Raw genomic sequence first — 229,104 nt, 5'->3', positions numbered from 1 at the left:
GTGCGGCGGATCTGGGGCAGCAACGAGACGCCTGATTCGTCGAGGAACACGATCCAGGCACGTGTGTTCACCGCCCCCTTTTGATGCGCGGCCACTCGTGCGTGATCCAGCGGGGCGCCGCCCCTCTTTGTGGGCAGTTGCACCGTCGACCGGGTCGAGCCGCGCGTTCCGCACGAGCGCGGTGAGGCGAAGCGTTGTCCCGTAAATGATCTCTGAGTGGCTTCGGGCATGGTGGACTGCTGTGCGGCGGGTGGTTTATCCGGCGAGGGCGAGGTTGTGCATCCGTGCGATGCCGCGCATGGCGTGGTGGACGCCGTCGCCTTTGAGGCGGCAGTCGCGGAGGATCTTCCAGGTCTTCATGCGGGCGAAAGCGTGCTCGACACGGGCGCGGACCTGTTTGTGGGACTTGTTGTGGGCCTGCTTCCAGCCGGGCAACTCCTCGCCCATGCGGCGCCGGTGGGGCATCACGAGCCCGGTGCCCGGATAGCCGCCGTCGGCGATGGTCATCGTGGTGCCGACGGCGGCCTTCGCGCCGGATTCCTCCCATGCCTTGCAGTCGTTGCGGTTGCCGGGCAGGGGCTGGCCGACGACCACGACGAGGCGGGTGTCGGCGTCGATGACGACCTGGTGGTTGGTGGAGTACCGGTAGTTCTTCGACTGCTCGGCGATGGTGTGGTCACGGGTGGGCACGAGGGTGCCGTCCACGATGAGCACGGTGTCTTTCGCGAAACGCTTGCGGCGCTGGATGTTCTGCCAGCAGACAAAGGAGCCTGTTGTCGTTCCAGACGCTGTCTCGGGCCGTGCTCAGCTCCTGCAGGGCTACGGGCGGGGTGTGGGGATTGGCGGCCAGGGCCTGCCAGACGAAGGGGTACGGACATTGCGTGAGAGGCTGCAGCACAACGCTGTCTTTCTCGGCATGCGCCAGTGCGAGGTAGTCGGCGGGCGTGGGCACGAGGATGGCCTCTCAGGAGCGTCGAAGCTGTCATTTTGCCACCGCACCTTGCCCTACCTGCCTCGACCATCATTTACGGGACAAGTCTGAGTTACCCGGCTGCTTGGGCGGCTTGCGCCGAGATGCCGGCTGGCGGTCAGCTGCACTGCGGGAGCGCGTATCGGTTGGATGACCGATGTGCGGAAGGTGGGGGCGTGGCCATAGTTCTCGGGAGATCGTTCGCGGGTGGCCGCGGTGCACCCGATTTTCGAAAGGAACTTCTGTGGACAGGTATGCGGACCTGGTGTTTCTCGGCGGGCGGGTGGTCACGGTCGATGCGCAGTTCTCCGTCGCCTCGGCCCTGGCGGTGACCGGCGGGGTCATCAGCGCCGTCGGCGGGCGGGACGACGTCACGCCGTTCGTCGGACCCGACACCCGCCTCGTCGACCTGCGGGGAGCGACGCTGCTTCCCGGCATCAACGATTCCCACCTGCACGGATGTGCCTTCGGCATGGCGACGCCGCCGCTCTCCCTCGACCTCGGACATCCCGCCGTGTCCTCCCTCGCGGACGTGGCCGAGGCGGTATGTGAGGCCACCGCTCGGGTACCGGGCGGGCAGTGGATCACGGGGCACGGCTGGGACCCCGGATTCCTCGACGAGTGCGTCACCGATCCTTCGCGGCAGCCCTCCCGGCGCGACCTCGACGCCGTGAGCCCGGACCACCCCGTCGTCCTGTATTCCTTTTCCGGGCACGCCACCTGGGTCAACTCAAAGGCAATGGAACTCATCGGGATCGACCGGCACACCGTCGCGCCGCCCGGCGGGGCCATCGTCGTGGACGACGCCGGGGAGCCCACCGGGCTGCTCCACGAGGGGGCCCAGGCCCTCGTCCAGAACGCGCTGCCGTCGCTCAGCCGGAAGGAGCGGACCGACGCGATCCGATCGACCCTCGCCATGCTCGCCCGGCTCGGCGTGACCAGCTACACCGAGCCCGGGCTCGGCCCGGGTGGCGACGGCATCATGCGGGGCGCACTCGGCGCACAGACCCTCGACGTCTACCGCCGGCTGCTGTCCGACGGCGAACTGACCGCGCGCGTCGGCGTCTTGGTTCTGCCGACCGGAATGGCGAGCACCGCCGAGGAGTTCACCCGCACCCTCACCGCCCTCGACGACTCCGGTGAGTCCGGCGACGCCGACCCGCGCCGCCTCGCGATCCACGGAGTCAAGATCTTCGCCGACGGCATCGTCCCCAACAAGACGGCCTGGATGCACGAGCCGTACCTCGGCGGCGGCTGCGGTTCCCTGTGCGTCGGCGGCGAGACCGACGCCGAGCGGCTCGCCGAGATCGACGCCATGATCCGGCATGCCCACGCCGCCGGGCACCAGTTGGGCGTCCACGTCACCGGCGACCGGGCCTGCGACGCCGTCGCGGACTCCTTCGCCACGGCCGTGGCCGAGCGCCCACGCCCCGACGCCCGCCACTACATCATCCACGGCGACTTCCTCACCGCGCACAGCATGAAGGTACTGGCCGCGCACGGCTTCGGCGTCAACATGAACCCCACCATCAAGTGGACCGTCGCCGACATGGAGGAGGACTTCGTCGGCGTCGAACGGGCCGCGTACGCATGGCCCTACCGCGATGCCATCGACGCCGGCGTGCGGGTCGCGAGCGGGTCTGACGCCCCCGTCACGTACCCGGACTGGCGCCAGGGCGTCGCCACCATGGTGCTGCGCGAGTCCAAGGCCGCCGGCCGGGTCAGCGGCCCCGAGCAGCGCATCGGCCTGGCCGAGGCGATCCGTACGTACACGATTGACGCGGCCTGGCAGGACTTCGCCGACGACTGGAAGGGCTCCCTGGAGCCGGGCAAGGTCGCCGACCTCTGCGTGCTCGACGGGGACCTGCTCGCCGCCGACCCCCACGACATCCCGCAGATGCCCGTCGTCCTCACCGTCGTGGACGGGCAGGTCGTGCACGACACCCTCCGCGATTGACGTATTCCGGGCGCATGATCATCCTTGGGGGATGGCAGCGCAGCGGAGCACGGCGGACATCCTGGACGCGGCCGTCCAGGTCCGGGAGGCCGCCAGGAGCGCCACGAGCGGCGCGACCGGCGTCGGCACGGTCCTGACGGCGCTGTCGGAGGTGATGGAGTACGACCACGCCTCCCTGGCCCGGTGGGATCCGCTGCACCGTCGCCACACCACCCTGGCCGGAAGCTACCCCGACGACGCCACGGCCTACATCGAGACCCACCTCCACCACGACCCGGTCTTCCCCGTGCTCCGCAGCCCGGCCCGAGGTGGTCTCTGGCTCAGTGACGTCCCCCGGCAGCTCCTGGCCAAATCCCCGGGCTTCCAGGAAGTGCTGCGTCCCCTCCGCATCGAGGGCGGCGTGGCCCAGTGCCTGTTCGCCACCGACGGCCGGTACGTCGGCATGCTGAACGTGAGCACCCGCCGGCCGCGGCGCACGCCCGATGCGGCACGCGCCGTGGTCACCCTGCTCACCGAGGCCCTCGCCGCGTCCGTCGATCCCCGCTCGGGCCCGCCGTCCGAGGAGATCGCCACGGCCGACCCCGCCGTGGACGCGCGGCGGCCCGGCGGGCTCTCGCCGCGGGAGCTCCAGGTGCTGGCTGAACTGACCACCGGACGCACCAACCGGGAGATCGCCGAGCGGCTGTACATCACGCCGCGCACCGTAGGGACCCACATCGAGCACATCCTCGCCAAGCTCGACCTCCCCAACCGCGCGGCCGCCGCCGCCCGAGCCGCCGCCTGGGGAATCGAACTCGCCCGCTGATGCGAGCCCAACGACGCACAGCACTCGGACCGCGGGCGTGCCCTGGCGGGACACTCCGTCACACCTGCTGGGGCGACAACAGAGGAATGAGGCAGGGCCAGTGTGTTGCCACGCCTGCGGGCTGGACGCTCTGATGCTGCCGAACGCGCTCCCCGCCGTGCTCAACTCGCGCATTCACATGCTCAGTCACCAATTCCCGACCGTTGACCGCGCCGAGAGCCCGCTGCTCGACGCCGTCCGCATCGCCGACGCGCTGCTGGGCAGCGCGCACATCCTCAGCGTTGCCGCCGCCGAACCGGCGACGACATCTTTCGGTTCACCACCGCAGACGCATCGACAAGAGCCCCGCACTTTCGTCGCCCCGGCCCCACTTCGCGAGGAGTGACTCTCATCAGGAGGTTGGCGGGGCGGTTGGTAGATGTCATGACTCCCGGTACCTGCGCCGTTGGGAGCGGCTCCAGACGTCACCGGCGCGCCAGGGCCGCGGCCACCGTGGTCATGTCCGCGCGCGAGCGATTCACCACCTGTGCCTTCCGGCGCCGAGGGAAGGAACGTGCCGCGGCCAGGGAATCCGCTCTGCTCGGAATGTGGTGCTCAGGTAGAGGCGCCCGGTAGGGGTCCTGCGTCCGAATCGCCCGCTTCCGTGGCCCTGTGGTGTGTCTCGGACGGGTGAATTCGGGAACCTGGCCGCTCCCGGTTCCCGACAGGACCGTTGGGCTGGGCGGATAGCCGGATGATCACTCTTCGGGCGTCCCTTGCTCATTCGTGTACACGTGCTTGAGGAGAGGTCCCCTTGGCTACGGCTGATCTTCCCGGTCCTGATTCGCTGCTGCGCCGCACGCTGGGGGAGTGGCGGATCGGGTTGGTGGCGTGGCGGCTGCTGGTTCTGCAGACCGCGGATCCGGCGGTCGCCGCCGGCATGGCCAACTTCTCCACCTACCGCGCGCACCCGTGGCGGCGTATCGAGCACACCATGGACAGCGGGAAGCGGCTGTTCTTCTCCGACCGTGAAGGGCTACGCCGCGAGGTGGCCCGTCTGGAGCGCACGCACCGCCGTCTGGCCGGGACCGACGAGCAGGGCAGGCCGTTCACGGCGTTGGACCCGGCGGTGCGGGTGTGGGTACTGGTCACCTTGTACGAGTGCATGACGGCGATGCGGGAACTGTCCGGACGCCCGCTGGCGCCGCCTGAACTGGATCAGATGTACGGGGAATTCCGTGCGGTGTGTGCCGAGTTCGGCTTCTCCGATGCCCTGCTACCGGCCACGGCCGCGGACGTGCCCGCGTATGTGGACCGCACGATTCGCGAGCGCCTCGAATACAGCGAATCCGTGCGCTACCTGCTCTTCGACATGCTCCGTGAAGCACCCGCACCCCGCCGCTTGGGCCACCTGAAGCCGGTCTGGCCGCTTGTGCGCACGGTGGCCGCCCATGTGATCGGTGCGCTGACCATCGCGGACCTGCCGGAAGCCTTCCGCGAGCGCTTCAACCTGCCCCGCACCCGCCGCGCGGCCCTGCTGTCCTTCATCCTGCACCGTGGCATGCGCGTGCTGATGAATGCGCTGCCCGAGCACCGGCGCTACCGCACCCCACTGGCGGGCAACTCCTCGACCTCGCAGCCTTCCACGGCCTCCATCGACCGTTCTGCTCCGCCGGAGGCAGGAGGTGTCCGGCTTCCCGCACCACGCCGTCGTAAGGGTGCCGATTCCCGCCCGGCGCGTCTGCGGACCTTCTTCCGTCAGGTTCTCGACCAGACCGGCGACGGCCGCATCGGCTCGGCCGATCTGCAGGCCATGGCGCACAACGTGTGCTGGCCGCTCGAACTCACCCCTGAGCGCGAAGCCCGTGTCTATGCCGCCTTCGAGACCTGGTGGCAGCACCTGCGGGCCGGCATGGACGCTGACGATGACGGACAGGTGACCTGCGAGGAGTTCGTCACCGCCATGCTCACCGGGATCGACGCCGGGCCGGGCTATCTCGAGCAGGGGTTGCATGTCGCGGTGCGGGCGATCTTCCACGCTGCGGATACCGACGGCAGCGGACGCCTGTGCGCCGATGAGTACCGCACGATCTTCGGCGGCTCCCGGGTCCACCCCGCCGAACTCAACCACGGCTTCCGCCAGCTCGACCACGATGGAGACGGCAGCATCACCGAAGACGAATTCGTCCAGGCATTCACCGACTACTTCACCGCCCGCACCGACAACACGGCCGGCAGCCAACTCCTCGGACGCCCATAGCGGCCGAAGCGGGCGACGTCCCGGGGCAGCCACTGAGGGCCTTGGCAGCGCAGTGGCAATTCCCGCAGGGGCCTGAAGCGTGTGACGGCGGGAAGAGTGCGTTGTCGCGCTCGCGGTCTGTGACCCGGTACGAAGCCCTGCATACCGCGGGCGGCCCGGTCCGGACATCTCGGCAGAGCTCGAACGCATCTCCGGGCGCCGGTGGCCTCACCTGCGGGCCGTCCGGGCGCGCCGCGGTCGTGCCGTGCTCAGGCCGGGCCCCCGACCGTGCCGCCGCGCGAGCGGCAGGGCGGTCCGGGCTGAACGCAGCAGCGCGGGCAGGGGTGGCGCTCGACGTCGTTCGCGTCAGCCGCCGAAGGGTGGTGAGGGGCCGTCATGCCCTCGGCTCTTCGCACAATGCAAGTCTCAGAAGGGGGTTGGGCCCGCTTTTGCGTGAGAATGGGTTCTGAGAACCGATCGAAGGTCAACGGACTTGCGGCAGCCTGCTTTCGATCCTGCTCCAGCAAAGGGGTCGTTTGTGCGAGGCCCCGCCCATCAAGGGCTCACCCGATCCTTGATCACTCCTCGGCGCTCAACTCCTGCCGTGCGCCGGAGCCCAGGACTCTGATGGCGAAGTTCGCCAACTGTGCCCGCATTCTTTCCCGCGGCACGCGCTCTTCTCCGGCCAGGTGCTCGACAAGGTCGGCTCGCGTGGCGGCGAGCAGGGCGTGAGCGGTGAAGTCGCTGTCGGTCAGGCCGGGGATCTGCTCCAGTACGGATTGGAGCGTGCTGTACCACCGCTCGTAATGCTCAGCCTGGTACGGACTGCCACCCCCGCCTTCCTCCAAGGCCAGCGCGAGGCGCCGGTTGTCGAGTTTGAAACACAGGACGGCATCGAGCAGGGCGGCCACGCGATCCTGCGGTGGGGTCACGGGTCCCAGGGGCGGTGGGCCGGCCTCGACGGCCTCCCTGATCGGTTCGAGCCGCGCCTCGTACAACGCGCGGAGCAGCCCTGCGCGATCGCCGAAGGCCCGGAAGAGCGTGCCCTTGCCGACGCCGGCCGCCGCGGCGATGTCGGCCATGGTGACGTCCTCGGGATTTTCGCAGCGGGCGAAGAGGGCGTCAGCGGCCGCGAGCACGGCCTCCCGGTTACGGGCGGCGTCCTTGCGGGGCTTGCGCTCGGGCATGCTGCACCTCCATTTGCAAAACGGACTCGCGGTCCGTATCGTCAAAACGGACCCAGGGTCCGGAATTCTGTGAGCTGGAGGATACCAATGCCCGCACCGACTGCCCCGGCGGATCTGTACCGCCACAGTCTGCGACTGCTGCTCGACAAGAACATTCCCGCGTGGGTCGCCCTGTGGGCGGAGGACGGCCTCATGGAGTTCCCCTTCGCCCCCGACGGCTGGCCGCAGCGCCTGGAGGGCAAGGAGGCCATCGCCGCCTACATGCGCCGCTACCCCGACCACATCGATCTGCACGATTTCCCCGACCTGCGGATCCATCAGACCACCGATCCGCAGACCATCGTGGTCGAGATGCGCGGGGTTGGCCGCCTGGTGGAGACCGACGCTCCCTTCGACATGACCTACATCGCCGTCGTGGCCGTTCGAGACGGGCGCATCACCTCCTACCGCGACTACTGGCACCCCCTCGCCGTCCAGGAGCCCGGCACGGACTTCACCGGGAGCAGCCGATGACCACCGTAAGTACCACTTTGGTCATCGGCGCCACCGGCACCACCGGCAGCCGCACCGCCGCGCAGCTGATGGCCGCTGGCCACCGCGTCAAAGCCGCCAGCCGTCAGGCCGCACCGGTCGCCGGCGCCGAGCCGGTCCCCTTCGACTGGTACGACTCCGACACCCACGCTGCCGTCCTCGACGGAGTCGACCGCGTCTACCTCATACCGCCCCTGGGTGACTCCGACCCCGCGGCGATCATGCTGCCCTTCCTCCGTCAGGCCCGCGCCGTCGGCGTGCACCGCGCGGTACTGCTGAGCTCCTCGGCCATTCCCGAGGGCGGTCCGGTAGTGGGAACGGTGCACCAGGCCCTGCCCGATCTGTTCGAAGAGTGGGCGGTACTGCGGCCCTCGTGGTTCATGCAGAACTTCACCGGCACGCACGCGCACGCCCGCAGCATCCGCGACGACGGCATCATCTGGACCGCCACCGAAAGCGGCCGGGTCGGCTTCGTCGATGCCGAGGACATCGCGGCCGTCGCCGTCCGGTCCCTGACCGACGAGCAGGCCCCCAACACCGATCTCGTCCTCACCGGACCCGAGGCACTCAGCCACGACGACATCGCCACGATCATCACCGAGGTCACCGGTCGGCCCGTGGTCCACCGCCGGCTGTCCTATGAGCAGTTGCGCGATCGCCTGACGGCGGAGGTCCCGGCGGAGTTCGCCGTAATGCTGGCGGGCATGGACCGTGTCATAGCCGGTGGGGCGGAGGACCGCATCACCGACACTGTCCAGCGCCTCACCGGTCGGCCCCCGCGCACCTTCCGCGCTCTCCTTGAGGGGGAGATGCGAGGCAGCAGCTGATGTTCCAGGACGATCAGCAGTTCTGGTTCGACACCCTGCGTCATCTCGGCCTGGCCGTCCACGGTGGCTCGGACGTCCGTGAGCGCGAAGCCGAGGGCCACCGACGGATCGGCTGCGGCCTTCCGCTTCGGTGCCCCGGATCGAGGGTCGCGGGACCAGCGCGTCCATGGACCTCCGGTGTGCTACAGAAGCCCGAGCAGGTGCCTTTGACGCCCTGATCGGTTTCGAGTCGTGGTGGGAATCCCCGCCGGTGTTCGTTCCGACGTACACCGAAGCCGTCCCGGCATGCGCGGCCCTCCGCGACGCAAAGCGACAGCGGGGAACGACCCCGTCGACTTGAACGGTCACCAACGGCAGTGGCGCGCTGAGTCCTCTCGGTGAGCAGGTTCCGTCAATTTCCCCTTGCGTGCAACGACTGCCCCGACTCTGCTGACCTTTATGCGCAAGCAAAGCGCTGCGCGAGGCGCCTCGGTCCACGCGCAGCACACTTCCGGGTCTTCCCTGCCGGGTTATTGAGTATTCTCCTCAAATACCTGCATTGCAATACACAATGTGCGAAGCATGTTACGCGATGCGTGATTTCACTGTTCATCTTGTCCGGGCTGGCCGGCAGAAGCTCTTGTGTCTGTCGCTCGGCCCCCTCCGGGGTCCAGCCCCAGGGCGTGTCCCGGTTCGTCGACCAGACCTCGGGGCACACGCCGGCTTCGAAGTTGAGGTCGGCGCGGATGGTGTCTCGTACGGCCTGACGATGCTGGCCGGCCATGAAGGACGTGGACAGGAAGATCGACTCGAGACTGACGATCATGGTGAGCAGCCCGAACGAGGGCTCCCCCTCCAGCCCGGTGCCATGTCCTCCCCGCACCGAGGGACGCGGGCCGGATGGCGGGGCCGTTCGAGGGCGCGGTGCAGGTGGCGGGTTTACCGGCGGGCTGCGGTGTCGGAGGGCAACTCGTTGAAACGGCCGTGGTAGTCGCCGGCGAAGCGGCCCAGGTGGGAGACGCCCCACCGGTACGCGATGGTGCCGACGTTGTCGGTGGTGGTGAGGATGTCCTGACGGATCCGGTCCAGCCGCAGGTTGCGTACGTAGGACATGGGCGACAGGCCGAGCCGGTCGCGGAATGCGGAGCTGATGGTCCGCGGCGCGCAGTCGGCGGCTTCGGCGATGTCGCCGAGGGCGATGTGCTCGGTGAGGTTGGCCTCGATGAACGCGAGAGCTGCGCGCAAGGAGCGCGGGTGGCCAGGTTGCGGACCGTCTCGCAACTCGTCGGTGTGCGAGTGCGGCTGGGCCAGGAGCAGCGCGGTGACGATGCAGCGCAGTTGACTGCGCTGGAGTTCGGCACGCAGGAACAGGGCGTCTCCCGAGTCCAGTTGCTCCAGGAGGGAGCGGACCAGCAGCAGTACGGCCCGGCCCTTGGGCTCGGCCAGGTCGAGGGCGAAGTCGAAGCGGATGGGGGACACCGGCGGGCGCCCGGTCAGCGCGGTGAATTCCTGGTCGACCAGGGCGGCGTCGATCCGAAGGCCCAGAAAGCGTGAAGGGGTTGGGCGCGCGGGGCGCAGCTCCTGAGTGTCTCCGGGGTTGACGACCCCGGCCGTGGCGGTGTCGAGGGTGGTGTTCAGGCCGCCGCACGATGCGGCGATCGCGCCGGACACCGATGTTGACGAAGTAGGAGCTGCGTCCTCCCGCCGTGGAGACGCGCACGTCGAGCGGCGAGGCGAAGTAGCCGACGGCGAAGTCGCGCGCGGCCACCCCGCGCAGTTCGTGATCTCCCCTGCACAGGCCGTCCAGCGGCGACGTGGCGATGGAGCCGCCGAACAGGCGGGTGGCGGCGTTCAAGAGGTCGACGGGGTTGGGGGATTTGGTGATGACGAAGTTGCGCAGCGGAGCCGGCACACATTCACCTCCCTCGGCGCGGGCGGCCGCCACGGCGTGGGGTGCGGGCGACCGGGGCCTGCGGACAGTGTGTCACCGCTGCCGGCCCGCCAGGGGCTTGATCGGCGGTGCTGCGTCCGCAGGTGACGCGACCCCTCGCGGGTGTGCTCACATCGGTGGAGCCACGAACAGTCCGGGGTCGACGTCGTTGTGGGACTTGGCGGCGATGAACTCCTCCATCTCGTTGGCCGTGCCCCATTGATCCGCGTTGGTGGGATCGCGTAGGTCGTAGAGGTGGGGGTGCCAGGTGTCCTCGTCCAGGACCTCCAGCTCGGTGGTGTACTCGACGGTGTTTCCGGCTCGGTCGAGGAAGTAGCTGAAGACGTTGTCACCGGCGCGGTGCCGCCCCGGTCCCCACAGTCGCTCGATGCCCCGTCCCCGCATCCGGCCGGTCCCGCGCATGAACTCGTCGATGCCGCGCATCTCGAAGGAGGCGTGGTGGAAGGCCGCGTGCGGCCCGCGGACGATGCCGAAGCTGTGGTGGAAGGTGCTGCACCGCAGAAACCACATGATCTCCCCGCGGCTGCCGAGGCACATGGTGTCCGAGAGGCGGAACCCCAGGTGCTTGATGTACCAGGCGACCGTGGCCTCGGGGGTGGGAGAGTTCATCAGCACGTGTGACAGCCGCACGGGGATCGGCTCGCGGGCTTCGATCTTGCGGTGCTGTCGTGGTGTGACGTCGGCGGAGACCTCGACCACGCGGCCCTCGTTGTCGAAGAAGCGGACCGCGTAGCCACCCCCGGGGGTGTCCAGCTGCATCGGTTCATGGAGCAGCTTCACGCCCTGTGCGATCAGCCGCGCGGCCAGGGTGTTGACATCGGCTGCCGTGGCGGCACCGAAGGCGATGAGGTCGGTGCGCTTGTGCGCTCCCTGGCGCAGCCGCACCACGTACTGCTCCGGCGAGCCATCGGCTGCCAGGAACGAGACGCCGGTATCGCTTGCGGTCTCCGTCAGCCCCCACATCTCGGTATAGAACTGACGCTGCTCGGCGAAGTCGGGCATGGCGACATCGATGTGCCGCAGGTGGGTGGTCAGACTGCTGTTGCCCATGGTGCACTCCTTTACGCTGCGCTGGGTCAACTTGCGGGATTTGTACGCCAGTTGTGGACGGTGGACAGCACGGGACCCTCGCCCGTGTGGGCGCCGGGGAACATCCGGGCCGCCTTGGGGCCTCCGTGCTCAAGAACCAGGTAGAAGTGGGCCGAAGCGTGTGCAGGTCGTCCTTGCCGTTGGCCTGAAGCGACGGGCAGCACGGCATGTCCAGGACGCCTGGTCGAGCAGGGACCGCGGGTGGCTGACGCGCTGTGCCCCCGACAATGGTCATGCGGGCTCGGCCATCTGCCGGTGGCAGGCATCGACCAGCGGGTACGCCTCGTCGTAGCGCTGCGCCTGCTCCAGGTCGGCGATCGCCACCGAGTTCTCCACGAGTGTTCGGCACCGCTGTGCGCGTCGGCTGACGAAGGCATCGAGCCCCGCGCCGATCGACGTGTGACAGTCGAGCTCCTGGGCCAGCACCGCCCCGTCCTCGATGGCCAGGGCCGCGCCGCTGGCCATCTGCGGTGCGGGTGCGTGCGCGGCATCACCGATGACCACGCCGGTGCCCCGGTTCCAGGCACCGTCCAAGAAAGCCGTCAGCACCGGGCGACGTACCACTGACTTGGACCCGGCCGCCAGCAGGGAGCGGATCTCCTCCACGCGGCCAGGGAAGCCCTCCAGCAACTGCCTTGAACGCGGAACGAGTTCGACGTCAGGCAGGACGCTCCACTCCGCTCCGTTCTCCGTCAGGAACGCATACGCCAGGCTGTCCGAGATGGGCACGAGCCCCGCCGTATTGCTCTGCCCGGCGAACTGTTGAATCCCGGTGGCCCACGGCGGGCGGGGCACCAGAGCCCGCCAGACCATCTGCCCGTGGTACGCGACCGAGGTCTCCAGGCCCAGCAGACGCCGTACCGACGAGCGGATCCCGTCCGCACCCACCAACAGCGCGACCCGCCGGTGCGTCCCGTCCGACATCTGCACGCGGACCTGTTCCCCCTCCTGTTCCACCGCAACGACGGTCAGCCCGTGGTGCACCACCACGCCACAGCGATCGGCATGCTCGCGCAGCGTCCGGTACAGCGCCGGACGCCCCATGCCAACCACCGCGGGCCACTCGGCGCCGATCAGGCGCGGCAACCGGACCTCGTCCGCAACCCTGCCGTCCACATCCACATGCGTGATCACACTCATGCCGTAGCCCGCGGCCAGACACGGGTCGGCCAGCCCCAGTTCGTCCAGCGCACGCAGCGAAGGACCGGTCAGACACAACCCCCAGCCGGACGTCGCTCCGGCCGGACTGATCTCCGCGATCTCGACCTGCCACCCCCTGCGTGCCAAGGCCGATGCCGCGGTGAGACCGCCCATGCCCGCGCCCACGACCAAGGCCGTCCGCGCACCGCGACAGCTCTCCATGTATGCCTCCTGAGCGCTGAGTTCTTCGAAACCCTAAGAACCGCGGACGCTTCGCCCTATCCGGATCGGGAGGCAACCATCCGCTTTCAGCAAGTGATGGACGCCGTTGCTCCGGGGGGTGCTCCTGGAGGCTGCTCTCACCGCTGTGCCGAGGCGGAGCGAGCTGTGGGGGTGGGGGCGCGCTTGATGGTGCGGATGACGGGGGCGGTCTCCATGCCGTGGTTCCGCGCTGGACGCAATCTCTCTGAAGCCGGGGCGGACGTCGTCGTAGTGACCTCCCTGCAGATCCGTGGGGGTCGTCGAACGGCTCATCACCGCCGGCCAGCGGCAGCAGGGCGACCCCGAGATCCCGCCCTGCGGCGGTCTCGGCCGACGGCATTGATTGCCTGGCTTAGGGCTCGCGGCCACTGGCCCCAGGCCGCACCCGGCCCCCATGTGATGCTGAACGGCAGGCCCGTGTCGGCCCGGCCCGACGACCTGGCGGCGCTCGCCCGCGAGGTGGCCGCAGACCTCACGCCTGAGCAGCGGGCCACTCGGCCACGTCCGCCACGGCGCTCGCGCCGGTGCGGTGCCGGACTCGCCGGGCTTGATGCCTGTCTTTTGGCGGCGGCGTTGCCACTCGAACTGGACCTGGGACCAGAGCTTGGGGGCGATGACGGGTTCCCACGAGCCGAGCAAGGGGCGTCCCTCGTCATCGAAGAGGACGAGGGACCATCCGTCCCCGGCAGTAGCGGCTTGGACCCGATGTTTCCCCGCGTAGGAGACCATGCCTGCGTAGCGCGGATTGCGGAGCATCTTGGCGACCATCGTGGACGACCAGGTGCGGGCGGCAGGAGGCTGGATCCCTTCGGCGTTGAAGCTCCTGGCGATGCTGTAGGCCGATTCCCCCGACATGAAGTCCTGGAAGATCCGTACGACCAGGTCGGCCTCATGCGGGACGAGCTGCCCTTTGCGCTCGCCTTTACGGACCCAGCCGTGGGTGATGCGGCCTTGGGCGAGTCCGTTCTGGGCGGCGGAGAGGTGCTGGCGGGCGACGCGCGCCTGTGTGGATACTGATCACCATGCGCATTGACTTCGATCCCGCTGAGATGTCCCGCAACGAGTTCTACAAGCTCCTGACCGCGACGGTCGTGCCGCGGCCCATCGCCTGGATCTCGACGATCAGCCCTGATTGTGCTTCTACGAACCTGGCCCCCCACTCCTTCTTCACGATCGCGAGTGTCGCGCCGCCCGTGGTGCAGTTCAGCTCCGTCGGTCGCAAGGACACCCTGCGCAATGTCGAGGCGACCGGGCAGTTCGTGGTCAACCTGGCGCCCGAGGGGCTTTTCGGGCAGATCAATGACACGGGCACCGACTTTCCGCATGGGGTGAGCGAGTTCGAGGCGGCCGGGATAGCCACCGAGCCGAGTTTGCGTGTCAAGCCTCCGCGGGTGGCGGCCTCACCGGTGGCGCTGGAGTGCGAGGTGCACAGCACGCTGGGCATCGGGGATTCCACCGTCGTGTTCGGGCGCGTGGTGCATGCGGCAGTCTCGCAGGACGTACTGGTCGACGGCCATCCCGAGATCTCCCGGCTGAAGCCCCTGTCGCGGCTGGGGAAGGACGAATGGGGCACGGTTGGTGAGGTGCGGGAGATCTCCCGTATTCGCCACGCGGACTGGCGGGGGCCGGCGGGCAATCGATAGGAGGCGGAGCGGAATCTTCTGGGAGGGAGGTTTCGCGCTCGGCCGGTGCCCGTTTTCGTGCGCGGTCAGCGGCCGGGCCGGCCGCCTGCTGACCACGGAGCGTGATGTGGGGTGGCATATTGTCCCGCCCGTGGCTCGCCCGGCGGTTCGGCTGGTGCTTCGTCCGGTGATTTTGCCGGTGGATGAGAGGTGCCTCAGGGATGCGAGGGCCGGCGGCCGGCGGAGCCGCGGATCTGGAGGCCGTCGAGGAGTTCCTGGGTCGCGGCCGCTACGGCGTCCACGGCCTGGTCGAACACCTCGCGGTTGTGTGCGGCCGGGGCGCGGAACCCGGAGACCTTGCGGACGTACTGCAAGGCAGCGGCCCGGACGTCCTCGTCGGTGACCTCGGGGTGGTGGGCGGACGGAGCGTCTTGATATTGCGACACATGAGTCCAGTCTGCCTCGCGGTGCGGCAGCTATCCGTCGAGTCCGGTCACCCGCATGGTGATGTTGAGGCGCCCCGTGGTCAGGCCGGACGCGGGGTCGCCGGTGCCCGGCCTGACCTTGGGCACTCCGTGGTACGCGAAGCGGGACGGTCCGCCGAAGACGAAGAGATCACCGGAGGCCAGTTCGATGTCGGTGTAGGGCTTGGTGCGCGTCTCGGTGTTGCCGAACCGGAAGACGCAGGTGTCGCCGATGCTGAGGGAGACCACCGGCGCGCCGGAGCGCTCTTCCTTGTCCTGGTGCATACCGAGCTTCGCCTGGCCGTCGTAGAAGTTGAGCAGTGCGGTATCGGGCGTGTAATCGTCCCCCGCGGCGGCGTCCTGATATGCCTCGACCAGCGCACTGCGGCCCAACTCGACCATCCAGTAAGGGAATTCGGCTACTCGGGCGCCGTTCACATCATCGGCGGTGCGGGTGTACGCGTACGGCTGCCAGTGCCAGCCGATGCACACGGTCTGCACGGACATCACACCGCCGCGCGGCAGCTTGGTGTGCCGGATCGGGGCCGGACCGCGGGCCCAGCCGCGGCAGGCGGCGACGAGTTCGCGTTGCTGCGGCATGGTCAGCCAGCCGGGGACATGGACGGCGCCGGGGGCGATCTCCCGACGGCCTGCGGGAGTGTGATCGGCCGCGGTGGGAGTTCGGAGGGGCCCGGGGCTCGTGGAGCCCCCGGTGCCCCCGATGCCCTCGAAGCCGGGAAGTGGCGTGCTCATGTAATCCTGCCTTGCCTCATCGCTCGCTGATGACAGCGTGCCACGGGGACCAGCGCTCGGCGGACGGGCCGGTAGCTGATGGGTGACCCAGCCGCGGTCGATGGTCCAGGTGCTGCCGTCGGCGGCGGCACCGCGCATACCCTGCAGAGTCGACGAGCCGGCCAGGGCGGGTACGCGGGAGTCGCCGAGAGCGGCGAAGCCGTAGGTGCGTGCCGGGTCCCAGTCGGTGCTGTGACGCAGCCGGCGGCTCATCTGGGCCCAGCTGAGAGGCGCGGCGGCCACTACCCAGGCATCAGGGTCCCCGGCGGTGAGCCGACGCGCTGCCCGGATCCAGGACGCAGCGGATTCCGGCCAGTCGACCACGGCGAGCACCGGCAGCCGCCCGAGGGCGCGCCAGGTTTCGGCGAACGCGGCCGCTGCCGACCGCGACGCGGGGTCCCGGCTGTGCCCGACGGTCACCGTGGCGATACGGGCCCCGGGTGCGGTCAACAGGCCGATCAGGGCGGTGAGTTCGGCATCGGAGTGCGGGGTGGGGGCGGGGAGGTCGCCGTATGCGGCCGTCTGCGCCGGGGAAAGAAGGGGAGAGGTCATGATCGAAGGGGTCCAGGCGAAGCGGGGCTCAGATGAGCGTTGGCTGAAGGGCGCCCTCGTGTGTGAGCAGCGCGGTTTTGCGTTCGGCCCCCGCCGCGTAGCCGCGCATCGAGCCGTCCGCGCCGATCACACGATGGCAGGGGCGCACGATCGGCAGAGGATTCGCAGCGATCGCCGCGCCCAGGGCTGAGAGGGAGGTCAGGCGGTGCCGCCAGGTGCGGTGGACGATTCCTCGCCGACGAGCAGCAGCTCGCCCAGGGGGCTGTCGAGCGTCGTGTAGCTGGTGGTGGCGGTGGATGCCGTGGGGGAGGACATAGCGCTCTCCTCGTTCGCATGGGGTGCTTTCACTTCCCGAGTCTGCGGGCTCGGCCGCGCCGTGGCTGGCGGAAAACGGACGTCACGGTTGCGTGGAGGGCGGCAACGGCCGGCGGCTGTGGCTCACTGGTCACATCCACCGGCCACCGGCGTGTCGCACTGCCGTACACACGACGGCCGACACGCCGTCACGCCGACCGTATTCCCTGGGGAGCTACCTCAGGCCGATCTGGAACACGTTGTCGGAGCCCGCCTCGCCCTCGCCGTTGTTGCCGGCGTTGGTGGTGGTCAGCCACAGGGACTTCGTGCCGGGCGCGGACTTCCACGGCGGCGGGCTGGTCAGTGCTCCTGCAGATGAATCGCCAATCTGGCCCCAGGAATTGGCCTTATCCCCGCGATGCTCAAGGGTGGTAATGCTCGGCGACCTTCGTCGCCACGCCGTCCTCCACGGTGACCCGGACATTGAGGGAGTTCGTCCTGGCGGCCTCGTCCAACTGCGATTCGGTGCACGGGGAGGTGCCGTAACCGTCATTGTCCATCGTGACGTCGCCGTCCGGCCCGCCGCACATGGCAGCGGCCCCCAGGGCCTCGGTCTGCGGGCCGATGTCGAAGCGCTGCTCGGCGCCGGATTCCGGGGCCACGATCATCTTGCCGGGGGCCAGATACTTGAGGACGCCGTTCCAGGTGCCGCTCACGCCCTTGCCGTCGGGCGCAGACCCCGTACCGGCCGCGGAACCGGAGTCCGACCCGGCCTCGCTCGTGCCGCCTGTTCCGTGGTTTCCACCCGTCCCGTTGCCGCGACTTGTCTTGCCGCTACCTGCCCCGGAACCGCCATCGTTGCTCTTCCCGGTGTCAGACGGCTTCGGGCTCGGGGTCGACTTGTCCTTGGTGCCCGGGCCCTCCGCTACGTTGCCGAGGGCCGCGGCCTCCTTGGACAGATCGTTGGGATCGGGCCTCGACGAGACCTTGGTGCTCGCCTTCGTGTCGTCACTCCCGCTGCCACAGGCGGTCAAGGAGAGTGCGGCAACGGCGATCAGCGAAGCGGCAGCGATCCGGCGCCCACGGTGTAAAGCGGAGCCCACGGTGGCGGGGGACGTGGCGGTGTGGTGGACGTCTGCGTCGACCTCGGAGGCTTCGTTCCAGGACATGAGTCCCCTTTTCTGCCCCGTGTCTGCACTCTGCTCTTCCGCCGCAGCGTTGCTGCGGAATCGCGCCGGTGCTGCGTGGGCCTGGGCGTGGCTGTGCGCGTGGGTTCCGGCCATGGGCTTTTGGCATGGCGTGGGTGCCGCCGTCATGAGCGGGACAGGCTCCAGGGTGACGCCGGCCGCTGCCGATCTACTAACGCACGACTAACGCGGGCTCGGCATCCGTTCGTTCACCGGAAACCGTCCATTGGGTCGGCCCCCTGGCCAGCTGCTTCCAGGAGCAAGCCAGGAGCTCACGGGACAGGAGGCAGAAGGCAGGAAGACCGGGCGCGGACCGCCGACTTGGGCGTGCGCGGGAGCTACGCCGCCTCGACGACCTCCGAGCGCACCGCCAACGTCCAGATCTCCAGCAGCACCGCATACTCCGCCATGTCCTGAGCCGACCACGCCATACCGCGACGGGCGCGCACAAATCGCCGGATCGATTCGTTCGCCTCGGAAGCAGGAACGGGCGCACCCGTAGGGGCAGAAGGAGTTGGGGACATATGAGCAATGCTAGGGGCAGACACTGACAACGCAGACCCGCACGTGGCGTGGCTCCGCCCGCAGTGGGCGCCCCAGCAGTTGTCCCTACGCCACCTCAACTGTCTGACCAGCAGGGACAGTCGGCCCTTCGGTCGCCCCTCGCTGCCTGCATGTGTCCCTTCCCACACGCTCCGCGGTCGCCCGGGGTTACGGAGGAAGCCTCCATCCCCTCCCGCTCCAGGCCGGCATCGTCAACAAGCAAGCCCAGCAAGCCCAGCAAGCCCAATGGGCACAGCAGGCACAGCAGGCCGAACAAGCTCAGCAGGCCCAACAGCCCCCGCCCCACAGCAGTCCCTCAATCGAGAAAGAGGCAGAACGGATGACCCGCCGGGTCAAAGAGCACCCGAACATCGTCCTGCGGCTGGAATTCGGCACATGACGCACCCGCTGCGACGGCATACGCCTCGGCCTCCGCAAGGTCATCGACCCGGATGTCGAGATGCAGCATCTTCTGCTGCTCCTGGCGGTGTTCCGGCCATACGGGGGGCTGATAGCCAGGCTCGGACTGGAACGCGAGCCCCATGCCTCCGTCCGGGCGCCTGAGCAGCACCCAGTCCGGTTCGCCGGCTTCCACTTCCCAGTCGAGGAGCCGCTGGTAGAACGCGGCAAGCGCATGGGCATCCGAGCAATCCAGAACCACCGTCGCAAGCGTGAACAATGGCTTTTCCGTCACCCTCGCACCCTTCGAGTCACCGGCACCTGTCCGTCTCCGGGTCGGCCCCTGTTCGTGGCCTGCCCCGACCGAGGAGCGTCGCACCCCGGCCGGGCCGGCGCTACCCCGATCGGGTGAGGTCTGAAGTCCGTCGTCGAGGTCGGTTCCCCGGCCGCATCCTGGGCGTCGGCGTCGTCGCACGCGCAGGCCACCGCGGTCACATCGGTCCCGGCGAGGTGGCTCTCCCCGCACTCCTCGTTGAGCTCCGCCGGACCCGCCGTTGTCAGTGGTGCCCCCTACCGTGGCTCCCGTAACTATCCGAGCTGCTGGCGCTTCTCGGACCTGCCCCGCTCCCGTGACAGCGCACGGGAGCGGGGCTCACCAATCCGGTCGGCTACGGTGCCGCCACGCCGCGTGAGCCGCGACCTCTGTCCGGCACGCCGGCATGGGTTCCGGTCATCTCGGTGTCCTCCTCAGGCGCGACGGGCGGGTGTGGGTGACGATGGAAGTGCCGAGGTGCAACGGCGGTGGGGGAGTGACGCCCGGAGCACCTGCCGAGTCGTGTCGGGAGGCCCCGATGGATTACCCGGAATGCTATGAGCTGGTGTTTCAAGCACCTGCCGTCGAGGACGACGTGGTGATTGTGCGTCGTACCGAGCGCGCAGGAGCGGGCGGCTATCCGGTCTACGAGGACGAGTCGGGGATCGTACGCGCGGAGATCAGTGACCGGGGTGAAGTCCGCATGCTGGCCAGCGGGGGGCATCAGATGCTCAAGACGCCGCTGCTGGCACGACCCCTGACTCCATGAGCTTTCAGGAGTCCGTCCGGCGGAGGTCTACGGGCGGATGTCTACCGGCGGATGCCTGGCGTGGGCGAATGGTTACTCGACGAGAGTTCTTACGGTACGCATGTATGTGATTTCGCTCCGTGTCATTCCAAGGGGAGGGATCGACCATTCCAGTCAGGTGGGCGGGCCGAGCCATCAGGCGGATGGGGCGCTGCTCCGCTCCGGTGCCCGGCCGAGGAGGCAGGCGACCCTGTCCGCGACCACGCCCGGTTGCTCGGCCTGGATGAGATGCCCCGAGTCGACCCCTTCGAAGCGCCCGTCCGGCAGCGTCTCGATCCAGCGTCGCTGGTGTTCGGCGATGACGGCGTGCTGCTCTTCCCGGCCCTTCATGTCGCTTCGGCCGAACCCGGCGCGGTCGTAGGCCACCAGCCGGGCCCGGTCGGCTGTCTCCTATCGCCAGGCACCCTCTGGCTCAGCCCGGACGAACTCACCGAACTCCTCGGGAAACTGGTCGAGGCCCTGCAGCCTTCCCTCGGCAACGAGCCCACGCCAGATCGCTCGCCCTACCTCCTCAGCCCCATCCTCTTCCCCGCCGAGCCGCCGACGCCCTGACGGAGCACGATGCGCTTCGGGAGCCGGGAGCCGGGAGCCGGGAGCCGGGAGCCGGGAGCCGGGAGCGGGGGCTGCGCGCCGCCATGGTTGACCGAGCAGCGCCTGGTGGTGGATGGAGGCTCAGAGGCCCCGTAGGTGGTTTCGTTTGGGAGGCGTCCTTCGGGCCGTCTCGGGCACTGCGCGGCCCTCGCCGTCCCCGTTGTGAGCCGCGCCTTCATCGTCCCTGTCGGTCTCGCCGTCCTCAGCGCTTCCGGCGGGATCGGGCTCGGCGTCGGAGGCGGAGGGTGCCGCGGGGTACGTCGTCTGGCCTCCGAGTACGGCCATGGCGCGTTCGAGCGTCTCACCGGTGAGCTGCATCCGGATCCTGGCCAATCGTTCTAACTCGCTACGCGACACCACGTCAGAGTACCTGCCGTGAGTTCAAACCTAGCTACGACCCAATAATTTGTGACGATAGGGGAGTTGGCGGTCCCCACCCGGGTCCTCGACAAGTTCCCCACCACCACCCCCACCCCTGCCTCCCGTCCGGGGTGGTCTGCGTCCGTACGTAATGCGGTGGCAGTGGTTCGCCTCCTGCTGTTTGGATGCGCGGTATGAGTAATGTGGAGCCGGGCGAGCGCGATGAACTGCTGGAACGCCTTGAGGATTACTACGATGCCGTCCCCCGCTCCGGAGCCCGGACCGAGGACTTCGGGGCACTGACGTTGTTCGTCAGGGAGGGGCAGGGGTGGCCGTTCTATGCGCGCCCGACGCGGGGGTGGCGGGGAGAGGTGACTGCCGCCGAGGTGAACCGGGTGCGCGTCCGGCAGCGGGAATTGGGGATTCCGGAGAGTTTCGAGTGGGTCGCGGAGACCGCGCCCGCGCTGCGGGCCGCGGTCGAGCAGTCGGGGCTGGCCGTGCACGCACATCCCTTGATGGTGCTGAGCCCGGACGTCCCGACCCCCGAGGTGCCCAACGTGGCCGGCGGTGTGGCGCTGCGGAACGTCGGGCCGGACGACCCGGTGTTGCCCAGTGCGCTGGCCGTCCCTCACCTGGCCTTCGCCGACCCCGGGACCGGAGTCGGCGTGGCCGGGGTGGCAGAACTGGCCCAGGCGGTGCGAGCCGCCGCCGGGGACGGGTCGGTGGAACGTTCGGCCGCACGCATCCGGGCCGGTCTGACGTCGGTTGCCGCCGCGGTGGAGGACGGCAGGGCGCTGTGTGCCGGTCAGCATCAGCCGGTCGGGAAGGTCAGCGAGATCGTCGGAGTGGGAACGCTGCCGGCCGCACGCCGCCGTGGGCTGGGGCTCGCGGTCACCGCGGCGCTGGTGGCCGACGCACGATCACGGGGCGTCGAGACCCTTTTCCTGTCCGCAGGCGACGACGATGTCGCCCGGATCTATGCCCGGCTCGGCTTCCGCTCCGTGGCCACCGCAATGATCGCCGAGCCTGCCGCATAGCGGGTCGCCGCGAGGATCCGTCATCCGTGCCGCGCGACGGCCGTACGGATTACGGGGCGTCGGCGAGGGCGTGCGTGACGGCTGCTTCGGCATGCAGCCGGGTAGTCGGAAAGAGCGGAACCGGACTGTGCTCCGGCTGGATCAGCAGCTCGATCTCGGTGCAGCCCAGCACGATGCCCTCGGCCCCGGCGTCGACGAGATGGTTGATGACGGCCTGGAACGACTTCCGGGATTCCTCGCGAACGATGCCGAGGCACAGCTCCTCGTAGATCACGCGATGGACGGTGCCTCTCCCGGCGCCGTCCGGGACGAGTACGTCCAGCCCGTGGCTTTCGAGCCGGCCGCGGTAGAAGTCCTGCTCCATGGTGAAAGCGGTACCCAGCAGCCCGACGCGGCGCAGGCCGCCGGTACGTACGGCGTCCGCGGTGGTGTCGGCGAGGTGCAGCAGCGGGACGGTTACGGCGGCGGATACCTGGTCGGCGACCTTGTGCATGGTGTTGGTGCAGAGCAGCAGCAGGTCCGCGCCGGCCGACTCCAGAGCCCTGGCGGCCTCGGCAAGTATCTCTCCGGCCTGCTCCCAGCGGCCTTCGGTCTGCAGCCGTTCGATCTCCGCGAAGTCCACTGAGTAGAGCACGCACTTCGAGGAGTGCAGTCCGCCCAGCCGCTCGCGCGTCAACTGGTTCAGCAGCCGGTAGTACTCCGCCGTGGACTCCCAGCTCATGCCGCCGAGCAACCCGATTGTCTTCATCGGGCCACTTTCGCACAGGGCGTGAGCTGTTGCGGCCGCACCGCCTGGTCCGACGTCATGTCACCGGTCTGAAACGGTCCGCCGCGGCCTGAGGGGGTCGGATCGGCCCGGCCCGGCCCGGCCCGGCCCGGCCCGTCCGGTTCGGCTCGGTCCGTCCGGTTCGGCTCGGTCCGTTCGCGGAGTGGCGGGGAACAGCGGGAACTGTGGGGGAGTCGCCGTGAGTTCGCGTTCGTCGGTGTTGAGCGTCGATGGATCGATGGATCGATGCATTGGTATGGACATGCTCAACGTGGACGCCATAATCTGACGTTGGTCTAGACCGCGGCTTTGGTGGTCGGGCCCGCAGTCCCAGGTGCAGTTGAGAAGTCGCAGTTGAAGTTGCGCGCGTAGTTGCAGGTGCAGTCCGTCGCCTTGCCCGCACTTGTCCGTGAGCTCGTCGTTGGATGGCTCCGTGCTCCGAAGCCCGCCAATCGACGTAGTTCGTAAGGCAGTTCGTTCATGAGGTTTCCCCCCACACGTCGTGGCCCCTCTTGTCCGGAGTCCGGCCGCGCGAAGGAGTCGCCGTGATGAGAGCACGTATTGCCGCACTGCTGAGCGCCACCGCCCTGGCCGCGAGCCTGGCCGTCGTCGTTCCGGCGGCGCCTGCGGCAGCAACAGTGGGATGCTCCGGCTGTGCCGCGGTACCGGGCGGTGCTGACGCCCGGGACGAGGGGTTCGTCGTCAGCGAGGCGCAGTTCCACCAGATGTTCCCGAACCGGAATGCGTTCTACACCTACAGCGGCCTGACCGCGGCTCTCAGCGCATTTCCGGAGTTCGCGAACACCGGGAGCGACACCGTGAAGCGGCAGGAGGCCGCGGCATTCCTCGCGAATGTGAGTCATGAGACCGGTGGCCTCGTCTACGTGGTGGAGCAGAACACCGGGAACTACCCCCACTACTGCGACGCCGGCCAGCCGTACGGGTGCCCGGCAGGTCAGGCCGCCTATTACGGCCGCGGTCCCATACAGCTCAGCTGGAATTTCAACTACAAGGCGGCGGGCGATGCGCTCGGCATCGACCTGCTGCACCACCCCTATCTGGTGGAGCAGGACGCCGCCGTCGCCTGGAAGACCGCGCTGTGGTACTGGAACACACAGACCGGGCCGGGCACCATGACCCCGCACCAGGCCATGGTCAGCGGGGCCGGGTTCGGTGAGACCATCCGCAGCATCAACGGCTCTCTTGAGTGCAACGGCGGCAACCCCGGCCAGGTGCAGAGTCGGATCAACAGCTACCGGAGCTTTGTACAGAGCCTGGGGACCACGCCTGGCGACAACTTGAGCTGCTGACGAGGGCTGCGGCGAACGCCCTGCGCAGGGCCGCGGCAAGATTGCCCTCGTCGGCCGGCCGGGACGGAAACAGCTCGACGAACGGCCGGCCAAGGCGGGCCGCGATGCCCCGGGCGAAGGTGGTCTTGCCGGTTCCCGTCGGACCGGACAGGGCGATCGCTCGCGGTGGCCGGACGCCCTGCCGGGCGGCTCGCTCCGGCTCCGCCACCAGCAGCGCGCTCGCCGGCCCCCGGCCACGCCACGCCGAAGAGATCGCGATCCGCATCACCCAGCCCCGCTCACCCGCCACACACGCGAGCGCCGTGCCGATGGGCGCACCCTGGTGAACGGCCACCACAGCGGGTTGCCGCGAGGTCAGCGCACTGATGCACTCGGCGAGCGAGAAGACGGCCTCCTGTCCGAGCTCGGCCGTGGAGTCGATCAGGTGGACCACTGCGGCGAGAGCGTTCTCGCGGTAGTCGTGGATGAGCCAGTTCACCGGTACCGCCCCTCATTGGTCATGTTGGTGCTCTTCGTGCTCTTCGTGCTCTTCGTGCTCTTCGTGCGCGCCGTGCGCGCTGCAGGGGGTGCGGTGCGCGGTCGCGTGTGGCCGAGCCGAGCTGCCCGGCCGGTGGCGCGACACCGCAGCACGGCGAGGGCGGACCCGAGGCCTGGTCGTCCCTCCCGTGACCGGCGGGAATCCGCTGGCTGGCCAGGCCCGCCCGATGGCATGCTGGCGGGCGTGAACGGACCCGAGATCCATCTGAGCTTCGCCCCTGAGCTGCACCTTTTCGTCGCCTCGGTGCACACCACGACCGTCCCCGCGCCGGTGGTGACCGACGGCTCGTCGACGCTCGGCCATGTCGTCGAGTCGCTCGGTGTCCCGCTCACCGAGGTCGGGCGACTCGTCGTGGACGGGGTCGAGGTTGCCGTCTCGCATGTGCCGGGGGCGGGCGAGAACATCGAGGTCCACGCCGTCGAACGCCCGCAGCGGATCGCCGGCGCGCCCCTGAGGTTCCTGCTCGATGTGCACCTCGGCACCCTGGCGCGCAGGTTGCGGCTGCTCGGTGTCGACGCCGCGTACACGAACGAGGACCCCGGTGACGCGGCACTGGCCGCGCTCTCGGCCAAGGAGCGGCGGGTGCTGCTCTCCCGGGACCGGGGATTGCTGCGACGCCGGGAGATCTGGGCGGGTGCGTTTGTCTACAGTGACCGGCCCGATGACCAACTCCGCGACGTACTGGGCCGTTTCGCCCCCACGCTCGCCCCGTGGACGCGCTGCACCGCCTGCAACGGCCGACTGGCGGACGCGGACAAGAACTCGGTCCGCGAGCACCTTGAGCACGGCACTCAGCGCACGTATGACGTCTTTGCGCAATGCACTGCCTGTGGGCGCGTCTACTGGCGTGGAGCACACCATGCGCGGCTGGAAGCGATCGTGGAAAAGGCACTCCGGGACAGCACGGCCTGAGGCCATGGTCTGAGCGAGGCGAGGCGAGGCAGGGAGCGCGCCCTCGCTCTTCCCACGGGACGCAGGCAGGGCGAAACGAGCTTTTTCTGCAGGGGAGTTGGCGTCTTCCTCCCCCGTACTCCGTGGCCTACGGAGTGATACGCATAAGCGACTGCCCGAGTGACCGCATCCCGTAAGGGCTGCTGTGCGACCGCAGGACGCCAGGCCTCATCAGCCGCGGCGCCGCATCGCGACAGTGACGCTCGGTCCCGAAAGCCTCTCGTCCCACGCCATCGTGCCGGGGCGTCACCACAGGCTCACCACGGAGCTCATCGCGGGCGTTCCCCCGGGCATCAGGCCGTCGGCGTGTCGCGGAGAAGCCCGCTCGCCACGCGCCCGTCAGGGGCCAAAATCGCAACGCCGTGGAAGGCCGCAAAAGCGCCTCTAGCCCACTCGTTGCGCGACACGCCGACGACGCGCGCCATCCAACGGGTGAATCCACTGCCTTCGGCCACCCGAAGAGCCCACGGCGTCCCTCGAATGCGACATTCTCCGGTGGTGCGAGGCCGCGATCCGGCTGACGGTGATCACGTCGCCACTGCGATCCGATGAGCCGGCAAAGAGTCAGCCTTCGCAGTCGCGCCGAAAGGAAAATGTCCCCATGCGCACTGCTCGCACACTGTTCGCCTCAGCCGCCGTTACGGCGGTGCTCGCAATCTCCGCCCCCGCTGCGAACGCCATGATCACGGCGGACATTGCCTCGGACAGTACCTCTTCCGTCAGCAAGAACGACCACGACAGGAACGGCGACCGCGACCACGGCCGCGGCGGCGACCGTGACCACGGCCGTGGCGGCTACGGCGACCGTGACCACGGCCGCGGTGGCTACGGCGACCGCGACCACGGCCGTGGCGGCTGGGGCCGTGACAACTGCCGCGACAACGGCCGCGGTGGCTTCGGCGACCGTGACCACGGCCGTGGTGGCGATGGCCGCGACAACGGCCGCGACAACGGCCGTGGCGGCTTCGGCGGCCGTGACAACGGGCGTGGCGGGTTCGGCGACCGCGACCACGGCCGTGGCGGCTGGGGCCATGACAACTGCCGCGACGACCGGCGGCCGAGCGGTGGTGTGCACACCGGCGGCGGCGCCATGGCGGCCAAGACCGTGCTGGGCGACTGGGACCAGAGCAGCGGCTACGGCGACGACCACGACAAGGGCGGGCGCGGCGGTGACCGCGACCACGGGCGCGGCGGTGACCGCGACCACGGCCGTGGCGGCGACCGCGACCACGGCCGTGGCGGCGACCGCGACGGTGGCCGTGGCGGCTACGGCGACCGCGACGGTGGTGGCTACGGCGGCCGTGACAAGGGTGGCTACGGCGACCGCGACGGTGGTGGCTACGGCGGTGGCGGCGAGTACCGCAGGCCGCACGGTGGCATCCACACCGGCGGTGGCGGCCTGGCGACCGGTGGCGGTATGGCCGCCGGCTCCGTGCTGATGCTCGGTGGTCTCGGTGCTGGTGCGTACATGCTGCGTCGTCGCAACTCCTCGGGCGCTGCGGCGGCCTGATCCGGTTGCCCCATACGGGGGCCGCTGTGCTCGCGGCCACCGTTCCTCGTGAACGGTGGCCGCGGCGATTGCCTCACCGGTGGCCCTTACGCCGCGCCGCCGCTCCGTTCATGAAAGGCACCCGCACATGACCGCCCAGCAGTCGCCCCAGCCGAATTCGAACCCCTCCCGGACTTCCACCGCGTCCCGCCCCCTCGGCCGCGGCCTGCTGTGGTCCGCGGGAGCGTTTCTGCTGGGCTCCCTCCTCGTCTACAACTCCGTGGACACCTCGGCAGACCCCAAGCCGCAGTCCCAGCCGGCCGTGGCGTCCTCCGCCACCCCGAGTCCTTCCACCGCCGCCGCGGTTCCTGACCTGGCCCTGCCCCGTTCCGCCCCGAAGCGGGTGACGATCCCGCAGATCGCCGTGGACGCGCCCTTCACCCAGCTGACCATCGGCCCGACCGGACAGCTCAACGCCCCGCCCGCGATGAACAAGAACATCGTCGGCTGGTACAAGGACGGCGCTTCACCGGGAGAGCGCGGCTCGGCGATCATCGCCGGTCACGTGGACACCAAGATCGGACCGGCGGTGTTCCTGCAACTTGAATCGCTCAAGCCCGGCAACTCGATCAACATCACCCGTGAGGACGGCATCATCGCGACCTTCAGGGTCGACAGCGTCGAGACCTTCAGCAAGGCGAGGTTCCCCAGCGACCGGGTCTACGCAGATGCCCCCACCGCGCAGCTCCGGGTGATCACCTGCGGTGGTGCGTACGACAGGAAGGTCAAGGACTACGTCGACAACATCGTCGTGTTCGCCCACCTCGCCTCGTACCGACACGTCTGACCCTTCCGGTTCCGGAACGAGCCCAGGCCGGCCCACTGACCGGCCTGGGCTCTGTCCTGTCCGGGAGGGCGCCCCGGCCGCGCCTGTCAGCTCGTGCGACACGCGGCGCCCGGCCTGCTCCCGATACGGATCGGCCGGGGAATAATGAGCCGTCGTATCAACCATGGGTGAGCTGGCGGGCCCAGGATGTGCCGAGGGGCAATCATGAGAAAGCCGCTTTCGCCCCGCTGACGGGATGACATGAGCGCTGGACGCCAAAGACCGTCGAAACCGGGAAGGGGCCGGAAGCCGGCCCGCGGGGGTACTCCCGCCACCGACCGCATGCTCCGCATTCTGCTGCGCCGCCGCAAACAGCCGCTGAGCGCCGAGGACGTGACGGTCACCGACAGGCCCGCCGTGCGCAAGGCGGTATCGGCAGCGGCACTGGGCAACACCATGGAGTGGTTCGACTTCGGGGTCTACGCCTATCTGGCCGGCACCTTGGGCAAGGTGTTCTTCCCGTCGAGTTCCCCCGGGGCCCAGGTCGTGTCGACCTTTGCCACCTTTGCCGCGGCGTTTCTGGTCCGGCCGCTCGGTGGCTTGGTATTCGGCCCGCTCGGTGACCGTATCGGCCGTAAACGCGTGCTCGCCGCCACCATGATCATGATGGCGGTCAGTACCTTCGCCGTGGGATTTCTGCCCTCGTACAGCACCATCGGCTTCGCCGCGCCGATTCTGCTGCTGATCTGCCGTCTGGTCCAGGGGTTCTCCACCGGCGGGGAGTACGCGGGAGCCACCACCTATATCGCCGAATACGCACCGGACACCCGCCGGGGATTCCTCGGCAGCTGGCTCGACTTCGGCACCTTCGTCGGGTATGCGCTCGGCTCCGGACTGGTGACCGCGCTCACCGCCGTACTCGGCGACGACGGCTTGGTGGACTGGGGCTGGCGCCTGCCGTTCCTCGTCGCCGGGCCGCTGGGGCTCATCGGCCTGTACATGCGGCTGAGGCTGGAGGAGACACCGGCCTTCCGGCGTGAGGCCGAGCAGGCACACCACGATACGGAGGCGGCCGTTGCCGCGGGCGGCGAGGACCCGGTGGAGGAGGCCCGCCAGTCCGGCAAAGGACGGCTGAAGGAGATCTTCACCCGGCACTGGGAGGCCGTGCTGATCTGCATGGGCCTGGTGCTGCTCTACAACGTCACCAACTACATGGTGACCTCGTACCTGCCGACGTTCATGACCGAAACCCTCGGTCAGAAAGCCCTCACCGCCCAGTTGCTCGTCCTCGGCACCATGATCGTCGTAGTGCTCACCATCACCACCGTGGGCCGCACCTCCGACCGCTGGGGCCGCCGTCCCGTCTTCATGGCGGGCAGCGCCGCCATGATCGTCCTTGCCGTGCCCGCGGTGCTGCTCATCCGTGCCGGCGGCATCCTGCTGCCGGCCTTCGGATGCCTGATCCTGGGCCTCCTGCTGGTGTGCTTCGCCGGTACGTCCGCCTCGACGCTGCCCGCACTGTTCCCGACCCGGCTGCGCTACGGCGCGCTGTCGGTCTCCTTCAACATCTCGGTCTCGCTCTTCGGCGGCACCACACCGCTCATCGCCTCCGCGCTGGTCCAGGCGACCGGTGACGACATGGTGCCCGCCTACTACCTCATGGTCGCCGGCGTCATCGGCCTGATCGCCACCTTCTTCCTCCACGAAACGGCCGGCAAGCCGCTGCGTGGCTCCGGCCCGATGGTGGAGAGCGAGGAGCAGGCTCAGGAGCTGGTGGCCAGGAGCCGTACCGAAGCGGGGCGGCGGGCCAGGGACCTCTGGCTCCGTCTGCGGCACCCCTGGGCGCGGCACTGAACGGGACGACGGGCCGAAGGCTCAGCGGCGTGACGGCGTCCGCCGCTCACCCGGCGCCGGCGCCATCGCCCCGGCCACACCGGTGCCCGGGAGTCATCCCCGGACGCCGCCGTACCAGCGCCAGGCGGTGCGGCGGGGGTGTCCCGGCAGTTCGGCGCGCCCGGTGGCCCACAGCAGGGTGCGCCAGGGATCGGCGTCCTCCGGGACATCCGGAAACAGCCGGGCGAGCACCCGTGCGCAGACGTCGGCGGGCGGGTTCCAGGCGAGCTGGAGCCCTTCCGCCAGGTCGTGGGTGTGCACCAGCGTCTCCACGGCGCCCATCGCGGCGAAGCCCTCGGGGTCCGACACCCCGAACACATGGTGAGCCCGCACCCGCGGCGGCGTCGTACGCACCATGGCCACCAGCAGAGCGCCGCTCGCCTCCAGCACCTGCAGCAGCCCTGCAGGACCCGCCGCACGATCGGCGTGCACGGCGTTGGAAGGACCGCCCGGCCGCCGGCTCTCCCACACGAACGGCACCGGACCCTCCAACGGTGGCCTCCGGGGGCCCAGCTGGACGGCGTACGCGAACAGGTCGTCGCTGAGATGTTCGACGGTTTCCCAGCAGTCCCACTCCAGCGAGCCCGCCTTGCCGTCCCACGCGGCCGGCGGCGCCTCGCGCAGTACGGCCACCGCGAGCTGGACGGCGCGGTCGAGATCATCCGCAGCGACGGCGGAGGACGGCAGGATGGCGGCTTCGGTCGATCGGGTCATGCGGGGACCGTACCGCGGAGGCGCGGAAGCGCGGGCGGGCCGGGCCCGTTGGTGGCGGGCCGCGCGCATCTGACGGACTATCGTGGGCGCATGTCCGCCCCTGAACTGATCCGTATCGTCTCCCGCGACTCGCCGATGGCCCTGGCACAGGTGGAGCGCGTCCGCGCCGAACTCGCCGCCCTCCATCCCGGCATCGCCACCGAGGTCATCCCGGTCAAGACGACCGGCGACCGCTGGATGGGCGCCCTGTCCCAGGTCGAGGGCAAGGGGGCGTTCACGAAGGAGGTGGACGCCGCCCTCCTGGCCGGTGCGGCGGACCTCGCGGTGCACTGCGTCAAGGACATCCCGGGGGACCGTCCGCTGCCGGCCGGGACCACCTTCGCCGCCTTCCTCGAACGCGATGACGTCCGGGACGCACTGATCCACCCCGGCGGGCTCACCCTCGACGACCTTCCCGACGGCACCCGGATCGGTACCTCCTCGGTCCGCCGGATCGCCCAGCTCGCCGCCTCCCACCCGCACCTGCAGTGTGTGCCGATGCGCGGCAACGCCAACCGCCGCATGGAGAAGCTTGCGGCCGGTGAGGCGGACGCCCTGCTGCTGGCCGTCTCCGGCCTCGAGCGCATCGGCCGTACGGACGTGATCACCCAGACCCTGTCCGTGGACGAGATGTGCCCGCCCATCGGTGCGGGCGTGCTGGCGCTGCAGTGCCGCGAGGACGACGCCGACACCATCGATGCCGTCAGCGGCCTGGGCCACCCCCGGACCTTCCAGGAGACCACCGCCGAACGAATGCTGCTGCACGTGCTGCAGGGCCACTGCAACAGCCCGATCGCCGGCTACGCCACGACCGACCGGCGCGGCGAACTGTCGCTGCGTGCCTGTGTGTTCACCCCGGACGGCAAGACGGTCCTCAACGCGCACGAATGGGCCGGCCCGCTCACCCCGGAGACGCTTGGCACCTCCGTGGCCGTCGCCCTGCTGCGTCAGGGGGCCCGCGAGCTGATCGACGGCATCGCGCACTGACGTCCGGGCACCGGGGGAAGGCGACCGGCGGCCCGCGGCCGGAACTCGCCATCCGCTGCCGGAGGGGTGGACGGACGGCAACCGCCTGTCCACCCCAAGGGCGGCCGTCGGCTCAGCCCTTCAGCCGGGTGATCGCCGGCACGAGGTCTCCTTGCCGTGAGATACCGGCTGCCCAGAGGTCGGCGGTCTTGGGCACCGTGGTGAAGCTCCGTACGACGATGCCCGGAGCTGAGGCGGTGTCCCAGCGAGCGGCCCCTGCGTTCCACCGCAGGGCCACGGGTGCGGCGCCCTTGCCTCCGACGGCCCACAGGCCGCCGTTCGCCGCCTTGCCGACGGCGCGCAGCCGGCCGTCCGCCACGTCCGGCGTCTTTGCCGCCGTCCAGGCGGTGCCGTTCCAGTGCACGGCAAGGGGACGTTCGGTGCTGCCGGACGTGCTGCCGCCCACGGCCCAGATGTCATCCGCGGCGAACGCGGTGATTCCGCCGAGCCAGTTGTGGGTGTCCTGAGGGCCCGGCACGGTGACGCGCTTCCAACTGCTGCCGTTCCAGTGCAGCAGCAGCGCCGTCTGCCGTGAGGCGGCATCGGTGGCGTACGCGGCGCCGGCCGCCCAGATGTCGTCCGGAGCGACGGCCGTCACGCTGGTGAGCTCGCCCTTGCCGACCTCGGGCAGGGTCTGCCGGTGCCAGCTCTTGCCGTCCCACGACTGGATGGCCGGAACTCCGTCCTTGACCGACCGGTTCATTGCCCGGCCCACCGTCCAGGCTCTCCCGTCGGACGTCGTGGTCACGGCGTCAGGGACGACCCGGCCGCCCGGATCGCGGTCCAGCTGGTATGTGGTCCACTTGGCGCCGTCCCAGTGCACCGACGCGCTGCCCACCGTCCAGATGTCGGCGGCCGACCGGACGGCGAGGGCCTGCGGAAAGCTGTTCTCCGGCAGGGTGGACTCCTGGGTCCAGGACGTCCCGTCCCAGCGCAGCGCGACGGCTTCGAGCGTGGTGGCACTCTTCAGCCGATAGCCCACCGCCCAGGCCTGTTTGTCGCTCAGCGCCGCTATGGCGGTCAGATCGCCCTTCTTCACGGGCACGGGTGTGGCCTGCCAGCGGTCGGCGCGGGAGGCGGAGGAGACGGAGGCTGCGGATGCCGCGGATGCCGGGGGTTCACCGTTCAGGCCGGTCAGGACCAGCGCCCCGGTGACCACGGTGGCGGCACACGCTGCCGACAGCGCTACCCGGCCGGGACGCCGCTTGGGCAGGGGGGTACTTGAGGGCATACGGATTTCCTTGTCTGGTGGGGGAACGGGGCCGAGCGCGGGGCGGTTGGCCGGCAGGGGGCGTGCCCAGATGCTTGCCGGGGAGAGCCGATCCTCAGACCTTGGTGGTGATCACGAAGTTGAAGGTGCCGGTGTAGCGGCCGTCCGCCGGGCCGGTGAGGTTGATGGTGCAGGCACGGTTGAGCAGCCGGTCGGCGGCGTTGAGGGCGGCGAAGTCCCTGCCGTACGCCTGGGTGTCGTCCGGGAAGTACAGCTGGGTGACGAGGACGGGGCCGCCGGAAGCCTGCACCTGGGTGTGGATGTGCGGGGCCCGTTGGCCCCAACGACCCCAGTAGTCCCGGGGGATGATCGTCCGGAGCAGGTAGGCGCCTCGGCTGTCCGTGTACTGGTGCCCGCGGAGCGAGAATCCGGAGGTGTCGTAGTCACCGTTCTCATCGCACTGCCAGAACTCGATGAGCGTTTCGGGCAGCGGCTTGCAGGCGGTGTCGTACACGACTCCGCTGAGGTCGAGCCGTACCCCGCGGACACCCGGAGTGATCAGATCGCCCCGTGCGGGAGAGCTGGGCTTGAACAGCGGGCCTTCGACGGACTCCGGAGTTTCGTGGCCCGAGCAGGCCGGGGTGACGGCGAGCGGGACCGCCGCTCGGCGTGCCGTCGCCGGCCGGCGCGACTCCGCGGCATCGGCGGCAGGGCCGGTCGCGGCCGCCACTCCTACCCCGAGGGCCACGGAGGTCACGCCCGCGGAGGTGGACCTGATGAAGGACCTTCTGGAACTTGTCCGCTCGCCCCCTTTCCGCGTCGGGGGCACCGGGCCGCTGGCAGCCCCCTGGCTCATATCGTCGGCGTACCGCATCGCATCTCCTTGCCGGAAGGAACTCATGGACGGGGCACCCGAGGGGGACGGACGGTCTGGACGGCCGGGCGGCCGCCCTCGCGGGTGCGCTCTCCCGCTCAGCCTCCGATGTCGTGCCGGCCTCCGCATCGGTCGGATGACCGGTGAGTTGTGCGCGTGACGAAACCCAGCGGAGCCAGGGGGGCCGTCGACGGGATCCGGACCGGCACCGGACCGCCGGTCGCGATCGGCGTGGTCGCCGATGTGTTCAGGGACCGGGCTCGGTGCCCGCTGCCCGTCCCGCGGCCCGGACGGCGATCTGCGTACGAGATCTGACGCCCCATTTGTCCCGGACCCGGTCCAGATGGCTGGCCACGGTGCTCTTGGAGAGGCCCAGATGCGAGGCGATCTGCTGGTTGGTCAGCCCCTCGGCGACCAGTTCGGCGACCGCCGACTCACGTCCGGTCAGCGGGGGCTGCCCGGCCATGCCTACTCGGCCGGGCAGCCCTTCATGTTCGCCATCACGCTCTGCGGAACGGACATCCTCACCGTCGCGTCCTGTGGAACGGACGTGATCCCTGTCGTGTCCCGTGGCACGGAGCTGTGTGCCGCGCAGCGCATACGCGACCAACCGCGTACCCCGCAGCCGGCGGCCGGCCGCCATCGCCGCTCTGACCCCGGAGGGAGGAACCCCTTCCTTGACCCGCGCCACGGCCGCCTCCACCCGGTCCCACCAGTGCGCCTCCGGCTCCGTGTCGATCCGCCGTCGTATCGCGGCGGCCGCGGCGTACAGCCGCAGCGAGCGCTCCAGATCCCCCCGCTCGGCCGCGACGATGGCCAGCCCTTCCAGCGGGTAGAGCGTGTGGTAGCTCTCGCCGGGCGGCGTCTTGAGCAGCACTTCGGCGAACCTCCGCTCGGCGGCGTCCACGTCCCCCTGCGCCAGACGGATCGCGCCTGCGGTGTGCAGCGCGGCCGTCAACTGGCCCTGGGGCGCGCGTGCTTCGAGCTCGGGGAGGCACTTCTGCATCAACCGCTCGGCCCGTACGGTTCCGCCCGTGTGGAGCAGCGCCCACGCCAGATGATGCCGGCAGAGGGCGAGGTCCAGTGGGCGGCCGAGCGTGTGGACCACCTCGAGGCATTCGGCGAAAACGGCGACGGCCTCGGAGAACTCGCCCCGGCACAGCCGGGCGGCCGCCAGCGCGTCCAGGGCATTGGCCAGCCTGGCCGGATGCCGCCCGCCGCGCCCGGCGGCGACGGCCTCTTCAGCGAAGGCGAGGGCAGCGGCATGGTCGTCCTGCAGACAGGCCGACCGCGCGGCCAGCGCCAACGCCGCTCCGCGGTCCTCGTGATCCGGCGCCCGCGCCAAGACCTCCGACAGCAGTGTGCGCGCGGCCGTCAACTGCTCCTGCTGGTACTGCAAACGAGCCAGCGCGACCGCAAGGGGGAGGTACCGTCGGTCGGAACGGGAGGCGGCGTGGGCGACGGCCGCCGCGAGGTTCCCCTGCTCCTGGGCGAGGGGCCCCTCGGCGGTGTCGGGGAACGTCTCCGGCGCGACGGCCCCCGCGGCCTGCTCCACCAGCCAGTCGAGTGCCCGGTCCCACGTGCCCTGCAGCTCCCCGGCTTCCGCGAGCCGTTCCATGCCGTAGGCCCGGATGGCGCTCAGCTGCCGGAACCGTGCCGTGCCCCGTGGCCCATCCCCCCGTACCCTCACGACCAGGGACTTGGCCTCCAGCGCGCAGATCACGCGCAACAGCTGTCCCCGGTGCACGAGGCCGTGCGGGCCTCGGCGACCGGCCGCCGCCGTGTGGTGCACGTCGTCTCCCCGGCCCCCGCTCTCCCCGTCGGCGCAGACCGCGGCGGCCCCCTGCGCGTCGAAGCCGCCCCCGAGCACCGACAGCCGCCGGAAGACGACTGACTCCAGCGGATCCAGCAAACGATGACTCCAGTCGATCGCCGCCCCCAACTCGCGATGCCGGCCCGGCCCGGTCCTCCTGCCGTCGGTCAGCAGGGACAACTGATCGTCGAGGCCGTGCAGAATGCCCGGCAGGGAGAGTGACCCCGCCCTGCCCGCGGCCAGTTCGATGGCCAGCGGCAACCCGTCCAGCCGCCGGCAGATCTCGGCCACCGTACGGGCCTCACCGGGTCCGAGCCCGAACTCCGCGTCGCTCGTCCGGGCGCGTTCCAGGAACAGCCTGACCGCCTCCGACCGCAGCGGCTCGGCAAAGTCGTGGTCCCCGTCCGGCGGCGAGAGCGACAATTCGCCGACCCGGAAGACGACCTCGCCGGGGACGCGCAGTGTCTCCCGGCTGGTGGCGAGCATCCGCAGCCGGGGGCAGCGGGCCAGCAGCGTCTCGGCCAGCCGGGCGCAGGCGTCCGCCAGATGCTCACAATTGTCCAGCACGATCAGCACCGTGCGTGTGCCCAGGGCGTGGACCACCGCCTCGACGCCTGCCCGGCCGCCGCGCTCGCGGACCCCGAGGGCGGCGGCAAGCGCCTGCGGCAGCAGCGTGCCGTCCTCCAGCGAGTCGAGCGCCACCCAGTGGGCCCGGCCCGTGCGGGCTCCCCGGACACTGCCCGCCAGCTCCAGTGCCAGACGTGTCTTGCCCACTCCGCCCGGGCCCGTCAGCGTCAGCAGGCGCGCGGACCTCAGCAGCGTGCGTAACCGCGACAGTTCTCGCTCACGACCCACGAACGCATCGAGCGCGGGCGGCAGTCCGCGCCCCAACAGCTCCGCTGGGGGCGGGGCCAGACGCTCCGAGCGCTGCCGGAACGCGCGTTGCCGGCAGGCACGGGAGCAGTACCGCGCGGGCCGGCCGCCCGCACTCGTGCGACTGCCGGCGGTCGCGCCGCCGCCTGCCGCCACGCCGCTGCCCGCGGCCGTTCCTCCCGCAGCCTCTCCATCCCTCGCAGTCGTGCCGCCGCTCGCACCCCGGGAAGGCGTCGGGAGCGGCGCACCACAAGCTTCACATCCCCGCGACGTCGTCACGCCAGGCATCCTGCCCAACATTCGTCAGCCGCACCAGCGTTGCCCTGGCAAACCGTCCCCGGGGCACGGCGTCGCCGCCCCGGGCCGTGCCTGTTCCCACGGCACGGCAACGACCTGCTCGTCGTCCTCGTAAACAATCCTCCCGGGGTCCGTGGACTCGATCCGCTCACAGGGCACGTGATGTGCGGCCAGGAGCTCCAGATACCCGTCCACCCGCTCGATGGGGTGCGGAGCCGATGTGTGCCGGGAACGAGGATGGCCGAGCTGCGGCTGGCGGCGCTCGCCCGGGACGGAACAAGTGAAACGGGGCACACCGGCGGGCTGAGCGGGCTGCGGTCCTTGACGAGAGGCGCCCTCTCACCTGGTGTTGGGGGTGGGCGAACGGCGGTCTCGGGCTCTGGGATGATCTTTGCGTGGTCGCCGCGGTCATGACACGATGTCCAGCGCCCGCGCGGGGGAGCGGCGGACGAGTGGGGAAAACCTCCCTTTGTGCACCGACTATGCAATTGTGGTGCTCCCTACTTCCCAGAGCGGCGAGAAACCATCAAGCCGCAGTCACCGAATCACAAGGGAACGGGACACCGACATGAGCACCTCGACGCACACCTCCACGCACACCTCCGGCCCTACCCCCATCTACGAAGAGCTCGTCGAGGAGCACGGAGACATCCTCGCCGAAGCGCGCGAGGCGGCCGAGCGTTCCCAGCAGACGGCGTCCCAGGCACTGGACTGGAGTGACCTGCGCCGCCGCCCGTGAGAGGCGGCCTTGCTGACGGTCCGCGTCCGATGAGAGTGGCAAGGTAGGCCCGCCCCGCAGGGCGCGCCGGCTCAGTCCGTTCGGGGAAAAGCATCCACGAGCCGCGTCGGAGCTGCTTGCTTCCAGGAGTCCACGAGGATGTCCCGCAGCTCGCCGATGTCCTCCAACGCGTTCAGCCGTACCCTCACCCAGGCGGAGCCGGCTTCGTGCGGCGGCACCCAGAACTTCGCCGGCTCCGCGGCAATCAACTCTTTCCGCTCGTGCTTCGGGCATCGCACGGCGAACGAGGACTCATCGTCGGGAATCGTGACGAACATCTTTCCGGCGACCCGGAATGTGGGCATCTCCCAGGCCACCTTCTCCACCGTCTCGGGCAGGGAAAGGGCGATACGGCGGACATCGGCGGAATCCATCACGGCCACCAGCTTAGAGGAGTAGCCACCCGCTGAGACATGGAGAAGCCGGGAGCCGGTTCAAGGGCCGCAACGCTCCTCGGTCACGAGGGGGAGCGGGAACCTTTGTCCCGGATCAGGTTCTCCACGTGGTCGAAGCGCGTGTGCAGCGTATGCAGTTCCGAGCGGAGCGCTTCCGCGTCCTCGCGTGCATAATTCCCCACCGCCTTGCCCACGCGGATCACGTCCTGCTCCGCGCGCCCGACGAACCAGGTGGCGAGGGCTGCCGTGATGACCCCGAACGCAGTGATGGCGCTGAGCATCAAGAACGAAGCAATGATGCGGCCCCACAGCGTGACCGGATAGAAATCCCCGTAACCCACGGTGGTCGCCGTCTCGATCGACCACCACAAAGCCCTCGGGTATGACGTGATATTGGCGTGCGGCGCACCGGATTCGGCGACCACGACCAGAGCGGCACCGCCGAGAAGTACCGCGGTCATGACCAGCGTGACCCAGAACGCCGCCTGTGCATGAAGCCGGCGCCAGGATTCATTGCTGAAGAGGCGGTTCAGCACGGACAAGAGAAACGACGGCACCAACGGGTGTCACCTTCCACTGCGGGTCCGGTGGGAAACCAGCCGTCAGCCCTCGCTGACCTCACGCAGGCATTAACCCTGACCACAAGGCTGACAACAGGGCTGACATTAACAGGGGCGGCGGAAATGCCCGGAGATGTCCACGGTCACTTCGACGACCGATCCTGGCGCGGTCCGGCAGGAATATCGCCGCGGACCGCGTGCGCATAGAGCGCCAGGGTGTCGGCCGTGAAGTAGGAGCTGTAAGAGACGTCCGGGAAGTCGCCGCCGGTGTGGTAGCCGCCGATGACGCCGATCAGGGCGTAGCCGGTGAAGTCCCGTACCAGGAACGGCCCGCCGGAGGTGCCGCCGATGTAGCCCGCGCAGGCGATCTCCAGGAAGTCCCCGGGGGCGGCCGGGTCGGTGCTGGTGTAGCGATGTGTGGAGGAGGTGCAGTCCAGGGGCTTGGGATGGCTGGTGTCGCTGTTGCCGGGGTAGCCGATGAGCCGTACCTTCCGGTGGTCGTACCCGGGGTACGGGAGCAGGTCGAAGCCGCCCGTCACGTCCTCCACCTCCTGCCCGTCGCTCCTCGCCCCCAGCCGCACGACCGCGTAGTCCCAGCGGGCCCCCGCGTCGGTACCGAGGTCGTAATACCGCTGGTCGAGGTAGCTGCGGTCGACGGGGTAGATCCCGTGCGGGGTGAGCCCGTCGTGGTACTGCGGTACGAACGAAAGGTGCCGCTTCGGGTCGGGGGAGCGCAGACAGTGCCCGGCGCTGACCACGAGGTTGCGACGCGGGCTGCGTACGACCGTGCCGCCGCAGAACCGGCCGGTGTTGCTGCCGTCCGTCCAGAAGAAGGTCCCCACCTGGGGGAGGCCGTCGAACGGGTGGCTCGGGGGAGGGGGGTCCGTTGCCGGGCGCGGCGTCCTTGAACTCCTGGTGACGACGGCGGGCTTTGCGGCCCGCATCCGCTGCGCGGTCCAGTAGGTGCCGGCCGACGCGGCGGGGTGAGCGGGGCCGTCCGGCGCGCCCGCCGCGTGTGCGAGGGGCCCGGGCGCGAGGGCGAGCGACACTCCGAGGAGCAGGGTGGTGAGCAGGAGGGCGAGGCGGCCGTGTGCAGCAGTCGGTCTGCTCATGATCCGGGTCCTTCCCAGGGCATGGCGTACGGAAGGGGACAGGCGCGAGCGAGCGTGCCATCGTCCTACGGCCAAGGGGCGCAGCGCGAGAGGCCGGGCCGGAATTCCTCGACTCCCTCCGTGAGTATGAATTACGCACAGTGACAGGGGGCGGGTGTCGGGCGCACACCGCTCGCTCGCCGCCCGCGACGGCGCGGAGGTAACCTGAATCCACTGCTCCTGCAGCCCCCGTCCGGGGAGGTCGGATGACCGACGCTGTGAGCCTCCGCCCCAGCAAGGCGGACGCACTCCGCTACACCCCCATCGCCGAGCACGGTCTGATCGGGGACATGCGTACGGCCGCACTCGTCGGCACCAATGGCACCATCGACTGGTATTGCTGCACGCGCTTCGACGCCCCCAGTGTCTTCGCGGCGATCCTCGACGCGGACCGGGGCGGGGCCTTCGAGCTGGCCCCGGACGTTCCCGCCCGGACGAAGCAGTTCTACTTCCCCGATACCAACATCCTGATCACGCGGTTCTTCGCGGACCACGGCGTCGGCGAGGTCCAGGACTTCATGCCGATCGTCGACGACTCCCACGAAGCGGACCGCCACCGGCTGATCCGGCGGGTGCTCTGTGTGCGCGGGGCCGTGCCGTTCACCGCCCGGGTGGCGCCCCGCTTCGACTACGGACGCACGACGCACACCGTGAGCATGCGGCAGGGCCAGACCGTGTTCGACTCCCCGGATCTCTCGCTGGCGCTGACGTCCAGCGTTCCGGTCGAGATCGACGGCCCGGACGCCACGTCCTCGTTCCTGCTGGGCGAGGGGGAGTCCGCAGTCTTCGCACTCGACCGGATCGGCGGCGGGGTGGAGCCGCGGGCCTGCCCGCTGACGGAGGCGGAAGACCTGTTCGGTGCCACGGTGCGGTATTGGCGCACCTGGCTGTCGCACTCCCGCTACCGAGGGCGCTGGCGGGAGATGGTGCACCGCTCCGCGCTCACCCTCAAGCTCCTCACATATGCCCCGACCGGCGCCATCGTGGCCGCCCCCACCACCAGCCTGCCCGAACAGATCGGCGGCGAGCGCAATTGGGACTACCGCTATGCATGGGTGAGGGACGCCGCGTTCTGCATCTACGCACTGCTGAGACTGGGCTTCACCGACGAGGCCAAGGCCTTTGTGCACTTCCTGTCCGAGAACCTCGTCCTCAACGACGGTGCCGACGGCCCGCTGCAGATCATGTACGGCATCGACGGCCGCAGCGAGCTTCCCGAGGAAGAACTCCTGCACTGGGAAGGACACCTGGGCTCCTCGCCCGTCCGGATCGGCAACGAGGCCGTCCACCAGCTCCAACTGGACATCTACGGGGCCCTCATCGACTCGCTCTACCTCTACGACAAATGGGGGGAGCCGCTGCACAGCGGGCACTGGGCCACCGTCGGCACCCTGGTCAACTGGGTCTGTGAGCACTGGGACCAGCCGGACGAAGGCATTTGGGAGACGCGCAGCAAATCCCAGCGCTTTCTGTACTCACAGCTGATGTGCTGGGTGGCCATCGAGCGCGCGATACGCATCGCCACCCACCGGGGTCTGCCGGCGGATATGCCGCGCTGGGCGCATGCCCGCGACGCGATCTACCAGCGGATCATGGATTCTGGCTGGTCCAGCAGGCGCAACGCGTTCGTCCAGCACGAGGGCGACGAAGTGCTTGACGCTTCCGTCCTGATGATGCCGCTGGCCAAGTTCATCTCTCCCACCGACCCGAAGTGGCTCTCCACTCTGGATGCGCTGGGCGAGGAGCTGGTGTCCGACTCCCTGGTCTACCGCTATGACCCCCGCCGCAGCCCCGACGGGCTGCGCGGCCAGGAGGGCACCTTCTCGATCTGCTCGTTCTGGTACGTCGAGGCGCTGTCCCGCGCCGGCCGGGTGGACGAGGCCCGGCTCGCCTTCGAGAAGATGCTCACCTACGCCAATCACCTCGGGCTGTACGCCGAAGAGATCGGCCACACCGGCGAACAGATCGGCAACTTCCCGCAGGCCTTCACCCATCTCGGCCTCATCAGCGCGGCATTCAACCTTGACCGGGCGCTGGGCTGACGCACCGCAGAGCCCCGCGGGAGGCGTAGGCCTGGGACGTGGGTTCAGGACCTGGAGCGGCGGCTCACGTCCGGGCTGACGAGGGGGCTGTGCGGCAGCAACACGCCTGGAACAGCAGCGCTTTGATGAATGATCAGGTCCGATTCCCCGGATTCCCGACAGAAGTCTTGACGCACCTTTCCGCGACAGTTCCGTGGGCGGCTGGAACAACGCCGTGTGGAACATGGTGTTCTCAGGGGTCGAGGGAGCCCCCGCGCAGAGTTTTCCCGAACCCCCGTACACCACTCTCGACACCACCCCGGTCTCTCGCGAAAAGCCGTTCCTCTACCTCGACGGGGCCGGCTACCGCGTCTTCCTGCCCGAGAAGCGCACCAACGCCCGCGGCACCACCTGGGGAAACGGCACACCACGAGGCCAGTCCCTGCCGCTCGGACAGTTCTACGTGGCCAAGCCCGGTGTCGACGCGGCGACCCTCAACGCCGCGCTGGGTCAGGGCCTCAACCTGCTGCTCACGCCCGGGATTTATCACCTCGACCGGCCGGTCGAGGTCCAGCGTGCGAACACCGTGGTCCTGGGGCTCGGGTATGCGACCCTCGTTCCGGACAACGGCGTCACGGCCTTGAAGGTCGCCGACGTCGACGGTGTGCGGCTCGCCGGATTCCTGATCGACGCCGGCCCGGTCAACTCCGCCACGCTGCTGGAGATCGGCCCCGAGGGCGCCTCCGCAAGCCACACCGTCAATCCGACCACGATGCAGGACGTCTTCATCCGCATCGGCGCACTTCAACAAGTACGACGTGGAGTGGCGCGGCGAGCGGGGACGCACGGTCTTCTTCCAGAACGAGAAGGCGTACGACGCGCCCAACCAGGCCGCGGTGCAGAACGGCAGCACCAAGGGGTACGCCGCGTACAAGATCGCCGACGGGGTGACCACGCACGAAGGGTGGGGCCTGGGCAGCTACTGCTTGTCCTTTCCCTGAGTCCTGACCGTAATTCCTGATCCTCGGGTCGCTCGGGTCGCTCGGGTCGCTCAGACTCCGCAGTTCCCTCAGGCCACCATGATCACCAAGCGCCCCCTGGGACGGTGCAAGCCTCCGTTCGGCACCGGCCGGCGGCATCGTGCCCAGGGGGCCGTGACGGGCGGGCCGGCCGCCCGGCCTACCGTAGGGCGGCGCATCTGTTGAGCCTGGAGAGTCATGACCATCGAAGAATCCGCCTTCCGAGGGCGGATGCCTGCCCGGACCGGTGACCTGGCGGTCGAGCGGCACGGCATCGAGCCGGTGCCCGAAAACAACCGCTACGGAAAATCTGCCCGCCTTTTCACCGTGTGGTTCGCCCCCAACCTCACCATGACCGGAGTGTTCTCCGGCACCGTGGGCATCTCCCTGGGGCTGGACTTCTGGACGGCCCTCACGGCCATGGTGCTCGGCACGATCGTCGGTGCGGTGCCCGCCGCCTACCTCGGCACCTGGGGCAGCCAGACCGGGACCGGTCAGCTGCCGCTGTCGCGGCTGGCCTTCGGCCGTGGTGTGGCGCTGCCCGGCATCATGCAGTGGCTCTCCTCCGTCGCCTGGGATGCGCTGATCGGCCTCTTCGGTGGTGAAGCGCTGGCCCAACTGCTCGGTTGGCCGTTCTGGCTGGGCGCGCTGGTGGTCCTGCTGCTCCAGGGAGCCGTCGGCGTCTTTGGCTACGAGGCGCTCCACCAGCTCCAAACGGTGATGACCTTCGTGCTGGGCGCCGCGTTCCTGGTCCTGAGCGTCAAGCTGCTGTCCGGGGTGCCGCTTCCCGTATCGAGCTCCGCACACGGCGCCGATCGCCTGGGTGCCTTTGTCCTGACCAGCACCGTCGCGCTGAGCCTGGCCATCTCGTGGGCCCCGTACGCGTCGGACTTCAGCCGTTACCTGCCCCGTGCGACCTCCCGGCCCAGGATGTTCTGGTACTCCGTGCTCGGCATGGTGCTCTCGTTCGCCTGGGTGCAGGCGCTGGGGCTCTGGGGAGCCAAGCTGTTCACCGATCAGACCGCCGCCGGGGTGCACGGGCTGCTCGGCGGCGGGGTCCTCGGCGCCTTCGGCCTGCTGGCCATTGCGGCCGCGGCGGTGTGCAGCAACGCCATGAACGACTACAGCGGTTCCCTGGCGCTCCAGACGGCCGGTATACGGATACCCCGGCCGCTCGCCGCAGCGGCAGCGGCCGTACTCGGTTTTCTGCTGGTGCTGTGGATGCACGCCGCGGACACCGCGGTGCGCTTCCAGAACCTGCTGCTGTTCGTGGGCTATTGGATCCCTGGTTTCGTGGGCATTGTGCTCGTCGACGCGCGGCTGCGCGCCAAGGCCCGTCGCGGCGCGCCGATCGATGTGGAGGCCGAGTTCGCCCGTCCCCAGCCGTGGTGGCCCGCGTGCCTTGCTTTTGTCGTGGCGTTCGCCGCGGCCGTGCCCTTCATGGACACGACCCTGTTCGTCGGCCCGGTCGCGGCCGCACTGCATGGTGCCGATCTCGCGTACTACGTCGCCTTCATCGTGTCTGTGGTGGTCTATGCCCCTATGAGGATCTTTGTGAGTGCGCGTAAGGCGGGTTAAGGCGGGTACGGCACCCGCCGGGCAGTAGTCGGCCGTGGCTGCCCCCGGCGCTCTCCTTCGCGCCGTCATCGGCCCGCCGCTCTGCCCTTCGTGTACGACTGCTGGGTCGAGGGGTGTAGTCCCAGGCGGCGGTAGGTCATGCCGCAGGAGGGTTTGGGGCGCCGTTCGTGTCGGGCCCGCCGGTGGACGGCTTCATGCGGGGTGCCGCGGGCACACGTAGCTCTCGAAGAGCTTGCGGGGTGCGGCGGTCCGGTGCCCACCCGGTGTCCGGTGCCGGGGTGACGAACCCCACCACCTGCCCGGTCCGATGCGCAGGGACGAGTCCGGCGCACACACCAGGTCGTATCCAGACGTATCTGGATGTCACCGGACGCCCCTCTCGCCGAACGCGAAGGGAGAGCCGATGGCTACGACCTACGGCACGACGCCGGCTCGGGGCTCCGCGGGGCGGGCCTGGGGCAGAGCGCTCCTCGGTGGCGCGGTGATGGCGTGCGCACTGGGAGCGGGGAATGCGCTGGGGGAGGCGTTCGCCCGGGCGCTCGGCGTGGACGGTTTCGTGCGGCAGCTGCTGCCTGCCGCGCTGGTGAGTGCGCTGGCCGTCCCCACCGTCATGGGGTTGCGGGCCGCCCGGCCGGCGAGGCGCCGTCCGCTGGGGCTCGGGCCCCTTTCCTTGGCACCGCTCGGCTTCCTCCGCGGCCTGGCCGTCACCGTCTCGTGTGCCGCCGCCGTGCTCGGGGCCGGTACCGCGCTCGGGTGGGTCCGCTGGTCCGGCCTGGACCCGGCGGCCCTCGCCTCGTTCCTGGTGAGCAATGCCCTGGTGGCCGTGCTGCTGGAGGCGCTGCCCGAGGAGGCGACGTTGCGCGGCTATGCCTGGGCCGCGTTGCGCGACCGGCTCGGCGGCGTGGTCTCCGCCCTGGGGGTGACAGCGGTCTTCCTGCTGGTACCGGCGGCATCCACCGTGGTGCAGGCCGGGGTCTCCCGCTTGGTGGGCGTGGTGCCCGAGCCGGTGGGTCTCACCCCCGAGGGGCAGGATCCGATCGCCTACCTGGTGTTGCTCTCGGTCTTCGGGCTCACGCTGGTGGCTGCCCGGACGGCGCCGGGGCCCGCGCCGCTGTGGGCGGCGATCGGCACCCATGTGGCCTTCCTGAGCGTCAACCGTGTGGTGTTCGAGGGTGTACAGCGTGGCGCGGGCTGGTCCGCGAGGGTCGCTCCGGCCCATGCCGCGGTGCTGGAACTGGGGTATCTGGCGGCCACGACGACGGTCTTCGTCGGGGCAAGGCTGGTGGCGTCCCGGATGAGGGCGCGGACGCCTCGGCCCGGGCACCCGTCCGCGGCGACCACGCACAGTGTGGGCAACTGGGTCGGTGCCGGCCCGCTGCTCGTCCCGGCCGGACGGGAGCGGCCGCCCTCCGGCGCCGAATGACAACAGAGAGCGGCCCTTACCCGTCGGCCGGTGAAGCAAACAAGGGTAATGTCCGATTGTTTGCGGCAGATACGGGCACGCGACTGTCCGGAGGATGATGACGGTGGTTCCGCTTTCGCCGGTGCCGCTTCTCGCGCTGATCATTTCGGCGCCGGCGGTGTGCGGTAGGCCTCATGGCCATGGCGGTGCCCCTCCCGGCCGTCCAGTCGCCGGGGTGGCGTGAGGTGTTCCACACCGCTCCGCTTTTCCTTGTCCGCTCGGTACGGGTGCGGGGCCGGCTTTTCGCCGTCAGGGCGAACAAACCATTTCGTCCGACCTCGGAAAATTGTGGTTGGCAGCCGGGGAAGAGGGAACTCTTTCCGGCCTGAAGGCAAGACGACGCGATTGAGGTGAGCTTTATCATGAGCACCGCCGAGGCTCCTCGCACCATGACGGCGTCGCCGGTGCTGGAGCTTCAACTCGACTGCCGGTCCGAGGCCGTCGGACCCGCACGCCACCTCGCTGCCGGCTTCCTGGAGCAAATGGTGCCCGCCACGGAAAAGGAGACCAGGGAGGCGGTGATCCTGGTCGTCTCCGAACTGGTGACCAATGCGGTACGGCACGCGGGCGGTAAGACCTGCACGCTGCGGCTGCGGGCGGGCCCGGAATCGGTGGTGGTCGACGTGGTTGATGCCAGCCCGGTGCTCCCTCGCCCCCGTACCCCGGACGTCAGCGGTGAGGGCGGCGGTTTTGGATGGTCAATGGTCTGCCGCATCGCGAGCGCCGTAGAGATCAGGAAAGAGCCGGCCGGTAAAACCGTGACCGCGGTCATTCCCCTTCAGGGGCCCGCCGCATCGTGACCGGCCAGGCCGTGGCCGATGAGCCACGGCCTGCGCGCAAAGTGGTCCGCCGCCCGGATTTCCTGACGCGGGAATCGAATGCGCCGCGCAAGCGGAAACCATGCCGGACAAGCGGTAACACCCCGCGCAAGCCGGTAATCGTCTCGCTTTGCCCGTGCTCCCGCTCCGGCTGCCGGCAGAGGAAAGTGCCCTTGCCGCAGCGGGATTTGCACGCGCAGCGCGCACCCTCTCGTCCTCCACCGGCGAAGCGCCTTTCCCCTCAGCTCATGTAAGTTCCCGTCAGCTCTCGTCAGCTCATGCCGGAAAGGGCGGGGAGCGGCCACAGCGGCAGGCCCACCACACAAGAATTCCGGCCGGTGGAGTCGGAGGCGTCGGTGGCTTCGACGGCTTCGACGGTATCGGCAGTCTCGGCGCTCTCGGTGGTTACCCGGGATCAGTCAGGAAGTGGCATCCGGCCAGGGAACCTGAACCGTGGTCGGGGCCGTGTAGTCGATGCCCGGTACCGCGAAACCGTAAAGGCGCTGGACCTCGGCGTGGAACCAGTCGAGATCGGCGAGGCGCGCGATGGTCTCGGTGGTGGCCGACTCCCACCTTTCGGTGACGGCGGCCTGGACCGCGCTGTTGAGTTCCCAGCCGTCGAGACGGACCCTGCCGTCCTCATCGGTGTCGAGCGGCCGGACGCCGGTCAGTTGGTCCCACAGGTCGGCCAGCTGTGCAATCGGCGGCACCATGGCCTCGCCGAGCGCGCCGCGCAGCAGGCCGACGTAGAGGGCGATGCCGGGGATGGCGGTGGAGGACTGTGTGACCGCCGCGCCGTTGACGGAGGTCACCGCGCGGCCGCCGACCAGCTTGTCGAGACGTTCGTCGAGCGCCCTGGCGGTGGCTTCGAGGTGGGATTTGGCGGCGCCGATGGTGCCCTGCCGGTAGATCCCGTCCGTCAGGGGGGAGCCGATGTACGACAGGGCTGCCGTGGTGAACCCGTCGGCGAGCAGACCGCGGTCGGCGAGGTGGCCGACCCACCGTTCCCAGTCCGCGCCACCCATCACCGCAACGGTCTGCTCGATGTCGTCGGCCTCGGCCGGCGGGGTCTCCACCTCCTTGACCTCCGGAGTTCCGTCACCGTCGAAGACGAGGGTCTTGGTGCGGTACGGCTCCCCGATGGGCTTGAGGACCGAGGCGTAGGTGGCACCGGTCTCCGGATCGGTGCGCCGGGGCGCGGCAACCGAGTAGATCAGGTGGTCCAGTCGGCCGAATCGCTGTCGGAGGAGATCGGCGACCTGCTCCTTCATCTCGTCGGAGAACGCGTCGCCGTTGAGGAAGACCATCTCCTGGCCGTGCCGTCGGGCGAGTTCAGCGATGGCGGCGGTGCGGTACCAGCCGGCCGTGGCGGTGCGGCGCTCGGTGGGGGCCTTCTCGAAGCAGACGCCGATGCCGCGGATCCCCGTCCGGGCGAGGCCGGCGATCGTCGCGGCCAGCCCGTACCCGGCCGAGGAGCCGACGACGAGCGCCACCGGGGCGCCATCCGGGACATGGACGGGCGAGGGCGCGGCCTGCCACATCTCCTGTACCAGGCGCTCGCAGCCGGCCGGATGGGAGTCGAGGAAGAGGAATCCGCGGCTGCGCGGGGTGATGACACGTTCGTTCATGACGTACGCCCTTCAGTTCGTCCGGTCCCTCCAGTTCCTCGCGGAGGGGAAGCGGCCGCCACCGGAGCACGTACCGCGTCTGCCAGTCTGCGCCTCCACACCTCCCCGTGATCGTTTCGGCGGGCACAGTGTTGACAGGGTGGTTTTGGAGGGTTTCCCTCGGTACGTTCGTGACGGGTGCCCGTGCGTGGTCCCCGGGACGGACCAGGGGCCCTCCGCATTCAGCGGTGCGGACGCCAAGCACTCCGCCTGGACGTTCCCCCGCCCTCAAGGATCACCAGAGCTTGTCGACCTCGCCCGGGTACAACTCGATGCGGGAGTGCGGGAAGGCGGAGCGGTGCCGCCGGCTCCGGGGCGAGAAGAAGTCGGCCATGGTGACCTTGTCGAAGCCGGGGCGGTCACTGGGGAACGGGGCCAGGGGGGTACCGCCGATCAGCACCGCGCCGGGCAGATGGTGCCAGCCCGCACTTTCGTAGAAGGGCCGGAGCGGGCGGTCGCAGGTGAACAGACCGAGGTCCGGACCGCTCGTCGCCATTGCCTCATGGGCGGCCGTCACCAGACGGCGACCGTGGCCCTGACCGCGGGCGGAGCCACGGGTCACCACCGTGCTCAGCCCCGCGGCCCGGTAGCGCTCGCCGTCATGGACGAGGTGCTTGGTGAGGATGTCCAATGCGGCGAGCACCGTGGCGCCGTCGACGAGCAGCATCGACACCGGTTGCAGGGCCGGGTCGTGGGTGAACGTGCCGGGTGCCGAAGAGGAGTCCGGGGGCCAGGCCTCGTCTCGCAGCTCTGCCACCTGCGTACGCAGCGCGGGCGGGACACCGGGTTCCGGGAATGTCATGATCGGCACCCGCCCATTGTGACTGTCGGTGCGAGGGGGGCCAAGGAATTTCCCGGTGGCCGGCCCGCCCGCCACCTCGGCTCTTGCGGGCCTTCGACGAGCCAGGACCGGCATCATGCCTGCATGCGCACCCCGCCCCAGGGCAGACGATCTCCATGGGATGGCTGAGGCGTTGGGAACGTGTGGTGGAGGAATGCGAGAGCGCGCTGCTGGCCAAGATTTTCCGGACCGACCCGGTTCAGCTCTTCGACGCACTGCGGCAGGAGTGCGATGAGCATGCGGTCGTCTGCAGCCAGAGCCGCGTCCTCGTGCCCAATGACTACACCGTCGAGCTCGCACCACGGGTGCACGATGAACTGGCCGCGCGCGGTGGGCAGGTGGGGCGGTACCTGACCGATGTGCTGGACCGGCACGCCGTCGAGCGCGGATATGAATGGGCGGGTCCGCTGACCGTCCATGTCACCCTCGGCGAGGTGCCGAACGGCCGGTATCGCGTGTCGAGCGCGGCCCTCGCGCACGTTCCCGTCGGTGCCGCTGGCCCCCGTCGGTGACCAGGTGCCGGGCGTCGCATCGCCAGCGGGCCCGCCCCCCCCGTGTCGTGCGGGGCTCGGTACTCCGTTCGCTCCGGCGGGCCGTTCACTCCGTCGAGTCGGCGATCTCGGCAATCACCTGGGCGTGGCAGGGCTCCGGGACGCACCAGCAGCCGAGCCGGCGTCCGCGCAGTGCGGGCAGGAGCGCGAGCAGGTCGGGGCGCTCCAGGAGGTAGGCGCGGTACTTCGCCAACACCTCCGCACGGGACCCGTCCCGGCCCGGACGGAACGGACTGGCCAGCGGCGACGCCGGGAGATGCCAGCCGCCCCGGTGCATCGCACGCCCTACGTAGACCACGTCGGCGTACTCCGGGTCGTCCCGGTGGCCCTTGAGATTGACGACCGTCGTACGTGTCATGCCTTCATTCTCACCCGGCGTGCGCGGCCGTCAGCTCCTGGCCACCGAGTGTCCGTGCTGGCCGCCCGGCCGTCCCCCTCGTGACCGGCCGGGCGGCTGTCCCCCCGGTAACCGGGCGGCCGCCCCCCCCGTGATCGCGTACTTGCGCGGGACGGACCGCCCGGTTCGGGTTTCGCTGTCTGCGACTACCCGTGAACTGCCGGAGCCGGCAGAGGGTTTACAGGGGCCGGGCCCACAGGTCCCACTGGAGGCCCGAGCCGTCGCAGAAGGGGTCGGCCCACTTGCCGCTGCTGACCAGGTCGGTGCCCGCCGCCTGGCAGCCGCTGAGGGTCCAGAACTTCTTGCCGGTCCACACGGTTCCGGGCGGGCCGTCCATCGGCTTGGCCTGGAGGTGGACGGCGGCCGGTGCTGCCTCGGTTGCGGTGGCGGCGTGTGCCTGAGCGGCGCCGCCCAGTCCGACGACCGTGAGTGCGGCGGCAACGAGCGCCGTGGTGAAGATTCGCTTGTTACGCACGTGATGTCCTTTCCCCGTAGCGGCGGGCCCCTTGCAGGCCCGTCACCCTGCACACGGATGAGGCCGCTCCGCGGTATGACACAGGATGATGTGACCTGCGTCACATCGCGATATAGGCGGGGTCACGGCCGCCTCCTCGCAGCGAAGTGCCACTGCCGTGAATGCACTTGACGGGTCGTGAGTGATCGACCGTCAGGGCGCTCCCCCCTCTGTGTGCAGGGCCGCAACGCATGCCCCGATGTCTGTTTTGTCGCCCGGTCGAAGGTGTCGACACCTCGGCTGTGATGGCAGGGCGTCCGACTCCTCGCGCGGCGGGCCGGGCGGCAGAAGTGGAGGTGGTCGGGTGAACTATTCCGACCTGCCGGTTTACCTGTTCTTTTCGGGGTGTTGTCCGGAGGCGCTTGCCTTGGGGGTGTGGGCATGGATAGCGTAACCGGCACCTAAAGCTTTCTGAACAGCTTTAGTGAAAGCTAAACATCGTATTGATCCCGGGTGGGGGAGAAGCATGCAGATCAAGGTTGCGGTGGCTTACCACAGTGGATACGGCCACACCGCAAGGCAGGCGGCGGCCGTCGCGGCCGGTGCGGAGAAGGTTCCGGACACTCAGGTACGCCTGGTCTCCCTCGCCGAACTGAACGACGAAGTGTGGGAGGTGCTGCAGGAGTCCGACGCCCTGATCTTCGGCACGCCGACCTACATGGGCGGCAGCAGCGCCGTCTTCCGCGCATTCGTCGAGGCCACCAGCCAGGTCTGGGGCGACAACATGCGCTGGAAGAACAAGATCGCCGGTGGCTTCACCAACAGCGGCAACATGGCGGGAGACAAGCTCAACGCGCTGATCGACATCGCGCTGTTCGCCGCCCAGCACGGCATGATCTGGGTCGGTCTCGCCGAGTACGGCGGCTGGAACACCTCCTCCGGCAGCCCCGAGGACCTCAACCGGCTCGGCAGCTGGCTGGGCGCCATGTCGCAGTCCAACAACGACGAGGGGGCCGACGTCACCCCCTGTGCCAGCGATCTGCGGACCGCCGAGGCACTTGGCCGCCGGATCGCCGAGACCGCCCACGTGCACCGGGCCGGCCGGGCGGCCGTCGGGTTCGACGAGGTCTCCGCCTGACCGTCCATGATGCGTACGGAGGCCGCTGCGCCCGGGAGGGGGACCCGATGAACAGCCGCCGGACGACCGTGGCGCGGTGCGCGGATGCGTGGTCCGAGGGCGATCCGGGGCGCAGCGTTCAGCCGTCACGCCTGGATCGGAGCGGCCGGCGCATGTTCGCTTCCCGGTGGAACCGCGGTCGCGGATTCCGCGGCGGTCCCCGCTCTCCTCTCAGGTGTGGCCCCGGGCGCTTCCCGTCCGGGGCCGACCGGCTCCGGCGCCTTCCGGGAGGCCGCGACGGCGCCGCTGCACCCTTCCCGCACGCCTGAGCACCCGCTCGGCACCGCATCATTCCCACCCGACCGCACCCCCGCCGAGGACACCGCCGCCGGGCCCCGCACCGGCCTCGTACACGAAGCCGTTGGGCAAGTGCCGGGCCCGATGGCCGAGGGTTTTGCGACATCCGGACGGCGGTTTCACCGATGCCGTAACCGGGCGGGGTGGTTCAACGCGCGCCGCGGCCGGGCCAGGAACGAAAACCCGGCCAGGTGGACCCGTCCACCGGCGCGGAGTACCACAGCCGCCACAGCGCGGAGTACCACAGCCGCCACAGCGCGGAGTGCCACGGCCGCAACGGCGTGGAGTATGACGGCCGCCACGGCGCGGGGCACCTCGCCGCGCCCGGGTGGCACGGCCGGAGCCGGTTCGCCCCCACGCGCAGCCGCTCCCCGGCCGGCTGAAGCTCGTCCCCGTTCGGCAGTCCCATCACTCACACCGTGCCCGCGGCCGCCGCGAGCACGGCATGTCCTGGTCGCGTCCGTCCGTGCGGCCGTTGCCACCTGCCATCCCGAGGAGACCAGCCATGTTCAAGACCACCACCGACGCCGAGCTGGCGGGCAACCCGATCGACGAGGTGATCGGGTCCACCATCCGCTACGCGGCACTCACCTCCGCCGCCAAGCTCGGCATTTTCACCGCGCTGGAGGAGGACGGTCCCCAGACCCTCGACGAGCTGGCCAAGTCCATCGGCGCGAGTACGGACGGCACCCGCGCGGTGGCCGACGTCGCCGCCGTCCTGGGCTGGCTCACCCTGGAGGACGGGCGCTACCGCAACGGCCCGCTCGCCGAACGCTGGCTGGGCAAGAACGCCGAGTACGACTTCACCCCGGCGCTGTTGTGGGCCTACGAACTCACCAACGTCATGTGGGATCTGCCGCAGGCCGTACGGGACGGCAAGCCCGCCCGGTCGTTGTGGGAGCGCTGGGCCGGCAACCCCGAGGCCGGGCGGGACTTCTCCGCGTACATGCGGGTCAAGTCGCGCCTGACGGTGCGGTCCATCGTCGATGCCGTGCCGCTGCCCGAAGGGGCGCGGCGCCTGCTGGACCTGGGCGGCTCGCACGGTCTGCACTCCATGGCCATGTGCGAACGGCACCCCGGACTCACCGCGACCATCGTCGACCTGCCCGAGGCGCTTGCCGACACCGGAGCCGCGATCGAGGAGGCGGGGCTGGCCGACCGGATCAGCCTCCAGCGCGGCAGCTTCCTCAGCGGCGACCTCGGCACCGGCTATGACGTGGTCTTCCTCTTCGAGATCGTGCACAACCACACCGACGAGGAGAACCGGGACCTGATCGCGCGGGCCGCCAAGGCGCTGCGGCCCGGCGGCCGGATCGTGGTGCTGGAAGACGTCCGCGGCGAACAGCTCGACGAGCACAACGCGGCGTTCTCCCTGGCGATGTACGCCTGCTCCGGCGACCGCACCTACAGCCTGCCGGAGATCTCCGGGTGGCTCACCGGGGCGGGCCTGAAGACCGTCGAGCGGATCGCACTGCCCTCATCCGTCTCCCTGGTCGTCGGCACCAAGTAACGCCGGCAGCCGGGGAAGGGGGGAGCACCGTGCAGATCGATCTGGCACACCGGGCGACCAGCGCATGGCTGGACGCCGCGGACCTCGCTCGTGAGGTGTACGCCCAGGCATATGGCGCCGATGTGGCGCCCCGGCCCGACTCGTTCATCGTCGCCCGCCCGGCCTGCGGCGGGGCGGCGGAGCCCTGCCCGCCACTGGCCTGCGCGGGGCTCACCTTCGGCAGGGAGCAGGAGTTGTTCTCCGAGCGGTACCTCGACACCGGAGTCGAAGCCGCCGTACGGGCCCACCTCGGGGTCACGGTGGACCGCAGGCGGGTGGTGGAGGTGGGGGCACTGGCCACCCGCCGCGTCTCGGTCGGCCGCGAACTGATCAGAGCCACCCCGATCATCTCCTGGTGCCTGGGCATGGAGTACATCCTGTGCACCGTCACCCGGAGCCTGATCACGACGCTGGGCCGTACCGGCATCTGCTTCGTGCCGTTCGGGCCCGCCGACCCGGGCCGGCTGTCCCCGGAGGAGGCGGCGTGCTGGGGCTCGTACTACGACCACCAGCCGCAGGTCGGCGTCATCGCGCTGAACGCCCTGGACCGGCTGTTCTCCGACGCCACCGGGCGTTACTCGGTCACCGATCTCCAACTGAGCATCAGCGCCATGGAGGTGGCCGGTCATGCGGGCCATTAGGGAGAGCCTGGTCAGGTTCGGTGAGTCGGCACGCCCGATGATCGAGGTACTGGGGGAGGACGGCACCCCGGCCCGGACCCTCAGCTACCAGGAGGTCACCCGCCGGGCCGCGGACCTCGCCCACCGGATCGGGCGGGGGGACGGCCGGCCGCTGCGCATCGGTGTGGTCTGCGGCAACACCCCCGAATTCGTGGTCGCCGACCTGGCGCTGATCGCCGCACACGCCATCGAGGTGCCGGTCCCGCTCGCCTTCTCCGCCGAACAGGCCGCCGGCCTGCTGGCGGAGACCGAGCTGTGCCTGGCGGACGCGGCCGGGCAGGAGCGGCTGACGCAGTGGGGGAGGGACCGGGTCCTGGGCCCGCACTGCACGGTGCTGCCGCTGTCCACGGACGAGCCCGTGCCGTCCGCGCCGTTGGTGCTGCCACCGGCCGGCGCCGGCCGGACGGACTGGGAGTGCAAGGTCATCCACACCTCCGGCACCACCTCACGCCCCAAAGGCGTGCGGATCCGGGCGGCGGCGCTGAATGAACTGCTGCGATCGCTGCGGTCGGTGATGCCCCGCGGGGCGTTCACCCGCTACCTCTCCCTCGTCCCGTTCAGCCTGCTCATCGAGCAGGTCACCGGCCTCTACATGGTCCTGCTCGACGGCGGGACGCTCGTCCTGATGCCGCCGGGCAAGGCCCTGGTCGGCACCGCGGCGGCGGCCGCGGCGGACGCCCTGCCGTATGTGGCGGCGTCCCGCCCGACCGCGATGGTCGCCACACCCGCGCTCGTCGATGCCTTCGCCACCGCCGCCGACGAGGCCGCGGCGAGCGGACGGGCGGTGGCACCGGCCCTGTTCGGGACTCCCGGCGCGCCGCTCATCTGCTGCGGCGGTGCGCCCGTGCACCCCGATCTGCTGCACCGCCTGGAGGAGCACGGCCTCCCCGTCCACGAGGGGTACGGCCTCTCCGAGAACAGCTCCGTGGTCAGCTGGAACACCCCGTCCGCCCGCCGCCTGGGCACCGTGGGCCGCCCGCTGCCGCACGTCCGCGTCAAGATCGCCGATGATGGCGAACTCCTGGTCAGCAGCACCTCGCTGTTCGCCGGTTACACCCGCGACGACCCCTCCAGCCTCCTCCTCGACGCCGACGGCTGGCTCCGCACCGGCGACCTCGCCCACCTCGACGAGGAGGGGTTCCTCCGCATCACCGGACGCAAGAAGAACGTCATCATCACCGCGGCGGGCCGCAACGTGGCTCCCGAGTGGGTCGAGGCACAGTACGCCCAACTCCCGTTCGTCCGCGCCGTCGCGGTGGTCGGTGACGGACTCACCGCCCTGCACGGACTCTTCCTCGTCGACGGCTCCACCGGCCTCGCGGCGGCCGAGGCGGCCGTGCGGGAGTTCGGCGAGGCGCACCTCTCCGAAGTGGAGCGGGTCGCCGTACCGCATCTCGTGGTGGCCGACGACCACCTCTACCGCAGGTTCTTCACCGTCACCGGCAGGCCCATGAGGGCAGCCATCCGCACCGCTCTGACCGAGGGAACGCTGCACGACCACCAAGGAGCTGACGCATGACCACGATCGCTGACGTCCGGCCCTACGGCGCCGCCACCGGCCGACTCGTGCAACCGGCCGGGGACCGCTCGCTGGGTGCGCTGGACCCCGCCTGGGTCACCGGGCTGCTCGCCGACGCCGGCTTCCTGCTCTTCCGCGGTTTCCACACCGGCCTGGCGGAGTTCACCTCGTTCGTGAAGGCGCACTCCAGCCGGATCACCCTCGACCCGGCGCGCTCCTTCCACGGCGGTGAGGTGGCGCAGAAGGTGGACGCGGGCACCGGCGCCGTCGGCCTCCACCTGGAGAACGGCAACAGCCCCTTCGGCCCCGACCTGACGTGGTTCCTGTGCGAGAAGGCCGCCGCCAGGGGCTCGCAGACCACGGTCTGTGACGGCTACCGCGTCTGGGACGCGGCCGGCGACACGGCCCGCGCGGTCTTCGGCATCAAGGACATCATGTACAGCCGCCGGGTGGAGGAGCCCAAGTGGAAGGCGTTCGTCTGCCACCAGACCGAGGGCCGCAAGAAACTCGACGACATCACCTTCGCCGATATGAAGGAGCTGGTGGGCAGGAACGTGTCCACCACCCTTCAGCTCGGCGACGACGGTTCCCTCCACTACGCGTTCCGCACCGGCGCCGCCCGTGCCACGCTCTTCGGCAGCCGGCTCGCCTGGGCCAACAGCATCTTCGGCCCCTCGTATCACTACGAGGCCCCGCGCATCACCTTCGCCGACGGCACCGAGATACCCGATGAACTCCTCGCCGAATTCCGCCGGCTCACCACCGAACTGACCGAGGAGATCGACTGGCAGGACGGCGATCTGGCGCTGATCGACAACACCCGGGTGATGCACGGCCGACGCGAAATCCTCGACACCGACCGGACCGTCTACAACGCACAGAGCTACCTCGACCCCGCGCTGACGGCCGCGGCGCGGGACGAGAAGGCGCGGCGATGACCACCCCACTCACCGGGCTCGACGACGAGCGGGTGCGCGCCGTCCTGGACGAGATCGCCCGCTGTGCCGAGCACCACGATCCGGACGTGATGAAGCGCGCCTACGCCACGGCGGCCGACTGGCCGCAGCCGCCCACCGCCCGGCAGGCCGCCGAGCTGTGTGCCCAGGCCGCGCTGCCCGTGCACCGGGAGGTCGGCACCTTCCTGTACCAGCTCGTACGGAGCCTGCGGCCGGCCCTCGTGGTGGAGTTCGGCACCTCCTTCGGCGCTTCGACGCTCTATGCGGCGGCGGCGCTGCGCGACAATGGCGGCGGCCGCATCATCGGCTCGGAGCTGCACCCCGGCAAGGCCGACCGTGCACGCGGCCACCTGCAGCGGGCGGGGCTCGATGCCTACGCCGAGATCAGGACCGGCGACGCCCGCGAACGGCTCGCCGCGCTTCCCGGTCCGGTCGACCTGGTGCTGCTGGACGGATGGAAGGAGCTCTACCTGCCGGTCCTCAAGGTGCTGGAACCCGCCCTGCGGGCCGGCTCCCTGGTGGTCTCCGACAACCTGCCGATGCTGCCGCCCGAGTTCACCGACCACGTCCGCACCGCCGGCAACGGCTACCTCTCCCAGCAGCTCCCGCTGGGAGACGGCATCGAATTCTCCCTCCGCCTCCAGCACGCAGCATGACGCCACGGCCGGCCCGGCTCCGCGCCCCCGCCGGCCCGCGCGTCACCCCGTACGCACGGAAAGGCACCGAACACCCGTGAAACCCCGAACCCCCCGCCGTACCCTGCTCCGGGCCGGCCTCGCCGCACTGCCCCTGGCGTCGGTGACACCGGCCGCACATGCCGCCGAGCGGACCGGCCGCCTCACCGCCGCCGATGTCTCCGCCTGGACCGAGGCCTATCTGGAGGCCTGGCGGACCAAGAACGACACCGCCGCGGTCCGGCTGTTCACCCCCGACGCCGTGTACGAGGCGGTGCCCGGCGTCCCGGCCCAGACCTTCCGCGGGCGCGAGGCCATCGGCCGCTACTGGCGTGACATCACCGCAGGCCAGAGCGAGATGACCGGCCGTCACGGCACGCCCGTCGTCACCGGGAACCGGGCGGCCGTCGAACTCTGGGTCACACTGCGGGCCCCCGCCATCAACCCCGACGGCGACCACTGGGTCACCTTCCTGGAGACCAACATCCTGCTCTTCGCCCCCGACGGCCGCTGCCGGCGCAACACCGAGTACTGGAACCTCCAGACGGGCCGCCTGGCACCGCCCCAGGGGTGGGGCACTGCATGAGCACCGCCCGTTCGCTCCTCACCGGGGGCCGCGTCCTCACCATGGACCCGGCCCTCGGTGAACTGCCGTCCGCCGACATCCTGGTGGAGGACGGCCGGATCACCGCCGTGGAACCCCGTATCGACGCCTCGGGGGTGGACGAACGCATCGACGCCCACGGGTGCCTCGTGCTCCCCGGCTTCATCGACACCCACCGCCACATGTGGCAGGCGGCACTGCGCGGCAGCGGCGCCGACCAGACCCTCGACCAGTACTTCGCGACCGTCCTGCACACCCTGGCACCCCGGCTCACCGCCGACGATCTTCACCTGGGGAACCTGCTGAGCGCGCTGGGCGCCCTGGACGCGGGGGTGACCACCGTCCAGGACATCTCCAACATCGCCAAGCCGACCGAGGAGCACACCGACGCCCTGCTCGACGCGCTCACCGACGCGGGGCTGCGCAGCGTCTTCGCCTACGGACACGGCACGGCACAGGACGCCCGCCGGGTCCGTACCCGCAGGCTGCACGCCGAGGACGGCCTGGTGACCATGGCACTCAACGCCGAGGCCGGCAGCGACGAGACCATCCGGCGCGGCTGGGGCCTGGCCCGTGAACTGGACGTGCCGACCGCGCTGCACATCCGGGCCGGCAGCCCGGTCTCCCGGCTGCGCCGCCTCGGGGTGCTGCGGCCCGGGACGGTGTTCATCCACGGCACCGGGATGGACGCCGGCGAACTGCGGCTGATCCACGACAGCGGTGGGGCGCTGTCGGTCGCGCCCGCCATCGAAATGACCATGGGCCACGGCCTGCCCCCGTTCGCCGAGGCGGTGGCCGCCGGCCTGCGCCCCAGCCTCAGCGTGGACGTCGAAGTCGCCGCGCCCAGCGACATGTTCACGCAGCTGCGGGCCGCCTTCCAGATCGGGCGCTTCGCGGCCCTGCAGGGCCATGCGGGCCCTGACGCACCCCTGCTCACGGCCCGGGAGGTCCTGGAGTTCGCCACGCTCGGCGGCGCCGAAGCGCTCGGGATGGCGGACCGCATCGGCTCGCTGGCCCCCGGCAAGCAGGCCGATGTGATCGTGCTGCGGACCGACCGGCCCGGTGTGGCGCCGGTCCATGACGCCACCGCGGCCGTCGTGTCGTCGATGGACCGCGCCGATGTCGACACCGTGATGGTCGCCGGGCGGATCGCCAAGCGGCGGGGGCGGCTGGTGTACGCCGGGTTGCCGCGGCTGCTGGCACGGGCACAGGACCTGCGCGACCGGCTGGCCGACCGCTGACGCCACCGCGTCAGCGGCGGATCAGCACGCCTTCCTCGATGGCGGCGAGCGCGATCCGCAACTGCTCGCTGAGGGCCTTCGCGGTGCGTTCCGGAATGCGGTCGACGAGCCGGGCATGCACGGCGGTGGTGGCGCGCACCGCCGCTTCGGCGGTCTCCACCCCGCTCGGCGTGAGCTGCACCCAGCTGCTGCGCGCATCGTCCTCGGCCGCCGCGCGCGTGACATAGCCGGCGGCCACCAGGCGCTTGATGATATTGCTGGTCCCACCGGAGGACAGCAGGAGTGCGTGCGTGAGCTCGGTCGGCTTGAGGCGGTAGGGAGCGCCGATCCGCCGCAGGGTGGCGAGCACTCCGTACTCGGCCTGGGTCAGCCCCAGCTTCTCCAGTTCGGCACTTGCCGCGACGTCGAAGGCCGACACCAACAGGGCGGTCCGTTTGGCGAGTTCCAGCGGGAGACCGGCGATTTCGGGCAGCTCGTGTCCCCATGCCGAGATGATCTCGTCTACGTGGTCAGGCTCCACCGTGAACCGCCTTCCCTCTTCCTCATAGCTCAGTACAAAGATATCCCACCGTCCGGACAGGCACCCTCTGACCTGGGGAGACTGTGTGGTCGCCAGATGTGGGCATGGTGAAAAGCTTTCCAAGTACCTTTCAATATAGCTTTTCTCAATGCTTTTCCTCTATGCTTCTCCCGTGTTTCCTCGTGAGTCGAAGCGTGCTCTGGCCATGAGAGCGGTCCTGGCCCTGGCTCTGACCGGCGCCTCCGCCTGCGCCGGCCGTGCCGGCGACCCGGCGCCGCCAGGGAGCGCGATGGCGCAAACCCATCGCTCCACGAAGGAAGGAACCGCCGGCATGGCAGAGTTCAGCGCCGCACCGGACCGGCTGCCGTCGTGCTTCCGCGGCGTCCGGGGCGCCACCGCGTACCGTCTGCCCGGTTCCGCGGGCCGCGGCCGTCTGGTCACCGTGGGCAGCGGTCCGCACGGTGTCGTCTTCGCCCCCATCTCCTGGGGCGATGCCTGCGAATGGGCGGCCGAGGCCAAGCGGCTCGCGGCCGGCGGCTACCACGTCGTCACCTTCGACTGGGGCGGGGACCGCCGCCGGACCGTGGCCGACGCGACCCGCTTGCTGCGGTCGCGCGGCACCACGAGCGTGGCCTGGGTGGGAGGCTGCCTGGGCGGCACGCTCATGCTCGGCATGCTCACGGACCGCACCGCCCGCCCCGCCGGAGTCGCCGGCATCAGCCCGCTGGCCTCCCTGGGCGGCTACACCGCCGGGAGCGGTACCTCCTACGACGGCGAACTGCTGCTCCTGGGCACCGCCGACGATCCGCTCTCCGACGAGGGAAAGCTGCGCGAGGTCGCCCACGGTTTTCCGAAGGCCGAGGTCACCGTCCTGCCCGGTGCTCTCCACGCAGCCGAGATCTTCGCCGGTCCGCACGGCGTGGCGGCCCGCCGCAGCCTGGACGGCTTCCTCGGGCGGACCTTCGCCCCTGCGGGCGGCTGACCTGCGAGGTTCGAGCCCCGGTACCGCCCCGGCCGCCGAAGCGCCGGGGCGGCACCGGGATGTGGGGCCGGTCAGGAGTGAGTGGCGAAGTCCTGAGTCCACCAGGGGCCGTTGGCGCTGAGATTGACGCCCACGCCGGTGGATTTGTACGAGCAGTTGAGGAGGTTGTCGCGATGGCCCGGGCTCTCCATCCAGCCCTTCATCGCCGTCGCCGGATCCTTGGGACTCTTGAAGATGTTCTCGGCCCAACTGCTCCACGCGAAACCGGCTTTGGTCATCCGCGTTCCCGGGTCCACGCCTTCCGGGGTGTTGTGCTCGTAGTAGTTGCGGGCCGCCATGTCGTCCGAGTGGGCCTGCGCCGCGACCTGCAGATGGGAGTCGACGGTGAGCGGACCACAACCGTGCTGCGCCCGCTGGGCGTTGACGAGCTCGACGATCTTCTGCGCGAACGCCGCGGCGGTGCCCGTCGCGGCCCGGTTTCCGGCCGGGGCGGCGGCCCCCGTTCCCGACTCGGGACGGGCCGCGCGCGGCTCTGCGCTCTGGGCGGTGTCCGCGCTGCGGCCGGTGCGCGAGGCGTGCGGCCGGGGCGCGGAGTGCCGCTTGCCGTGTCGTTCCGCCTCGGACGGGGAGGCCGAGGGCCGGTGGCTCTTGGCCGGGCGCGAGGCGGTCGGCACCGGGGGAGTGGAGGTCGTGGCGGTCGGAGCCACCGGCGCGGACTGGTCTGCCGCGAGCGCCTGGTCGGTTCCGGAGCCGGACCGTATCAGCGCCACGCCGGAGGCGCCCACCACGATCACCGAGGCCACGGCCAGCAGCGTCGCGTTCCGCCGGGGGTGAGAGCCGCCGCGGTGCTGACCGCCGCTCCGTCCGTGCCGGCCCCCTGAGCGGCCGCCGGGGCCGGACGGGCCGGAACGCCGCGGTGCGGCGGAGCCGTTCGCCCGGCGGCCGCCGCCCGTCGGGGCCTCGTCGTGGAACTCCGTCTGCAGGTGGTCGTTGTTCATGGTTCCGTTTCCTGTGGGGGCTGGGGATCTGCCGGCCGGGCGGAGCCACGTGGCGCGTGGTCCGTGGGGGCCGACACATGGGAGATCCCGGGAACGGACCCGGATAACGAAAAGCTCGGAAGTTTTTTCGTGTCTTCCTCAACGGTCTCCACGGTGGCCTCCTCGGAGGTCGTGCCGCAGCCTCTCGGCCCTCACGCCGCGGGTCGGCCGGCATCCATGACGCGTGGCGGGCCTCGGCACGGGACTGAGCCCCGCGCGTGGCTCCGGGCGCGGCCGCTTCCCGGATCCGCGTAGGTTTTTCTGTTATTGCGACGGGCTCGCGGGGTCACCTGAGTGCGGGGGCTACGAGTACGCACGGATGAACAGGGTGAATGGGCGTGAAGCAGGAAAACGGGACGGCGGCTGTCGAGGCCGCCAAGGCCGGGGACGAGCATGCCCGGGAGGAGCTGATCGCCTCCTACCTGCCGCTGATCTACAACGTCGTGGGGCGTGCACTGGACGGCCATGCGGACGTCGATGACGTGGTGCAGGAGACCATGCTGCGGGTCCTGGAGTCGCTGTCGGACCTGCGGGAGCCGGCGTCCTTCCGCTCCTGGCTGGTGGCGATCGCCATGAACCAGGTGCGCCGCCGGTGGACCGCCGACCGCAAGGCACCCGTTGTCGGCTGGGACCAGGCGCCGGAACGGGCCGACCGCGCCGCCGATTTCGTGGACCTGACCATCCTGAAACTCGGACTGTCCGGCCAGCGCCGTGAAGTGGCCGCGGCCACCCGGTGGCTGGACGAGGGGGACCGGTCACTGCTGTCCCTGTGGTGGCTGGAGGCCGCCGGGGAGATCACCAGGCCGGAGCTGGTGGCCGCCGTCGGTATCGACTCCCGCCACGCGGCGGTCCGGGTGCAGCGGATGAAGGAGCAGCTGGAGGCCGGACGCGTGGTGGTCCGTGCGCTCTCGGCGAGTCCGCCGTGCCCCGATCTGGCCCAGGTGACCGCCACATGGGACAACGAACCCTGTGCCCTCTGGCGCAAACGCATATCCCGCCATGCCCGCCGGTGCGCGGCCTGCTCCGGACACTGGAACGATCTCGTGCCCGCCGAAGGACTGCTGGCCGGCCTCGCCCTGCTGCCGCTGCCCGCGCACCTCGCTCCGCCGGCCGCCCTGGCCCCCACCGCCGCTACGGCGACGGCGACCGCGGCGCCTGCGCACCATGTGTCCGGCGCGTCCGGAGTGCCTGGAGCATCCGAGGCGCCCGGGGCGTCCGGCGCACCCGGCGTCCCCGGAGCGTCCGGCGTACCCGGCGCACACCCTCTGCCGAAGCGGCTGCCCCGGCCTCGCAGGGTGAAGAAGGGCACCGTCGTGACGGGCACCGCCACGCTCGCCGTGGCCGTCACCGCCGCCTTGTGGTGGTCGCCCGGTACGCCGCCGGCCGAACGGAAGGACGCAGGGAGGGACGAGCCGAAGGCGGCCCGTACCGCGCCCTCACCCCCGCCGACGCCGGACCCCACACCTACACCCACTCCCACGCACACTCCGTCCCCGACGCGGACCGCCACCGCGTCGCCCACCCCGTCCGCCCGGCCTGCCCCCGCCGCGCCCAGCCTGGAAGAACAGGCCACCTCACTCATCAACCGGCGGCGGGACCGGGCCGGCTGCGGGCCGCTGCACATCGACCGGAGACTGCACACCGCGGCGCGGCGCCACTCCGCCGACATGGCGGCCCGTCAGTACTACGAGCACAACGCCCCGGACGGTACCGGCCCCGACGAGCGGATCAACGCCGCCGGATACCAGTGGAGCAGCTGGGGCGAGAACCTCGACCGGGGCCCGCGCACTGCCGCGGCGGCGGTGAACGACTGGATGGGCGACGCCATGCACCGTGACAACCTGCTCAACTGCACGTTCACGTCGGTCGGCATCGGCGTCGTCCAGGGAGCGGGCGGGCCCTGGTGGACCCAGGACCTCGCGGCACCGCGCTGACCCGCGCGCTCCGGGGCATCGGCTTCTCGTCCGGTATGCCTGGCCCGTTGGCGGTCAGGACAAGACCCGCCAGCTCAGTTTCCCGGAGAGCTGCTTGCGCAGCGCCGGGTCACGGACCGCGGCCGTACGGTCGGTGGCCCTGGCCGTGACCGTGTGGGTGCGGCCGTCGGCCGGGACGCCGAGGGCCCGCACCACCACCGTGTACCTGCCGCGTGCGGCCTTGCGCTCGCGGCCGTCGACGTACCACTTCACCTTCGCGGAGGCGGGTGCGCCGACATGGATACGCGTCGTGCGCGGTATGGCGCGGTCGGTGGCCACGGTGCTGCTCAGCACGCTCGCGTAGCGGTAGAAGCCCGCGATCATCGCCTCGCGGCCGGGGAGGTTGAACTCCCGGCCGAGCGTCCGCATGATCGAGTTCTCGGTGGGGCGGTTGAGCCCGTACGGGTAGTAGCCGCCGCCCTCGAAGGCGCCGACCGCTCCGCCGTCCGGCGATTCCTGGCCGATCCAGCGGTACCACTTCTGCCGCTGACCGGTCATCTCGTCGGCGGAGAAGGTGGTCAGGTTGGCCTCGGCCGGTTCGGGGCCGGAGTAGGTGCCGGACTGGCCATAGGCGTACTCGTCGGCGAGCTTGCCGAGCGAGTGGCCGGTCTCGTGCACCGCGATCTGATCGGACCGGTCGTTGTCGGAGGAGGCGGTGGCGATCCCGTCGTAACCGGCCTGAGAGGAGATGTCGTTGTAACCCGCACCACCGTATTTGGTGGAGTTGGCGAGCACCACGACGAGGTCCGCGGCGGGGGCCTTGGAAGCGTACGACTCGACCTTGCCGGTGTCGACGCACAGCAGCCGCTCGGTACCCTCGCAGAAGAAGGCGGAGTCGAGGGCGGTATCGCGGACCACGTCCTGCGTCGGGTCCCCGGAGACACCGGACTCGTTGGAGACGGCATCGACGGCCCAGACGTTGAACAATCCGGCGTACGAGGCGTAGGGCTCTACGGCCGAGATCTTGGCCCACTTGGCGCGGACGTCCGCGTGGAAGTCCTCCTGCTGGGCGGCGGTGTAGCCGTCCCCGACGAAGACCACATCGAGCTTGGCGCCGACCGGGCCGTTCTGCACGATCGAGGTGACGTCGCCGTCGCCGGCGATCGCGGCCCGGTCGGCGGGGGAGAGGGGTTCCGAGGCCGGGACGGTGGTGTGCCGGGGGTGACCGGCCGCTCCGGTGAAGTACTCGACCTGCTGGGTGCGGTGCCCCGGCGGGGGCGGGGTGGCGGCGCCCGGGGTCGTAGCGGCTGGGGCCGCGGCGGCCGTCGCCGCCAGCACCGCCGCGGCGAGGCCGGCGGTCACCGCGGTGCGTAGGGAAAGGTGTCTGCGGATGTCGGTGGAGGTGTGTGAGCGCATGTGGGGTTCCTCCCGAAGCCCGTCACAGGAGCGGCGGGCTGAGCTGAATTCAGGCGCGCTCAACGTAGAGGCTCCAGAGGCCACGGGCAATGAATGATGCCGAAGTGAACTATCTGAAACTTGAGTTGGGGGAGCGGCGCGCGTGGGACGTGGTCACCAGCCACTTCGACCGGCTGGCGGCCGAGGCCTTGCCGGGTGCGCCGGCCCTGTACTTCGACCGCGTGCGGGGCTTCAGCAATGCCCGTATCGCCATGAATGTGCACGGCTCCTGGGCCAATCACGCCCTCGCGCTGGGCCTGCCGAAGGAGACCGGACCCAAGGAACAAGTGGCGGAGTTCATTCGCCGCTGGGCCAGGTTCCCCGTCGCGCCCGAGTGGCGCAGCGATCCGCCGTGGGCCGCGCACACCATGGACGGCGAGGCGGCCGACATCTTCCAGGTGCTCCCGCTGATCCGCCTCAACGACGGCGACGGAGGCTTCTACCTCGACAAGGCCGCGGTCGTCTCCAAGGATCCCGGGGATCCCGGCCACAGCGGCAAACAGAACGTCGGCATCTACCGCATCGAGGTCAAGGGCAAGCGCAGGCTCGCACTGCAGCCGGTGCCGATGCATGACCTCGCCCGGCATCTGCGCAAGGCCGAGGAGGCCGGCGAGGACCTGCCGGTCGCCCTCGCCGTCGGCAACGATCCGGTCATCTCCCTCGTCGCCTCGACCCCGATGAAGTACGACGAGAACGAATACGAGCTGGCCGGAGCCCTGCGCGGCGCCCCGGCCCCGCTCGCGAAGGCCCCGCTGACCGGCCTCCCGGTGCCGTGGGGGTCGGAAGTGGTCATCGAAGGTGTCATCGAGGGCCGCCGACGCGAAATCGAGGGCCCCTTCGGGGAGTTCACCGGTCACTACTCCGGCGGTCGCAGGCTGCCCGTCCTCCGCATCGACAAGATTTCCTACCGTACCGACCCCGTTTTCGAGCACCTTTACCTCGGAATGCCGTGGACCGAGGTCGACTACCTGATAGCCGCCAACACCTGCGTGCCGCTGTACCAGCAGCTGAAGGCGGACTTCCCCGAGGTCCAGGCGGTGAACGCCATGTACACCCACGGACTGGTCGTCATCGTCTCGACGAAGAAGCGCTACGGAGGCTTCGCCAAGGCGGTCGGTACGCGGGTGCTGACCACTCCGCACGGCCTCGGCTACGCCACCACCGTCATCGTCGTCGACGAGGACGTCGACCCCTTCAATCTGCCCCAGGTGATGTGGGCCTTGTCCACCAAGATGAACCCGGCGGGCGACCTCGTCCAGGTCCCTCATATGCCCGTCCCCGAACTGGCCCCGCAGGCGCAGCCGCCCGGCATCGTCGACAAGCTCATCATCGACGCCACCACCCCCGTCGCCCCCGACGGCCGCGGCACCTACGGCAACCAGGTCCGCGACCTGCCCGAGACGGGCGTCTGGCTCGCCAAGCTGCAGCAGCTCGCCGCCCGCCGCTGAGGGCACCCGGGTGCACCTCACGTGGCGCCATCCCGCATCCCGCACATCTCCTCTCCCGCCCCTCCCACTTCACGAAAGGGACAGCACGCCATGACCGATGCCGCCACCTGCTGCCCACGCTGTGCGCACACCGTCATCGAGCACCTGTTCACCTCGCCCGTCCCCGGCGTCTGGGACGTTCTGCAGTGCGGGCGGTGCCTGTACTGCTGGCGCACCGGCGAACCTGACCGCCGTACCCGGCGCGATGCGTACCCCGACAGCTTCAAGCTGACCGCCGACGACATCGACAACGCCCCCGAAGTACCTGCCGTTCCGCCCCTGGCCGTACCGGCTGTTCACCGCCGGTCAGGGTGTTGAAGCCGTTGAAGTCATCGGGGCCGTTCAGACTCTTGAGACCGTTCAGACCGTTCAGGTAAGCCGTGACGTCTCCGGTCGCTCCTCATCGGGTGGTGTCACGCCCCGGGGGCCGGCGGCCCGGGTGCGATGGGTGAGGCGGTAGCCGGCCACGAGGATCGCCGCCCACACCGGAGCCACGTACAGCGCGATTCTGTTCTCGGCGCCGAAGCCGAGCAGGACGAGAACGAGACCGAGGAAGGCGAGGACGAAGTAGTTCGAGGCGGGTGCCAGCGGCATACGGAAGGCGACCTGCCGGAGCTGCCCGGCGCGGACCGCCGCCCGGTAGCGCAGATGGGCGCAGACGATGATTCCCCAGGTGAAGACGGCCGCGATGGTCGCGACGCTCGTCACGTACGCGAAGGCCTCCTCGGGGACGAAGTAGTTCGCTGCCACGCCCAGCAGCATCACGGCCATGGACGCGAGAATGCCCGCCGCGGGGACGCCCTGGCGGCTGACCCGTCCGAACACGGCCGGCGCGTGCCGGTCCCGGGCCAGGGTGAGCAGCATGCGGCCGGTGGAGAACACCCCGCTGTTGCAGGAGGACAGCGCCGCGGTCAGCACGACCATGTTCACCACACCCGCGGCCGCGGGTACCCCGACCTTGGCGAAGACGAGCACGAACGGGCTGACGTCCGGGTCGAGTTGGGTCCAGGGGACCAGCGCCATGACCGCCGTGAGGGCGCCCAGGTAGAACAGCGCGATCCGCCAGATCACCCGGCGCACGGCGGAGGGGAGGGTCTTTTCGGGGTCCTTGCTCTCCCCGGCGGTCACACCGAGCAGTTCGACGCCGACGAAGGCGAAGACGACGACCTGGAGGGCGAGCAGTGGTCCGGCCGTGCCGTGGGGGAAGAAGCCGCCGTGCGTCCAGATGTTGCTCAGTGACGCGGTCTTCCCCAGGGGGCCGAAGCCGAAGATCAGGATGGCGGCGGCCATGAGCAGCAGGACGACGATGGTGAGCACCTTGATGATGGCGAACCAGAACTCGAACTCGCCGAACAGCCGGACCGCCAGGAGATTGGCGAGGCCGAGGACTGCCAGGGCGATGAGGCCGGGCAGCCACTGCGGCACACCGGGCCACCAGTAGCGGACGTAGATCCCGGCCGCGGTCAGCTCCGCGGTACCGGTGACGACCCACATCAGCCAGTAGCTCCAGCCGGTGGCGAACCCGGCCCAGTTGCCGATGAACTCCTCCGCGTAGGTGGCGAACGAGCCGGACACGGGCCGGTACACCAGAAGCTCACCGAGGGCACGCATCACGAAGAAGACGACGATGCCCGCCAGCGCGTAGGTGAGCAGCAGACCCGGACCGGCCTCGTGGAGTGCTTCGGCGGAGCCGAGGAACAGTCCGACGCCGATCGTTCCTCCGATGGCGATCATCTGGATGTGACGGGGCTGCAGACCCCGGTGGAGGTGTTCGGCGCCGGGGTCGTCGTGGCCGGTGGGGCCTGGCGGGGACGGTGGAAGGCGGTAGGTCATGGCGGGGACTCTCTCGTCGGGGGCGGAGGCTGAGGCGGAGGCGGGAGTGAGGCAGGAGGTGAAGGTGGGGCAAGGGGTGGACCGTGTCGGTGGTCCAACGGGCGGGACGGTGGTCGGTGTCGGTGTCGGTGTCGGTACCGGTGCCGCCGGTGTCGGTGCCGGCTCAGCGGGTGTCGGACACCGTGCCGTCGGTATAGGTGCGCGGAACGCGGGCGCCGATACGGGTGACGATGTCGTGCGAGATGGTGTGAGCGGCGCGGGCCCAGTCCTGCGCGCCGGGTTCCCCGCGGTCGCCGGGCCCGAAGAGCACGACCTCGTCTCCGGGCGTGGCGGGCACGTCGCCGAGATCGACGACGAACTGGTCCATGCACACGGTGCCCGCCACCCTGTGCCGTCGGCCGGCGACGAGCACCGGACCGGCCTGGGACGCATGCCGGGGAACGCCGTCCGCATAACCGACGGGAACCAGACCGAGCGTGGTCTCGCGGGGCGTGCGATAGCGGTGTCCGTAGGAGACGCCGTGCCCGGCGGGTACCCGCTTGACGGAGGCGAGCCGTGCGGTGAGGGTCATCGCCGGGCGCAGCCCCAGCTCCGCCGGTCCGGCCAGGCCGGGCACCGGGCTCAGCCCGTAGACGGCGAGCCCGGGACGTACGAGGTCGAAGCGTGCCTCCGGGAGGGTCAGGGTGGCGGCCGAGTTGGACAGGTGCAGGACTTCGGGGGTGAGACCGGCCCGCCGGGCGAGCTCGGCAGCGCTGCGGAAGTTCGCCACCTGCCGGTCACAGCCGGGGTGTCCGGGCTCATCGGCCCGCGCAAGATGCGACCACACGCCGACGACATGGACGGCCCCGGCCGCTTCGGCGCGCGCCGCGGTGTCCACCAGCGCCGGCCAGTCGCCCGCCGTGGCGCCGCCGCGCCCGAGCCCGGTCTCCGCCTCGAGGTGCAGCCGCGCGGGCCGGCCCACGGCGTGCGCCGCCCGGACCGCCGCCCGCACCGCCCACTCGGCACCGGCTGACAGGTCGACCCCGGCGGCCACCGCGGAATTCCAGTCGTCCCCTGGCGTCAGCAGCCAGGCGAGCAGCCGGCCGGGGACACCGGCCGCGCGCAGTGCCAGCGCCTCCCGCATCCCGGCGACACCGATCCAGGTGGCGCCACCCGCGAGCGCCGCCCGGGCGGCCGCGACCATGCCGTGCCCGTAGCCGTCGGCCTTGACCACGGCCATCACCTCGGCGGAGCCCGCCGCATCGCACAGCCGGCTGACGTTGGCGCGGATCGCCGCGAGATCAATGCGGGCCTGGGCGTGCGGTGTTCCGGGCCGGTACGCCTCCCCGCCGTGGTGGTCGAACGCCGATCCGCCGGCCGGGGGCGCCACTGAGCGAGCCGGGGGTGCTGCTGAGGGAGCCGGGGGAGCGGCCGGGGCTGCTCCTCCGGCCGTCGCGCCGGGCCCAGCCGGGGGCCGTACGTCCGCGACGGCGGTTGCTGCCGCTCCGTGTCCGGCTACGGCGCTCTCGGCCTCGCGGGGAATGCCGAATGTCATGACCGTCCTTCCATGGAATCCGTTGGTGCCCGATGAGCTGCGGGTGGAGCCATGGTTTCGGCGGGGGAACGGGCCGTCATCGTTCGATCGGCACCGTCTCGGGGCGTTCGGCAGTGGGACGGGCACAACGGGAGGCGGGAACGGCGGCGGCCTGCCGCTCGGGCCGAGTGGGCCTCGGCCCGAGCGGGACTCCGGCCGACCGGGACTCAGGCCGAGTGGGCCTCCGCGCCGGCCTCCCCGCCGTATTGGCGGGCGGTGAGCTGGAGCAGCAGCGCGGTACGGACCTGGGGGTCGTCCAGTGGCAGCGCCACGACGTCCTGGAGGCGGCGCATCCGGTGCCGCAGGGTGTTGGGGTGGATGTGCAGGCGGGCCGCGGCGGCCCGCGGGTCGCCCATCTCCAGCAGCCAGGCGTGAAGCGTCGGCACACCATTCGTGCCGTGCGCCTCGTCGTGGTCCACCAGTTGCTGCAGCGGCCCGACGCCGGTGATCCGTGCCGCCGCGGCGGAGCGTGCGACATGGCGGAGGACGACCGTGGCCCACACCTCGTCGTGGACGGCCTGGGCGCTGGCGATCAGCCCCGTCCGGAGCAGGTCGAGTGTGTCGTCGGCCTGCTCGCGCGAGCGGGCGAGCCCGGGGACCGACGCCGCCAGTCCGCCGACCGCGACCAGCGGGGCGGGCTGCCCGGTGGCCCCGCACAGCGTCTCCAGCCAAGCCGGCCCCCCGTCGGTGGGCCAGGTGGCCATCTCCGCCGGAACGATCCCGTACACCACCCCGCCGATGATCGCCGCGGGGGACCGAAGACGAGACCCGCGGAACCGGGACATACGCTCCCACACCGTCAGTCGCTGCCGCTCCGCTTCTTCGTCGTCCTCGCAGCGCACCCCCACGGCGATCACCCGCCAGGGGCCCGCGGCGAGCCCCAGACGCCGCGCCGCGTCCGCCGCCCCCTCCTGGCCGTGCAGCACCGTGGCGACCATGTCGGTCAGGACAAGGCGCTCCACATCTGCGCCCGCCCGCCGGCGCAGCAGATGCAGGGCGGCCATCGCCGCGGTGTCGGCGAACGCCTCGGCCCGCGCGGCAGGCACCGGCCCCGGCACGATCGCCCAGATCGAGCCGAGCACGTCCCCGCCGGCGTGCACCGGTACCACCAGCCGGGGTTTGGTCCCTTCCACCACCGCGGGGACGTAGATGGGGCCGGTGTCCTGGGCGATCCTGCGGAAGACCCCGTGCCGGCGGAAGTGGGCGTTCACGTCGTCGGGGACATGCCGTCCCATGATCGTGGCGACCCGTGCCTCGTCGCCGCGCTCCTGCCGGGCGGAGTAGGCAAGGACACGTGAGCTGCGGTCCTCGATGGTGACCGGCGCGTCGATCACGGCGGCGATCGCGTCGGCCAGCCCGAAGAGATCACCCGCCTCGGTTCCGACCGCCCCCGTGCCGGAATCCGCGTAACCCTCGCTGTCGAGCACCGCGCGCAGCAGGGACACCACCTGTGCCCAGCCGGCCTGCTGCTCGACCTGTACCAAGGGCAGTCCCGCGGCGCTCGCGGCCGTGACCACCGTTTCGTCGACCGCCGCCGGGGCCTTGAGCAGCAGCGCACCGGCCGACCGGGCGGCGCACGACGACAGCAGCCGCAGGGCCTGCGAACGATCCGTGAGATTCACTCCGAGAACGAGGTCCCCTGGGCGCAGATCGAAACCGCCGTCCGGCTCGGCGATCACCACATCGCCCACCGGGACCGCGGTGCCTCCGGGGGCGCACACCCCCGACAGCACGGCCGGCCCGACGGAGCCGAGAAGCCGTTGCAGACTCATCACCGGTCATCACCCGCTCACCGTTCCGCCCCCCATCGTGCACCACGGAATCCGCACCTCCGCGCGCGGCCTCTTCCGGGCGGGCCGGTGGGCCGTACCCGGGCGGCAACCGACAATGATCTGCCGGTGGCGGGAATTGAACGCCGGCGGCGGCCGCTCCGTATCTGTTCATATCCGTGCCCCGTGGGGCACCGGTCCGCGATGTGAGGAGGGCATCATGACTGACCCTGGTATCCCGCAGCTCCAGGCCTTGCCGGAGGGCGACGCCGAAGTATCCCTGGTGATTCGTCTGCAGTGGGAGGACGTCGCCGCGCTCGGTCAGGACGCCGCCCGGCTGGCTGCCCGTTGGAAGCGCCCGGTGACCCTGGACGAGGCCGCGAGTCAGCGGCTGCGCATCCGCCCGCCGGCCACCCATGCCAAGACGGTGGCGCAGGAGCGGGCGCAGCCCGCCGTGGCGTCCACCACGGTGTCGCCCCTGCCGTCCCGCTCCCCTCAGGAGCAGGCCCGCCAAGCGATAGAGAAGATCAACGGCGCCGCCGCTCATGAAACGGCGTAGCGCGGCGCCGCACTGAGGAGGGCGGCGAAGAGCAGCGTCCTGGTCCCTGGGGCAGGGGGTCCGGCAGTCCTGAACTGCCGGACCGCCTGCCCTTCTCCGTGCCCGGCTGGGCCGACCGGGCGAAGATCATCGGTCCAACGGCGCAAAGCGGGCCCGCGGTGCGTGCCGCCCGGGCCCGTCGGTGCTTCTGTGACGAGCCGGGCGCGACCGGCGCCGAGCCCGCGGGACGGTGCCGAGCCGGCGGGGCGGGGCCGAGCACCGAGGAGGCAGGCCATCGTGAACTCCACCGCCGGTGCGGCACGGGAGCCGAGGCCGGTGCAGGCAGGGGACGTCCCGCCCGGCGGGCCGGGCCGGGGGCGTGACCCACCCGTCGACGACCCCGAGACGGCCCGCTCCCGAACGTCCCGAGCAGCAAAGGCACCAAGGCATGCACACCACGGTCACACTGCTGGCGGACGCTCCGGCCCAACTGCTTCCGGCCAGGCAGCTGATGGCGTTCACCCTGGCTTCCCACATCATCCTGGTGCCGCTCGGCGTGGCGCTGCCGCTGATCACCCTGGTGATGCACCACCGCGGCCTTCGCCGGAACGACCCCGTGGCCCTGCTCCTCGCCCGGCGCTGGTCGGCGGTCATGGCGGTGCAGTTCGCGGTCGGTGTCGTCACCGGCACCGTACTCTCCTTCGAGTTCGGGCTGCTGTGGCCCGGCCTGATGGGCACCTGGGGCGGCGTCTTCGGCATCGGATTCGGCGTCGAGGCCTGGGCGTTCTTCCTCGAAGCGGTGCTCATCGCCATCTACCTCTACGGCTGGCGGAGGCTCAAGCCCCGCACCCACTTCCTGCTCGGCCTGCCCCTCCCCGCTGCCGCCCTGCTCGGCGCGTTCGGCATCCTGGCGGCCAACTCGTGGATGAACACGCCCCAGGGCTTCACCCTCGATGCCGACGGCAAGCCGGCGGACGTCCACATCTGGTCGGCGATCTTCACGCCCATGTTCGGCCCCCAGTACTGGCACTTCGTCGTGGCGATGCTGGTCACCGCCGGCTACGTCGTCGCCGGCGTCTACGCCGTCGGCTGGCTGCGCGGCCGCCGCGACCGCTACCACCGCCTCGGCTTCACCGTTCCCTTCACCCTCGCCGCGGTGTTCACCCCCGTGCAGATGCTGCTCGGAGACTCCATCGCCCGGTCGGTCTTCCACAAGCAGCCGGTGAAGTTCGCCGCGACGGAGATCGTCTGGCGGACCGGCACCCATGTACCGGAGTACCTCTTCGGCCGGCTGCACCCCGACGGCACCGTCTCCGGTGGCATCAAGATCCCCCAACTCGACTCCGTGCTGGCGGGTTTCCGACCCGCTACCAAGGTGACCGGACTGACCTCCGTACCGGCGAGCGACCGGCCGACTCCGGCCCAGGCCACCCTCGCCCACGGGGCCTTCGATCTCATGGTCGTGATCGGCTCGCTGCTGCTCCTCCTCGCCCTCTGGTACGGCTGGTGCCGGCTGCGGCGCCGCCGGCTGCCCCGGTCACCGTGGTTCTTCCGCGGTGCGGCATGCGCGGGTGTGGCCTCCGTCGTCGCCGTCGAATGCGGCTGGGTCACCGCCGAAGTGGGGCGCCAGCCCTGGATCGTCTACCAGCACATGCGGATCGGCGAAGCGGTGACGGCGACCCGGTCCACCAGTCTGTGGATCATGCTCGGCCTGGTGATGGCGGTGTATGTGTTCATCTTCGGTTCGCTGCTCGCCGTGCTGCTCAAGATGCGTACCGGCTGGCGGCTCGCCGACGCGCGACCGGCGGCGGAGGAGCGGCACGAGGGACCGGAGGCCGACACCCCCTACGGGCCGCGCGCGCCCGTGCCCGCCGGTGACCCGCCGTCGTCCGGCACACCGGGGCAGGAACCGGCCGAGGGCGGCCGGCCGTGATGGCCGCCGTGATCGCCGTGGTGCTGCTGCTCGCCGTGGCCGCCTACGCCTGCGCCGGCGGCACCGACTACGGAGCCGGGTTCTGGGACCTGACCGCCGGCGGCACGGAGCGCGGCAAGCGGCCGCGGTGGCTCATCGACCATGCCATGGCCCCCGTATGGGAGGTCAACAACGTCTGGCTGGTCTTCGTCCTCGTCATCATGTGGACCGGGTTCCCCGTCCTCTTCCAGACCGTGTTCTCCGCGATGTGGCTCCCCCTGGCCCTGGCCGCCGTCGGCCTGGTCCTGCGCGGTGCCGGCTTCGCCCTGCGCAAGCCCGTCCGCCGCATCGCGGGGCGGCGCCTCTACGGTGCGGTCTTCGCCCTCTCCTCGCTGCTCACCCCGTTCTTCCTCGGCGCGGCCGTCGGCGGTATCGCCTCGGGACGGGCCGTACCGGGCACGGAGGCGTCGGCGCATGCCTGGGCCAACCCGACCTCCGTCCTCTTCGGCCTGATCGCCATCGTGGCGACGGCCTTCCTCGGCGCCGTGTTCCTGGCCGCCGACGCCGCCCGCTTCGGGGTGCCCGACCTCGTCGGCTACTTCCGGCGGCGGGCGCTGGGCTGTGTCGTCGCGCTCGCCGTGCTCGCGGTGGTCATGCTGACCGTCACCCGGACCGACGCCCCGCACGTCTGGCACGGACTCACCCACGGCGTCGGTCTCGGCCTCGTCAGCCTGGCCGGAGTCTGTTCCCTCGCCACCGGGTGGCTCCTGCTGCGCCGGTCCGGAGCCTGGTCCCGGCTCACCGCCGTCGGCGTCGTCGCCGCGGCGGTCCTAGCCTGGGGCGCCGCCCAACGTCCCTATCTCATCCCCACTTCACTGACCGTGGCCAAGGGCGCCGGCGCTCCGAGCAGCCTGCGGTGGGTAGGCCTGGTCACCCTCGTCGCCGTGCTGATCGTCTGCCCGGCCGTGGCGTTCCTGTACTGGCTGGACACCCACGGCGAGCTGGAACCGCTCTCCGGCGCCGACCTGCAACGGACCCGGCCGGGCCGCGATGCTCCGCCCGGACCGGGCCGCGATGCTCCGCCCGGACCGGGCCGCGACGGCCCGCCCGGACCGGGCCGCGCGCAGTCGCCCGGACCGGGCCCCGGCGAGCCGACCGAGCGCAACTGAGCCCACCGGCGCCGCCCACCCGGTCGACGCCGTCGCGCGGCACGCCGTCAGCAGCGCTCCGCGACATGGCCCTCGGCGCCGGCGGGGCGGACGTCGCGATCGCGCAGCGAGAGCGAGAGGGTCTTCCCCCAGGCGCGGCAGGCCGCGGTGAAATCCTTCGGCTCGTATTCGATGACGAAGACCCTGGCGGCATAGGCCTCGGCGAACTCGGTGCACTCGTGGTAGCGGGCGCACTCCTCGACGACGGCGAAGTCGAAGCCGATACGACGGCGTTGCGGCAGCAGGTCGGTGGTGTTCTTCTGGGCCACGGCCAGGTGCTGCTGGTGGGCGCGGCGCGCCAGGAGCTGGGCGAAGGCCGCGGCATGCACGGCGGTGAGTCTGCCGCCGGACCGCTCGTAGGAGTCGAGGTTGTCGGGTTCCACGGCGTCAAAACCGGCCTGGGCGCAGCCGTCGATCCAGGGACCGACGATGTCCATGAGCGCCCGTCGTTTCGCGCCGGTGGAGATGTCGAGCAGCGGCTCGTCCCAGTCCTTGTCGATGACGGGCTTTCCGTCCCCGTCCCGCAACAGCAGCTCGGGGTGGCGGTCCTTCCAGAGGCCGGTCGCGTCGGGCTGCGCCTGGAAGGCGTTGACGTAGCAGATGTTGTAGAGACCGGGGGCCGGTTCGGCCGTGCGGTCGCGGGAGACGGCCCGGACCCCGGCGGGCGGGGGATAGGCACCGCCGAGCTGGTAGTCGAAGGCGGCGTTCGCCGTCGGTGGCCGCACCGCGGCCGGGACCGTTGCCCCGCCGGACGGCGTCGGTGTCCCGGAGCCGGCGGGGTGGGGCGCGCGGGTGGCGGAGCACGCCGTGCTGAGCGCCATGACCAGGACGAAGGCGCCGACGGCGAGGGGGCGTGAAGAGGGCACAGCCGGAGCCTACGGACGGGTGGCGCGCGCAGCGCCGTCGGCGCCGTCCTCAGGAACAGTTCACACCGGCGCGACGTGGGAACAGCGTGCCTCCCGGCGCGTGGGGACGGGCCGGGAGGCACGAGGCCGACGGCTGCAGTCGTCCGTCCCGTGCCCGAAGGCGCGGGGCAACCCCCCGGTGCAACCGTGCGGCGCCGTCGTGCTCAGCTCAGCGCTTGACCACGAACGTCTTGCCCTTCTTCGCGTCGGCGGAGCAGGAGTTCTTCTCCGCCGTGGTCATCTTGCGTGTCTTGACGGTCACCGCATTGCTCTGCCCGTCCGTTCCGTTGGGCGCGGGCCCGGTGATCGTGTCCGGCACGAACCAGAAGTAGTGACCCCACTTCGGGCTGTCGTAGTGCGTCTGCCAGGTGCCGGAGACGGTCTGCATGACCTGGGCGCGGGAGATCCAGCCCACCTCGCCGGGCTTCACCGTCATGTTCAGGGAGCTGTTCTCGGTGTGCGAGCTCGACCAGGTGTGGCTGTAGGTCGCGGTGACACTCAGATCGATGAGGCCGGCGATGTTCCCGCCCGCGGTGACGGAGCCGCCGGCGGAGTCCGTGGAACCCACGGTGTCCGACCAGCCCATCGACTGAGTGGCATCCGAAGTGCTGCAGTTGTAGAGGGAGTTGGAGACCTGGCGGAAGTCCCCGAGGTACGCCTTGCCGAGAGTCGGCTCGTTGAAGCTGCACTTCCCTTCCCCGGAAGCGCAGTCGGCCTTGAGCTGTTCCCGGGTGGGCCCGTCGTCCGCGGCAGCCGGTATGGCCATCGCCGCGACCATGCCCAGTGACGCCGTGGACAGTGCCAGCAGCCGGCTTCCGTGGCGGATCGTTCTGCTCTTTTTCATCGTGCTGTTGCCTCTCGCCCAGCCTTGTGGATGCGACGAGTCCATGTGGGGGATGCGTCGCTGTTGCGTATGAGACTGGTGTGAAATCTGTTTCAACTACACCAAGAGTTGGCAAAGTTGTAGTTGATAGCGAAACAGACCCTTTACAGGGGACCGAAACGGAGGCAGCATCACCTCCCGCCGGGACCGCGGGATGGGTCACCTCCGCCTCATCTGACGCCGCGCGCCCCGTTGAGGACGGTGCGCACGGTCCGCGCCACGAAGTCCTTCTCGAGCGGGAGCTGTCGCAGCACGATGCGCACCCACGCGGCGCCGGCCAGCAGGTCCATCAGCAGCATGGGGTCGGTGTCCGCCGCGATGTCGCCGCGTGCAACGGCCCGGTCGAAAACAACCTGCTCGCGGGCGATCCGGTCAGCGAAGAAGTCCTTGACGTGCGAGGCGAGTTCGGGGCTGTGGGTGACGGCGCCCAGCGCGGCGACGGCAATGTCGGAGGCCGGCCGCGCGGTGAGGAGGGTCGTCATCGTGCTCAGAAGCGCCTCCAGGTCCCCTTCGAGGCTGCCGGTGTCGGGAGGCGTGAGCTCCAGTTGGCGTGCCCCGACGAGTGCGGCGCCGAGGAGGGCTCCCTTGGAGGGCCACCAGCGGTAGAGCGTGGTCTTGTTGACGCCGGACCGCTGGGCGACCCCCTCGATGGTCAGTCCCTCGTAGCCCTTTTCCGCCAGCAGATCCAGTGTGGCGTCGAAGATCTCCTGCGCTTTCCGTGGGCCGCCGCCGCGCCGTGTTCCGTTCCGCTCCTCGCTCATGACGGGGACGGTAGCAGCAAAAAACAACGCAACGTTGCGTTGCATTTGAGGTAGCGTGCCGGTCATGGAATCCAAGGAAGCCGGTCTGCCCCTCGTTTTTGTGCACGGCACGCGGCTGAGCGGCACGATGTGGCACCCCGTGATCCGCGCCATCGGCGAGCGTCATCCCACGGCTGCGCCCGACCTGCCCGGTCATGGGGCCCGGCACGGCGAGCCGTTCAGCCTCCCCGGCGCCGTGGCGGCGGTGACCGAAGCCATGGACGCACTCGGCGGCCGGGCCATGCTCGTCGGCCTGTCGCTGGGCGGCTATGTCGCGATCGCCACCGCCGCCGCCCACCCCGACCGTGTCCTCGGCACGGTCGCGATGGGCTGTACGGCGCTCCCGCGCGGAGCGTTCGGTGCCGTCTACCGCGGAGCGGCCCGGCTCGCGGCCCGGCACCCCCAACAGGCCGACCGGCTGAGCAGGTTCGCGTTCCGCCGCACCCTGCCCCCTCCTCAGGCGCACGCCATGGTCTCCGGCGGCCTGAGCTGCGAGATCGCGCCCAGCATCATCCAGGCCGTGTCCGAGATGGACCCGCCGGCGCTGCTCTCCGCGTATCCGGGCCCGGTCTGGCTGGTGAACGGCGAACGCGACCACTTCCGCCGCCATGAACGCCTCTTCCTCCGCGCCTGCCGCGACGGTCGCCTCATCATCCGGCCGGGGTGCGGACACGTCACCAGCCTCACCGATACGGCGGACCTCACCCGCCATATCCGCGATGCCGCCACCGTCGTCGCGGCCCGGAACCACAGCTCGTCGATACCGGAGGGAGCGCGGTGACCACCCGCATATGGAGCCTGGAGGAATCCCTGGAAATCCCCCTGCCGCCGCACGCCGTCTATGCGGCCCTGGCGGACATCCGGCGGATGAAGGAGTGGAGCCCCGAGGTCATCTGGGTGTGGCCCCGCGGGGAACGTTTCGTGGGGATCAACCGGAAGGCCTGCTGGATCTGGTTCGCCACCTGCCGGATCGTCATCGCCGACCCCGGCCGGGAGTTCGCCTTCGACAACACCACGTTCGGCCTGCCGGTGGCGCGCTGGGGCTACCGCCTGACCCCGACGGAGCACGGCACACAGGTCACCGAATACTGGATCGACCGCCGCCGCCACGGGTGGCGCCGCCTGGCGGCCGAGATGCTGGGCCTGCTCTTCACCGGCACCCCGGCGGCCCGGCGCGCCGCACACAACCGCGCCGGCATGCGGGAAACCCTCCGCCGACTGTCCGCCGCGTGCCGGACGGCCCCTTGAACCACGCACCGCTCGGCCACCGCGTGGCCACGCGTGGGGATCAAGGCGCCGTCCACGATGAGCACGGGGCCATGGGGAACAACCGTCGATGCGGTCGCAGCGCGAGCAGCGGTGCGAGGCGGTGGTTGATGCGGTCGGCCGCAGACTTCGGGATTCCGCACAACGGCCAGAAATTCGTTGGGCGGTCCCGTCACCGACCGCTACCGTGCGACACGGTACCGAGGGGGATGAGCTGGTGCGCCCAGTGCTGTTGGTGGATGTGGACGGACCGCTGAACCCGTACGCCGCGAAGCGGCACCGTCGGCCCGAGGGCTATCAGACGCACCGCCTGCTGACCCCTCGCTGGGAGGCCGCCGAGCGGCGCCGGCTGACTGCGTGGGGGCTGCCGAACAAGCCCGTGAAGCCGCTACGGGTGTGGCTCAACCCGGATCACGGTCCGGCGCTGGAGGCGCTTCCCTTCGACCTCGTGTGGGCGACGACGTGGGAGGAAGAAGCCAACGCCTTCGTCGCGCCAGTACTGGGATTGCCCGAGCTGCCCTTCGTCCCCTGGCCCTCACCGCGACCCGAGCCCGGGGACGGAGTGTTCTGGAAGACGCCTGCGATCGTCGCGTGGGCGAAGGGACGTGCGTTCGCCTGGATCGACGACGACATCACAGAGGCGGACCGCACCTGGGTGAAGGGCCACCACGACGGTCCCGCCCTGCTGCACCGGGTCGACCCACGACGTGGCCTGACCAGCGGCGACTTCGCCGCGCTGAGGGAATGGGCCACCGGCCTTGACTGACTCCGCAACTGGTCGACAACCAGCTGCGACGCCGTCCTGCACCATCGTTACGGGACAGCCCCGCAGGACTGCACGGCCTCAGGGCGCCTCGGCAGGCCCAGGCGCATGCTCCGTCTGTCGTCCTGCTGCGACAGCGGAACGTTGCCGTGAAGGCAGCGTGGCCACCACCAGCCGGCAGCGTGGGCTGCCGTCGGGGCGTCGGCCGAGCTCCGGGAGGGCATGCAGCTGGACATCGAAGCCGGCGCGTGTCAGTTCCGTTCGCACGTCGGCGAGCCGGAAGGTCCGGTAGTACATGACGAAGCGCGGCCGCCACAGGGCATTGCGGACCCGCATCGCCGTGTCGAAAGCCAGCAGTGCCCAGTAGCCGGGCGACCCCGGCCGTGCCGGCGCCCCGATCGGGAAGACGAACCGGCCGCCGGGGCGCAGCACGGAGTGCACCTGCGCGAACAGCCCCGGCCGTTCCCTGGGCAGAAAATGCCCGAACGCACCGAAGCTCACCACGAGGTCGAAGACCGGTCCGAACGGGAGCGCGCGTGCGTCCGCGCGCACCCATGCGGTGTGTGGTGCGCCCGCGGCCTGGCGTTCACGGGCGCGCCCCTGGGTGAGCATTCCCGCGCTGAGGTCGACTCCGGTGACCCGCTCCCGGCAGACCTGCCGCAGTACGTCCGTGCCCGCGCCGGTGCCACAGCACAGGTCGAGGCCGCTGTCGAAAGGCCCCAGTCTCCGCAACGCCCGCGACACGGGCTTCAGGATCGCTTCCGGGGTCCGGAACGGCGTGTGGTCGAATGTCGGCGCGAGCAGGTCATAGCCACGCTCGACGGAGGACAGCGCCTGCACGGCGAGTTCACGGAAGGTGGGACCCTGAGGTGCGAACATTGCCCTCAGCATAGAACCCGTCCGCACTTGGGGTCGCATCGGCTGCGGTGTGTGGTACCGTCCGAACAGAACGTATGTGTGCTTGCCGCCCTTCCGGCGCCCGTACGTCGCTTCTTCTCCCTCGCTTGCGCATCGCTGTTGCGCCCGTCCTTCTCGACCGGCGATCCAGCAGGCATCGGCTGCTCGATATGCACCGTCCGGCGATGCGGCAGCACCTTTCTTTCCGGTCGCGGGCTTTTCCGACCTCCGGCAGGGCGTGAACTCACCGCCCTTTCCTGCCGGATTCCCCTCCCCGCCGACCCGCAGACGAACTTCCTGAGAGGACCCACCCCCATGACCACTGGTACCCATCTCAGCAGGCGACCCGGCACGGCCACTCCTCCTGCTTCTCCTTCTCCCTCCGCTTCCCCTTCCCCTTCCCCTTCCCCTTCCCCTTCCCCTTCTTCTTCTCCTTCTTCTTCTCTGTCCGGTGCCCCTTTTGCTTCCCGTACCGTTGACCAGCCCGTGGCCGCGGCTGCGGGCTCCGAGAAACCCGAGGTGGCAGTAGGCGGGGTCCTGGATATCGCGAACGACCGGCAAGAAGCCGGTTTTCTCCGCGCGGAAGGCTGTCTTGCCGCGTCCGGCGATGTCCGGGTTCCCGCTGCGCTGATCCGTAAAGCGGGCCTGCGCAAAGGGGATTTCGTCGTAGGGAGCTGCACGCGGCCGCGGTTGCTCGCCCGGATCGATTCGGTCAATGGGCACAGGCCCCAGGCCGTGCGCGGGCGGCCGCATTTCCGTGACCTCACGCCACTGCACCCGCGCCACCGCATGCGCCTGGAAAGCGCGGCCGGCGCACTGGCACCGCGGATCGTCGATCTGATCGCACCGGTCGGCAAGGGTCAACGCGGTCTGATCGTGGCGCCCCCGAAGACGGGCAAGACGGTGCTGCTGCAACAACTCGCTGCCGCCGTCGCCGAGAATCACCCCGCATCCCGGCTGATGGTCGTGCTGATCGACGAACGACCCGAGGAAGTCACGGATATGCGGCGCTCGGTACGCGGAGAGGTGCTTGCCTCCACCTTCGACCGGCCGGCGAAGGAGCACATCGCACTCGCCGAACTGGCCGTGGAACGCGCCAAACGACTCGTCGAGCACGGGCAGGACGTCGTCATCCTCTTCGATTCCCTCACCCGCCTGTGCCGGGCGCACAACAACGCCGCCGCCTCGGGTGGCCGCACCCTGAGCGGAGGCGTCGACGCCACCGCGCTGCACGGCCCCAAGAGGCTCTTCGGTGCGGCACGGCTCGCGGAGGAAGGCGGTTCGCTGACCATCCTCGCCACGGCCCTGGTGGAGACCGGTTCCCGGGCCGACGAGTACTTCTTCGAGGAATTGAAGAGCACCGGGAACATGGAACTCCGCCTGGACCGTGGGCTCGCGGACAAGCGGTTCTATCCCGCGGTCAATGTCAGTGCCTCGGGCACCCGGCGCGAGGAACTGCTGCTACCGGAAGCCGAGTTGACGGCCGTCCGCCGGCTGCGCCGCGCCCTCCGGGCCGGAGACGGCCAGGCGAACACGGAGTCCCTGCTCGCAAAGGTCCGGAGTACGCCCGACAATGCGACGTTTCTGCGGCAGGTACGGCACACCGCTCCGGGCGGGTGAACCGGCGACCCCCGGGCTGTTTCCTCGATCATGTGGAACACGGTCCACCGCAGGTTCGCGGCGGAGATGCCGAAGCCGGGGTGGCTGCCGACGTCATCGAGCGGACCGCGCCGCCCCCAACGGCCGCGCCCCGGTGGCCGGCGACGGGCCGTCGGCGAGGCACGGCGTGCCGCCGTCTCAGGAAGCGGGCGCCGCCGGCAGGACATGGGCGCCGGTCCGGTCGGTGCTCAGGCACAGTGAGCAGATCACCGCGGCGTGCTGGTGGCAGGCGGCGAGGTCCGGGCGCTCGAACTCCTGTCGGCAGACATGGCATGCGTACCGGGCCGGACTGGGGTTGCCGTCCGGGTCCAGCAGCGGGGCGTCGATTCCGTCGGTGGTGCGCCGCAGATAGAAGCGGCCCTTGGTCAGGCCGGCCGTCAGGGGGGTGAGCACGAAGGCGATCACTGCGGCCGCGACCGGTGAGTACGGCTGGAGAGTGTCACCCAGAGCGTGGAAGTACAGGGCGATCGACAGGCCGGATGCGGCGGTGAAGGACACCACGCCGACCGGGTTGACCGCATAGAGCATGCCGCGGCGGAACTCGGGGGCCTGCGGGGAGAGTTTCAGCAGGTACTTGTTGACGATGATGTCGGTGGCGACGGTGACGATCCAGGCGATGGCGCAATTCGAATAGAACCCCAGGACGCTGTTCAGGAAGCTGAACATGTCCGCTTCCATCAGGACCAGGGCGAAGGCCAGATTGGCGAGCACGAACACCATCCGGCCCGGATAGCGCTTGGTGACCCGGGTGAACGAGTTCGTCCAGGCCAGCGAACCGGAGTAGGCATTGGTCACGTTGATCTTGATCTGACTGATCACGACGAGGACCACGGCCAGCGGGACGACCAGCCACGACGGCATCATGGCCGCGAACGCGCCGGTGAACTGCCGGATGGGCTCGGCGGCCGAGGCCGCGCCCACCTCGGCGAGGACGTACACGGCCAGGAAGACACCGATGGCCTGCTTGAGCGCGCCGAGTACGACCCACCCGGGGCCGGCCATCACCACGGCGGTCCACCAACTGCGCCGGTTCCCCTCGGTCTTGGGCGGCATGAAGCGCAGATAGTCGATCTGTTCACCGATCTGCGCGATCAGCGACAGACACACGCCCGCGCCCAGCAGCACCGACGCGGCGTTGATCCCGCCGTCTCCGTGAGCGCCCCGGTACGAGAGGAACGTGTGCACCGTGCCGGGGTCCGTGGCGATCAGGTACAGCAGCGGCCCCACCATCAGCAGCAGCCAGACCGGGGTCGTCCACACCTGGAGCTTGCTGAGCGCCTTCATCCCGTAGATGACCAACGGGATGACCATGCAGGTGGACAGCACATAGCCCAGCCACAGGGGCAGCCCGAAGCCCAGTTTCAGGCCCTGCGCCATGATCGAGCCTTCGAGGGCGAAGAAGATGAAGGTGAAGCTGGCGAAGATGACGCTGGTCAGGACCGAGCCGTAATAGCCGAAGCCCGAGCCCCGGGTGATCAGGTCCAGGTCGATGTTGTAGCGCGCCGCGTAGTAGGCCAGGGGGAAGCCGGTGAGGAAGATGACCACCGCGGCGACCAGGATCGCGGCCAGGGCGTTTCCGGTGCCGTGGGTGAGGCCGATGCCTGCACCGATCGAGAAGTCGGCCATGTAGGCGATGCCGCCCAGCGCCGTGGTGGCCACCACCATCGGCGTCCAACGGCGGTAGCTGCGCGGGGCGAACCGGAGGGTGTAGTCCTCCAGGGTTTCGCCGGCCGCTTTGCCGGCCGGTGCCTCGGTGGGGGCGGGCCGAGGGCTGCTGTCGGGGACGGTCAGTTGTGGCTCGACGCTCATGCCGGACCTCCTGGGGCAGTGGGAACACGACGGGCGGCCACGCGCACGGCAGGGGACCGTGCGGCGGCGCGCCCGCGGCGGTGAAGCGGGCGTGCGGTGCTGGGAGATTAGGGAGCGCGTGTTTCCCGCAGCGTCCTCGTAGGTGAAGCGGGTGTTTCCGGGCAGAGGGAAGAACGGCGGCGCCATGAGCACGATGTGCTCGCTGCGCGTCCGGGAGAGCGGGTAGACATGAGGCTGCCGACGGCGGAGCGGAGTCCGGGACGGCACCCCGCGTCACCGCCACCGCCCGGCGAGCCCTCTTCGCCCCGTCCCCTCCCTCACCCCGTAGGAGCCACCATGACAGCGGACCGACACGGGCACCCGATGAGCGAGACCGGCACCGAGGCCCTTGCGCACTACGAACAGGCCCTGGACGACCTGCTGTTCTTCCGGCCCCGGGTCGTAAAGACAGCACAGGCGGTACTCGCTGCCTCGCCGCGGTCGGTGATGGGGCAGACGCTGGCCGCCTATCTGGGGGTGCTGGGCACCGAGGAGAAGGACGCGGCCGCGGCACGGGAACGCTTCGTCCGCTTCCGCTCCGGCCTGGACACCGACCGGCTGACGCCCCGGGAACGTATGCATATCGCCGCCGCTACGGCATGGCTGGACGGCGACCTGCACGGCGGCGGCCGCATCCTCGGCGACCTCTCCGTCGCCTTCCCGCGCGATGCGCTGGCACTGTTCGCCGGCCACCAGCACGACTTCCTCACCGGGGACGCCCAGCGCCTGCGCGACCGCGTCGGCGGAGCACTGGACGTCTGGGACGAGGACGACCCCCACCACGGGCCGCTGCTCGGCATGTATGCGTTCGGGCTGGAGGAGTCGGGCCACTACGAACGGGCGGAGGAGGTCGGTCTGGCGGCCCTTGCGCAGCATCCGGGCGATGTGTGGGGCATCCACGGCGTGGTGCACACCTACGAGATGCGGGGACGCTTCGCGGACGGGATCCGCTTTCTCGACGCCCGTACGGACGACTGGGCCCGGGGCAGTCTGCTCACCGTCCACAACTGGTGGCACTACGCCCTCTACACGCTGGAGCTCGGTGCCACCGACCGCGTCCTGGAGATCTACGACTCCGCGCTCCACCATGGCGCCTCGGCCGGTGCGGCGATGGAACTGCTCGACGCCGCGGCGCTGTTGTGGCGGCTCTACCTGGCACAGGAGGAACAGAGCGCGCGGTGGGCCCGGCTCGCCGATGCCTGGGAGAGCCGCCAGGACGGCCCGCACTATGCCTTCAACGACGCACACGCGGTCATGGCCTATGTGGGGGCGGGCCGCTTCTCCCAGGCACAGCGCCTCGTCCGGGACCGGGAAGACTGGCTGGCGGCGGAGGGGGGCGTCTCCAACCGTGCGATGACGGCCGATGCCGGACTGCCCGTCTGCCGCGCCCTGATCGCCTACGGCCGGCAGGACTACGGCCGGGCCGTCGATCTACTGCTGCCCGTCCGCCACCGCCTGCACACCTTCGGCGGCAGCCACGCGCAGCGGGACGCGATCCAGCGCACCCTCGTCGAGGCGTCCCTCCGCTCGGGGCGGGCCGACCTGGCACGGACCCTGCTCAGCGAGCGGATCCAGCTGCGCCCGGTCTGCCCGTACAACTGGTCGGCCAAGGCCCGACTCGAGGAACAGCTCGGCGACCCCGCACGGGCCGCGGCCGCCCGCGCCCGCGCGGCCACGCAGGCAGCCGCCGCGTAACGGGCAGAACGGGCAACCCGGCCGGGCGTCAGTGCTGCCCCGCGGGCAGGCCGGCGTCCTCCACGGCCGGCGGGGCGTCGGGCGTCAGGAACTCGGGGTCGGGTTCGAGGAACCGGATGGCGACGGCGGTGGCGAGGTGCAGGACGGCGAAGATCCAGACGATGCCCTCCACACCGACCGGGCCCAGGGCGAGGGCGACGATGGCGGGGCCGGCGAAGGTGCTCGCTCCGGCGCCCAGGTTGAGTGCGGACATGGCCTGTCCCTTGTGACGTGGCGCCAGGGCGGGAACCAGCGCCGAGATCGGTACATAGCCTGCCAGGGCGATGCCGTAGAGGGCGGCGGCCACCGCTGCGGCGGCGAAGTGCGGTCCTGCCACGACCGGTACGTAATACAGCGTCAGGCAGGTGAGGGCGCAGGCCACGGCGCTGAACCAGGTCATGGTGCGCTGCCAGCCTAGGCGGTCGCCGACGGCCCCGAAGAACAGGTTGGCGAAGATGTTCGCGGCGAACATCACGCTGAGCAGGCGCAACCAGGCCGAGGTGCTGAAGCCGACCGTCTCGGTGAAGAAGAACGGCAGGCAGACCAGGAAGCCGAACTGGGAGCCGGTGCTGACGACGCGCACCGCGGCGCCGATGGCCACACGGGGGCGGCGCCGCATGATCGAGATGCTGCCCGCCAGGGTCGTGAGCGGACGCCCGCGGCCGGGAGCGAGCCCGATCCGGCCGGTGGGCTCGCGCACCAGCAGCAGGGTGAGCAGACCGCCGAGCACCACCAGGCCGAGCGCGAGCCACAGCGTCCGGTACGAGCCGACCATCGGGATCGTGGCGCTGGCGACGAGTGAGCCCAGGGTCGGCAGGCCGCCGGTGAACGCGAACCAGTACCAGCCGACCGCCGTTCCCAGCCGCTGCTCATGGGCTCTCCAGGGGGCTGGGCGTGATCGGTGAGCAAAGGGGGAGGGCGCACCGCCGACCGCGTCGGAAGGTGGTGGGCCGGGGCAAGTTTTCTCGCATTTTGTGCGAAGTCAAGACTCATCTGATAAAAAAAGAGGCGGTACTGTGCTGACATCCAGGGGCGCGCCGGTCCGGAGCCGGATCGTGCACGGCCCCCGCCCCACCCCCGCACCCCAGGGAGCCGTGACCCCGCCATGACCACCACATCCGGGATTCCCACCACCATGCGTGCCGCCGTACTGCACGGACCAGGGAAGCTGAGCGTCGAAAGCCGTCCCGTTCCCGCCCCCGGCCCGGGAGAGGTCCTGGTCCGCGTCGAGGCGGTCGGGACCTGCGGCTCGGACGTGCACTACTACCGGGAGGGTCGGATCGGCGACTTCGTCGTACGCGAACCGCTCGTGCTGGGGCACGAGGCGGCCGGCACGGTCGTCGCCTGCGGTCCCGGCGCCGGCGAACGCCGGATGGGGCGGCGGGTGTCCATCGAGCCCGGCACGCCCTGCGGCAGCTGCGGTGAATGCCGTCCGGGCCGCTACAACCTCTGCCCGGACATGCGCTTCCTCGCCACGCCGCCCGTGGACGGCGCCTTCTGCGAATACCTCGCCGTTCGCGAGGGCTTCGCCCACGAGGTCCCCGACAGTCTCACCATCGAGGAAGCCGCCCTGCTGGAACCGCTGTCCGTGGCGGTCTGGGCCTGCCGCAAGGCCCGCGTGGCCCCCGGCGACCGGGTGCTGATCACCGGCGCCGGGCCCATCGGCCTGGTCGCCGCCCAGACGGCACGGGCCTTCGGCGCGCGGGAGGTCCTGGTCACCGACGTCCTCCCGCACCGCCTGGAACTCGCGCGGGCCGTCGGCGCCACGGCCCTCGATGTCTCCCGTACACCGCTGTCCGAGGCGGAGTACACCCCCACCGTCCTGCTGGAGTGCTCCGGCGTGCCCGCCGTGAGCGGCGAGGCGATCCGTACCGTGGGCCGGGCCGGCCGGGTGGTGCTCATCGGGATGGGCGGATCCGAGGCACCGCTGCCGGTGAGCCGGGTGCAGAACTACGAACTGGAACTGACCGGCACCTTCCGCTACGCCCACACCTGGCCCACCGCGATGTCCCTGGTGGAGTCGGGAAGGGTCCAGCTCGACTCCCTGGTCTCGCACGGTTACGGTCTTGCCGAGGCCGAGAGCGCACTGACCGTCGCCACCCACGACGCGACCGCCGTCAAGGCCGTCATCTACCCGCAGCGGTAGCCGCGCTGCCGCTGTCCGACCGGAAAGGGGCGGCCCCGATGGCTTCCACACGGTCGTCGCTGGCCGAGGTCGACCGGCGACGGCAGGACGTACTGGCCCATGTCGTCGAGCACGGAGACGTGCGCATCGACGAACTGGCGAGACACTTCGGGGTCAGTCTCGCGACCATGCACCGCGATCTGGACCAACTCGCCGAACGCCGGCTGCTGCGCAAGGAACGCGGCCGGGCCGCGCCCTTTCCGACCCTCACCATGGAGACCGCCACCCGCTTCCGCACCGGCGTGAACCTGCCGGTGAAGGAGGCGCTGTGTGCCGCCGTCGCCGACGAGATCCGCCCCGGCAGCACCCTCGTGCTGGACGACTCGACCACGGTCTTCCCGCTCGCGGCCCGGATCGCGCGGACCGAAGCGGTCTCCGTGGTCACCAACTCCCTGGGTGTGGCCCGGCTGTTCGACGAGACACCGGGCGCCGATGTCACCCTCCTCGGCGGCCGCTACCGCGGCGAGTTCGGCTCCTGCGTCGGCCCCGAGGTGCTGCGCGCCCTCGGCCGTCTCCGCGCCGACCTCGCGGTGATGTCGGCGGTGTCCGTACTCGGCGGCCGGCTCTTCCACCCGATGGGCGACTACGCCGAGATCAAGGAAGCCATGCTGGACTGCGCCGAGCGGTCGCTGCTGCTGGTGGACCACACCAAGTTCGGCAAGTCCGCCACCCATGCCTACAGCGACATCGCCCGCTACGACCGGGTGGTCACCGACCGCGGTGCGCCGGCCGGGGAGCTCGCCGAACTGCGCCGCAGGGGAGTGGCGGTCGACGTGGTCGACGTGGCCGACGCCTGACGGCGCGCCGCAGCGGGGCGGTGCCGGCTCCACCTGCCGGGGCTGCCCGCCCCTCAACCCCGAGAAGGCCGCGGTGATTCCGGGCCGGGAGCGAGCAGGCCCGCCAGCACCCGGCGGATCACCCGCTCGAACAGGTCTTGAGCATCCTGCGCCGGGTCAGCCGCCGGGCGGGCCGCCGGGCCGGCCGCTGGGCGGGCTTCCGGGTGGCCGGTGAGGGCCTGCGCGAGGAGCGGATGAGCACCCTTCCCGGCCGCGGTGGCGAGATAGGCGGCCTGTGCCGACTGCCGCGCAGAGGGCGACCGGAAGCTCTGCAGGGCGGCGCGGGACACCATCGCGACCAGCGCGTTCAGAACGGCGACGGCCTCCAGCTTGGCCGGGCCCGTCATCCGCACCGGCGCCAGGGCCCCGAGGGCGAATTCGAGGTAGTCCAGCCCGCAGGGACCCACCCGCATCGCCTCCGGCGTCACCTCGAGCAGCCAGGGGTGCCGGAGTTGGACCTCCCGGGTGCGGGTGGCCAGCGCCACCAGATCCGTCACTGGGTCCCCGGTCAGGGCCACGGTGAGGTCGATCTCGCCAGTTGCGGCATCCACCATCAGATCCACCAGATCGTCACGGCCGGCGACATAGCGGTAGAGGGACGCGGGGCCGGTGCCCAGTTCCTTGGCCACCTGCCGTACGGACACGGAGGCCAGCCCGCCGGCATCGGCCAGACGGACCGCGGCCCGGGTGATCTGCCCACGGCTGCGCTCGGGTGCCGGCCCCCGCGCTCCTCGCTCGGGACGTTCCCACACCACCACTGGCTCCTCGGCCACCAAGACCCTCACCCACCCCTCTCCCTCGCCCGGCCCAGCTATGCTAATAACTGCGAACATCGATCGCAGTATTGAGGGGGATCATGAACGTATGGACGCCGACCCGCTGGGCCCGTAACGACGAAGTGGAGCTGGCCTACGACGAGTTGACGGGGTCTCAAGGCAAGGCACCACTGCTGCTGGTGACCGGCCTGGGCGTCTCGCGTCTCTGGTGGCCCGACGGCCTGGCCCAGGCCCTGGCCGCGCAGGGTTTCGCGGTGGCCCGCTATGACCAGCGCGACGCGGGAGAATCGACCCATCTGCCGCCCACCGCGACCGGCAACCCCATCACGGCGCTCTTCCGCAAGCGCGGCGCGTCGTATACCGCCCAGGACATGACCGACGACGCCATCGCCGTGATGGACGCGCTGGGCTGGGAGTCGGCCCATCTCTTCGGTCAGTCGCTCGGCGGCGCGGTCGCCCAGCGCATCGCGCTGCGCCACCCCGGGCGGGTACGGACGCTGACGTCGGTGTCGGCCGTGCCAGGCGACGCCGCGGGCCTGGGCGCCCTGCGCTACATCCGGCTGCGGACGCTCGGCAAGCTCGCCCGGATGACGTACCCGGATACCCCCGAAGGCGATATCGAGGCCGGTATCGCCCTCGCCCGACTCCTGCACTCGCCCGCGCATCCGCTCGACGAGCAGGCCGTCAGGGACGCGGTCACCAGCCTGGCGGATTCCGGGGTCCGCGACGGGCACAGCCAGAGCCGGCAGATCGGCGCGCCGTGGCACGGCCCCGCGATCAACCGGATCACGGCGCCGACCCTGGTCCTGCACGGCGCGGACGATCCCCTGGTCAAACCCGCAGCCGGGCGCGCCGTTGCGGCGCGTATCCCGGGTGCGCGGTTCGTCTCGTTGCCCGGGGTCGGCCACGACCTGCCGGAACCGGTCTGGAACGACGTCGCGATGCGGGTGCGACGCCTCGCCGACCGGTAGGGACGCGGCTGGGCAGCCTTCAGGGCAGCGGCGCTTCGGACAGCCCGGCCCGAACCACCGCTTCGATTTCGCGACAACGTGGCCCGTCCGTCGGCCACATGCCGGCCGGCGGACAACTCCGCCGCCACCCCGCCCGTCCTACCGCACGTATCTGTACGCACTCTTCTTCGGAGGTTCATTCATGCGACGGTTGGGGACAGTGGCCGCGGCGCTCGTGCTGGCGGGCGCCGGCGTGGCGGGCACGGCAGGAGCGGCCGGTGCCGCGACCGGCCCGGCGGACAAGGCCCCCGCGGCCTGCTCAACCGCCTGGGGCAGCGGCAACAAGTCGGCGACGACCGCGAACACCAAGCCCTTGAGGGACGTCAAGACCAGCCACACCGCGTGCTACGACCGGATGGTCTTCGATATCGGCGGAGCAGACGGCAAGCTCGGCTACCACGTCGGTTACGTCGATGCGTTCCACCAGGACGGTTCGGGCGAGCGGATACCCGTCAAGGGCGGCGCCATCCTGCAGATATTCGTGTCCGCGCCCAGCCACGACCCGGTGACCGGTAAGCAGACCTATGCGGGGACGGCCGGCAAGCCGCTCCCGGGAGTGAACATCACCGGATACAAGACGTTCACGGACACCAAGTTCGGGGCGAGCTTCGAAGGGCAGACCCAGGTCGGCCTGGGCCTGCGCGCCAAGCTCCCGTTCCGGGTGGTCCAGTCCGGTCACGAGCTGATCGTGGACGTCGCCCACAAGTGGTGAACCACCTCGTCATGGGCACCCGTCCCCGCTTCTCCGGAAGGGGGCCCAGGGCCCGTTTGACGCCCGGGTAAACAGTCCGGCGGCACACAGAGAAATACCCCGGTCCGCATTGGCGGCCGGGGTATTTCTCTGTGTATATTGAGGGCTTCTGTGTCTTCATACTGCGCCTTCACCAGGTAATGAAGTAAGCCCAACTTCATTACCGAACTTTACCCGAGCGGAGCTGAATTGTCAAACGAGGAAATGCGGCACGAACAGGAATTCATTGATCTGCTCTATGAACGCCTCGCCGAACTGCGGACCGGAGCCGAGAGGGCGGTGAACGCGGCCCTGCCGCTGGACGGGAACCATGCCCAGGCACGGCTGGAGCGCGATGTGCTGGTGGCCGAGCACGCGGGCCTGCTGGCCGCCTTCGACGCCGGCGAGAACGGCCTGTGCTTCGGCCGGCTGGTCTTCCGGGACGGACGCGATCACCACATCGGCCGTATCGGCATCCGGCGCGACGACGCGGACCGGACCCCGCTGGTCCTCGACTGGCGGGCCGAGGTCGCCCGCCCGTTCTACCTCGCCACCGGGCACACCCCGATGGGGCTGCGTCGCAGGCGTCACCTCACGACGGAGGGCCGGTACGTCACCGCCCTCCATGACGAGATCCTCGACCTCGACGACACCGAACGCACCGGATACGAGGGCGCCGACGCGGACGCCGTCCTGCTGTCCGCGCTGGACGCGGCGCGCACCGGCCGGATGCACGACATCGTGCAGACGATCCAGGCGGAACAGGACGCGATCATCCGTGCCCCGCACCGCGGTGTCCTCGTGGTGGAGGGCGGGCCCGGCACCGGCAAGACCGTCGTCGCGCTGCACCGCGCCGCGTACCTGCTCTATGCGCACCGCGAACTGCTGGCCCGCCGCGCCGTGCTGATCGTCGGACCCAACCCCGCGTTCCTCAGCTACATCGAGGAGGTGTTGCCCTCGCTCGGCGAGACGGGCGTCCTGCTCGCCACACCCGGTGAGCTCTTCCCGGGCGTGACCGCGACCGGAACCGACACCGCCGAAGCCGCCCGGGTCAAGGGCCGTGCGGAGATGGCGGACGCGCTGGCGGGGTACGTACGGGACCGGCAGACCCTGCCCGACCCCGAGATCGTGATCGACCACGAGGACGGCGAACTGCGGCTGGACGTGGAGATGGCGTACGAGGCACGCCGCCTCGCGCGTGAGACCAGGCTGCCGCACAACCTCGCCCGCCCCCACTTCGCCTTCCGCATCATCGACGCCCTCACCGCACAACTCGCCGACCGGCTGGGCGCCGACCCCTTCGGCGGGCCGAACTTCCTCGGCCCCGACGACCTCGCCCAGCTCGGCAAGGCGATCGCCACCAGCGCCGAAGTGCACCGCGCCATCGAGGAGTTGTGGCCCGACCTCACGCCGCAGCGGCTGGTCGCCGACTTCCTCGCCGACCCCGCCCACCTTCCGGAGGCCGACGCGGAAGTGATCCGCCGTGTGGCCGGCGACTGGACCCCCGCGGACATCCCCCTGCTGGACGAGGCGGCCGAACTCCTCGGCGAGGACGACTCGGCGGCCCGCGCCGCGGCAGAGGCGGAACGCCAGGAACAGATCGCCTATGCCCAGGGGGTGCTCGAACTCTCCTACGGCTCCCGTACCCAGGAGTTCGAGGACAAGGTGGACGAGGACTCCGAGGTGCTGGCCGCGCACGATCTGCTGGACGCGGAACGGCTCGCCGACCGGCAGGAGGAGGCCGACCACCGCACCGCCGCCGAACGCGCGGCGGCCGACCGGACCTGGGCGTTCGGCCACATCATCGTGGACGAGGCACAAGAGCTCTCGGCGATGATGTGGCGGCTGCTGATGCGCCGCTGTCCCACCCGGTCGATGACCCTGGTCGGCGACCCGGCACAGACCGCCGAGCCGGGCGGCTGCGGCTCGTGGGCGAGCATCCTCGCGCCGTACACCGGCGACCGCTGGCAGCACGTCAGGCTCGGGGTCAATTACCGTACGCCGAGCGAGATCATGGACATCGCGGCGGAGGTGCCCCGGTCCACGGATCCCGCCTTCGAACCGCCGCGTTCGATCCGTTCCACCGGTGTTCCCCCCTGGGCGCAGCGTACCGACGACTGCGCGCGCACCGTCGCCGAGGCCGTCGCACGGGAAGCCCAGGAGCAAGGCCGCCTCGCCGTGATCGCCCCACGGTCCCGCCACGACGCCCTGGCCGCCGCCCTCCCGGCCGCCTCCGCCGGTTCCTCCCTTGACCTGACCCGCCCGGTGGTCCTCATCGACCCGCGGCAGGCCAAGGGCCTGGAATTCGACACGGTGATAGTCGTGGAACCGGCGGAGTTCGGGGCCAGTGACCTCTACGTCGCCCTCACCCGGGCCACCCAGCGGCTCGGCGTGATCCACGCGGCACCGCTGCCGCCGGGACTGGAGACGCTGCCGCCGCGGGCCGCGGCTCTCACCGGTCGGTGACGCCTGTCGGACCGGTGTCGGCGGCCTGTCGGTGACTGTCGGTCCGATGTCGGCGGGGTCCGGCACCTTTTGAGAGGTCCCGCCGGGTGTCCGCCCGGCTGACGGTTGGGGAGAAGGGGATCTCTTGTGCATGACGTAGTGATCGTGGGTGCCGGCCCGGTCGGTCTGTTCCTTGCCCGCGAGCTCGGCCTCGCGGGCTGCTCCGTCCTGGTGCTGGAGCGGGGGCCCGAGTCCCGCTCCCCGTTCAAGGGGAAGCTGCTCGGAACGCGGGGCCTGTCCGCCGCTTCGGTCGAGGCGTTCCACCGCCGCGGGATGCTGCACCAGCTGCGGACGGCATCGGGCGTCCACGACGATCCCGGCGCGGACGCCGAAGCGGCGCGCGAGCCGGCGTCCCTTCGCGGCGTGGGCCATTTCGCCGGCATCAGCCTCGATCCGGGCCGGGTCGACGCCGCCGCCCTGCCGTACCGGCTTCCCGGACAGGCGATGGACGGCATGCTGACCTACCTCGAAGCGGTCGAGATGGTGCTGGCCGAGCAGGCAACCCGGCTCGGCGTGGAGATCAGGCACGGCGTCACGGTCTCCGCCCTCAGCCGGCACGAGGAGAGCGCGGTCGCGTACGCCGACGAGCACGCGTACCCGGCGCGCTGGGTCGTCGGCTGCGACGGCGGACGCAGCACGGTGCGCGGGCTCGCGGACTTCGCCTTCGTGGGCACCGAGCCGCAGTTCACCGGCTACACCATGCAGGCCACCGCCGCCGATGCCGAAAAGCTGGGCCCCGGGATCAACCTGACGCCGACGGGCATGTACCTCCGGCTCCTGGAGGGGCACATCGCCATGGTGGACTTCGACGGCGGCGCGTTCGACCGCTCGCAGCAGCTGACCCGCGACCATCTCCAGGCCGTTCTGCGCCGGGTATCCGGCACCGACGTGACGCTGAGCGAGGTGCATCTCGCCTCCAGCTTCACCGACCGGGCGATGCAGACGACGACCTACCGGCGCGGACGCGTCCTGCTCGCGGGCGACGCCGCCCACATCCACTCGCCCCTCGGCGGACAGGGACTCAACACCGGCATCGGCGACGCCATGAACCTGGGGTGGAAGCTCGCGGCAACCGTGCACGGACACGCCCCGGACGGGCTGCTCGACACCTACACCCGCGAGCGCCATCCGATCGGCGCCAAGGTGCTCGACTGGTCGCGCGCCCAAGTGGCCATCATGCGGCCGGACCCGCACTGCCAGGCGATCCAGGGAGTGATCCGCGACCTGCTCGGGACCCGGGACGGAGCGACCTACGTGGCCGGGAGGCTGTCGGGAGCGTCGATCCGATACGACCTCGGCAGCGAGCAGCCATGGGCCGGCCGCAGCGCCCCCGACTTCTGTCTCGAAAACGGCACACGCCTGAGCGACCTGATGCGGGACGGGCGGGGCGTCGTGCTCGATTTCAGCGCCGACCGATGCCTGCGCGATCCGGCGCAGGGCTGGGAGAGCCGGATGCGGTACGCAGCCGGTCCGGCGGAGAACGACCTGGGACTGGGTGCCGTGCTTGTCCGTCCCGACGGCGTCGTCGCCTGGGCCGGTGAGCGCACCCCTGATCGCGAGGCGTTCGAGCAGGCCGCCGTCCAGTGGTTCGGCGGCCCGGAAAGCTGAAGCGGCCACCCCGTTCTCCTGGACCCGAAGATCCAGGCCGTGCGGGACCTCGCCGACAAGTACGGTGCCCAACTGCTGTCCGCTGACAGGTTGTTCGCCGAACTCGCCGCGACGACCGGACCGGAATACTGGGCCGAGGACGGCGTGCACCCGACGCCGGCCGGCCACGCCGCACTCGCGGAGGCCTGGCTGCGCCTGGTCGTGTGACCGGTGATCAGGACCGGGCGGTCCCGGCGGAGATCCGGTACACCACGGACCGGCGCAGCGGCCCGTCCGGTACGTCGGGATCGTTGAAGTCGTCCGCGGGGTCGTGGGTCATGCCGATACGGCGCATCACGGCCTGGGACCGGAGGTTGGTGACGGCCGTCACCGCAAGGATCTCCGGCAGAGCGAGGGTGGTGAAGCCGAAGGCCAGAGCGGCTCGGGCGGCCTCGGTGGCGTAGCCGTGTCCCCAGGCCGGCCGAGTCAGACGCCAGCCGGCCTCCACTCCCGTGAAGGGCAGGTGTTCCTCCACCGGGTCGAGTCCGGTCAGGCCGATGAACTCGCCGGTGGCGCGCAGCTCAACGGCCCACCAGCCCCAGCCGCGCTCGTCGAGGTCGGCCTGGAAGCCTGCGGCGGACGCCTCGCTCTGCTCACGCGTCAGCACGTCCGGGAAGTAGCGGCGGACCTCGGGATCGGCGTTCATCGCCGCCCAGGGCGCCAGGTCGGAGGGGCGCCAGGCGCGCAGCAGCAGGCGCTCGGTTCGCAGTTCGGACATCGCGCCAACCTAGCCCGCCCGGGTGGGGGAGGCGAGCGAATAACGACGACCGCATGAGGCGAGCGGAAAGCGCGACGCCGTCGCGGCGCGGACGGCCCGACCTGCCCGCGCCGCAACGTCCCTGTCGTAAGTCGTAAGTCGTAAAAGGCTCGTCCGGCTACCCGCCACCGCACCGTCAAGGCCGGCTACTTGACTGAACCCGCCATGATTCCCTGCACGAAGTGGCGCTGGAAAGCGAAGAACACGATCAGCGGCACGATCAGGGACAGGAACGCCCCGGGGGCCAGGACGCCGATGTTGCTGCCGAACTGCCGCATCTGCGACTGCAGGGCCACCGTCAGTGGCTGGGACGCGTTGTCGGCGAAGAGCAGGGCGACCAGCATGTCGTTCCAGACCCACAGGAACTGGAAGATCGCCAGGCTGGCGATGGCGGGGCGGCCCAGCGGCAGGACCAGCTGGGAGAAGATTCGCCACTCCCCGCCGCCGTCCATACGGGCGGCCTCCAGCATCTCCTTGGGGATCTCCGCGAAGTAGTTGCGCAGCAGGAAGATGGCGAACGGCAGCCCGTAGGCGGTGTGGAAGAGGACCACACCCGGGATGGAGCCGAACAGACCGAGCGCGCCGAACAGTTTGGCCACCGGCAGCAGTCCGATCTGGACCGGCACCACCAGCATGGCGACCACCACCAGGAAGATCCAGTCCCGGCCGGGGAAGTCCAGCCAGGCGAAGGCGTATCCGGCCAGCGCGGCGATCACGACGACGGCGAGGGTGGTGGGCACCGAGATCAGCACCGTGTTCCAGAACGCCTGGACGATGCCCGAGTCCTTCAGCAGCGCCGCGTAGTTGTCCAGCGACAGCTGACCGGGTGCGGTGAGCGCGGTCCACCAGCCGCTGCTCGCATTCTTCTCCTCCGTACGCAGGGAGGAGAGGAAGAGTCCCGCGGCAGGGGTCAGCCAGACCAGGCCGATGAGGAGCAGGAACAGCTGGATCGCGCCGCGGCTGAGCCGCTGCACCGGCCGTGCCGTCGTCCGCCTGCGGGACGCTGCGGCTGTGGGGACGGTGGTCATGACTGGCTCCTGCGGAAACGTCGGATGTTGAGGAACATGGCCGGGACCACCAGGAGCAGCAACAGGACACCGAGGGCGCTGCCCAGGCCCTGGTTGTTGCCGCCGCCGAAGGAGACCAGCCACATCTGCAGGGCCAGGACATTGGCGTCCTGCTGTACGGGACCGGGGGCGATGATGTAGACGAGGTCGAAGACCTTCATCACATTGATCACCATCGTCACGAACACCACGCCCAGCACGGGGCCGAGCAGCGGCACGGTGATCCTGCGGAAGACCTGCCATTCGTTCGCGCCGTCCATCCGGGCCGCCTCCAGGACGTCCCGCGGCATCGAGGAGAGTCCCGCGCCGATCAGGACGAGCGCGAAGCCGGTCCAGATCCACATATAGGCGCCGATGATGGCGGGCGTGATGAGGGCCGGCCCGAGCCAGGAAATGCCCTCGTACGGCGGGGCGAAGTCCTTCGCGGGGAGCTGGACGGCGTACGAGCCCGGAGGCAGACGGGGCAGCCGGTAGGAGCCGTCCGCCGCGGTGGTGGCCGTCGCCACGACCTTGCCGTGGGAGTCGACGGCCTCGACGGCGAGCCTCGGCAGACCGCGTTCGCGGGGGTCCACCGTGCCGGGGGTGCCGCCACCGCCGGGGGTGAAGTCGAGGTAGACCACACCCCGCAGTTCACCCTTGCCGGCCGGGGACTTGGCGGCCCCGGCGGCCGGCCGCGCCTGCGCGGGCAGGTCCTTGGGCGCGACGCCGACCAGACCGAGGTTGACGGTGTTCCCCGGGCCGGTGCGGTGTGCCGTGCGGTAGGAACCGTCGTGGCCCTTGGCCAGCCGCTTGTCGCCGAGGCGCGCCTTGGCGGTGGGGAACGAGACGGACTCCCCCTGGACCGTGTCGTGGATGCCGACCGTGATCGCGTTGAGCACACCGCGCTGCGGATCCTGCTCGTAGGCGAGGCGGAAGATGATGCCCGCGGCGAGGAAGGAGATCGCCATGGGCATGAACATCAGCAGTTTGAACGCCGTCTTCCAGCGGATCTTCTCGGTCAGCACGGCGAGGACCAGACCGAGCCCGGTCAGCAGCGCGGGGGCGAAGACGACCCAGATCGCGCTGTTGCGGATGGCGCGGAGCGTGGCGGGGTCCTGGAACATCGCGGTGTAGTTGCCGACGCCGACGAAGGTGTTGCCGGAGGCGTCGTACAGGCTGCGGACGACCGAGAACACGATGGGGTACGCGACGAGGGCGCCCAGCAGCAACAGCGCGGGAAACAGGAACAGCACGGCGATCCGGCGGCGGCGCCGGACGGCGCGCCGCACGGGATCGGTGGCGCTGCCGGGGGTGCCGCCCGGAGGGAGGGGCGCGGCGGCGCGCGAGGTGGCGGGCGCCGCCGCGGGTGTGGTGACAGGCATGGATCGGGCCCTGGTCCTTACTTTCCGTACGCCTTGGCCGCGGCGGCCTCGAGCTTGTGGGCCGTGCCTTCGGGGTCCGAGGGGTCGCGCAGGAAGTCCTGGAGCAGCTTCCATTCACCGGCGCCCTGGGTGCCGCCGAAGGCAGCGGGAGCCTGGTCGGACATGTCGAAGCGCACGGAGTTCCCGGCGCCGGTGAGGGACGCGGCGGCCTTGCGGGTGACCTCGTCGTGGTAAGCGTCCGCGGGCACCTTCTTGTTGGGCGAGAGGTAGCCGCCCGCCTTGGCCCAGACGCTGGAGGCCTCGGGAGTGGCCAGGTACTTCACCAGCTCCATCGCGGCCTTCTTGTGCTTCCCCGCCTTGAGCACCACCGCGGCGTCGCCGCCGCTGACCACCGGGGCCTTGCCGCCGTCGACCGCGGGGAAGGGGAAGAACTTCGCGTCCTTGCCGACCTCCTTGTGGAGCTCATCGGTGATCAGCGCGCTGACGAAGTCACCTTCGTAGACCATGGCCGCCTTCGGCTCCGGGCCGAAGACCTGCTGGACGGACTCGGGGAAATCGGTGCGTAGTGCGCCCGAACCGCCGCCCGCCACCAGGTTCTTGTCGCGCAGCAGCTTGCCGAGCGCGGTGAGCGCCTTGACCACGCTGGGGTCCGTCCACGGGATCTTGTGGGCGGCGAGCTGGTCGTACTTCTCCTGACCGGCCTGGGAGAGGTAGATGTTCTCGAACCAGTCGGTCAGCGGCCAGCCCGCCTCGCCCGCGACGGAGAAGGCCGGCACGCCCGAGTCGGACAGCGTACGGCCCGACTTCAGCAACTCCTGGTACGTCTTCGCGGGGGTGACCCCGGCCTGGTCGAATGCCTCGGGGCTGTACCAGACCGTCGACTTGTGCGAGGCCTTGAAGTACAGGCCGTAGTACTTCTTGTCGACCGTGCCGTAGTCCTTCCAGACCTTCGCGAAGTTCTTGTCGGCCTCCGCGCCGACCTCCGCCGACAGGGGAGTCAGCCAGCCCTTCTTGGCGAACTGCTGGAGCACGCCGACCTGGGGGACCATCACCACATCGGGGGCGTTGCCGCCTTCGACCTGGCTGCCGATGACCGTCGAGACGTTGTCACCGGTGGAGGCGAAGGTGACCTTCGCACCGGTCTTCTCGGAGAACGCGTCCAGGACCTTCTTGAAGTTCCGCTGTTCCACGCCGGTCCAGACGCCCGCCACGGTCACGGTCTGGCCGGTGAGTTCCTGCTTCTTGCCCCCGGCGGACACATTGCCGCCGCATGCGGTGGCGCCGAGCGCCAGACCGAGCACGGCGGCGCCGGACACGGCGGCTCGGGTGGGTCGTACTGCGGGTCGTCTCATCGTGGGTTCCCTTCGGAGGACTGACGGGGAGCGTGGGGGAGGGGTGGTACGGGGAGGAGGGACGGGGCGCGGGCGCTAACGGGGTGCGGGCGCGTGCATCCACCAGGCGGCGGTGGAGCCCGGGAGCGTGCCCGCCGGGCAGTCACCGCTCGCCAGCAGCGGGACACCGGGTACGGGAGCGGGCACCGGATCGGTGCCGAAGTTGACGGCGCAGACCAGACCGTCGCCACGGACGAACGCCAGCACCTGCGGCGGGGACTCCAGCCAGCGCAGGGTGCCATCGCCGAGCTGCGGAAGACTGCGGCGCAGCTGCAGCCCTTCGCGGTACAGGTGCCAGAACGACCGGGTGTCGGCGAGCGCCCGGTCCGTGGCGTGGTCGGCGAACCACGCCGGCTGCGGCAGCCAGGGCCGCGCCGCGTCGGTGCCGGAGGTGAAGCCGAACGGGGAGGCGTGTCCGGACCAGGGCAGCGGCACCCGGCAGCCGTCGCGGATGTGCTCCCGGCTGCCCGTGCGGTGGAAGATCGGGTCGGTGAGGACCTCGTCGGGCAGGTCGACGACCTCCGGCAGGCCCAGCTCCTCCCCCTGGTAGAGGTACGCGGCGCCGGGCAGGGCCAGCATCAGCAGGGCGCCGGCGCGGGCGCGCGCAGGGCCCAGCCCGCCCGCGGACTCCGCCGGCCCGGCGCTCCCGGGGGCGGCCGCGTACCGGGTGACGGTCCGGACCTGGTCGTGGTTGTTGAGCACCCAGGTGACGGTGGATCCGGTGTCCGCGATATCGGTCAGCGCCTCGGAGATGACCCGGCGGAAGGTGCCGACGTCCCAGCGCGCGGTCAGCAGGTGGAAGAAGAACGCCTGGTGCAGCTCGTCGGGCCGGACGTATGCCGCCTGCTCGCTCGGGGTCCGTACGGAGACCTCGCCGACCAGCAGCCGGTCATGGCCGTCCCGGGCCGTGTACTCCTCGCACACCGCGCGCCAGTCGCGCCACACCTGGTGCACCTCGGGCTGGTTCCAGGCCAGCGGGTTGACCGAGTCGCGGGTCCGCTCGTCGGCCGCGGGGTCGGGGGAGTCGGGGAGCTCGGGGTGCTTGAACAGCCCGGCGGCCACATCGATGCGGAAGCCGTCGACACCGCGGTCCAGCCAGAAGCGCAGCACCTGGTCGAAGTCGGCGGCCACGGCGGGGTTGCGCCAGTTCAGATCGGGCTGCTCGGGCGTGAACATGTGGAGGTACCACTGGCCCGCGCTTCCGTCCGCCTCCGTGACCCGGGACCAGGCGGGACCGCCGAACATGGCCCGCCAGTTGTTGGGCGGCAGCTCGCCGGCCTCCCCGCGTCCGTCGGCGAAGTGGAACAGCGACCGTGCCGGGCTGCCCGGGGCGTCCGCCAGGGCCGCCCGGAACCACGGGTGCTCGCTGGAGCAGTGGTTGGGGACGATGTCCAGGAGCACCTTCAGGCCCAGCCGGTGGGCGTCGGCCACCAGGCGGTCGAATTCGGCGAGGTCGCCGTATACGGGGTCCACCTCGCGGTAGTCCGCGACGTCATAGCCGTGGTCGTGCTGGGGGGAGGGGTAGAAGGGGCTGAGCCAGATGCCGTCCACCCCGAGCTTCTTGAGGTACGCCAGCCCCGTGCGGACGCCGGCCAGATCGCCGATGCCGTCGCCGGTGCTGTCGAGGAAGCTGCGGACGTAGACCTGGTAGATCACCGCATCCCGCCACCAGCGGTGTGCCGGGTCCTGGGACGGGGTTCCGGCGGCTGCCGCGGAGGGCGCGGGGGAGGCCGGGCCGGGGAGGGAGGGAGAGGGGGCGGAGTCGGCCGGGGAGCCGTTCCCTGCCGTGGCTATGAGCATCTGCCGTGATCCCGTTCTTGCCTGGGCATGCCGTGCGGCTGCGATCGCTGTTATGCATGCATGTTAAGTAGGGATGTCTTTTGAGTGTCAACGAAATGGTCGAAACTCGCTGCGAGATGCCCGGATTTATGGGAGATTGCGCAACTCGCCTGTACTTAACAAGTAAGTAGAGGTGGGAGGGAGTGTGGGAAGCCTCGCCGGGTCAGCCGCGGTCGACGATGGCCCGAAGCTCCCGCGTCAGCCGCGCGACGGTGGCGTCCGTGCTCCGGCGGTGTACCAGCGCATCGTGCATCACCGCCTGCACCGCCAGGCTCACCTGGTCGTAGTGCGGGCTCTTCAGACGCGGCTTGGCCGCCAGGACGCCCCGCTTGAGCGTCGGAAGGTACGGGAAGCGACGTACCAGCTCGGGATCCGCGTACAGATCGGCCCACACCGGCGGTAGCGCGCCCTTGGTGAGCACCCGGCGCTGAACCGGTTCGGACGTCAGATAGGAGATCAGCTCGGTGGCCGTCCTCTGATGCCGCGACCGCGCATTGACCGCAAGATTGGAGCCACCCAGGGCGCTGGAACCCGGCCCGTCGGGACCCGGCAGCGGTACCGCGCCGAACTTCCCCGCCACCTTCGACGACCGGGCGTTGGCCAGCGCGTACGCATACGGCCAGTTCCGCAGGAACAGCAGCCGGCCGTCCTGGAACGCCTTGCGGGACTCCTCTTCCTTGTACGTCAGCGCCCGCTGCGGGATCCAGCCCTCGCGCACCCCGTCGAGGAGGAAGGACAGGCCCCGGCGGGCCGCGGGGGAGTCCACCGTCACCCGCGAGCCCTCACCCGCGAGCACCGAACCGCCCGCCGACTGAACGGCCTCGCCGACGTTGGCGGTCAGCCCCTCGTACGGCAGGAACTGGCCCGCGTAGCCGTCCATCCCGTACTTGGGCGCGACCGTTTTCGCCAGATGCTCCAACTCGGCCCAGGTGCGCGGCGGCCGCGCACCCTCCCGGTCGAGCACGTCCCTGCGGTAGTAGAGCAGCCCCGCGTTGGTCACATAGGGGACCGCATAGAGCCGCCCCCCGAAGGTCGCGGTGTCCACCACGGGACGAAGGAAGTGCTTCAGCGGAAACCGGTCGGCGTTCACCGGCTTGATCCAGCCCGCGGCCGCGAACTCCGAGGTCCATGCCACGTCGATGTTCAGCACGTCGAAGCGGTCACTGCGCGAGCGCAGCTCGGTGACCAGCTGCGCCCGCACCTCGTCGGCCGCGTCCGGCAGCTCGACCAGGGTCACCTTCTCGCGCGGGTGCCGGTCGTTCCAGCCGTCGAGGACACCCCGCAAATAGCCCGTGAGGTCGCCGCCCGTCACCAGGGTGATCGGGCCCCGCCCGTCCGAGCCGCCGGCCGGCTCCCCGGCCCGCGCGCCGGTAGGGCCCGCGAACAGCAGCGAGCAGACCAGCAGAGCCCTTCCCGCGGCACGCTTCCACCGCATGGGCTCCTCCTCGCACCAGGCGCCGACGGGACACTGGACCGACAGCCCGCCCCATGTATACCTGTTAGCCATGCGGGATACTAGATGGTGCAGGAAGATACGACGGCGACCCGGATCACAGCCGGACGAGTGCAGATGACCGTCAACTAAGGCGGAGAGGGAGAGCGAGAGCGTGCGGCTGCCACTCCTGGCGCTGTTGGTCAGCGGCCCCGCTCACGGCTACGAACTCAAACAGGCCCTTGAGAACCTTCTGGGCGCGGCATACCCTCAGCCAAATGTCGGCCAGATCTACGTCACCCTGAGCAGGCTGGAGAAGGCGGGCCTGATCGAAGGGGAGGACGTCGAGCAGTCGGACCGCCCGAACAAGCGCATCTACCGGATCACCGCGGCGGGACGCGAAACGGTGGACGCGTGGTTCGAGGAATCCACCGCCGAACCACGGGTACGGGACGAATTCTTCATGAAGCTCGCCCTGGCCCCCCACACCGGGACCGCAGACCAGATCGCCCTGATCAACAAACAGCGCCGCCACTACCTCAACACCATGCGCGACCTCTCGAAACTCGCGGCGGCCGAGGACCGGGACAACCGGGTCGCGCAGCTGCTGATCGAGGGCGCGATGCTGCACCTGCAGGCGGATCTCGACTGGCTGGAGCGTTGTCAAGAGGAGTTGGAATGAACCGGGACGAGCCGTCCGGCCCGATAGTCCGGGCAGCCGGCCTGGTCAAGACCCACCGCCCGGAAGGGGCGGCACCCGTCCCTGCGGTGCGGGGCGTCGATCTGTGCATCGAGCGCGGCGAGTTCGTTGCCGTCACCGGGCCCTCGGGAGCCGGCAAATCCACCCTGCTCCACCTCCTCGGCGGCCTCGACCGGCCCGACAGCGGTGCGCTCTGGCTCGACGGCCGCCAGGTCGACGCCTACAGCGAGGCGCGCTGGGCGGAGCTGCGCCGCCACCACATAGGCATCGTCTTCCAGTTCTTCAATCTGGTCTCGAACCTCAGCGTCGCCGACAACGTCGAACTCCCCGCACTGCTGGCCGGCAGATCCCCCCGGCAGGCCCGTGCCGACCGGGCCGAACTGCTCGACGAACTGGGCCTGACCGGCAAGGAGAACTGCACACCCGGTGAACTGTCCGGCGGCGAACAGCAGCGCGTCGCACTGGCCCGCGCCCTGGTCAACACCCCCGGTCTGCTGCTCGCCGACGAACCGGCCGGCAGCCTGGACAGCAAGGGGACGCGGGAGGTGCTGCGGCTGCTCGCCCGCTTCCACCGGCGCGGGCAGACGATCCTGCTGGTCACCCACGACGCCAGGATGGCCAGCGCCGCGGACCGGGTGATCAGCTTCTACGACGGCCAGGTGGCCGACGACGCGCACCTCGGCGGCAGCCGGAACCGTCCCGCGGCCGGTGTGGCCGACGTCCTCAAGCTCCAGGGCTGAGACGTGCGAGCAGCGGCACGCTGGACACAGGCGCATCTGCGGGCACACCGACCGGCCGCGGTGCTCATCGTGCTGGCCACCGCCGGGATCACCATCTCGCTGCTGCTGGCCACCGCACTGTTCGCCTACGCCACCGATCCCTGGCAACGGGCCTTCACCCAGTCCTCCGGCGCCCACGTATGGATCCACACCCAGGCCGGCACCGCCGCGGGGTCGCTCGCCGGACTGGACGAGGTACGAGCCACCTCCGGTCCCTTCCCCACGGTCCGCACCACCGCGAGTCTCCAGCCCGGCGGAGCCAAGGCCACCCTGGAGCTGCGCGGCGTGGCGAAGCGCCCCGCCACCGCCGCCCCCCAGATCGTCGCGGGCCGCTGGCTCGACGCGGGTACCGATGCGGGTGCCACCAAGGGAATCGTGCTGGACAGCTCGGTGGCCCGTGCGATGTGGGCCAAACCGGGGGACTCGCTGGTGCTGAGCGGGATCGCGGCCCGGCTGCGCGTGGTGGGTGTCGCGGACACCGCCGAGGCCGCCTTCCGCCCGGGGGAATCGCCGGGCGTGGCCTGGGTCCTCCCCGGCACCCTCGCCGCCTCCGACGCGGGCCGCGACCAGCGTGGCCGCACCATAGGCCTCCAGCTCACCGACCCCGCGGACACCGACTACGTCGTCCAGCGCGCGGTCACCCGGCTCGGCGCCGATCAGATCACCGACGTCTCCACCTGGCGGCAGGCCAAGGCCGAGGCCGAGGGGGACAACCAGCTCCTCGGACGGCTGCTGGGCCTCTTCGGGCTCGGCGCGCTGCTCGCCGCCGCCCTGGCGGTGGGCGGCGCCATCAGCACCCGGATCCGCGGACACCTGCGGGACATCTCGATCCTCAAGGCCATCGGGTTCACACCCGGCCAGGTGGTCCGGATGTTCCTCGCCCTCCACCTCGGCTTCGCACTGCTGGGTGTCGCCCTGGGGACACTGCTCACCCAGGCGCTCGGCACTCTGGCCCCCGGCCCGATCGGCGAAGCGATGGCCCTTTGGCGGCAGCTCCCCGGGCACACCTGGCTGACCCTGGTGATCTCCGGCGGGGCGGTGGTCTTCATCGGCTCGGCGACCTGTCTGGCCGCGTGGCGTGCGGGGCGGGTGCCGCCGGTGCCCGTGGCCCGTGCCGCCACGGCCGGTGGCGGCCGCACCTCCGGCCTCACCCGGCGGGCGCTCGGCCTGCGGATCCCACCGGCCCTGGTCCTCGGCTGGCGGGGCGCCTTCCACCGTCCGCTGCGCTCCTCGGCAGCCGTGGCACGGCTGGCGGTCCCGCTGCTGCTCATCACCATCGCGCTGGGCACCTGGACGACGCTGGACCGCTTCACCTCACACCCCGAGAACGTCGGCCTGCCCGCGGCGCTCACCGCGCGCTCCGACACCCTCGGCGCACACGAACTGAGCCAACTCCTGGCCTCCCAGCCACGCATGACCGCCTACCCCGGAGCCGAGGTCCAGGCCCTTGTACCGGGACAAACCGGGACCATCACCCTGCGCGGGCTCGGCACGGACGCCAAGCCCTACCCCTTCGCCGTCGTGGAAGGCCGCGCCGCCCGCGGCCCCGACGAAGCGATCGCCGGACAGGGCCTGCTGGACCTGCTGGACGCACACGTCGGCGACTGGGTCCGGATGACCGTCGCCGGCCGCCCGCACGTCCTCCATATCGTCGGCCGCAACATCGAAACCGCCGACGGCGGCCGGGTCGTTTCCACCACCCTGGACACCCTGCGCGACGATGACACCGCCGGTACCACGTCCCCGGCGGCACAGCCGCCCCACCCGGACTTCTACAACCTGGTCCTGCGGCACGGCGCCGACCCCGGCGTGGTGCGCGACGCCCTGACCAAGGCGTCGGCCGGGCGTCTCGAAGTGCGGGAGATCCCCAACCCCGCCGACCAGCTGTCGGCGGTCCGGGTCGTCAGCATCGGTCTGATCGCGGTCCTGATCCTGATCGGGCTGGCGGAGCTCGCGACCACGGTCGGTGCCGGTGTACGCGACCGCAGCCGCGATCTGCTCGCCCTCAAGGCCGTCGGCCTCACGCCCCGTCAGATCACCGCCGTCATCGTCTCGGGCACCGCCTTCGTCACCCTCGCCGCCGCGCTGGCCGGCACGGCCTCCGGACTCCTCGCCTCCCACTGGCTCATCGACCTCCAGGGCCGCACCAGCGGCTGGGGAACCGGCATCGCCCAGCAGCCCGGCCCGGCCACCCTGCTGTCGGTCATTGCCGTCGCGGTGACGATCGCCGCCACCGCGTCGGTCCTGCCCGCCGCCCGCGCCGCACGGCGCCGGCTCGCGGACTCGGCGAGCGATCTGCTCCAGTGAAGGGTGTTGCCCCGCCATGCGAGACACGAGGCTGTCGGAGTCGCCGGAACCGTCGGAGCCGACCGAGCACTACCTCTTCAACGACAGCCAGACGATCGTGCTGGAGCGCGGCTACCAGTGGGAGTCCACCCTGGGGTCCACCCCCGACCGGAATCCGATCGAGCGGGAGCGCATCACCGCCCATGGCGCTGTCCGCGGGCTGGCCGAACTGTGCGACGGACTCGTCAGGCCCATGACGTTCGGGGTGACCAGAAACTGGGTGGACGGGTACGGCTTGCCGGCCGAAGGCAGTCCGCCGCGAGGGAACTGGATCCTGACGACCCCGCAGTCGCCGCCTGACGTCCACTCAACTTACCGGGACCCCCAGATCATGGAGGCAGCAACACTGGACGAGCGGGCGATGCTCACCATGGTCGACCGCGTACTCGACGACCCGTGTGAAGCCCCCGAAGGCAAGCACCTGGCCTGGGACGAGATGCACATCGACCACACCTGGGCCCGGCTGCCTGAACCCGACCGGCACCTCGCGAACAAGGAACTGCGCATCGACGACCACGACAACAAGCTGCGTCGCGTCCTGGTCCCTCGCGAGCATGCGCACGGCCGCACCTGGGTGACCGTGCCCCGGCGCAGCGTCCGGTACCCGTTCCTGCTGAGGGTGAACAAGTCCTGTGGCACGGTGTACCCCGACGGGCCCGGGTACGACGACTTCATCACGATGACGATCGACGTCAACTGGTCATTCTGGTGGCACCCCGGGGAGGGCCGAGCCATGCTCGATCAAGCAGTGGACCGCCTTCTCCGGAAAGGGTGGCGCCCCGCACACCCGCAATCCGTACCTACGGGGCACCACACCCCATCGAGGACCAGCCTTTGACTCCGTACTCCCTGGCGTTCTACCTGGACGTGGTCACCACCGGCACCGTGCTCGGTGTGGGCCCCACGGCCCCTCCCGACCGCGTCACCGAGGTCCTGGGGCCGGGCTTCGCCGAGAACACCTTCGGCAAGCACAGCATGTTCCGTGACTACGGCCTCGCCGAGTTCCACTGGAACCGCGCATCCGCCGGGCACCCTTGGTCGGGCCACCACTTCACCCTGCAAGTGCACCGGCTCGCGTGCCGGGACCGCACCCTCGTCAACGACACCCTTCGCGCCCGGTACGGACGGTTCGCTCCCAGGCTTCGTTTCGCCAAGCTGCAACGCCTGCTGGAGCGGCGCGGTGTCCCCCTGGTGGAGGTCCCGGAAATCAAGGCGAACGCCCCGTACTTCCGTACGTTCTGGCAGCCCGATTCCCGTGTGGCCGTCTCCGTCATCGCCACCTACGGCGAGTACAGCACCCCGGACCGTATGCAGGTCGGTGACGTGTGCGGCGTCCACGCCCCGATGGCTGCCGAGGAAGTGGAGTGGCGGAGGGCGCGAGCCGGGTAGCGCCCCACGCCACCACCGGCCCCTGCAGCGGGGCTTGCGGGCGGTGCTCAGCCGGCCGTGCCGAAGTCCTGCGTCCAGTAATCGCCGGGCTGAGCGAGGCCGACGCCGATCTCCTTGAAGGAGCAGTCCAGGATGTTCCGCTTGTGGCCGGGGCTGGACATCCAGCCCGCCATGACCTTCTCGGGCGTGGAGTACCCGTAGGCCACGTTCTCGCCGTAGGAGCTCCAGTGGTAGCCGGCGCGCGTGATCCGGTCGTCCGGGGAGGAGCCATCGGAGCCCGTGTGCGACATATTCTTGTGGCCCGCCATGTCCTTGCTGTGGTCTTGGGCGGCCTTTGTCAGTTTCGCGTTCACGGTCAGCGGGGAGCATCCGGCCTTGCTGCGCTCCTTGTTGACGAGTTCCACCACACGGGCTGCATCGCCGGATGCCGGGGCGGCGGTTTTCGAAGCGCCGGCGGTTTTCGCGGCGCCGGAAGAAGCGGCAGGCTTCTGCGAGGCGCCGGCAGCCCGCTCGGAGCCCCATTTCGCTTTCCCCTGCCGGTGATCGTAGGACGCATTCTGCCAATGACCGTGGTGCCGGCTGGCCTCTTTCCCCTGCCCCAGGCAAGCCATTGCTGCGGAGGGCACGCCCACGGCGCTTATGGCCAAGGCGGCGACGGTTATCTGCCGGTATCGCCGCGTCCTGCGATGTTTCGTCATGCGTGACCTCAATCGGTAATTGCGGAGCGTCCCTGGCGCGGCTGGCTCTGTGCAATTTCCGCGCCTGAGCTGCGGAGACGCCTTGCGGCTCGTCATTCTTGGCACCGCCGCGCAGGCAAGGCAACAAACTCTGAGTACTACTTCGCTTCGTAGTGTTGCGTGGCCCTTGTCATGGGCGCGGGAGCATGCTGGTCCGGCTGCCGGATCCCCGAAAATGCTGTTGAACCGTCAGAAGCCTTTGTGTGTCACCGTGCGGGCAAAAGCGCGCAGCGGACCGAAGGCCACTTATCCCGGTGCGGGGTATTCATCGGCCAAGACGGACAAATCTCTTATGTCTCCGAGGTATGGCCTACTATCCAGCTTAGTTAGTGCCGGAATGCCGTATGACGCATGTCACGAGACCGTGTCATACGTGGTGGGAACCACGCCGGGCGCGCCCGCGTCCACGGGGGAATTCCGGGGCGAGAGGGACGGCGGGCACTTCCCGATGCCGTCCCGTCCGGGGGGAGCCGGCTGACCGGCTGGAGCGCTACAGCCGGTCAGCGGCGGAGTGATGGCCTCACACCTCACAAGCCTTTGACTGCCACGTTCCTCAGGGCAGTTGCGCGATTGCGGTGATCACCGGTACCGGCAGGTAAGCGGGCCACTCGGGGCGGGCCGCCTGGTAGGCGATGTACCCGAGAGAGCGGCTGATCCGTACTTCCTCCGTCGTCTCCGCCTGGTACACCACCCGACAGCGGCCCGATGCGTTCTTGGCGCGCTTCCACAGCGCCGACGCGGGCTTCCTTTCCGCCTCGGTCCGCGGGGTGAAGATCCGGTCGCCGAAGTCCGACCACGCGAACGGGCTGCTGCCCACCCAGTCCTTGTCGATCACCCTTTTCAACTCCGCTGCCCGCTCCGCGTCGGTGGAGCCCCAGGAGGGCGGAACGTTGGTGATCAGTCCGACCGGAACATGGCGGGCGCGCAGTGCCCGCAGATACCTGGCGGCTCCCGGCATGTACCGCACGCTCTTGTCCTCTGCCGTGTGTACCAGCGTCTCACCGAGGTCGAAATACACCACGGCACAACCGCCGGCCCGCCCTCCGTGCCCGGCGGTGCGCGGTACGCCCTGGGCGGCGCCCGCGGCCGGCACGCTTAACGCTGCCACGCCGCCCAGGGCGAGCAGCGTGCGCCAGGTGGCTCTGCGAGCGGATGTCTTCTTCATGGGGATGCCTTCCCGTAGGGGGACATCCGATCGTACGCGCCATGTGCACGTCAGTAATGAGATCGGCGCAGTCGGACCGTGGATCCCGGCTGACGACATGCGGTCCTGCATGGTGACGGCTTCGCTGCGCAGGTGCGTCATAGGCGCTTCGGTGGGCACATGCCTCATGCGGCCGGGGCCGCACCCTCCGCCCCGCCGGTGTGGCGGCGCCTTCCGCTCAGCCCGCTGCTGTGCTGCCTGCTCGCCGCGCACGCACTGATCCTGATCGTCGGCGGGCACTACACCTACGCCGAGGTCCCTCTGGGGCACTGGCTCCAGGACGTGCTGGACCTGTCCCGCAATCCTTACGACCGGATCGGACACCTGGTGCAGGGCTTCGTGCCCGCCATCCTGGTCCGCGAACTTCTGGTCCGCACCTCCCCGCTGCGCGGCAGCGCCTGGCCGGCCCCGCTGACGGTGTGCGCATGCCTGGCCTTCAGCGCGTTCTTCGAACTGATCGAGTGGTGGAGCGCGCTGATCGGCGGCGCCGGTGCCGACGCGTTCCTCGCCACCCAGGGGGACCGGTGGGACACCCAGTGGGACACCCAGTGGGACATGGCCTGCGCCCTCCTCGGGGCGATCGCCTCGCTGCTGCTCCTCAGCCGCGTCCACGACCGTCAGCTCGCCCGCTACGGCACCGGGGAGGAGGGCCGGACCACGCGACCGCAGACCGCCTGATCGCCTTCCGGCCGTCCGCTGTCATACAAGGGGGCGCGGCCCCGCCCCGCCCCCACGCTTCGTCGGAGTTCGTGCGGAGTTCCCGGTGTGAACTGCCCCTCGAAACACCGGAGTTGTCTCACACCCGGGCGGAGAAGGGGCAGGCCCAGTCCGCCGGCTTGCGTCGGCCCGAGTAGCGACGGGCCTCGGAAAGCTGCTCGTACTCCACGAGGTTGGGGTTGATGTTGCCCTGCAGCTCGATGTCCTGTTTGCGGATCTTCTCCTGCAGCCGGTCCCACAGGCCCGCGGCCTTTATCCGGTCGAACTGGGCGTGGGAGTTGAAGGCCAGCATGGGGAAGGGCGGCCGGCGTCCGATGCGGCTGTGCGTTTCGTGCAGTCCGATCACGAAGAAGGGGTGCCCGGCGACGCTGTACGCGAAGGCCCCGGACGACGGATCGTGGTCGTAGCCCTCGGCCCAGGGGTACGTGAGGCTGTCATAGTCGTGGACCGCCTGCAGCTGCTGCCACAGCAGCGCCTCGAACTCGACTTCCGACACGTTCAGAGGGCCCGAGAAGGTGGCCACGAAGCTGGTGAAGGGCTTGGCGGCCCAGTCCACCGCCTCCACATACGCCTGGAGATCAGCGGCCATCTGCCGGGCCGTCTCGTCATCCCCGAACCACGTGTAGTGGCGATGGACGATGCCGCCCTGTCGCCACGCCGAGCGACCGGCCAGGCAAGGGAAGGCGTCGCCGAGAAGGAACCGTCCGACGTCGGCGGAGGCGTCGACTTCGGTGGCGGCGGTGGCGTCAACCGTCATGTTCGTGACCTTCGGTAAGGGGGGCAACACCCCTGGTGGGGGCCCTGCGGTGGTGGGACCCTGGCAGTCAAGATCGGGCAGGGCCGGTTCGTCAAGACTCGGCCGTATCGCCCCCCTGCGACTGCCTTCACCGACGGCGTCAGCACCGTGTATGCGGTGGTATGACCCGTATCGGGCCGCGACGATGTCTCGGCCGCCGGGCAGTTCGCTCTCACTGCAAGGCTTCTTGTCGATCTTCATCGTCTCAGAAGCCCGGACACCTGATCGCCAGGGTGGGCCGTGGCGGCGCCGCGCCCTGCGCCGCCGGCCCCCTCGCCGGAACCCTCTCCGGGATCTTCCCCGCCGGGCCGCCCCTCGGCGCCCGGTCTCCCGACGGGCGCCACAGGAACGGGATCCCGGTCAGGCCCGGGCGGGAGCGGCCTCCTCAGGGGCGTCGGCGGCCTGGGCCGCGCGGCCCTCGGCACCGGCCTCGGCAGCGGCTCCGGGGAGGGAGTAGAAGACGCTCCTTCCCTGCTTGCTGCGGTGTGCCAGCCCCTTGGCGACGAGTGAGGTCTCCAGGGTGTTGCGCACGGCGGTCTCCGGTGCCGTGTGGTCCGGATGCTCCTGTGCCAGCAGCTTGGTCAGCTCCGTCACCGTGCGCGGCTGTCCGTCGAGCAGGGCGAGAACGCGGTCGGCGCGGGTGGCGTTCCGCTGCCGGGCCTTCCCCCGGGCCGGTGCGGACTTGCGTGCCTTCTTCGTGCTCCCCGCCGCCTTGGCCGGGGCCTTCTTCGCCGGCTTGGCCTTCGGCGCGGCAGGCTTGCCGCGCCGCGCCGCGGGCACGGTCACCGGTTTTGTCACCGCGGTGACGGCCTCCGAGGACTGCGGGGCAACGGCTTCTTCCCGGGACGCCGTGCCGAGATGCTGCTGGAGGTCTTCCAGCTTCGCCCGGAGTTTCTGCAGTTCGTCGATCTCCTTCGCGATGCTCTTCAGCTTGGCAGCCACCTGCACAGCGAAATCCGCGTCTGACATGAAACAGCCTGCTCTCTCTTGCCTGATCGGTCTGCGGTTGGCTGGATGTTACTCATCCCGCTCCGCAATTAACCCGGTACGGTTCCGTTTTATCGCCACACACAGGGCATCGATGGTCGGCTCCACGGCCGAACAAGCTCACCGACATGGGGTGTTCGGATGCTGCCCAACCCTTTGCCACCAGTCAAGAAAGGGGACTTGAATGAGCCATACGGGCCTGGAACGCGGTCCCACCTGGTCTGGACAGAGAGCGTGAACTCCGTCCGGCTGTCACTCCTTTGAGTCTTTCCTCCGGTGGACGGTTGCGCTTTCCTCGTCCGCGTGGACGGCTTCTGCCGTATCGGCGCCGGGTGACCACCGATGCTGACCCGGGTCCGAGGCGGCGGCCGGGCACTCGCCGCCGAGGATGCGCCGGGCCCGGCCCATGAAAGGTGAGCCGCCGGGGTGCGCCACTGCTTCCGCTCGTGACCCTGCCTCCGCTCACCCTGCGCACCCCTCGGATGGCCCGGCACCACGTGCGCCGCACCGGGACCGGTTGTAGGACGGGAGACGACGAGTGTGGTGGCGGGTGTGACGGTGGGAGGAGTGGCGCGGGATGAACATCGTCGTTGATCTCAACCGATGCCAGGGCTATGCGCAGTGCGCCTTCCTCGCTCCCCGCATGTTCACGGTGCATGGCGAGGAGGCCCTGTTGTACACCCCGGCCGTCCCGGACGACCAGCGGGAACATGTTCTCCGGGCCGCGGCGGCGTGTCCGGTGCAGGCGATCGTCGTGGGCGAGGAGGCGGGCCCCGGTGCAGGGTGAACCACGCGAGGGCCGCATCGTCGTCGTCGGCGCCTCGCTCGCGGGTCTGCGGGCCGCCGAGACGCTGCGCGACGAAGGGTTCGCCGGCTCGCTGACTCTGATCGGCGACGAACCGCACCCCCCGTACGACAGGCCACCGTTGTCCAAGCAGGTGCTGCTCGGAAGGGTGCCGGCCGACACCACCGGGCTGCCCCGGGGCCGTGACGTGGACGCGCACTGGAAGCTCGGCGTACGTGCCACGGGCCTCGATCCGGTCGGGAAAAAGGTACTCCTCGCCGACGGCGAAGAGGTGCCCTTCGACCGGCTGCTGATCGCCACCGGGACCCGGGCCCGCCCCTGGCCCGACCCGGCCGAGGCCGCCATGGACGGGGTGTTCACCCTGCGCACCGGCGAGGACGCGGGCCGCCTTGTGGAGCACCTTGACGCCTCACCGGAGCGCGTCCTGGTCATCGGCGCCGGGTTCACCGGTTCGGAGATCGCCTCCGCCTGCCGGGAGCGCGGTCTTGCCGTGACGGTCGCGGAGCGGGGCCCGGCGCCGCTGGTCGGTGCGCTCGGCGGAACACTGGGTGCGCTTGCCGCGAAGCTGCAGCGTGCCCACGGTGTCGATCTGCGCTGCGGGGTGACGGTCACCGCACTGGAGGGCAACAGCCGGCTCACCGGCGCACGGTTCTCCGACGGCACGAGGATCGACGCCGATGTCGCCGTCGTGGCCCTCGGCGCGGTCCGCAACACCGAGTGGCTGGCCGAGTCGGGACTCGCCGCGGGCCCACGGGGCGTGACCTGCGATGCGGGCTGCCGCGCCTTCGACATGTACGGGATCGTCACCGATGACGTCTTCGCCGCCGGTGACGTGGCCCGCTTCCCGCACCCGCTCTTCGAGTACCAGCTGCTCTCGCTGGAGCACTGGGGCAACGCGGTGGCCCAGGCGGAGGTCGCGGCCCACAACATGGTCAATCCCGGGCCACGCAGACGCCCTCATCTGACGGTCCCGGCGTTCTGGTCCAGCCAGTTCGGACTCAATATCAAGTCGGTCGGCGTACCCACCTTCTCCGACCAGGTGGTCATCGCCCAGGGGTCGCTCAAGGAAGCCCGGCTGGTTGCCGTCTACGGCTACCGAGGACGCGTCACCGCGGCGGTGAGCGTGAACCAGGCCAAGTCGCTGGAGTACTACCAGCGGCTGATCGAGACGGCAGCGCCGTTCCCGCCCGCGCCGGGAGCCGCCGACCGGCTCGACACCCGGGCACCGGTCCCCTCGGACGTGCCGGACCCGAAGATGCTGTCGCACGGTCCGACCGTCGCGCTCACCGGCCATCTGCCGGACCGGCGCCTGATCCTGGTGCAACCGGCCCGCTGAGACCGCCACTCCCTAGCGATGAGGAGCGCCGCGCATGGCTGCGGACACCCTGTTCCACCGGATCACCGACTACGTCCACCGCGCCGACCCCTACCCGTTGTACGCGGAGCTCCGCGAGGCGGGGGTGGTACGGCAGGACGACGGCAGCTACCTCGTCGGGACCTACCACGAGATCGAAGCCCTGCTGCACGACCCGCGGATCAGTTCGGACCGTCGCAAGCGCACCGTCCCGGACGAGGCCGCGACCGCCGAAGAAGGGCTCCCACCGGCCTTCATCGGACTCGACGATCCCGAACACCACCGGCTGCGGAGCCTTGCGATGCGCTCCTTCGGCCCGCCGCACACGCCGGACCGGATCGCCGGTATGCACGACGGCATCACCCGGATCGTCAAGGACCTCATCAGCGACTTCGCGGGAAAGGAGCGGATCGACGTCGTCGACGACTTCGCCTACCCGCTGCCCGTCACCGTGATCTGCCGTCTCCTGGGTGTGCCCCTCGAGGACGAGCCCCGGTTCCGCCAGTGGTCGGACGCCATCGTCGCCGGCATCGATCCCACCCCGGGGGAGGACCCCGAGGAGCGGCCGCGGGCCGCCGCCGAGGCCCGGAAGGCGATGGGCCTCTACCTCGGCGAACTCGCCGACAAGCGCCGTTCCCATCCTTCCGACGACATGCTCTCCGCGTTCGCCGCCGACAGCCCCGACGGGCAGCTGACGCCGCTCGAAATCATGACCACGTCCGTGCTGCTGCTGATCGCCGGTCACGAGACCACCGTCAACCTGATCACCAACGGCATCCTGACCCTGCTGCGCCACCCCGACCAGCTGGCACGCCTCCGCGGCGAACCCGCGCTGATGCCCCGAGCGGTGGAGGAGCTGCTGCGCTACGAACCCCCCGTCCAGATGCTCCCGCAGCGCACACCGCTGGCCGATATCGAGGTCGCGGGCGTCACCATCCCCAAGGGCGCGCCCCTCATCCTGATGCTGGCGTCCGGCAACCGCGACCCCCGGCGGTTCCACGACCCCGACCGCTTCGACCCGACCCGCGATGACAACCAGCATCTCGGTTTCGGCAGCGGTATCCACAGCTGCTTCGGCGCGCCGCTCGCCCGTCTGGAAGCCCAGATCGCCCTGAACGAGCTGATCCAGCACCTCGACGACCCCCGTCTGGTCGAGGACCCACCTCCCTACCGCCGCAGTCCCGTCCTGCGCGGCCCCCGGCACCTGCTCGTCGATTACCGCCGGGCCGCTGCCCGAGGGGGTCGGTAGCGCGGATGCCACGAGGCGATGTCCGACCACTCGGTACGGGCAAGGGCTTCGCACCACGGTGTGGCAGCCGGCAGCCTTCGATGTCACAGGACAACCGTTCCCGCACCCGCGGACCGCGGCGCCCGCGAGGTGACGAGGCGTAGGTTTCGCCCGTCCGGGTCGACCGTGGGGGACGTGCCCCGGGCCGCCACCGCTCCCACCGGTCACGCGCCGGGGCGTCTAGGGTGCGCTCAGGCCCCGGGCGGCAGCAGGACCACCGGGCCCGTCCGGAATGGAGCGCAACGTGGCCTTCTCTTCCCTGGTCCGGAAAGGGACCCGGACCGTCCCCCTTCTGCTGGCGATCGCGGGCATCGGTGTCGCCGTCGTCGTGGGCATGGCGGATGCCGGGCCTACGACACCGGCCGAGCCCGCCGCCCCGCGCAACCCTTTCCTTGCCGAAGTCGCCGCGCAGATCGACCTGCCGGCGCGGGCCTGGACGGCGTCGGGCACCCACACGGCCAGGGGATATACGACGGAGGCAGCCGAGACCATCGGCGTCGAGGGCATGAAGGCCGACTGCGACAACATCAACCTGAACAAGAAGCTGGCCGCTGACTTCCGCAGCGATGTGTTCGGCCCCGGCGTGAAGGGGTTCTTCTACAAGTGCCGAAGGGTCAGCCCGGACACCAACAAGTACTGGTTCACCATCAGTTCGGCGGACCACGCCCAGATCGACAAGCTCTGCGATCCGCACACCAGGTACCCGGTCGTCCACGACGAGCAGCATGACACCTACTGGATCGACGAGCCGTTCACCTGCACCCGCAGGGCCGACCCCTCGTAGGGCGGCCCGACCGCCGATTGCGCGTTATCCGCAGGAAGATCTTTCTCTCCGGGGCGTCACCCTCGCCGCCTCCGGAAGGCGTCGTGCTCACCGTGATCTTGTGCATCACGGATCTTTCTCTTGATCGTCGAATCCGGTGTTCATGAGAAACTCCCTAACGGTTCATTGCCGCGCCCAAAACCCAGTGATAGCATCCCGAAGATTCCGCGTTCCTGACTAGTCTGCGGAGTCACGGGGGCGAGGGGGAGGGCATAGATCAATGTGGCGCATGTGGCTGATGTGACGAGCGGACACGGGCGGTTGAGGCCGCCTCGGTGACCCGCGCTTGCCACATTGATGCGCGAATGTGTGAGTGCGGATTCTTGGGGACTTCGAAGGGGTCGGAGCCACTTTATTGATTCTGTAGGTGCGGCCTGTGCGCGCATCAGGGGGTAACGAGAACACACCGGTCATGGCCATATCCTCGGTTGTGCATTGATGGGCAAGACAATAAAGTTGCGTCCTTACGTGCTTCAAGGGCGATGGTCGCCTGGCATACATGAATTGTTGAATGAATCATGATGAACCGGCACGGGGCGGGGAATGGTTACGCGCTGGGTGTCGAAATGCTCGGGTTTCGAGAATTGGCCACGGGGGAGGACAGAAAGGCGTGCATTCTGACGAAGGTGTGGTCGACCATGGCCGACACCGCTTACTGAAATGTCCGATCAGTTTTCCTGAACATGTGCTCCATGCGCCACGCGAAGCATACGAATTACTCCGAGAAGATCAGGGAGAGGTCGCGTACGACCCGAGCACGCAGTCCTGGCACGTCATGTCGCCACTTCTCGCACGCAAGGCGTTAACGGACAAGAGGTTCCTCGCCAGAGGTATGAAGCACAAGACCCATCTGGTCCCCGAGGCCGGGCGTGCGGACGTTCACTATGTCGAGAGTTTTCTCTCGCAATGGCTGGTGTTCTCCGATCCCCCGGTCCAGCAACACGTCCGGACGGCGTTAGCGGCGGCTATGGACAGTTCGTTCATGGCCGAGGTAACTCGCCAGGCCGTAAAGCAAGCAGATGCGACCGTCGGGTCCGCAGCGGTAGATCCCATCACCGATATGGCGTTGCCCGTTGCCCGTGCGGCAACCCGCACGCTGCTCGGTGCCACGTCCTCTCAGTTGGAAATCATTGAGGGTGTCTCGGACGCCGTGATGGCCTATCTTGCGGTGCCTGGCGCGGATTCCGGCAAAGCCGCATGCGCGGCGGCTCAGATTCGACTGCTGGAAGCCCTCGTCGACGATCAGCTTCTGCACGGGGGCGATCGGATCGCTGCCGCCCTGCGCGCGCTGCATCAGCAGAAGGTACTGGATCTGGCAGGGGTTTCCGCGACATACACCCAGTTGTTCACCGGCGCACTCGAGCCACTGAAGACAGCTCTTGTGTCCTGTCTCGCTCATATTGGTGACCAGAGCTGGTCACCGGCGGATGTCGAAAAGCTCGAACCGGTGGACTGGGCGGACTTCATCGAGACCCGGCTGCGCGACGATCCCCCCTTTCATTTCGCGCCGAGGCGTACCACCACGACCGTTGAATTGGGTGGCCGCACCATATCGGAGGGCGCGCGGGTCGTGGTGAATCTGCTCAAGGCGAACGAAGACTGCCGGCCGAACCGTCACCTTTCCTTCGGGCACGGCCGGCATTACTGCCTCGGCGCCCGACTGGCGCGGGCGGTGCTGCAGTCCTGTCTTCCTGTTCTGGCGCGAAAGGTCGTATCGGACGACGTCGACGTGTTGGGGGTGAGCAAGGTAAAAGCCATGGGGATGACGGTCTACAAGGTGAACGCAATCTGACGTGTTCCCGTGGGCCGTGCGGCCGGCCATGCGGGAGCTGACCATGATGGGAGAGTTAATGATCAACCTGGGCTTAGTGGACGTTCTGCGCAGCAGCCGCGTGCCACGTCTTGCCGGCGGCACCCTCGTCGGACGGATCCCGAACGCGCTGGCGCTCGCGGCGATCCCCATGCAGCTTCGCTACGCGGATCAGAGCTGGCTCACGGTCGGCGCCGCTGCCGCCGTATATTCGCTCCTGTCCGCTGCCGGGTCACCCATCTGGGGACGTATGGTCGACCGCGGTCGCGCGCGATTCGCCATCTGGCTGACATCGATTGTCAGCGGATTCGGATTCCTGGGTTTCGCCGCGTCGGGGCACTCGATGGTGGTCGCCTTCGTTGCGCTGGGCGTCGCCGGCGTCTTCAATCCGCCGTTCGAACCGTATCTCAGGTCTGCCTGGCCTCGCATAGTCCGAGGCCCGCTGTTGATGAAGGCGTATGCTTTTGACTCCGCGTCACAGGAACTTCTCTTTATTGTGGCGCCGCTGGTGGCCACCGCAAGTGCGATCGTTCTGAACCCTACTCTCGCGTCCTACCTCTGCATGGCTTTCCTGTTGCTGGGTGCCTGGATGATCGAGGTGATGCCGACGGCCGACGCGGAGGACCGGGTCGAGCACATGGGATTCAGGAGGATCATCGGCCCGCTGTTCTTCGGTGCTTTCCGGCTTCTGATGTGCTGTGCCGCGATGATCGGGGTCACGATCGGCGCCATGGCGATTCTGGGCGGCCGGCTGACCGAGTCGCACACGTCCGTGGGAGGCGTGGGGATCCTGTTGTCCTTGCACGGCTGTGGGGCATTCATCGGTGCCCTCACCCTGAGCGGTGGCGACACCGAGAAGATCGGGAATCTCACCAAGAGGCTGACCGCCGTCCTTGTCGCGTTCTCGGCATCCTGGGCGCTGGCCGCACCGTTCTTCCCGGTACTCGTACAGGAATCCTCCTTCTTCTTCGCCGGTTTCTTCATGGGGCCGGCCCTGACCTGGACATTCGCTTTGGTGAACGCGTCAATTCCCAAGGGAGAGATCTCCGAGGCGTTTTCCTGGCTCGGCGGCATCATCGTCGTGGGCTCGTCTGGCGGCTCCTTTTTGGCGGGCACGCTGGGCTCGTGGTCCGGGCAGTCGGCAGTGGTGGTGATGATGGTCGCCGCGTCGGTACTGGCGGTGGGTGCCGCAGCCACCCTCAATCTGCGCCCGGCTCGTACATCTGCCGGACGGCAAGCGAGTCCGTCGGATAGCGTGACCCTTTCATCAGGCTGAGCCGGAAGGACATCCATGCACGCGCGGAAAGGTGGTGCCGACCAGGTGCCGCAGATGGACCAGGGGATACCGTTCGTCTTCGATGTCGACGGCACCACCTGTTTCAACGGGACGCAGATGCCGCCCGAGATCGTTGCGGCGATCACGCGGTGCCGAGCCGGACACCCCATCCTGTTCGCCTCGGCCCGTCCGATTCGCGACCTCATTCCGGTGCTCCCCACCGAGCTGGCCGATGTCCCGCTGATCGGCGGCAATGGCGCGTTCACCCGGTCCGACGGGCATATCGAGGTGACGAAGTTCAGCGACAGCGTCCGGCGTTCGATCAATGACATCATCGACCGGTACGAGCTCGAGTACCTTATCGACAGTTCCTGGGACTACAGTTTCCACGTAACCCAGGAGCGAGAGATCCTCGAGCGTGTCGATCAGGCCGGCCTGGCGAAACGTGTGGCCCGGGAAGAATTGCCCGAATACGCCAAGGTCGTGCTGTTCGGCGCCGGAGACGTCGCGCTGACGGAACTGGCGAAGCTCGGTGTGACCATCAATATCCACCAGTCCGAGGATCTGGTGGACCTGTCTCCCAAGGCGGTCGACAAGGCGACGGCCCTCCTCGCGCTGAACATTCCCGCCGGGGAATATGTCGCCTTCGGTAATGACCAGAACGATCTGCGTATGTTCGAGAACGCCGCATATGCGGTATGCGTCGGCACCTCGGAGGTCGGAAAGCTCGCGGACCGGGTTATCACGCGAGCCGAAGTCGGCACGACCATCGACGCACTGTCGAGCAACGCCGCGGCAGAGGTCGTCAGCTGACGGTTCTTGAGAACTCTTGAAGGCCCCGTAGCCGCGTGCCCGGCACGCGGCTACCGCCGATGAGCTGGAGGTGGCGCGCCCCGGAGAGCGGTAAGTGCCCTTCGGTGGCAACGGGCGTCATGGCGTGGGCAGTCCGGGGCCCGAGCAGTGCACATCGGCCGGCGGCACGGTTCCGTCGACCAGATAGGCCGCGGCGGTACCGTCCACACAGCGGTTGCCCCGGCTGGCGAACACCCCGTGCGAGTAGTCGTTGTGCAGGGATACCAGGCGTGAGCCGGGCAGTCGCCGCTGCATCTCCCGGGCGCCGCGCACGGGGGTGACGGGGTCGTGGGTGGAGGCGATCAGCAGGACCGGCGGGGCATCGGGGCTGCCGAGCTGCGTACGGTGCGCGGGCCGGTGGTGCCAGTACGCGCACACCGAGGCTTCCAGCCCGGTGAGTACCGGCTGCGGGTCGAGCCGCAGCAGCTGCCGGATGCCGGCCGTGACCCGGGCCGGTGTGGGAGCCGGCCCGTCCGCGCACTTGACCGTGCGGTTGGCGGCTTCGTAGGTCCGCGAGGCGGCGCCGTCGAAGGGCTCCGCCGGGCGCAGCGGGCCGGTGCTCCCGTTGCGCAGAGAGGTCCGCAGTCCGTCGGCGAGGCCCGGCCAGCGCTCGGTACGGCCCAGCGCCCGGTACACGGTGCGGTCGAACTCCGCTGCCCCGAAGCCGTCCACGGGGCGCTTCGAGAGCCGGTCACGCACCCGCTGGTACGCGGTGCGTACGGACGCAGCCTCGGTGCCGAGCCCGAAGCGCTTGTCGTGCCGGGCGGTCCAGGCGAAGAACACCGCCCGCTGGCGCACCAGGGCGCGGCTCTGCACCAGGTCGAAGCCGAACCAGCTCCGTGGCCCGACGACGCTGTCCAGCACCATCCGGCCGACCCGCTGCGGGAAGAGGGCGGCGTAGGCCGCGCCGAGATAGCTGCCGTACGAGACGCCGAGGAAGCCGATCCGGGGTTCGCCGAGCGTTGCCCGTAGGGCGTCCATGTCCCGGGCGGTCTCGGTGGTCGACAGGTACGGCAGGGCTTCCTTCACGCCGTGGGCGCAGTCGTCTGCGGTCCGCCGCAGGGTGTGGAGGTGGGCCTGCTCGGCCGCCCGGCCCGCCGGGACGGGGTCCGGCGCGGGGCTGTCGAAGAGGCCGCCCATCGGCCCGCAGTCCGCGGGCGCGCTCGCGCCGGTGCCGCGCGGGTCAAAGCCGATCACGTCGTACGCACGCCGCACCCGCTCCGGCAGTTTGGCGCGCTTGGTGACGGCGTAGGACAGGCCCGGACCGCCGGGACCACCCGGATTGACCAGCAGCACGCCGCGCCGCTCGGAGGCCGGTCCCGTGGCACGGACGCGGGAGACCGCGATGCGGAGCTGCTTGCCGTCCGGGCGGCTCCGGTCCAGCGGCACGCTCAGCCGGCCGCATTCGACGCGGGCGGGCGCGGGCGGAGCCGGCACGGAGTCCGGACAGGCGCCGAAGTGGAGTGCGGGTGCTGGGGGAGTGGCGTGTACGGGGGCCGCGGGGAGCAGGGCGGCGGTGGCCGTCAGGGCGCAGAGCAGGCCGGTGCGGCGTACGGCTGGAATCACGGATCTCGCCTTCGGGGGACGCGGCGGAGGGTGCCGCTGAACGTGGTGGCAATGAAAATGATTATCGTTTACAGTGTGAGCCGGTCAAGCCCGGCGACCCCTGTCACGGCGCCGACGCCCCGTCAAAAGCCGCCGCCACCATGCGCGGACAACGCCTGCGAAGAAGGGAAAACGTGGCTCATCTGCTGATGGTCGAGAGCTGGGTCGGAGCGATGAGCCGGCTGCTCCCACGCGCGATCCGCGAGGGCGGACACGAGTTCACCTTCCTCACCCGCGACCTGCACCACTACCTGCGCACCGCACCCGAGGGCACCGCCCACCCCCTGCTGGGCGCCCGCCATGTGCTGACCGCCGACACCAATGACCGCGCCACACTGCTGCCGTACGTGGCGCGGCTGCACTCCGCGCTCGGCTTCGACGGGGTGCTCACCTCCTGCGACTACTACCTCCCGACGGTCGCGCGGATCGCCGCCCGTCTCCGTCTTCCCGGCCCGTCGCCCGAGGCGGTCGACAGCGCCTGCCGCAAGGACGCCACCCGGCAGCTGCTTGCCGCCGCAGGGGTGCCAGGACCGCGCTTCGCGGTCTGCGCGGACCGCTCCGAAGCCGCCGCCGCGGCCGCGGAGATCGGGTATCCGCTGGTGCTGAAGCCGGTGGACCTGTGCGCGGGGATGTTCGTACGACGCGTCGACGACGAAGCGGAGCTGACCCGTGCCTACCGTGCGCTCGACGGCTTTCCCGTCAACGCCCGCGGTCAGCACCGGGCGCCCCTGGTCCTCCTCGAAGAACTGCTCCACGGCCCTGAAGTCAGCGTCGAGACCGTGACGTTCGACGGCAGCACCCAGGTGATCGGGGTGACCGACAAGAGCATCGACGGGGCGCCGGCCTTCATCGAGACCGGCCATATGTTCCCCGCGGAACTGCCGGCCGGCGATGCGGCGGCCGCGCGGGAGCTGGCCGTCCGGGCGATCGACGCACTCGGACTCGACGGCGTCGTGGCGCACACCGAGATCAAGCTGACACCGGACGGACCGCGCCTGGTCGAGGTCAACCCCCGGCCGGCGGGCAACCGCATCACCGAACTGATCCGCCATGTCACCGGCATCGACGCCGCAGCGGCCTGTGTGGACGTGGCCCGGGGACAGCGGCCCGATCTGCGTACCCGGGAGACCGGACTGCGCAGCGCCGCCATCGGCTTCCTGGTGCCGCGGACCGCGGGCGTACTGGAGGGAATCGACGGCGGTGACCGCGTGGCAACGGCGCCGGGAGTGCTCGAACTCCAGCTCGCCGAGCCCGGAACGGCGGTCAAGGAAGCCGGCAGCAACAACGCGTACCTGGGACACGTCATGGCCGGCGACGCCGACGGCCCGGCCGCGCGCCGGCGCGTCGAAGCGCTGCTGGCAGAGCTGCGGGTGCGGGTGGTGAACCGATGAACCAGGTGGATACCCGCACCCTCGCACCCCGGACCCCGGCCGCTTCGTACGACGGCCTCGCCCCCCACGCCCCGGCCGCGTCGTACGACGATCTCGTGGCCCGTGTCCTCGGTGGCGAGTTCGGGCCGGACCCGCGTACCCAGCGGATCGCCGTCGCCTTCAGCACCCGCCAGGCCGTCCGCCACGAGGGCCGCGGCGGTGGCTACCGCAACGAAGTGCTGAGCCTGCGCCTCGAATCGGCGGTCGGCTCCTGCGCGGTGGAGCCCGGCGAGATGCCGGACGCCGCCATCGACGACTGCGTCGGCGCGGACCTCGCCCGCCTCCTGGAGCACGAGCTGCGCCCGGTGCGGGTGGCCGCCCTCGACGCGTATCTGATGCGGGTACGTCCGCACACGCCCGCGAACGGAGCCCGGCCCTGGTCGCTGCCCGCCGGGTCGTCGCTGCGGAAGTCGCGGGCCAGGGCGCGGGCCGTCACCGGACTGGTCGACGCCGCGCCCGGCGCCCGGGTGCTCGTCGTCGGGGTGGTCAACTCGCTGCTGGAGGCGCTGCGGGACCGCGGTCTGTCGTACGTGCCGTGCGACCTCAAGGGCGGCACGACGGAGTGGGGCGAGCCCGTACGCACCGATGCGCTCGCCGAGTTGGCGGGCTGCGACGCGGTCCTCGCCTCCGGGATGACGCTCGGCAACGGCAGCTTCGAGCCGCTGCGGGAACATGCCCGGCGCCACGGCAAGCCCCTGGTGATGTTCGCCCAGACCGGCAGCGCGGTACTGCCGCGGTTCCTCGGCTCAGGGGTGAGTGCGGTGTGCGCGGAGCCCTACCCGTTCTTCTGGCTCGACGGCGGACCGGGCACCGTCCACCGCTACCGCACCGCCGCCCCCGGAGCCGCCCGATGACCACCGCCGTCGTCCACCCCACCGGAAACCGGGAACTCCTCGGTCTGCTCGGCCGTACCCCGCTCGCGCGCGTCACCACCGATCTGCCCTGCCCGCACCCCGGATTCTGGGCCAAGCTCGAAGGGCTCGGCGCGGGCGGCATGAAGGCGCGTGCCGCCGTCTCCATGCTGCTCGGCGCCGAGGAGCGCGGCGAACTGCGCCCTGGCGCCCCCGTGGTCGAGTCCACCTCCGGCACCCTCGGCATCGGCCTGGCCTTCGCGGGACAGGCGCTCGGCCACCCGGTCGTGCTGGTCGGCGACGCCGAACTGGAGCCCTCGATGCGCCGCCTGCTGCGGACCTACGGCGTCCGGCTCGAACTGGCCGACCGGCCCGCGGCCGAGGGCGGCTGGCAGGAGGCCCGGCTGGCCCGGCTGCGGCAGCTCCTCACCGAACTGCCCGGCGCGTACTGGCCCGACCAGTACAACAACCCCGACAACGTGGCCGGCTACGGCTCCCTCGCCGCCGAGATGGCGGCACAGCTCGACCACCTCGACGTCCTGGTGTGCAGCGTCGGCACCGGAGGCCACAGCGCCGGAATCGTCGCTCCTCTGCGCCGGCACTGGCCGCGGCTACGCCTGATCGGGGTGGACGCCACCGGATCGACGATCTTCGGCCAGCCCGCCAGGGCCCGGCTGATGCGGGGACTGGGCAGCAGCATCCACCCGCGCAATGTCGCCTATGACGCGTTCGACGAGGTGCACTGGGTCGGCCCGGCCGAGTCCGCCGACGCCTGCCGCCGGCTCGCCGCCGGCAATTTCGTCAGCGGCGGCTGGAGCACCGGCGCGGTCGCACTCGTCGCCGCGTGGGCCGCCCGCGTCCATCCCGGAGCCGAGGTCGCCACGGTCTTCCCCGACGGGCCGCAGCGTTACCTGAGCAGCGTCTACGACGACGACTTCGCCACCGCCCACGGCCTGGACCTGACCTGTGCCGCCACCCGGCCGGTCGAGATCCCGCACCCGCAGGCGGCGGAGGCGACCGGATGGGCCCGCTGCCGGACGGTCGCCGACCCGCTCGCCCCCTCCGCCGCGGACGGCGACCGCCGCCCTCCCTCACCGGCCCTCCCGTCCCCCGCCCCGCTCGACCCGCTCCCCGCGGGGCCCGGCCCGCACCCCGCCCCTGCGCCCGCCGCCGGACCGTCCCGCTCCGCCCGCCGCACCACCCGGAAAGAATCCCCGTGAAGGCCAGTCAGCGCACCGTACGACTCGAACTCACCACACCACTACGGATATCCCGCTCCACCATGGCGGCCCGCGACGCCGTGTGGCTCACCATCGAACACCACGGCCACCACGGCTACGGCGAGGCCGTGACCAGCACCTACTACGGACTGGACGCCGCCACCCTCGCCCGGCTGCTGAACGGGGCCGCACGAGAACTCGCCCGCTGGGCCGACCCCGAGAGCGCACTCGCCGCCCTGCGCGCCGGCGAACTGCCCGTACCCGGCACGCCCGCGGCGGTGACGGCGGCCGTGGAGTCCGCACTGCTCGACCTCGTCGGCAAGCGCGCCGGCGTCCCCGTGTACCGGCTGCTCGGGAGCACGGGGGCGCCGCGGGCCGCCACCGCCCGCACGATCGGCATCACCTCGCCGGGGGCGGCCGCGGAGCAGGCGGGCCGGCTGGCCCGGCAGGGCTTCTCCGTCCTCAAGATCAAGGCCGGTCTCCCGGATCCCGAGGACGACCTCGACCGGGTACGGGCCGTACGCCGTGCCGCGCCGGACGCGCGGCTGTTGCTCGACCCCAACGGCGGCTGGACCCCGGCCCTGGCCCAAGCCCTGCTGCCCCGCTACGCGGACCTCGGCGTCGAAGCGGTGGAGCAGCCGCTCGCCCCCGGCGACCCGGAGACGCTGGCCCGGCTGGCCGAACGCTCGCCGCTGCCGGTCATCGCCGACGAGGACGCGGTCGGTGTCGAGGACGCCCGGCGGCTGGCCGGCCGGGTGCACGGCCTCAACGTCAAGCTCGCCAAATGCGGTGGTGTCACCGCGGCGCTGCGCATCGCCGACCTGATCGCCGGCAGCGGCACCGCGCTGATGCTCGGCTGCCTCACCGCCAGCACCCTCGGCCTCGCCCCCGCCGTCCACCTCGCCGACCGCGCCCGCTGGACCGACCTCGACGGCCACCTGCTGCTCGCCCACGACCCCTGGACCGGCATCGGCGGCACCGACGGCACGGTGGGCGCCGGCGGGCAGCCGGGCCTCGGCGTACGGCCGGCGCGCGGCGGGCCACCGCCGCCCGGGACGCCGGCGGAGCCGGCCCGCGGTGTGGAGGCACCGCGGTGAAGATCTGGCACGAGATGCGCCGCTTTCCGCTCGCGATCCGACTTCTGCTGCTCAACCAGCTCGGCGTCAATACCGGCTTCTACCTGCTCATCCCGTACCTCGCCGTGCATCTGGGGGAGGACCTGGGGATGTCCGCCGCGGTCGTCGGCATCGTCCTCGGCGTCCGCAACCTGAGTCAGCAGGGGCTGTTCCTCATCGGCGGCTCGGCCTCCGACCGGCTGGGGGCGCGGGGGGTCATCATCGCCGGCTGCGCGCTGCGAACCGTCGGCTTCGGGCTCTTCGCGCTCGGCGACGGCCTGGCCGTACTCCTCGCCGCGTCCGTCCTCAGCGGACTCGCCGGGGCACTGTTCAACCCCGCGGTCCGCGCCTACCTCGCCCAGGAGGCGGGCGACCGCAAGGCCGAGGCCTTCGCCCTCTTCAACGTCTTCGCGACCACCGGGGCGCTGGTGGGGCCGCTGCTCGGCAGCGCTCTGCTGCTCGTCGACTTCCGGGCCTCCGCGCTCACCGCCGCAGCCCTCTTCGCGCTGCTCACCGTCGCCCAGGCCGTCGTACTGCCCGCCCGCACGGTCGCCACGGCCACGAACAGCGTCCTCGGCGACTGGCGCGAAGTACTCGGCAACCGCGCCTTTGTGGCCTTCGCCCTGGCCATGGTCGGCATGTTCACCCTGCAGAACCAGCTGTACCTGCTGCTGCCCGACGGCGCGCGGCGGGCCACCGGCTGGGACGGTGCGGCAGGCCTCGTCTTCCTCGTCGGCACCGTCGCCAACCTCTCGCTGCAGCTGCGGATCACGCGCGCCCTCAAGCGGCGCGGCGACCGGGCACGGTGGATCTGCGCGGGGCTCGCACTGATGGGACTCGCCTTCGTACCGCCGATGGCCGTCGCCGGTCCGGTAGCGCCGCCCGGCGGCCCCGGGGCCGCCGCCCTGCACGCACTGCCCGTACTGGCCGGGGCGCTGCTGCTCTACCTGGGCGTCATGATCGCTCAGCCATTCGTGATGGAGCTGATCCCCGCCTTCGGCCGCGCCGAGCTCACCGGCACGTACTTCGGGCTGTTCTACGTGGTCTCCGGCATCGCCGCCGCGGTGGGCAACACCGTCATCGGCTGGGCCATGGACACCGGGGAGCACACCCGTACGCCCTGGCTGCCCTGGGCGTGCGCGCTCGCCTTCGGCCTGGTCTCCGCTGCCGGTGTCGCCTGGCTGCACCGGATGCGGGCCCTGCCGGGGCGTGTCACCGAGGAGTTGGCGACGGACACGACGACCACGAGGGTCACGAAGGCCGCGACGGAGGGAAAGGCGTGAGACCGCACAGGGAGACCCCGGACGCAGCAGTACCTGTGCCATCCCGGACGCGTCACGAAACGGGCCACGAAAACCTCCTGACGGACAATCCGGAACTCTACGAGGCACGCTTCCCCGACACCGACCGCCTGGCCGGCCGCTGGGCCGAGGACTGCCTGCGACGGCACGGCGCGGGAAACCGCGTCCTGGACATCGGCTGCGGCACCGGACGCGACGCCGCACATCTGCATGCGGCGGGACGCACGGTCGTCGCGGCCGACCTCTCCGAGGCGATGCTCGCGCACGCCCGCACCCACCACCCCGGACCGGACTACCGCCGAGCCGACCTCCGCGACTTCGGCCTCCCGGAACTCGGCCTCCACGAGGAGCCCTTCGACGCCGTCGTCTGTCTGGACAGCGCCCTGCTCTACTGCCACACCAACGCCGAACTCGACGGCTTCCTCGCTTCCTGCCGGCGCAGCCTCGCACCCGGCGGCCTGCTGCTGGCCGAGATGCGCAACGGCGCCTACTTCCTCGGCCGCACCGGCCTGCTCGACGCCCCAGCCGTCCACGGCTTCACCTGGCAGGGCACCACCTACACCTCCACCACCACCCTGTCCGTCGACCGCACTGCCCAACTCCTGCGCCGCACCCGCATCTGGACCGCCGACGACGGCTCCCCGCCGTACGAGCAGCGCTCCGCATGGCGGCTTCTCTTCCCCCAGGAACTGCGTCACCTCCTCGCCGCGCACGGCTTTGAAGCCGTCGATCTGTACGACGGGCCGGGGCCGCGGACACAGCCCGTCTGGCAGGAGGGCGACGCTCCGGGCGGATCCGCCGACCGGGACCGGCTGCACCTCGTCGCCCGGTTGACCCGGGATGACTGACACCCGCCGCTCTCTCCCGCGACGCCGCCCTCTCCCACGCCTCCGCCCCGCACACAGCAAGGAAACCGCCATGGACGACGGTCCCCTCAACACCCCCCGCTTTCCCGGCCTGCGCCGCCGCGGCTTCCTCGCCGTGGCCGGACTCGGTGCCGCCGGAGTCGCTGCGCCGGCGCTCGCCGGATGCCACGGCCCCTCCGGTGACGGCGCCGACGGCGGTGGCACACCCCGCCGGGGCGGAAAGCTGCGCGCCGCGTTCGCCGGAGGCGGTGCGAGCGAGACCCTGGACCCGCACCTGGCCAACCTCTTCGCCGACGCCGCGCGCGCCAAGGCCCTCTTTGACAAGCTCGCCGACTTCGGAGCCGACCTCTCCGCCGAGCCACGGCTCGCCGCGTCCTGGGAACCGAACGCCCGACTGGACCGCTGGACGGTGAAGCTGCGCACGGCGTCCTTCCACAACGGCAAGCCGGTCACCGCCCGGGACGTCCTCTACAGCTACCGCCGCATCACCGACCCCCGCCAGGCGTTCCGCGCCAAGGCCTCGCTCGAACCCCTCGACCTCACCGCCAGCCGGGCTCCCGACGCGCGGACCGTCGAGTTCGCGCTGAAGCGGCCGATGGCCGAATTCCCCCATCTGCTGGCCGCGTTCGGCGCCTACATCGTCCCCGAGGGCGCGCAGGACTTCGACCGCGCGCCGGTCGGCAGCGGCCCCTTCCGCTTCGTCTCCTTCACGCCGGGACGCTCCGCCCTCTTCCGGCGCAACGACGACTACTGGGAGGGGGCGCCCCATCTGGACCAACTGGAGTTCCTGGTCGCCAATGAGGAGTCCGCGCGCCTCAACTCCCTGCTGGGCGGCCAGATCGAGTACGCCCACGAGCTGACGCCGACGACGGCCCGCGCACACGAGGGCAAGGGCCAGATCGAGATCGTACGGCTGCGCAACAGCGCGATGCAGGCCTTCGCGATGAAGACCGACCGGGCACCGTTCGACGACAAGCGGGTGCGCGAGGCGTTCTTCCTCCTCGCCGACCGCAGGGAACTCGTCGACGGCGCGCTCTCCGGCGCCGGTGTGATCGGCAACGACCTGTTCGGCAAGGGGTACGAGTACTACGCGGACGGCCTGCCGCAGCGCGCACAGGACCTGGACCGGGCCCGCCATCTGCTGAAACGGGCGGGCGCCGACGGACTGCGGGTCACCCTGGACACCTCCGCCGCCGCGGCCGGCTTCACCGAGGCCGCCGCCATCTTCCGCGACCAGGCCGCCCGGGCCGGAGTACGGGTGAAGGTGGCGATGGGCAGCAAGGACAGCTACTGGCAGGACACCCTCGATTCCGGAACCCTGTGCTGCTACCGCTCCGGAGCGATGCCCATCGAGTCACACTTCTCCCAGCGGCTGCTGTCCGGTTCCCCCACCAACGCCACCCAGTGGCGGCACAAGGACTTCGACGCGCTCTACCAGCAGGCCCAGTCCACCAAGAACCCGCAGGACCGGGCCGCCGTGTACGCGCGCATGCAGCGCCGGCTGCACGCCGAGGGCGGCTTCCTGGTCTGGGGCTTCGCCGACTGGATCCTGGGCACCGCCCGCACGGTCCGCGGAGTGGCGCACACCTCCCCCGCGAACACGCTCGACTGGGCCCGCTTCGACAAGGTGTGGCTCGCATGACCGGCCTGCGGTCGTGGTGGGCACGCCGGCTGCTGCTCGGCGCCGGGCAGACCGCCGCGGTCGTCCTGCTGGTCTTCGCCCTCACCGAGGCGCTGCCCGGCGACGCCGCGGTGGCGCTCGCCGGTGACCAGCCCGACCCAGGGCGGATCGCCGCCATCCGGGAGACCCTGCACCTGGACCGGCCCGCCGCCGAGCGCCTGGGGGAGTGGGCGGCCGGACTGCTGCACGGGGACCTCGGCAGCTCGCTGACCTCCGGCCGGCCGGTCAGCTCCGCCATCGGTGACGGCTTCGGGCCGACCCTTCTGCTCGCCGCGCTCACCCTGCTCCTGCTGGTGCCGGCCGCCGGCGGCCTCGGTGTGCTGGCCGCCCGCTACGAGGGACGGCTGGGGGACCGGCTCATCAGTTCGGTGACCCTGGCCGTGTACGCCGTACCGGAGTTCGTCCTCGGGGTGCTGCTGGTCGCGGTCTTCGCGCTGCACCTGGGCCTGCTGCCACCGACCGCCGTGGGGTACGGCGGTGATCTGCTCAGCCATCCCGCGGCGCTGGTGCTGCCGGTACTCGTCCTGCTGGCCCGCCCGGTGTGCTCGCTGACGCGCCTGGTCCGGGCCGGCATGATCGACGCACTGGCGTCGCCGTACGTCACCCATGCCCGCCGCTACGGCATCCCCGGCGCGCGCATCCGCTACGCGCACGCCCTGCCCCACGCCCTGGGGCCCGCCGCCCAACAGCTCGCCCGCACGGTCGACTGGCTGCTGTGCGGTGTCATCGTCGTGGAGGCCCTTTTCGTGATTCCCGGGCTCGGAACCGTCCTGATGAACGCCGTCGCGGAACGCGATGTCCCCGTCCTCCAGGGCCTGGCGGTCGTCTTCGGATGCACCGCCGTCGTCCTCAACCTGGGTGCCGACCTGGTCACTTACCGCTTCGTGCCGCGAACCGGGGAGGCGGCATGAGGACACGGACGACCGGCGGCCGGGGACGCTTCACCTTCGCCCTGCTGATCGTCGCCGTCCCGCTGCTGCTCGCCCTGCTCGGGCCGTTGTTCGCGGGGGAGCCCGGGCCACGGGCCGCGTCCTTCACCGCGGGCGGCGGCCACTGGGCCGGCACCGACTTCGTCGGACGGGACGTCTGGCGGCAGGTGCTGCTCGGTGGCCGCCCCGTGGTCCTGACCGCGCTCGCGGCGACCGCGCTGGCCTACGCGGTGGCGCTGCCCCTGGGCCTCTTCGGCGCGCTGACCCACCGCCGCTGGCTGGAAGAGCTCGTGATGCGCCCCCTGGACATCCTGCTCGCCGTGCCGTCGCTCCTGGTCATCTTGCTGGTGGCGGCGGTCCTGACGCCCGGTGCCGGCGGGCTCGCCCTTCTGGTGGCGCTGGTCAGCATCCCGGATGCCGCCCGGACCGTCCGGGCGGCCGCCGCCGAGGCGGCCGCTTCGCCCGCGGTCGAGGCGCTGCGCATGCAGGGTGAGACCTGGTGGCGGACCGCCGTGGGCTACGCCGGCCGCTCGGCCCTGCGCACCCTTGCCGCCGATGCCGGGGTACGGCTGACCGGCGTGCTCTATCTGGTGGCCACGGCCGCCTTCCTCGGCGTCGGTGCCGAACCGGACGCCGCCGACTGGGCGGTGATGGTCGACCGCAACCGGACGGGCATGTTCGTCCAGCCCTGGGCCGTCGCGCTGCCCGCCGTGCTGATCATGGCCCTGACCATGGGCACCAACCTGCTCTTCGACGCCGCCCTCGACCGAAGCGGACCACGACAGCGGCGGGGCCGTGCACCGCGGCCGGACCGTGCCCCGCGGCCCGGACGGGGCTCCCGGCGGCACCGTGCACCGCGACCCGGCTCAAGCCCTGACCCCCTGCCCACCGATGCCACGGCCCCCGACACCCCGCCCACCGATGCCACGGCCGCCGGGCCGGGGCGCAGCGAGAAGAGCCACCCATGAACGCCACCGACATCGCCCGGGTCCAGGACCTCCGTGTCGAGACCGGCGGCCGGGCCCTTGTCGACGGGGTGAGCCTCCGGGTGCCGCCCGGCCAGGTCACCGCGCTGATCGGTGCCTCCGGCAGCGGCAAGACCACCACCGGGCTCGCCCTGCTCCGCGAGTTTCCGCCCGGCGCCACGGTGACCGGCGAGGTGCGCGTCCCCGACGGCCTCATCGGTTACGTACCGCAGCATCCCGCCGCCGTCCTCAACCCCGCCCGGCCGGTGGCCGCCCTCCTCCGGGACATCGCCCGCAGCCGGGTACGCCACCTGCCCCGCCGCGCCCGCCGCCCCGCCGCCCGTCAGCACCTGCTGCGCGCCCTCGACCAGGCCCGGATACCCGACGGCGAAGCCCTGCTGCACCGCTTCCCCCACCAGCTCTCCGGTGGCCAGCAGCAACGTATCGTTCTCGCCCAGGCCCTCCTGAGCGGTGCCACCACCCTCGTCGCCGACGAACCGACCACCGGCCAGGACGCACTGACGAAGCGGCAGATCGCCGGCCACCTGGTCGCCCTGGCCCGGCAGGGCCTCGCGATCCTGCTCCTGAGCCACGACCTCGACGTCGTCCGTGCCCTGGCCGATGAGATCCACGTCCTGCGGGCCGGCCGCATCGTGGAGTCCGGCTCACCGGACGGACTCTGGCGCTCCCCACAGCACCCCTGGACCCGCGAACTCCTCACCGAAGCAGGTTCCGCCGGGCCGTCGGATACCGCGCCCGCCCACCACAGCGCCACCACCCCGGACGCCGGTGCGCGGCACGGTAATTCCCTGACCGCCCCCGCCGCCCCCAAGCCCGTGCTCCAGGTGCGGGCCCTCACCGCCCGCCACGGCAGGTCCCCGGTCCTGCACGCCGTCGGTCTCCGGCTCCCGCCGGGCTGCTCAGCCCTCGTGGGCCGCTCGGGCAGCGGCAAGACCACGCTCGCCCGATGCCTGGCCGGCCTCCACCGGACCTACGACGGCGAGATGCTGCTCGACGGGGCCGTACTTCCCCGCAGCCTCCGCGACCGTACCCGCGAACAACTGGCGGCAGTGCAGTACGTCTTCCAGGACGCACGGGCCGCCTTCGACGCATACCGCCCGGTCCTCGACCAGGTGAGCCGCACGGCCGTACGCCTGCGCCGGGTCCCCGTCCCCGAGGCGCTGGCCGAGGCCGAGCACACCCTGAGCGCCCTCGGGCTCGCCGGTGACCTGGTACGCCGCAAGCCATCGGAGCTGTCCGGCGGCGAACTCCAGCGCGCCGCCCTGGCCCGCGCCCTGCTGGCCCGCCCCAGGGTCCTGATCTGCGACGAAATCACCTCCGGCCTGGACACCGTCGCGCGCCGGAACCTCCGCGCCCTCCTGGACCGGCTCCTGGGGGCCCACCCGGACCTGTCCCTGCTCCTGATCACCCATGACCGCGACACCGCGGCCCTGGCCACCCGCACCGCCGTGCTCGACCGGGGCCGCCTCGTCGAACAGGGCCCGACCGGTCAGCTCCTCGCAGACCCGCAACACCCCCTCACCGCCGCGCTGCTGCAGGCTCCACCAGCCGCAAAGGCAGCGACTTGAGCCCGTTGATGAAGTTCGACACCAGCCGCCGGGGCCGCTTGGCGAGCGCCAGGGAGGGCACCAGGCGGGCCGTCTCCTCGTACAGCACCCGCAGTTGCAACCGGGCGAGGTGTGCGCCCAGGCAGATGTGCGGGCCGTCACCGAACGAGACATGGGGGTTGGGGGAGCGGGACAGGTCCAGGAGGTGCGGGGTGGCGAAGGCCCGCTCGTCGAAGTTCGCCGAACCGTGGAAGACGACCACTTTGTCGCCGGCGCGTATCCGCTGCCCGGCCAGCTCGGTGTCGCACACGGCGGTCCGGCGGAAGCTGAGCACCGGCGGATGCCAGCGCAGCAGCTCCTCCACCCCCGTCGCCGTCCCCACCGCGCCGGTGCGCAGGCGGCGGTACGCCTCCGGGTGCCGGGCCAGCGCCAGCAGGCCGCCGGGGGCCGCGCTGCGTACGGTGTCGTTGCCCGCGATGGTCAGCAGGAAGAAGAACATCTCCAGCTCGGGCGTGGCCAGTTCGCCGTCCGCTGCCAGCACGGTCATCACGTCGTCGCCCGGATGCCGCCGTTTGTGGGCGGCCAGCTCACGCGCGAAGCCGAACATGTCCTGCAGCATCGCCGGGGACCGCGGGTCGGCGGGGCGACCGTCCGGGCCCGGGGCGGCCGGGCCGGACTCATCCGGGTCCTGGTAGCCGATGACGCGCCGGGTCCAGGCCAGGAGCAGTCCGCGTTCAGCGGGCGGCACCCCGAGCAGATCGGCGAGGTTGAGCAGCGCGAAGTCGTCGGTGACATCGGTGACGAGGTCGCGCACCCCGTTCCCCGCACGCGCGGCATCGACCGCCGAGGTCAGCAGGTCACGGGCCCGCTCGCGGACGGCCGAGCCGAACCGCTCGATGCGGCGAGGGGTGAAGGCACGGCTGACCAGGCGCCGCAGCCGCCCGTGGCCGGGGGGATCCTGATTGAGCATCATGCGGCGGATGAACGGCAGATCGGCGGGGTCCGGGTCGCGGATCTGGGTGGCTCCCAGATGGGAGGAGAACCTGGCCGCGTCCTTCAGCACCCGTACGACGTCCTCATGGCGCGTGACCGCCCAGAAGCCGGGGCCGGCCGGCCAGCCGAGCACTTCGTGCTCCTCCTGCCAGGCCACCGGATGCCGCTCCCGCAGGAGCCGGTACGCCGCGTGCGGCAGACCGTCGGCGTAGCCGCGCGGGTCGAAGACGTCAGGGACGCCCGGCGCATCCCGCACGTCCGGCACGCCCCGGGCGCCCGGCTGAGCCGCACCACCAGCGGGCACGGTCATCCGCCTTCGGGCCCGTCACCGTTGCCGTCGGCGTTTCCGTCGCCGTTGCTGTCCCCGTCCCCGTCCCCGTCCCCGTCGCCGTTTCCGTCGCCGTCACCGTCGGCGCGCAGGAAGTCCTCCACGGCCCGGATCAGCTCCAGCGGGGTTTCGTCCATGGCGTAGTGCCCTGCCGAGGGCAGTTCGACCAGCCGGCTGTTGGCGTACCAGCGCATCCATGTCGCACGTGCCAGGTCGGCGGTCAGCGCGGGATCCAGCGCCCCGGTCACCGCGAGCGCCGGTACGGCCGAGCCCTCGACCTCGGCAGAGAACGTCTCCCCTGACCAGGAATCCAGCCAGGACCGGAACGCCTTCGGATCACTGCGCTCCAGGGACCGCCGCACCATCCGGTCCAGCCAAGCGGCGGGGCGCCGCCCGCCGGTGGTGAGATCGATGATGGCCCGCCGGTTCTCCGGCGCGTGCGCCGCCGAGGAGAACAGCTCCCACTGCTGCGGTGGCAGCGGCAGCCCGGAGGCCGGGACCGGCGAGATCCCCACCAGCCTGCGCACCCGGTGCGGAGCCGCGGCCAGTACCCGTTGGACGACGCTTGCCCCCATCGAATGCCCGACCACCGAGAACCGCTCCCAGCCCAGCCGGTCGGCGAGCGCGAGTACATCGGCCGCGCCCTCGCCCGACGTGTAGGCGCCGGCCGCGCCCCTCGCCTCGCCATAGCCACGGAGGTCGACCAGCGCGTACTGGAAGGCGCCCTGATCGAGATCCGGCAGGACCGGGTCGAAGGCGGACCTGTCGGCGAACCAGCCGTGCACGGCGATGACCTTGTGCGATCCCCGTCCGTGCAGGGCATGAGGCAGTACGAAGGAAGCCACGCGCACTCCAGAGGTGTGACGAACCCACCGGCGGCCACGGGCCGCCGTCCCCACACTGGCCGTACTCTCCGCGCCGTGCAAGAGCGCCACGGACCCGGTACGGCAGGCCGGAGGGCGTGCAGGGCGCAGATGCGGTGCGCCGCGCCAGGTGGAAGCCGTTCCGGCCCGGCCGGGGGAGGCCGCCGCGGAAGTCAGCTGCCGGTCAGTTTCTCCTGAAGCCAGTCGAAGACGACCTCGCAGTGCTGCTGCGGGGCCATCGGGGAGCAGTGCAACTGCGCGCCGGTGGCCGCGGTGAGCTTTACGTAGTCCTTGGGAGCCCTGAGTTTGTCGAACATCTGGCGCGGCTGTCCCGGGTAGAACTGCTCGAATTCGTAGTCGAGCACCAGCGTGGGCATCGTGATCCGGCCGACGACGTCCGTGATGTCCAGCGACTTGATGAGGGTGGCAGGGGTGTAGAAGTCGGTGAACATCTTGCCCTTGCGGGCCGCGAGCATCGCCGGCACGGAGAACGGCTCGAAGCGCTTCTTCATCGTGGCGGCCGCGGACGGCGGCAGGTCCGGGACGACCTCGTTGTTCCAGATGGCGTTGGTCTTCTTCTTGTCCGGGGTGAGAACTTCCCGGATCTCCGGAGGAAAGCCCAGCCAGGGCGTGAGCACACCGGGCATCGCCACCAGCGCGGCGATCCGGTGCTCGAAGGCCGCGGCCCGGGGGGCCAGATTGCCGGCCATGCTCAGCCCGGTCAGGGCGATCTTGCCGCTGTCCACGTCCGAGCGGGCGGACAGCCAGTCGACGAGCGGGGTGACGACCCTCTCCCAGCGTGGCGTGAAGACCACCTGGTCGACGAAGAGCAACTGGCCCTGTCCGGGACCGTCGTACACCAGGGCGTTCCAGTCGCGCTGAAGGGCGGCCTGGACGCCATAGGTCCACATGTCGACGTTCTGCCCGTCGCTGCCGTTGGTGAGGATCACGGTGGGGCGCCGCTTGCCGGAGCCGTCCGGCCGGAAGAACCACACGGGCAGCGGGGTCTTCTTGTACGGGACGCGGGCCGTCACCGGCGCCGGGTCGCACCGCCGGCAGAACGCGTCCCAGGCGTCGCGCCCCGCCTGGTACAGCTGCTCCTCGCTGCCGGGGGTGTGGGAACCGAGGACGAAGAAGAGCCCCTGGCCGTAGTACTGCGCGGCCCGCAGGTCCCGGAACCGTGTGGTCTGCGCCCCGGGCTCGCTGTCCTGAGGCGGTTCCCTCAGCTGATCGCCGAGCTTCCTGAAGGTCTCGGTGTACGTCTGCGCGGAGAGGCCGGCCTTGTTGATGGTGTTCACGGCGGTCAGTACCTCGCCCACCTCACCGGCCCCGTAGCCGGCCGCGCCGAGCGCAAGGAGCCCGTTGAAGTTGAAGCCGGGGTCCTTGAAGAGCGTCATCACACCGGGCGTGGGATCGCTCGCCGAGGCGTAGGCCCGTGCTGTGCGTCGGGTCTCGGGCGCCGTCGCGGGCGAGGTGTCCGAGGTGCTGCACCCGGAGGCCAGTACGGCCCCGGCCCCACCGACGAGCCCGGCGAGCGCGGTGCGGCGGGTGGGGCCGGATGTGTGATCAGCCGATACGTACGTCATGCCGACCGAACGTACGAGCCGCGCGGACCGGTCTCCCTCTGCGACACCCGCCCTTCCCCCGAACGGCACTTCCCTCGACGACGCGTACGCCGACCTCACCCGCATGCGCCATCTGCTGCACGGCGAGGGTGTCGAGACCACTGCGGCGATCACACCACTGGACGGGACACCCCTCACCCACTTCGGACGCCCCGTCAGCCCGGGCGTCCCCCGATACCCCCTCCGGCGTAAAGTCTTCGTCAACTCCCGTGGTGCCGTATCACGTTCACGCGGTGTCCGACTATCGGGTTTCGCTACGCGGGAGAGCGGTGCACGCCTGGGATTCGAAAGCTCTGCTCCATGATGGCCATCGATTGTCGTGGTAGTAGCCGCAATACCCTTGACTGGCGGGGTAGTTGGCGTTACCGGTCCGTAAACATCTTGTGATCGACAAATGTGTCGATGGCAAGAAGGATGTGCTCGATCCGCACCGATCCCCACTTCAGCTGCACATGGCTGATTCGGTGCGCACGAGGAGAGACATCACCATGGGCCGATATTTGCTGCGCCGATTGGCGAACTACCTGGTCCTGGTCGTCGTCGCCGCGTCCCTGACGTACTTTATGGCCGGGCTCAGCCTCAACCCGCGCGCCAAGTTCGAGGGGCGCAACCCGCCGCTGCCCGAGTCGTCCATCACCAAGACACTCGACGACTACAACATGAACCCGGACACCCCGATCCTGTCCCGGTTCGGACACTGGGCGGAGGGCGTCGTCCACGGCGACCTCGGCAAGACCATCGAAGGTGACGACGTCAACGACGACTTCGGCCGCCGGGTGGGCGTCTCCACCCGGCTCCTGCTGATCGCCACCCTCATCGGTTCCCTCGGCGGTGTCGCGCTCGGCGCGTTCGGCGCCATCCGCCAGTACCGCCTCTTCGACCGGTTCACCACCCTCGCCTCGTTCTTCGTGCTGGCCATGCCGGTGTTCGTGATCGGCGTCGCGCTCAAGATCGGCGCCACCGCGCTCAACGACGGCACGCAGACCATCAAGGTCCTCGGCGAGTACGACCCGCAGTACGCGGGGCAGTGGAACCTCGACGCCCTCGTCAACCGGGCCCAGCACATGCTGCTCCCGGCGCTGACCCTGATCATCCTTCAGGTGGCGCTCTACAGCCGCTACCAGCGCTCCACCATGCTCGACGTCCTCGGCAGCGACTTCCTGCGCACCGCCAGGGCCAAGGGGCTGCGCCGGCGCAAGGCCCTGGTCAAGCACGGCCTGCGGACCGCGATCCTGCCCGTCGTGCCCTTGCTGGTCTACAACATCGTGCTGCTCTTCACCGGAGCGACCTTCACCGAGAAGACCTTCGGCTGGCACGGCATGGGCGAACTCCTCGTCGACTCGATCAACAAACAGGACGTCAACTCCGTCGCCACCGTCGGGCTGTTCACGGCCGTCCTGGTGCTGATCGCCGGCGTGCTGTCCGATCTGCTGTACGCGGCGCTCGATCCGCGCGTACGGGTCCGCTGATCCCCCAGCTACCGCTGGGAGGTGCCCCCACCCCCAGCCGCCGCTGGGAGGCGCATCCGTCGCCGACCGGCCCCCCACCCCCACCGCCCCTCAGGAGAGCGCGCGATGAGCGTCCAGCTGCCCCCCGCGACCGAACCGGCTCCCGGCCCCGTCCCGCCCGGTGAAGCCGAAGGCCGTCCTACCAAGGCCCGTACCTCACGACTGCGGCTGACGGTGCGCCGCTTCGCCCGGAACCGACTGGCACTGCTCGGCCTGGCGCTGCTGGTGCTGCTGTTCGCCGGCGCCTACGGCGGCCCGTTCCTCACCAAGTGGGACTACCAGCAGCACGACTTCATGAACTTCCTCTCCAGCCCCTCCGGGGACCACTGGTGGGGCACCACCCAAGGCGGCGTCGACCTCTTCTCGCTGACCATGCGCGGTCTGCAGAAGTCGCTGATCATCGGCCTCCTGGTCGGTCTCATCTCCACCTTCCTCTCCGCCACCGTCGGCGCCTTCGCCGCGTACTTCGGCGGCTGGACCGACCGGGTGCTGATGTGGATCGTCGACCTGCTGCTGGTGATGCCCTCGTTCCTGATCATCGCCGTGCTGTCGCCCGCGTTCCGCGGCGCCACCTGGCTGGTCTTCGTCTTCCTGCTCGGCGCCTTCAGCTGGATGGTCACCGGGCGGGTCGTACGCTCCATGACCTTCACGCTCAAGGACCGCGAATTCGTCAAGGCCGCCAAGTACATGGGCGTCCCCGCGCCCGTCATCATCTTCCGGCACATCCTGCCCAGCATGGCCTCGATGCTGATCATCGACGTCGTCATCCAGGTCGGCGCCGCGGTCATCGGCGAGAGCAGCCTGTCGTACTTCGGGTTCGGCGTGCAGGCGCCCGATGTCTCCCTCGGCACGGTCATCGCCGACAACACCACCAACGCCTCCACCTACCCGTGGCTGTTCTTCTTCCCGGCCGGCTGCCTGGTGCTGATCGGCGTCTCCATCTCCTTCATCGGCGACGGACTGCGTGACGCGCTCGACCCCAACGCGTCCGGCGCGAAGGCGCGTTCGCCCCGCAAGAAGAAGCAGCCGCGACCGTCCGTGGCCAAGGTGGTCCCGGCGCAGGCGACGGCGGCCGGCACCCGGCCCGACGAGCCCGAGCAGTCCGCCGGCAGCCGGGGCGCCGCCTCGTGAAGCGCGCCGTACACCCCCAGCACCATCACCAGCACCCCGCGCACCGCGCGCCCCAGGAAGGACCCCGACGGTGACCGAGACCAGGCCGTCCCAGCCCACCGAGGCCCTTGACGCGGCGCAGCCCGTCCTCGCCGTCAGCGATCTGACGGTCTCCTTCCCGAGCGAGGCGGGCGAGGTGCAGGCCGTACGCGGCGTCTCCTACGCGGTGCGCCCCGGGGAAGTACTCGGCATCGTCGGCGAGTCCGGCTCCGGCAAGTCCGTCTCCTCCATGGCCGTACTCGGGCTGCTCCCCGAGAGCGCCGAGGTCGCCGGCTCCGTCAAGCTCGCCGGCCGTGAACTGCTCGGCCTCGGCGACGCCGCCCTCTCGAAGATCCGCGGCAAGGACATCGGGATGGTCTTCCAGGACCCGCTGTCCGCGCTGACCCCCGTCTACTCCGTCGGCGACCAGATCATCGAGGCTCTTCAGGTCCACCAGTCCCTGGACAGGAAGGTCGCCCGCAAACGCGCGATCGACCTCCTCGACGTGGTCGGCATCCCCGACTCCAAGCGCCGGGTGGACGCCTTCCCCCACGAGTTCTCCGGCGGGATGCGCCAGCGCGCGATGATCGCCATGGCCATTGCCAACGACCCCAAGGTCATCATTGCCGACGAGCCCACCACCGCCCTCGATGTGACCATTCAGGCGCAGGTCCTGGAAGTGCTCAAGACCGCCCAGGAAGTCACCGGCGCCGCCATCGTCATGATCACCCACGACCTCGGCGTCATCGCCGGCTTCGCCGACCGGGTGCAGGTCATGTACGCGGGCAAGCCGGTCGAAGCCGGTCCGGTGGACGCGGTCTACTACGGGCCGCGGATGCCGTACACCATCGGCCTGCTCGGCTCCATCCCTCGGCTGGACGAGGCCCGCGCGGAGGGCACCGCACGCCGCGCGCTCACCCCCATCGAGGGCAACCCGCCCAAGATGGTCGACCTGGCGCCCGGCTGCCCCTTCGCCCCGCGCTGCCCCATCGCGATCGACCGCTGCCACACGGTGGAACCGGAGCTGACCCTCGCCGAGGGCTCCGACCACCCCACCGCCTGCCACCGCGCCCACGAGATCGGCGCGGGTCTCGACCGCGACGCCGTCTACCCGGTGCCGGTCCTCCCGGAAGCCGGCACGATCGAGCGGCTGCCGCGCGAGGAGCGTCCCACCGTTCTCGCCCTCGACGGACTCGTCAAGCACTTCCCGCTCACCAAGGGCGCGATCGTCAAGCGCACGGTCGGCACCGTACGGGCCGTCGACGGCATCAGCCTGGACATCCGCGAGGGCGAAACGCTGGGCCTGGTCGGCGAGTCCGGCTGCGGCAAGACCACCACCCTGCTGGAGATCCTTGACCTGCCCAGCGGCCAGGCGGGCACCGTCACCGTCTTCGGCAAGGACATCCGCGGCCTCAGCCGGGCGGACCGCAAGGGACTCCGCCGTGATATGCAGATCGTCTTCCAGGACCCGATGGCGGCGCTCGACGCCCGGATGCCGATCGGCGACATCCTCGCCGAGCCGCTGAAGACCCACGGCTGGGACAAGGACCGCATCGCCGCCCGTATCCCCGAACTCCTCGACATGGTCGGCCTGGAGGCCGAGCACGCCGACCGCTACCCGCAGGAGTTCTCCGGCGGTCAGCGCCAGCGCATCTCCATCGCCCGCGCGCTCGCCCTGGAACCCAAGCTGGTCATCCTCGACGAGCCGGTGTCCGCCCTCGATGTGTCCATCCAGGCGGGTGTCCTCAACCTCCTCGACGAGCTCAAGACCCGCCTCGGGCTCAGCTACCTCTTCGTCGCCCACGACCTGTCCGTCGTCCGGCACATCGCCGACCGCATCGCGGTGATGTACCTCGGCCGGATCGTGGAGCTCGGCGCGGCCGACGACGTCTTCGCCGCGCCCTCCCATCCCTACACCCAGGCCCTGCTGTCCGCGGTGCCGCTGCCCGACCCGCGCAAGGAGCGGGAACGCAGCCGCATCCTGCTCAAAGGCGATCTGCCCAGCCCCGCGGACGTGCCGGCCGGCTGCCGGTTCGCGGGCCGCTGCCCGAAGTACGCCGGGCTCGACGAGAGCGAGCAGGCGCGCTGCCGGGACGAGGACCCGGCCACCGCCGTCCTCGGCACGGACCACACGGCGGCCTGCCATTACGCGGCGCCGCTCGATGTCGTCGAGCCCGCGGCAGAGTGATACGCCGCCCACCCGACGGTTGCGCACCGCATCGCTCCGCACCCGCACATCCATAGCCGGCACGTTTTCGACAGCTCAGGAAGAGGCATCCGTGAAGGTCTCCCGATATCCCCTCGCGCTCGTCGCGACCCTCGCCGTGTCGTCGCTGGCACTGACCGCCTGCGGCGGCTCGGACGACGACGCGGAGCAGAAGGCTCCGGAGGGAACGACCGCCGTCAACATCAAGGCCACCGACCCCGCGAAGCTCAAGCAGGGCGGCACGATGAACTGGGCCATCCAGACGTTCGCCACCCAGTGGAACGTGGTCGAGATCGACGGACTGCAGGCCGGCCCCACCGAGGTGATGAAGGCCCTCATGCCGAGCCTTTGGCACTCGGGCGCGCACGCCGAGCAGACGCCGAACAAGGCGTTCCTGCTGGACGCGGACTCCAAGACGGTCAAGGGCAAGCAGGTGGTCACCTGGCATCTGAACCCCAAGGCCAAGTGGTCCGACGGCACGCCGATCACCTGGAAGGACATCGCCGCCAACACCCGTGCCCTGGACGGTCACGACAAGGCGTTCAAGGTGACCTCCACCGTCGGCTTCGACCAGGTGGCGGACGTCAAGAAGGGCAAGGACGACTACGAGGCCGTCATGACCTTCGACAAGCCGTTCGCGGACTGGAAGGGCATGTTCAACGCGGCGGCCAACCAGCCGCTGTATCCGGCGAAGTACGTCTCCGACCCGGAGAGCTTCAACACCGCCTACGTCAACAAGATCCCGGTCACCGGCAACGCCTTCAAGGTGGGCACCATCGACAAGTCCGCCAAGACGGTCACGGTGGTGGCCGATCCGAAGTGGTGGGGCGACAAGCCCAAGCTGGACAAGATCGTGTTCCACGCGATGGACCAGGGGTCGATGCCCGGCGCCTTCGCCAACGGCGAGGTCGACTACTTCGACGTCGGCGGCGACTCCTCCGCCTACAAGCAGGTCTCCAAGGTGTCGGCCGGCGAAATCCGCGAGGCGGGCGGCCCCAACTACCGTCAGCTCACCTTCAACGGCAAGAGCGCCAAGCTGAAGGACCCGAAGGTCCGCCAGGCTCTCTTCAAGGCCACCGACCGCGCCACGATCGCCAAGTCGGACCTCAAGGGCCTGGGCTGGAAGCCCTCCACCTTGGACAACCACCTCCTGATCGCCAACCAGAAGGGGTATCAGGACAACGCGGGCGAGCTCGGAAAGTACGACCCGCAGGCGGCCGGAAAGCTGCTCGACGAGGCCGGCTGGAAGCTCAGCGGCAAGACCCGCAAGAAGGACGGCCAGGAGCTGTCCCTGCGGTTCGTCATCCCGTCCGGCACCCCCGCGGCCACCAACGAGGGGTCGATGCTGTCCCAGATGTACCGGCAGGTCGGCGTGAAGCTGCAGGTCCAGACGGTGCCGAGCAACGACTTCTTCGACAAGTACATCACCCCGGGCGACTTCGACGTCACGCCCTACACCCTGCTCGGCACACCGTTCGCCGCGAGCGGTTCCACCAACGTCTACACCGCCAACGGCGGCAACAACTACTCCAAGGTCGGCAGCAAGAAGCTCGACGACCTCCTCAACTCCGCCAGCACCAACGCCGCCGACCCGGCCGGCGCGCTCAAGGCGACCAACCAGGCCGACGCCGAGGCCTGGCAGGTCGCCGGAGTCCTCCCGCTCTACCAGCGCCCCGACATCGCGGCGGTCAACAAGAAGCTCGCCAACATGGGCGCCCTCGGCATGACGGACCCGGTCTACGAGCACATCGGCTTTACCAAGTAGTCCGCTGAGCACCAGGCAGCCACACGCCGGTGGCCGTACCCGAACGCTTCGGGTACGGCCACCGGCGTTCGTGCCTCGCGGAGTTGACCGTCATGACCGCCAGGGCCGTCTGCCGGCCAGGCCCTTCACAACCAGCGCACAGGAAGACTCCGCGGACCACGGAGCAACGCGCCCAACCGCCAGGTGAGATCGGCCGGATGGGCGTCCAACGCCAGTTTCGGGCAGCGCTCCAGGAGCGTGCGCACCGCGATCCGCGCCTCCAGCCGGGCGAGCGGGGCTCCGAGACAGAAGTGGATGCCATGGCCGAAGGCCACATGGCCCCTGGCGTCGCGGGTGATGTCGAAGCGGCCGGGGTCGTCGAACCGCAGGGGGTCGCGTCCCGAGTCGGAGATCACGGGGAGTACCACCTCGCCGCCGCCGGGGATCACCGTGCCCGCGATCTCGGTCGGCTCGACGGTGAAACGGAACGTGGAGGTCTCCAGCGGGCCGTCATAGCGCAGCATCTCCTCGACCGCACCGTCGATGAGGGACGGATCGGCGCGCAGCAAGGCGAGCTGATCCGGGTGGGTGAGCAGGGCCAGGACCCCGTTGGAGATCAGATTGGCGGTGGTCTCGTAGCCGGCGATCAGCAACAACTGGGCCATGCCGAGGAGTTCGTCCCGGCTGAGCCGGTCGCCGTCCTCGTCGCTCACCGCGATCAGATCGGTCAGCAGATCGTCGCCGGGCCGGGCGCGCTTCGCCGCCACCAGGTCGTCGAGGTAGCCGGCCATGGCCGTCCGGGCTTCCCTGGTCCGCGGCGTCGCGGCACCGGACAGCAAGAGGTCGGTCCAGGTGCGGAAGGCCTCCCGCTCCAGGAACGGCACGCCCAGGAGCTCGCAGATGACGGTGACCGGGAGCGGGAAGGACAGCGCCTCGACGAGGTCGCCGCGGCCTTCGGGCAGGGCGAGCATCGCCGCCAGGAGCTCGTCGGTCATCTCCTGGACCCGTGGCGCGAGCGAGGCCACCCGGCGCGCGGTGAACGCACGGGCGACCAGTCCGCGGATGCGGGTGTGCTGCGGCGCGTTGGAGCGGAGCATCGACACCCCGATGGACACCGGCTGCAGCGACTGCGCGGACGGGGCGTGCCGCCAATCCTTCGACAGACGGGGGTCGCTGAGGGCCGCGCGCACCTCTTCGTAGCCGACCACCAGCCAGACGACCGTGCCCTCCGGGAGCCGTACGCGATGCACCGGCCCCCGTTCGCGCAGCCGCGCGTACACCTCGTACGGATGGCGGACGAAGTCTTCCCCTAACGCCGCCAGATCAAGGGTCTCCACCGGTTCCGCTGCCATCTGGCCTCCTGTTCCCGTGACCTGTGCCGCGGTGCATCTGGGTACGGGGGGAACTTTCCGTGACGGCAGCTCGGCAAACCGCCGGGCATCGCCGGTGCGGCCGTCGCGCCCGGCGGTGGCGCGGCCGGCAGCCGTGCGCCCCGCGACGGTCGGGCTGCCGGACGGACAGTCTGCCCTGGCCACAGCCTGCGCTGCGCCTGCGCTGCGCCTGCGCTGCGCCCGCGCTCCGTGCGCGCTCCATGCGCGCTCCGTGTGTGCCTCGGCGGCCCGGTGCGCAGGGGGCGGTGGCGGACGGACGGGGTGCATGATGGAGGTAATCGAATACACGCACGTGAAGAGGCGTCATTCGTGAGCGAAGGATTTCTGGAGACCGGTTACGGGAGCGATGAGGCCGCCCCTGAGGGCACCCGGCCCGACCGCGAGGGGCAGGCCGAGGCGTTTGACGCGATCGGCGACCGCTATGACGAGGCCTTCCCGTACAAGAAGGGGCAGCTCGCCGCCGCCGAGTGGCTGATCGCGACGCTGCCCGCCGGGTCCCGTGTGCTGGACCTGGGCTGTGGAACCGGCCTCCCGACCGCCCGGCAGCTGGTGGAGGCGGGCTTCGAGGTGGTCGGCGTCGACCTGTCCCGTGGGATGGTGGACCTCGCCCGGGAATATGTGCCCCGTGCAACGTTCCACCGTCTGGACATCGCCGACGTGGTGCCCGGCGGTCCCCACGACCTGGGACGTTTCCATGCCGTCGCGGCCTTCTTCTCCCTGCTGATGCTGCCGCGCACCGAGATCCCCCGAGCCCTGCGCACCATCCACGACCTGCTGGTTCCCGGTGGTCTGTTCACCCTCTCCATGGTGGAGGCCGATGTGGACTACTTCACGATCCCGTTCCTCGGCAACACCATCCGGGTGTCCGGCTACCTGCGGGACGACCTCCGCGCGGTCATCGAGGAGGCGGACTTCGAGATCGTCGACGAGTCCTCGTACACCTACGCCCCCGCGATCTCGGACGTGCCGCCCGAGGAGCAGCTGTTCCTCAACTGCTCACGACGCGGCTGAGGTCACCGCCCCGCGGTCCCTGACGCCCACCGGACGGACGAGACGAATAATGGAGCCCCGCACCCCCGACCACGGCCCCGGTCGGGTCCCCGCCGGGACCGAGGGCCGTGGTGCGTCCCAGGACCTGGCAGTGAACACCACGCCCGGCGAACCGGGCCCCGCTCCGCCGGTCCGGCCGCCTCCCGCAAGCGGACGCCCCGGCAGCGTGCCCCCGAAGAGCCAGGCCGCACCCGGCCGCGGCACCACCCGTCCGGATCCGGCCGCCGCCGAGCACCCCGTTGAGGGCGTCCGGGACGCGACCGAGCACGCCCCCGGGACGGCGACCGACCGGCTTCGCTACCTCGAAGCCGCCACGCGGCGGATCGCCCGGGGCCTCGGCCAGGACGAAACCCTCCGGGAACTGTGCCGGGCAGCGATCCCCACCTTCGCCGACGCGGTGCTCGTCCACCTGCGTGATCCCCTTCCGGCCGGGGAGCGGCAGCCGGGCGGCCCGCTCGCCCTGCGGCTGCACAGCATCGCTCAAGGGCCGGAGGGCCTGGTCACCGCCGCGCCTCCGGGCTCCGGCGACTTCGGCCGGCTCACGGTCACCGGCCGTTTCGCCGAGCTCCTGCTGGCCGGGCGTCCCGCGTTCGGCGACGCCCCGGAGATCGCCCCCGCGCTGACCGAGCTGCTGGAGCCGGTGGCGAGCGGGCCGGCGACACCGCCGCCGGGCCGACGGCTGATCGTCGCCCCCCTGTACGGCCGCCGGCACCTCATCGGAACCGTCGCCCTGCTGCGCGGCGCCGAACGGCTCGCCTTCACGGGCGACGACCTCCTCGTCGCCTCCCAGCTCGCCGCCCACACCGCCTCCGGCGTCGACAAAGCGGTGCTCCACGGGCACGAGGCCTCGCTCGCCGATGCGCTCCAGCTCACGATGCTGCCCTCCTCGCTCCCCGAGACCACGGGTGTCCGGCTGGCGAGCCGGTACCTGCCGGCCGCCGAGACCTCCCAGGTGGGCGGCGACTGGTACGACGCGATCCCGCTGCCCGGCAACCGCGTCGCGCTGGTCGTCGGCGACGTCATGGGCCACTCGATGACCTCCGCCGCGATCATGGGGCAGCTGCGCACCACCGTGCAGACCCTCGCCGGGCTCGACCTGCCGCCGGAAGAAGTCCTGCACCACCTCGACGAGCAGGCCCAGCGCCTCGGCAGCGAGCACATGGCGACCTGCCTCTACACCATCTACGACCCCATATCGCAGCGGCTGCTGGTGGCCGACGCCGGCCATCTGCCCCCGGTACTGCTGCATCCCGACGGGTCGGCCGAAGTGCTGCGGATCCCGCCCGGCGCGCCGATCGGCGTGGGCGGTGTCCCCTTCGAATCCGTGGAGATGCCCGCACCCACGGGAGCGACCCTGCTCCTGTACACCGACGGCCTCGTGGAGTCCCGCGGCAGGGACGTCTGGACAGGAGTGGAGGCGCTGTGCGCCCGTCTGCAAGCCACCGCCGCCGTGGTCGCCTCCCCGCCACTGGAAATGCTCTGCGACACGGTGCTCACCATTCTGGACCACGGTGCCCGGGACGACGACGTCGCGCTGCTCGCCGCCCGGTTCGACGGTTTCCCGCCGCGCAATGTCGCCTACTGGTTCCTCAACCCCGAGCCGCAAACGGCCGGCCGGGCCCGGCAGCTGACCCGCAGAGTGCTGCACCGCTGGGGCCTGGACTCGCTGCTCGATACGACCGAACTCCTGGTCAGCGAGGTGGTGACGAACGCGGTGCGCTACGCCTCCCGGCCCATCGCCCTGCGGCTGCTGCGGACCGATGTGTTCCGCTGCGAAGTGGGCGACGATTCACCGCAGGTGCCCCGGATGCGGCGTGCCCAGGCGGGCGACGAGGGCGGACGCGGCCTGTTCCTGGTCGACCGGCTCGCGCAGCGCTGGGGGGCGACCCGGCTGAGCACGGGCAAGGTCGTCTGGTTCGAGCAGCCGATCCCAGAGGAGTACCGACCGAGGGGTCCCAAAGAAAAACGGTGACACGGCGTAACTCCGACCCGTGTTTCGGTGATGCCGCGCAGGGCACACGCTCTGCAGTCCCCGGCCGGCCCCCCGTCCGGCCGGGGACTCCCTCCGCCGCAGCTCCGCGGTGACGATGTGTCGGATGATCGGCCAGGTGTTCCACCGGCGCATTCCGGCCGCTGCGTCGCGCGCCCGGCCGGTGGGAGGAATCTGCCGCCTAAACCTCCGCCCCGCCTGTCGCGTTTTCCCTCACGGCTCGTTGTCGCTCACATGATTCCCTGTAACAGCCCCCTCTCGGCCACCAAAACGATGAACAGACCGAAGAGCGTCAGCTGGGCCGGACGCATCGCCTTGATCGAGCCCGCCCCCAAGCCGGCCCGTTACGCCCGCTATCTGGCGCCCCATTGGAAGGGCATGGCGCGTCTGGACAGTGACAACGGGATCGGTGCCCTCCCGGCGACCTTTCTCCTCCTGCTCGCCGGGGCGCTGCTGTTCGGAGCCGGCGGGGCCGGCGCCGCCCTGGTGCTACAAGCGGCCTGCGGCCGGCCCCCGCTGCTGCAGCTCTGGCTGGCCTTCGACACCGCCACCGCTCTCGTCCTGGCGGCCTCCTACTGGCTGGTGAGCCGCTACGGCCTGCGGTTTTACGACACCGAACCCGCCGACAACGAAATCTGGCGCCTGGTGACCGTGGCCAACACCGCCTGGCGCGCCCTTCCCCGCTCCCACCGCCGCATCCATCAGCCCCGCCTGCGCGCCGCCAACACCGCGGCCCGCCTGCTGCTCACCGACCTCTCCGATACCCGCACCCGTCAGGTCCTGGCCGCCCACACCGAGCTCCTGCGCCATCTGTCGATCACCGTTCTGCCGGACACCCAGCCGCACGGCCAGGCGGACGAAGCCCTCAGCGCCGTCCTCGCTCACCACGATGCGGACGCCTGCCAGATCCTGGACGCCACCGCCCCCGCCCCGCCCGCCTCGCTTCCGTCCCTGGCCGCCGCCTCGGCATAGCGGCCCGCGCCGCACCGGTCCGTCGCCCCTCGACCCCGGGGCCCCTCCGGCTGCCGTGGCAGCCGGGCCGCGTCCTTCACTGCCGGCCTCGGCCCTCCCCGGGAAGGGCTTGACGACTGCGCCGCAGGAAGTCGCGCTCCGCTGCATTCTCGGTAAGGGCGATCGCCTTCTCGTACGCCAGGGCCGCCTCGGCATAGCGGCCGAGGCGACGGAGCAGGTCGGCACGGACGGCGTGGAACAGGTAATAGCGGTCGAGCCGCAGGCCGCCGACGACGGCGAGCGCCTGCTCGGGCCCCTCGACCTCGGCCACCGCCACCGCTCGGTGAAGAGCCACGACGGGGCTCGGGTCGAAGGAGAGCAACTGGTCGTACAGCTGAAGCACTTGCCGCCAGTCGGTGGCCGCCACGGTCGGTGCGTCGCTGTGCACGGCCTGAATCGCCGCCTGGATCTGGTAGGGGCCCGGCTGATTGCGCCGCAGGCACCGCCGGACGAGGGCGTGGCCCTCGGCGATCAGACCACGGTCCCAGCGACCGCGGTCCTGGTCGGCCAGCAGGACGAGGGCGCCGTCCGGGCCCGTACGGGCGGCGCGGCGCGATGCCGTCAGCAGCATGAGGGCGAGCAGCCCTGTGGCCTCGGGCTCGTCCGGCATGAGCTCGGTGAGCAGCCGGCCGAGGCGGATCGCCTCCCGGCACAGGTCGTCGCGGACCAGTGCCTCACCCGAGCCGGCCGTGTAGCCCTCGTTGAAGATGAGGTAGAGAACGGCCAGTACGGCCCGCAGGCGGTCGGGGAGATCGGCGTCGGCAGGCACTCGGTAGGGGATACGGGCGTCGCGGATCTTGCCTTTGGCCCGGACGATCCGCTGCGCCATGGCCGGCTCGGTGACCAGGAAGGCGCGGGCGATCTCAGCGGTGGTCAGCCCGCCGAGGAGCCGGAGGGTCAGGGCGACCCGGGCGGCGGGGGCGAGCGCGGGATGGCAGCAGGTGAAGATCAGGCGTAGCCGGTCGTCGCGCACGGGGCCCTCCTCGGCCGGTGCGTCCCCGGCGTGCAGCAGAGCGGCTTGGGCCTGCCGGTCGTCGCGGGACGCTTCCCGGCGGAGGCGGTCGATCGCCCGGTTGCGGGCGGTGGTGATGATCCATCCCGCCGGGCTCGGGGGCAGCCCGGCGGACGGCCAGCGCTCCGCCGCCGTGGTGAACGCGTCCTGGACCGCTTCCTCGGCGACGTCGAGATCACCGAAGACGCGGACCAGGACGGCGACCGCACGGCCGTACTCCTCGCGGAACACGCGGGAGAGGTCCGCCGCGGTCGCCCCCGGCCTGCCGGATGTCACCCGCAGGACCCGTCCTGCAGCGGCCTGACCTCGATGGGGAGGGTGGTAGCGCGGGCGAGCTTGCGGCCCCATGCGAGTGCGGCATCGAGATCGGGTGCCTGGATGACGGTAAAGCCACCGATGTGCTCCTTGCCCTCGAGGTACGGCCCGTCGGTCGTGAGCATCTCGTCGTCCTTCTGCCGCACCACGGTGGCCGTGCTCGGCGCGTGCAGACCTCCGGAGAACACCCAGGCACCGGCCGCCCTGAGCTCGGTCTTCAGGGCCTCGACGTCCCGCATGATCGGCTCCAGGAACTCCGGCGGCGGCGGGGTCCCGTCCCCGTCGGGCTGGTAGATGCTGAGCAGGTAGTGCGTCATGGTGTGCCTCCTGTGCCGAGTCTTCCGGCCCTGTGCCGGCGTCTCACCTTCTATACGAACGGCCTCGTCGCGGATCGACACCGGAGCACGACCGGTCGGCAGATTCTTCTGGGCCCGCTCCGGCGACGGGGGAGCGGAGGTGTCCTCAGGCACCCGCTGCGGAAGTGCCCTCTGCAGGGCCGCCCTCTCTTCCAGCGTGGGCCATCGGCTCCCCGGTGCGCGCCCTCCGCCCCGGAACCGCTTTCCCTGCCGCGTGCCTTTGGGGGAATGCAGCCCCGCTCACGTTCGAAGGTCCGCTCGCGGTGATACCACGTTGGGGTATGCGCGGAGGGCGGCTGCCCGTCTCTCGCGCGGCAGACGTCCCTCTTCCGGCCCTGGGCACGGGAGGGGAGGGAGGTGGTGGCGGCCAAGTGCGGAACCGATCCGGCGGGGATCGCGGGCGGGATCCCGCTGCCCACGGGGTCACGGCGCAGCGGCGCAGGAACACCGCGCGGCGCCTGGCCCGCGGGGCGCGCGTCATAGGCATCCGCGGGTCGGCCGGGGGCACGCCGGAACGCGGTGCCGGTGCGGAGACCGAGGTCTCGCCGTCGCTGCGGGTGGCGGCGGCCTACGGGTGGCGCCTGATCATCGTGGGTGCCGCCGTCTACGCGATCTTTGCGGCGCTGGGGCGGTTCCAACTGGTGACGCTGGCGGTGTTCCTGGCCCTGGTGCTGACGGCTCTTCTGGAACCGCTGGTCAGTCTGCTGAACCGCTGGATGCCGCGGTCCGTGGCGGTCGCGGGCGGCCTGCTGCTCGGCATCGTGCTCCTCTTCGGCATCCTGAGTCTGATCGGAGCGAATGTCGCGGGGGAGTGGGAGGGACTGCGCCGGGAGTTCGTCGGCGGTGTGGCGAGGATCGAGCGGTGGCTCGAAGGCCCGCCGTTCCGCCTGCGTGCGGGGACGCTCTCGGATCTGCAGACGCGGGTGACACGGTTTGTGTCGAGCCATCGCGCGAGTCTGATCAGCACCGCGCTCAGCGGCGTGGGCCAGCTGGTGGAAGTCCTGACGGTGGGCGTGCTGGCGCTCTTCTGTGCGGTGTTCTTTCTGCATTCGGGCGACCGGATGTGGGGGTGGTTCGGTGGCCAGCTGCCAGGGCGCGGGCGGCATCCCGTACGTCTGGCGGGGCGTGCCGCGTGGGTGACCTTCACCGGGTACACCCGCGGGATCGTGGTGGTGGCCGCGATCAACGCGGTGCTGGTGGGGGTGACGCTCTTCGTGCTGGGGGTCCCCCTCGCCGTCCCGCTGGCCGTGCTGGAGTTCTTCGCCGCCTTCATCCCGCTGGTGGGCTCACCCATCGCCCTGGCCGTGGCCGCCGTCGTGGCGCTGGCCGCCAAGGGGCCGCTGGTGGCGGTGGTCGTGGTGCTGCTGATCGTGGCCATCGGACAGATCGAAGGCCATGTGCTGCATCCCCTCGTGATGAGCCGGGCCGTCCGTCTGCATCCGGTGGTGGTGGCGCTCTCGGTCATCTGCGGCAGCGTCACGGCGGGCGTGCCCGGAGCGGTCGTCGCCGTACCACTGGTCTCCGTGGCCTGGTCCGTGTACGGCGTGCTGCGCGCACACCCACGCCCGCCGTCCACCCCGCCGGGACGCTGAGCAGGTCCTCCCGGACGACGGCAGACGAGTTGGTGGAAACGGCCGGCGGCATCGCCGCGGCGGGCGGCAGCAACCGGTACGCATACGCACCGTCCCGGCTTTGCAGTCCCTGAGCCGTGTGTGAAGATCGCACGTCGCGGAAGGTGAGGGAAACCTGTGAGGTCAAAGGACGCGCGTAGTGGGTAATTCGGTCTGGCCGGGTCCGGGGGAGGAGTCCGTTGAACCGCACGGGGGGTTGCTGCTGCGGCCGCGCGGACTGGTGGATCTGCGAGGCCCGGGAGACGTGCCGGCCCGGTTGTCGTATCCCCCGGGGGCGGTGGTGGTGGTCTCCGGGCTGCCGGGGAGCGGTAAGAGCACCTTGCTGCGGCGTTGGTCCGAGGCCGCGTCCGTGGTCGACCCGCGCACCGTGCATCTCGCGTGTGAGGCGGTGATGCCGGCCCGGTTGCCGTACGCGGTGTACCGCCCGTGGGCGCGGTGGAAGTACTTCCGGTGGCTGCGTACGGCGGTACGCGACGGCGAGGCGTTGCTCGTCCACGATTGCGGTGGCCGGCCGTGGATGCGCCGGTGGCTGGCGAGAAGCGCTGGACGGCAGGGACGCGAACTGCACCTGGTGCTGCTGGACGTAGGGGTGGCCGAGGCGCTGTCGGGGCAGCGGGCCCGCGGCCGGTGGGCCCCGCGCCGCGCCTTCGTCCGGCATCGCCGAGGCCTCGACCGGTTGCTCGGGGCGTTGTCCGGACTCGACGCGGCCCGGATGCCTGCCCCACGAGCTGCCACCGATGAAGCCGGTGACGCGCCATCCCCACACCCCGTCAGGCTCCCGAAGCGGTCCGCACCGTCCGCGAACCCGGCCGCCGACCCGGTGCCGGAGGCGAAATCGGTGGTCCTGCTGGACCGCGGTTCACGAGAGCAGGTGGCGGCCGTCGAGTTCGTCCCCGCACCGGCCCGTCCGCCCGTGACGGAGGGCGGGGTACGGCCGTAGCCCGCCCTTCACTCCGCTCCGGCCCGGTGAGCCCCGGGGCGACGCCTTACCTGCGGCAGCCGACGACGTGAGCCGGTCGGGGCCTCGCCGCCCAAGACGTGCCGTGCGGGACTCGCCAGGCAGGGCACAGCGCCCCGGACACTCCTGCAGGACGCGGTCGCGACCGTCGTCCGAACAGTATGGGCGTAGGCCTCACTCGGGGCTGGTTTGCGGGCGGCACGAGGTGCAAGGCACCCTTGCGTCATGTCATACGTGAGGCTCGAAGCCTGGATCGGTGGAGAGTGGCTGCAAGTGGACGCCGTGAGCGTCACCGTAATGGACTCTGCGCTGACCCTGTCCTTCGAACCCCAACGAAGCGAGACGGCCTACCGGAGTCTCATCTGGGAACCCCTGGAGAACTTTCTCAGGGAGTACCGTGAAGAGCCGGTCGTGGTGGTGCCGCTGGGGCGCAACCTGCCGGTGATGTTCGGCCCCGGCGCCGCGGGCCCCTTCCGCCTGGCGGAGACGTCGGGCAAGTGACCCCCGACGATCGTCTCTCCCGGCTTCACTGAAAGACCAGGGCGCCGCGGCCCCGTCGAATGGCGGGGGTCGCAGCGCCCGCAGGCAGCGGATGCCCCGACTGCGTGTCACGACCTGACGGATTTTTAGACACCGTGCAGGATTATGCATTCGGGAAACAGGCCCGGCGGCGCACTCCGGCTGCATTTCGTTATCGGTGCCGGAGTGCCGGAATTCCGGGCGTGATGGGGTGCTGGCGCAACTGAATCAACTTCACGCCCCTGTATCGCCCCTCTCCCGGATCGCGAGCGGAGCTGCCTTCTCGGCTACCTGGCAAGCAGAGTGAAGAACTGGCGGGGCCGGACTTCGCGCTCGTCGGCGTCGACGATGACGCCCGATTCGAGGGCACCGGCGAACGCCGCCTGCAGGGCCTCCTCGCTTTCGAACCGGCCGGTGGTCACGATCGCCTCTCCGTCGGTCGTGGCCCAGCATTCGACCGACAGGCAACCCGGCCTGGGCCGCAGGAACTCAGCAGCCTTGTGCACACGGTCGGTGAACTCCTCGACGTACTCAGGCCGCGGGTAGTGGAAAGCAACGAATCCGACCGGCATGCTGCCGCCCCCTCATGTATACGATGGCGTATAGAGCGATACTGGACCCGGACATACGGTTGCGTATAGATGGCGGAAGCCGAGGAGAGGCGCCTCGTGGTCACGGCGCGCACACCAAGCGGCAAGTGAGGAGGGGCCGGCGTCACCGCATCACACACTCGTGGATGACCGGGTTAAGTGAGCCCGGTCTGCGCCTTGCTGAACAGCACACCCTCGGAATAGAAGAACACCGCGCTGCTGCTTCCGTCGGCGCCGTAGCACGTCCAGGTGAGGGGATAGCCCTCGGCCGGCTTTTCGCTTTCCCGCTGGCAGGTGCTGGCGTAGGCGAACAAGATCTTCTCGCTGCTGCCGGCCTTGATCTTCTGGTATTCGGCGAGGGTCAGCGGGTCGGTGGAAGCGGTGCTGCCCTGGTAGGCGCCGGCGATCACGAGAAGGCCGAGTATGCAGCCGCCGGCTATCGCGCTCTTCTTCACGGGTGGGGTTGTCCTTTTGCGGGTGGGCCGGGGAAAGCGGCGGGCCTGGGCTGGAGGTGTCCCTCAGGGGCGAGGGACAGCGGGTACGACGTCGCCGGTGAAGGCGAGGGAGTGAGCGCAGCCGTCGGCGGGGGCGGCGGACACGGACTGCTCGGGCACGGCGGCACCTTTCAGTGGGCGGGGGCGACGGACGAACCGGCAGGGGGATTCTATGTGGCGTGTTCACGCGGACGCATGGGGATGCTCGTGCCTGAGCACTCGCCGAAGCGGAGTCCAGGCCCCGGTCGAGGAAGCCGAGGCCGCCCGCCGGCTCGTGGGACCCGCGCGGTTGTCGAATGCGCCTGAGTACCCTGCGCGATACGACGCGATACGACGCGATACGAAGAGCCGGGAGAGTGCATGCGAGCGGTGGGCGCGGCTTTGCGCGCCCACCGCCCTGACGTCCCGTCAATATGCCTCCGTACAGACGACGTTGCCGTTGCGCCGCTGCAGGCAGCCCCAGGCCTTGATCCCCTTGTCGTTGACCATGGCGGTGTACGCGGAGGAGTGGCCCGCTGCCACCGTCTTCGCGTAGCAGGAGGTGTGCCGGCACGCGCCGCCCTTGTTCCGCGCCTCGATCCGGTCACCGCCCCGCGCATGGGTGACACGGACCCATGCCGCCCGGCAGGCCGAGCTGTAGCGCAGCTCCACCAAGGGGCCGATTTCGGTGCTGCGGCGGACGGTGCGCGCCTGGTGGTCGCAGCCGGTGCTCGCGGGGCTCTTCCCGGCGCAGCCGCTGCCCGAGCAGTGGGCCGTGACCGGGGCGGGAGCCGCGTTCCCGGGCACGGTTCCGGACAGGGTCAACAGGAGGGCGGCTGCGGCGGTGACGGCGAGACGTATGACGCTGCGCACGGTGGTCTCCTCTCTCCCGGTCACTTGTAGGTGATGTCCCAGTGGCTGCTCTCCCGGGCGTAGATGTTGCCCGTGGAAGACTTGTACATGGGCGCTCCGTCTCCGCGCTTGCCGGCGTACCGGAACGTGCGCTTGATGTAGTTCGTGACGCAACCGGTCGGGGAGATGTCCACCTTGTAGCCGTTCCAGTGGCTGTACCGGCCGGATGCATGGCCGGTCTCGGTGCCGCCGGTGATGGTGACGGCGCACCGGGCGGCCCGTTTGAAAGTGATGATCCCGTTGACGGTGCCGGAGTTGATCCTGGTGAAGGACGTGCATCGCCGGTTGTTGCGGTCCGAGCAGTGACCGCTGGAGGTCCAGCTGATACCGGCCGCCCGCAGCCTGCTCGCGGCTTGCGTATGTGTCAGCTTCGAACCGCTGGCGGCCGCGGTGTCCGCGGTGACGACGGGCGCGGCGAGGGCAGCCGCGGCCAGCGCGGCGACGAGGCCGCTGCGAACGGACAGAGGGGTGGACATAGCCGGGTTCCCTTCGTGACGACTATCCGAGGCGAATTCACAGGGAATTCGAGGCGAGGGGCCGAGGAGGCGACGGGCTTGGCCCCGGGTGGGGGCGGTGCTCCCTGGGTGCGGCGGCCGTCTGTCGGCGGAACGGCTGCTATGGGCAGCACCGGGCCTCCTGTCTCGCCGCACCGATCATGTCCGTCGGAACGGTGACGGAACACAGTTCACCGACCGGCTGGGGACCTCACGGGACGCGGTGGGCGCTGAGCTGCTGGGACACCAACACTCATGAGGTGGTCGTGGGACGGCGGTGCCGGTGACCGTTGCCGGACGCGCGGTGTCCCTTGCTCTCACGGCGGCGCTCCGCACCGGGGGCGCGAGGGCCCGCCGCAGCCCCGAGGTGCACACCGCAGCCCCGAGGTGTACACCGCCAGTAACCCTTGCGGCGTCTGGGTGCGTGTACAGGGCGTCGCATTTGCGCTGGTGAGCGCGGGAGAGTGTGCGCCTGGCGTGGTGTGGTTGTGTATATGTCTGTGTTTTGTCACACCAAACTGGATTTCTTCCCTCAAGGTGTGACCAGCCGTCACTGTGTGGGAGCCCGGTCAAACCGGCCGGGTATCCGGTTTCCGGCACCTCGTTGTGGGTGCCGTATCCAGGGGGTTTTCGTGCTCCGTAAGACTTCGCGTATCGCCGCCACGGTCCTCGGCTCCGTGGCTCTGGCGGCCACCGCCGTCCTCCCGGCCGCTGCCGCCGGCCACGGCCACGGCCATGCTCCGGCTCCGCACCACCGCTCGGCGGTGGTGCTCGGTGCCATCCAGTACGACAGCCCCGGGCGGGACGACTACTCCAACAGGAGCCTGAACGCCGAGTACGTGACGGTGAAGAACAACGGCCGTGCGGCGGTCAACCTGCGTGGCTGGACCCTTTCGGACCGCGCGGGCCACACCTACCGCTTCGGCAACGTCCGTCTGGGTGGCCACTCACAGGTCCGTGTCCACACGGGTATCGGCCGTGACAACCGCTGGGACCTCTTCCAGGACCGTCGCGACTACGTCTGGGACAACCACAGGGGCACCGCGGTCCTGAGCAACGACCACCGCCGGGTCGTTGACTGCGAGAGCTGGGGTCAGCACGGCCACGGTGGGCGCCACGGTCACTGGGGCCACTGGGGTCACGCCCACTGATCAGCCGGAACCGGCCGGTGAGAGGTGATGTCGCCGCTCTCCGGCCACCCGGTGCGCCGCAGGTGCCTGCACCTGCGGCGCACTGCTATGTCCGGGCCTGCCCGCCTGCCCGGTACGTCGTGAGCCCGATGCGGAATCCACGGCTCCCTCCGATCCGTCCTGTTGATCATGGTTGGTAGCCTGCCGGGATGACTGTGATCTTTGACGAAGCCGTCCGCGCCCGGCTGCAAGCCCCCAACATCTGGTACGTCGGCACCGTGTTCGCCGACGGAGCACCGCAGGTCAGCCCGATGTGGGTGGATCTGGAGGGCGAGGGTGAGCTGATGTTCAACACCTCGGTGGGCCGGGTGAAGGAGGAGAACCTGCGCCGCGACCCCCGCGTCTATCTCTCGCACGCGGACGCCGACAATCCCTTCGACCGAGTGCAGATCAGCGGCGAGGTGGCCCGCTTCATCGACGGCCAGGAGGCGCACGACCACATGGACCGGCTGGCCCGGAAGTACCTGGGCAGTGAACGGTTCGAGTGGATCATGCCGGGGGAGCAGCGGGTTGCGGTGATCGTGCGCCCGGTCAAGGTGCGTCACATCGTCGGGGTGGAGCGGTTCCGGCCCGGCGGCCCCGTCCCCGCGCCGTGACCGGCCCACTCAAGCGCGGCCCGCTCCCCGCGCAGGAGGGCCTACCGGTCCTTGCCTCCGACTGACGCGCTCGGCCTCGCCAACTCAGTTACTGAGCACACGAGGCTGCAGGGCACCGAGTTGCGGAAGGCGCGCGCGTGAAGCCGACGATGGCGTGTCAGCCCCGGCCTCCACGCTCGAAGGCCGGGGCTCGGTGCTGTTCGGGCGCGGACAGAGCGGTACGCCGCACCGCAGGATCACGTTCGCGTACGGGGCCGCCTCCTCGGCTTCGGCCTCCTGTCAGCCTCAGGCCGTGATCTTCGGGTCGTCCGCAGGCGCGTCGTGGCGCCGGTCAGCCGGAGCAGGACGAGCAGGAGCAGCAGGACCCGACCCGTACGTTGTCGATCACCGGACCGTAGGCGCCACTGGCAGTGGTGCTGGCGAACGACAAGGTCGTGGAGGCACCGGTGGCCACGAACGTCACCTGACGTCCCACGTAACCCATCCGGGCAAATGTCTTGCCCGTGGTGTCGAACGAGAAGTCCTGGAAGTTCTGTCCGTCAATGAGAACCGCACCTGTCTTCACGCCCTGATTGCCCGCCGGGTTGCCGGCCAGCGCGTAGGAGACCGTGTACGTCTTGCCCGCCGTCGTCGCGAAGGTCTGCGACACCTTGCCCGGGCCCGAGCCGTTGAGGTCGACGGACTGAGCGCCGTCAGCCGCCTGCCAAAAGCCGCTGCCGATCAGGTCCACCGAACCACTGTCGACCGTCCAGGGGCCGAGGGACTGCCCCGCCTGCAGCACACTGACGGAGTTCGCGGGCGCGGCCGGGTATTCGAAGCTGCCGTCATCGAGCGCGACCGGGGCCGCCAGCGCGGTACCGGGCAGGAGAGCCAGCAGGCCGGCAGCGGCAACGGTGGCGACGGATACGCGTAAGGACACCATGTGTTCCTCCGGGTGAAGAAGGCGTTCGGGCGTACTGGTGGAGCACACGAAGTCTTTAGCGCGGGCCTCGCCAGGGACAGATCGCGAAGACGGCGCCCGGGGGTAACTGCCCTGGTGAGTTCACCGTCGCGCGCCGCGCTTGCGCACGGCGCGCCGACAAGAATCAGCCAGGGCCGGCTGCGGGCACATCACCGGCTGCGAGTGGCGGCTGACCGATCAGAGGCCGCTCCGCTCCACTCCAGCCGAGCGACTCCGCCCAGAACCGGCCGACCGCCGACGTATCAAGAGCCGTGATGTTCACCTGAACAGGTCACAGTGCCATGCCGGCGACCCCGTGAGCCCGCTCCGTAACGCCATGCGCGCAGGTACCGTCGCCGAAGAGGCGCCAACTCATCTGCCCAACGCCATGAGCAGCTCGCTGACTTGGGCGCTCAGCCCTGCCAGGTGACATGCTCACCCGCCGATTGAGCCCTGTCGTGCCGCCGCGTTCGCCCGGGCAACGGCGGCCGTCGCGAGGCCGCGGATGAGGGGGTGCGGGCGGGCACCGTCGCCGGCGAGTTCCGGCTGGAAGAGGGTGGCGAGGAAGAACGGATGTTTCGGCAGCTCGGCGATCCGCACCTCGCCGTCGGTGTCGGTGCCGGTGAACTGCAGCCCGTGGGTGCGCAGCAGCTCCAGGTGGTGGGGGCTGGCGCCGAAGTTGCAGTGGTAGCGCTCGATGGATCGTTCGGCGCCGATGAGCGCTTCGGCGCGGGAGCCGGTGGTCAGCTCGATCGTGCCCTCGTGACCGACCAGAGAGCACGCAAGCGGTACCACGACGGCGTCGGCCGCCGATGTGCCGGGAGCGTTCTCCGCGTGACCGGCCGTTGCCAGCCCGGCCACGTTGCGGGCGTATTCGAGCAGGACGTGCTGGAAGCCGCCGCAGGTGCCGAGCAGGGGGATGCGGTCCTCGCGAGCGGTGCGGATGGCCGCGAGCGCGCCGGCCTCGCTGCGGTATGGGCTGCCGGGCAGCACCCAGATCGCATCGAACCCGGACAGGGTCCTGTGGTCCGTAACGTCCTGGGTGGGGACCCAGTAGGCGTCCAGGTCCAGGCCGTCTCGTTCGCGCAGCGCGTCGAGCAGGCCCGGGATGCGGGTGTGGGAACGGACGTGGGGCGAGCGGTCGCCGACCAGGGCGACGCGGGCGGTGTGTATCACGTAGCCATCCTGAGCCGCCCGCCTGCATCACGTCCAACGATGATCACTGCATCCGGAATCAGCAATACTGATGCTCATGGATCCACAGCAGCTGCGTACTTTCGTCGCCGTGGTCGACCACCGTTCCTTCTCCGTCGCCGCCCAGGCCCTCGGCTACACGCAGTCCGCGGTCTCGCAGCACATCGCGAGCCTGGAGACCGATCTGGAGGCGCCGCTGCTCACCCGCCGCCCGGTGGCGCCGACCGAGGCGGGCGAGCGGCTGCTGGATCACGCCCGGCCGCTGCTGCTGCGCCTGGAGGCGGCGCGGGCCGACGTCGTGCGCCTGCGGCAGGTGCGCCCGGGGCGGCTCGCGGTGGCCTGCACGCCGGGCGCGCTGACGCCCGCCACCGCGCTCGCTCTGGTACGCGCACGCACCGAGGCCCCGCAGCTCGCGACCTCGGTGCGGGTGTGTGGTCGTCGCGAGGCGGTCCAGGCGGTGCTGACCGGCGCAGCCGACCTGGCGCTGGTCGACGGGGCCGTGGCACCCAGCGACCCGCTGCCGCTGCCCGACGCCGGACCCCTGACCGCCTTCGCCCTCAGCGAGGAACCTCTCGCGGTACTCCTGCCCGCCGCCCACCCGCTCGTCGGCCGTCCGGCGCTGCGGCTGGCCGACCTCGCCGCCGCCCGCTGGATCGACGCACCCGACGCCGCCATACCCCTGGCCCAGCTACGGGCCGCCGCCCAGTCCGACGGCTTCGGCCACCAACTCACCTACACCGGAACCGACATCCGCGGACTGTCCGTCCTGGTGGCCGCTGGAGCCGGCCTCACCGTTGCCGCCCTGCCCGCAGCCGGAGAGCTCCCCGGCATCGTGGCCGTACCGATCACCGAGCCCCGTCTCGTGCACCGCACCGAGCTCCTTCACCCCCGCACACCCACCACCCCGGCCGCCGAACTCGTCGACACCTTGCGGCGCGCGCAGTGACCGCAGTGGAGCCGGCACGCACCCTGTCCGACCTGCCCCTCCGTGAAGTCGCCCCGCGTGCCCCTCGCGGTATCAGAATTCCAGCTCGACGTAGTCGATGTCGGTGAACTTCACCAGGAGGCCGTCGGCGCGGCGGCCGTGGTCCTTGAAGTAGATCTCCTGCAGGCCTTCGGCCGCGATGTTCCGCAACTGCTGCTCGGTGGCGCCCGATGCCTGGGCTTCGAAGAGGCGGGCCGCGTAGGCGGGCGGGAGGTGCTGGGTGATGAGGCGGATCCGGCCGTCGTCGGTGGTGCCGGGTGCGGCGGCGAATCCGAACCGGGCCCGCGTTTCGATGACGATGCCGCCGGTACGGGCCGCGTCCTGCTTCGCCTTCTCGCGCACCCGTGGCTGCCACCGTTTGCGTACCTCGCGCTCCATGCGGGCGGCGAGGTCCTTGCGGGGCCGTTTGATCTGCGCCTTGAGGTAGCGCTCGACCGTGCGCTGGGAGACGCGCAGCAGCCGCGCGACGGCCATGGTGGAGCCTTTCTCCTGCTTGACCAGGAACCGTACTTGGGCGCCGGCCGATTTCGGGATCGGGCGGGTGGCGGTGTTCGCCTCGGCCTTGTCGAGACTGTCGCGGAGGATGCCCATCGGATGCCCCTACTCTCCGGTGTCGGGGGCGTCGTCGCCCTTGATGTGGCGGGCCGGGTTGATCCGGTCCTCTTCGATCGTCTGGGCGAGCCAGAGGAAGTCGCGGGTGCCTTCGTGTTTGACCATGCCGGGGCTGACGCCGAGGCGGAACCCTCCGGGCAAGGGCTTGCCGTCGGGGGTGCGGGGCATGAAGTCCAGCGGGCTGGGGCCGTGGGAGAGGTAGACGGCGCAGTCGGACAGGATGGCCACGGGAAAGAGACCGGCCCTCGCCCATGCCATGAGTTTGCGGTGCTGGTTGGTGCGTACCTTGCCGATCAGCTCTGCCCTGGCGTGCGGGCTCCAGGTGGCGCGGGAGAGGGCCGGCCAGGGCTCGCCGAATCTGTAGGCGATGCCCTGCGGGCGTTCCCGCAGCTTGCCGATGCCGCCCTTGACCGTCGACTTGATGGCCGACAGGACGGCCGCCTGCCCCGGATCGACGCTCTTGTGACGGTCCATCGCGGCTAGGAAGTCCTCGTCGGGCATGCCGGTGGTGACGCCGAGGTCGGCCATGGTGGCGATGTAGGCGTCGCGCAGGTGGGTGTACCAGGCGTCGAAGTAGGCGGCGTGCTCGTGGCGGACGTACGCCTCTGCCGGTGCCACGTCGTAGCCGAGTTCCACCGCGTAGGCGACGGTCGATGTCGCGTACCAGGCAGGTCCGGCCGGCCGGGTCCCCCTGGGCGTGAAGGGGCTGGGCAGCCGGGGGTCGGTCTCGATGTGCGAGAGGTCGACGAGCCAGGAGCCGGGCAGCTTGGGCTCGAACGCCGGGTTCTTCACGTGGGTTGCCGGGCCGGTGCCGATGACGAGCCGGTTGGCGGCGGCGGCGAAGGCCATGTTGACGTCGATGCCGACCGCATGGGTGTAGCCCTGGGTGCACTCCTCGTCGGTGAGGGGGCGGAACCAGTCGTACGCCTCCTCGTCGATGACCTGGTCCGGGGTGCGTACGTGGTGGCGGGGGTAGCGGGTGGCGACGAGGGGGTGCTCGGCGGGGGCCTCGGGCGGCGCGGGGTCGACCGGCTCGGTCAGCGCGCCCGGGTTCGGCCCGGACACCCAGGAGCCGGTCGCCGGGTCCTTGACCGCGCGGGTCGGCGGGCGCAGCGCGCTCATCAGTTCCAGGCCGCAGACGGCCGTGGAACCGCGCGGAGTGAGGACCCGAGTGGCGTACGTGCCCAGGACGGCGGCGACTTCGGCCGGTGGCAGCCGGTCGGTCTCCCCCCAGGAGCGGGTGTCGAGGGCGCCCCACGGCAGGATCGCGAACTGCACGCACTGCCGCTTGCCGTGCTCGGCGGGCCGGTAGATCCGGGCCCAGGGGCCGAACCCACGCTTGGTCAGCTTCCACTTGGCCTTGGCCAGTTGCCGCAGGACCTTGTGGTCCTCCGGGAGTCGCAGCCCGCGCCGGTCCTCCAGGACGGCAGGGAGCCCGAGTCGTTCGGCGGCCGTGTCGGTGAGGACGATCAGGGGGTCGGCGTCCTTGCCGTGGCGGTGGAGCCTCGCAGCGCCGAGTTTCGCCTCGGTCAGGGCCCATTCGACCAGCGTGGGGAAGGTCTTGGCCGGGCAGTCCAGGACCAGGCCCCCGACGCAGTAGGCCGAGCCGTCACCGTCCAGCACCGCGAGCGGGCCGTGGGCGAAGCGCGGGTCGTCGGCCTCGGCCGGGGCCGTTCTCTTCGCTGCGGCCCGTTTCGCGCCGGCCTGCCCCGCCGCGGTCTTCGTCGTTCCCGTCTGCCTCGCGGCCGTCTGCCTCGCGGCCGTGCGCCTCGATGCCGACGGCCCGTGGACGGGTGCCGCCTCGGGTGCGGGGACGGGTGCGGAGACGGGGGGCGCGGCGGTGGGGGCCGGGGCGGGCGCGGCCGGCTGTTCGGACGCGGGCGCCGGATGCTGCGTGGCCCAGCCGTCCAACAGTCGCAGATACGCCTGCAGTCGGGGCGGCCGGGGCTCGCTGCGGCCGTGCTCCCAGTTCTTCACCGTCTGCGGCGTCGTGCGCAGCACCTGGGCGAGACGGGCCTGCGTGACACCGGCCGCCTCCCGGAGCCGGGACCGCTCGGCCGGTGACGGCAACTGCGGCTCGCCCTCCAGCAGTGCGTCAACCGCCGCGAACAGCTCTTCCTCGCTGGGCATGCGCCACCTCCGGTTCCGAGGCTAGCATCATTTACCCTTGAATTTAGCCTTCATTTTATCCCATGGGTAAGGGCTTGATCTGGGGCGTGCGACCACCCGTGCCGAGGCTTCGCCCTTCCGGCTGTACGAGTTGTTGGGCCGGAGGCGATCGGGGTACCTGCTAAGGGCCGCGGCCTCGCGGGAGTGCGGGCCCGCGGCCTCGCGCGCTCGCGCACCCGTGCCTCCGAGCACCTGGAACCCGAGGGAGCTGTTGTGAAGTTCGGTGCGGCGACGTTCATCACCGACCAGGGCATCGCGCCCGCCCCACCCGGGCGCGCGGTCGAGCAACGGGGGCTCGACTCCTTGTTCATCGCCGAGCACACCCACCTCCCGGTGGAACGAGCTCGCCGACGTCGCGCAGCGTTTCCGGTGAGCACGGGGGCCCCGCCGTGCCGAGGATGACGAATGACCAGGCCCGGGAGCACTTCACCCGGGCCCGGATCGGCCGGCTCGCGACCGTCGACGCCAACGGTCGCCCGCACCTGGTCCCCGCGGTCTTCGCCGTCACCGGGGACACCGTCGTCTTCGCCGTGGACCACAAGCCGAAGCGGACGGTCCGGTTGAAGCGGCTGGCCCATATCCGTGCCCGTCCCGAGGTGTGCCTCCTCGTCGACGGTTATGAGGAGGACTGGGACCGCTTGTGGTGGGCGCGGGCGGACGGCACCGCCGTGGTGCTGCCGCCGGCCGGCGAAGCGGCGGTGTCGGCGCGTTACGTAGACCTGCTGGTGCGGAAGTACCGGCAGCAGTACGGCGACCGTCCGCCGGAAGGACCTGTGGTGGAGATCGCGGTGAGCCGCTGGTCGGGGTGGCGCGCCAGCTGACGGGCCACGTTTCGGACCCGATGCGCGGGGCACCAGCCGTGCTGGTTCCCGGCTGGCCTCCCCCGTCCGGCCGGGGACTGGCGTTTTCGCTGCCCTCTCCCCGGAACGGTCTTCGGCGCCTCGACCCTCCGGACGGGTTACCGGAGGGAAACCTCAGATCTCGCGCAAACCTTGTAGTGCGGCGTTGCTCCGCTGCCCGAGCGATGCCAGGGTTCGGGAATCCCTCTCAAGTACCACAGTGAAGTCGTGGAGGCCGTATGGCTGTCCGTCGTACCGCTGTCGCCGCCGCATCAGCGGCTGCGCTCAGTCTCTCCCTGCTGGCCACCGCGTGCCAGGTCAACGCCGCCCCATCGGCCGCCGACGCCAAGGAGCGGCCGCCCGCGAAGAAGGCCGTGGCCACCGGCAGCGGTGGGGCCGTCTCCAGCGTCAACCCGTACGCCTCACGGGCCGGGCTCGAGGTGTTGCGCAAGGGAGGCAACGCCGTGGACGCCGCGGTGGCCACCGCGTCCGCGCTCGGCGTGGTCGAGCCCTACTCGGCAGGGGTGGGCGGGGGCGGCTACATGGTCTACTACGACGCCAAGGCCAAGAAGGTACACACCCTCGACGGCCGGGAGACCGCTCCGCGCAGCATGCGCGCGGACTCCTTCCTCGACCGATCCACCGGCAAGCCCCTCCCCACCGAGGACGCCATCAACTCGGGCCTGTCGGTCGGTGTCCCGGGCACGCCGGCGACATGGCAGAAGGCGCTCAAGGACTGGGGCACGGTCTCCCTGGCGAAGGCCCTGCGCCCGGCCACCCGGATCGCTGACGACGGCTTCGTGGTCAACGACGAGTTCCGGGCCCAGACCGCCATGAACGAGAAGCGGTTCCGCGACATCAAGTCCACCGCCGACCTGTTCCTGCCCCAGGGCAAACTCCCGGTGGTCGGCTCACGCTTCCGCAACCCCGATCTCGCCCGCACCTACCGGCTGCTCGCCCGTAAGGGCATCGACGCGCTCTACCACGGCGAGGTGGGGCGGGATGTGGTGCGGACCGTCCAGAAGCCGCCGATGGCCCCCGGCGCCCGGCACAAGGCCCGTCCCGGGCTGATGCGGACGGCCGACCTCGCCGACTACACCGCCAAACGCAGGGAACCGACCCGGACCGGCTACCACGGTCTGGACGTCTACTCCATGGGACCGTCCTCGGCCGGCGGCACCACGGTGGGGGAGGCGCTGAACATCCTGGGCAACTTCCACCTCTCCAAGGCCGACAAGGTCCAGGCCCTGCACCACTACCTGGAAGCCAGCCGGATCTCCTTCGCCGATCGCAACCGCTGGGTGGGCGACCCCGCGTTCTCGGACGTGCCCACCAAGCAGCTGCTCTCGAAGGAGTTCGGCAAGGCACGGGCCTGTCAGATCCGTCCCGACAAGGCGCTGACCAGCCCGCTGGCTCCCGCCGACCCGCGCCATCCGGATGCGGGCTGTGACCGGAAGACCGGCAACAAGCAACCGCACGAGGGGCCTTCGACCACGCATCTGGTCACCTCGGACCGCTGGGGCAACGTCGTCTCCTACACCCTGACGATCGAGCAGACCGGTGGCTCGGCCATCACCGTGCCCGGACGCGGATTCCTCCTCAACAACGAGCTGACCGACTTCGACTTCGCGCCGCTCACCAAGGGGACGCCGGACCCGAACCTGCCCGGCCCCGGCAAGCGGCCGCGCAGCAGCATGTCGCCGACGATCGTCATGCGGGACGGCAAGCCGATGATCGCCGTCGGTTCACCGGGCGGCGCCACGATCATCACCACGGTGCTGCAGACCCTGGTCAACCGTCTGGACCTCGGCATGTCGCTGCCGGCAGCGGTCGCCGCACCGCGGCTGTCGCAACGGAACCAGACGGCGACAGAAGCCGAACCGGCCTTCCTGGCCTCGCCCGAACGCAAGAAGCTGGAAGCCATGGGCCACCATTTCGTCCTGGCTCCGAAGGCCTTCACCCCGTCACCGGAGATCGGGGCGGTGGCCGCCCTGGAATTCCTGCCGCAGGGCAAGGTCACCGCGGTGGCCGAACCCAAGCGCCGTGGCGGCGGTTCGGCCATGGTGCTCAACGAGTCCCGCTGACGCCCGTCCCCTCCGGGGCACGCCCCGGAGGGGACCGCGCCGTCGTCTGCGGTGTGTGGACCGCGGGCCTGCACGGTTCCCGGACATGCCGCGGCCCGCGTCGGCCCCGCCTCTGCCTTCGTCACCTCCGACCATGGCGCAGAAGCCCCCCTGAATGATCACAATCGGTGGCGGGCCGTACCGTTCACCTCCTACGATTGCCTTACCCGGGGGAGGAGTTGGACCACGTGGCGCGCAGAACCACACCGTCAGGACAGGTGCCAGGACGGTCTTCGGCCCATCGGGTCGAGGCCGCTGTGGCCTGGGTCATCAGGCACTTCGACGGGGTCGTGGCCATTTCCGGCGCCATGGTCGTCGGTCTGATGGACATCTTCAGCGACGCGGTCTCGGACAACGTCACCTCCGGTGCGACCCTGCTGGTGCTGGCCGCACTGGTCTTCGGCTCGCTCACCGAGCGGCGGCGCCGGGTCGCCGACATCCGGGAGGCGACGACCGGGACGCAGAAGGCGCTGGAAGACCTCGCCATGGTGCGGTCGCTGTCCGGAACCGAGGTCCGGCGCGCTCTGGACGAAGCCCGTCAGAACACCGACCGCTGGGTGTTCAAGGGCGGCACCGGCACGTATCTGCGCGCCGTCACGCTCCCGGAGTGCGTACGCAAGGCGCAGGAGCAGCGTCGTTCCCTCACGATGAAGATCGACATCGTCAACCCGTCGGACGCCCAGGCATGTGAGGCCTACGCCCGCTTCCGGCGCACGTTCGACGGCGGGCAGGCGGACACGGGGCAGCGGCGGACCTGGAGCGCCGAGCGCACCCGCCAGGAGTCCTACGCCACCGTTCTGGCCGCCTGCTGGCACAAGCAGCGGCTGGACGTCCTGGAGATCGACGTCCACCTGTCCTCCGTGGTGCCGACCCTCCGCTTCGACCTCACCGACTCGTGTCTGATCATCACGCAGGACGACCTGCGCCGGGTCAACCTCCTGGTGGACCGGGGGCGTCCGCTGTACGACTACTACCTCACCGAACTGCACCAGGCCAGGGAACAGGCGGTCGCCCTCGATCTGCACCGCGCGGCACCACTCAGCGACGAACCCACGGTGGACGAGGCGCGCCAGCTCTTCGAGCGGCTGGACCTCGCGCTCCCCTCCACCGTCACCGACACGGAAGTCGGCGAGATCATCGAGAAGGCGCTGCATGCGGAGAACCCGTACCGCAATTGACCTCCTTCAGGATCTCCTGACTCATGGCCGACCGCGGAAGGGAGGGCCCTTGCCGACCGACACCAGCTCCACAGGAACGGCCCCGGCGCTCTCACCGCTCTTACCGGGCCAGGGGGAGCCCGCAGGCCGGGCAGACCGGGCAGGCCGTCGAGGGGCGCCGGTCCGTGCCGCGCACCGCCGGCCCGGCCTGCGCACCACCCAACGGCCCGCAGACCGCAGCACCCTCCGGGAGGCCGGGTGAGCCGCCGAAGCCGAGGCCCCATGGACTACCGCCTGCTCGAACGCACCATCGGGCAGGGCGAAGAGACCGACACGCTCTTCGGCGCGGCCGCCGCCGCGCTGGAGGATGTCACCTCCGGGCGGCGTGCGCTGCGCGCCGTACACCACCCCCTCGGCTTCTTCTGCCTGCCGGTGCTGCGCGACGGGGACCAGGGCATCTGTGTGCACGTCTTCGAGCCCGGCGAGAGCGAACCCGTCCAGCTCACCACCTCTCCCGTGCACTGCCACAGCTGGGAGTTGACCAGCTTCGTGCTCTACGGCGAGGTCGGGAACCTGCAGACCCGGGTGCGCCAGGACCCCGTGCGGCCCACCCATCGCGTCTTCCAGGTGCACAGCAGCCCGTCCGGCGTGGACGAGATCCGGCCGACTTCGCGTCTGGTCCGCTGCGAGCCCGGACCCGAGCAGACCAGCGCCCGCGGGCAGGTCTACCGGCTGCCGGCCGGGGCGTTCCACAGCACCGTCGTCCCGAGCGGGAGCCACGCGGCCACCCTCGTGCTCGGCCACTGGCTTCCCCAACAGAGTGACCTGTCCCTGGGACCGGTGGAGGCCACGGCACACCGGGTGGTACGACAGACCTGCGACGCCGCGCAGACCGCCCGGACGGCGCGGTCCGCCCTCAGGAGGATCCATGGGTATCACCCGCAATGACCCCGACGGCCCGCAGGGCGCTCCGGAACCGCTCAGCGCAGGGCCATGGGCAAAGGCCTTCGCGACGGCGCGGTTCGCCGCCGAGCAGCAACTGGCGGTCGCGACCGTGCGCGAGGCCGGCGCGCTGGTGCGCTCGCACTTCCAGGACGACTACGGCATCCAGCCCAAGGGCGAGCGGGGCGATGTGGTCACCGACCTGGATCTGCTGGCCGAACGGCTCGTCGTGCAGCGCATCCGCGAGCGCTTCCCGCACGACCGGATCCTTGCCGAGGAGTCGGGAATCCTGGACGGAGACGGCGGAGCGCCGGTGCCGGGTCCGCGCCGGATGTGGCTGGTCGACCCGCTCGACGGGAGCAACAACGTCGTCATCGGCCTGCCCGCCTACGTCGTCGGCATCGCCCTGTGCGTGGACGACCAGCCGGTGGTCGGCGCCATTCACGACCCGGTCACCGACCGGACCTGGTCGGCCCTGACCGGCTGCGGGGCGTACGGCCCGCACGGGCGGATGACCGGCCCCACCGGCCCGCTCGCAGCCTCCGGGCCGCTGCTCGCCTGGACCCAGGGGCACGCCGTCGCCCGCGACGATCCGGCGGCGCGCTCTCTCAAGTCGGTGCTGGAGGTGCGCTCCCGCCGCCTGCTCCAGCTGTGGGCGCCCCTGCTGACCTGGTCGATGCTGGCCCGTGGCGCCATCGACGGATTCATCGGCTACCGGGCCGAGGCCATCGACTTCCCCGCCGGTGCGCTGCTCGCGGCCGAGGCGGGGATGGAGATCCGGTCGCTGGACGGCGGCCCGTTCCGGGGGTCCGTCGCCGGGCCCGACACCGACCGCAGCTTTGTCGCCGGCCGGCCGGAGGACCTCCCGTACCTGCTCGATCTCGTCAGCCGCAGCGAGGCGGTCGACCGCGTGCGCCAGGGGGCGTAACGCCCCCGGCCCGGCGTGAAGTCAGGGCTCGGTCCGTCACGCAGCGCGCGCCGCGGCCGCTCACCTCATCGCCACGAGGGCGGCCGTGGACGCCAGCACCGCACCTGCCGCGAGGACCGCGCCCGTTGCCATGAAGCTCCGCAGGGGCACCCGTACGCCCTGCGCCTGACAGCGTTCGAACCACAGCAGTGTGGCCAGCGACGCCCATGGAGTCACCACCGGGCCCACGTTGGTACCGATGAGCAGTGCCAGCAATTGCTGGTGGTTGGCGAGGGGCACGGCCGACTCGCCCGCCAGGTAGACGGGCAGGTTGTTGAGGACGTTCGAGAGCCCGGCGCCGACCGCCGAGGCGCGGAACATACCGAGGGCGCCCCCGTCCGCTCCCACCGCCGCGGTCAGGAAGTCGTGCAGCCCGTTGACGTTGACCGTCTCCACCACCAGAAACAGCCCCGGCACCATGACGAGCAGCCGCCACGGCACCAGCGACAGCCGCAGGCGGGCCGGGCGGCGGACGGCGAACGCCACCACCACGACCACCGCCGCCACCGCGGACGCCGACCACAGCGGCACATCGGCGACCAGCATGGCCAGCAGGAACCCCGCACAGGCCACGGCGCACACCCGGAACAGCACCGGATCCCCGGGACGGTGCGGGGCCGGGGGCGTGTAGACCTCCGCCCCGCGCCGGCCGCGGCGCCAGAAGAACAGCCACAGACAGCCCATCGTCACGGCGATGGCGGCCAGTTGGGGCGCCCACATCGTGGCGGCCATCTCCGTGGGGCGCAGCGCCACACGGTTCGCGGCCAGCAGGTTCGTCAGGTTGGACACCGGCAGCAGCACACTGGCGGTGTTGGCCAGCCACACCGTGGTCATCGCCAGCGGCACCGTGGCAATTCCCACCCGGGAGGCGAGCGCCAGCATCACCGGGGTCAGCAGCACCGCGGTGGTGTCGAGGTTGAGGGTCATCGTGGTGACCGAGGCGAATGCCACGCACAGCACGAACAGCCGTCCGTAGCCGCCCCGCCCGGCGCGGGCCACGCCCGAGGCGACGACGTCGAACACCTCCGCCTCGCTGGTGAGTTCGGCGAGCACGATGACCGTGCCGAGGAACGCGAGGAGGGGACCGATCCGGATCATCGCGTGGCCGGCTGACTCCGTGGGAAGCAGGCCCGTCGCCGTGAACAGCAGACCGCAGGCGAGCAGTCCCCCGGCCAACCAGTCCAGTGGATGCAGGCGTTGTATGGCGCGCACACGGAAAAGAGTAAACGCTGTACAGCCGGTTGACGACGGATCATAGGATGGCGGACATGGTGGCTCGCCAGGAATTCGGAGAACCCGAAACACGCCCGGAAACCGGCCCGTTGGACTTCTTCATCAGCTACTCACCGGCCGACGAGCGATGGGCCTCGTGGATCGCCTGGACGCTGGAGGAGGCGGGCTACCGGACGGTCGTCCAAGCCTGGGACTTCGTCCCCGGCACCAACTTCGTGGACTTCATGGACCGCGGCGTCAGCGAATCCGCCGCCGTCATCGCGGTGCTCTCCAGCAATTACGAACGCTCCCGCTACGGGCGCATGGAGTGGCAGGCCGCGCTGCGCGCCGACCCCGACGCCCCGGAACGGCGGCTGCTCACCGTCCGGGTCGAGGACATCCCCGTCGAGGGCCTGCTCGCCACCATCACCTACGTCGACCTGGTCGGCGTCACCGACACCGCCGCCGCCCGCGAGATGCTGCTCACTCGCGTGGGCCAGGCGCTCGACGGGCGGGCCCGGCCCACCAGCCGGCCCGGCTACCCCGGCGGGCCGGCCACCGGACCCGCCACCCCGGCCGGGATCCCGCGACCGCAGTCCGGGGACGGCAGGCCGCTCGGCCGCCCCGGCTGGGCCGGGCGCCGCCGCCCGGCCGTCCCGCCGCAGTACCCCCAGGAGCCCGGAGCGCAGCACGCCCGGGAGGCCGTCACCGTGCTGCACCTGGCCGGGCCCGCCTTCGGCCGCGGCCAGGACCCGGCCGAACTCCAGGCCGCCATCTGGGGCGACCTCGTCGAGCTCACCGACGCCGGCGCCCCCGCCCCCGACCTCCTCGTCGTCACCGGCGACCTCACCGCCTCGGGCAGCCCCCGCGAGACCGACCAGGCCCTCAGCTTCCTCACCGGCCTGCGTTCCCTGCTCGGCCTCGAACCCCACCGCCTCGCCGTGGTGCCCGGCGGCCAGGACGTCAGCCAGGCCGCCTGCCGCGCGTACTTCCACACCTGCGAAGCCGACGAGATGCAGCCCAGGCCGCCGTACTGGCCCAAGTGGCGGCACTACGCCCGGCTCTTCCACGAGCTCTACCAGGGCCTCGACGTCGTCTTCGACAGCGACCAGCCCTGGAGCCTCTTCCCCGTCCCGGAACTGCGCACGGTCATCGCGGGCCTCAACTCCTCCATGGCGTACAGCCACCGGCCCGACGACCAGTACGGCTGGCTCGGCCCCGAGCAGGCCGCCTGGTTCGCCCAGGCCCTGCGCCCGTACGAGCAGGAGGGCTGGCTGCGGCTCGGCGCGCTGCGGCATCCGGTCACCGAGGCCGCCGGCCGCCCCGGCTCCGCGCACGGCCCCGGCCCGCTCCGGGACTCCGCCGACCTCGCCCGCCTCACCGCGCCCCGGCTCCACCTCCTGCTGCACGGCCCCACCGGAGACCGGCGCTCGGCCTCCGCGGCGCCCCCCGCCACCCCGCCCCTGGCCCTCACCACGGGCGAACTGCCCGTCTACGGCGCCCTCGCACCCGCCCGCCACCAACTCCTGCGGATCACCCGCGACGGCCTCACCCGCTGGCGGGAGCGCCCCGACGCGGAGCCCGAGCACTTCGCGGTCGGCTGGCGGCGGGCCCAGCGCGTCTTCGGACCGCCGCGCCCGCAGCCCGGCGCCGAGGGCGGCACACCCGGGGACGGCACGCCGGAGACCGCCGGACCCGCCGTGCCGGAACACGAACCCGGGCTGGAAGCCCGCACCCTCGACGACCCGCTCGACGAACTCGTGGCCCGGGTCGCCGAGGTCTGCCGCACCCGCCACGACGGCGCCCAGCTGCGCCGGATCGCCGGCCGCCCGCCGCAACTCCTGGTCACCTGGAACGAATCCGGCTTCGTCCGGCAGCAGCGGGTCGGGGTCTGCCACGGCACCCCCTCCACCGAGGACACCGACGCCTTCCTCGACCACGTCCACGCCTCCGACACCGAACCCGACGCCGAACTCGTCCACGACGGGCCCGCCCCGGCCCGCGAACTGCGCGAGCGGGCCCGCCGCCGGGGCGTCCGCATCCGCAGCTTCACCGAGTTCCAGGGCCTGCTGGACCTGCGCGACTACGTCACCGCCCAGACCGAACGGCTGCGCACCGACCACCGCTACCGCCCCGACCTCTACCTCCCGCAGCGCTACCGGGAGGTCGAACGCCCCGGCGGCGAGGAGCGCGACGGACTCGTCGACGACATGCTGCGGCTGCTGGAGGCCGACCACGGCCGGTTCCTGCTGCTCCTGGGGGACTTCGGACACGGCAAGACCTTCGCGCTGCGCGAGCTCGCCCGCCGTATCCCCGAGGAGATGCCCCACCTCGTACCGCTGTTCATCGAGCTGAACACCCTCGACCGGGCGTATTCGCTGGAGGGGCTGGTCGCCGCGCACCTCGCGAACCACGGCGTCGACTCCGTCAACCTCCGCGCCTTCCGCTACATGTTCCAGCAGGGCCGGATCGTGCTGCTCTTCGACGGCTTCGACGAACTGGCGAACCGGGTCAGCTACGAGCGGGCCACCGACCGGCTGCAAGTCCTGCTCGACGCCGTCGTGGACCACGCCAAGGTCGTCGTCAGCAGCCGCAACCAGCACTTCAAGTCCCAGTCGCAGGTGCTCACCGCCCTCGGCGAGCGGGTCGGACTGCTCCCGCAGCGCCGCGTCCTCGCCCTCCAGGAGTTCACGCCCCAGCAGATCCGCACCTACCTGGCCAACCGCTACGGCGACGAGCAGGCCGCCGACCGCCGGGTGCGGCTCCTCGAAGGCATCCCCGACCTGCTGGCGCTGTGCCGCAACCCGCGCCTGCTCAGCTTTGTCGCCGACCTCGACCACGACCGGCTGCGCGCCGTCGCCGGGGCCGGGCGGGCCCTCAGCGCCGCCGGACTCTACGAAGAAGTGCTCACCTCCTGGCTGCAGTTCGAGGAGCGGCGCGGCCAGGGCGGCGTCGGGGCGGCCCCGGGGATGAACCTCGACCAGCGGTGGGACGCGGTGACCACCCTCGCGCTGCGGCTGTGGTCCAGCGGCCGGAGCACCCTGAGCCTCGACGAACTCACCGATGTCGCCGGGACGCTGACGGGCCTGGCGGACATCAGGCTCTCCGCGCGGGAGGCCGCCCACGCGATCGGCTCCGGCAGCCTGCTGGTACGCAGCGACGAGGGGCTGTTCCAGTTCATCCACAGCTCCATCGTGGAGTGGCTGGTGGCCCGCGAGGCCGCGACCCGGCTCGTCCGCGGCGAGTACGAACTGCTGGCGCGCCGCCCGCTGAGCCAGCTCACCGTCGAATTCCTCTGCGACCTCGCCGATCACCGCACCTGCCAGGAGTGGGCCGAGCGGGTTCTGGACGGCCCGGACGAGGACGGCGAAGGGGAGGGACGGCGGCGCGGGCAGGCCGACGAGGTCGCGCGCGCCAACGCGGTCAAGGTCCTCGCCCGGCTCCGGGTGCCCGCCCACACCGACCTGCGCGGCGCCGCCCTCGCCGGCGAGGACCTTTCCCACCGGGACTTCTCCGGCGTCGACCTCACCCGCGCCGACCTCACCGACACCCAGCTGGTCGGCGCCAACCTCTCCGGAGCGGTGCTGCGCGATGCCCGCCTGGTCGGCGCCCGGCTGGACGACGCCGACCTCTCCGGTGCCGACCTGCGAGGCGCCGACCTGCGCCGGGCCCGGCTGATCCGCGCCGACCTGAGCGGCGTGCGGACCGCGGGCAGCCACTGGAACCGCGCCGCGCTGATCGACGCGACCATCGACGACGAAGCCCTGCGCCGGCCCGAACTGCGCACCGCCGCCCTCGCCCCCGGCATGCCCGTCGACGCGGGCTTTCGGCCCTCCGCGGTCGGCGTTCCCTACGGCTTCGGCATGCAGTCCGTCCGGCTCCCCGAGCCGGTCTCGTACAGCACCGACGGCGAACTGCTCGCCGTGGGCAGCGAGGACGGCGGTGTCCTGGTGTGCGACGCCGCCACCGGCACGGCACTGCGCACCCTCCAGGGCCACGTCGGCCGCGTCTACGCCGTGAAGTTCCGCCAGGACCTGCTCGCCACGGGTGGCGCGGACGGCACCGTGCGGCTGTGGGACGCCGTCTCCGGCGCCTGTCTGCACCGGCTGGACATCCACCCGAGCGGGGTATGGCCGGTCTCCCTCGACCCGGACGGCACACTGCTCGCCACCGGCGACGCGGAGGGCACCGTCACCGTGTGGGACGTGGCCACCGGCACCCGGCGGCACGAACTCCTCGGGCATGCGGCCCCCGTCTACACCGCGGTCTTCAGCCCCGACGGGCGGACCCTGGCCACCGGCGACGCGGCCGCTGGCGTACGGCTGTGGGACACCCGCACCGGCCGCCTGTGCGCCGAGCTGCCCGGGCACGAAGGTGTCTGCAACCGGACGCAGTTCAGCCCCGACGGGTCCCTGCTGGCCACGGGGGACAGGGGCGGCGACCAGGGCGGCACCGTACGGGTGTGGGACGTGGCGTCGGGACGGCTGCGGCACACCTTCGCCGGCCACACCGGACGCGTCTACACCCTGGACTTCCACCCCAGCGGCACGCTGCTGGCCAGCGGCGACACCGACGGACAGGTACGGCTGTGGGACCCGGTGACCGGGGCCCCGGCCGGACAGCCAGGACGGGGCAGCGGCGCTGTCTACCAGGTGGTGTTCGACAGCGACGGCACGCTGCTGGCGGCGGGCGACAGCGACGGCGTCGTCCGGCTGTGGCGGGTCCAGGCGGGAGCCGCGGCCGACGGCCGGGGCCACCCCGGCGACACCCCTGGCTGGTCCGTGTCCCCCCTCCGCCAGCAGCCCGCCGACCACCGCGGATCCGTGTGGACCTGCCGGTTCCGGCCGCGCGGCGGTATCGGCGGCGGCGACTTGGGCCCGCTGCTGGTGACGGCCGGCAACGACGGCGTGGTCCGGCTGTGGGACACCGCCAGTGGCCAGGGCCGACGCATCCTGCGCGGCCACGGCCGCCGGATCGGCACCCTGGCCTTCAGCGCCGACGGCTCCTGTCTGGCGGCCAGCAGCAATGACGGCGTGGTCCGGCTGTGGGAACCCGCGACCGGCCGCCGCCTCAGGGAACTCAGCGGCCACAGCGGCCGCCTGGTGTCGGCCGTCTTCAGCCCCACCGGAGCCGGCGGGGCCCTCCTCGGCACCTCCAGCAACGACGGCGACGTCTACCTGTGGAACGCCGCCACGGGGGAGTATCAGCGGGAGATCGATGCCGAGACCGACCACGTGTGGGCCGAGGCGTTCAGCGGCGACGGCGAACTGCTCGCCACCGCGAACGACGACGACACGGTGCGCCTGTGGTACCGCAGCACCGGCACCCATGTGACGACGCTCGCCCAGCACCGGGGCCGGGTACGGTCGATCGCGTTCAGCGCCGACGGCACGCTGCTGGCGACCGGCTGCGACGACCGCAGCGTACGCCTGTGGGACATACAGGACAGCCGCCTCACCGCCGAACTCGACGCGCACCGGGACCGGGTGTACGCGGTGGCATTTGGCCCCGGCGACTCCTGGCTGGTCAGCGCGTCCTGGGACGGCGATGCCCTCATCTGGGCCGACGGCAGGCCGCAGCACCGGCTCCGCGGGCACTCCGGCCGGCTGTGGACCGCCGCCGTGCACCCCACCCGGCCGTTGGTGGCCACAGCCGGTGACGACCGGATCGTCCGGCTGTGGGATCCGCGCGACGGGCAGGAGACCGGCCGGCTGACCGGACACACGGGGCGGATCCTCTCGACCGCCTTCAGCCCGGACGGCTCGCTGCTCGCCAGTGGCGGCGAGGACGGCACGGTCCGGCTGTGGACCGTGCCCGAGCAGGGCGAGCCGTCCCTGCAGGCCACGTTGATCGGGGTACCGGGAGGCTGGGCCGCGCTCTCACCCTCGGGCGGCTACAAGTACGAGGGGGACATCGCCGGTGAGTTCTGGCATGCGGTGGGCATGTGCCGTTTCGAGCCGGGTGAACTCGACGGACACCTTCCCGGAGTGCGCCGGCTCTCGCTCACCGCGCCTCTTGGCGGTGCCGCCCCGGAGGGGAGCTGAGCCGGGGAATGCCGCACACAAGCGGCCCCGGCCGCCCCACGACTTCCGGGGGCGCACCACTCCGGCCGCCACCCGTTCCTTCGGGTGACGGCCGGAGGGCGCATCAGGAGTCAGAAAGTGTCAGGAGGAATCAGACCTTGGTGAAGCACAGCGTGTAGGAAGAGCTGTGACGGATCGAGACGTGCATGCCGTAATCGAATTGCGATCCGCACCGCGTGCCGGCGCCGAGCAGCTTGTCGCCGGTCTTGTACTCGGCTTCGGCCGAGCCGCAGTCGACGATCTCCGCCAGCGGCTCCCCCTGGGGGTCGTGGATCTTGACGCAGTCCCCGACCTCCGGGTTGTACTTCTTGTTCTCCTCGGCCTGCGCGGCCTGCGCGGCCTCCTTCTTGGCCTTGCCGCCGTGGGGGTTGGTGTTGTAATCCCACACGTACCAGGCACCACCGCCGAAGACCGCCAAAACGATGACGGCGCTGATCAGTCCCCGCAGGGGGCTGCTCTGCTGGGGCCGCGGCCGCTGAGGCCCCTGCGGCCCTTGAGGCGCCTGCGGTTGCTGCTGGTACCCGTAGGGCTGCTGTTGCCCGTACGGCTGCTGCTGTTGCGGATACCCGTACGGCTGCTGCGGTGTCTGATTCTGATAGGGCGGCGGCGCGGACATGCCTGAAATCCCCCGTGGTTGAGTGCAGAAGCTGAGAAAAGCTCGCTGTGGACGGCAGCAGGCTACCCTCCGGCCTCCCCTCACCGACCAGCAGCCCCCGCGCGCCGGCAGGCCTCTCACCGGGCTCTGGCACGTCCCCTACCGGACCGGTCGGTTCCGGCCAAACGCGGCTGATGGCACGTGGTCCGCAGATCCCCGTCACCCGGGCATGCCCCCGGTCCGAGCGTCCCACAGGACGCGCGGTGCTCAATGCGACGCACGGTGCTCAACGCGACCCGTGACAACCATGGTTGAGGTCCTCTCCGGCTACGCGGTCCCGGACGTCGTCCCGTTGTCGCGCATCCGCCGGCGCACACGAGCGAGCAGCGCGGCCGGATCCGGCGCGGCCTGCAGGCCGCGGAGCAGCAGCTGCCACAGGTCGTCCAGGTGCTCCTCGATGTGCCGGCGGCCGTCCAGGGCGTCGGAGACGGTGTGCAGACCGAAGAAGGCACAGACGATGCCGTGGGCGGTGGCGGCGGGTGGCACATCGGCAGCGAGTTCCCCGTTGCGGGCGGCCTCTTCGAGCAACTGGGTGACCGCTCCGATCCAGCCGAGGAACGGTGCGGGAAGCTGCGTGTCGATGGCTTTGCGTTCGGCCCACAGGCGGGCACCGGCCCGGACGACGATGTCGTCACGAAAGGCCCGGGCCACCTCGAAACTCAGCCCGATGAGTTTTTCCAGGGCCGGCAGACCGGGCTGCCGGTGCCGGCTGATCAAATGCGGCCAGGTGGCGAAATGCTCCTCGACGATGGCAAGGGCAAGCTTTTCCTTGCTGGCGTAGTGGAAGTAAATGGCACCGCTGGTGCGACCGGAATGCGCACTGATGTCGCTGATGCTGGTACCGGCATACCCTCGCTCGTCGAACAGGGTTGCTGCCGCCTCAAGAAGGGACCTGCGCGTCGTCTTCGCCCGGATCTGCACATACACCTCAGACATCGTTCTGGTTCGGCCGGCAGGCAACCTACCGTTCCGCGCGACCCGGAATTCAAGGGTGCGCACGTTCGAAATTCGGTATTCCCTGGTCGTATGAGCACGCCAACGGGCAGCATCGCCGGAAAGAGTGAGCCGCTCAGCTGGTCCCGTACGGTCGAGCGGGAGCTGGTGCACCGGACCTCGGTGGCGGAGGTCCTTCTCACCGATGTGCGGCCGACCGATACCGCGCACGTCTTCCGCGTCGCGGCATCATGGCCGCGCGCGCATCCGACCTTCCCCCGTGACGGATCGCAGCGGCACAGCCCGCTGATTCTGGTGGAAACGCTGCGTCAGCTCGGCCTGTACATTCCCCTGCGCTTCTACGCCGTTCCTCAGGCGTGCCACGCGGTCATCACCGACCTGTACTTCCACCTCAGACCCGCCGACGAGCCACCGGCCCGCGCCGGGGCGACCGAGATCACCTGCTGCGCCCGGGTGAGCGCCGTACGGCACACGCCGGACAAGGCCGTCGGCGGTCTGCGACTGAACGTCACCTTCGCCGCCTGCGGGGTGACCTTCGGCTGTGGCGGTGGGGGCGTGCGATTCCTGGACGGCGCGCGCTTCACCGCACTGCGCGCCGGCAGGGCGGCTCATTCCCTCCCGGTCCGCCCCGCGGACCGGCACATCCGCCCGTCGGCCGCCCGGCTGACGGTGAACCATCCGCACGATGCGGTCCTCGCTCTCGACGAGGAGGGGCTGTTGGTGTCGCCGGCCGACCCCCTGCACCCGTTCTTCTTCGACCACGCGACCGATCACGTGCCCGGCATGGTGCTGCTGGAGGCCGCCCGCCAGGCCGCCTCGTACCACAGCCGGGGCAGGCTGAGCCGGCCCCGCTTCGGGTGGCTGACGGCCGCACGCTTCACCGAACTGGCCCCACCCGCACGGGTGCTGTGCACCCGGCGCCGCTCGACATGCGCATTCCGCATCCTCCAGGGCGGCGCCGAGACGGCCCACGGCACTCTCGGTTATCAGTAGATCCTAAAATATGGACATTTATGAATCGGTTGACCACTCTGTGTTGCCGTCCGTAACGTAACGATCGTAATGTTCCGGCATGGAGCGGGGAGAACTCCTGCCCATGAGGACTGCCCTCCGCCGGAAATCCCCTCGGCCCGGTGCCGGGCGTCCGTGAAACCGATGCTGCCCTGCCTTCCTCGCGACCGGTCACAGCGGCGCCCCCGGGCCCCTCGGAACGGAAACGCGGATGAGCGCAGACAGCATCTTTTCCTGGACACCCGCTGCCGTCGTCTTCGACTGTGACGGCACGCTGATGGACACCGAACGCCACTGGCAGGACGCCCGTGACAGAGTGCTGCACAGCTATGGATTCACCCCCTCGGCCGCATTCGCGGAAAAGGCCCGGGGGCTGCACTACACCGAATGCGGACGCCTGATGGCCGACGTCGCAGGCCGCCCGGAACTCACCGGGGAAATGACGGAATCGCTGCTCGAGCACTTCCGCGACCTCGTCGCCGCCGAGCCCACCACCATGCCCGGAGCGCCGGAACTGGTGTACTCGACCGTGCAGTTCGCCCCGCTGGCGGTGGCCAGCAACTGCCCGCTGGAAGTCGTCGAGTCCTGCCTCGATATGGCCGGACTCCGCGACTGCTTCCGCCATATCGTGGTGCCCGACGCCACGACGAGACCCAAGCCTCACCCCGACGTGTATCTCACCGCCGCCGAGCTCTGCGGAGTGGAACCCGGTGACACGCTGGCCGTCGAGGACTCCCACTGCGGCATCCAGGCCGCCGCGGGCGCGGGCATGCGGGTGCTGGGAGTCGGCCCCCGGCCCAGCGAGGAGGAGACGGCACTGGCCGACTGGTGGGTCCACTCGCTCGAAGAGCCGGCGGTGCAGGGGTGGGCCGGTGCCCGTATCCCTGCCCAGGGCGGCGGTGCCGCCCCCGAGGCCAGGACGCCGTGACGTCATGACTCCGTGATGCCGTGATGCCATGACGCCATGGGCATGACGGCGGCGGCCCGGCCCGGTGGGGTACCTGCCGGGGCGTAGGTGGCGCACCTGCTCGGCACGGCAGTGAGCCGTCGCCGTGGTAGGGCGCCACCGAGCCCGGTCCGCCGGATCCAGTACCCTCGACGGATGATGATGTGACGTATCCGAACGCCCCGCACCCCCTGGTGTCGCTTCCTGGCGGCAGGTCCGCACACAACTGCCCACTCCCCCCACCGATGGAGGCAGCCCGACGATGACGAACGACGCAGAAGTGCCTGCTCCTCGGAGGAGTCACGTGGCGAGGCCGGCCGCAACTGCGGTCGGGGCAGCGGTGGTTGCAGCCCTGCTGCTCGCCGGCTGTTCGACCGAAGAGCCGGCGAAGAAGCCCGAGCGCCCCGGCCCGGTGGCGCCCTCGCCGCGGGAGAGCAGCCCCGCCCCCGCCAAGGAACCCAGCACTTTCGCGCCGTACGTGGACACCTCGCTGAAGCCCGCCTACAACCTGCTCCAGGGCGCCGAGGACACCGGCGTGAAGGAGTACAACCTGGCTTTCGTCTCTCCGGGGGGCGGCTGCGTACCCAAGTGGGGCGGCAGGCAGGCACTCCGCGACAACCCGGTGGCGCGACAGGCCGACGCGCTGCGCGCCAAGGGTGGCGATGTGCGGATCTCCTTCGGCGGACAGAGCGGCAACGAACTGGCCAGGGTCTGCGGCTCGGTGGACAAGCTGGTGCAGGCGTACAGCGAGGTCATCGATGCCTACGGCCTGACGAAGGCCGACTTCGACATCGAGGGCCCCGCCTTGACGGACACCAAGGCCAACACCCTCCGCGCCCAGGCGATCGCCCGGCTCCAGCAGCGCAAGAAGCTCGATGTCTCCGTCACCCTCCCGGTGCTCCCCTCGGGGCTGAACCGGCACGCCGTCGCACTGCTGGAGAACGCCAGGAAGAACGGTGTCCGGATCTCCACGGTGAACATCATGGCCATGGACTACGGCACCTACTACGACGGCGACATGGGCAAGTACGCCATCTCGGCCGCCACCGCCACCCAGAAGCAGGTCAAGTCGGCGCTCGGCATCCGCGACGACGCCCGGGCCTGGAAGGCTGTCGGGGTCACGCCGATGATCGGAGTGAACGACGTCAAGGGCGAGGTCTTCAAGCCGGAAGACGCGGCCGAACTCAAGAAGTTCGCCAAGGAGAACGGGCTTGGCCGGCTCTCGATGTGGTCGCTGACCCGGGACAAGGCCTGCCCGGGAGGCCCGAACTTGCAGGCCGCGGCGACCTGTTCCAGCATCGGCAAAGCGGAGAACGAATTCACGCGAGCGTTCGCCGGCTGAGCGGCGGCTCGGTCCGTGGGCCTGTGCCAGTGCCCTTCGGGCGCCGTGGACCAGGCGTCACGGGCCGGGCCGGCCCCGGCGCTTGACTTCAGGCGTCAGGCATCAGCGGAATTGCGGATGCCACACGTCGCAGGCTGCTCCCTCCTCATCGACGACGGTGACGTCGGGCCACCGGTCGAAGGCCGAGCACGGGTGGGAGACACCGAGGTCGACCTCGTCGCCCACCTGAAGGCCTCGGGTGGGGGTGAGGACCAGATGGTGGTCGTAGATCCGCGCCGCCGTGGCCCGCACCTCGCGGGGCGCGCCGGCGGCCGAGCGTGCCCCGAGGACGACGGGCAGGCCGGCGTCGTAGGGAAGCTCGCGTTTGCCGGCCCCCACCACGGCGGTTCCGCTCTCGGGCGTGGAGAGCACCGTCGCGCGGACGGTCAGTGCCGGACGCAGGCCGGGGAGCGGCGTGACCTGGGCGTAGGTGCCGTGGTCGTGGGTGACGTAGCAGCCTGACCGGAGCACGGGCACCAGTGGCAGGTCGCCGCACCGGGTCAGCAGCTCCGCCACGGCGCGGACGACGCGGTCGGGAAACGCGGATCCGCCCATGCTGAAGACGGGGCGCGCGGTCTCGTACAGCGGGACCAACGACTCGAAGACCTCGGCGGTCATGCGGCAATGCGCGTCGACGGCGGCGAGCGTCGCGGCGTCCCGGGTATTGGGGCGTACTCCCTCGTATCCGGCGACGCCGGCCAGGAGGAGCCCGGGCGAGGCCTTGACGGCGGCCGCGGCGAGCTCGTACGCCTCCGCGGGGCTACGCACCCCGGTCCGGCCGCCCGGCACGCCCACGTCGACAAGCACCCGGAGCGGGTTGTGCGTGTCGTGCAGGGCCGCCGCTGCGAGGTCCACGCCCGCCGAGGAGTCGATGAGGCAGAAGAGCTCCAGGTCCGGCGTTTCGTCGAGCAGGTGGCGCAGGAGAGCGAGGTCGGCGGAGTGGATCACTTCATTGGCGACCAGGATCCGGCGCACTCCCCAGCTGCGCGCCACGTCGGCTTGCCGGGCGGTGGCCACCGTGACGCCCCACGCACCGGCTTCCAGCTGCTGTTCGACGATGGGGCGGACCATGGTGGTCTTGATGTGGGGCGAGAGCTCGACGCGGTGCTCACGGCACCACTCCGCCATGAGCCGCACATTGTGCGCCAACGCGCCGCGTACAAGACGGAGTTCGGGCAACGCACGGATCTCGCGCTCGGGGGAGGAGGAGGCGTGGGGGTGCATGGGACGGAACCTCCGGGTGCACGGGGTGCGGGCAGGGGACAGGGGGCAAGGGGCAGGGGGTCGGGGGCAGCGGATCGTGGGCGGCGTCGGGCAGCGTGCGCGCGGCGCAAGCAGACTCGTCGTCGCCTATCGACGATGGAGCACACGATATATGCGACATCCAGGCAACGGCTATAGTAGACGCAGCGTGCTCTTTACTGGAATGGGGTGGGTGTCGTGGCGGCTGAGAACGACCCGGCCGAAGCGGGAGGCGCGGCGAGCGACGGGATCGGCCGCCACCTTCGCCGGGAGCGCCTGGAGCGGGGCCTCACCCTCGAACAGCTCGCGGACCGGACCGGACTCTCCCGCAGCTACCTCAGCAACGTCGAGCGCGATGTGAACAGCCCGACGATCAACACCCTGCGGACGATCGTCGATGCCCTCGGTACGACCCTCAGTCGGCTGTTCCGTGCCGTCGAGAGCGAACAGCGCGTCCTGACCCGTCCCGACCAGCGCATCGAACTCACCCGGGCAGGGGTGGAGGGCGTCACCTACACCCTCCTCAATCCCGAGCACGGTGGCCGGCTGGAGATGATGCTTCTGGAGGTGGCCCCGGGGGCCGGCTCCGGCGACCGGCCGCACACCCATGCCGGGGAGGAAGTCGGGGTCCTGTTGAGCGGGGAACTGGACTACTGGGTCGACGGCGTCCACCATCGCCTGCAGCCCGGCGACTGTGTCAGCTTCCCGTCCTCCACCCCGCACCGCTACAGCAACCCGGGCGAGGTGCCGGCGGTCTGTGTCTGGGCCGAGACCCCGCCGAGCTTCTGAGGTCTGCCGCGGCTCCAAAGGGAACCAATCCGCCCTTTCCGGCCTCTTGATCATCGGAGTGCACGCCGTGACCGCAGAGAACGCGATCGTAGAAATGGGGAGGCCCTGACCTTGGAGACCACAGGATCCCACCGCTCCCGCCGCGCGGTACTGGCCCTCGGCGCAGGGACCGCGCTCGCGGCAGCGGTGCCGACCGCGGCGTCCGCCTCAACCCCTGGCCGGGTCGGGCTCGCCGCCCAGTTGAGGGACCTTGAGCAGCAGTACTCCGCGCGCCTGGGAGTGTTCGCGCGCGACACGGCCACGGGCCGGACCGTGAAGTATCGCGCGGACGAGCGCTTTCCGATGTGCTCGGTGTTCAAGACTCTGGCCGCCGCTGCCGTCTTGCGTGACCGCGACGACGATTTCCTCGGCCACCGGATCCGGTACGCCGAAAAATACGTCACGGATTCGGGCTATGCCCCGATCACGGGCAAGTCCGAAAATCTCGCCAACGGTATGACCGTCGGCGAGCTGTGTGCCGCCGCCGTGTCCTACAGCGACAACGGGGCGGGCAATCTGCTCCTCGGTGAGCTCGGCGGACCCGCCGCGGTCACCGGGTTCTGCCGCTCGATCGGGGACGGGACCACTCGTCTCGACCGGTGGGAGCCCGATCTGAACTCGGCGGAACCCTGGCGGAAGACCGATATCACCAGCCCCCGTGCCATCGGTCAGACCTATGCGCGGCTCGTCCTGGGAAGCACCCTCACTACGGCGGACCGGACACGGCTGACGAGGTGGCTGGTCGCCAACACCACCAACGGTGAGCGTTTCCGTGCCGGCCTGCCCGCCGACTGGACACTGGCGGACAAAACCGGTGGCGGGAAGCAGTACGGCGTCGCCAACGATGTCGGCATCGTCTGGCCGCCCGGACGGCCGCCGCTCGTACTCTCCGTCCTCTCCACCAAATTCGACCCCGAGGGGCCGACGGACAACCCGCTGGTGGCCAAGGCCGCCGCGCTGGTGGCAGCGGCACTCACCTGACCTGCCGACGGCACGGCGGTCATGCCGACCGTACGGGGCCCATACCCTCCACCTCGAAGGTCACCTGGTCCTCGTAACACCACCACCAGGCCTCGCCGGGCTCATAGGACCGGATGAGCGGGTGGCCGGTCGCGTGGTGATGGGCCGTGGCGTGCTTGTTCTTGGAGGAGTCGCAGCAGCCGATGTGTCCGCAGCTCTGGCATTCGCGCAGATGCACCCACTCATCACCCAGCGCGACGCACTCCGGACAGCTGTCAGGGCTGTCGGGGCTGACCGCCGTCACCTCATCGAGGTGCTGACAGATCAGGCTCCCCGCCGTTCCGTCACTGAAAGCCATGGTGCCTACTCACCCCTCGCCAGGCTGCCCCCTGGCCCTGGCTGCGGCGCCAGGATCCGTACTTCCACGGTGCCACTCGGCGTCATCCTGTCAAACGGTGGCCGGGTCCCTGCCCACACCCTCACCATCGGCGTCTGACCCACTTCTGCTCCACTACTGATCCGCTACCCGACCAATCCGGATCCCGAGCGGCGACGAATACGCCGGATGAGGATGTCCGGAACGCCGTGCTGCGCTGTGCCGTGCGGCCGCCCTGCGATCGATCGGATCGGATCGGATCGGGAGAGGAGGAGCTGTGGCGATGCCGCAGTGTATGCCGCGACTTCACCGGATCCCGTCACCGGATCCCGGGCCCCCGCTCAAGGCGCCGGACAGTCGGAGACAGTGCACGTAGATACTTTTCGCAGACCTCCCGCCTCCCTAGTGAAGGGACACCCCCCATGGCCCCCGCACCCCAAATCGGCAAGCCCGTACCCGACTTCACCCTGCCCGGTGGTGTGCTGACCGGCGACCGCTTCGAGCGTCGTGACTACGCCCTGTCCCTTCAGCGCGGTCGCCCGCTCGTCCTGGCGTTCTATCCGGGTGACGACACCAGCGTGTGCACCAAGCAATTGTGTTCCTACTCCAGTGGCCTTGAGCAGTTCCAGGGCCAGAACGCGGAGGTCTGGGGCATAAGTCCGCAGGACGTGGACAGTCACGAGCGGTTTGCGCGCAAGTACGACCTGCGGATGCCCTTGCTCGCCGACACCGATCGCGGCGTCGCCCGCACCTTCGGCGTCGCCGCCCCCGGCATCGGAGTGCGCAGGGCCGTGTTCCTCATCGGATCCGACGGCATCCTGCACTGGAAACACGTCGCACTGCTCGGCGCCACCTTCCAGCCTCTCGACACGCTCGCCCGGCATCTCGCCGGTATGCCCACCGCCTGACCGGGCGGGTGCCGGGCCCGGATGACCCGCTGGGCCGCCGGTTCCGCATACGGGTAGTGAGCTCGCGGCGACGGAAAATCACGCCCGCCCGGCGCCCGGCACACCGAGTTCCGGGCGTCGGACCCGGTGCCGGTGCCCATGCCGGCACCAGGTCCGGTCTGCCCTGGGGTCAGGGCCGGGCATCCCCAGGTCGCCGCCGGGTGACCGCCCGGGTGAGGGCCGCCACGTGAGGTAAGCGGGTCATTCAAGGCCATCGAGGGTGCCTTCGGCGCGCACAGGGGGGAAGGGTCGAGGGTGCGCGAAGTTACCGATCCCTTGCTGGACCTCGTCCGATGGCACAGCGAGCCCGTCGTCGCCCAGACGCTCCGCTCGACCGTGGCCGCCGTGATTTCCTACGTCGTCGCCCTGCTGCTGAGCAGCGAGCCGGCGCCGCTGACCGCACCCCTGACCGCCCTGCTCGTGGTCCAGGTCACCCTGTACACCACTCTCACCACCAGCGTGCGCAGGGTGAACGCCGTCGTGGTGGGTGTGGTCATCGCCATCGGCTTCAGCTCCCTGGTGGGGCTGACCTGGTGGAGCCTGGGGCTGATCATCCTCGCGTCGCTGGTCATCGGGCGTTTCGTGCGGGCCGGCGAGTTCGTGCCCGAGGTCGCGATCAGCGCGATGCTGGTGCTCGGCGTGACGACGACACGGGTGGCCGCGACGGCCTGGGACCGGGTGTTGGAGACGCTGATCGGGGCCGTCGTCGGGCTGCTCTTCAACATGCTGTTCGTGCCACCCCTGTGGGTGCAGCCCGCCAGTGAGGCCATTGAGGGCCTTGCCGCCCGGATGAGCCGGCTGCTGCTGAGTCTCGGCGAGGAGATGACGGGCCACACGCCCGTGGCGGAGGCGGCAGCCCGGTTGCACGAGGCGCGGCGCCTGGATCACGACATCGTGCAGGTGGACGCGGCGCTTTGCCAGGCGGAGGACAGCCTCCGGCTCAATCCCCGGGTCAAGGAGGGCCTGCTCTCCCGTGTCGTTCTGCGCACCGGGCTGGACACCTTGGAAATCTCCGCGGTGGTGCTCCGTACGGCGTGCCGCACCCTGACCGACCTCGCCAAGGCGCGCACCGACGAATCGCTCTTCCCGGCGGCCCTCGGCACCGCCCTGCAGGAGCTGTTCGGCCATATGGCCCGCGCGGTCGAGAGCTTCGCGGTCCTCATCACCACGCAGGTCAGCGCCAACGCGGAGGAGGCCGAGGAACGGCTCGGCCAGGAACTCGCCGCCAGCCGCGAGAGCCGGGAGACCGTCGCGCACCTGCTCCTCGACGGCGTGCAGGAGCACCCCGGCAATGGCAGCTGCACGGCGCGCTGCTGGCCGAGATCGACCGCATCCTGGACGAGCTGGATGTGACGAAACGCTCCGAGCGGCTGGTGGAGGAGCTGAACCGCCAGGCCCGCGAACAGCGGGAGAAGTACCCGTTGGTGGACAAGCTGCGGGGCCGGCTGCGCCTGGCACGGCCGGGACGCCGCGTCACGGACGTTGCGGATTAGGGGGTGTCTCCCCGATCTCCGTGGGCTGCGACGCCTGGAGCGCCGTCGTCCTCCACGAGCCCAGTCCTCCTGCGTGACCTGGCTCGTGGTGACAACCCTTCAGCACAGGGGAGATACCGGATCGGACCTGCGGCTCCTCGCCTGCATGTGGGCGGCCTCCAGGTTCAAGAAGCGAGCGTGGCCTCGACCAGCTGAGACCAGTGGGTCCGCGTCCCCTCCCGAGCGGCCTCGGCGAACCGTGCCTCGCCGAGGCGGCGCCGCGCGGCCTGTTCGATCCGGGCCACGTCCGGGTGGGAGCGGTCCTGCAGCCCGCGTACGTCCGCGCTCGCCGCGAGCAGCCGTGCGGCCTGCTCGTGGTCGTCGCGGCGCAGGGCCAGGTCCGCGACCCCGACGAGCACCGGCGCGATCGCCAGCGCGTGTCCCGCCTCGGCCGCCGCCTCGCAGGCCGCCGCGCGGTGCGCCCGGGCCTCGCCGAGATCGTCGGCGAGGTAGCCGAGCAGATCGTGTGTCACCGCGCGCAGGTGCGCCTGCTTCGCTTCGTCACCCAGTACGGCCGTCGCGAGGCCGAGTTGCCTGTACGCCTCCTCGGCATCGCCGCCCCACCGGGCGAGCTCCGCCTTCGCGAGGGCCAGCTCGGCCAGCGCGCCCGGCCAGGTGACCCGCTCCGCGCACCGCTGCGCCTCGGCAAGGGCGGCCGCACTCGCGTCCTCGTGGCCCAGCAGCCAGTACAGCTGCGCCTGCCGCGACCGCATCCGGATGACATCCTCGGTGGCACCGACCTCGGTGACGACCGCGATCGCCTGCTCGTAGTGCTGGCACGCGGCGGCGAACTCGCCGCGCACGGCGATCCGGTCCGCCAGCTCGGACAGGGCGAACGAGATCCCGAACCGCTCGCCGAGCGCCCGGAACTCGGCGAGTGCCCTCTCCAGATGCGCGTCCGCGTCCGACCCGTCCTGTCCGAGCACGATCCGCATCTTGCCCAGCTGCAGGCGGGCCAGCGCGCGCACCCAGGGGTCCTCGTTGTCGAGCAGCGCTTCGAAAGCGGGCCGGAACGCGTCGGGCGTGTGCAGCAGGCGTTCCAGCGCGGCGACGAGCCCCAGCAGCGGGGCGCGACACCGGCTGCGCCGGCTGAGCCGGTGCGCCTCGCGGATCCAGTGCTCCGCCTGGCGCTCGTCGCCCCGTCCGGCGCTCAGGAACAGCACGACCAGCGCGTACGTCATGGCCCGGACGTCGTCGCTCACTTCGCCGGGTGTCCTGGCGGCCGCGGTGATCAGCTCCATGCCCTCGGTCCGGTGCCCGCCGAGCCACCAGTACCAGCCCGCGCCCGCCGCCAGCCGCATCGCCGCCTGCGCCTCGCCCGCCGCCAGCGCGCCCCGCATCGCCGAACCGATGTTGTCGTGCTCGGCCTCGAGCAGGGCCAGCCAGTCCAGCTGCTCGGCGCGGCGCAGATGCGGCTCCGCGGTCTCGGCGAACTCGGTGAAGTAGGCCAGGTGCGCATGGCGCGCCCGCTCCGATTCCCCGGCCTCCGCGAGACGCTGGCCGGCGTACTCCTTGATGGTGCCGGTCATGCGATAGCGCGGGTCGCTGTCGACCTCGGCGACCAGCAGCGACTTCTCGGTCAGCGCGGTCAGCAGCTCGAGCACCTGATCCTGCTCGACGGCGTCGCCCGCGCAGACCCGTTCGGCCGCTTCCGGGCTCGCCCCGCCGGAGAACACCGAGAGCCTGCGCAGGACCATCCGCTCGGCATCGGTCAGCAGCTCCCAGCTCCAGTCGACTGCCGCGCGCAGCGTCTTGTGCCGCGGCAGCGCGGTCCGGCTGCCGCAGGTCAGCAGGCGGAAGCGGTCGTCGAGCCGGTGGGCGAGCTGATCGAGGGACATGGTGCGCAACCGGGCCGCGGCCAGCTCGATCGCCAGCGGCATCCCGTCCAGCGCCCGGCAGACGCGCACCATCGTTGCCAGCGTGCGGGCGTCGGCCGCGAGATCCCGGCGCACCGCCCCGGCCCGGTCCCGCAGCAGCTGAACGGCGGGTGCGGACTCGATCTCGGCGGTGCCCGCGTCCCCCTCCGGCAGGGCCAGCGGCTCGACCGGCCACAGCGCCTCCCCGGTGATGCCGAGCGGTTCCCGGCTCGTCGCCAGGATCCGCAGCCGCCGGCACTCCCCGAGCACCCGGTGGGCGAACACCGCCGCGGACTCGATCACATGCTCACAGTTGTCCAGGATCAGCAGCGCCTCCCGCTCGCGGACCGCGGCGATCAGCCGGTCCGTCAGCTCCGCGGTCGGGGCCCCGCCCAGCAGGGCGTCCCGTAGGCCGAGCCCGGCGAGCGTCGGCTGCGCCACGTCGCCGTCCGAACCGATGGCGGCGAGCTCCACCAGCCAGGCCCCGTCCGGCAGGTCGCCGAGCAGCGTGCGTGCGGCCTCCGTGGCCAGCCGGGTCTTCCCCGAGCCGCCCGGCCCGGTCACGGTGGTGAGCCGGTGCCCGGCGATGAGCCCGCGGACCGCGGCGACATCGGCGTCCCTGCCGACGAAGGTGGTCAGCTCGGCGCGCAGGTTGGTCTTGCGGCTCGCTTCCCGTGGCCGCAGGCCGGGCCCCACCTCGCCCCGCAGCAGCGCGAGGTGCAATGCGGCCAGTTCCGGCGAGGGACCGACGCCCAGCGCATCGGCCAGCGCCTCCCTCGCGCGCTGGTAGACCAGCAGCGCCTCACTGTCGCGACCGGCCGCGACGAGCGCGCGCATCAGCGCCGCGACCAGCCGTTCCCGCACCGGGTGGGCGGCCACCAGGTCGGTCAGCTCCGTGACCAGCTCCGCACCGCGCCCGAGGGCGATCTCCGCGCCGACCCGCTCCTCCGTGGCGGTCAGGCGCAACCCTTCGAGCCGGACGACCGCGGCGTCGAAGGCGGCGCTGTCCTGCAGCCCGACGTCCTGCAGGGCCGCACCGCGCCACAGATCGAGGGCCTGGCGCAGCAGCCGCACCCGCAGGGAACCGTCCTCGGTGTCGGCCTGCCCCTCGGTGACCAGGCGTTCAAAGCGCACGGCGTCGACGGCGTCGGGCTCCACGGTCAACCGATAGCCGTCCGTCCGGCTCTCGACCACCCCGCGCGGCAGCACCTTCCGCAGCCGGGAAACCAGGCGCTGCAGGGCGTTCGTCGCATCGGCGGGCAGATCCTCCCCCCAGATCCAGTCGACGAGCGACGCCTTCGGGACCACCTGACCCGGCTTGAGCGCGAGGGCGATCAGCAGCCCGCGCAGCCGCGCGCCCGGTACGTCGGCCAAGTCGCCGTCGTCCGTGCGCACTTCGAACGGACCCAGCACCCCGATCTGCACCCGCTGATTTTGCCATGGGTGTTCGACAGGCAGCCATGAAACGGGAATCCATGCAGCGGAGGGCCATGGGGCGGGAATCCACGCGGCGGAGGGCCATGCGGCGGTCATCCCCTGCGGTTGCGCGTTGCTGCTCCCGGTGACGCGCTCGGCCGAGGCCCTACCGGACCGTCTCCGTCCAGGTGACCGGCAGTTCGTGGACGCCGTAGATGTTCATGTCGGTCTTGAGTTTCACCTCGTCGGCGGGGACGGCGAGTTCGAGGGTGGGGAAGCGGCGCAGCAGTCCCTCGAAGCCGGCGCGCATCTCGATCCGGGCCAGTTGCTGGCCGAGGCATTGGTGGATGCCGTGGCCGAAGGACAGGTGACCGCGGGCCTTGCGGTGGATGTCCAGGGTGTCGGGGTGGTCGAAACGCAGGGGGTCGCGGTTGGCGGCCAGCAGGGAGACGACGACGGTCGATCCCTTGCCGATTGTCTCGCCCCCGAGTTCGATGTCCTCCGTGGCGTAGCGGTAGAAGATGTCGGCTATGGACAGGTAGCGCAGCAGTTCCTCGACGGCACCGGGCAACAGGTCCGGGTCGGCGCGCAGTTCGGCCAGTTGGGCGGGGTGCTCCAAGAGCGCGAAGGTGCCCAGGGCGAGCATGTTGGCGGTGGTCTCGTGGCCCGCGAAGAGCAGGAGGAAGGCGACGCCGGTCAGCTCCTCGATGGTGAGGTCATCATGGCGGGCCAGGTCGGACAGTATGTCGTCGCCGGGGGTGGCGCGTTTGTCCGTGACCAGTTCGGAAAGGTACGTCGTCAGTGCGTGGTACGCGGCCATCTTCTCGTCGAGCGACTGGTCCTTGACCAGGAACTTGGCGGAGTTGACCTGGAAGGTCTCCCGGTCGGCATAGGGGACGCCGAGCAGTTGGCAGATCACCAGTGAGGGCACCGGCAGCGCGAACTCCTTGACCAGGTCGACCGGTGGGGTGAGGCGCGCCAGTTCGTCCAGTTGCCGCTCGGCGATGTCGATGATGTGCTCTTCGAGCTGCTTCATGCGTTTCACGGTGAAGGCGCCGGTGAGCCTGCGCCGCAGGCGGGTGTGGTCCGGCGGGTCCATGGCGACGAACAGGCCCGGCACCTGCGGGGACGGTTCGGTCGCGGCGGGCATGTTGGGGGCCTCGTACGGCACGTGGAGAATGCCGAGGTCCTGGCGGGAGCTGAACCGGGTGTCGGCCATGAGCCGGCGGACCGCGTCGTAGCCGGTGACGAGCCAGCCCTCGTGACCGTCGGGGAAGAGCAGGGGACTGACGGGGCGAGCCTCGCGCAGCTGGGTGATGAGGCGGGGAGGGTCGAAGGGGCCCGCGTCGCGCTCCATGGGGAGGCCCTGCGGGACGGAAACCGTTTGACTCATCGGAAGCCCTTTCGTGGTGGATATGCCGACCACGATCGCCGACGGTCCTGACATACGGCAGACACGGCTCTGACACCGGTCATGCCGGGGACATGGTCGGTGTCAGAGCCGGTCCGCACGGTCCGTGGCCCGTAGCCCCTCTACGGGCGCTCAGTGACCCGGCTCTACGGGCCGGGCGGGCCGCCGGACGGACGGCCGGTTTCGACGGGGCGAAAGCGGCAACCTGTGTGTCATGTCCAGACACGTTCACAACGGCAGAAGCGAAGCAGCAAAAGTGATCGTCGTCATCGCGGACCTTACCGCGGTGATCCTCGGCCTATGGATCCTGTTCGTCCTCCTCGACGCGAACCGCGCCAACGACCTGGTCAGTTGGGTACAGGCCGCGGCCGGCTGGCTGGCCGGCTGGTCACACGATCTGTTCACCATGGACACGGACTGGGTGCGGACCGTCCTGAACTACGGGTTGCCCGCCGTGGTCTACCTCCTCATCGGGCATGTCCTTGCCGGCCGGCTCCGCCGCGCCTGACGCCCCGAGCCACGGGAGACACGGCCTCTAGGACCCTGGGCGGAGCGCGCGCCCATGCGACCGCGGCCCTGCTCCGGATGCTGCCCCGCAAGAGGGCCGTTTCCGGGAACGGGGGTACCGGTCGAGTCCCGGCCTACTCGGCCGTCGGAACAGCCCCTGCAGTCTCCGCCGGGGGCCCGGCCACCGCCTCGCTCACCGGCTCCGGGACCTCCGGACGGCGGGTCAGCCAGAACACGCAGGCAGCCCCGGCCACCGCCAGCGCACCAGCGGTCAGGGCGAGGGTGTTGTGCCCTCCTGCGAACACCGCGCGCAGCGTGTGATCGAAGGAGGCCCGCTGTCCAGCCGGGGCGGCGGCGACGAGAGTGCCGGCTCCGCCGCCCGACAGGGACTGCGCGGCACCGGCCGGATCGGCGACCTTACCGTCCAGGGATCCGGTCATGGTGGTGACGGCGAGGGTGCCGAAGACGGCGACGCCGAAGGCGTAGCCGAGTTGTTCGACCGTGCTGTAGATGCCGGAGGCCATGCCGGCGCGTTCTCCGGGGACGGAGCCGAGGGCGAGGGCGGCGGCGACCTGGAAGACCAGCCCCATGCCGACGCCGCTCAGGGCGAGGCCCCCGATGAGGGCGGGCCAGCCCGAGTCGGGACCCAGGAACCCTTCGGCCCCCACGCCGATGCCGGCCAGGAACAGCCCCAGGACGGCGCCCAGGCGGGGTGAGGGCTTGGGCATCCGGCGTCCGCTCAGTACCGCCACCAGGGCCGCGGCCGCCGCGTGGGGGAGTACGACGAGACCGGCGCCGATCGGGGCGAGGCGCTGGACGGACTGCAGCCAGATCGAGGTGTAGGGAAGGATTCCGTAGACCGCTCCCTCGCCGACGGCGATCGTGAGCAGCGCGGCGCTGAACGCCGGACGGCGGAACAGGGACAGGTCCAGCAGAGGGTATGTGCTGCGGCGCTGCACGGTGAGGAAGACCACGAAGGCGGCCACCGCCCCGGCCAGTGGCACCAGGGTTTCCGCTGAGCTCCAGCCGTGGGCGTGGGAGGCGGTCAGGGCGTAGACGAATCCGCCCGCGGCGAGCGCGAACAGCACGATGCCGGGGACGTCCGGACGCCGCGTGGCGCTCCGGTCGCCGGTGGACCGGGGGAGGTAGCGGAAGGTCATGGCCAGCGCGAGCGCGGTGACGGGGACGTTGACGTAGAAGATCCACCGCCAGTCCAGCGCCTCGGTCAGCAGCCCGCCCATGACCGGGCCGAGCGCGGAGGCGCTCGCGGCGACCGCCGCCCAGACGCCGAAGGCCTGTCCGAGACGGCGGCCGGAGTACAGGGTGCTGATCAGGGAGAGGGCGGTGGCGAACATCGCCGCAGCTCCCACACCCTGCACCAGCCGGGCCGCGATCAGCCACCCCATGCCGGGCGAGAGCGCACAGGCGACCGAGGCCGACGCGAAGACGACCAGCCCCGCGACGTAGACGCGGCGCCGACCCTGCAGATCGGCGAGCATGCCCACTGACCCTGGACGCCACCGACCGCACCCTGTTCACCGAACTCGCCCGCGACGGCCGCGCCACCCTGCCCGAACTCGCCCGAGCCAGCGGCCGCTCGGCCTCCAGCGTCCAGCGCCACCTGGAGCGGCTGCGCACCGAGGGCGCGCTCGGTTTCTCCGTGGACTTCGACCCCCAGCTTCTCGGCTATCACATGACCACCCAGCTCTGGCTCCAGGTGACCCCCGCCCACCTGCGCACCGTCGGCGAAACCCTTGCCACCCACCCCGCCATCGCCTTCGCCGCAGCCATCACCGGCACCTCCAACCTCGTCGCCAGCGGCGTCTTCCGCACCCCGGCAGACCTGTACGACTACATCGACCAGCACATCGGCCCCCTGCCAGGCATCCAGAGCATCGAAACCGCCCCCACCCTCCGGGAGGTCAAACGCCTCGCGCCCGCTCTTCCTTGAGCCGGCCTCGGGCCAGATGGCCGACGGCCGACTCCGCCAGCGCATGGATCGCCGGGTGCCAGGGGCGGGCAGGTGGCCCGGTCAGTACGAGGCGGCGTGAGGTCCGGGGCTCCAGCGGCAGCAGAACCAGATCCGGGGGGATCAGCGAGCGGGAGACCTCGGACAGGACGGTCACGCCGATACCGGCCTGCACCATGCTGATCAGAGTCGCCAGGTCCCGTACCCGGCGGGTGGGGGAGAAGCGCAGTCCGGCCAGGTCGTGGATCGTACGGATGCGGGCTTCGCAGCTGTTGGGTGAGATCAGGAACGGGTCGTCCTCCAGGTCGCGGAGATGGACGCGGGGTTCGTCCGCCAAGGGGTGGTCCCGAGGCAGCAGGGCCCGGTAGCCGTCCACGGCGAGCTGGATGCCGGGGCCGGGATCGGGACACCTCCCAGCGGTAGCCGGGGGAGGGTCGATCAGGACGGCGGCATCGGTCGTCCCGTCCTCCAGCCAGCCCGAAACTTCGGCACTGTCACCCTCGAAGACCCGCACTGTGATCCGCGGCTGGTCCGCACGCCAGTGCCGCAGCAGGCCGGGTATCAGACCCTGGCAGACCGTGGGTGTGGCGGCCAGCCGCACGGTGCCCTTCATGGTGTCGGTGGACTCGGCCGCGATCCGCTCCACGGACCGGGCCGCCGACAGGGCGACGCGGGCGTGCGGCACGATCCGCTCCCCGAGTGCCGTGGTCCGGGCCGGGGTGGCACGGACCAACAGCGGGGCGGCCAGCTCACGTTCCAGGGAGGCGACGGCGTGCGACACCGCTGACTGGCTGACGCCCAGTTCCGCCGCGGCCGCACTGAAACCGCCCGTATCGACGACGGCGAGGAAGGCCCTCAGCTGGGGAATGTTCACGGACATGCGGCGGCCTCATGGGTCTATGACAGGTATGCGTTGGATTCATGGTGCCAGGCCGGTGAGGCTTGATCCTGCCGCCGATTCCGGCGGACGCGTCCCGAACACATGCCGAGGAGAGCCATGCCGTACTTCCGGGTCACCGTCCCCGACCCCCACCTCCCAGCCGACCTCCAGCGCGCGATTGCCGAGGGCCTGACCCGGCTGGCGGTCTCGGTTCTTCGCAAGTCCAGCGCGCGCACCATCGTCCACATCAATCCGGTCCCGGCCGGCAGCTATTTCATCGACGGCAGGCCCCTGACCGGTACCCGCGACGCGCACGTGGAGGCCAGCATCACCCTGGGCACGAACAGCGCGGCGGAGAAGGCCGACTTCATCGCCAGGGCCGGTGAACTGCTGTCGGACATCCTCGGCCCGCTTTCCCGGTCCGGCGTCGCGCTGCACGAACTCCATCCCGAGAGCTACGGCTACAACGGGGTGACCCAGTTCGACTACTACCGCCGGGACGAGGGCGGGGACGGGGCCGGGGAGCGGGCCGTGCCGGCTGCCTCCGCTGCCCGCTGAAAGTCCCGCAGCTGCGGCCCGGCTGCGCTGTGCGGAGGCCGGTGGGCAGCCGGCCGGCTCCCGGCTGCCCACCGGTGCTGCATTCGGCCGCCCGAGCCCTACGGCCTGGTGCGCCCCGACGCTCCCAGCGCGTGCGCCAGCTCGATCACATCGTCGGCGACGAGGTCGACCACAGCGGGCGGGCCGACCCGTCCGGCGGCCGGGCCCCACTCCAGGCGGGGGATGTAGGCGGCGCGGAGCCCCGCCTTGGCCGCAGCTTCGAGGTCGTCGGGGTGGCAGGCGACCATGAGGAGTCGTCGCGGCTTCACCTCGAGCAGGTCGGCGGCCATGCGGTAGACCTGGGGATCGGGTTTGTAGGACCTGGCCAGTTCGGCCGAGAGGATGCAGTCGAACCGGAGCCCCGCCTGTTTGGTGAGGCGCGTCAGCTAGCCGACTCCTCCGTTGGACAGCGTCGCGGTGATCACGCGGGTGCGGTGGAGCAGTTCCAGGCCGGTCGGGGCGTCGGGCCAGGGCCGCAGACGGTGCCAGGCCTGGCCGAGCACGTCCCGCTCGGCATCGTCGAGGCCCTCGAGCCCGTGCTCGGCCAGGGTTTCGTCGAGTGTGAGCCGGTGCAGAGCATCCAGCGGCCGCCAGGACAGCTCTCCGCCCACGATCCTCTCGAGCGCCGGGCGGTAGCGGAGCCGCCAGGTGTCGGTGACCGTGGGCCAGTCGGCATGCAGTCCGGCCCGGCCGCCGGTATCGGTCAGCGCCTCGGTCACGCTGGAGCGCCAGTCGGTCAGCGTCCCGAAATCAACCGCATGCATCCGACGGTGCGGCGTGGGTCTGCCGCAGCCGCAGCCGCAGCCGCAGCCGACAGCCGACAGCCGACACACTGTCGACTGCCGGCTGCGGCGGGAAGGCAGGGCGAGTGCGGTGCACCGGCCCTGCCGGTTGTCAGCGCTTTCCGAGCAGCTTGTTCATCTGTGTGATCTCCGCGTTCTGGGCCTTGATGATGTCCGCGGCCAGCGTTTTAGCCCGGCCGTAGGCGCCCTTGTCCTTCTCGGTGCCGGCCATCTGCACCGCGCCCCGGTGGTGCCCGATCATCATCTCCAGGAAGGAGGCGTCGAAGTCCTTGCCGGACTTCTTCTTGAGCGCGTCCATCTCCTTCATGCCCTTCATGCCCGGCATCTGCGAGTGGGCGGAGTGGTCCATGCCGGGCATCTCCTCCGGCACCTGCTCGTCCCAGGCGGTCAGCCACCCGGACATGGTCTTGATCTCCGGGTCCTGTGCCTTCTTGATCTTCTCGGCAAGTGCCTTGACCTGGCGCGATGCGGCCCGGGTGACGGCCAGATCGGCCATCTCCACGGCCTGCCGGTGGTGCGGGATCATGCCCTTCGCGAAGGCCACATCCGCGGCATTGTGCGTACCTGCCGGAGCCTGGGCGCTCGGCGAGGAAGCGGGCTTGGTGGCGGAAGCGTGGCCGGGGCGGCCGTCGCCGCCGCTGTTGCTGCCGCATGCGGCCAGTACCAGCGTGGAGGTGGCAGTTGCCGCAACGAGTGTGATGCGGCGCATGAGGGGACGGGTGGGCTTCATGGGTGAACTCCTACAAGAAGTGCGGTGTCAGAACATGCCGGACGGCGGCGCCGCCCCGGCGTGGGGCGTGAGCGCCGTCAGGGCGTTCTAGATCCGCAGGAGTTGGAGTTCGGCCAGAGACGGGGGCGCGCGCCCGCCGTCCTGGCCCTTCGAATCGCCGGAGCCCGCCGCGTGATCGGACTCTGCGGGGCGGACGGGAGACGGCACCAGGGCAGGAGGCGTGGGTGGCCCGTCGAGAGCCCCGGACGCACAGGTCGTGTCGGCGTGATGAACGTGGCCGCCGCTGCCGCAGCCTCCCCCTTCACCGCCACAGTGCGCGTGGGCACCGGCCGCCGTGGCCATGCGGTGCTCGTGGCGCTGCTGGTGCGGGGGAGGAGCTGAGGTGATGACGGGGCTGAGGGCATGCATGCCCAGCAGGCCCGCCAGCAGCGCCAGTACGAAGAGCGCGCGACACCGCCGGGCGGGCGGTGTCGATTCGTCCAGGCGGCGGGGCATCACGCCCCCATAGTAGGCAACGGGGCGGACGGCGGGGGAGCCGCCCGGGGCATGCGGCGAGCGACGTACGGCGTGCGCCCCGGCGCCGGCACCGATGCCGGCGCCGGGACGCACCACCCGAGGGGGTGCCTACTTCACATTGACGCCCTTCCATGCGGCGCCCACGGCCTTGTACTCGGCGCTCGTCGTGCCGTACAGAGCGCCTGCCGCCTTCAGGGTCGCGGCACGTGCGGCCTTGTAGTTGGTGGTGGAGGTCATGTACGTGGTGAGGGCCTTGTACCAGATCTTCTCGGCCTTGGGCCGGCCGATTCCGGTGACCTTGGAGCCGTCGGAGGTGGGGCTGTCGTACTTGACGCCGTTGATGGTCTTGGCGCCGCTGCCCTCGGACAGCAGGTAGAAGAAGTGGTTGGCGACACCGGACGAGTAGTGCACGTCCTTGTTGCCGACGCCACTGGACCAGTAGTCGGCCGAGGCGCCGTCCTTGCTGGGCTTGTCCATGTAGCGCAGCGGAGTGCCGTCCCCGTTGATGTCGATCTTCTCGCCGATGAGGTAGTCGCCCGGGTCCGAGGCGTTGTTGGCGTAGAACTCGGCCGACGTGCCGAAGATGTCCGATGTGGCCTCGTTGAGACCGCCGGACTCACCGCTGTAGTTGAGTCCCGCGGTGGCGGCGGTGACGCCGTGGCTCATCTCGTGGGCGGCCACATCGAGGGAGGTGAGCGGGTGTGCGTTCCCGTCGCCGTCACCGTAGGTCATGCAGAAGCAGTCGTCGTCCCAGAACGCGTTGACGTAGTTGCTGCCGTAGTGGACCCGGGAGTAGGCACCCTTGCCGTCGCCGCGTATACCGTTGCGGCCGAAGGTGTTCTTGTAGAAGTCCCAGGTGACGGCAGCCCCGTAGTGCGCGTCGACGCCGGCGGTCTGGCGGCCGCCGCCCCATACGTCGTCCGCGTCGGTGAAGAGCGTGCCGGTGCCCGAGGTGTTCTGCTTGAGGTCGTACGTCTTGTGGCCGCCGCGGGCACGGTCGGTGAGCTGGTACGTCGACCCGCTCTTCGTGGTGGTCAGCGCGACCTTGCCGCTGTAGGTGCTGGTTCCGGTGCCGGTCTCGATGGCCTCGTTCTGGAACAGCTTCTTCCCGGTGCTCGCATCGGTGACGACGTGCAGCTCGCTGGGCGTGCCGTCCTTCTGAACGCCCTTGACGACCGTTTCATAGGCGAGAACGGGCTTGCCGGCCGCGGCCCAGATCACCTTGCGCGGTGCGGAAGAGGTGCTGGCCCTGGTGTCCTTCTGCGCGGCGGCGGCGCCGAGTGCGCTCTTCTTCGCGGCGGAGGGCGCGAGCGCCGCGGACGTACTGGCCACCGATATCGCAGCGCTGGTCGCCTTGGTGACGCTGCGGGTGCCGTTCTTCGCCTGGTGGACCACCAGGTCACCGCCGAGGACCGGCAACCCGCCGTAGGTGCGCTCGTACCGGGTGTGCACCGTGCCGTCCGCGTCCTTGATGACGTCCCGCACGACAAGCTTCTCCCGCGCGCCGAGGCCGATCTTCGCGGCGACGGTGGAGGCATTGCTCTGAGCACCCTTGAGTGCCGATGTCCGCTGTGCGGTGGTGAGCTGGACCATCGACGCGCCGTTCGCGCGGTCCGGCTGCGCGCTGGCCGAGCCGGCCTGGACGCCGATGGCGACCATGGCGGCGGAGGCGACCAGGGCGGCGGCGCGCAGGGTGTTCTTGCGGGGGGTGGACGAGATCCGTCTCAACTCGGTCTCCCTTGTGAGGACCGCGGGGTCGCGGCCCAAGAAGCGGCCGGGCAACCGAGGGGGATGCCCGGTGGAGCAGAAGGAGTGAATCGAGGGGAGCGTGCCAGGAGTTGACGCTTTTTGACAGATGTTCAACACAGAAGAAACAACAATTTCACCAATGAGGCTTCTTTGTGGTGCATTTCGAGGTCTTTTGCCACCTAGATCCGATGCCCGCTTGCCCGCTGCCCGCTGCCCGGCGGCGGTCACCTGACGCGCACCCGGCTGAACGGGTGAACAACCGTCAGCATCGCTTGTGCGGCCCTCACTCGGGTGGGTTACTGGCCCTACCTACCAGGTGGGCCGTCCATCCCTCCGCCGGGAGATGCGGTGGCCGGCTCATGGGCGTGTGGACTCGGCTTCCCTAGGCATGACGTCGCCTGACGGAGGGGTCTGCCGACCGGCGTCTTCCGGGGTGTTGGCCGGTGGGGCCGGCTCAACCACGTCCGAGGAGGCGTCATCTTGCGAGCCATTCATGTTCTGCGAACGCTGATGGCGGCGGCTGTCGTTCCGCTGGCATCCGCCTCCGCTCCCGACGCCCACGCAGCGTCGCTGATCGTGGTGGCCTGCGGTGAATCCGCGTTGGTCGACGCGGTCAACACGGCCAACGCCGCCGGAGGCGGGAGCTTGATCCTTGCTCCCCTGCGTACGTACACCCTCACCAGCGCCCACAGTTCGGGGGGAGCCGGGCAGTCACCGGGGTTGCCGAACATCACCACCCCGATCGCCATGGCGGGCCTGGCCACCCAGATCACCCGGGCGCCGAGCGCGCCGGCCTTCCGGATTTTCGAGGTCGACGGAGCGCCACAAGTGCCTCGAGCGAACGGCCAGTTGACCATGGCGGCGGTGACTGTCAGCGGTGGCGACGCCGGCCTCGGCGTGGGAGGGGGGATCGCCAATCTCGGCGGCTCGGTAACCCTCACCGGCAGTACGGTCCGCGACAGCAAGGCGTCATACGGCGGCGGCATCTACACCGACGGAACCCTGATGCTCACCGGCAGCAGCGTCACCGCCAACACTGCCGGCGTCAACGGCGGAGGCATTTTCACCAACGCCGGCGGAGTGGCCCTGATCGGCAGTGGGGTGGTCGGCAACACCCCGAACAACTGCGGTGCCCTGCCTCCCGTTGCCCCTGCCTGCTGAAGACAGGCATCCTCCCGGCACCACGTCGCGAGGAACCGGCAGACCGCCTTCCCGACTCCCGCTCGCCGCGGAGGGCACGGCAGCCCGTCCGTGCCCTGACCGACGACCCGTCAACCGGCCACGACCGGTCCACGACAGGAGAAGGAGAACATCATGGCTCCGGCAGGGACCAGCGCCGGCCCCACCCAAGGCGCACCGGCGGGGGCACTTCAGCCCCCCGTCCATGCCGACGGCGTTCCGGGCCGGGTGGACGTCACGGACACAGATGAACCGCTGACGGCGGACGAGATTTTGGTGGGGCACGCCCCCATCTGGGCGGCGATCACCCCGGACGGCCGACGCGTCTATGTGACCAACTTCGGGGCCGGCAGTATCAGCGTCATCGACACCCGCACCCGTGACGTCATCGCCACGATCGGTGTGGCCAGCGGACCGTGGGAGATCGCGATCACTCCGGACGGGCTGCGCGCCTACGCGGCCTGCTTCGGCACCGACAGTGTGGCCGTCATCGACACCGCCACCAACACCGTCACCACCACCATCGAGGGGTTGGACAAGCCCCTCGGCCTCAAGGCGACTCCTGACGGCTCCCGCCTCTATGTGGCCAGCCTGGGCGGGAGCCGGGTGGATGTGATCAGCACGGCCACCGACACCCTCATCGCCTCGGTACCGGTGAGCAGCGGCCCACGCGGTGTGGCGGTCACCCCCGACGGGGCGCAGGTCTACGTCACCGAAGAGGGCGCGAACGCGGTCGAGGTCATCGACACCGCCACCGACACCGTCATCGAGACCATCACCGGGTTCCTCCTCCCGAGGGGAGTGGCGGTTTCGCCCGACGGACAGCGCGCCTATGTGTCGGAGTACGGCGGCAACAGGCTCGGCGTCGTCGACACGGCCACGCATACGAGGGTGGCCGCCCTCACCGGACTGCCCATCCCTTTGGGCGTGGCGGTCGGTCACAACGGGGTGCTGGCCTATGTCACCTGCGACGCCGATGACAGCGTCGCCGTCATCGATCTCATCAGAAACGAGATGATCGACAAGGTCCCGGGCTTCCACGCGCCGTCCTGGCTGGTGATCACGCCGGACGACGTCGAGGTCTACGTGGTCAACAACGCTAATGAGACGGTGAGCGTGCTGGCCGCGCCGTCCGGTGGGTACCCCAACGTGGGGCCCATGGCGGGTGGAACGCCGGTGACCCTCCTCGGGGAGGGACTGGGCAACACCACCGCCGTCCGCTTCGGAGGCCACCCGGCCTCGTTCATCATCGTCAACAACCGTGAGATCAGGGCCGTTTCGCCACTCCTCGTCCGAGACGTCAGCATCGACGTCACCCTCGGGCAGCACACCACCCGGACCGTCGGCCGCTTCTCCTACCTCCCCGACTCGCTCCCGACCCGGATCAGCCCGGCTTCGGGGCCATTGGGCGGGGGCGGCACACTGACCGTGACCGGCCGGGGCCTGATCACCACCACCTCGGTGCACTTCGGCAGCGTGGCCGTCACCCCGTCCTCCGTCCTGGACGACCAGGTCACCGTGACGGTGCCGCCCGCGCAGACGGCAGGACCTGTGCCGGTCACCGTGGTCACGCGCAGCAATTCGTACGGGACGGCCACCTACACCTACGTGGGCCCGCCCAACATCACCTCCGTGACTCCCGCCACCGGCTCCACGGCGGGCGGCCACCCGGTCCTGATCGAGGGCGCCGAGCTCGCGTGCACCCAGTCGGTGACGATCGGCGGAGCCGCGGCCGCCTTCGGGATCGTCTCCCCTACCCGGATCGCCGTCGTCACTCCTCCCGCGGACGCCCCTGGCCCGGCGGATGTCGTGGTGACGACGGCGGGCGGCACCGCTACCGCACCCGGGGCCTTCGTCTACACCTGATCGCCGGGGCCGGCTGCCGGATGATGTCGGATACGGCGACCGATGGCGAGAGGGAGCGGCGCTGCAGCCACCTCGGCCGGGTGCACCCTGGGCCCGGGAGGCGCCCGCCCTGGCTGCCCTGTTGAACGTGCTCAAGCCGGCGGCAGCGACGACCGGCAGGGTGGTGGTACGGGTCCGGTCCGTGGGCATGGCGCGCGGGGTGATCAGGGCGGGTAGTGCGGTCGCTACTTGGTCTCTGCCACCATGCTCGTGTCTACGGACGGTGTGCAGCGCCGCGCGGACCGGCGCTCTTTCTCAGGCCTTCGCACATAGCGCACCACCAGCACCCGGCCGTCGCGACGAGCGCCGGATTTCGCGTCGTCCGCGACGTCACTTGCCCCGGTCGGCCGACGTAAGGCGGGCCGACTCGGAAACACCTTCCGACTCGCGTGCATACCGCCGACCGGTGCGCGATTAAAGCCAACTCCCCAGCATTTACAAGCGTGTTGGCGCCAGGCTGCACCGTACTCGCAGGGGCGCGCACGGCGCCCGGAGCCGAACTGTGAACTCTTAACCGATTTTCCTGCAGGCCCCTCGGTGCCCCAATTCCACCTGTCGCCCCCTTCACCCCTTGGCTTTAATTAATTCAAGCGAGATTGACGGTGCCCCATGATGCGGCGCCGCGTCGCTTCACAGAGGACGACCCGCCCAGGCGCCCTGAGGCCCTGTCCACCACCACGAGTGTGAACTTCGGGTCGGCGACGGTCACCCCGACAGGCGTCACCGCCACCCAGGTCACCTTCGTGGTGCCCTAGTCTGAGCCCGCTATCGGGGCCCACCGCGGGTGGCAACGTCGTAACGATCAACGGCGCCCATCTCTCCGGTGCGAGTTCGGTGAAGTTCGGGAGCAACGCGGCGACCGTCCTCACCAATACCGCCGGCCAGATCACCGTCATCGCGCCCGCGGGGCCGCCGTCCTCGGTCAATGTCACGGTCACCACGGCCGGCGGCACCAGTAATCCCCGACGCGGTGACCTTCGGCGGCGTCCCGGCCTCGTTCGCCGCGATCTCCGACTCCCAGGTCGTCGCGACCTCCCCGGGCGGAGCGCCCGGCACGGTGAATGTCGTGGCGCACACCCCGGCCGGGAACAGCAACGCGCTGCCTTATGTCTACGACCCGTCCTAGGGTCAAGTGAAGGACCTTCTCGGGCATGGTGCCGAGTTGGCGTATGGGCGTGCCTGCGCGAGTGCCGGCGGCGCATCCGGTGCAACGTCGGCAGCAGAAGCCCTCCCGACAAGAGACGACCGCACCTGACCCCGCCCACGCCGACTCTGCTGACACTTGCTCAATCGAGCTGACGCAGGAACCGGGGACTTGGTGGACTGGCGCTATGACAGTACTGCCGAATCGAGTCCTCCGAGCCCTCGAGCGGTTCAATGCCGCCTACCCGTGGGACCACAACGCCCACTACCACCAGTGGATCCTGCGACAGCTTCCCCCACGTTTCGGCAGCGCCCTGGACATCGGCTCCGGCAGCGGAGACCTGGCCCGGCTCCTTGCCGCACGTGCCCACGCGGTCCAGGGAATCGACTCCGATCCGGCGATCATCTCCCGGGCGCAGCGGCTGACTTCTCCGGCAACCCCGGTGACCTTCACGGTCGCGGACGCGCTGACCGGGATCCCTGCCGGCCCCTACGACGTCATCACCTGCGTCGCCACCCTCCACCATCTGCCCTTCACCAAAGCGCTCAGCATCTTCCGCCGGCACCTGGCCCCCGGCGGAACCCTGGTGATCGTCGGCCTTTTCCGGGCGCAGACTGCCGGGGACTATGTGCTCGGCACCATCGCAAGCCCACTGAATGCCGCCACGGGCTGGCTCAAGAACAAGGGCCGCAGGGCACCCCGCCCGGTCTCGATGACCGCCCTGACCCGACCGGCGGAGATGAGCTTTTCCGACCTCGTCCGTGAGGCCCATGACGCTCTGCCCGGCGCCCGGCTGCGCCGCCGACTGTTCTGGCGCTACACGCTCGTCTGGCATCGCCGGTGAGCGGACGCGCACCCCAAAGGAGCCGGTGCGCCGGCGATGGCTGTTCAGCGCTTGAACAGGCGGCCCCCGGGCCCGCCGGCGGTCACAGGGTCACGGTCACGGCGTATGCGATGAAGAACGCTGCGCAGAGCACGACGATGATGGTGAGGATGATCATGGGGCCGGTGGCCCAGCCGCGGGTCTGCTTGTCGCGGGGGCCGGTCTCCGCCCCCGTGCTTCCCTCGCCCTGCGGGGTTTCCTCTGGGGGCACCCCGACTCCTGGCGCGACGCCGGGGCGGTGGCGTGGATCCGGATCGGAATATTGAGAGCCCATGCCTGCAGTTTGCCCCGTTTTGCCGGAAATAAATGCCTGAAACGCACAGGGGAGTGGCGGAGGCTCCGGCCATAAGCCGGAGCGTCGGGGCAGCACACCCGGATCCATGCAGTTCAGGGGCGTACGCGGCGCAGCCGTGCGCAGGCGGGTCAACGGTCGGCGATGTCCTCGCGGAGGCCGTCGGAGAACTCCCACCATGACAGCGGGAGCCAGTCGCCGTTCACAAACGCATCGACAGTCGCACCGCGACCGCGGACGGTAACCGTCGTCCCGGGCGGGTACGAGGTGCCGGACAGGCCGAGCACGGGTACCAGCAAGGTCCCGAGTCGCTGTGCTGCCACGTGTCGACCTCTCTTTCATTTCTCGGTGCGACATGGGGATACCCAGAGTCTCAGACCTCATAGCTCCATATTGGATATCCCTTCTCACGTTACCGGCTTGCCGCATTCAGTAGACCGGAGAATCATGAGGGATAGGTCACGTCAAAGGCGGGGAAATGGCGGGGCGATTCTGCATGCTCTCCGCCGAGCGGGAGGTGGCAGCACATGAAGGCCGTCGTCTACAAAGGGCCGTACTCCGTGGAGGTCGAGGACGTCGAGAAGCCCGGCATCCAGCACCCCAACGAAGTGATCGTAAAGATCACCTCGACAGCGATCTGCGGCTCTGACCTGCATATGTACGAGGGCCGCACGGCGGCCGAGCCGGGCATCGTCTTCGGTCACGAGAACATGGGGATCATCGAAGAACTCGGTGAGGGCGTCACCTCACTCAAGGAGGGCGACCGTGTGGTCATGCCCTTCAATGTCGCCTGCGGGTTCTGCACCAATTGCGTCGAGGGATATACCGCTTTCTGTCAGACCGTCAATCCGGGATTTGCGGGCGGTGCTTACGGATATGTCTCCATGGGGCCCTGGCCAGGCGGCCAGGCGGAATACCTGCGCGTTCCCTACGCCGACTTCAACTGCCTGAAACTGCCACCGGGAAACGAGCACGAGACCGACTTCATGCTGCTCGCTGACATCTTCCCCACCGGATACCACGGCTGTGAACTCGCCCAGGTGCGCCCGGGCGAGAGCGTCGCGGTGTACGGCGGCGGGCCCGTGGGGCTCATGGCTGCTTACTCGGCGCTCCTGCGCGGAGCCAGCAAGGTCTTCGTCGTCGACCGGGTACCCGAGCGACTGGAGAAGGCCCGGGAGATCGGTGCGGTCCCGATCAACTTCGCCGAGGGCGACCCCGTGCAGCAGATCAAGGACCAGACGAGCGGTGCCGGAACGGACAAGGGCGTGGACGCCGTCGGATATCAGGCGATGGCGCACGGCATGGCCCGCGAGGAACCGGCCACGGTCCTGAACTCGCTCGTGGGCACGGTGCGGGCCACCGGCGCCCTCGGTGTGCCTGGCCTCTACGTTCCGGCCGACCCGGGAGGCCCTGACGAGCAGGCCAAACGAGGCATGCTCCTGGTGTCGATCGGCAAGCTCTTCGAGAAGGGCCTGCGGATGGGTACCGGACAGTGCAATGTGAAGCGCTACAACCGGCAGTTGCGCGACATGATCATCGAGGGCCGCGCGAAGCCGAGCTTCGTCGTCTCGCATGAACTGCCCCTTGACCAGGCTCCCTCCGCATACGACAAGTTCGACAAGCGCATCGAGGGCTACACGAAGGTCGTTCTGCATCCGTAGACCGTGCGGCGGTGCGATTCCCAAGACCGTGCGGCGGTGCGATTCCCACCGTGCGATACCGACGGGCGGGCCGATACCGGCTGGGCTCCGGCAGGGCGTTTTTCGCCGGCTGAGGGTTGTCTGAGGCCTGTCCTGCGGCCGATGGCGGGCGGCATCCGCTGACTGCTGTTCCGGCTCTGTCTGAAGCAAGGATGACGGGGTACGCGAGCTCCACCGAGCAGGGAACTGATCAACGGAAACCCATCAACGGAAGCCGATCAACGGAAGGTGGAGGTCGTGTCCGAGTCCTACGAGCTGAGCGTCGAGGTAGAGGTCACCGAGCCGGAGGTGGCCGTGGTGACCGTGTCGGGGGATCTTGACGGCGAGACCGGCACATCCCTTCACCACCAGCTGGCCAACCAGATCGTGCACGGCAGGCGGTATCTCGTATTGGACCTGCGAGCCGTGCCGTTCATGGACTCCTCAGGACTGAACATCCTCATTCGCGCGTCCAACGAGGCCAAGCGCCTTGACGGGAGCCTGCACCTGGCGGCGGTGTCCGATGTGGTGCTGCGCCTGCTGGACCTGACCGGGATCAGTGTGACCACTCCGGTCCACGCGAGCCCTGAGGACGCCCTCGCCGTGATCGCGACACAGCGCTCGGCCAACTCCGGACGGGCGGATGCGGCGGCCCGCTCTGCGGCCTCCGCCTCGAATCCCACCTGACCGTGAAGAGCGCGTCGCTTGCCGCGCCGGCCCGGCCGGTGGGCCTCCCACCACGTGCCGCTGTAGTACTTGCCCTCCGCCGGCTCCGGGACCTCCTGCCGGCTTGCCCACGGGAGTCCGGGCAGTGAGAACCGTGGCTCGCGGTTCACACTGCCCGGGGGGCCTCCCGCTTCCCTGCCCCGCCCGATGCGTCGTCACATGACGTGTCGAACGACTTCAGCCCACTTTCAGCGCATCGAGCGTCTCGTCTGCCAGGTCGTGCAGGAACGCGGGGCACACCCACGCGTCCAAGGGCTCCTCTTCGTACTCGTCCTCATCTTCGTCGTCCCACCCGTAGTCCTCGGCGAATTCCGCTCGGCCGCCCGGGCTGCGCAGGAGGTAGCCGACACGGTTCAGGTGGTCCGGATCGTTGGTATCGGGATGCTCACCGGGGCCGTGGGTGCACGGGTGGTCGCTCAGCAGCGTGACGGCGGCCCGGACCCCCTTGACCATCGCAGCCGGCACCGCGGGGTCCATGATCCTTTCTGACGCCGCGTACCAGCAGGTGGCGTTCATGGTCACGAGATAGCCCGCCAGTACCCCGCGCGTCGGCTGAGGCGGAAGGCAGGCGGCCTCGTCGGTCAGCACGTCATGCGGATCGCAGTAGGGGTAGTCGTTCACGATCCCTGAAAGAGTGCGGATACAGCTGTGGTGGTACCTCGGTGCTCCCGCGGGGATGCGCCGTACGGAGAACGGTGCGATCACATCCGCTGCGAGGCGGGCCCATCCGGCGACGTTGACCGGGCACAATATCCGCCCGGTGTCGGTGTCACCATCCGGCGAGGCGAGTTCGCCGGTCAGCAGTCCGTTGTCGCCCGCCCAGACCTCGTCCTCCAGGGCGTCCATCTCGGCCTCGTACGGGTGGCTGTCGTGTGAGCAGGGCCGGTCGGCGAGTGCCTTCGCCGCGGCGTGCAGTGCGTCGAGGGCGGCGCGTTCGGCAGTCTGCCCGGGACGCCAGGCGAGGTAGCCCGACATCGTCACCAGCCCCGACACCCACACATGGGCGTGTTCCCCGCCGGGGTCGGAGGCGAGCCTGTGTGCGCAGTCGAGCACGAGGGGGTCGGCTTTGTCCGCGGGGGAGGCGGCGCAGATGTGCTGCCAGGCATCAGCGAGCTGGGCGATGGTGAGATGAGGTGTATCGATCACGACTTACACGACGGCTCCCCGCCCACTGCGGTTCCGGCGTTCCCGGCGCTTTCGGCAGGTCAAAGGTGGAGACAGCGCGCCCTTGGGTGACGGCGCCGCCGTGGATCTCTCGATGGCGCCCACCGACCTTGGTGTCTGTCTCAAGCACCTTTGCGACGCCGGTCGTCGCACAAACCACGGGCATCCGTCGGGTGTTGGGCAGTACCGCCCCGGGATGCATGATGCGGACGGCTACTTCGGAGAGAATGCCGCGGCCACCTACGACGAGTCGATGGCGGCCACCTACGACGAGTCGATGAAAGACATGTAGCGGCCGGAGGTGGTGGATCCGGCGGTCGATGTGCCGGCCGGGCTCGCCGGTGGCGGCCCGGCGCTCGAACTGGGCGTCAGCACCGGCCGGATCGCGCTGCCGCCGGCGGGCCGAGGAGTGGGAGGACTGGACACGGACGCCGCCAGGGCCGGCCCGCGGCCGGGGTCGACCCGCCGTCACGACCGGCCCCGCGGTCACCCGCCCTGGCCGGAAAGGTCTTCCTGCCGTGCCAGGGGAGTGGTGGCCCAGCCGTCTTCCAGCAGGGCGAACAGGTCGCGCATGGTCCGGGCCGGGTCTTCGCTTGCACGGGCGATGCCGGGGGCTTCCAAGGCGAAGCGTGCCAGGCCGGTGACGGCGGGAGCGTCAGGAGTCAGCCCGGTGGCATCGGCGAGGGCGGCGGCCAGTGCCTTCTCGTGGCGCGACCACATACTCCGGGCGTAATCCCGCAGCGCGGGGGTGGATTCGACGAGGACGAAAGTGGGGTCGTCGTTCCGCGCGATGGTTCGGGTGCGCACCATGTGGTCGCGCAGGGCATGCAGCACGGGCTGACCGGGTGCTCGGTCGCGCACGGCGGCGACCAGGGCGCCCTCCATGTCCGTATCCAGGTCGAAGACGAGGGCTTCCTTGCTGGGGAAGTGCTTGAAGAGCGTACTCAGCGAGACATCGGCCGCCTCCGCCACCTCGCGTACGCCGACCTGGTCGAAGCCGCGCTCGGTGAACAGCCGCACTGCGGCATCCGTCAGGGCCTGCCTGGTCCGGGCCTTCTTGCGCTCGCGGCGCCCTGTCGTCGTCTCGGCCATGCCCCCACCTTATCCCCTTGAGGGAATCCGATCACAAAGGCGATCGGATGCAAAGTCGGAGCAGTTGTACTTTTGGAGCGGCTGTGTTTCTGTTGGCAAGTGAGCCCGGTGTACGCCGGCCGGCACCCAGCCGCCGGAACCCGGGCCGCTCTTGATCCTCGGAACGGAGCGTGACCCTCATGTCCACCACCCCTCGCATCGCGATCGTCGGCGCCGGCCTGGGCGGCCTCGTCTGCGCACGCGTACTGCAGCAGCACGGCCTGCCGGTGACGGTCTTCGAGCGTGAGGCCGGCCCCGACTCCCGCTCGCAGGGCGGCACCCTCGACATCCACGAAGACACCGGCCAGGCCGCCCTGCGGGCAGCCGGACTCTTCGACCAGTTCCTCGCCCTGTCCCGGCCCGACGGCCAGGAGTGGCGCCTGTACGACCGTCACGCGACCCTGATACGCCACGACCAGGCCGGCGAGGACGATCTGAGCAGGCCCGAGATCGACCGCGGCTGGCTGCGCACCCTCCTCCTGAACTCCCTCGCCCCCGGTACGGTCCGCTGGAACCATGCCGTACAGGCCGCCGGGCCGCTACCCGACGGCGGCGCTCGCCTGCACCACCACGACCGTGCCGTCGAGGACTTCGACCTGGTCATCGGCGCCGACGGGGCCTGGTCCCGGGTGCGCCCCGCGCTCTCCGATGCCCAGCCCTGCTACGCCGGTGTCACGATGGTGGAAGCCCACTTCGACGACGTCGACCACCGTCACCCCGGTATTGCCCACCTGGTCGGTGGCGGCACCATGTCGGCCAAGGCGGGCGGCCGCAGCCTGGTGCTGCAGCGCAACAGCAATGGACACGTCCGCGCCTACGCCACCTTCCGCGGTCCCCAGGACTGGCACGCCGGCCTCGACCTCGACGACACCGAAGCCGTCCGCGCCCGCCTCCTCGCCCTGTACCAGGGCTGGGACGAGAGCCTGCTGGACATCCTGCGCGACAACGACGGCGGCTTCCTCAACCGGCCCATGTTCGTCCTTCCCGTTCCCCACAGGTGGCAGCGCGTCCCGGGCATCACCCTGCTCGGCGACGCCGCCCACCTGATGCCGCCCGCCGGCGTCGGCGCCAACCTCGCGCTGCTCGACGGCGCCGACCTCGCCCGAGCCGTCGTCGGCCACCCCACCATCGACCAGGCGCTCGACGCCTACGAAAGCGTCATGCTGCCCCGCGCCATCGCCAACGCCAGGACCGCCCAGCACATGCTCGCCACCCTCATGCCCGACACCGACACCGACAGCCACAGTGAAACCGGCACCGAATCCGGGGCAGCCGCCTTCCCCGACCCCCTCTGGCCGGCCGGCGGCCTCCCTGACGCGGCCCCCGCCCACACCAGCTGAGAAGATTCGACGGCTCATGAACGACAGCATGCGAGTGCGAGAGGCATCGACCGAGGATGGGGAAGGGATGACGGATATCCACACCCGGGCCCGCAGCGCCTACTACACCGCGGACTCTCGCTCTTCCTCCGCTCCAGGTCATGGACGTTGCGCGACGAAGACAAACTCCCGGCCCGGCCGGTCAGGGGCATCGCGAACGTCTTCCACCGCAAAGCCGTGCGCGACCAGGTCCCTCTCGACCTCCTGCCGCTCACGGAAGCGCAACGTCGAATCCGCGGTCAGCACCTGCCCGTCCGCAGTGAACACGCAGGTCCCGCGGAATGTCACCAGCGGCCGGTTCACCTCGATCAGCTGGACCCAGCTCTCGACGACGCCGACGCCGGGAACCTGCGCCACGCGGTAGGAGCCTTCGCGGTGCCATTCCTCCCAGGCGCGTCTCGCCGGGTCCCTGGTCTCGAACACCAGACGTCCGCCGGGCCGCAGCGCTTCGTAGGCCCCCCGCAGCGTCTGCCGCCACAACGACGGATCGGCGATTTCCTGGGCCACGTTCGCCGTCATCGTCACAAGGTCGACCTGCGGCTCCGGGAAGGCTGTGGCATCACCAAGGTCTGTCACATGACCGAGGGCCGTGGCATCACCGCAGATCCAGCGCACGCGCGTACCGCCCGGTTTGGCCCGGGCGACATCGAGGGACGCCCGGTCGGGATCGATGCCGACCACCTCGATCCCGCGATCGGCCAGGAGGAGGGCGAACACTCCCGTCCCGCAGCCGATGTCCAGCACGCGCTGTGCCCCGAACTCCTCCGCCATCCGGACGTAGGCGTCGAGATCACTGCGATCAGGGTCGAGCGGGTCGTAGAGCGCGGCGAGCCGTGGATCCTTGGAGCACGTGTCAGCCATGCTGCCGAACGTATGCGGCGCCGGCCCCGGACAGCCATCTGTTTTCGCCGGTGCTCGAAGATCGTCCGGTGCATGGCCGTGACGGCAAGGTCGCCCACCGTGCCGTACCGCGACATCGTGTCGTACTGCGATGCCGTGCCGTACTGCGACATCGTGGGGGCCGTCCGGTGGCCGTCCGGCCGCCGTATCGGCCCGTCGCGGCGCCCGGGCCCTTAGGCCGTTCGGTCGCAGTGCGGTGTCACTGCGGACGGCTCCGCTGTCACGAGGCCGCCGGGAGGGCAGAATGACCTGATAATGACCTGATGAGGGTGTTGCCGGTGTGGTCACAGGTACGCCGTTTGGTTCCCGCCGCGGTGATCGCTCTCGCGGCGTTGGTGAATTTGCTGACGCCTCCTTCGGTGTCGTCCGCTGCCCTGCTGGCCGTGGCCCCGGTGACAGCGGTTTCGCTGCTCAGCCCGGCGGGCATCGTCGGCATCGGCGTGACGGCGATGATCGTGCAAGGAGGGCTGGCGTTCGCCGGGGGAAGCTACGACTGGCAGGGCGACGCGGCTGTCCAGATCACCCTGGCGGCTGTCACCGTGCTGGCGGTCGGCCTGAACAGGTCGCTGCGCACCCAGCATGTGAGCGCGAGCCGGGCACGCTACGCAGCGGAGGTCGCCCAGCGAGCCGTGCTGCCCAGCCCCCCGAGCAGGCTGGGGAACCTGCGGATCGCCGCCCGCTATGTACCGGCCGAAGACATGGCACTGATCGGCGGCGATCTCTACGTGATGCAGGAGACGCCGTACGGGGTGCGCGCCATGGTCGGCGATGTGAGGGGCAAGGGCCTGTCCGCCGTCACGGCGGTCAGTGTCGACATCGGTGTCTTTCGCTACGCCGCCGACCACGAGCCCGACCTGCCCGCCCTGGTGGACTGCATGGAGGAGGCCCTGTTGCGCGAAAGCCAGCGCCGGGAGGGCCTGGATGCGACAGAGGGGTTCACCACCGCCCTGATCGTTCAGTTCGCCACCGATCTGGCCCAGGTCCACATCGTCAACCGCGGCCACCCCGCTCCTCTGCTGCTGCATGCGGACGGCCGGGCGCGCCTACTGGAACCGAAAGAGGAAGCACCACCCCTGGGCATCTCCGCCCTGGGGGAATGGACTTCACCCGTGGAGACGCACCCCTTCCCACCTGGGGCGATGCTGTTGTGCTTCACCGACGGGGTCACCGAGGCCCGCGACCCGGCCGGGGCCTTCTATGACCCCGCCGAGCGCGTCCCCCACATGATGCAGTCCTATCGGCGCCAGACCGGCCATTTCCCGGAACCCTCGACGGTCCTCGACTTCCTGGCCCGTGACGTCAGCCGCCACAGCGGCGGCGCACCCCAGGACGACCAGGCCCTCCTCGCACTGCACCGGCCGGTGCAGGAACAGGATCTCCTCGCCAGGCCTCTGTGACCCGCCAGGCCTCTGTGACCGCGCCCGGCCCCTGGGCCCGCGCCCGGCCTCTGTGCACGGACCGGTCCTGTGACTGTCGGTTGCTGGGGCTCCGCGCCTCTGTGACGGCAGCGGCCGGGCCTGACCCCGGTTGGAGCCGGGCCTGAAGCCGGCCGGAGCCTGGCTGACCCCGTTCGGGGCCGAGCCTGGCCTCGGCCGGAGTCTGGGCCCCGCCCTCCCCGCCGAAGTCGGCTTCGTAGGGCCCTGAAGGCCCCCGAAGGCCCGCTGCTGTCAGAGCGCAGGCCCTCGCAGCGCCTTCTCATGCTGCATGCGGGTGAGGCGGCGTACGAAGAAGATGGCAAGGACGGCGGCCAGGATGTTGAAGACGTCGCTCGCCATGAGCCCGGCGATCGCCCCCTTGATCTCTTCCGCGCCCCCGGCCCCCGAATACCGCCGGCCGGCCACGCGCCCGAAGATCAGGTTCACGATCCACAGTCCCCACCACCAGTTGAGCAGCGCCCTGGACCGGGATGTGTCGTCGGCACTGGCGTTCCAGATGTCGGTGGCTATCTGCCGGGGAAACCACAGGCTGACCACCGGCACGATCCAGCCCCATATCGCCCAGCCGCGCTTCCTCGCGTGGTACTCGGGGGCAAAGACCTCGGCGTTGACGCGGGTTCGGTGGAACCAGACGACAAAGACCACGGCGGTCGCGAGGGTGGTCGCGAGCTGCACCTTCCCGGACGCCCCGTACAGCGCGTCCGCCTGGTCGATCTCCTGCGAGGTCACCGAGCCGATGTTGCCGATGAGTCTGCCGACCAGCTGGTACGAATGGTTGCCCTGCCACAGTGCGAACAGGTCCGCGGCGATGACGAGGCCAAGCAGGATCATTACGGCCTTCGAGAGCCCGACAGGCGAGCGGAGAACGGCCTGCGAACCGGGTGGAGCGGGCCAGCCGGATGGCGGTGGCAGTGGTGCGACGGGCAGGTGAGACATGCGAAACCCCCCACGGGTACGAGATCAGTGTGTTTGCGCACGCAGTCGGACGTCTCTCCCCGAAACGGCCCAAGCGGCAGGCGGAACTTACGCGTTCCACACACTCCCTGTCCACTGAAAAGGGACAGACCGTACTGCCCTGCTCTCTTTGCTTCCATCGCCGCACGAGCCCCTCGGTGCCCAGGGGCATCAGAGAAGTGGCGTGCGTGGGTCCGCGGCGGCCTTGCCCGGTCACGCGTGAGGGCCACTCGCGCGGCGGACCCGCCCCTCCACTGGCCCTGTCGGATTCGGCGCTGTCCCAACAGATCAGCACGCTGGGCAAACGAGGACTCGTCGAGGTGAAGAAGGGGTACTTCGGCAAGCCCCCCGTACCTGGCTGAACTTGAGCCGCGACGGACACCTCACCCGCGCAGGACCCGGGCTCGGATCAGTTGACGTCCAGGGGGAGGGGCGGCAGGCGGAGATGCGCGAGATCCGCGGGGGGCGGGCTGGTGTGGGGCCACAAGGGGGTGACGCCGGCGTCTTCTGCGGCGGGGGCATCGGTCAGACGCATGCGCTCCCGCAGGCGGCCGTAGAAGTCGGTCGGCCCCAGTCGCACGACGCGCAGACGCTGCGGAGCCGCGTAGACGCCGATCCAGTCCCCCGGATCGAGGACGCCGCGCAACTGGCCGTCGACGCTCACCGCAGCGCGGCCCGAGTGTTCCAGGACCCGCAGGGCCACGGCCTCGTCGGGGGCGGCGACCACCGAGCGGTTGAAGGTCATGTGCGGAGCGACAGGGGTGAAGACGATGGCATCGGCTGCGGGGGAGATGACAGGGCCGCCGGCGGCGAAGCTGTAGGCGGTGGATCCGGTGGGTGTGGCGACCAGGACGGCATCGGCGGAGTATGAGGCGAGCAGCCGGCCCGAAAGGTACACACCGAGGGAAACCTGCCGGTCGCGGGCGAGCTTTTCCAGGACGATGTCATTGAGGGCCGTCAGGTTGAGCGCGACACCCCAGTCGAGGGCGACGGCACAGTCGGTGCGTACCAGCGGCGGAGGCAGCGCGGGCCCCCGGCCGTAGCGCAGGAGGGCTTCCATCCCCTCGGGGAGTCCCAGGGGCCGGGACGCCCGCATCGTCAGCATCAGACGGGTCTCGACACCCACCTGACCACGGTGGATGGTGTCCAGCGCGCATGCGACGTCTTCGGCGGGGACCTCGGTCAGGAAGCCGAGAGTGCCCAGGTCGACGCCGAGGACCAGAGCGTCGTTCTGTGCGGCCAGGCGCGCTCCACGCAGGAAGGTGCCGTCTCCTCCGAGCGTGACGATCAGGTCGGGGTCACCGGCGGCGTCGACCTCCTCCCGCGCGTCGAGCCGTTGCTCGTCCGGACTCCACACGTCGATGGCGACGCAGCCGACGCCCTGGCGCACGCACCACTGCCGTACGACGTCGGCGGCCGCCACGGCGGCGGGACGCCCTTCGTGGACGACGATGCCCACCTGTTGCACGCTCACGCAGTGTTTTCTCCCTCTGCATGCCCGTGCGTACACCGGCGAGAGCACACCCGCCTCGGATGGCTGCAGGCGTCCGGGCGAACCGGCAGACAGCGACCGGCCTGACACCGTTGGCTTCAATCCGTCCGATCCGGCGAATCCGAGGGGGGATCCCGGTGGGCACGGTCTTCCGGGCCGGGCGGGCGCAGGTGCGGCTGTGCGGTGCCGGTCAGGTCGCCGGCGGTCAACGCGATCCACAACGACAGGACCGCGAGAGGAAGTTCGATGAGGCAGGCGGTGGCCAATGCGACGAGAATGCCGCCCGCCTCCTCCCGGGGCGTGGTCATCACGTCGAACCAGGCATCGACCACGAGCATGGTGGTCACCGCTACGGCCGCAAGGTTCACCTGGCGGTGCCGTCGGTGGGCGAGCACCGCCGTCAGCAGAATGACGGCGGCCAGGCCGATGTCGAATCCCACCCACGGTGCGTCGTACGAAGACAAGGTGGCTCGCCGGGGCAACGTGAACGCCAGATACAGCGTCCAGGGGACCAGCGCTACCCCAAGCGCCGTGAACAGGGGAACGACCCACCGCGGTGTCGGTCGGATTCTCAGAATTCCGCCGCCCCCGGACCTCCGAACCGCTCTCACCTGTGCACCTCTGCATCGCCGGTACCGCTCAGTCGCTACCGAAATATCATGAAGAGGTCCTACTCGCCCACAGCGCCGCGTCGGCCGGCCCCAGGGCGCTGAGGAGAGGGCCGCAGGTGCCCAGGAATGCGGAGCCTCCTGCGAGGCGTGTGGTCACATGGGCCCTTGCATAGAGGGGCGGTAATGGTCGATCAGTCCTGCGTCGCGGTGGGGCCGGGCAGCGCGGTGGACTTCGGAGTGGTCGAACCGGGGCCGCCGTCTGTGCAGGAGGAATGAAGCGGCGCGCGAGGCCAGACGGCTGAGTGGGGTCTTCATCGGTCTCCGTTCGTCACATCCAGCACTTCGGGCATGCGGTACCCGGACTACTCGGTACCCGGAGTACTCGGTACCCCCAGCATGCGGTGCTTCCCACGTACGGAACGCAGCGGGGGAGCACAGCGATCTGAGCGAGAATTGAGCGAGCACGACGATACCTGCCAACCCCCGGTACCACGTGAAGAGCGTCACAACTCCTCTGCTGCAGAGGTGGGTTGACCGGACCGACCCTGGGCTACACGTTGCTGCATGACAGCTGCTGGAGTTGAGGTGGTGGCCCGCGGGGCGAGCGTGCGGGGGCCGAGGGGGCCGGTGTTCGAGGGGGTGGACCTGGAGGTGCCGGCGGGCGGACTGCTCGCCGCGCACGGCCCGGCCGGATCCGGGCGTACCTCTCTGCTGCTTGCGCTCGCCGGGCGGATGCGGCTCTCCGGCGGAGCCGTCCGGGTCGGTGGGCACGTCCTGCCGGCCGAGGGCCGGCGGGTACGCAGGCTGGTCGCCGTCGCCCGGGCCGCGCCCGCCGTCGATCTCGAAGGACGGCTGCGGGTGCGCGAGGTGATGGCCGAACGCTGCCTGACCAGCCCCGGTGTGACGGAGCGCCGTATCCGCCGGGCATGCGAGACCCTGGACCTCGCCCCACGAGGGGCAGACCTGGTCGAGGACCTGGATCCCGCCGATGAGCTGCTGCTGGCGACCGCCCTGGCCCTCGCCGAACAGCCCGGCGCCCTCGTGGTCGACGACGTCGACGACGGCCTGCCACCCGACGCGCACGGACCCGTGTGGGCAGCCCTGCACCGGGTCCAGGACGCCGGTCCCACCGTGCTGGCCGGCTGCCTTCGCCCGCCCCCGCACACTCCCGGCCTGACCACGCTGTTACTGCCGCGGCGCAGTCGGGACCGCCTCCCGGCCGAGACGGCCGCTGTCCGAGAGGACGCCGACATATGAAAGCCGTCAAGCTGGCGCTCCTGGAACTACGGCGCTTCCGCGGCCCGATGCGCCGACTGGTTCCTGTCCTGCTCTGCCTGGTGCCGCTGCTGTACGGCGCCATGTACCTCTGGGCGAACTGGGATCCGTACGGCAAGACCGACCGCATGCCGGTCGCCGTGGTCAACCAGGACCACCTGGCACATGCGCAGCAGGGCCGCCGGGTGAACGCCGGAGACCAACTGGTGCAGCAGCTCAAGGCATCCGGCACCTTCGACTGGCACTTCGTCGGCCCCGACGAGGCACGGGACGGACTGGAGCACGGCCGCTACTTCTTCACCATCGCCATCCCATCCGACTTCAGCAGCAAACTCGCCACCGGAGCCGACACCCGCCCCCAACAGGCGGGAATCCACATCGAACTCAACGATGCGCACAACTACATCGCCGGCATCATGACCGAGGTGGTGCAGAACAAGCTGCAGGACCAGGTCAACTCCGCCACCCATGCCGCCTATGTGCGCAGTGTCTACGGGGAGTTGTCCGATGTGCGGGGCAAGCTGTCCACCGCGGCTGACGGCGCACACCGGTTGGTGGGTGCCACCCGTGTGGCGCAGCAGGGCACTTCCACGGTTGCGTCGGCGACCTCCACCCTGCATGACGGCGCCGACGGAGTCTCCGCCGGAGCCCAGCAGATCGCCCGTGCCACCCGTCAGATCGACGACCTCTCCGGCCGCCTCGACCGGGCCGCGGCCGACCGTCTGCCCGGAGCCGTCTCCGCCCTGGTGACCACCGCCCGGCTGACCACCGACGGTCTGGACGCGGTGCACACCGCCACCAGCGCCACCCGCAAGGGCACTTCCCGCGCCGTGAGCGACCTCACCGATCTCGCCGATTCCCACCCCGAACTACGGAACGACCCGGTCTACCGGAGTGCCCTCAGCCACGCCCGTGACCTGGATTCCACCGCCACCGACCTCGACGGCCGGGCCGCCGCCGCCGAGAACAACGCCCGCCGCGCCCTCAGTGACGCCGAACGCCTCCAGGGCGACATCGGCTCACTCCGGAGTGATGTGCTGGCTCTGCACACCCCGCTCCGTCTCGTCGACACCGGTTCCCACAGCGCCGCCGACGGCGCGCGCGGCCTGGTCGACGGGCTGGGCACCCTGGAAAAGGGCTCCGGAGCCCTGCGCTCCGCCGCCGACCAGGCGCACGACGGCGCCTCTGACGTCTCCCGCACCGTGGACCAGGGACTCCACAAGATTCCCCGTACCAGCCCCGACCAGGTCGCCCACGCCGCCGAAGTACTGGGCACTCCCGTACACATCGATCGCGGCAACCTGCACCCGGCGGGGGTCTACGGACGGGGTCTGGCCCCGTTCTTCTTCGGCATCGCCCTCTGGGTGTTCGGCCTCTTCGCCTACCTGTTGCTGCGCCCGCTCAATACCCGTGCCCTGGCCGGCCGGGTCGGTGCCTTCACCACCACCGTCGCGGGATGGCTTCCGGCGGCGCTTCTCGGCGCCGTGGGGGCGCTGGTGCTCTACGGGGTCGTCGACCTCACCCTCGGGCTCAGCCCCGTTCACCCCTTCGCGATGATCGCGCTTCTGGTCACCGCGGCAGCGGCCTTCGTCGCCGTCGACCACTGTCTGCGCACCGTCTTCGGAGTGCCGGGCGATGTCGCGTCACTGGTCCTGCTCATCCTCCAGCTCACCGCCTCCGGCGGCCTCTATCCGCTGCCCACCGAGCCGGCCTTCTTCCAGGTGCTGAACCCGCTGCTCCCGATGACCTATCTGGTCGACGGATTGCGGGTCACCGTATCGGGCGGGCTCACCGCGAACCTGCTGCGGGACTTCGTCGTGCTCTTCCTCTTCACGGCCGGCTTCCTCACCATGACCGCCCTCGCCGTACGACGCCAACGGGTATGGACCATCGGACGCCTCCACCCCGACGTATCCCTGTGAGCGTGCAGCTACTCGACGATCACCGCAAGAGTCGCCACCCATCTTGATCACGAATCACCGCACGCCCTGGCTTCAGAGTCGTACCGGGGCGCTCGGGTGCACCTCACGCTCGATGCGCGGCATGATCTCGGGCACATAGATCTTCTGGATGGCTTCGCCGGCATCGTGGGTCTCCCAGTGGTCCCGGGTGGCCCAGCGCTCGACCAGGACGAACCGGGCCGGATCCTCGTGCGAGTGGTACGCCTCCCAACTGACACAGCCGTCCTCGGCAAGGCACAGCGGGCGCATTCGGGCCAGGGCGTCAGCAACCGGAGCGATATCTTCGGTCTTGGGAACGTGCGCGATGACGATGAGGTCGAACACCACTACTCCTTGATTCATGCATGCGTGCCGACTGGCGGCAGACAGGCTACAGCTGAGGTTTGCGGAGGAGCGGGTTCCGCGCCTGCTCTTCGTTCGCACACGGTCGGAACTCGATCGCCGTGCATGTCAATGCCCTTGATGCGGCGCCCCTTTGAGGGAGTGGAAGTCCGACCGTGCCGCCACCGCATTATGCGGCTTTCCCGCCGAAGACGGTGTGATCTGTGGCAGGGTCGGCATATGGCGATCAAGGCTGAGCTGACACCTGTCCCCGATGGCTACTCGCGGATCGACCCCTGGGTGATATCGCAGGACACGGGCGCGGAGATCGAGTTCCTGAGCCAGGTGTTCGGGGCCACGGAACGTGGTTCCCGCATCCTCAACGAGGACGGGTCCGTGGGCCACGCCGAGGTGGACGTGGCAGGCGCGGTGGTGCTGATGTTTGACCGACAGCCCGGTTGGCCGCATCTGCCCGCGCACCTGAGGGTCTACGTCGAGGACGCCCGGAAGACCGTCGAGAAGGCCGTCGCCTGCGGGGCCCGGCTGGTGACGCGGCCGACCGAGCTGGCCTTCGGGCAAGTAGCCGCACGCATCCGCGACCCCCAAGGCCACCTGTGGTGGGTCTTTCAGCGCCTGGAGGAGGTCTCCGCCGAAGAGATGGCCAAGCGGTTCGCCGAACCGTCCTACCAGCGCGCCATGGAATATGTGCAGAAGTCTCTCGCAGAGGAGTGGGAAGGCCACACCCCGTAGCCGTGCCGGGACCGGGTGCTTCGGCCGACGCCGACCCGTCTGGCGTGGGGCGGCGGGAGGGGGCTGCGTACCGACCGAAGCGGAACTGGACGTCCGCCAAGGTCACAGGGAAATACATCGGGGACTCGGGCAGATGCTGATCACGGTTGCTCAGCGCGGTGCTCGGCGGTGGGGAGGAGTTCGACCACGGCATGGCCGAGCTGGGGCCGGATCCACTCGCCGTCGCGTGCGATGCCGAGTACGCCTCCGAGGAAAGCCATATCGAGGGTTCCGGCGGGGGTCTCCCAGCGAAACGGGACACGGGAGACATGGGAGGGGAAGTCCTCCTCGGCGATGTCGCCCGCGCCGAACGACTGCTGCGGAATCGGTCCGTCGTCGGTGTACCGGTGGGCGAAGAAAGCGGTGATCCACCCCGTGACCCGGTCGCCGCCGGAGTCCGACTCCCACTTGTAGAGCGAGCGCCAGAATGACTGGCCGACACCCCACCCCGAGGCTGTCGCCCAGATCGCGTCCAGTACCGGGTGCAGGGCGGTGAACCACGGCCGCAGGCCTTCGAACCACCCCTCCAGCTCCCGCACCCGTGCCGCCAGCAGGCGCCAGTCCCGGTCCGTGCCCTCCAACCGGATCCGGGGAATGCCGCAGAGCGTGTGCCACTGAAAGCGGTAGTACGGGCTGACCACGTCCATCAGCGCCACCAGCGTGGCCGTGGCGTCGGTGGGGGTCGTAGTGGAGAAGGCCGGCTGGAACAGGTCGGCCACCTCGTCGCCGATCCGGCCGCGCAGGGGCTGTTGCATCAGGTTGATCGAGCGTTCCCAGTCCCATGGGGCCAGGTCGTCGCGGACGGTGATGGTCTGCTGGTGCCCGGGTGTGTTGGTGAAGAGCCCTTCGTACGTGCTGGAGTTCAGCCCGACGTGCACGGCCACCTCGTGCACGACGGCGTACCAGAGCAGATCGGGCGACAGACTCAGCGGAAGGTGGGCCGTGAAGCAGCTGTGGATGGCGCGCAGCAGGAGGCTGGAGGCGGGCTCGGGGCTCTCCGGGGTGCCGGTGGACCAGCCGACGAGGCGGTCGGTGCTGCGGTGGTGGAAGTGCGCCTGGTCGCGGAGCACGGCCTGCAGGAAGCGTTCGTTGCCGAGTTCGGTGAGTTCGGCGGCGAGCCGCACTGCATCGGCGTCTTCGTCGAGAGGCAGGTCCATCTCGAAAGTCATCCGCACCCCCAGGGACGTGATCGGACTTTGATCCTAGAAAGGGCCACGGAGGCCAGGGCTCCGGCCCATCCCGTCGGTGACGGGGACCATCAGGACGACTGCCGGCCGTTGTCGCGACTCGACGGCTGTGCCCATCACAGTCAGCCGACGGGCGAGTCCGGGGCGACCACTGTGTCCGTACCGCCTGAGATAGTGGGCGTGAGTCATGTGGACTACGTCCGATCAGACGGTGCCGGCCCGTTGAGTCAGTGGTGCCTGGTGTGATCGGGCAGCCGCGGTGGAGCCGGTGCGTGACCCCGCCTCATAGATGATGAGGGCGCGCAGACAGCAACGACGAGGGCGGGCAGACCGCCGGCCCCACCTCACGGCAGCCCTGGGAGAGCAGCACATTGCCCCGTACGACACCACCACGACCCATCGACGTCACCGCAGTACTGCCCGAACTGGCAGCCCACGCCAGGGAGACGACCCGGCTGCACCCGAGGCCCGGCGCTCCGGACGTCGCCGACAGCTCGATCGGCGGTCCGCTGCTCTGGCCCGCCGGTGAACCGTGGCCCACGTGTACCGCGCCCCGTATGGTGCAGCGCAGCGAGCCGATAGCCCCCGCGCTCGTCACTGCATTGCAGCAGGCCCAGGCCCAACGGGAGGCACAGCAGGGGGCGGGGAGCGGAGGCCGGCGCAGCCCGGAGGAGCTTGCTCTGCTCGACAAGGCAATGAGCCGCAGGGGCGCGGGCGTCGATCTCATCCGCTACACCACCCACTGGTACGAGTCCGAGGCGCATGAGCAGCCGAACCCTTTGGTGGCCGTGGCCCAGTTGCACGCCCGCGCTATCCCGACCGTGCGCTTCCCCGCGGGGAGCGACCTCCTCCAAGTGCTGTGGTGCCCCACCACTCACCAGGATCTGCCTGGCCAGCCCCGCTTTTACGCGGGCCCGTCCGTACACCTCGTCTGGCGGCGGGTGTCCGATGTCTCCTCCGCGCCCGGCATCGCGCCGCCGCAGCCCCGGGACACCCACGAGTCCTACCTGCCCACCCCGTGTGTGCTGCACCCTGAGCAGGTGACCGAGTACCAGTATGCGGATCTGCTGCCCGACGCGCTCTGTGAACGCCTTGACGCGCAGGACGAGCGGTGGCTGGAAGAGACGGATGTCAATTACCAGTACGACCTGTCCATCGCCCCCGGCTGCAAGGCCGGCGGCTGGGCATCCTGGCATCTGACCGATCCGGCGTCCGTCAACTGCCGGTGCGGGGCGTCGATGGACCTCCTGCTCAGCTTCGACAGCAGTGAATGGGACGGTGGCTCGAAGAGCTGGCGCCCCCTCGAGGATGCCGAGGCCAACCATGTGGGCGCGTGCGAGCCCACCGGCCTGACTCCTGGCCGCTGGGGTGCCCTGCGGATCTTCCTCTGCCCCGTCGACCCGACACACCCCCATCTGCTGAACATCCAGTAGGGGCAGCCGGTCTCCGCATCTCGTAGCCGCCCTGCACACGGTGTTCGTCCGTTCACCGCACGCCGGCCCGTAGGGGCTCATGAGGCCGAGTCAGGGACTCACCGCGCAAGCCGCCGCCATCCGCCCCGCATCAGCCACCATCCGTCCCGAGCCGGCCTCCCGGCCTGCGGGCAGCCCTTCTCTGGCGGGCGAAGGCGTGGGTGACCGGGCAAATGGCCAGTGGCGTGGCAAGGTGGACGGTATGTGCGGTCGCTATGTCTCCACCCGCCGTCCGCAGGATCTGGTCGACCAGTTCGATGTGACGCGCTGGGATCCCGGCCAGGTGCTCGGCCCGAGCTGGAATGTGGCCCCGACCGACGATGTGTGGTCGGTGCTGGAACGCGTCGAGCATGACACCGGCGAGGTCACCCGGCAGCTGCGGTCGCTGCGCTGGGGGCTGGTGCCGTCGTGGGCGAAGAGTCTGAGCATCGGCGCGAAGATGATCAATGCCCGGGTGGAAACGGTCGCGGAGAAGCCGGCCTACCGCCGAGCCTTCGCCAAACGCAGGTGCCTGCTGCCGGCGGACGGCTTCTACGAATGGCAGGCCGTCGCGGCGACCGAGACAACCAAGGCCCGCAAACAGCCGTACTTCATCACCTCCGAGGACGGCCAGGCCATGGCGTTCGCCGGTCTGTACGAGTTCTGGCGCGCTCCCGACGCCTCCGATGCGTCCGATGCCTCCGAGGTCGATGCTCCGGGGGCATGGTGGGCCACCTGCACGATCATCACCACCGAGGCCACCGACGCCGCGGGACGTGTCCACCCCCGTATGCCGCTGACCATCGCCCCCGACGACTGGAGCGCCTGGCTCGACCCCGCCCACCAGGACCCCGGCGAACTCCGCGCCCTGCTCACGGCCCCCGCGGCGGGACACCTGGCCGCCCGCGCCGTCTCCACCGCGGTCAACGACGTCCGCAACAACGGGCCTCACCTTCTGGACGAGATCACCGACGCCTCGTCCGAGGGCTGACGGCGGGTGGCTTCGTTCACCTTCAGCGGCGGCGTTCGGCCCTCAGTTTCATGTCCTCTTTCGAGCTTGCGAAGTGCCGGTGGTTTCAGTGGCGTAGGCGGTCAGTGCGCGCAGGGTTGACTGGCCACGCATGAAGCCGGCTCCACTCATCAGGCCCCTTGGAATCGGTCTTCTAGACTGGCGCGGTGACTGATGAGCGGGAGTGGGTGCAGCCGTCGGGAGTGTGGGCCACGGCGGTGGGGGTGGCCAGGGTGCGGGCGCTGGAGACCGAGCGGGAGAACGCGCTGTTCCGCGACCCACTGGCACAGGCCTTCGCCACCGCCGGCGGCCTGTGGCCGTCCTCGCCGCCGCGGCCCGATGACGAGGCCGCGCAACTCCGCCGACGGGCCGTGTCGTTCTCCATCGTCATCAGGACGAAGTTCCTCGACGACTTGTTGCAGCAGGCCTCCGCGTCCGGGGTCCGGCAGGTCGTGCTGCTCGGCGCCGGCATGGACAGCCGGGCCTTCCGGATCGACTGGCCCGAGGGCACCCGGCTGTTCGAGGTCGACACCGCCGCGCCACTGGACTTCAAGGCTTCGGTGCTGCGCCAGGAGCGGGCCCTCGCACGCTGCGAGCGGATCACCGTCGCGGTGGATCTGCGTGAGGACTGGCCGGGCGCGCTGGCCGCCGCGGGGCACGACCCGGCGGTGCCGACCGTGTGGATCGCCGAAGGACTGCTGATCTATCTGCCCAGGGACGCGGTGGAGCTCCTGCTGGCCCGGATCAGCGTGCAGTCGGCGGCAGGCAGCCGGATGGGGCTGACATTGGGCTCGCGCGGTGTGATCGAGCGCTTCGGCGCGGACGCCGCGCCGGGATCGGCGGCGTCCATGTGGGTCTCGGAGATGCCCGACGACCCGGTGGGCTGGCTGGCCGGGCACGGCTGGGAGGCCGACAGCCACACCCTGCGCGAGCGCGCCGCCGCCTACGGCCGCCCGATCAGCACTCCGCCGCAGCGCGAGGAGCAGCCCGGCGGACTGATCTCAGCGGTCCGCCGGTAGAGCGCCCCCCGGTCCCCTGGATGATCGATTCCAAGGGGGCCTGATGGATGGAGCCAGGTTCATGCGCGGCCAGCCGGCCATGCGCGCACTGACCGCCTACGACCACATGCTCGTCGAACGAATGGTCCGACGAGCACGCCGCCTGCGAAACGGGCCCCGGCGCGGTCAAGGGCCGAGAGATCGGGTTGGGGTGGGGGATCAGTTCCTTTCGGGCCAGGAGAAGCCGAGTGCTTCGGCGCGTTCGAGGCTGCCGCCGCACACCTGGCCGTAGGTTTTCGGGTCCTCCTCGGCCAGCCGGTTCAGGGCGGCCGCCGCCTGTGCCTCAGGTGGGGTGCCGTCGTCCGGTATGACCCAACGGAACTGGAGGGAAGTGCCGTCCGGTTTCCCGGAGCCGAGTCCCGGCGCGTACAGGAAGGTCACCACGGTGGAGTCCGGGTCGTCGAAGTCGCTGCTGATCCAGCCCCGTTTTGCGTCCCACCGGCTCAGGAGGTCCGGCCGTTCCAGCAGTCCGGCCTTGATCAGCCGGGCCGTGGTGCGGGCCGGCCAGGACCAGGAGCGGTCGGTCTCGGCGCGGGCGATCTCCGCGTCGTAGGCCGCGGCGTCGAAGCGGTAGGCAGTCGGTTCGGGTGCCGGAGCCCGGGAACCCGGCATGGTGGGGGGCCGCTGCCAGTTCTCCCACACCACTTGGTCTCCGTCGCGTCGGATGGTGACGTAGAGCGCGCCGCAGCACCCCTCGGTGCAGGATGCCTCGGCCAGCTGTACCTCGTTGGGCTCCGGGCCGGCCCGGAGGCGGCCTTCGTCCAGCAGGTATTCGGGGCTGTGGGCGGGACCACGGTCGAAGAACGCCGGGACCACGGGGCGCCCGTCGAGGAGGATGCGGGTCTCGACGGGTGCCCGGCCCGCGGGATCGCTTGCCACCACCTCGATGCGCAGCCTGCCGGGCTGCGTCGGGTGCCTGAAGGGTTGCCGACCGGTGCGTCGGATCCACCTGGCCCGCAGTTGATGTTCCGTCCCGCCTGTTGTTTCG

Annotated in this window: 199 protein-coding genes and 9 pseudogenes (2 of these 208 running past the window's edge); 120 read left to right on the top strand and 88 right to left on the bottom strand. The window is 70.4% G+C overall.

Annotated features, from left to right (window positions below; all coding sequences use genetic code 11):
- A protein-coding gene (locus tag CFW40_RS01550) for a transposase (protein ID WP_088801839.1) crosses the window boundary here: on the bottom strand, positions 1-71 show its 5' end (the start). 520 nt of this gene lie to the left of the window's left edge; 71 of the gene's 591 nt are visible here — the first part of the coding sequence; it begins with the start codon at positions 69-71; its stop codon lies beyond the left edge, outside the window.
- 184 nt (positions 72-255) lie between these two features.
- Positions 256-747 (bottom strand): annotated as a pseudogene (locus tag CFW40_RS01545) (transposase); the annotation flags it as partial.
- Positions 748-1,214: 467 nt separating this feature from the next.
- On the opposite strand from CFW40_RS01545, the gene CFW40_RS01535 reads away from it, so the two are divergent.
- The 4 genes from CFW40_RS01535 (at position 1,215) to CFW40_RS01520 (ending at position 5,971) form a co-directional block, all read left to right on the top strand.
- Positions 1,215-2,927 carry an amidohydrolase gene (locus tag CFW40_RS01535; RefSeq protein WP_088796023.1) on the top strand — a complete coding sequence of 571 codons (1,713 nt, stop codon included), beginning with the start codon at positions 1,215-1,217 and terminating at the stop codon, positions 2,925-2,927.
- Between the two features lie 31 nt (positions 2,928-2,958).
- On the top strand, positions 2,959-3,732 hold the full coding sequence (locus tag CFW40_RS01530; protein WP_088796022.1) for a LuxR family transcriptional regulator: 774 nt from the start codon (positions 2,959-2,961) through the stop codon (positions 3,730-3,732).
- A 133-nt stretch (positions 3,733-3,865) separates the two neighbouring features.
- On the top strand, positions 3,866-4,117 hold the full coding sequence (locus CFW40_RS01525) for a hypothetical protein (protein WP_143034599.1): 252 nt from the start codon (positions 3,866-3,868) through the stop codon (positions 4,115-4,117).
- 408 nt (positions 4,118-4,525) lie between these two features.
- Positions 4,526-5,971, top strand: coding sequence for an oxygenase MpaB family protein (locus CFW40_RS01520; protein WP_088796020.1), 1,446 nt, complete (start codon positions 4,526-4,528; stop codon positions 5,969-5,971).
- Between the two features lie 557 nt (positions 5,972-6,528).
- Here CFW40_RS01520 and CFW40_RS01515 read toward each other — a convergent pair.
- Positions 6,529-7,137: a TetR/AcrR family transcriptional regulator gene (locus CFW40_RS01515; protein WP_088796019.1), complete on the bottom strand. Its 609-nt coding sequence runs from the start codon at positions 7,135-7,137 to the stop codon at positions 6,529-6,531.
- Between the two features lie 87 nt (positions 7,138-7,224).
- On the opposite strand from CFW40_RS01515, the gene CFW40_RS01510 reads away from it, so the two are divergent.
- Together CFW40_RS01510 and CFW40_RS01505 are read left to right on the top strand one after the other, a co-directional pair.
- Positions 7,225-7,650, top strand: coding sequence for a nuclear transport factor 2 family protein (locus CFW40_RS01510; protein ID WP_088796018.1), 426 nt, complete (start codon positions 7,225-7,227; stop codon positions 7,648-7,650).
- Positions 7,647-8,495: an NmrA family NAD(P)-binding protein gene (locus CFW40_RS01505; protein WP_088796017.1), complete on the top strand. Its 849-nt coding sequence runs from the start codon at positions 7,647-7,649 to the stop codon at positions 8,493-8,495. The genes CFW40_RS01510 and CFW40_RS01505 overlap by 4 nt, the downstream gene beginning before the upstream one ends.
- Before the next feature lie 918 nt (positions 8,496-9,413).
- On the opposite strand, the gene CFW40_RS01495 is transcribed toward CFW40_RS01505, so the two are convergent.
- From CFW40_RS01495 to CFW40_RS38840, 4 genes are all read right to left on the bottom strand, one after another.
- Positions 9,414-10,145, bottom strand: coding sequence for an AraC family transcriptional regulator (locus tag CFW40_RS01495; RefSeq protein WP_256331654.1), 732 nt, complete (start codon positions 10,143-10,145; stop codon positions 9,414-9,416).
- Between the two features lie 388 nt (positions 10,146-10,533).
- Positions 10,534-11,475: a VOC family protein gene (locus tag CFW40_RS01490; protein ID WP_088796015.1), complete on the bottom strand. Its 942-nt coding sequence runs from the start codon at positions 11,473-11,475 to the stop codon at positions 10,534-10,536.
- A gap of 270 nt (positions 11,476-11,745) precedes the next feature.
- Complete coding sequence (locus CFW40_RS01485) at positions 11,746-12,876, bottom strand: FAD-dependent monooxygenase (RefSeq protein WP_256331655.1); 1,131 nt, start codon at positions 12,874-12,876, stop codon at positions 11,746-11,748.
- A gap of 33 nt (positions 12,877-12,909) precedes the next feature.
- Entirely contained in the window at positions 12,910-13,860 is a 951-nt protein-coding gene (locus CFW40_RS38840; protein ID WP_371127213.1) for a recombinase family protein, read from the bottom strand.
- A gap of 77 nt (positions 13,861-13,937) precedes the next feature.
- Between CFW40_RS38840 and CFW40_RS01475 the strand changes: the two genes are divergently transcribed.
- A complete protein-coding gene (locus CFW40_RS01475) occupies positions 13,938-14,558 on the top strand; it encodes a flavin reductase family protein (RefSeq protein ID WP_088801837.1) in 621 nt (206 codons plus the stop codon).
- 194 nt (positions 14,559-14,752) lie between these two features.
- Here CFW40_RS01475 and CFW40_RS01470 read toward each other — a convergent pair.
- The 5 genes and pseudogenes from CFW40_RS01470 to CFW40_RS01445 form a co-directional block, all read right to left on the bottom strand.
- Positions 14,753-14,985, bottom strand: a pseudogene (locus tag CFW40_RS01470) (DUF2277 domain-containing protein).
- A gap of 28 nt (positions 14,986-15,013) precedes the next feature.
- Positions 15,014-15,601 (bottom strand): alpha-ketoglutarate-dependent dioxygenase AlkB, encoded by a 588-nt coding sequence (locus CFW40_RS01465; protein ID WP_371127214.1) that lies wholly within the window; start codon positions 15,599-15,601, stop codon positions 15,014-15,016.
- Between the two features lie 772 nt (positions 15,602-16,373).
- Positions 16,374-16,532: pseudogene (locus CFW40_RS38835) on the bottom strand (methylated-DNA--[protein]-cysteine S-methyltransferase); the annotation flags it as partial.
- A gap of 529 nt (positions 16,533-17,061) precedes the next feature.
- Positions 17,062-17,808 carry a hypothetical protein gene (locus CFW40_RS01455; protein ID WP_088796012.1) on the bottom strand — a complete coding sequence of 249 codons (747 nt, stop codon included), beginning with the start codon at positions 17,806-17,808 and terminating at the stop codon, positions 17,062-17,064.
- A gap of 877 nt (positions 17,809-18,685) precedes the next feature.
- Entirely contained in the window at positions 18,686-19,063 is a 378-nt protein-coding gene (locus tag CFW40_RS01445; RefSeq protein WP_088796010.1) for a VOC family protein, read from the bottom strand.
- Between the two features lie 556 nt (positions 19,064-19,619).
- Between CFW40_RS01445 and CFW40_RS01440 the strand changes: the two genes are divergently transcribed.
- From CFW40_RS01440 to CFW40_RS01425, 3 genes are all read left to right on the top strand, one after another.
- Complete coding sequence (locus tag CFW40_RS01440; RefSeq protein WP_088796009.1) at positions 19,620-19,850, top strand: DUF6296 family protein; 231 nt, start codon at positions 19,620-19,622, stop codon at positions 19,848-19,850.
- Positions 19,851-20,117: 267 nt separating this feature from the next.
- A complete protein-coding gene (locus CFW40_RS36520) occupies positions 20,118-20,441 on the top strand; it encodes a hypothetical protein (RefSeq protein WP_143034600.1) in 324 nt (107 codons plus the stop codon).
- 584 nt (positions 20,442-21,025) lie between these two features.
- Positions 21,026-21,877, top strand: a complete 852-nt coding sequence (locus CFW40_RS01425) for a GNAT family N-acetyltransferase (RefSeq protein WP_371127310.1) — start codon at positions 21,026-21,028, stop codon at positions 21,875-21,877.
- Between the two features lie 49 nt (positions 21,878-21,926).
- Here CFW40_RS01425 and CFW40_RS01420 read toward each other — a convergent pair whose 3' ends face one another.
- Positions 21,927-22,625, bottom strand: a complete 699-nt coding sequence (locus tag CFW40_RS01420; RefSeq protein WP_088796005.1) for an aspartate/glutamate racemase family protein — start codon at positions 22,623-22,625, stop codon at positions 21,927-21,929.
- A gap of 566 nt (positions 22,626-23,191) precedes the next feature.
- Here CFW40_RS01420 and CFW40_RS01415 point away from each other — a divergent pair.
- Entirely contained in the window at positions 23,192-23,953 is a 762-nt protein-coding gene (locus CFW40_RS01415; RefSeq protein WP_176956614.1) for a chitinase, read from the top strand.
- 10 nt (positions 23,954-23,963) lie between these two features.
- Here CFW40_RS01415 and CFW40_RS01410 read toward each other — a convergent pair.
- Positions 23,964-24,431, bottom strand: a pseudogene (locus tag CFW40_RS01410) (GNAT family N-acetyltransferase); the annotation flags it as partial.
- A gap of 243 nt (positions 24,432-24,674) precedes the next feature.
- Here CFW40_RS01410 and CFW40_RS01405 point away from each other — a divergent pair.
- The 4 genes from CFW40_RS01405 to proP all read left to right on the top strand — a co-directional run bounded on the left by CFW40_RS01405 (position 24,675) and on the right by proP (position 29,611).
- Complete coding sequence (locus tag CFW40_RS01405; protein WP_088801835.1) at positions 24,675-25,403, top strand: Mut7-C RNAse domain-containing protein; 729 nt, start codon at positions 24,675-24,677, stop codon at positions 25,401-25,403.
- Between the two features lie 640 nt (positions 25,404-26,043).
- Positions 26,044-26,952, top strand: a complete 909-nt coding sequence (locus CFW40_RS36905; RefSeq protein WP_176956615.1) for a hypothetical protein — start codon at positions 26,044-26,046, stop codon at positions 26,950-26,952.
- Positions 26,953-27,079: 127 nt separating this feature from the next.
- Positions 27,080-27,778: a class F sortase gene (locus CFW40_RS01395; RefSeq protein ID WP_088796002.1), complete on the top strand. Its 699-nt coding sequence runs from the start codon at positions 27,080-27,082 to the stop codon at positions 27,776-27,778.
- 321 nt (positions 27,779-28,099) lie between these two features.
- On the top strand, positions 28,100-29,611 hold the full coding sequence (proP, locus tag CFW40_RS01390) for a glycine betaine/L-proline transporter ProP (RefSeq protein ID WP_218136811.1): 1,512 nt from the start codon (positions 28,100-28,102) through the stop codon (positions 29,609-29,611).
- 93 nt (positions 29,612-29,704) lie between these two features.
- Here the strand turns inward: proP and CFW40_RS01385 are convergent, their stop codons facing one another.
- Positions 29,705-30,364, bottom strand: coding sequence for a maleylpyruvate isomerase N-terminal domain-containing protein (locus CFW40_RS01385; protein ID WP_088796000.1), 660 nt, complete (start codon positions 30,362-30,364; stop codon positions 29,705-29,707).
- Between the two features lie 90 nt (positions 30,365-30,454).
- Between CFW40_RS01385 and hemC the strand changes: the two genes are divergently transcribed.
- Positions 30,455-31,390, top strand: a complete 936-nt coding sequence (gene hemC / locus CFW40_RS01380; protein ID WP_088795999.1) for a hydroxymethylbilane synthase — start codon at positions 30,455-30,457, stop codon at positions 31,388-31,390.
- A gap of 112 nt (positions 31,391-31,502) precedes the next feature.
- Here hemC and CFW40_RS01375 read toward each other — a convergent pair whose 3' ends face one another.
- The 3 genes from CFW40_RS01375 to CFW40_RS01365 form a co-directional block, all read right to left on the bottom strand.
- On the bottom strand, positions 31,503-32,660 hold the full coding sequence (locus CFW40_RS01375) for a hypothetical protein (protein ID WP_088795998.1): 1,158 nt from the start codon (positions 32,658-32,660) through the stop codon (positions 31,503-31,505).
- Positions 32,661-32,754: 94 nt separating this feature from the next.
- Positions 32,755-33,396: a dioxygenase gene (locus CFW40_RS01370; protein WP_256331657.1), complete on the bottom strand. Its 642-nt coding sequence runs from the start codon at positions 33,394-33,396 to the stop codon at positions 32,755-32,757.
- 364 nt (positions 33,397-33,760) lie between these two features.
- Positions 33,761-36,181 carry a LuxR C-terminal-related transcriptional regulator gene (locus tag CFW40_RS01365; protein WP_256331658.1) on the bottom strand — a complete coding sequence of 807 codons (2,421 nt, stop codon included), beginning with the start codon at positions 36,179-36,181 and terminating at the stop codon, positions 33,761-33,763.
- Positions 36,182-37,064: 883 nt separating this feature from the next.
- Between CFW40_RS01365 and CFW40_RS36900 the strand changes: the two genes are divergently transcribed.
- Positions 37,065-37,235, top strand: a complete 171-nt coding sequence (locus tag CFW40_RS36900) for a hypothetical protein (protein WP_176956616.1) — start codon at positions 37,065-37,067, stop codon at positions 37,233-37,235.
- 71 nt (positions 37,236-37,306) lie between these two features.
- On the opposite strand, the gene CFW40_RS01355 is transcribed toward CFW40_RS36900, so the two are convergent.
- The 3 genes from CFW40_RS01355 to CFW40_RS01345 form a co-directional block, all read right to left on the bottom strand.
- Positions 37,307-37,648: an MmcQ/YjbR family DNA-binding protein gene (locus tag CFW40_RS01355; RefSeq protein ID WP_088795995.1), complete on the bottom strand. Its 342-nt coding sequence runs from the start codon at positions 37,646-37,648 to the stop codon at positions 37,307-37,309.
- A gap of 83 nt (positions 37,649-37,731) precedes the next feature.
- The gene (locus CFW40_RS01350) at positions 37,732-38,229 is read right to left on the bottom strand and encodes a potassium channel family protein (protein WP_371127311.1); all 498 of its coding nucleotides are present in this window, start codon (positions 38,227-38,229) and stop codon (positions 37,732-37,734) included.
- Between the two features lie 143 nt (positions 38,230-38,372).
- Positions 38,373-39,341 carry a serine protease gene (locus CFW40_RS01345; protein WP_088795994.1) on the bottom strand — a complete coding sequence of 323 codons (969 nt, stop codon included), beginning with the start codon at positions 39,339-39,341 and terminating at the stop codon, positions 38,373-38,375.
- 245 nt (positions 39,342-39,586) lie between these two features.
- Between CFW40_RS01345 and CFW40_RS01340 the strand changes: the two genes are divergently transcribed.
- The 5 genes and pseudogenes from CFW40_RS01340 (at position 39,587) to CFW40_RS01320 (ending at position 46,260) form a co-directional block, all read left to right on the top strand.
- On the top strand, positions 39,587-41,422 hold the full coding sequence (locus CFW40_RS01340) for a glycoside hydrolase family 15 protein (RefSeq protein ID WP_088795993.1): 1,836 nt from the start codon (positions 39,587-39,589) through the stop codon (positions 41,420-41,422).
- Between the two features lie 181 nt (positions 41,423-41,603).
- Positions 41,604-42,387: pseudogene (locus tag CFW40_RS01335) on the top strand (coagulation factor 5/8 type domain-containing protein); the annotation flags it as partial.
- 231 nt (positions 42,388-42,618) lie between these two features.
- A complete protein-coding gene (locus CFW40_RS01330; protein WP_088795992.1) occupies positions 42,619-43,998 on the top strand; it encodes a cytosine permease in 1,380 nt (459 codons plus the stop codon).
- 403 nt (positions 43,999-44,401) lie between these two features.
- A complete protein-coding gene (locus CFW40_RS01325; protein ID WP_093813894.1) occupies positions 44,402-45,421 on the top strand; it encodes a type II CAAX prenyl endopeptidase Rce1 family protein in 1,020 nt (339 codons plus the stop codon).
- A gap of 401 nt (positions 45,422-45,822) precedes the next feature.
- Positions 45,823-46,260, top strand: coding sequence for an ATP-binding protein (locus tag CFW40_RS01320; RefSeq protein ID WP_088801833.1), 438 nt, complete (start codon positions 45,823-45,825; stop codon positions 46,258-46,260).
- Between the two features lie 437 nt (positions 46,261-46,697).
- Here the strand turns inward: CFW40_RS01320 and fabV are convergent, their stop codons facing one another.
- Together fabV and CFW40_RS01310 are read right to left on the bottom strand one after the other, a co-directional pair.
- Complete coding sequence (fabV, locus tag CFW40_RS01315) at positions 46,698-47,906, bottom strand: enoyl-[acyl-carrier-protein] reductase FabV (protein ID WP_088795990.1); 1,209 nt, start codon at positions 47,904-47,906, stop codon at positions 46,698-46,700.
- 274 nt (positions 47,907-48,180) lie between these two features.
- Entirely contained in the window at positions 48,181-48,747 is a 567-nt protein-coding gene (locus tag CFW40_RS01310) for a GNAT family N-acetyltransferase (RefSeq protein WP_256331836.1), read from the bottom strand.
- 155 nt (positions 48,748-48,902) lie between these two features.
- Between CFW40_RS01310 and CFW40_RS01305 the strand changes: the two genes are divergently transcribed.
- Entirely contained in the window at positions 48,903-49,298 is a 396-nt protein-coding gene (locus CFW40_RS01305; RefSeq protein ID WP_088795988.1) for a DUF3662 domain-containing protein, read from the top strand.
- A gap of 85 nt (positions 49,299-49,383) precedes the next feature.
- On the opposite strand, the gene CFW40_RS01300 is transcribed toward CFW40_RS01305, so the two are convergent.
- Together CFW40_RS01300 and CFW40_RS01295 are read right to left on the bottom strand one after the other, a co-directional pair.
- On the bottom strand, positions 49,384-49,695 hold the full coding sequence (locus CFW40_RS01300; protein WP_088795987.1) for a DUF4326 domain-containing protein: 312 nt from the start codon (positions 49,693-49,695) through the stop codon (positions 49,384-49,386).
- Positions 49,696-49,912: 217 nt separating this feature from the next.
- Positions 49,913-50,209 carry a hypothetical protein gene (locus tag CFW40_RS01295; RefSeq protein ID WP_088795986.1) on the bottom strand — a complete coding sequence of 99 codons (297 nt, stop codon included), beginning with the start codon at positions 50,207-50,209 and terminating at the stop codon, positions 49,913-49,915.
- 505 nt (positions 50,210-50,714) lie between these two features.
- Between CFW40_RS01295 and CFW40_RS01290 the strand changes: the two genes are divergently transcribed.
- From CFW40_RS01290 to CFW40_RS01250, 9 genes are all read left to right on the top strand, one after another.
- Positions 50,715-51,326 (top strand): flavodoxin family protein, encoded by a 612-nt coding sequence (locus CFW40_RS01290; protein ID WP_088795985.1) that lies wholly within the window; start codon positions 50,715-50,717, stop codon positions 51,324-51,326.
- Positions 51,327-51,853: 527 nt separating this feature from the next.
- Positions 51,854-52,045: a hypothetical protein gene (locus CFW40_RS01285; protein WP_088795984.1), complete on the top strand. Its 192-nt coding sequence runs from the start codon at positions 51,854-51,856 to the stop codon at positions 52,043-52,045.
- Positions 52,046-52,167: 122 nt separating this feature from the next.
- Positions 52,168-53,172 (top strand): methyltransferase, encoded by a 1,005-nt coding sequence (locus CFW40_RS01280; RefSeq protein WP_176956617.1) that lies wholly within the window; start codon positions 52,168-52,170, stop codon positions 53,170-53,172.
- A gap of 29 nt (positions 53,173-53,201) precedes the next feature.
- Positions 53,202-53,852 carry a thermostable hemolysin gene (locus CFW40_RS01275; RefSeq protein ID WP_088795982.1) on the top strand — a complete coding sequence of 217 codons (651 nt, stop codon included), beginning with the start codon at positions 53,202-53,204 and terminating at the stop codon, positions 53,850-53,852.
- A complete protein-coding gene (locus tag CFW40_RS01270; RefSeq protein ID WP_088795981.1) occupies positions 53,839-55,410 on the top strand; it encodes an AMP-binding protein in 1,572 nt (523 codons plus the stop codon). The genes CFW40_RS01275 and CFW40_RS01270 overlap by 14 nt, the downstream gene beginning before the upstream one ends.
- A complete protein-coding gene (locus CFW40_RS01265) occupies positions 55,407-56,348 on the top strand; it encodes a TauD/TfdA family dioxygenase (RefSeq protein ID WP_088795980.1) in 942 nt (313 codons plus the stop codon). Before CFW40_RS01270 ends, CFW40_RS01265 begins: the two co-directional genes overlap by 4 nt.
- On the top strand, positions 56,345-57,022 hold the full coding sequence (locus tag CFW40_RS01260; protein WP_088795979.1) for an O-methyltransferase: 678 nt from the start codon (positions 56,345-56,347) through the stop codon (positions 57,020-57,022). The genes CFW40_RS01265 and CFW40_RS01260 overlap by 4 nt, the downstream gene beginning before the upstream one ends.
- Before the next feature lie 76 nt (positions 57,023-57,098).
- Positions 57,099-57,626, top strand: coding sequence for a nuclear transport factor 2 family protein (locus CFW40_RS01255; RefSeq protein ID WP_088795978.1), 528 nt, complete (start codon positions 57,099-57,101; stop codon positions 57,624-57,626).
- Positions 57,623-58,885 carry an amidohydrolase family protein gene (locus CFW40_RS01250; RefSeq protein WP_088795977.1) on the top strand — a complete coding sequence of 421 codons (1,263 nt, stop codon included), beginning with the start codon at positions 57,623-57,625 and terminating at the stop codon, positions 58,883-58,885. The genes CFW40_RS01255 and CFW40_RS01250 overlap by 4 nt, the downstream gene beginning before the upstream one ends.
- Before the next feature lie 10 nt (positions 58,886-58,895).
- Here the strand turns inward: CFW40_RS01250 and CFW40_RS01245 are convergent, their stop codons facing one another.
- On the bottom strand, positions 58,896-59,405 hold the full coding sequence (locus tag CFW40_RS01245; protein ID WP_176956618.1) for a MarR family winged helix-turn-helix transcriptional regulator: 510 nt from the start codon (positions 59,403-59,405) through the stop codon (positions 58,896-58,898).
- A gap of 331 nt (positions 59,406-59,736) precedes the next feature.
- On the opposite strand from CFW40_RS01245, the gene CFW40_RS01240 reads away from it, so the two are divergent.
- A complete protein-coding gene (locus CFW40_RS01240) occupies positions 59,737-60,387 on the top strand; it encodes an alpha/beta fold hydrolase (RefSeq protein ID WP_088795975.1) in 651 nt (216 codons plus the stop codon).
- 71 nt (positions 60,388-60,458) lie between these two features.
- On the opposite strand, the gene CFW40_RS01235 is transcribed toward CFW40_RS01240, so the two are convergent.
- A complete protein-coding gene (locus tag CFW40_RS01235; protein WP_088795974.1) occupies positions 60,459-61,385 on the bottom strand; it encodes a CAP domain-containing protein in 927 nt (308 codons plus the stop codon).
- A gap of 377 nt (positions 61,386-61,762) precedes the next feature.
- On the opposite strand from CFW40_RS01235, the gene CFW40_RS01230 reads away from it, so the two are divergent.
- Positions 61,763-63,358 (top strand): sigma-70 family RNA polymerase sigma factor, encoded by a 1,596-nt coding sequence (locus tag CFW40_RS01230; RefSeq protein WP_088801832.1) that lies wholly within the window; start codon positions 61,763-61,765, stop codon positions 63,356-63,358.
- A gap of 54 nt (positions 63,359-63,412) precedes the next feature.
- Here CFW40_RS01230 and CFW40_RS01225 read toward each other — a convergent pair whose 3' ends face one another.
- On the bottom strand, positions 63,413-64,753 hold the full coding sequence (locus tag CFW40_RS01225) for a M64 family metallopeptidase (RefSeq protein ID WP_088795973.1): 1,341 nt from the start codon (positions 64,751-64,753) through the stop codon (positions 63,413-63,415).
- Positions 64,754-64,902: 149 nt separating this feature from the next.
- Here CFW40_RS01225 and CFW40_RS01220 point away from each other — a divergent pair, with 149 nt between their 5' ends.
- Both CFW40_RS01220 and CFW40_RS01215 read left to right on the top strand, forming a co-directional pair.
- On the top strand, positions 64,903-66,240 hold the full coding sequence (locus CFW40_RS01220; RefSeq protein ID WP_305523821.1) for a non-oxidative hydroxyarylic acid decarboxylases subunit C: 1,338 nt from the start codon (positions 64,903-64,905) through the stop codon (positions 66,238-66,240).
- 90 nt (positions 66,241-66,330) lie between these two features.
- Positions 66,331-66,597 (top strand): non-oxidative hydroxyarylic acid decarboxylases subunit D, encoded by a 267-nt coding sequence (locus CFW40_RS01215; RefSeq protein WP_088795971.1) that lies wholly within the window; start codon positions 66,331-66,333, stop codon positions 66,595-66,597.
- A 51-nt stretch (positions 66,598-66,648) separates the two neighbouring features.
- Here CFW40_RS01215 and CFW40_RS01210 read toward each other — a convergent pair whose 3' ends face one another.
- The 3 genes from CFW40_RS01210 to CFW40_RS01200 all read right to left on the bottom strand — a co-directional run bounded on the left by CFW40_RS01210 (position 66,649) and on the right by CFW40_RS01200 (position 71,457).
- Complete coding sequence (locus CFW40_RS01210) at positions 66,649-68,112, bottom strand: amino acid permease (RefSeq protein ID WP_088795970.1); 1,464 nt, start codon at positions 68,110-68,112, stop codon at positions 66,649-66,651.
- A gap of 163 nt (positions 68,113-68,275) precedes the next feature.
- A complete protein-coding gene (alr, locus tag CFW40_RS01205) occupies positions 68,276-69,481 on the bottom strand; it encodes an alanine racemase (protein ID WP_371127166.1) in 1,206 nt (401 codons plus the stop codon).
- Between the two features lie 371 nt (positions 69,482-69,852).
- The gene (locus tag CFW40_RS01200; protein ID WP_218136812.1) at positions 69,853-71,457 is read right to left on the bottom strand and encodes a CdaR family transcriptional regulator; all 1,605 of its coding nucleotides are present in this window, start codon (positions 71,455-71,457) and stop codon (positions 69,853-69,855) included.
- 217 nt (positions 71,458-71,674) lie between these two features.
- Between CFW40_RS01200 and CFW40_RS01195 the strand changes: the two genes are divergently transcribed.
- The 3 genes from CFW40_RS01195 (at position 71,675) to CFW40_RS01185 (ending at position 75,073) form a co-directional block, all read left to right on the top strand.
- Entirely contained in the window at positions 71,675-72,013 is a 339-nt protein-coding gene (locus CFW40_RS01195) for a hypothetical protein (RefSeq protein WP_088795967.1), read from the top strand.
- A 427-nt stretch (positions 72,014-72,440) separates the two neighbouring features.
- Complete coding sequence (locus CFW40_RS01190; RefSeq protein WP_088795966.1) at positions 72,441-73,925, top strand: cytochrome ubiquinol oxidase subunit I; 1,485 nt, start codon at positions 72,441-72,443, stop codon at positions 73,923-73,925.
- Positions 73,925-75,073, top strand: a complete 1,149-nt coding sequence (locus CFW40_RS01185; RefSeq protein WP_088795965.1) for a cytochrome d ubiquinol oxidase subunit II — start codon at positions 73,925-73,927, stop codon at positions 75,071-75,073. The genes CFW40_RS01190 and CFW40_RS01185 overlap by 1 nt, the downstream gene beginning before the upstream one ends.
- A 47-nt stretch (positions 75,074-75,120) precedes the next feature.
- On the opposite strand, the gene CFW40_RS01180 is transcribed toward CFW40_RS01185, so the two are convergent.
- The 3 genes from CFW40_RS01180 to CFW40_RS01170 form a co-directional block, all read right to left on the bottom strand.
- Entirely contained in the window at positions 75,121-75,933 is an 813-nt protein-coding gene (locus tag CFW40_RS01180; RefSeq protein ID WP_088801831.1) for an endo alpha-1,4 polygalactosaminidase, read from the bottom strand.
- A 253-nt stretch (positions 75,934-76,186) separates the two neighbouring features.
- Positions 76,187-76,861 (bottom strand): hypothetical protein, encoded by a 675-nt coding sequence (locus tag CFW40_RS01175; protein ID WP_088795964.1) that lies wholly within the window; start codon positions 76,859-76,861, stop codon positions 76,187-76,189.
- A gap of 209 nt (positions 76,862-77,070) precedes the next feature.
- Positions 77,071-77,661, bottom strand: coding sequence for a TetR/AcrR family transcriptional regulator (locus tag CFW40_RS01170; protein ID WP_088795963.1), 591 nt, complete (start codon positions 77,659-77,661; stop codon positions 77,071-77,073).
- Positions 77,662-77,725: 64 nt separating this feature from the next.
- Here CFW40_RS01170 and CFW40_RS01165 point away from each other — a divergent pair, with 64 nt between their 5' ends.
- The 3 genes from CFW40_RS01165 to CFW40_RS01155 all read left to right on the top strand — a co-directional run bounded on the left by CFW40_RS01165 (position 77,726) and on the right by CFW40_RS01155 (position 79,732).
- Positions 77,726-78,481 carry an alpha/beta fold hydrolase gene (locus CFW40_RS01165; protein ID WP_088795962.1) on the top strand — a complete coding sequence of 252 codons (756 nt, stop codon included), beginning with the start codon at positions 77,726-77,728 and terminating at the stop codon, positions 78,479-78,481.
- A complete protein-coding gene (locus CFW40_RS01160; protein WP_088795961.1) occupies positions 78,478-78,948 on the top strand; it encodes an SRPBCC family protein in 471 nt (156 codons plus the stop codon). Before CFW40_RS01165 ends, CFW40_RS01160 begins: the two co-directional genes overlap by 4 nt.
- 232 nt (positions 78,949-79,180) lie before the next feature.
- The gene (locus CFW40_RS01155; protein WP_176956723.1) at positions 79,181-79,732 is read left to right on the top strand and encodes a hypothetical protein; all 552 of its coding nucleotides are present in this window, start codon (positions 79,181-79,183) and stop codon (positions 79,730-79,732) included.
- Between the two features lie 78 nt (positions 79,733-79,810).
- On the opposite strand, the gene CFW40_RS01150 is transcribed toward CFW40_RS01155, so the two are convergent.
- Entirely contained in the window at positions 79,811-80,608 is a 798-nt protein-coding gene (locus CFW40_RS01150; RefSeq protein WP_088795959.1) for a class I SAM-dependent methyltransferase, read from the bottom strand.
- A 462-nt stretch (positions 80,609-81,070) separates the two neighbouring features.
- On the opposite strand from CFW40_RS01150, the gene rho reads away from it, so the two are divergent.
- Complete coding sequence (gene rho, locus CFW40_RS01145) at positions 81,071-82,246, top strand: transcription termination factor Rho (protein WP_176956724.1); 1,176 nt, start codon at positions 81,071-81,073, stop codon at positions 82,244-82,246.
- 177 nt (positions 82,247-82,423) lie between these two features.
- Here rho and CFW40_RS01140 read toward each other — a convergent pair whose 3' ends face one another.
- Entirely contained in the window at positions 82,424-84,094 is a 1,671-nt protein-coding gene (locus CFW40_RS01140) for a cytosine permease (RefSeq protein ID WP_088795957.1), read from the bottom strand.
- Between the two features lie 336 nt (positions 84,095-84,430).
- Between CFW40_RS01140 and CFW40_RS01135 the strand changes: the two genes are divergently transcribed.
- Complete coding sequence (locus CFW40_RS01135; RefSeq protein WP_088795956.1) at positions 84,431-85,828, top strand: tetratricopeptide repeat protein; 1,398 nt, start codon at positions 84,431-84,433, stop codon at positions 85,826-85,828.
- Positions 85,829-85,856: 28 nt separating this feature from the next.
- Here the strand turns inward: CFW40_RS01135 and CFW40_RS01130 are convergent, their stop codons facing one another.
- Positions 85,857-86,642: an MFS transporter gene (locus CFW40_RS01130; protein WP_088795955.1), complete on the bottom strand. Its 786-nt coding sequence runs from the start codon at positions 86,640-86,642 to the stop codon at positions 85,857-85,859.
- Between the two features lie 330 nt (positions 86,643-86,972).
- On the opposite strand from CFW40_RS01130, the gene CFW40_RS01125 reads away from it, so the two are divergent.
- On the top strand, positions 86,973-88,013 hold the full coding sequence (locus tag CFW40_RS01125) for an NAD(P)-dependent alcohol dehydrogenase (RefSeq protein ID WP_176956619.1): 1,041 nt from the start codon (positions 86,973-86,975) through the stop codon (positions 88,011-88,013).
- A gap of 38 nt (positions 88,014-88,051) precedes the next feature.
- A complete protein-coding gene (locus tag CFW40_RS01120) occupies positions 88,052-88,849 on the top strand; it encodes a DeoR/GlpR family DNA-binding transcription regulator (protein ID WP_088795954.1) in 798 nt (265 codons plus the stop codon).
- A 53-nt stretch (positions 88,850-88,902) separates the two neighbouring features.
- Here CFW40_RS01120 and CFW40_RS01115 read toward each other — a convergent pair whose 3' ends face one another.
- On the bottom strand, positions 88,903-89,673 hold the full coding sequence (locus CFW40_RS01115) for a TetR/AcrR family transcriptional regulator (protein ID WP_256331665.1): 771 nt from the start codon (positions 89,671-89,673) through the stop codon (positions 88,903-88,905).
- Between the two features lie 71 nt (positions 89,674-89,744).
- Between CFW40_RS01115 and CFW40_RS01110 the strand changes: the two genes are divergently transcribed.
- The 5 genes from CFW40_RS01110 (at position 89,745) to CFW40_RS01090 (ending at position 95,724) form a co-directional block, all read left to right on the top strand.
- Positions 89,745-90,635, top strand: coding sequence for an alpha/beta fold hydrolase (locus CFW40_RS01110; RefSeq protein ID WP_088795953.1), 891 nt, complete (start codon positions 89,745-89,747; stop codon positions 90,633-90,635).
- Positions 90,636-90,816: 181 nt separating this feature from the next.
- Complete coding sequence (locus CFW40_RS01105) at positions 90,817-91,386, top strand: hypothetical protein (protein WP_176956621.1); 570 nt, start codon at positions 90,817-90,819, stop codon at positions 91,384-91,386.
- Between the two features lie 243 nt (positions 91,387-91,629).
- Positions 91,630-93,870: an ATP-binding domain-containing protein gene (locus tag CFW40_RS01100; RefSeq protein WP_088795951.1), complete on the top strand. Its 2,241-nt coding sequence runs from the start codon at positions 91,630-91,632 to the stop codon at positions 93,868-93,870.
- A 126-nt stretch (positions 93,871-93,996) separates the two neighbouring features.
- Positions 93,997-95,517 carry an FAD-dependent oxidoreductase gene (locus tag CFW40_RS01095; RefSeq protein ID WP_088795950.1) on the top strand — a complete coding sequence of 507 codons (1,521 nt, stop codon included), beginning with the start codon at positions 93,997-93,999 and terminating at the stop codon, positions 95,515-95,517.
- Between the two features lie 39 nt (positions 95,518-95,556).
- The gene (locus CFW40_RS01090) at positions 95,557-95,724 is read left to right on the top strand and encodes a hypothetical protein (RefSeq protein WP_256331666.1); all 168 of its coding nucleotides are present in this window, start codon (positions 95,557-95,559) and stop codon (positions 95,722-95,724) included.
- A gap of 7 nt (positions 95,725-95,731) precedes the next feature.
- Here CFW40_RS01090 and CFW40_RS01085 read toward each other — a convergent pair whose 3' ends face one another.
- From CFW40_RS01085 to CFW40_RS01060, 6 genes are all read right to left on the bottom strand, one after another.
- Complete coding sequence (locus CFW40_RS01085) at positions 95,732-96,274, bottom strand: GNAT family N-acetyltransferase (RefSeq protein WP_088795949.1); 543 nt, start codon at positions 96,272-96,274, stop codon at positions 95,732-95,734.
- A 185-nt stretch (positions 96,275-96,459) separates the two neighbouring features.
- Complete coding sequence (locus CFW40_RS01080; RefSeq protein WP_088795948.1) at positions 96,460-97,341, bottom strand: carbohydrate ABC transporter permease; 882 nt, start codon at positions 97,339-97,341, stop codon at positions 96,460-96,462.
- On the bottom strand, positions 97,338-98,741 hold the full coding sequence (locus CFW40_RS01075) for an ABC transporter permease subunit (RefSeq protein ID WP_088795947.1): 1,404 nt from the start codon (positions 98,739-98,741) through the stop codon (positions 97,338-97,340). The genes CFW40_RS01080 and CFW40_RS01075 overlap by 4 nt, the downstream gene beginning before the upstream one ends.
- A 17-nt stretch (positions 98,742-98,758) precedes the next feature.
- On the bottom strand, positions 98,759-100,093 hold the full coding sequence (locus CFW40_RS01070; RefSeq protein ID WP_088795946.1) for an ABC transporter substrate-binding protein: 1,335 nt from the start codon (positions 100,091-100,093) through the stop codon (positions 98,759-98,761).
- Between the two features lie 75 nt (positions 100,094-100,168).
- Positions 100,169-101,932: a glycoside hydrolase family 13 protein gene (locus CFW40_RS01065; RefSeq protein WP_088795945.1), complete on the bottom strand. Its 1,764-nt coding sequence runs from the start codon at positions 101,930-101,932 to the stop codon at positions 100,169-100,171.
- Positions 101,933-102,134: 202 nt separating this feature from the next.
- Complete coding sequence (locus tag CFW40_RS01060) at positions 102,135-103,406, bottom strand: ABC transporter substrate-binding protein (RefSeq protein WP_088795944.1); 1,272 nt, start codon at positions 103,404-103,406, stop codon at positions 102,135-102,137.
- A gap of 172 nt (positions 103,407-103,578) precedes the next feature.
- Here CFW40_RS01060 and CFW40_RS01055 point away from each other — a divergent pair, with 172 nt between their 5' ends.
- From CFW40_RS01055 to CFW40_RS01035, 5 genes are read left to right on the top strand one after another with little or no spacing between them, the layout of a single operon-like run.
- A complete protein-coding gene (locus tag CFW40_RS01055) occupies positions 103,579-104,085 on the top strand; it encodes a PadR family transcriptional regulator (protein WP_088795943.1) in 507 nt (168 codons plus the stop codon).
- Entirely contained in the window at positions 104,082-104,843 is a 762-nt protein-coding gene (locus CFW40_RS01050; RefSeq protein ID WP_088795942.1) for an ABC transporter ATP-binding protein, read from the top strand. Before CFW40_RS01055 ends, CFW40_RS01050 begins: the two co-directional genes overlap by 4 nt.
- A gap of 3 nt (positions 104,844-104,846) precedes the next feature.
- Positions 104,847-107,189, top strand: a complete 2,343-nt coding sequence (locus CFW40_RS01045; protein ID WP_088795941.1) for an FtsX-like permease family protein — start codon at positions 104,847-104,849, stop codon at positions 107,187-107,189.
- A 16-nt stretch (positions 107,190-107,205) separates the two neighbouring features.
- Positions 107,206-108,066 carry a hypothetical protein gene (locus CFW40_RS01040; protein WP_088795940.1) on the top strand — a complete coding sequence of 287 codons (861 nt, stop codon included), beginning with the start codon at positions 107,206-107,208 and terminating at the stop codon, positions 108,064-108,066.
- Complete coding sequence (locus CFW40_RS01035) at positions 108,063-108,617, top strand: hypothetical protein (RefSeq protein WP_088795939.1); 555 nt, start codon at positions 108,063-108,065, stop codon at positions 108,615-108,617. Before CFW40_RS01040 ends, CFW40_RS01035 begins: the two co-directional genes overlap by 4 nt.
- Positions 108,618-108,664: 47 nt before the next feature.
- Here the strand turns inward: CFW40_RS01035 and CFW40_RS01030 are convergent, their stop codons facing one another.
- Positions 108,665-109,315 carry a CAP domain-containing protein gene (locus CFW40_RS01030; protein ID WP_088795938.1) on the bottom strand — a complete coding sequence of 217 codons (651 nt, stop codon included), beginning with the start codon at positions 109,313-109,315 and terminating at the stop codon, positions 108,665-108,667.
- A 592-nt stretch (positions 109,316-109,907) separates the two neighbouring features.
- Positions 109,908-110,519, bottom strand: coding sequence for a hypothetical protein (locus tag CFW40_RS01025; RefSeq protein ID WP_256331667.1), 612 nt, complete (start codon positions 110,517-110,519; stop codon positions 109,908-109,910).
- Positions 110,520-110,678: 159 nt separating this feature from the next.
- Between CFW40_RS01025 and CFW40_RS01020 the strand changes: the two genes are divergently transcribed.
- Positions 110,679-111,236: a DUF2238 domain-containing protein gene (locus CFW40_RS01020; protein ID WP_088795936.1), complete on the top strand. Its 558-nt coding sequence runs from the start codon at positions 110,679-110,681 to the stop codon at positions 111,234-111,236.
- Positions 111,237-111,354: 118 nt separating this feature from the next.
- Here the strand turns inward: CFW40_RS01020 and gntA are convergent, their stop codons facing one another.
- Together gntA and CFW40_RS01010 are read right to left on the bottom strand one after the other, a co-directional pair.
- Positions 111,355-112,032, bottom strand: coding sequence for a guanitoxin biosynthesis heme-dependent pre-guanitoxin N-hydroxylase GntA (gene gntA, locus CFW40_RS01015; RefSeq protein ID WP_088795935.1), 678 nt, complete (start codon positions 112,030-112,032; stop codon positions 111,355-111,357).
- Between the two features lie 399 nt (positions 112,033-112,431).
- Positions 112,432-113,013: a hypothetical protein gene (locus CFW40_RS01010; protein WP_143034602.1), complete on the bottom strand. Its 582-nt coding sequence runs from the start codon at positions 113,011-113,013 to the stop codon at positions 112,432-112,434.
- Positions 113,014-113,635: 622 nt separating this feature from the next.
- Between CFW40_RS01010 and CFW40_RS01005 the strand changes: the two genes are divergently transcribed.
- The 7 genes from CFW40_RS01005 (at position 113,636) to CFW40_RS00975 (ending at position 121,227) form a co-directional block, all read left to right on the top strand.
- Positions 113,636-113,845, top strand: a complete 210-nt coding sequence (locus CFW40_RS01005) for a ferredoxin (protein ID WP_088795933.1) — start codon at positions 113,636-113,638, stop codon at positions 113,843-113,845.
- A complete protein-coding gene (locus tag CFW40_RS01000) occupies positions 113,835-115,199 on the top strand; it encodes an NAD(P)/FAD-dependent oxidoreductase (protein ID WP_088795932.1) in 1,365 nt (454 codons plus the stop codon). Before CFW40_RS01005 ends, CFW40_RS01000 begins: the two co-directional genes overlap by 11 nt.
- A 34-nt stretch (positions 115,200-115,233) precedes the next feature.
- A complete protein-coding gene (locus CFW40_RS00995) occupies positions 115,234-116,466 on the top strand; it encodes a cytochrome P450 (RefSeq protein WP_088795931.1) in 1,233 nt (410 codons plus the stop codon).
- A 283-nt stretch (positions 116,467-116,749) separates the two neighbouring features.
- Positions 116,750-117,289: a hypothetical protein gene (locus CFW40_RS00990; RefSeq protein ID WP_143046314.1), complete on the top strand. Its 540-nt coding sequence runs from the start codon at positions 116,750-116,752 to the stop codon at positions 117,287-117,289.
- A gap of 871 nt (positions 117,290-118,160) precedes the next feature.
- The gene (locus CFW40_RS00985; RefSeq protein WP_088795929.1) at positions 118,161-119,120 is read left to right on the top strand and encodes a cytochrome P450; all 960 of its coding nucleotides are present in this window, start codon (positions 118,161-118,163) and stop codon (positions 119,118-119,120) included.
- A gap of 58 nt (positions 119,121-119,178) precedes the next feature.
- Positions 119,179-120,414 carry an MFS transporter gene (locus CFW40_RS00980; RefSeq protein WP_143034604.1) on the top strand — a complete coding sequence of 412 codons (1,236 nt, stop codon included), beginning with the start codon at positions 119,179-119,181 and terminating at the stop codon, positions 120,412-120,414.
- Between the two features lie 54 nt (positions 120,415-120,468).
- The gene (locus CFW40_RS00975) at positions 120,469-121,227 is read left to right on the top strand and encodes an HAD family hydrolase (RefSeq protein WP_256331838.1); all 759 of its coding nucleotides are present in this window, start codon (positions 120,469-120,471) and stop codon (positions 121,225-121,227) included.
- 117 nt (positions 121,228-121,344) lie between these two features.
- Here the strand turns inward: CFW40_RS00975 and CFW40_RS00970 are convergent, their stop codons facing one another.
- Complete coding sequence (locus CFW40_RS00970) at positions 121,345-122,832, bottom strand: alpha/beta hydrolase (protein WP_256331668.1); 1,488 nt, start codon at positions 122,830-122,832, stop codon at positions 121,345-121,347.
- A 173-nt stretch (positions 122,833-123,005) separates the two neighbouring features.
- Here CFW40_RS00970 and CFW40_RS00965 point away from each other — a divergent pair, with 173 nt between their 5' ends.
- The 10 genes from CFW40_RS00965 (at position 123,006) to CFW40_RS00920 (ending at position 134,818) form a co-directional block, all read left to right on the top strand.
- Positions 123,006-124,262, top strand: a complete 1,257-nt coding sequence (locus CFW40_RS00965) for an ATP-grasp domain-containing protein (RefSeq protein WP_088795926.1) — start codon at positions 123,006-123,008, stop codon at positions 124,260-124,262.
- Positions 124,259-125,155 (top strand): Rossmann-like domain-containing protein, encoded by an 897-nt coding sequence (locus CFW40_RS00960; protein ID WP_088795925.1) that lies wholly within the window; start codon positions 124,259-124,261, stop codon positions 125,153-125,155. The genes CFW40_RS00965 and CFW40_RS00960 overlap by 4 nt, the downstream gene beginning before the upstream one ends.
- Entirely contained in the window at positions 125,152-126,372 is a 1,221-nt protein-coding gene (locus tag CFW40_RS00955; RefSeq protein WP_088795924.1) for a PLP-dependent cysteine synthase family protein, read from the top strand. The genes CFW40_RS00960 and CFW40_RS00955 overlap by 4 nt, the downstream gene beginning before the upstream one ends.
- Entirely contained in the window at positions 126,369-127,469 is a 1,101-nt protein-coding gene (locus CFW40_RS00950; protein WP_088795923.1) for a dipeptide epimerase, read from the top strand. The genes CFW40_RS00955 and CFW40_RS00950 overlap by 4 nt, the downstream gene beginning before the upstream one ends.
- Positions 127,470-127,483: 14 nt before the next feature.
- Positions 127,484-128,770 (top strand): MFS transporter, encoded by a 1,287-nt coding sequence (locus CFW40_RS00945; protein WP_371127335.1) that lies wholly within the window; start codon positions 127,484-127,486, stop codon positions 128,768-128,770.
- A gap of 35 nt (positions 128,771-128,805) precedes the next feature.
- On the top strand, positions 128,806-129,636 hold the full coding sequence (locus tag CFW40_RS00940; protein ID WP_088795921.1) for a class I SAM-dependent methyltransferase: 831 nt from the start codon (positions 128,806-128,808) through the stop codon (positions 129,634-129,636).
- A 70-nt stretch (positions 129,637-129,706) separates the two neighbouring features.
- Positions 129,707-131,296, top strand: a complete 1,590-nt coding sequence (locus CFW40_RS00935; protein WP_088795920.1) for an ABC transporter substrate-binding protein — start codon at positions 129,707-129,709, stop codon at positions 131,294-131,296.
- Complete coding sequence (locus CFW40_RS00930; protein WP_088795919.1) at positions 131,293-132,246, top strand: ABC transporter permease; 954 nt, start codon at positions 131,293-131,295, stop codon at positions 132,244-132,246. The genes CFW40_RS00935 and CFW40_RS00930 overlap by 4 nt, the downstream gene beginning before the upstream one ends.
- On the top strand, positions 132,243-133,232 hold the full coding sequence (locus CFW40_RS00925; protein WP_088795918.1) for an ABC transporter permease subunit: 990 nt from the start codon (positions 132,243-132,245) through the stop codon (positions 133,230-133,232). The genes CFW40_RS00930 and CFW40_RS00925 overlap by 4 nt, the downstream gene beginning before the upstream one ends.
- Positions 133,229-134,818 (top strand): ABC transporter ATP-binding protein, encoded by a 1,590-nt coding sequence (locus tag CFW40_RS00920; RefSeq protein WP_088795917.1) that lies wholly within the window; start codon positions 133,229-133,231, stop codon positions 134,816-134,818. Before CFW40_RS00925 ends, CFW40_RS00920 begins: the two co-directional genes overlap by 4 nt.
- Here the strand turns inward: CFW40_RS00920 and CFW40_RS00915 are convergent.
- From CFW40_RS00915 to CFW40_RS00905, 3 genes are all read right to left on the bottom strand, one after another.
- Positions 134,769-136,100 (bottom strand): cytochrome P450, encoded by a 1,332-nt coding sequence (locus CFW40_RS00915; RefSeq protein ID WP_088795916.1) that lies wholly within the window; start codon positions 136,098-136,100, stop codon positions 134,769-134,771. The two genes, CFW40_RS00920 and CFW40_RS00915, sit on opposite strands and share 50 nt — an antisense overlap.
- Complete coding sequence (locus CFW40_RS00910; protein WP_088795915.1) at positions 136,097-136,963, bottom strand: alpha/beta fold hydrolase; 867 nt, start codon at positions 136,961-136,963, stop codon at positions 136,097-136,099. The genes CFW40_RS00915 and CFW40_RS00910 overlap by 4 nt, the downstream gene beginning before the upstream one ends.
- Before the next feature lie 191 nt (positions 136,964-137,154).
- A complete protein-coding gene (locus CFW40_RS00905) occupies positions 137,155-138,567 on the bottom strand; it encodes a S9 family peptidase (protein ID WP_088795914.1) in 1,413 nt (470 codons plus the stop codon).
- Between the two features lie 527 nt (positions 138,568-139,094).
- Here CFW40_RS00905 and CFW40_RS00900 point away from each other — a divergent pair.
- The 4 genes from CFW40_RS00900 to CFW40_RS00885 all read left to right on the top strand — a co-directional run bounded on the left by CFW40_RS00900 (position 139,095) and on the right by CFW40_RS00885 (position 145,234).
- Positions 139,095-140,075 (top strand): ABC transporter permease, encoded by a 981-nt coding sequence (locus CFW40_RS00900; protein ID WP_088795913.1) that lies wholly within the window; start codon positions 139,095-139,097, stop codon positions 140,073-140,075.
- Between the two features lie 105 nt (positions 140,076-140,180).
- Positions 140,181-141,245, top strand: coding sequence for an ABC transporter permease (locus CFW40_RS00895; RefSeq protein ID WP_088795912.1), 1,065 nt, complete (start codon positions 140,181-140,183; stop codon positions 141,243-141,245).
- Between the two features lie 70 nt (positions 141,246-141,315).
- Entirely contained in the window at positions 141,316-143,451 is a 2,136-nt protein-coding gene (locus tag CFW40_RS00890; RefSeq protein WP_088795911.1) for an ABC transporter ATP-binding protein, read from the top strand.
- 91 nt (positions 143,452-143,542) lie between these two features.
- Positions 143,543-145,234 (top strand): ABC transporter family substrate-binding protein, encoded by a 1,692-nt coding sequence (locus tag CFW40_RS00885; RefSeq protein ID WP_088795910.1) that lies wholly within the window; start codon positions 143,543-143,545, stop codon positions 145,232-145,234.
- A 125-nt stretch (positions 145,235-145,359) separates the two neighbouring features.
- On the opposite strand, the gene CFW40_RS00880 is transcribed toward CFW40_RS00885, so the two are convergent.
- Positions 145,360-146,565, bottom strand: coding sequence for a cytochrome P450 (locus CFW40_RS00880; RefSeq protein ID WP_088795909.1), 1,206 nt, complete (start codon positions 146,563-146,565; stop codon positions 145,360-145,362).
- A gap of 348 nt (positions 146,566-146,913) precedes the next feature.
- Here CFW40_RS00880 and CFW40_RS00875 point away from each other — a divergent pair, with 348 nt between their 5' ends.
- The 3 genes from CFW40_RS00875 (at position 146,914) to CFW40_RS00865 (ending at position 150,616) form a co-directional block, all read left to right on the top strand.
- Positions 146,914-147,615 (top strand): class I SAM-dependent methyltransferase, encoded by a 702-nt coding sequence (locus CFW40_RS00875; RefSeq protein WP_088795908.1) that lies wholly within the window; start codon positions 146,914-146,916, stop codon positions 147,613-147,615.
- Between the two features lie 49 nt (positions 147,616-147,664).
- Positions 147,665-149,626: a SpoIIE family protein phosphatase gene (locus CFW40_RS00870; protein ID WP_256331669.1), complete on the top strand. Its 1,962-nt coding sequence runs from the start codon at positions 147,665-147,667 to the stop codon at positions 149,624-149,626.
- Positions 149,627-149,917: 291 nt separating this feature from the next.
- Positions 149,918-150,616 carry a hypothetical protein gene (locus CFW40_RS00865; protein WP_088795907.1) on the top strand — a complete coding sequence of 233 codons (699 nt, stop codon included), beginning with the start codon at positions 149,918-149,920 and terminating at the stop codon, positions 150,614-150,616.
- 76 nt (positions 150,617-150,692) lie between these two features.
- On the opposite strand, the gene CFW40_RS00860 is transcribed toward CFW40_RS00865, so the two are convergent.
- Together CFW40_RS00860 and CFW40_RS00855 are read right to left on the bottom strand one after the other, a co-directional pair.
- The gene (locus tag CFW40_RS00860) at positions 150,693-151,943 is read right to left on the bottom strand and encodes an RNA polymerase sigma factor (protein WP_256331670.1); all 1,251 of its coding nucleotides are present in this window, start codon (positions 151,941-151,943) and stop codon (positions 150,693-150,695) included.
- Entirely contained in the window at positions 151,940-152,299 is a 360-nt protein-coding gene (locus CFW40_RS00855; RefSeq protein WP_088795905.1) for a YciI family protein, read from the bottom strand. Before CFW40_RS00855 ends, CFW40_RS00860 begins: the two co-directional genes overlap by 4 nt.
- Before the next feature lie 410 nt (positions 152,300-152,709).
- Between CFW40_RS00855 and CFW40_RS00850 the strand changes: the two genes are divergently transcribed.
- From CFW40_RS00850 to CFW40_RS00840, 3 genes are all read left to right on the top strand, one after another.
- Complete coding sequence (locus CFW40_RS00850) at positions 152,710-153,930, top strand: AI-2E family transporter (RefSeq protein WP_371127216.1); 1,221 nt, start codon at positions 152,710-152,712, stop codon at positions 153,928-153,930.
- A gap of 178 nt (positions 153,931-154,108) precedes the next feature.
- Entirely contained in the window at positions 154,109-154,909 is an 801-nt protein-coding gene (locus CFW40_RS00845; RefSeq protein WP_256331671.1) for an AAA family ATPase, read from the top strand.
- Between the two features lie 243 nt (positions 154,910-155,152).
- Positions 155,153-155,428, top strand: coding sequence for a hypothetical protein (locus CFW40_RS00840; protein WP_088795903.1), 276 nt, complete (start codon positions 155,153-155,155; stop codon positions 155,426-155,428).
- Positions 155,429-155,733: 305 nt separating this feature from the next.
- On the opposite strand, the gene CFW40_RS00835 is transcribed toward CFW40_RS00840, so the two are convergent.
- From CFW40_RS00835 to CFW40_RS00820, 4 genes are all read right to left on the bottom strand, one after another.
- Positions 155,734-156,018, bottom strand: a complete 285-nt coding sequence (locus CFW40_RS00835; RefSeq protein WP_088795902.1) for an antibiotic biosynthesis monooxygenase — start codon at positions 156,016-156,018, stop codon at positions 155,734-155,736.
- 173 nt (positions 156,019-156,191) lie between these two features.
- Positions 156,192-156,491 carry a hypothetical protein gene (locus CFW40_RS00830; RefSeq protein WP_088795901.1) on the bottom strand — a complete coding sequence of 100 codons (300 nt, stop codon included), beginning with the start codon at positions 156,489-156,491 and terminating at the stop codon, positions 156,192-156,194.
- A gap of 447 nt (positions 156,492-156,938) precedes the next feature.
- On the bottom strand, positions 156,939-157,382 hold the full coding sequence (locus tag CFW40_RS00825) for a DUF2690 domain-containing protein (RefSeq protein WP_176956623.1): 444 nt from the start codon (positions 157,380-157,382) through the stop codon (positions 156,939-156,941).
- Positions 157,383-157,402: 20 nt separating this feature from the next.
- Complete coding sequence (locus CFW40_RS00820; RefSeq protein ID WP_088795899.1) at positions 157,403-157,897, bottom strand: hypothetical protein; 495 nt, start codon at positions 157,895-157,897, stop codon at positions 157,403-157,405.
- Between the two features lie 650 nt (positions 157,898-158,547).
- On the opposite strand from CFW40_RS00820, the gene CFW40_RS00815 reads away from it, so the two are divergent.
- A complete protein-coding gene (locus tag CFW40_RS00815) occupies positions 158,548-159,066 on the top strand; it encodes a lamin tail domain-containing protein (protein ID WP_256331672.1) in 519 nt (172 codons plus the stop codon).
- Between the two features lie 188 nt (positions 159,067-159,254).
- On the top strand, positions 159,255-159,701 hold the full coding sequence (locus CFW40_RS00810) for a PPOX class F420-dependent oxidoreductase (protein ID WP_088795897.1): 447 nt from the start codon (positions 159,255-159,257) through the stop codon (positions 159,699-159,701).
- Positions 159,702-160,032: 331 nt separating this feature from the next.
- Here CFW40_RS00810 and CFW40_RS00805 read toward each other — a convergent pair whose 3' ends face one another.
- Both CFW40_RS00805 and CFW40_RS00800 read right to left on the bottom strand, forming a co-directional pair.
- Positions 160,033-160,623 carry a choice-of-anchor C family protein gene (locus CFW40_RS00805; RefSeq protein WP_088795896.1) on the bottom strand — a complete coding sequence of 197 codons (591 nt, stop codon included), beginning with the start codon at positions 160,621-160,623 and terminating at the stop codon, positions 160,033-160,035.
- A gap of 453 nt (positions 160,624-161,076) precedes the next feature.
- Complete coding sequence (locus CFW40_RS00800; RefSeq protein WP_088795895.1) at positions 161,077-161,817, bottom strand: hypothetical protein; 741 nt, start codon at positions 161,815-161,817, stop codon at positions 161,077-161,079.
- A 76-nt stretch (positions 161,818-161,893) separates the two neighbouring features.
- Between CFW40_RS00800 and CFW40_RS00795 the strand changes: the two genes are divergently transcribed.
- The gene (locus CFW40_RS00795) at positions 161,894-162,781 is read left to right on the top strand and encodes a LysR family transcriptional regulator (RefSeq protein ID WP_088801825.1); all 888 of its coding nucleotides are present in this window, start codon (positions 161,894-161,896) and stop codon (positions 162,779-162,781) included.
- A gap of 72 nt (positions 162,782-162,853) precedes the next feature.
- Here CFW40_RS00795 and CFW40_RS00790 read toward each other — a convergent pair whose 3' ends face one another.
- Positions 162,854-163,411, bottom strand: coding sequence for a DNA-binding protein (locus tag CFW40_RS00790; RefSeq protein WP_088795894.1), 558 nt, complete (start codon positions 163,409-163,411; stop codon positions 162,854-162,856).
- Positions 163,412-163,420: 9 nt separating this feature from the next.
- A complete protein-coding gene (locus CFW40_RS00785) occupies positions 163,421-165,562 on the bottom strand; it encodes a DNA-binding transcriptional regulator (RefSeq protein WP_088795893.1) in 2,142 nt (713 codons plus the stop codon).
- A 252-nt stretch (positions 165,563-165,814) separates the two neighbouring features.
- Between CFW40_RS00785 and CFW40_RS37720 the strand changes: the two are divergent.
- The 6 genes and pseudogenes from CFW40_RS37720 to CFW40_RS00755 all read left to right on the top strand — a co-directional run.
- A pseudogene (locus CFW40_RS37720) lies at positions 165,815-165,943 on the top strand (LLM class F420-dependent oxidoreductase); the annotation flags it as partial.
- A 56-nt stretch (positions 165,944-165,999) separates the two neighbouring features.
- On the top strand, positions 166,000-166,422 hold the full coding sequence (locus CFW40_RS00775) for a TIGR03668 family PPOX class F420-dependent oxidoreductase (RefSeq protein WP_371127218.1): 423 nt from the start codon (positions 166,000-166,002) through the stop codon (positions 166,420-166,422).
- 257 nt (positions 166,423-166,679) lie between these two features.
- On the top strand, positions 166,680-168,524 hold the full coding sequence (ggt, locus tag CFW40_RS00770; protein ID WP_088795890.1) for a gamma-glutamyltransferase: 1,845 nt from the start codon (positions 166,680-166,682) through the stop codon (positions 168,522-168,524).
- A 329-nt stretch (positions 168,525-168,853) separates the two neighbouring features.
- Positions 168,854-169,741: a hypothetical protein gene (locus tag CFW40_RS00765; RefSeq protein WP_256338917.1), complete on the top strand. Its 888-nt coding sequence runs from the start codon at positions 168,854-168,856 to the stop codon at positions 169,739-169,741.
- A 237-nt stretch (positions 169,742-169,978) separates the two neighbouring features.
- Positions 169,979-170,668 (top strand): hypothetical protein, encoded by a 690-nt coding sequence (locus tag CFW40_RS00760; protein WP_143034605.1) that lies wholly within the window; start codon positions 169,979-169,981, stop codon positions 170,666-170,668.
- Complete coding sequence (locus CFW40_RS00755; protein WP_088795887.1) at positions 170,649-171,590, top strand: inositol monophosphatase family protein; 942 nt, start codon at positions 170,649-170,651, stop codon at positions 171,588-171,590. Before CFW40_RS00760 ends, CFW40_RS00755 begins: the two co-directional genes overlap by 20 nt.
- A gap of 60 nt (positions 171,591-171,650) precedes the next feature.
- Here the strand turns inward: CFW40_RS00755 and CFW40_RS00750 are convergent, their stop codons facing one another.
- On the bottom strand, positions 171,651-172,841 hold the full coding sequence (locus tag CFW40_RS00750) for an SLC13 family permease (protein WP_256331673.1): 1,191 nt from the start codon (positions 172,839-172,841) through the stop codon (positions 171,651-171,653).
- 56 nt (positions 172,842-172,897) lie between these two features.
- On the opposite strand from CFW40_RS00750, the gene CFW40_RS00745 reads away from it, so the two are divergent.
- Positions 172,898-178,885, top strand: coding sequence for a TIR domain-containing protein (locus tag CFW40_RS00745; protein WP_088801823.1), 5,988 nt, complete (start codon positions 172,898-172,900; stop codon positions 178,883-178,885).
- A gap of 130 nt (positions 178,886-179,015) precedes the next feature.
- Here the strand turns inward: CFW40_RS00745 and CFW40_RS00740 are convergent, their stop codons facing one another.
- Positions 179,016-179,540, bottom strand: a complete 525-nt coding sequence (locus CFW40_RS00740) for a hypothetical protein (protein WP_088795886.1) — start codon at positions 179,538-179,540, stop codon at positions 179,016-179,018.
- Positions 179,541-179,846: 306 nt separating this feature from the next.
- Positions 179,847-180,515, bottom strand: coding sequence for a ScbR family autoregulator-binding transcription factor (locus CFW40_RS00735; protein WP_176956726.1), 669 nt, complete (start codon positions 180,513-180,515; stop codon positions 179,847-179,849).
- A gap of 90 nt (positions 180,516-180,605) precedes the next feature.
- On the opposite strand from CFW40_RS00735, the gene CFW40_RS00730 reads away from it, so the two are divergent.
- The 3 genes from CFW40_RS00730 (at position 180,606) to CFW40_RS00720 (ending at position 183,832) form a co-directional block, all read left to right on the top strand.
- On the top strand, positions 180,606-181,526 hold the full coding sequence (locus CFW40_RS00730) for a ScbA/BarX family gamma-butyrolactone biosynthesis protein (RefSeq protein WP_088795884.1): 921 nt from the start codon (positions 180,606-180,608) through the stop codon (positions 181,524-181,526).
- A gap of 229 nt (positions 181,527-181,755) precedes the next feature.
- Complete coding sequence (locus tag CFW40_RS00725; RefSeq protein ID WP_088795883.1) at positions 181,756-182,472, top strand: HAD family phosphatase; 717 nt, start codon at positions 181,756-181,758, stop codon at positions 182,470-182,472.
- 322 nt (positions 182,473-182,794) lie between these two features.
- Positions 182,795-183,832, top strand: coding sequence for a chitinase (locus CFW40_RS00720; protein ID WP_306427416.1), 1,038 nt, complete (start codon positions 182,795-182,797; stop codon positions 183,830-183,832).
- A gap of 102 nt (positions 183,833-183,934) precedes the next feature.
- On the opposite strand, the gene CFW40_RS00715 is transcribed toward CFW40_RS00720, so the two are convergent.
- Positions 183,935-185,095: an alanine racemase gene (locus CFW40_RS00715; protein ID WP_088795881.1), complete on the bottom strand. Its 1,161-nt coding sequence runs from the start codon at positions 185,093-185,095 to the stop codon at positions 183,935-183,937.
- A 216-nt stretch (positions 185,096-185,311) separates the two neighbouring features.
- Between CFW40_RS00715 and CFW40_RS00710 the strand changes: the two genes are divergently transcribed.
- Together CFW40_RS00710 and bla are read left to right on the top strand one after the other, a co-directional pair.
- Positions 185,312-185,902 (top strand): helix-turn-helix domain-containing protein, encoded by a 591-nt coding sequence (locus tag CFW40_RS00710; protein WP_176956624.1) that lies wholly within the window; start codon positions 185,312-185,314, stop codon positions 185,900-185,902.
- A gap of 111 nt (positions 185,903-186,013) precedes the next feature.
- Positions 186,014-186,922 (top strand): class A beta-lactamase, encoded by a 909-nt coding sequence (bla, locus tag CFW40_RS00705; RefSeq protein ID WP_088795879.1) that lies wholly within the window; start codon positions 186,014-186,016, stop codon positions 186,920-186,922.
- 19 nt (positions 186,923-186,941) lie between these two features.
- Here bla and CFW40_RS00700 read toward each other — a convergent pair whose 3' ends face one another.
- On the bottom strand, positions 186,942-187,259 hold the full coding sequence (locus CFW40_RS00700; RefSeq protein ID WP_088795878.1) for a UBP-type zinc finger domain-containing protein: 318 nt from the start codon (positions 187,257-187,259) through the stop codon (positions 186,942-186,944).
- Between the two features lie 440 nt (positions 187,260-187,699).
- Here CFW40_RS00700 and CFW40_RS00695 point away from each other — a divergent pair, with 440 nt between their 5' ends.
- Positions 187,700-188,185: a peroxiredoxin gene (locus tag CFW40_RS00695; protein ID WP_088795877.1), complete on the top strand. Its 486-nt coding sequence runs from the start codon at positions 187,700-187,702 to the stop codon at positions 188,183-188,185.
- A 294-nt stretch (positions 188,186-188,479) separates the two neighbouring features.
- Positions 188,480-189,717: pseudogene (locus CFW40_RS00690) on the top strand (aromatic acid exporter family protein).
- Between the two features lie 164 nt (positions 189,718-189,881).
- Here CFW40_RS00690 and CFW40_RS00685 read toward each other — a convergent pair.
- Both CFW40_RS00685 and CFW40_RS00680 read right to left on the bottom strand, forming a co-directional pair.
- Positions 189,882-193,037, bottom strand: a complete 3,156-nt coding sequence (locus tag CFW40_RS00685) for a BTAD domain-containing putative transcriptional regulator (RefSeq protein WP_088795876.1) — start codon at positions 193,035-193,037, stop codon at positions 189,882-189,884.
- 157 nt (positions 193,038-193,194) lie between these two features.
- Complete coding sequence (locus tag CFW40_RS00680; RefSeq protein ID WP_088795875.1) at positions 193,195-194,421, bottom strand: cytochrome P450; 1,227 nt, start codon at positions 194,419-194,421, stop codon at positions 193,195-193,197.
- A 232-nt stretch (positions 194,422-194,653) separates the two neighbouring features.
- Here CFW40_RS00680 and CFW40_RS00675 point away from each other — a divergent pair, with 232 nt between their 5' ends.
- Positions 194,654-194,947 (top strand): hypothetical protein, encoded by a 294-nt coding sequence (locus tag CFW40_RS00675; protein WP_088795874.1) that lies wholly within the window; start codon positions 194,654-194,656, stop codon positions 194,945-194,947.
- Between the two features lie 133 nt (positions 194,948-195,080).
- Here the strand turns inward: CFW40_RS00675 and CFW40_RS00670 are convergent, their stop codons facing one another.
- Positions 195,081-196,445 carry an MFS transporter gene (locus CFW40_RS00670; RefSeq protein ID WP_088795873.1) on the bottom strand — a complete coding sequence of 455 codons (1,365 nt, stop codon included), beginning with the start codon at positions 196,443-196,445 and terminating at the stop codon, positions 195,081-195,083.
- Between the two features lie 5 nt (positions 196,446-196,450).
- Between CFW40_RS00670 and CFW40_RS38830 the strand changes: the two are divergent.
- Positions 196,451-196,579: pseudogene (locus CFW40_RS38830) on the top strand (AsnC family transcriptional regulator); the annotation flags it as partial.
- Positions 196,580-196,606: 27 nt separating this feature from the next.
- Positions 196,607-196,897, top strand: a complete 291-nt coding sequence (locus CFW40_RS00660) for an Lrp/AsnC family transcriptional regulator (protein WP_088795872.1) — start codon at positions 196,607-196,609, stop codon at positions 196,895-196,897.
- Here CFW40_RS00660 and CFW40_RS00655 read toward each other — a convergent pair.
- Positions 196,869-197,795 carry a LysR family transcriptional regulator gene (locus CFW40_RS00655; protein WP_088795871.1) on the bottom strand — a complete coding sequence of 309 codons (927 nt, stop codon included), beginning with the start codon at positions 197,793-197,795 and terminating at the stop codon, positions 196,869-196,871. The two genes, CFW40_RS00660 and CFW40_RS00655, sit on opposite strands and share 29 nt — an antisense overlap.
- Before the next feature lie 117 nt (positions 197,796-197,912).
- Here CFW40_RS00655 and CFW40_RS00650 point away from each other — a divergent pair, with 117 nt between their 5' ends.
- Positions 197,913-198,353 carry a tautomerase family protein gene (locus CFW40_RS00650; RefSeq protein ID WP_088795870.1) on the top strand — a complete coding sequence of 147 codons (441 nt, stop codon included), beginning with the start codon at positions 197,913-197,915 and terminating at the stop codon, positions 198,351-198,353.
- A gap of 98 nt (positions 198,354-198,451) precedes the next feature.
- Here CFW40_RS00650 and CFW40_RS37715 read toward each other — a convergent pair whose 3' ends face one another.
- The 5 genes from CFW40_RS37715 to CFW40_RS00630 all read right to left on the bottom strand — a co-directional run bounded on the left by CFW40_RS37715 (position 198,452) and on the right by CFW40_RS00630 (position 202,100).
- The gene (locus CFW40_RS37715) at positions 198,452-198,736 is read right to left on the bottom strand and encodes an HAD hydrolase-like protein (RefSeq protein ID WP_305523824.1); all 285 of its coding nucleotides are present in this window, start codon (positions 198,734-198,736) and stop codon (positions 198,452-198,454) included.
- A gap of 42 nt (positions 198,737-198,778) precedes the next feature.
- Entirely contained in the window at positions 198,779-199,156 is a 378-nt protein-coding gene (locus CFW40_RS37710) for a hypothetical protein (protein WP_256331676.1), read from the bottom strand.
- 130 nt (positions 199,157-199,286) lie between these two features.
- Positions 199,287-199,925, bottom strand: coding sequence for a DUF305 domain-containing protein (locus tag CFW40_RS00640; RefSeq protein WP_088795869.1), 639 nt, complete (start codon positions 199,923-199,925; stop codon positions 199,287-199,289).
- Between the two features lie 87 nt (positions 199,926-200,012).
- Complete coding sequence (locus tag CFW40_RS00635; protein WP_088801822.1) at positions 200,013-200,420, bottom strand: DUF6153 family protein; 408 nt, start codon at positions 200,418-200,420, stop codon at positions 200,013-200,015.
- 129 nt (positions 200,421-200,549) lie between these two features.
- A complete protein-coding gene (locus CFW40_RS00630; RefSeq protein WP_088801821.1) occupies positions 200,550-202,100 on the bottom strand; it encodes a M4 family metallopeptidase in 1,551 nt (516 codons plus the stop codon).
- Between the two features lie 570 nt (positions 202,101-202,670).
- Between CFW40_RS00630 and CFW40_RS00625 the strand changes: the two genes are divergently transcribed.
- From CFW40_RS00625 to CFW40_RS00610, 5 genes and pseudogenes are all read left to right on the top strand, one after another.
- A complete protein-coding gene (locus tag CFW40_RS00625; protein WP_256331678.1) occupies positions 202,671-203,351 on the top strand; it encodes a hypothetical protein in 681 nt (226 codons plus the stop codon).
- A gap of 153 nt (positions 203,352-203,504) precedes the next feature.
- Positions 203,505-205,235, top strand: a complete 1,731-nt coding sequence (locus tag CFW40_RS00620; RefSeq protein ID WP_088795867.1) for an IPT/TIG domain-containing protein — start codon at positions 203,505-203,507, stop codon at positions 205,233-205,235.
- A gap of 795 nt (positions 205,236-206,030) precedes the next feature.
- Positions 206,031-206,174: pseudogene (locus tag CFW40_RS37705) on the top strand (IPT/TIG domain-containing protein); the annotation flags it as partial.
- 25 nt (positions 206,175-206,199) lie between these two features.
- Positions 206,200-206,400, top strand: coding sequence for an IPT/TIG domain-containing protein (locus tag CFW40_RS37700; RefSeq protein WP_256331679.1), 201 nt, complete (start codon positions 206,200-206,202; stop codon positions 206,398-206,400).
- A 205-nt stretch (positions 206,401-206,605) separates the two neighbouring features.
- Complete coding sequence (locus tag CFW40_RS00610; RefSeq protein WP_088795866.1) at positions 206,606-207,262, top strand: bifunctional 2-polyprenyl-6-hydroxyphenol methylase/3-demethylubiquinol 3-O-methyltransferase UbiG; 657 nt, start codon at positions 206,606-206,608, stop codon at positions 207,260-207,262.
- 82 nt (positions 207,263-207,344) lie between these two features.
- Here the strand turns inward: CFW40_RS00610 and CFW40_RS00605 are convergent, their stop codons facing one another.
- Together CFW40_RS00605 and CFW40_RS00600 are read right to left on the bottom strand one after the other, a co-directional pair.
- Positions 207,345-207,575 (bottom strand): DUF6480 family protein, encoded by a 231-nt coding sequence (locus tag CFW40_RS00605; RefSeq protein ID WP_088795865.1) that lies wholly within the window; start codon positions 207,573-207,575, stop codon positions 207,345-207,347.
- Between the two features lie 149 nt (positions 207,576-207,724).
- Entirely contained in the window at positions 207,725-207,916 is a 192-nt protein-coding gene (locus tag CFW40_RS00600) for a hypothetical protein (RefSeq protein WP_088795864.1), read from the bottom strand.
- Positions 207,917-208,120: 204 nt separating this feature from the next.
- On the opposite strand from CFW40_RS00600, the gene CFW40_RS00595 reads away from it, so the two are divergent.
- Complete coding sequence (locus tag CFW40_RS00595) at positions 208,121-209,254, top strand: glutathione-independent formaldehyde dehydrogenase (protein ID WP_088795863.1); 1,134 nt, start codon at positions 208,121-208,123, stop codon at positions 209,252-209,254.
- 276 nt (positions 209,255-209,530) lie between these two features.
- Positions 209,531-209,959 (top strand): STAS domain-containing protein, encoded by a 429-nt coding sequence (locus tag CFW40_RS00590; protein WP_088801820.1) that lies wholly within the window; start codon positions 209,531-209,533, stop codon positions 209,957-209,959.
- Positions 209,960-210,175: 216 nt separating this feature from the next.
- Here the strand turns inward: CFW40_RS00590 and CFW40_RS00585 are convergent, their stop codons facing one another.
- Positions 210,176-211,144: a hypothetical protein gene (locus CFW40_RS00585; protein WP_088795862.1), complete on the bottom strand. Its 969-nt coding sequence runs from the start codon at positions 211,142-211,144 to the stop codon at positions 210,176-210,178.
- Positions 211,145-211,648: 504 nt separating this feature from the next.
- On the bottom strand, positions 211,649-212,254 hold the full coding sequence (locus CFW40_RS00575) for a TetR/AcrR family transcriptional regulator (protein WP_088795861.1): 606 nt from the start codon (positions 212,252-212,254) through the stop codon (positions 211,649-211,651).
- A gap of 179 nt (positions 212,255-212,433) precedes the next feature.
- Between CFW40_RS00575 and CFW40_RS00570 the strand changes: the two genes are divergently transcribed.
- The gene (locus tag CFW40_RS00570; protein WP_088795860.1) at positions 212,434-213,633 is read left to right on the top strand and encodes an NAD(P)/FAD-dependent oxidoreductase; all 1,200 of its coding nucleotides are present in this window, start codon (positions 212,434-212,436) and stop codon (positions 213,631-213,633) included.
- A gap of 138 nt (positions 213,634-213,771) precedes the next feature.
- On the opposite strand, the gene CFW40_RS00565 is transcribed toward CFW40_RS00570, so the two are convergent.
- Complete coding sequence (locus tag CFW40_RS00565) at positions 213,772-214,533, bottom strand: bifunctional 2-polyprenyl-6-hydroxyphenol methylase/3-demethylubiquinol 3-O-methyltransferase UbiG (protein ID WP_088795859.1); 762 nt, start codon at positions 214,531-214,533, stop codon at positions 213,772-213,774.
- A 302-nt stretch (positions 214,534-214,835) separates the two neighbouring features.
- Between CFW40_RS00565 and CFW40_RS00560 the strand changes: the two genes are divergently transcribed.
- On the top strand, positions 214,836-215,969 hold the full coding sequence (locus tag CFW40_RS00560) for a PP2C family protein-serine/threonine phosphatase (RefSeq protein WP_088795858.1): 1,134 nt from the start codon (positions 214,836-214,838) through the stop codon (positions 215,967-215,969).
- A gap of 270 nt (positions 215,970-216,239) precedes the next feature.
- Here the strand turns inward: CFW40_RS00560 and CFW40_RS00555 are convergent, their stop codons facing one another.
- The 3 genes from CFW40_RS00555 to CFW40_RS00545 form a co-directional block, all read right to left on the bottom strand.
- The gene (locus CFW40_RS00555) at positions 216,240-216,839 is read right to left on the bottom strand and encodes a DUF4328 domain-containing protein (protein WP_256331680.1); all 600 of its coding nucleotides are present in this window, start codon (positions 216,837-216,839) and stop codon (positions 216,240-216,242) included.
- Positions 216,840-217,371: 532 nt separating this feature from the next.
- Complete coding sequence (locus tag CFW40_RS00550; RefSeq protein WP_088795856.1) at positions 217,372-218,436, bottom strand: NAD(+)/NADH kinase; 1,065 nt, start codon at positions 218,434-218,436, stop codon at positions 217,372-217,374.
- A gap of 116 nt (positions 218,437-218,552) precedes the next feature.
- On the bottom strand, positions 218,553-218,894 hold the full coding sequence (locus CFW40_RS00545) for a hypothetical protein (protein ID WP_088795855.1): 342 nt from the start codon (positions 218,892-218,894) through the stop codon (positions 218,553-218,555).
- A gap of 735 nt (positions 218,895-219,629) precedes the next feature.
- On the opposite strand from CFW40_RS00545, the gene CFW40_RS00540 reads away from it, so the two are divergent.
- Both CFW40_RS00540 and CFW40_RS00535 read left to right on the top strand, forming a co-directional pair.
- A complete protein-coding gene (locus CFW40_RS00540) occupies positions 219,630-220,322 on the top strand; it encodes an ATP-binding cassette domain-containing protein (protein ID WP_256331681.1) in 693 nt (230 codons plus the stop codon).
- Positions 220,319-222,262, top strand: a complete 1,944-nt coding sequence (locus CFW40_RS00535) for a YhgE/Pip family protein (protein WP_088795853.1) — start codon at positions 220,319-220,321, stop codon at positions 222,260-222,262. The genes CFW40_RS00540 and CFW40_RS00535 overlap by 4 nt, the downstream gene beginning before the upstream one ends.
- Before the next feature lie 72 nt (positions 222,263-222,334).
- On the opposite strand, the gene CFW40_RS00530 is transcribed toward CFW40_RS00535, so the two are convergent.
- Entirely contained in the window at positions 222,335-222,625 is a 291-nt protein-coding gene (locus tag CFW40_RS00530; RefSeq protein ID WP_088795852.1) for a putative quinol monooxygenase, read from the bottom strand.
- Between the two features lie 237 nt (positions 222,626-222,862).
- Here CFW40_RS00530 and CFW40_RS00525 point away from each other — a divergent pair, with 237 nt between their 5' ends.
- Positions 222,863-223,372: a VOC family protein gene (locus CFW40_RS00525; protein WP_088795851.1), complete on the top strand. Its 510-nt coding sequence runs from the start codon at positions 222,863-222,865 to the stop codon at positions 223,370-223,372.
- A 140-nt stretch (positions 223,373-223,512) separates the two neighbouring features.
- Here CFW40_RS00525 and CFW40_RS00520 read toward each other — a convergent pair whose 3' ends face one another.
- Positions 223,513-224,580, bottom strand: coding sequence for a DUF4419 domain-containing protein (locus CFW40_RS00520; protein ID WP_256331682.1), 1,068 nt, complete (start codon positions 224,578-224,580; stop codon positions 223,513-223,515).
- 575 nt (positions 224,581-225,155) lie between these two features.
- Between CFW40_RS00520 and CFW40_RS00515 the strand changes: the two genes are divergently transcribed.
- The 3 genes from CFW40_RS00515 to CFW40_RS00505 all read left to right on the top strand — a co-directional run bounded on the left by CFW40_RS00515 (position 225,156) and on the right by CFW40_RS00505 (position 228,077).
- Positions 225,156-226,031 (top strand): hypothetical protein, encoded by an 876-nt coding sequence (locus CFW40_RS00515; protein WP_371127221.1) that lies wholly within the window; start codon positions 225,156-225,158, stop codon positions 226,029-226,031.
- A gap of 241 nt (positions 226,032-226,272) precedes the next feature.
- Complete coding sequence (locus CFW40_RS00510; RefSeq protein WP_088795849.1) at positions 226,273-227,040, top strand: SOS response-associated peptidase; 768 nt, start codon at positions 226,273-226,275, stop codon at positions 227,038-227,040.
- 185 nt (positions 227,041-227,225) lie between these two features.
- Positions 227,226-228,077 carry a class I SAM-dependent methyltransferase gene (locus tag CFW40_RS00505; RefSeq protein ID WP_088795848.1) on the top strand — a complete coding sequence of 284 codons (852 nt, stop codon included), beginning with the start codon at positions 227,226-227,228 and terminating at the stop codon, positions 228,075-228,077.
- A 198-nt stretch (positions 228,078-228,275) separates the two neighbouring features.
- Here CFW40_RS00505 and CFW40_RS00500 read toward each other — a convergent pair whose 3' ends face one another.
- Positions 228,276-229,104, bottom strand: partial view of a hypothetical protein gene (locus CFW40_RS00500; protein ID WP_088795847.1) — the end only. 1,058 nt of this gene lie beyond the right edge of the window; 829 of the gene's 1,887 nt are visible here — the last part of the coding sequence; its start codon lies beyond the right edge, outside the window; it ends in the stop codon at positions 228,276-228,278.

The organism is Streptomyces sp. 2114.4 (genome assembly GCF_900187385.1).
Lineage (GTDB): Bacteria > Actinomycetota > Actinomycetes > Streptomycetales > Streptomycetaceae > Streptomyces > Streptomyces mooreae.
This window is presented reverse-complemented; position numbering and strand designations above follow the sequence as displayed.

Bases quoted from the DNA above. Each gene is read 5' to 3' on its own strand.
- CFW40_RS01530 (WP_088796022.1), top strand. From the start codon at position 2,959: ATGGCAGCGCAGCGGAGCACGGCGGACATCCTGGACGCGGCCGTCCAG.
- CFW40_RS01525 (WP_143034599.1), top strand. From the start codon at position 3,866: ATGCTGCCGAACGCGCTCCCCGCCGTGCTCAACTCGCGCATTCACATG.
- CFW40_RS01515 (WP_088796019.1), bottom strand. From the start codon at position 7,137: ATGCCCGAGCGCAAGCCCCGCAAGGACGCCGCCCGTAACCGGGAGGCC.
- CFW40_RS01510 (WP_088796018.1), top strand. From the start codon at position 7,225: ATGCCCGCACCGACTGCCCCGGCGGATCTGTACCGCCACAGTCTGCGA.
- CFW40_RS01505 (WP_088796017.1), top strand. From the start codon at position 7,647: ATGACCACCGTAAGTACCACTTTGGTCATCGGCGCCACCGGCACCACC.
- CFW40_RS01490 (WP_088796015.1), bottom strand. From the start codon at position 11,475: ATGGGCAACAGCAGTCTGACCACCCACCTGCGGCACATCGATGTCGCC.
- CFW40_RS01485 (WP_256331655.1), bottom strand. From the start codon at position 12,876: ATGGAGAGCTGTCGCGGTGCGCGGACGGCCTTGGTCGTGGGCGCGGGC.
- CFW40_RS01475 (WP_088801837.1), top strand. From the start codon at position 13,938: ATGCGCATTGACTTCGATCCCGCTGAGATGTCCCGCAACGAGTTCTAC.
- CFW40_RS01465 (WP_371127214.1), bottom strand. From the start codon at position 15,601: ATGCCGCAGCAACGCGAACTCGTCGCCGCCTGCCGCGGCTGGGCCCGC.
- CFW40_RS01455 (WP_088796012.1), bottom strand. From the start codon at position 17,808: ATGTCCTGGAACGAAGCCTCCGAGGTCGACGCAGACGTCCACCACACC.
- CFW40_RS01440 (WP_088796009.1), top strand. From the start codon at position 19,620: ATGGATTACCCGGAATGCTATGAGCTGGTGTTTCAAGCACCTGCCGTC.
- CFW40_RS36520 (WP_143034600.1), top strand. From the start codon at position 20,118: ATGCCCCGAGTCGACCCCTTCGAAGCGCCCGTCCGGCAGCGTCTCGAT.
- CFW40_RS01425 (WP_371127310.1), top strand. From the start codon at position 21,026: ATGCGCGGTATGAGTAATGTGGAGCCGGGCGAGCGCGATGAACTGCTG.
- CFW40_RS01420 (WP_088796005.1), bottom strand. From the start codon at position 22,625: ATGAAGACAATCGGGTTGCTCGGCGGCATGAGCTGGGAGTCCACGGCG.
- CFW40_RS01415 (WP_176956614.1), top strand. From the start codon at position 23,192: ATGAGAGCACGTATTGCCGCACTGCTGAGCGCCACCGCCCTGGCCGCG.
- CFW40_RS36905 (WP_176956615.1), top strand. From the start codon at position 26,044: ATGCGCACTGCTCGCACACTGTTCGCCTCAGCCGCCGTTACGGCGGTG.
- CFW40_RS01395 (WP_088796002.1), top strand. From the start codon at position 27,080: ATGACCGCCCAGCAGTCGCCCCAGCCGAATTCGAACCCCTCCCGGACT.
- proP (WP_218136811.1), top strand. From the start codon at position 28,100: ATGCTCCGCATTCTGCTGCGCCGCCGCAAACAGCCGCTGAGCGCCGAG.
- CFW40_RS01385 (WP_088796000.1), bottom strand. From the start codon at position 30,364: ATGACCCGATCGACCGAAGCCGCCATCCTGCCGTCCTCCGCCGTCGCT.
- hemC (WP_088795999.1), top strand. From the start codon at position 30,455: ATGTCCGCCCCTGAACTGATCCGTATCGTCTCCCGCGACTCGCCGATG.
- CFW40_RS01375 (WP_088795998.1), bottom strand. From the start codon at position 32,660: ATGCCCTCAAGTACCCCCCTGCCCAAGCGGCGTCCCGGCCGGGTAGCG.
- CFW40_RS36900 (WP_176956616.1), top strand. From the start codon at position 37,065: ATGAGCACCTCGACGCACACCTCCACGCACACCTCCGGCCCTACCCCC.
- CFW40_RS01355 (WP_088795995.1), bottom strand. From the start codon at position 37,648: ATGGATTCCGCCGATGTCCGCCGTATCGCCCTTTCCCTGCCCGAGACG.
- CFW40_RS01345 (WP_088795994.1), bottom strand. From the start codon at position 39,341: ATGAGCAGACCGACTGCTGCACACGGCCGCCTCGCCCTCCTGCTCACC.
- CFW40_RS01340 (WP_088795993.1), top strand. From the start codon at position 39,587: ATGACCGACGCTGTGAGCCTCCGCCCCAGCAAGGCGGACGCACTCCGC.
- CFW40_RS01330 (WP_088795992.1), top strand. From the start codon at position 42,619: ATGACCATCGAAGAATCCGCCTTCCGAGGGCGGATGCCTGCCCGGACC.
- CFW40_RS01325 (WP_093813894.1), top strand. From the start codon at position 44,402: ATGGCTACGACCTACGGCACGACGCCGGCTCGGGGCTCCGCGGGGCGG.
- CFW40_RS01320 (WP_088801833.1), top strand. From the start codon at position 45,823: ATGAGCACCGCCGAGGCTCCTCGCACCATGACGGCGTCGCCGGTGCTG.
- fabV (WP_088795990.1), bottom strand. From the start codon at position 47,906: ATGAACGAACGTGTCATCACCCCGCGCAGCCGCGGATTCCTCTTCCTC.
- CFW40_RS01310 (WP_256331836.1), bottom strand. From the start codon at position 48,747: ATGACATTCCCGGAACCCGGTGTCCCGCCCGCGCTGCGTACGCAGGTG.
- CFW40_RS01305 (WP_088795988.1), top strand. From the start codon at position 48,903: ATGGGATGGCTGAGGCGTTGGGAACGTGTGGTGGAGGAATGCGAGAGC.
- CFW40_RS01300 (WP_088795987.1), bottom strand. From the start codon at position 49,695: ATGACACGTACGACGGTCGTCAATCTCAAGGGCCACCGGGACGACCCG.
- CFW40_RS01290 (WP_088795985.1), top strand. From the start codon at position 50,715: ATGCAGATCAAGGTTGCGGTGGCTTACCACAGTGGATACGGCCACACC.
- CFW40_RS01280 (WP_176956617.1), top strand. From the start codon at position 52,168: ATGTTCAAGACCACCACCGACGCCGAGCTGGCGGGCAACCCGATCGAC.
- CFW40_RS01270 (WP_088795981.1), top strand. From the start codon at position 53,839: ATGCGGGCCATTAGGGAGAGCCTGGTCAGGTTCGGTGAGTCGGCACGC.
- CFW40_RS01265 (WP_088795980.1), top strand. From the start codon at position 55,407: ATGACCACGATCGCTGACGTCCGGCCCTACGGCGCCGCCACCGGCCGA.
- CFW40_RS01260 (WP_088795979.1), top strand. From the start codon at position 56,345: ATGACCACCCCACTCACCGGGCTCGACGACGAGCGGGTGCGCGCCGTC.
- CFW40_RS01250 (WP_088795977.1), top strand. From the start codon at position 57,623: ATGAGCACCGCCCGTTCGCTCCTCACCGGGGGCCGCGTCCTCACCATG.
- CFW40_RS01240 (WP_088795975.1), top strand. From the start codon at position 59,737: ATGGCAGAGTTCAGCGCCGCACCGGACCGGCTGCCGTCGTGCTTCCGC.
- CFW40_RS01235 (WP_088795974.1), bottom strand. From the start codon at position 61,385: ATGAACAACGACCACCTGCAGACGGAGTTCCACGACGAGGCCCCGACG.
- CFW40_RS01225 (WP_088795973.1), bottom strand. From the start codon at position 64,753: ATGCGCTCACACACCTCCACCGACATCCGCAGACACCTTTCCCTACGC.
- CFW40_RS01215 (WP_088795971.1), top strand. From the start codon at position 66,331: ATGACCGATGCCGCCACCTGCTGCCCACGCTGTGCGCACACCGTCATC.
- CFW40_RS01210 (WP_088795970.1), bottom strand. From the start codon at position 68,112: ATGACCTACCGCCTTCCACCGTCCCCGCCAGGCCCCACCGGCCACGAC.
- CFW40_RS01200 (WP_218136812.1), bottom strand. From the start codon at position 71,457: ATGAGTCTGCAACGGCTTCTCGGCTCCGTCGGGCCGGCCGTGCTGTCG.
- CFW40_RS01195 (WP_088795967.1), top strand. From the start codon at position 71,675: ATGACTGACCCTGGTATCCCGCAGCTCCAGGCCTTGCCGGAGGGCGAC.
- CFW40_RS01190 (WP_088795966.1), top strand. From the start codon at position 72,441: ATGCACACCACGGTCACACTGCTGGCGGACGCTCCGGCCCAACTGCTT.
- CFW40_RS01185 (WP_088795965.1), top strand. From the start codon at position 73,925: ATGGCCGCCGTGATCGCCGTGGTGCTGCTGCTCGCCGTGGCCGCCTAC.
- CFW40_RS01180 (WP_088801831.1), bottom strand. From the start codon at position 75,933: ATGGCGCTCAGCACGGCGTGCTCCGCCACCCGCGCGCCCCACCCCGCC.
- CFW40_RS01175 (WP_088795964.1), bottom strand. From the start codon at position 76,861: ATGAAAAAGAGCAGAACGATCCGCCACGGAAGCCGGCTGCTGGCACTG.
- CFW40_RS01170 (WP_088795963.1), bottom strand. From the start codon at position 77,661: ATGAGCGAGGAGCGGAACGGAACACGGCGCGGCGGCGGCCCACGGAAA.
- CFW40_RS01165 (WP_088795962.1), top strand. From the start codon at position 77,726: ATGGAATCCAAGGAAGCCGGTCTGCCCCTCGTTTTTGTGCACGGCACG.
- CFW40_RS01150 (WP_088795959.1), bottom strand. From the start codon at position 80,608: ATGTTCGCACCTCAGGGTCCCACCTTCCGTGAACTCGCCGTGCAGGCG.
- CFW40_RS01140 (WP_088795957.1), bottom strand. From the start codon at position 84,094: ATGAGCGTCGAGCCACAACTGACCGTCCCCGACAGCAGCCCTCGGCCC.
- CFW40_RS01135 (WP_088795956.1), top strand. From the start codon at position 84,431: ATGACAGCGGACCGACACGGGCACCCGATGAGCGAGACCGGCACCGAG.
- CFW40_RS01130 (WP_088795955.1), bottom strand. From the start codon at position 86,642: ATGGTCGGCTCGTACCGGACGCTGTGGCTCGCGCTCGGCCTGGTGGTG.
- CFW40_RS01125 (WP_176956619.1), top strand. From the start codon at position 86,973: ATGACCACCACATCCGGGATTCCCACCACCATGCGTGCCGCCGTACTG.
- CFW40_RS01120 (WP_088795954.1), top strand. From the start codon at position 88,052: ATGGCTTCCACACGGTCGTCGCTGGCCGAGGTCGACCGGCGACGGCAG.
- CFW40_RS01110 (WP_088795953.1), top strand. From the start codon at position 89,745: ATGAACGTATGGACGCCGACCCGCTGGGCCCGTAACGACGAAGTGGAG.
- CFW40_RS01105 (WP_176956621.1), top strand. From the start codon at position 90,817: ATGCGACGGTTGGGGACAGTGGCCGCGGCGCTCGTGCTGGCGGGCGCC.
- CFW40_RS01100 (WP_088795951.1), top strand. From the start codon at position 91,630: ATGCGGCACGAACAGGAATTCATTGATCTGCTCTATGAACGCCTCGCC.
- CFW40_RS01085 (WP_088795949.1), bottom strand. From the start codon at position 96,274: ATGTCCGAACTGCGAACCGAGCGCCTGCTGCTGCGCGCCTGGCGCCCC.
- CFW40_RS01080 (WP_088795948.1), bottom strand. From the start codon at position 97,341: ATGACCACCGTCCCCACAGCCGCAGCGTCCCGCAGGCGGACGACGGCA.
- CFW40_RS01075 (WP_088795947.1), bottom strand. From the start codon at position 98,741: ATGCCTGTCACCACACCCGCGGCGGCGCCCGCCACCTCGCGCGCCGCC.
- CFW40_RS01070 (WP_088795946.1), bottom strand. From the start codon at position 100,093: ATGAGACGACCCGCAGTACGACCCACCCGAGCCGCCGTGTCCGGCGCC.
- CFW40_RS01065 (WP_088795945.1), bottom strand. From the start codon at position 101,932: ATGCTCATAGCCACGGCAGGGAACGGCTCCCCGGCCGACTCCGCCCCC.
- CFW40_RS01060 (WP_088795944.1), bottom strand. From the start codon at position 103,406: ATGCGGTGGAAGCGTGCCGCGGGAAGGGCTCTGCTGGTCTGCTCGCTG.
- CFW40_RS01050 (WP_088795942.1), top strand. From the start codon at position 104,082: ATGAACCGGGACGAGCCGTCCGGCCCGATAGTCCGGGCAGCCGGCCTG.
- CFW40_RS01040 (WP_088795940.1), top strand. From the start codon at position 107,206: ATGCGAGACACGAGGCTGTCGGAGTCGCCGGAACCGTCGGAGCCGACC.
- CFW40_RS01030 (WP_088795938.1), bottom strand. From the start codon at position 109,315: ATGACGAAACATCGCAGGACGCGGCGATACCGGCAGATAACCGTCGCC.
- CFW40_RS01025 (WP_256331667.1), bottom strand. From the start codon at position 110,519: ATGAAGAAGACATCCGCTCGCAGAGCCACCTGGCGCACGCTGCTCGCC.
- CFW40_RS01020 (WP_088795936.1), top strand. From the start codon at position 110,679: ATGCCTCATGCGGCCGGGGCCGCACCCTCCGCCCCGCCGGTGTGGCGG.
- gntA (WP_088795935.1), bottom strand. From the start codon at position 112,032: ATGACGGTTGACGCCACCGCCGCCACCGAAGTCGACGCCTCCGCCGAC.
- CFW40_RS01005 (WP_088795933.1), top strand. From the start codon at position 113,636: ATGAACATCGTCGTTGATCTCAACCGATGCCAGGGCTATGCGCAGTGC.
- CFW40_RS00995 (WP_088795931.1), top strand. From the start codon at position 115,234: ATGGCTGCGGACACCCTGTTCCACCGGATCACCGACTACGTCCACCGC.
- CFW40_RS00985 (WP_088795929.1), top strand. From the start codon at position 118,161: ATGAAGCACAAGACCCATCTGGTCCCCGAGGCCGGGCGTGCGGACGTT.
- CFW40_RS00980 (WP_143034604.1), top strand. From the start codon at position 119,179: ATGATCAACCTGGGCTTAGTGGACGTTCTGCGCAGCAGCCGCGTGCCA.
- CFW40_RS00975 (WP_256331838.1), top strand. From the start codon at position 120,469: ATGGACCAGGGGATACCGTTCGTCTTCGATGTCGACGGCACCACCTGT.
- CFW40_RS00960 (WP_088795925.1), top strand. From the start codon at position 124,259: ATGAACCAGGTGGATACCCGCACCCTCGCACCCCGGACCCCGGCCGCT.
- CFW40_RS00955 (WP_088795924.1), top strand. From the start codon at position 125,152: ATGACCACCGCCGTCGTCCACCCCACCGGAAACCGGGAACTCCTCGGT.
- CFW40_RS00945 (WP_371127335.1), top strand. From the start codon at position 127,484: ATGCGCCGCTTTCCGCTCGCGATCCGACTTCTGCTGCTCAACCAGCTC.
- CFW40_RS00935 (WP_088795920.1), top strand. From the start codon at position 129,707: ATGGACGACGGTCCCCTCAACACCCCCCGCTTTCCCGGCCTGCGCCGC.
- CFW40_RS00930 (WP_088795919.1), top strand. From the start codon at position 131,293: ATGACCGGCCTGCGGTCGTGGTGGGCACGCCGGCTGCTGCTCGGCGCC.
- CFW40_RS00925 (WP_088795918.1), top strand. From the start codon at position 132,243: ATGAGGACACGGACGACCGGCGGCCGGGGACGCTTCACCTTCGCCCTG.
- CFW40_RS00920 (WP_088795917.1), top strand. From the start codon at position 133,229: ATGAACGCCACCGACATCGCCCGGGTCCAGGACCTCCGTGTCGAGACC.
- CFW40_RS00915 (WP_088795916.1), bottom strand. From the start codon at position 136,100: ATGACCGTGCCCGCTGGTGGTGCGGCTCAGCCGGGCGCCCGGGGCGTG.
- CFW40_RS00905 (WP_088795914.1), bottom strand. From the start codon at position 138,567: ATGACGTACGTATCGGCTGATCACACATCCGGCCCCACCCGCCGCACC.
- CFW40_RS00900 (WP_088795913.1), top strand. From the start codon at position 139,095: ATGGGCCGATATTTGCTGCGCCGATTGGCGAACTACCTGGTCCTGGTC.
- CFW40_RS00895 (WP_088795912.1), top strand. From the start codon at position 140,181: ATGAGCGTCCAGCTGCCCCCCGCGACCGAACCGGCTCCCGGCCCCGTC.
- CFW40_RS00880 (WP_088795909.1), bottom strand. From the start codon at position 146,565: ATGGCAGCGGAACCGGTGGAGACCCTTGATCTGGCGGCGTTAGGGGAA.
- CFW40_RS00870 (WP_256331669.1), top strand. From the start codon at position 147,665: ATGGAGCCCCGCACCCCCGACCACGGCCCCGGTCGGGTCCCCGCCGGG.
- CFW40_RS00865 (WP_088795907.1), top strand. From the start codon at position 149,918: ATGAACAGACCGAAGAGCGTCAGCTGGGCCGGACGCATCGCCTTGATC.
- CFW40_RS00855 (WP_088795905.1), bottom strand. From the start codon at position 152,299: ATGACGCACTACCTGCTCAGCATCTACCAGCCCGACGGGGACGGGACC.
- CFW40_RS00840 (WP_088795903.1), top strand. From the start codon at position 155,153: ATGTCATACGTGAGGCTCGAAGCCTGGATCGGTGGAGAGTGGCTGCAA.
- CFW40_RS00835 (WP_088795902.1), bottom strand. From the start codon at position 156,018: ATGCCGGTCGGATTCGTTGCTTTCCACTACCCGCGGCCTGAGTACGTC.
- CFW40_RS00820 (WP_088795899.1), bottom strand. From the start codon at position 157,897: ATGTCCACCCCTCTGTCCGTTCGCAGCGGCCTCGTCGCCGCGCTGGCC.
- CFW40_RS00810 (WP_088795897.1), top strand. From the start codon at position 159,255: ATGACTGTGATCTTTGACGAAGCCGTCCGCGCCCGGCTGCAAGCCCCC.
- CFW40_RS00805 (WP_088795896.1), bottom strand. From the start codon at position 160,623: ATGGTGTCCTTACGCGTATCCGTCGCCACCGTTGCCGCTGCCGGCCTG.
- CFW40_RS00795 (WP_088801825.1), top strand. From the start codon at position 161,894: ATGGATCCACAGCAGCTGCGTACTTTCGTCGCCGTGGTCGACCACCGT.
- CFW40_RS00790 (WP_088795894.1), bottom strand. From the start codon at position 163,411: ATGGGCATCCTCCGCGACAGTCTCGACAAGGCCGAGGCGAACACCGCC.
- CFW40_RS00785 (WP_088795893.1), bottom strand. From the start codon at position 165,562: ATGCCCAGCGAGGAAGAGCTGTTCGCGGCGGTTGACGCACTGCTGGAG.
- CFW40_RS00775 (WP_371127218.1), top strand. From the start codon at position 166,000: ATGACGAATGACCAGGCCCGGGAGCACTTCACCCGGGCCCGGATCGGC.
- ggt (WP_088795890.1), top strand. From the start codon at position 166,680: ATGGCTGTCCGTCGTACCGCTGTCGCCGCCGCATCAGCGGCTGCGCTC.
- CFW40_RS00755 (WP_088795887.1), top strand. From the start codon at position 170,649: ATGGGTATCACCCGCAATGACCCCGACGGCCCGCAGGGCGCTCCGGAA.
- CFW40_RS00745 (WP_088801823.1), top strand. From the start codon at position 172,898: ATGGTGGCTCGCCAGGAATTCGGAGAACCCGAAACACGCCCGGAAACC.
- CFW40_RS00740 (WP_088795886.1), bottom strand. From the start codon at position 179,540: ATGTCCGCGCCGCCGCCCTATCAGAATCAGACACCGCAGCAGCCGTAC.
- CFW40_RS00735 (WP_176956726.1), bottom strand. From the start codon at position 180,515: ATGTCTGAGGTGTATGTGCAGATCCGGGCGAAGACGACGCGCAGGTCC.
- CFW40_RS00730 (WP_088795884.1), top strand. From the start codon at position 180,606: ATGAGCACGCCAACGGGCAGCATCGCCGGAAAGAGTGAGCCGCTCAGC.
- CFW40_RS00725 (WP_088795883.1), top strand. From the start codon at position 181,756: ATGAGCGCAGACAGCATCTTTTCCTGGACACCCGCTGCCGTCGTCTTC.
- CFW40_RS00715 (WP_088795881.1), bottom strand. From the start codon at position 185,095: ATGCACCCCCACGCCTCCTCCTCCCCCGAGCGCGAGATCCGTGCGTTG.
- CFW40_RS00700 (WP_088795878.1), bottom strand. From the start codon at position 187,259: ATGGCTTTCAGTGACGGAACGGCGGGGAGCCTGATCTGTCAGCACCTC.
- CFW40_RS00695 (WP_088795877.1), top strand. From the start codon at position 187,700: ATGGCCCCCGCACCCCAAATCGGCAAGCCCGTACCCGACTTCACCCTG.
- CFW40_RS00680 (WP_088795875.1), bottom strand. From the start codon at position 194,421: ATGAGTCAAACGGTTTCCGTCCCGCAGGGCCTCCCCATGGAGCGCGAC.
- CFW40_RS00675 (WP_088795874.1), top strand. From the start codon at position 194,654: ATGTCCAGACACGTTCACAACGGCAGAAGCGAAGCAGCAAAAGTGATC.
- CFW40_RS00670 (WP_088795873.1), bottom strand. From the start codon at position 196,445: ATGCTCGCCGATCTGCAGGGTCGGCGCCGCGTCTACGTCGCGGGGCTG.
- CFW40_RS00655 (WP_088795871.1), bottom strand. From the start codon at position 197,795: ATGTCCGTGAACATTCCCCAGCTGAGGGCCTTCCTCGCCGTCGTCGAT.
- CFW40_RS00650 (WP_088795870.1), top strand. From the start codon at position 197,913: ATGCCGTACTTCCGGGTCACCGTCCCCGACCCCCACCTCCCAGCCGAC.
- CFW40_RS37710 (WP_256331676.1), bottom strand. From the start codon at position 199,156: ATGCATGCGGTTGATTTCGGGACGCTGACCGACTGGCGCTCCAGCGTG.
- CFW40_RS00640 (WP_088795869.1), bottom strand. From the start codon at position 199,925: ATGAAGCCCACCCGTCCCCTCATGCGCCGCATCACACTCGTTGCGGCA.
- CFW40_RS00635 (WP_088801822.1), bottom strand. From the start codon at position 200,420: ATGCCCCGCCGCCTGGACGAATCGACACCGCCCGCCCGGCGGTGTCGC.
- CFW40_RS00630 (WP_088801821.1), bottom strand. From the start codon at position 202,100: ATGGTCGCCATCGGCGTCCAGGCCGGCTCGGCCAGCGCGCAGCCGGAC.
- CFW40_RS00620 (WP_088795867.1), top strand. From the start codon at position 203,505: ATGGCTCCGGCAGGGACCAGCGCCGGCCCCACCCAAGGCGCACCGGCG.
- CFW40_RS37700 (WP_256331679.1), top strand. From the start codon at position 206,200: ATGTCACGGTCACCACGGCCGGCGGCACCAGTAATCCCCGACGCGGTG.
- CFW40_RS00610 (WP_088795866.1), top strand. From the start codon at position 206,606: ATGACAGTACTGCCGAATCGAGTCCTCCGAGCCCTCGAGCGGTTCAAT.
- CFW40_RS00605 (WP_088795865.1), bottom strand. From the start codon at position 207,575: ATGGGCTCTCAATATTCCGATCCGGATCCACGCCACCGCCCCGGCGTC.
- CFW40_RS00595 (WP_088795863.1), top strand. From the start codon at position 208,121: ATGAAGGCCGTCGTCTACAAAGGGCCGTACTCCGTGGAGGTCGAGGAC.
- CFW40_RS00575 (WP_088795861.1), bottom strand. From the start codon at position 212,254: ATGGCCGAGACGACGACAGGGCGCCGCGAGCGCAAGAAGGCCCGGACC.
- CFW40_RS00570 (WP_088795860.1), top strand. From the start codon at position 212,434: ATGTCCACCACCCCTCGCATCGCGATCGTCGGCGCCGGCCTGGGCGGC.
- CFW40_RS00565 (WP_088795859.1), bottom strand. From the start codon at position 214,533: ATGGCTGACACGTGCTCCAAGGATCCACGGCTCGCCGCGCTCTACGAC.
- CFW40_RS00560 (WP_088795858.1), top strand. From the start codon at position 214,836: ATGAGGGTGTTGCCGGTGTGGTCACAGGTACGCCGTTTGGTTCCCGCC.
- CFW40_RS00555 (WP_256331680.1), bottom strand. From the start codon at position 216,839: ATGATCCTGCTTGGCCTCGTCATCGCCGCGGACCTGTTCGCACTGTGG.
- CFW40_RS00540 (WP_256331681.1), top strand. From the start codon at position 219,630: ATGACAGCTGCTGGAGTTGAGGTGGTGGCCCGCGGGGCGAGCGTGCGG.
- CFW40_RS00535 (WP_088795853.1), top strand. From the start codon at position 220,319: ATGAAAGCCGTCAAGCTGGCGCTCCTGGAACTACGGCGCTTCCGCGGC.
- CFW40_RS00525 (WP_088795851.1), top strand. From the start codon at position 222,863: ATGGCGATCAAGGCTGAGCTGACACCTGTCCCCGATGGCTACTCGCGG.
- CFW40_RS00520 (WP_256331682.1), bottom strand. From the start codon at position 224,580: ATGACTTTCGAGATGGACCTGCCTCTCGACGAAGACGCCGATGCAGTG.
- CFW40_RS00515 (WP_371127221.1), top strand. From the start codon at position 225,156: ATGGTGCAGCGCAGCGAGCCGATAGCCCCCGCGCTCGTCACTGCATTG.
- CFW40_RS00510 (WP_088795849.1), top strand. From the start codon at position 226,273: ATGTGCGGTCGCTATGTCTCCACCCGCCGTCCGCAGGATCTGGTCGAC.